General features: G+C 66.0%; 208 protein-coding genes, 2 tRNA genes, 1 pseudogene and 1 riboswitch (1 of these 212 cut by a window edge). Of the genes and pseudogenes, 25 read left to right on the forward strand and 186 right to left on the reverse strand.

The window, feature by feature from the left end:
* Window positions 1–585: 585 nt before the first annotated feature.
* The 3 genes from H5T74_01460 to H5T74_01470 all read right to left on the reverse strand — a co-directional run bounded on the left by H5T74_01460 (window position 586) and on the right by H5T74_01470 (window position 2861).
* Entirely contained in the window at window positions 586–975 is a 390-nt protein-coding gene (locus H5T74_01460; GenBank protein MBC7229043.1) for a response regulator, read from the reverse strand.
* 119 nt (window positions 976–1094) lie between these two features.
* Window positions 1095–1964, reverse strand: a complete 870-nt coding sequence (locus H5T74_01465) for a radical SAM protein (protein MBC7229044.1) — start codon at window positions 1962–1964, stop codon at window positions 1095–1097.
* A 165-nt stretch (window positions 1965–2129) separates the two neighbouring features.
* On the reverse strand, window positions 2130–2861 hold the full coding sequence (locus H5T74_01470; GenBank protein MBC7229045.1) for a GNAT family N-acetyltransferase: 732 nt from the start codon (window positions 2859–2861) through the stop codon (window positions 2130–2132).
* Between the two features lie 283 nt (window positions 2862–3144).
* Here H5T74_01470 and H5T74_01475 point away from each other — a divergent pair, with 283 nt between their 5' ends.
* The 3 genes from H5T74_01475 to aroF all read left to right on the forward strand — a co-directional run bounded on the left by H5T74_01475 (window position 3145) and on the right by aroF (window position 5532).
* Window positions 3145–3990, forward strand: a complete 846-nt coding sequence (locus tag H5T74_01475; GenBank protein MBC7229046.1) for a hypothetical protein — start codon at window positions 3145–3147, stop codon at window positions 3988–3990.
* 36 nt (window positions 3991–4026) lie between these two features.
* The gene (locus tag H5T74_01480; GenBank protein MBC7229047.1) at window positions 4027–4443 is read left to right on the forward strand and encodes a CBS domain-containing protein; all 417 of its coding nucleotides are present in this window, start codon (window positions 4027–4029) and stop codon (window positions 4441–4443) included.
* Between the two features lie 75 nt (window positions 4444–4518).
* The gene (gene aroF / locus H5T74_01485) at window positions 4519–5532 is read left to right on the forward strand and encodes a 3-deoxy-7-phosphoheptulonate synthase (GenBank protein MBC7229048.1); all 1014 of its coding nucleotides are present in this window, start codon (window positions 4519–4521) and stop codon (window positions 5530–5532) included.
* A gap of 27 nt (window positions 5533–5559) precedes the next feature.
* On the opposite strand, the gene H5T74_01490 is transcribed toward aroF, so the two are convergent.
* Window positions 5560–6240: a hypothetical protein gene (locus tag H5T74_01490; GenBank protein ID MBC7229049.1), complete on the reverse strand. Its 681-nt coding sequence runs from the start codon at window positions 6238–6240 to the stop codon at window positions 5560–5562.
* 223 nt (window positions 6241–6463) lie between these two features.
* On the opposite strand from H5T74_01490, the gene H5T74_01495 reads away from it, so the two are divergent.
* Window positions 6464–7063, forward strand: a complete 600-nt coding sequence (locus H5T74_01495) for a 1-acyl-sn-glycerol-3-phosphate acyltransferase (GenBank protein MBC7229050.1) — start codon at window positions 6464–6466, stop codon at window positions 7061–7063.
* A 672-nt stretch (window positions 7064–7735) separates the two neighbouring features.
* Here the strand turns inward: H5T74_01495 and H5T74_01500 are convergent.
* From H5T74_01500 to H5T74_01520, 5 genes are all read right to left on the reverse strand, one after another.
* Window positions 7736–9472, reverse strand: a complete 1737-nt coding sequence (locus H5T74_01500; protein ID MBC7229051.1) for a thiamine pyrophosphate-binding protein — start codon at window positions 9470–9472, stop codon at window positions 7736–7738.
* Between the two features lie 182 nt (window positions 9473–9654).
* On the reverse strand, window positions 9655–10470 hold the full coding sequence (locus H5T74_01505; GenBank protein MBC7229052.1) for a class I SAM-dependent methyltransferase: 816 nt from the start codon (window positions 10468–10470) through the stop codon (window positions 9655–9657).
* Window positions 10471–10542: 72 nt separating this feature from the next.
* Window positions 10543–11133 (reverse strand): flavodoxin family protein, encoded by a 591-nt coding sequence (locus H5T74_01510; protein ID MBC7229053.1) that lies wholly within the window; start codon window positions 11131–11133, stop codon window positions 10543–10545.
* 57 nt (window positions 11134–11190) lie between these two features.
* On the reverse strand, window positions 11191–11898 hold the full coding sequence (locus H5T74_01515; protein ID MBC7229054.1) for a GAF domain-containing protein: 708 nt from the start codon (window positions 11896–11898) through the stop codon (window positions 11191–11193).
* A gap of 231 nt (window positions 11899–12129) precedes the next feature.
* Window positions 12130–12936, reverse strand: coding sequence for a CoA activase (locus H5T74_01520; protein ID MBC7229055.1), 807 nt, complete (start codon window positions 12934–12936; stop codon window positions 12130–12132).
* A gap of 198 nt (window positions 12937–13134) precedes the next feature.
* Between H5T74_01520 and H5T74_01525 the strand changes: the two genes are divergently transcribed.
* The 5 genes from H5T74_01525 (at window position 13135) to H5T74_01545 (ending at window position 18175) form a co-directional block, all read left to right on the forward strand.
* Complete coding sequence (locus H5T74_01525) at window positions 13135–13797, forward strand: thymidylate synthase (protein MBC7229056.1); 663 nt, start codon at window positions 13135–13137, stop codon at window positions 13795–13797.
* Between the two features lie 356 nt (window positions 13798–14153).
* Window positions 14154–15470, forward strand: coding sequence for an aminotransferase class I/II-fold pyridoxal phosphate-dependent enzyme (locus H5T74_01530; GenBank protein ID MBC7229057.1), 1317 nt, complete (start codon window positions 14154–14156; stop codon window positions 15468–15470).
* A 16-nt stretch (window positions 15471–15486) separates the two neighbouring features.
* Complete coding sequence (locus tag H5T74_01535; GenBank protein ID MBC7229058.1) at window positions 15487–16812, forward strand: homocitrate synthase; 1326 nt, start codon at window positions 15487–15489, stop codon at window positions 16810–16812.
* Window positions 16809–17210 (forward strand): hypothetical protein, encoded by a 402-nt coding sequence (locus H5T74_01540; protein MBC7229059.1) that lies wholly within the window; start codon window positions 16809–16811, stop codon window positions 17208–17210. The genes H5T74_01535 and H5T74_01540 overlap by 4 nt, the downstream gene beginning before the upstream one ends.
* A 587-nt stretch (window positions 17211–17797) precedes the next feature.
* Window positions 17798–18175, forward strand: a complete 378-nt coding sequence (locus tag H5T74_01545) for a hypothetical protein (GenBank protein ID MBC7229060.1) — start codon at window positions 17798–17800, stop codon at window positions 18173–18175.
* A gap of 43 nt (window positions 18176–18218) precedes the next feature.
* Here the strand turns inward: H5T74_01545 and H5T74_01550 are convergent, their stop codons facing one another.
* The 12 genes from H5T74_01550 to H5T74_01605 form a co-directional block, all read right to left on the reverse strand.
* Window positions 18219–19244, reverse strand: coding sequence for a hypothetical protein (locus H5T74_01550; protein ID MBC7229061.1), 1026 nt, complete (start codon window positions 19242–19244; stop codon window positions 18219–18221).
* A gap of 470 nt (window positions 19245–19714) precedes the next feature.
* Window positions 19715–20971, reverse strand: coding sequence for an acyl-CoA dehydrogenase family protein (locus H5T74_01555; GenBank protein MBC7229062.1), 1257 nt, complete (start codon window positions 20969–20971; stop codon window positions 19715–19717).
* 10 nt (window positions 20972–20981) lie between these two features.
* Window positions 20982–22091 carry an acyl-CoA dehydrogenase family protein gene (locus H5T74_01560; GenBank protein ID MBC7229063.1) on the reverse strand — a complete coding sequence of 370 codons (1110 nt, stop codon included), beginning with the start codon at window positions 22089–22091 and terminating at the stop codon, window positions 20982–20984.
* A 178-nt stretch (window positions 22092–22269) separates the two neighbouring features.
* A complete protein-coding gene (locus H5T74_01565; GenBank protein MBC7229064.1) occupies window positions 22270–22935 on the reverse strand; it encodes a TetR/AcrR family transcriptional regulator in 666 nt (221 codons plus the stop codon).
* 160 nt (window positions 22936–23095) lie between these two features.
* Entirely contained in the window at window positions 23096–24643 is a 1548-nt protein-coding gene (locus tag H5T74_01570) for an NAD(P)/FAD-dependent oxidoreductase (GenBank protein ID MBC7229065.1), read from the reverse strand.
* A 13-nt stretch (window positions 24644–24656) separates the two neighbouring features.
* Window positions 24657–24830, reverse strand: coding sequence for a hypothetical protein (locus H5T74_01575; GenBank protein MBC7229066.1), 174 nt, complete (start codon window positions 24828–24830; stop codon window positions 24657–24659).
* Window positions 24831–24903: 73 nt separating this feature from the next.
* A complete protein-coding gene (locus tag H5T74_01580; GenBank protein ID MBC7229067.1) occupies window positions 24904–25689 on the reverse strand; it encodes an HAD-IB family hydrolase in 786 nt (261 codons plus the stop codon).
* 461 nt (window positions 25690–26150) lie between these two features.
* Window positions 26151–27368, reverse strand: a complete 1218-nt coding sequence (locus H5T74_01585; protein ID MBC7229068.1) for an alcohol dehydrogenase catalytic domain-containing protein — start codon at window positions 27366–27368, stop codon at window positions 26151–26153.
* 265 nt (window positions 27369–27633) lie between these two features.
* Window positions 27634–28419 (reverse strand): enoyl-CoA hydratase/isomerase family protein, encoded by a 786-nt coding sequence (locus H5T74_01590; GenBank protein MBC7229069.1) that lies wholly within the window; start codon window positions 28417–28419, stop codon window positions 27634–27636.
* Between the two features lie 84 nt (window positions 28420–28503).
* Window positions 28504–29160, reverse strand: a complete 657-nt coding sequence (locus H5T74_01595) for a hypothetical protein (protein ID MBC7229070.1) — start codon at window positions 29158–29160, stop codon at window positions 28504–28506.
* Window positions 29161–29374: 214 nt separating this feature from the next.
* A complete protein-coding gene (locus H5T74_01600) occupies window positions 29375–31318 on the reverse strand; it encodes an FAD-dependent oxidoreductase (protein ID MBC7229071.1) in 1944 nt (647 codons plus the stop codon).
* Between the two features lie 34 nt (window positions 31319–31352).
* Window positions 31353–32123, reverse strand: coding sequence for a glucose 1-dehydrogenase (locus tag H5T74_01605; protein MBC7229072.1), 771 nt, complete (start codon window positions 32121–32123; stop codon window positions 31353–31355).
* Between the two features lie 405 nt (window positions 32124–32528).
* Between H5T74_01605 and H5T74_01610 the strand changes: the two genes are divergently transcribed.
* A complete protein-coding gene (locus H5T74_01610) occupies window positions 32529–34886 on the forward strand; it encodes a DUF2207 domain-containing protein (protein MBC7229073.1) in 2358 nt (785 codons plus the stop codon).
* A 368-nt stretch (window positions 34887–35254) separates the two neighbouring features.
* Here the strand turns inward: H5T74_01610 and H5T74_01615 are convergent, their stop codons facing one another.
* A complete protein-coding gene (locus tag H5T74_01615) occupies window positions 35255–35563 on the reverse strand; it encodes a hypothetical protein (protein ID MBC7229074.1) in 309 nt (102 codons plus the stop codon).
* Between the two features lie 325 nt (window positions 35564–35888).
* Here H5T74_01615 and menE point away from each other — a divergent pair, with 325 nt between their 5' ends.
* Window positions 35889–37409, forward strand: a complete 1521-nt coding sequence (gene menE / locus H5T74_01620) for an o-succinylbenzoate--CoA ligase (GenBank protein MBC7229075.1) — start codon at window positions 35889–35891, stop codon at window positions 37407–37409.
* Window positions 37410–37698: 289 nt separating this feature from the next.
* Here menE and H5T74_01625 read toward each other — a convergent pair whose 3' ends face one another.
* Window positions 37699–38184: a hypothetical protein gene (locus H5T74_01625; protein ID MBC7229076.1), complete on the reverse strand. Its 486-nt coding sequence runs from the start codon at window positions 38182–38184 to the stop codon at window positions 37699–37701.
* Window positions 38185–38389: 205 nt separating this feature from the next.
* Between H5T74_01625 and H5T74_01630 the strand changes: the two genes are divergently transcribed.
* Window positions 38390–39274 carry an alpha/beta hydrolase gene (locus H5T74_01630; GenBank protein MBC7229077.1) on the forward strand — a complete coding sequence of 295 codons (885 nt, stop codon included), beginning with the start codon at window positions 38390–38392 and terminating at the stop codon, window positions 39272–39274.
* A 126-nt stretch (window positions 39275–39400) separates the two neighbouring features.
* Here H5T74_01630 and H5T74_01635 read toward each other — a convergent pair.
* From H5T74_01635 to pdxS, 69 genes are all read right to left on the reverse strand, one after another.
* Window positions 39401–39488 (reverse strand) — tRNA-Leu (locus tag H5T74_01635).
* 20 nt (window positions 39489–39508) lie between these two features.
* On the reverse strand, window positions 39509–39865 hold the full coding sequence (locus tag H5T74_01640) for a hypothetical protein (protein ID MBC7229078.1): 357 nt from the start codon (window positions 39863–39865) through the stop codon (window positions 39509–39511).
* 90 nt (window positions 39866–39955) lie between these two features.
* Window positions 39956–41158, reverse strand: coding sequence for a bifunctional phosphopantothenoylcysteine decarboxylase/phosphopantothenate--cysteine ligase CoaBC (gene coaBC, locus H5T74_01645; protein ID MBC7229079.1), 1203 nt, complete (start codon window positions 41156–41158; stop codon window positions 39956–39958).
* 160 nt (window positions 41159–41318) lie between these two features.
* The gene (rpoZ, locus tag H5T74_01650) at window positions 41319–41558 is read right to left on the reverse strand and encodes a DNA-directed RNA polymerase subunit omega (protein MBC7229080.1); all 240 of its coding nucleotides are present in this window, start codon (window positions 41556–41558) and stop codon (window positions 41319–41321) included.
* A gap of 23 nt (window positions 41559–41581) precedes the next feature.
* Entirely contained in the window at window positions 41582–42166 is a 585-nt protein-coding gene (gene gmk, locus H5T74_01655; protein MBC7229081.1) for a guanylate kinase, read from the reverse strand.
* Window positions 42167–42230: 64 nt separating this feature from the next.
* Entirely contained in the window at window positions 42231–42548 is a 318-nt protein-coding gene (locus H5T74_01660) for an integration host factor (protein MBC7229082.1), read from the reverse strand.
* A 94-nt stretch (window positions 42549–42642) separates the two neighbouring features.
* Entirely contained in the window at window positions 42643–43215 is a 573-nt protein-coding gene (locus H5T74_01665; protein ID MBC7229083.1) for an orotate phosphoribosyltransferase, read from the reverse strand.
* On the reverse strand, window positions 43212–44207 hold the full coding sequence (locus H5T74_01670; protein MBC7229084.1) for a dihydroorotate dehydrogenase: 996 nt from the start codon (window positions 44205–44207) through the stop codon (window positions 43212–43214). The genes H5T74_01665 and H5T74_01670 overlap by 4 nt, the downstream gene beginning before the upstream one ends.
* A gap of 1 nt (window position 44208) precedes the next feature.
* Complete coding sequence (locus H5T74_01675) at window positions 44209–45030, reverse strand: dihydroorotate dehydrogenase electron transfer subunit (protein MBC7229085.1); 822 nt, start codon at window positions 45028–45030, stop codon at window positions 44209–44211.
* A gap of 3 nt (window positions 45031–45033) precedes the next feature.
* On the reverse strand, window positions 45034–47871 hold the full coding sequence (locus tag H5T74_01680) for an ATP-grasp domain-containing protein (GenBank protein MBC7229086.1): 2838 nt from the start codon (window positions 47869–47871) through the stop codon (window positions 45034–45036).
* 60 nt (window positions 47872–47931) lie between these two features.
* Window positions 47932–49248, reverse strand: a complete 1317-nt coding sequence (locus H5T74_01685; protein MBC7229087.1) for a dihydroorotase — start codon at window positions 49246–49248, stop codon at window positions 47932–47934.
* Window positions 49241–50176 (reverse strand): aspartate carbamoyltransferase catalytic subunit, encoded by a 936-nt coding sequence (locus tag H5T74_01690; GenBank protein MBC7229088.1) that lies wholly within the window; start codon window positions 50174–50176, stop codon window positions 49241–49243. Before H5T74_01690 ends, H5T74_01685 begins: the two co-directional genes overlap by 8 nt.
* 67 nt (window positions 50177–50243) lie before the next feature.
* The gene (pyrR, locus tag H5T74_01695; protein MBC7229089.1) at window positions 50244–50789 is read right to left on the reverse strand and encodes a bifunctional pyr operon transcriptional regulator/uracil phosphoribosyltransferase PyrR; all 546 of its coding nucleotides are present in this window, start codon (window positions 50787–50789) and stop codon (window positions 50244–50246) included.
* Between the two features lie 676 nt (window positions 50790–51465).
* On the reverse strand, window positions 51466–51999 hold the full coding sequence (gene nusB / locus H5T74_01700; GenBank protein MBC7229090.1) for a transcription antitermination factor NusB: 534 nt from the start codon (window positions 51997–51999) through the stop codon (window positions 51466–51468).
* A gap of 42 nt (window positions 52000–52041) precedes the next feature.
* Window positions 52042–52380 carry an Asp23/Gls24 family envelope stress response protein gene (locus H5T74_01705; GenBank protein ID MBC7229091.1) on the reverse strand — a complete coding sequence of 113 codons (339 nt, stop codon included), beginning with the start codon at window positions 52378–52380 and terminating at the stop codon, window positions 52042–52044.
* Window positions 52377–52937, reverse strand: coding sequence for an elongation factor P (efp, locus tag H5T74_01710; GenBank protein ID MBC7229092.1), 561 nt, complete (start codon window positions 52935–52937; stop codon window positions 52377–52379). The genes H5T74_01705 and efp overlap by 4 nt, the downstream gene beginning before the upstream one ends.
* A gap of 409 nt (window positions 52938–53346) precedes the next feature.
* Window positions 53347–54651, reverse strand: a complete 1305-nt coding sequence (locus H5T74_01715) for an aminopeptidase P family protein (protein ID MBC7229093.1) — start codon at window positions 54649–54651, stop codon at window positions 53347–53349.
* Between the two features lie 154 nt (window positions 54652–54805).
* Window positions 54806–56371 (reverse strand): hypothetical protein, encoded by a 1566-nt coding sequence (locus tag H5T74_01720; GenBank protein ID MBC7229094.1) that lies wholly within the window; start codon window positions 56369–56371, stop codon window positions 54806–54808.
* A 20-nt stretch (window positions 56372–56391) separates the two neighbouring features.
* Complete coding sequence (locus tag H5T74_01725; protein ID MBC7229095.1) at window positions 56392–56970, reverse strand: prepilin-type N-terminal cleavage/methylation domain-containing protein; 579 nt, start codon at window positions 56968–56970, stop codon at window positions 56392–56394.
* Window positions 56971–56990: 20 nt separating this feature from the next.
* Window positions 56991–59396 (reverse strand): hypothetical protein, encoded by a 2406-nt coding sequence (locus H5T74_01730; GenBank protein ID MBC7229096.1) that lies wholly within the window; start codon window positions 59394–59396, stop codon window positions 56991–56993.
* Window positions 59397–59423: 27 nt separating this feature from the next.
* On the reverse strand, window positions 59424–59954 hold the full coding sequence (locus H5T74_01735) for a type II secretion system protein (protein MBC7229097.1): 531 nt from the start codon (window positions 59952–59954) through the stop codon (window positions 59424–59426).
* 246 nt (window positions 59955–60200) lie between these two features.
* Complete coding sequence (gene aroQ, locus H5T74_01740; protein ID MBC7229098.1) at window positions 60201–60677, reverse strand: type II 3-dehydroquinate dehydratase; 477 nt, start codon at window positions 60675–60677, stop codon at window positions 60201–60203.
* Window positions 60643–61791 carry a 3-dehydroquinate synthase gene (aroB, locus tag H5T74_01745; protein MBC7229099.1) on the reverse strand — a complete coding sequence of 383 codons (1149 nt, stop codon included), beginning with the start codon at window positions 61789–61791 and terminating at the stop codon, window positions 60643–60645. Before aroB ends, aroQ begins: the two co-directional genes overlap by 35 nt.
* Window positions 61773–62309: a shikimate kinase gene (locus H5T74_01750; protein ID MBC7229100.1), complete on the reverse strand. Its 537-nt coding sequence runs from the start codon at window positions 62307–62309 to the stop codon at window positions 61773–61775. The genes aroB and H5T74_01750 overlap by 19 nt, the downstream gene beginning before the upstream one ends.
* An 89-nt stretch (window positions 62310–62398) precedes the next feature.
* On the reverse strand, window positions 62399–63547 hold the full coding sequence (gene aroC / locus H5T74_01755; protein ID MBC7229101.1) for a chorismate synthase: 1149 nt from the start codon (window positions 63545–63547) through the stop codon (window positions 62399–62401).
* A 282-nt stretch (window positions 63548–63829) separates the two neighbouring features.
* The gene (locus H5T74_01760; protein MBC7229102.1) at window positions 63830–64537 is read right to left on the reverse strand and encodes a hypothetical protein; all 708 of its coding nucleotides are present in this window, start codon (window positions 64535–64537) and stop codon (window positions 63830–63832) included.
* 58 nt (window positions 64538–64595) lie between these two features.
* A complete protein-coding gene (pilO, locus tag H5T74_01765; GenBank protein ID MBC7229103.1) occupies window positions 64596–65198 on the reverse strand; it encodes a type 4a pilus biogenesis protein PilO in 603 nt (200 codons plus the stop codon).
* A gap of 2 nt (window positions 65199–65200) precedes the next feature.
* Window positions 65201–66043 carry a hypothetical protein gene (locus H5T74_01770; protein ID MBC7229104.1) on the reverse strand — a complete coding sequence of 281 codons (843 nt, stop codon included), beginning with the start codon at window positions 66041–66043 and terminating at the stop codon, window positions 65201–65203.
* The gene (pilM, locus tag H5T74_01775; protein MBC7229105.1) at window positions 66040–67101 is read right to left on the reverse strand and encodes a type IV pilus assembly protein PilM; all 1062 of its coding nucleotides are present in this window, start codon (window positions 67099–67101) and stop codon (window positions 66040–66042) included. Before pilM ends, H5T74_01770 begins: the two co-directional genes overlap by 4 nt.
* Entirely contained in the window at window positions 67098–67313 is a 216-nt protein-coding gene (locus tag H5T74_01780; protein ID MBC7229106.1) for a helix-turn-helix domain-containing protein, read from the reverse strand. The genes pilM and H5T74_01780 overlap by 4 nt, the downstream gene beginning before the upstream one ends.
* 407 nt (window positions 67314–67720) lie before the next feature.
* On the reverse strand, window positions 67721–68947 hold the full coding sequence (locus H5T74_01785) for a type II secretion system F family protein (protein MBC7229107.1): 1227 nt from the start codon (window positions 68945–68947) through the stop codon (window positions 67721–67723).
* Window positions 68948–69155: 208 nt separating this feature from the next.
* On the reverse strand, window positions 69156–70223 hold the full coding sequence (locus H5T74_01790; GenBank protein ID MBC7229108.1) for a type IV pilus twitching motility protein PilT: 1068 nt from the start codon (window positions 70221–70223) through the stop codon (window positions 69156–69158).
* A gap of 176 nt (window positions 70224–70399) precedes the next feature.
* The gene (gene pilB, locus H5T74_01795; protein ID MBC7229109.1) at window positions 70400–72067 is read right to left on the reverse strand and encodes a type IV-A pilus assembly ATPase PilB; all 1668 of its coding nucleotides are present in this window, start codon (window positions 72065–72067) and stop codon (window positions 70400–70402) included.
* Window positions 72068–72086: 19 nt separating this feature from the next.
* Window positions 72087–72941 (reverse strand): shikimate dehydrogenase, encoded by an 855-nt coding sequence (gene aroE / locus H5T74_01800; GenBank protein ID MBC7229110.1) that lies wholly within the window; start codon window positions 72939–72941, stop codon window positions 72087–72089.
* Between the two features lie 112 nt (window positions 72942–73053).
* Window positions 73054–73587, reverse strand: a complete 534-nt coding sequence (locus H5T74_01805; protein ID MBC7229111.1) for an ATP/GTP-binding protein — start codon at window positions 73585–73587, stop codon at window positions 73054–73056.
* Window positions 73588–73602: 15 nt separating this feature from the next.
* Entirely contained in the window at window positions 73603–77118 is a 3516-nt protein-coding gene (locus H5T74_01810; protein MBC7229112.1) for a DUF4388 domain-containing protein, read from the reverse strand.
* A 186-nt stretch (window positions 77119–77304) separates the two neighbouring features.
* Complete coding sequence (locus tag H5T74_01815) at window positions 77305–77703, reverse strand: roadblock/LC7 domain-containing protein (GenBank protein MBC7229113.1); 399 nt, start codon at window positions 77701–77703, stop codon at window positions 77305–77307.
* A 62-nt stretch (window positions 77704–77765) separates the two neighbouring features.
* Window positions 77766–78116, reverse strand: coding sequence for a roadblock/LC7 domain-containing protein (locus tag H5T74_01820; protein MBC7229114.1), 351 nt, complete (start codon window positions 78114–78116; stop codon window positions 77766–77768).
* Between the two features lie 88 nt (window positions 78117–78204).
* Window positions 78205–78558, reverse strand: a complete 354-nt coding sequence (locus H5T74_01825) for a roadblock/LC7 domain-containing protein (GenBank protein MBC7229115.1) — start codon at window positions 78556–78558, stop codon at window positions 78205–78207.
* A 426-nt stretch (window positions 78559–78984) separates the two neighbouring features.
* On the reverse strand, window positions 78985–79275 hold the full coding sequence (locus H5T74_01830) for a ferredoxin family protein (protein ID MBC7229116.1): 291 nt from the start codon (window positions 79273–79275) through the stop codon (window positions 78985–78987).
* A gap of 21 nt (window positions 79276–79296) precedes the next feature.
* On the reverse strand, window positions 79297–80616 hold the full coding sequence (locus H5T74_01835) for a nickel-dependent hydrogenase large subunit (GenBank protein ID MBC7229117.1): 1320 nt from the start codon (window positions 80614–80616) through the stop codon (window positions 79297–79299).
* A 93-nt stretch (window positions 80617–80709) separates the two neighbouring features.
* Window positions 80710–81618 carry a hypothetical protein gene (locus tag H5T74_01840; protein MBC7229118.1) on the reverse strand — a complete coding sequence of 303 codons (909 nt, stop codon included), beginning with the start codon at window positions 81616–81618 and terminating at the stop codon, window positions 80710–80712.
* Between the two features lie 3 nt (window positions 81619–81621).
* The gene (locus H5T74_01845; protein MBC7229119.1) at window positions 81622–82110 is read right to left on the reverse strand and encodes a hypothetical protein; all 489 of its coding nucleotides are present in this window, start codon (window positions 82108–82110) and stop codon (window positions 81622–81624) included.
* Between the two features lie 387 nt (window positions 82111–82497).
* Window positions 82498–83457 carry an endolytic transglycosylase MltG gene (gene mltG / locus H5T74_01850; protein MBC7229120.1) on the reverse strand — a complete coding sequence of 320 codons (960 nt, stop codon included), beginning with the start codon at window positions 83455–83457 and terminating at the stop codon, window positions 82498–82500.
* Window positions 83458–83500: 43 nt separating this feature from the next.
* Window positions 83501–83953 carry a Holliday junction resolvase RuvX gene (gene ruvX / locus H5T74_01855; GenBank protein MBC7229121.1) on the reverse strand — a complete coding sequence of 151 codons (453 nt, stop codon included), beginning with the start codon at window positions 83951–83953 and terminating at the stop codon, window positions 83501–83503.
* A gap of 1 nt (window position 83954) precedes the next feature.
* Window positions 83955–86597: an alanine--tRNA ligase gene (gene alaS / locus H5T74_01860; protein MBC7229122.1), complete on the reverse strand. Its 2643-nt coding sequence runs from the start codon at window positions 86595–86597 to the stop codon at window positions 83955–83957.
* Between the two features lie 272 nt (window positions 86598–86869).
* A complete protein-coding gene (locus tag H5T74_01865) occupies window positions 86870–87256 on the reverse strand; it encodes a DUF948 domain-containing protein (GenBank protein ID MBC7229123.1) in 387 nt (128 codons plus the stop codon).
* Window position 87257: 1 nt separating this feature from the next.
* Window positions 87258–87656 carry a Fe-S cluster assembly scaffold protein NifU gene (nifU, locus tag H5T74_01870; protein MBC7229124.1) on the reverse strand — a complete coding sequence of 133 codons (399 nt, stop codon included), beginning with the start codon at window positions 87654–87656 and terminating at the stop codon, window positions 87258–87260.
* 151 nt (window positions 87657–87807) lie between these two features.
* Window positions 87808–89226, reverse strand: a complete 1419-nt coding sequence (locus tag H5T74_01875; GenBank protein ID MBC7229125.1) for a replication-associated recombination protein A — start codon at window positions 89224–89226, stop codon at window positions 87808–87810.
* Between the two features lie 645 nt (window positions 89227–89871).
* Window positions 89872–90480, reverse strand: a complete 609-nt coding sequence (locus tag H5T74_01880; protein MBC7229126.1) for an acetate uptake transporter — start codon at window positions 90478–90480, stop codon at window positions 89872–89874.
* A gap of 55 nt (window positions 90481–90535) precedes the next feature.
* Window positions 90536–92497, reverse strand: coding sequence for an acetate--CoA ligase (gene acs / locus H5T74_01885; protein MBC7229127.1), 1962 nt, complete (start codon window positions 92495–92497; stop codon window positions 90536–90538).
* A gap of 23 nt (window positions 92498–92520) precedes the next feature.
* A complete protein-coding gene (gene ispH, locus H5T74_01890) occupies window positions 92521–93405 on the reverse strand; it encodes a 4-hydroxy-3-methylbut-2-enyl diphosphate reductase (GenBank protein MBC7229128.1) in 885 nt (294 codons plus the stop codon).
* Window positions 93406–93653: 248 nt separating this feature from the next.
* The gene (gene aspS, locus H5T74_01895) at window positions 93654–95429 is read right to left on the reverse strand and encodes an aspartate--tRNA ligase (protein MBC7229129.1); all 1776 of its coding nucleotides are present in this window, start codon (window positions 95427–95429) and stop codon (window positions 93654–93656) included.
* The gene (locus tag H5T74_01900; GenBank protein MBC7229130.1) at window positions 95426–96742 is read right to left on the reverse strand and encodes a histidine--tRNA ligase; all 1317 of its coding nucleotides are present in this window, start codon (window positions 96740–96742) and stop codon (window positions 95426–95428) included. Before H5T74_01900 ends, aspS begins: the two co-directional genes overlap by 4 nt.
* 23 nt (window positions 96743–96765) lie before the next feature.
* Window positions 96766–97419, reverse strand: coding sequence for an MBL fold metallo-hydrolase (locus H5T74_01905; GenBank protein MBC7229131.1), 654 nt, complete (start codon window positions 97417–97419; stop codon window positions 96766–96768).
* Window positions 97420–97629: 210 nt separating this feature from the next.
* Complete coding sequence (locus H5T74_01910; GenBank protein MBC7229132.1) at window positions 97630–98103, reverse strand: D-tyrosyl-tRNA(Tyr) deacylase; 474 nt, start codon at window positions 98101–98103, stop codon at window positions 97630–97632.
* A 52-nt stretch (window positions 98104–98155) separates the two neighbouring features.
* Window positions 98156–100324 (reverse strand): bifunctional (p)ppGpp synthetase/guanosine-3',5'-bis(diphosphate) 3'-pyrophosphohydrolase, encoded by a 2169-nt coding sequence (locus tag H5T74_01915; protein ID MBC7229133.1) that lies wholly within the window; start codon window positions 100322–100324, stop codon window positions 98156–98158.
* A gap of 336 nt (window positions 100325–100660) precedes the next feature.
* Entirely contained in the window at window positions 100661–101884 is a 1224-nt protein-coding gene (gene secF, locus H5T74_01920; GenBank protein MBC7229134.1) for a protein translocase subunit SecF, read from the reverse strand.
* Window positions 101884–103281 carry a protein translocase subunit SecD gene (gene secD / locus H5T74_01925; protein ID MBC7229135.1) on the reverse strand — a complete coding sequence of 466 codons (1398 nt, stop codon included), beginning with the start codon at window positions 103279–103281 and terminating at the stop codon, window positions 101884–101886. The genes secF and secD overlap by 1 nt, the downstream gene beginning before the upstream one ends.
* A 233-nt stretch (window positions 103282–103514) precedes the next feature.
* A complete protein-coding gene (yajC, locus tag H5T74_01930; protein MBC7229136.1) occupies window positions 103515–103880 on the reverse strand; it encodes a preprotein translocase subunit YajC in 366 nt (121 codons plus the stop codon).
* A gap of 97 nt (window positions 103881–103977) precedes the next feature.
* On the reverse strand, window positions 103978–105129 hold the full coding sequence (tgt, locus tag H5T74_01935) for a tRNA guanosine(34) transglycosylase Tgt (protein ID MBC7229137.1): 1152 nt from the start codon (window positions 105127–105129) through the stop codon (window positions 103978–103980).
* 8 nt (window positions 105130–105137) lie between these two features.
* A complete protein-coding gene (gene queA, locus H5T74_01940; GenBank protein MBC7229138.1) occupies window positions 105138–106220 on the reverse strand; it encodes a tRNA preQ1(34) S-adenosylmethionine ribosyltransferase-isomerase QueA in 1083 nt (360 codons plus the stop codon).
* A 19-nt stretch (window positions 106221–106239) separates the two neighbouring features.
* Window positions 106240–106797 (reverse strand): epoxyqueuosine reductase QueH, encoded by a 558-nt coding sequence (locus H5T74_01945; GenBank protein MBC7229139.1) that lies wholly within the window; start codon window positions 106795–106797, stop codon window positions 106240–106242.
* Between the two features lie 63 nt (window positions 106798–106860).
* Window positions 106861–107895: a Holliday junction branch migration DNA helicase RuvB gene (gene ruvB / locus H5T74_01950; GenBank protein MBC7229140.1), complete on the reverse strand. Its 1035-nt coding sequence runs from the start codon at window positions 107893–107895 to the stop codon at window positions 106861–106863.
* A gap of 67 nt (window positions 107896–107962) precedes the next feature.
* Window positions 107963–108553, reverse strand: a complete 591-nt coding sequence (ruvA, locus tag H5T74_01955; GenBank protein ID MBC7229141.1) for a Holliday junction branch migration protein RuvA — start codon at window positions 108551–108553, stop codon at window positions 107963–107965.
* 118 nt (window positions 108554–108671) lie between these two features.
* Window positions 108672–109217 carry a crossover junction endodeoxyribonuclease RuvC gene (ruvC, locus tag H5T74_01960; GenBank protein ID MBC7229142.1) on the reverse strand — a complete coding sequence of 182 codons (546 nt, stop codon included), beginning with the start codon at window positions 109215–109217 and terminating at the stop codon, window positions 108672–108674.
* A gap of 15 nt (window positions 109218–109232) precedes the next feature.
* Window positions 109233–109988 carry a YebC/PmpR family DNA-binding transcriptional regulator gene (locus H5T74_01965; GenBank protein ID MBC7229143.1) on the reverse strand — a complete coding sequence of 252 codons (756 nt, stop codon included), beginning with the start codon at window positions 109986–109988 and terminating at the stop codon, window positions 109233–109235.
* 24 nt (window positions 109989–110012) lie between these two features.
* Window positions 110013–110609, reverse strand: coding sequence for a pyridoxal 5'-phosphate synthase glutaminase subunit PdxT (gene pdxT, locus H5T74_01970; protein ID MBC7229144.1), 597 nt, complete (start codon window positions 110607–110609; stop codon window positions 110013–110015).
* A 214-nt stretch (window positions 110610–110823) separates the two neighbouring features.
* A complete protein-coding gene (pdxS, locus tag H5T74_01975) occupies window positions 110824–111708 on the reverse strand; it encodes a pyridoxal 5'-phosphate synthase lyase subunit PdxS (protein MBC7229145.1) in 885 nt (294 codons plus the stop codon).
* Between the two features lie 237 nt (window positions 111709–111945).
* Between pdxS and H5T74_01980 the strand changes: the two genes are divergently transcribed.
* A complete protein-coding gene (locus H5T74_01980; GenBank protein MBC7229146.1) occupies window positions 111946–113004 on the forward strand; it encodes a hypothetical protein in 1059 nt (352 codons plus the stop codon).
* 203 nt (window positions 113005–113207) lie between these two features.
* A pseudogene (locus tag H5T74_01985) lies at window positions 113208–113282 on the forward strand (PKD domain-containing protein).
* Between the two features lie 232 nt (window positions 113283–113514).
* On the opposite strand, the gene H5T74_01990 reads toward H5T74_01985, so the two are convergent.
* The 47 genes from H5T74_01990 to H5T74_02220 form a co-directional block, all read right to left on the reverse strand.
* Complete coding sequence (locus H5T74_01990; GenBank protein ID MBC7229147.1) at window positions 113515–114471, reverse strand: M48 family metalloprotease; 957 nt, start codon at window positions 114469–114471, stop codon at window positions 113515–113517.
* Between the two features lie 74 nt (window positions 114472–114545).
* Window positions 114546–115109 carry a LemA family protein gene (locus tag H5T74_01995; protein MBC7229148.1) on the reverse strand — a complete coding sequence of 188 codons (564 nt, stop codon included), beginning with the start codon at window positions 115107–115109 and terminating at the stop codon, window positions 114546–114548.
* A 329-nt stretch (window positions 115110–115438) separates the two neighbouring features.
* On the reverse strand, window positions 115439–116077 hold the full coding sequence (locus tag H5T74_02000; GenBank protein MBC7229149.1) for a LysE family transporter: 639 nt from the start codon (window positions 116075–116077) through the stop codon (window positions 115439–115441).
* A gap of 3 nt (window positions 116078–116080) precedes the next feature.
* Window positions 116081–117043, reverse strand: a complete 963-nt coding sequence (locus H5T74_02005; protein MBC7229150.1) for a hypothetical protein — start codon at window positions 117041–117043, stop codon at window positions 116081–116083.
* Window positions 117033–118145, reverse strand: a complete 1113-nt coding sequence (locus tag H5T74_02010) for a glycosyltransferase family 4 protein (protein MBC7229151.1) — start codon at window positions 118143–118145, stop codon at window positions 117033–117035. Before H5T74_02010 ends, H5T74_02005 begins: the two co-directional genes overlap by 11 nt.
* A 143-nt stretch (window positions 118146–118288) precedes the next feature.
* Window positions 118289–119215, reverse strand: a complete 927-nt coding sequence (locus H5T74_02015; protein MBC7229152.1) for a phosphatidylinositol mannoside acyltransferase — start codon at window positions 119213–119215, stop codon at window positions 118289–118291.
* A gap of 13 nt (window positions 119216–119228) precedes the next feature.
* A complete protein-coding gene (locus tag H5T74_02020; protein ID MBC7229153.1) occupies window positions 119229–119864 on the reverse strand; it encodes a CDP-alcohol phosphatidyltransferase family protein in 636 nt (211 codons plus the stop codon).
* Between the two features lie 119 nt (window positions 119865–119983).
* Window positions 119984–120325, reverse strand: a complete 342-nt coding sequence (locus H5T74_02025; protein MBC7229154.1) for a cupin domain-containing protein — start codon at window positions 120323–120325, stop codon at window positions 119984–119986.
* A gap of 123 nt (window positions 120326–120448) precedes the next feature.
* The gene (locus H5T74_02030; GenBank protein ID MBC7229155.1) at window positions 120449–122182 is read right to left on the reverse strand and encodes a proline--tRNA ligase; all 1734 of its coding nucleotides are present in this window, start codon (window positions 122180–122182) and stop codon (window positions 120449–120451) included.
* Window positions 122179–123291 carry a flavodoxin-dependent (E)-4-hydroxy-3-methylbut-2-enyl-diphosphate synthase gene (gene ispG, locus H5T74_02035; GenBank protein MBC7229156.1) on the reverse strand — a complete coding sequence of 371 codons (1113 nt, stop codon included), beginning with the start codon at window positions 123289–123291 and terminating at the stop codon, window positions 122179–122181. The genes H5T74_02030 and ispG overlap by 4 nt, the downstream gene beginning before the upstream one ends.
* 2 nt (window positions 123292–123293) lie before the next feature.
* Window positions 123294–124415, reverse strand: a complete 1122-nt coding sequence (locus H5T74_02040) for a site-2 protease family protein (GenBank protein MBC7229157.1) — start codon at window positions 124413–124415, stop codon at window positions 123294–123296.
* Window positions 124416–124608: 193 nt separating this feature from the next.
* Entirely contained in the window at window positions 124609–125784 is a 1176-nt protein-coding gene (locus tag H5T74_02045; protein MBC7229158.1) for a 1-deoxy-D-xylulose-5-phosphate reductoisomerase, read from the reverse strand.
* A gap of 246 nt (window positions 125785–126030) precedes the next feature.
* Entirely contained in the window at window positions 126031–126450 is a 420-nt protein-coding gene (locus tag H5T74_02050) for a nucleotidyltransferase domain-containing protein (GenBank protein ID MBC7229159.1), read from the reverse strand.
* A 342-nt stretch (window positions 126451–126792) separates the two neighbouring features.
* Window positions 126793–127680, reverse strand: coding sequence for a phosphatidate cytidylyltransferase (locus H5T74_02055; protein ID MBC7229160.1), 888 nt, complete (start codon window positions 127678–127680; stop codon window positions 126793–126795).
* Complete coding sequence (gene frr / locus H5T74_02060; GenBank protein ID MBC7229161.1) at window positions 127681–128238, reverse strand: ribosome recycling factor; 558 nt, start codon at window positions 128236–128238, stop codon at window positions 127681–127683.
* Window positions 128232–128990 carry a UMP kinase gene (locus H5T74_02065; GenBank protein MBC7229162.1) on the reverse strand — a complete coding sequence of 253 codons (759 nt, stop codon included), beginning with the start codon at window positions 128988–128990 and terminating at the stop codon, window positions 128232–128234. The genes frr and H5T74_02065 overlap by 7 nt, the downstream gene beginning before the upstream one ends.
* Before the next feature lie 104 nt (window positions 128991–129094).
* Window positions 129095–129697 (reverse strand): translation elongation factor Ts, encoded by a 603-nt coding sequence (tsf, locus tag H5T74_02070; protein ID MBC7229163.1) that lies wholly within the window; start codon window positions 129695–129697, stop codon window positions 129095–129097.
* Window positions 129698–129850: 153 nt separating this feature from the next.
* The gene (gene rpsB / locus H5T74_02075) at window positions 129851–130648 is read right to left on the reverse strand and encodes a 30S ribosomal protein S2 (GenBank protein ID MBC7229164.1); all 798 of its coding nucleotides are present in this window, start codon (window positions 130646–130648) and stop codon (window positions 129851–129853) included.
* 428 nt (window positions 130649–131076) lie between these two features.
* Complete coding sequence (gene whiG / locus H5T74_02080) at window positions 131077–131907, reverse strand: RNA polymerase sigma factor WhiG (GenBank protein MBC7229165.1); 831 nt, start codon at window positions 131905–131907, stop codon at window positions 131077–131079.
* Window positions 131908–131941: 34 nt separating this feature from the next.
* Entirely contained in the window at window positions 131942–132844 is a 903-nt protein-coding gene (locus H5T74_02085) for a tyrosine recombinase XerC (GenBank protein ID MBC7229166.1), read from the reverse strand.
* A gap of 579 nt (window positions 132845–133423) precedes the next feature.
* Window positions 133424–134509 (reverse strand): DNA-protecting protein DprA, encoded by a 1086-nt coding sequence (gene dprA / locus H5T74_02090; protein MBC7229167.1) that lies wholly within the window; start codon window positions 134507–134509, stop codon window positions 133424–133426.
* 158 nt (window positions 134510–134667) lie between these two features.
* Window positions 134668–136224 (reverse strand): YifB family Mg chelatase-like AAA ATPase, encoded by a 1557-nt coding sequence (locus H5T74_02095; GenBank protein MBC7229168.1) that lies wholly within the window; start codon window positions 136222–136224, stop codon window positions 134668–134670.
* A 325-nt stretch (window positions 136225–136549) separates the two neighbouring features.
* The gene (locus H5T74_02100; protein MBC7229169.1) at window positions 136550–137119 is read right to left on the reverse strand and encodes a hypothetical protein; all 570 of its coding nucleotides are present in this window, start codon (window positions 137117–137119) and stop codon (window positions 136550–136552) included.
* Window positions 137120–137183: 64 nt separating this feature from the next.
* Entirely contained in the window at window positions 137184–137555 is a 372-nt protein-coding gene (locus H5T74_02105) for a YraN family protein (GenBank protein ID MBC7229170.1), read from the reverse strand.
* An 8-nt stretch (window positions 137556–137563) separates the two neighbouring features.
* Window positions 137564–138196, reverse strand: a complete 633-nt coding sequence (locus H5T74_02110) for a ribonuclease HII (protein MBC7229171.1) — start codon at window positions 138194–138196, stop codon at window positions 137564–137566.
* Window positions 138197–138209: 13 nt separating this feature from the next.
* Complete coding sequence (gene lepB / locus H5T74_02115; GenBank protein ID MBC7229172.1) at window positions 138210–138857, reverse strand: signal peptidase I; 648 nt, start codon at window positions 138855–138857, stop codon at window positions 138210–138212.
* A gap of 65 nt (window positions 138858–138922) precedes the next feature.
* On the reverse strand, window positions 138923–139270 hold the full coding sequence (rplS, locus tag H5T74_02120) for a 50S ribosomal protein L19 (GenBank protein MBC7229173.1): 348 nt from the start codon (window positions 139268–139270) through the stop codon (window positions 138923–138925).
* 155 nt (window positions 139271–139425) lie between these two features.
* Window positions 139426–140157 carry a tRNA (guanosine(37)-N1)-methyltransferase TrmD gene (gene trmD, locus H5T74_02125; GenBank protein MBC7229174.1) on the reverse strand — a complete coding sequence of 244 codons (732 nt, stop codon included), beginning with the start codon at window positions 140155–140157 and terminating at the stop codon, window positions 139426–139428.
* A gap of 27 nt (window positions 140158–140184) precedes the next feature.
* Window positions 140185–140709, reverse strand: a complete 525-nt coding sequence (rimM, locus tag H5T74_02130) for a 16S rRNA processing protein RimM (GenBank protein ID MBC7229175.1) — start codon at window positions 140707–140709, stop codon at window positions 140185–140187.
* 5 nt (window positions 140710–140714) lie between these two features.
* On the reverse strand, window positions 140715–140945 hold the full coding sequence (locus H5T74_02135; GenBank protein MBC7229176.1) for a KH domain-containing protein: 231 nt from the start codon (window positions 140943–140945) through the stop codon (window positions 140715–140717).
* Between the two features lie 25 nt (window positions 140946–140970).
* Window positions 140971–141240, reverse strand: coding sequence for a 30S ribosomal protein S16 (gene rpsP, locus H5T74_02140; protein MBC7229177.1), 270 nt, complete (start codon window positions 141238–141240; stop codon window positions 140971–140973).
* Window positions 141241–141287: 47 nt separating this feature from the next.
* Complete coding sequence (gene ffh, locus H5T74_02145) at window positions 141288–142616, reverse strand: signal recognition particle protein (GenBank protein MBC7229178.1); 1329 nt, start codon at window positions 142614–142616, stop codon at window positions 141288–141290.
* 223 nt (window positions 142617–142839) lie between these two features.
* The gene (locus H5T74_02150) at window positions 142840–144744 is read right to left on the reverse strand and encodes a PAS domain S-box protein (protein ID MBC7229179.1); all 1905 of its coding nucleotides are present in this window, start codon (window positions 144742–144744) and stop codon (window positions 142840–142842) included.
* Between the two features lie 504 nt (window positions 144745–145248).
* On the reverse strand, window positions 145249–146559 hold the full coding sequence (ftsY, locus tag H5T74_02155; protein ID MBC7229180.1) for a signal recognition particle-docking protein FtsY: 1311 nt from the start codon (window positions 146557–146559) through the stop codon (window positions 145249–145251).
* Window positions 146560–147009: 450 nt separating this feature from the next.
* Window positions 147010–150558, reverse strand: a complete 3549-nt coding sequence (smc, locus tag H5T74_02160) for a chromosome segregation protein SMC (GenBank protein ID MBC7229181.1) — start codon at window positions 150556–150558, stop codon at window positions 147010–147012.
* A gap of 344 nt (window positions 150559–150902) precedes the next feature.
* Complete coding sequence (locus H5T74_02165; protein MBC7229182.1) at window positions 150903–151751, reverse strand: DegV family protein; 849 nt, start codon at window positions 151749–151751, stop codon at window positions 150903–150905.
* Window positions 151752–151785: 34 nt separating this feature from the next.
* Window positions 151786–152511, reverse strand: coding sequence for a ribonuclease III (gene rnc / locus H5T74_02170; GenBank protein MBC7229183.1), 726 nt, complete (start codon window positions 152509–152511; stop codon window positions 151786–151788).
* Window positions 152512–152524: 13 nt separating this feature from the next.
* Window positions 152525–153487 carry a phosphate acyltransferase PlsX gene (gene plsX, locus H5T74_02175; GenBank protein MBC7229184.1) on the reverse strand — a complete coding sequence of 321 codons (963 nt, stop codon included), beginning with the start codon at window positions 153485–153487 and terminating at the stop codon, window positions 152525–152527.
* 241 nt (window positions 153488–153728) lie between these two features.
* Window positions 153729–153905: a 50S ribosomal protein L32 gene (gene rpmF / locus H5T74_02180; GenBank protein ID MBC7229185.1), complete on the reverse strand. Its 177-nt coding sequence runs from the start codon at window positions 153903–153905 to the stop codon at window positions 153729–153731.
* A gap of 111 nt (window positions 153906–154016) precedes the next feature.
* On the reverse strand, window positions 154017–154598 hold the full coding sequence (locus H5T74_02185; GenBank protein MBC7229186.1) for a DUF177 domain-containing protein: 582 nt from the start codon (window positions 154596–154598) through the stop codon (window positions 154017–154019).
* A 175-nt stretch (window positions 154599–154773) separates the two neighbouring features.
* Window positions 154774–155256 (reverse strand): ATPase, encoded by a 483-nt coding sequence (locus tag H5T74_02190; GenBank protein MBC7229187.1) that lies wholly within the window; start codon window positions 155254–155256, stop codon window positions 154774–154776.
* Window positions 155257–155766, reverse strand: coding sequence for a pantetheine-phosphate adenylyltransferase (coaD, locus tag H5T74_02195; protein ID MBC7229188.1), 510 nt, complete (start codon window positions 155764–155766; stop codon window positions 155257–155259).
* On the reverse strand, window positions 155763–156362 hold the full coding sequence (rsmD, locus tag H5T74_02200) for a 16S rRNA (guanine(966)-N(2))-methyltransferase RsmD (GenBank protein MBC7229189.1): 600 nt from the start codon (window positions 156360–156362) through the stop codon (window positions 155763–155765). The genes coaD and rsmD overlap by 4 nt, the downstream gene beginning before the upstream one ends.
* 29 nt (window positions 156363–156391) lie before the next feature.
* Entirely contained in the window at window positions 156392–157213 is an 822-nt protein-coding gene (locus H5T74_02205) for a sortase (GenBank protein ID MBC7229190.1), read from the reverse strand.
* 535 nt (window positions 157214–157748) lie between these two features.
* Entirely contained in the window at window positions 157749–159872 is a 2124-nt protein-coding gene (gene recG, locus H5T74_02210; GenBank protein MBC7229191.1) for an ATP-dependent DNA helicase RecG, read from the reverse strand.
* Window positions 159873–159898: 26 nt separating this feature from the next.
* Entirely contained in the window at window positions 159899–161491 is a 1593-nt protein-coding gene (locus H5T74_02215) for a DAK2 domain-containing protein (GenBank protein MBC7229192.1), read from the reverse strand.
* A gap of 11 nt (window positions 161492–161502) precedes the next feature.
* Window positions 161503–161868 (reverse strand): Asp23/Gls24 family envelope stress response protein, encoded by a 366-nt coding sequence (locus H5T74_02220; GenBank protein ID MBC7229193.1) that lies wholly within the window; start codon window positions 161866–161868, stop codon window positions 161503–161505.
* 302 nt (window positions 161869–162170) lie between these two features.
* Between H5T74_02220 and H5T74_02225 the strand changes: the two genes are divergently transcribed.
* Both H5T74_02225 and H5T74_02230 read left to right on the forward strand, forming a co-directional pair.
* Complete coding sequence (locus H5T74_02225) at window positions 162171–162356, forward strand: 50S ribosomal protein L28 (protein ID MBC7229194.1); 186 nt, start codon at window positions 162171–162173, stop codon at window positions 162354–162356.
* Between the two features lie 385 nt (window positions 162357–162741).
* Window positions 162742–163557 (forward strand): SDR family NAD(P)-dependent oxidoreductase, encoded by an 816-nt coding sequence (locus H5T74_02230; protein MBC7229195.1) that lies wholly within the window; start codon window positions 162742–162744, stop codon window positions 163555–163557.
* Window positions 163558–163734: 177 nt separating this feature from the next.
* Here the strand turns inward: H5T74_02230 and H5T74_02235 are convergent, their stop codons facing one another.
* The 6 genes from H5T74_02235 to H5T74_02260 form a co-directional block, all read right to left on the reverse strand.
* Window positions 163735–164325, reverse strand: a complete 591-nt coding sequence (locus H5T74_02235) for a hypothetical protein (GenBank protein ID MBC7229196.1) — start codon at window positions 164323–164325, stop codon at window positions 163735–163737.
* Between the two features lie 185 nt (window positions 164326–164510).
* A complete protein-coding gene (thiD, locus tag H5T74_02240; protein MBC7229197.1) occupies window positions 164511–165290 on the reverse strand; it encodes a bifunctional hydroxymethylpyrimidine kinase/phosphomethylpyrimidine kinase in 780 nt (259 codons plus the stop codon).
* Window positions 165291–165516: 226 nt separating this feature from the next.
* The gene (gene thiL / locus H5T74_02245) at window positions 165517–166512 is read right to left on the reverse strand and encodes a thiamine-phosphate kinase (protein ID MBC7229198.1); all 996 of its coding nucleotides are present in this window, start codon (window positions 166510–166512) and stop codon (window positions 165517–165519) included.
* Window positions 166513–166547: 35 nt separating this feature from the next.
* Complete coding sequence (thiC, locus tag H5T74_02250) at window positions 166548–167843, reverse strand: phosphomethylpyrimidine synthase ThiC (protein MBC7229199.1); 1296 nt, start codon at window positions 167841–167843, stop codon at window positions 166548–166550.
* Between the two features lie 22 nt (window positions 167844–167865).
* The gene (gene thiE / locus H5T74_02255; GenBank protein ID MBC7229200.1) at window positions 167866–168513 is read right to left on the reverse strand and encodes a thiamine phosphate synthase; all 648 of its coding nucleotides are present in this window, start codon (window positions 168511–168513) and stop codon (window positions 167866–167868) included.
* A 101-nt stretch (window positions 168514–168614) separates the two neighbouring features.
* On the reverse strand, window positions 168615–169397 hold the full coding sequence (locus H5T74_02260) for a thiazole biosynthesis protein (protein ID MBC7229201.1): 783 nt from the start codon (window positions 169395–169397) through the stop codon (window positions 168615–168617).
* Window positions 169398–169551: 154 nt separating this feature from the next.
* Window positions 169552–169646, reverse strand: a riboswitch (TPP riboswitch).
* Between the two features lie 237 nt (window positions 169647–169883).
* On the opposite strand from H5T74_02260, the gene H5T74_02265 reads away from it, so the two are divergent.
* On the forward strand, window positions 169884–170597 hold the full coding sequence (locus H5T74_02265; GenBank protein ID MBC7229202.1) for a hypothetical protein: 714 nt from the start codon (window positions 169884–169886) through the stop codon (window positions 170595–170597).
* Window positions 170598–170637: 40 nt separating this feature from the next.
* Here H5T74_02265 and H5T74_02270 read toward each other — a convergent pair whose 3' ends face one another.
* The 13 genes from H5T74_02270 to H5T74_02330 all read right to left on the reverse strand — a co-directional run bounded on the left by H5T74_02270 (window position 170638) and on the right by H5T74_02330 (window position 179974).
* A complete protein-coding gene (locus H5T74_02270) occupies window positions 170638–170856 on the reverse strand; it encodes a hypothetical protein (protein ID MBC7229203.1) in 219 nt (72 codons plus the stop codon).
* A gap of 2 nt (window positions 170857–170858) precedes the next feature.
* Complete coding sequence (locus H5T74_02275) at window positions 170859–171425, reverse strand: tetratricopeptide repeat protein (protein MBC7229204.1); 567 nt, start codon at window positions 171423–171425, stop codon at window positions 170859–170861.
* Between the two features lie 17 nt (window positions 171426–171442).
* A tRNA-Arg gene (locus H5T74_02280) sits at window positions 171443–171517 on the reverse strand.
* A gap of 349 nt (window positions 171518–171866) precedes the next feature.
* Window positions 171867–172865, reverse strand: a complete 999-nt coding sequence (locus H5T74_02285; protein ID MBC7229205.1) for an MBL fold metallo-hydrolase — start codon at window positions 172863–172865, stop codon at window positions 171867–171869.
* Window positions 172862–173362, reverse strand: a complete 501-nt coding sequence (locus H5T74_02290) for an HNH endonuclease (protein ID MBC7229206.1) — start codon at window positions 173360–173362, stop codon at window positions 172862–172864. The genes H5T74_02285 and H5T74_02290 overlap by 4 nt, the downstream gene beginning before the upstream one ends.
* Before the next feature lie 154 nt (window positions 173363–173516).
* Window positions 173517–174146: a DUF3786 domain-containing protein gene (locus H5T74_02295; GenBank protein ID MBC7229207.1), complete on the reverse strand. Its 630-nt coding sequence runs from the start codon at window positions 174144–174146 to the stop codon at window positions 173517–173519.
* Window positions 174147–174177: 31 nt separating this feature from the next.
* A complete protein-coding gene (locus H5T74_02300; GenBank protein ID MBC7229208.1) occupies window positions 174178–174936 on the reverse strand; it encodes a 7-carboxy-7-deazaguanine synthase QueE in 759 nt (252 codons plus the stop codon).
* A 46-nt stretch (window positions 174937–174982) separates the two neighbouring features.
* A complete protein-coding gene (locus tag H5T74_02305; GenBank protein MBC7229209.1) occupies window positions 174983–175570 on the reverse strand; it encodes a DUF366 family protein in 588 nt (195 codons plus the stop codon).
* Between the two features lie 39 nt (window positions 175571–175609).
* Window positions 175610–176305, reverse strand: coding sequence for a 7-cyano-7-deazaguanine synthase (locus H5T74_02310; GenBank protein MBC7229210.1), 696 nt, complete (start codon window positions 176303–176305; stop codon window positions 175610–175612).
* Window positions 176302–176679 carry a 6-carboxytetrahydropterin synthase QueD gene (queD, locus tag H5T74_02315; GenBank protein ID MBC7229211.1) on the reverse strand — a complete coding sequence of 126 codons (378 nt, stop codon included), beginning with the start codon at window positions 176677–176679 and terminating at the stop codon, window positions 176302–176304. Before queD ends, H5T74_02310 begins: the two co-directional genes overlap by 4 nt.
* A 155-nt stretch (window positions 176680–176834) precedes the next feature.
* Window positions 176835–177830 carry a 2-hydroxyacyl-CoA dehydratase gene (locus H5T74_02320; GenBank protein MBC7229212.1) on the reverse strand — a complete coding sequence of 332 codons (996 nt, stop codon included), beginning with the start codon at window positions 177828–177830 and terminating at the stop codon, window positions 176835–176837.
* A gap of 85 nt (window positions 177831–177915) precedes the next feature.
* A complete protein-coding gene (locus tag H5T74_02325) occupies window positions 177916–179085 on the reverse strand; it encodes an acyl-CoA dehydrogenase family protein (protein MBC7229213.1) in 1170 nt (389 codons plus the stop codon).
* A gap of 97 nt (window positions 179086–179182) precedes the next feature.
* Window positions 179183–179974 (reverse strand): enoyl-CoA hydratase/isomerase family protein, encoded by a 792-nt coding sequence (locus H5T74_02330; GenBank protein ID MBC7229214.1) that lies wholly within the window; start codon window positions 179972–179974, stop codon window positions 179183–179185.
* Window positions 179975–180383: 409 nt separating this feature from the next.
* Between H5T74_02330 and H5T74_02335 the strand changes: the two genes are divergently transcribed.
* The 3 genes from H5T74_02335 to H5T74_02345 all read left to right on the forward strand — a co-directional run bounded on the left by H5T74_02335 (window position 180384) and on the right by H5T74_02345 (window position 184756).
* On the forward strand, window positions 180384–182063 hold the full coding sequence (locus H5T74_02335; protein MBC7229215.1) for a Na/Pi cotransporter family protein: 1680 nt from the start codon (window positions 180384–180386) through the stop codon (window positions 182061–182063).
* A gap of 624 nt (window positions 182064–182687) precedes the next feature.
* Window positions 182688–183593 (forward strand): sensor domain-containing diguanylate cyclase, encoded by a 906-nt coding sequence (locus H5T74_02340; GenBank protein MBC7229216.1) that lies wholly within the window; start codon window positions 182688–182690, stop codon window positions 183591–183593.
* 194 nt (window positions 183594–183787) lie between these two features.
* Window positions 183788–184756 (forward strand): DUF523 and DUF1722 domain-containing protein, encoded by a 969-nt coding sequence (locus H5T74_02345; GenBank protein ID MBC7229217.1) that lies wholly within the window; start codon window positions 183788–183790, stop codon window positions 184754–184756.
* A gap of 221 nt (window positions 184757–184977) precedes the next feature.
* On the opposite strand, the gene H5T74_02350 is transcribed toward H5T74_02345, so the two are convergent.
* From H5T74_02350 to H5T74_02415, 14 genes are all read right to left on the reverse strand, one after another.
* Entirely contained in the window at window positions 184978–187050 is a 2073-nt protein-coding gene (locus H5T74_02350) for a L,D-transpeptidase family protein (protein MBC7229218.1), read from the reverse strand.
* A gap of 345 nt (window positions 187051–187395) precedes the next feature.
* Window positions 187396–188448, reverse strand: a complete 1053-nt coding sequence (locus H5T74_02355) for a L,D-transpeptidase/peptidoglycan binding protein (protein MBC7229219.1) — start codon at window positions 188446–188448, stop codon at window positions 187396–187398.
* Window positions 188449–189045: 597 nt separating this feature from the next.
* Entirely contained in the window at window positions 189046–189885 is an 840-nt protein-coding gene (locus H5T74_02360) for an FAD/NAD(P)-binding protein (GenBank protein ID MBC7229220.1), read from the reverse strand.
* Window positions 189882–190907: a 4Fe-4S dicluster domain-containing protein gene (locus H5T74_02365; protein ID MBC7229221.1), complete on the reverse strand. Its 1026-nt coding sequence runs from the start codon at window positions 190905–190907 to the stop codon at window positions 189882–189884. Before H5T74_02365 ends, H5T74_02360 begins: the two co-directional genes overlap by 4 nt.
* A 12-nt stretch (window positions 190908–190919) precedes the next feature.
* Window positions 190920–191903 carry a 4Fe-4S dicluster domain-containing protein gene (locus tag H5T74_02370; GenBank protein ID MBC7229222.1) on the reverse strand — a complete coding sequence of 328 codons (984 nt, stop codon included), beginning with the start codon at window positions 191901–191903 and terminating at the stop codon, window positions 190920–190922.
* Complete coding sequence (locus H5T74_02375; GenBank protein MBC7229223.1) at window positions 191897–192334, reverse strand: hydrogenase iron-sulfur subunit; 438 nt, start codon at window positions 192332–192334, stop codon at window positions 191897–191899. Before H5T74_02375 ends, H5T74_02370 begins: the two co-directional genes overlap by 7 nt.
* A 3-nt stretch (window positions 192335–192337) precedes the next feature.
* On the reverse strand, window positions 192338–194374 hold the full coding sequence (locus H5T74_02380; protein ID MBC7229224.1) for a CoB--CoM heterodisulfide reductase iron-sulfur subunit A family protein: 2037 nt from the start codon (window positions 194372–194374) through the stop codon (window positions 192338–192340).
* Between the two features lie 92 nt (window positions 194375–194466).
* A complete protein-coding gene (locus H5T74_02385) occupies window positions 194467–195432 on the reverse strand; it encodes an electron transfer flavoprotein subunit alpha/FixB family protein (GenBank protein ID MBC7229225.1) in 966 nt (321 codons plus the stop codon).
* Window positions 195433–196230: an electron transfer flavoprotein subunit beta/FixA family protein gene (locus H5T74_02390; protein MBC7229226.1), complete on the reverse strand. Its 798-nt coding sequence runs from the start codon at window positions 196228–196230 to the stop codon at window positions 195433–195435.
* Between the two features lie 67 nt (window positions 196231–196297).
* Window positions 196298–197434, reverse strand: coding sequence for a (Fe-S)-binding protein (locus H5T74_02395; protein ID MBC7229227.1), 1137 nt, complete (start codon window positions 197432–197434; stop codon window positions 196298–196300).
* 324 nt (window positions 197435–197758) lie between these two features.
* Window positions 197759–198160 (reverse strand): cobalamin B12-binding domain-containing protein, encoded by a 402-nt coding sequence (locus H5T74_02400; protein MBC7229228.1) that lies wholly within the window; start codon window positions 198158–198160, stop codon window positions 197759–197761.
* A gap of 299 nt (window positions 198161–198459) precedes the next feature.
* Window positions 198460–200097 carry a methylmalonyl-CoA mutase family protein gene (locus tag H5T74_02405; protein ID MBC7229229.1) on the reverse strand — a complete coding sequence of 546 codons (1638 nt, stop codon included), beginning with the start codon at window positions 200095–200097 and terminating at the stop codon, window positions 198460–198462.
* Between the two features lie 144 nt (window positions 200098–200241).
* Complete coding sequence (gene cobO / locus H5T74_02410; protein MBC7229230.1) at window positions 200242–200751, reverse strand: cob(I)yrinic acid a,c-diamide adenosyltransferase; 510 nt, start codon at window positions 200749–200751, stop codon at window positions 200242–200244.
* Window positions 200748–201668 carry a zinc ribbon domain-containing protein gene (locus tag H5T74_02415; protein MBC7229231.1) on the reverse strand — a complete coding sequence of 307 codons (921 nt, stop codon included), beginning with the start codon at window positions 201666–201668 and terminating at the stop codon, window positions 200748–200750. Before H5T74_02415 ends, cobO begins: the two co-directional genes overlap by 4 nt.
* Window positions 201669–202027: 359 nt before the next feature.
* Here H5T74_02415 and H5T74_02420 point away from each other — a divergent pair, with 359 nt between their 5' ends.
* Window positions 202028–202903, forward strand: a complete 876-nt coding sequence (locus H5T74_02420; protein MBC7229232.1) for a 3-keto-5-aminohexanoate cleavage protein — start codon at window positions 202028–202030, stop codon at window positions 202901–202903.
* Window positions 202904–203246: 343 nt separating this feature from the next.
* Here H5T74_02420 and H5T74_02425 read toward each other — a convergent pair whose 3' ends face one another.
* Both H5T74_02425 and H5T74_02430 read right to left on the reverse strand, forming a co-directional pair.
* Entirely contained in the window at window positions 203247–204779 is a 1533-nt protein-coding gene (locus tag H5T74_02425) for an NAD(P)/FAD-dependent oxidoreductase (protein MBC7229233.1), read from the reverse strand.
* 385 nt (window positions 204780–205164) lie between these two features.
* A complete protein-coding gene (locus H5T74_02430; protein MBC7229234.1) occupies window positions 205165–207102 on the reverse strand; it encodes an acetate--CoA ligase in 1938 nt (645 codons plus the stop codon).
* 346 nt (window positions 207103–207448) lie between these two features.
* Here H5T74_02430 and H5T74_02435 point away from each other — a divergent pair, with 346 nt between their 5' ends.
* The 3 genes from H5T74_02435 to H5T74_02445 all read left to right on the forward strand — a co-directional run bounded on the left by H5T74_02435 (window position 207449) and on the right by H5T74_02445 (window position 211726).
* Window positions 207449–208447, forward strand: coding sequence for a CoA transferase subunit A (locus H5T74_02435; GenBank protein ID MBC7229235.1), 999 nt, complete (start codon window positions 207449–207451; stop codon window positions 208445–208447).
* Between the two features lie 2 nt (window positions 208448–208449).
* Window positions 208450–209217 (forward strand): 3-oxoacid CoA-transferase, encoded by a 768-nt coding sequence (locus tag H5T74_02440; protein ID MBC7229236.1) that lies wholly within the window; start codon window positions 208450–208452, stop codon window positions 209215–209217.
* A 262-nt stretch (window positions 209218–209479) separates the two neighbouring features.
* Window positions 209480–211726, forward strand: a complete 2247-nt coding sequence (locus H5T74_02445; protein MBC7229237.1) for an MEDS domain-containing protein — start codon at window positions 209480–209482, stop codon at window positions 211724–211726.
* A 90-nt stretch (window positions 211727–211816) separates the two neighbouring features.
* Here H5T74_02445 and H5T74_02450 read toward each other — a convergent pair whose 3' ends face one another.
* Entirely contained in the window at window positions 211817–212500 is a 684-nt protein-coding gene (locus tag H5T74_02450; protein ID MBC7229238.1) for an acetate--CoA ligase family protein, read from the reverse strand.
* A 104-nt stretch (window positions 212501–212604) separates the two neighbouring features.
* The gene (locus tag H5T74_02455) at window positions 212605–214041 is read right to left on the reverse strand and encodes a hypothetical protein (GenBank protein ID MBC7229239.1); all 1437 of its coding nucleotides are present in this window, start codon (window positions 214039–214041) and stop codon (window positions 212605–212607) included.
* A 790-nt stretch (window positions 214042–214831) separates the two neighbouring features.
* Here H5T74_02455 and H5T74_02460 point away from each other — a divergent pair.
* A complete protein-coding gene (locus H5T74_02460; GenBank protein ID MBC7229240.1) occupies window positions 214832–218068 on the forward strand; it encodes a DUF11 domain-containing protein in 3237 nt (1078 codons plus the stop codon).
* 74 nt (window positions 218069–218142) lie between these two features.
* Here the strand turns inward: H5T74_02460 and H5T74_02465 are convergent, their stop codons facing one another.
* The 10 genes from H5T74_02465 to H5T74_02510 all read right to left on the reverse strand — a co-directional run.
* Window positions 218143–219261 (reverse strand): saccharopine dehydrogenase NADP-binding domain-containing protein, encoded by a 1119-nt coding sequence (locus tag H5T74_02465; protein ID MBC7229241.1) that lies wholly within the window; start codon window positions 219259–219261, stop codon window positions 218143–218145.
* Between the two features lie 232 nt (window positions 219262–219493).
* Window positions 219494–220102, reverse strand: a complete 609-nt coding sequence (locus H5T74_02470; protein MBC7229242.1) for a TetR/AcrR family transcriptional regulator — start codon at window positions 220100–220102, stop codon at window positions 219494–219496.
* A 415-nt stretch (window positions 220103–220517) separates the two neighbouring features.
* On the reverse strand, window positions 220518–223034 hold the full coding sequence (locus H5T74_02475; GenBank protein MBC7229243.1) for a S8 family serine peptidase: 2517 nt from the start codon (window positions 223032–223034) through the stop codon (window positions 220518–220520).
* Between the two features lie 813 nt (window positions 223035–223847).
* Complete coding sequence (locus tag H5T74_02480) at window positions 223848–224984, reverse strand: acyl-CoA dehydrogenase family protein (GenBank protein ID MBC7229244.1); 1137 nt, start codon at window positions 224982–224984, stop codon at window positions 223848–223850.
* A 143-nt stretch (window positions 224985–225127) separates the two neighbouring features.
* Window positions 225128–226318 (reverse strand): acetyl-CoA C-acetyltransferase, encoded by a 1191-nt coding sequence (locus H5T74_02485; protein ID MBC7229245.1) that lies wholly within the window; start codon window positions 226316–226318, stop codon window positions 225128–225130.
* A 201-nt stretch (window positions 226319–226519) separates the two neighbouring features.
* On the reverse strand, window positions 226520–227677 hold the full coding sequence (locus H5T74_02490; GenBank protein MBC7229246.1) for an acyl-CoA dehydrogenase family protein: 1158 nt from the start codon (window positions 227675–227677) through the stop codon (window positions 226520–226522).
* A gap of 266 nt (window positions 227678–227943) precedes the next feature.
* A complete protein-coding gene (locus tag H5T74_02495; protein MBC7229247.1) occupies window positions 227944–228417 on the reverse strand; it encodes a Zn-ribbon domain-containing OB-fold protein in 474 nt (157 codons plus the stop codon).
* A gap of 4 nt (window positions 228418–228421) precedes the next feature.
* Window positions 228422–228943 (reverse strand): Zn-ribbon domain-containing OB-fold protein, encoded by a 522-nt coding sequence (locus H5T74_02500; GenBank protein ID MBC7229248.1) that lies wholly within the window; start codon window positions 228941–228943, stop codon window positions 228422–228424.
* Between the two features lie 12 nt (window positions 228944–228955).
* The gene (locus H5T74_02505; protein MBC7229249.1) at window positions 228956–230119 is read right to left on the reverse strand and encodes a thiolase domain-containing protein; all 1164 of its coding nucleotides are present in this window, start codon (window positions 230117–230119) and stop codon (window positions 228956–228958) included.
* Between the two features lie 18 nt (window positions 230120–230137).
* On the reverse strand, window positions 230138–230686 hold the 3' end of the coding sequence (locus H5T74_02510; protein MBC7229250.1) for an acetyl-CoA acetyltransferase. 600 nt of this gene lie beyond the right edge of the window; 549 of the gene's 1149 nt are visible here — the last part of the coding sequence; its start codon lies beyond the right edge, outside the window — the gene reads right to left on this strand; it ends in the stop codon at window positions 230138–230140.

Consider the following 230686-nt stretch of genomic DNA (forward strand, 5'->3'; position numbering starts at 1 on the left):
GGCGCCATGGAGATCAGGATATGGTGGAAGGATAAGATGGTCAAATCGATAGTCTATCCATTGGGAGAGTTTCCCAGGGTCCACTTTTGAATTTTAAAGTGTCTACTTTTCAATTTTTCCTAACACCCCGTCGGGCTCACACGGGAGACAAACCCCTCCGGAGAGAGCTCTTGCGGACGGCGGTCTCCGGCTCCGATCTCCCTCAAGAGAAGACGGACAGGACAGCGATATTTCCTATAACAATTAGTCCGTCAGCTCATGAAGGGATGACGCCGGCAAGGCATAAATGTGGGAATCCACAAATGGGATTGCTCCCTCAGGGGATTGATTATATTGTTAATGGAAAACAATCGATAAGGGAGTTCCAAGAGCGTTTTGAAGACGTTCTGGGGCTTGACCCGACATGAGGTTGCATCACGGGCTGAAACACCAAAATTTGGCGTGTTACTGAGCAGGCGTCATAATCGTTTTTTCTATTGATCCTCATGTGCGTCAGCGAATGGTTTCTGGCGTAGAATCTTTCCTCCAAGCAACGGGCCTCGTACAGTCATTATGCGGGGCGGCTCGGCGGTCTCGCTTTTTTCATCATCGGGGGTGGGGATTCTGGCTCTCGCCCATGACGCGGTTCACGGCGTCCAGGAGTTCTCCTATGGTGAAGGGTTTGACCAGGCACGCGGCCACCTTTATCTTTCCCTCTCTCTCGATCTCCTCCACCGCCCTCTTCATGGCCGAGATGATGATCACCGGCACGCCCTCCATGTCGGGGTTGCCTTTAAGCTCGCGATAGACCTCCAGCCCGTCGACGTGGGGCATCATGAGGTCCAAGAGGATGAGCTCGGGTTTCTCAGATTCCAGTCGCGGTATGATGCCCCGGCTCTCCGTGAAGCCGGTCACCCGGTAGCCGTGCTTCTGGAGGATGATGGACACGAGGTCTATCATGTCCGGGTCATCCTCGATGTATGCTATCGTCTTCATCTTTGCGAGCTCCGCTTTTGTGCGATGACCTCGCTATTAATATCGTTCCCTCTTGCCGCCACCTTGAGCGCGGCTTCCAGAAATTTCTTCATCTCCGCGTCCCCGCGCTTTTTCCCTCCTCACAGGCCCCGCATGTATTCCGGGCGCAGGAGCTCCGGCCTGCGCCTCGCCTCATCGATGGCCGCCAGGATCCCTTCCCTGTCCCGGCTCAACACCCCCCTGAGGGCCAGGTAGTTGGAGGCGTGATTGCTCCGGAACACGCAGCCGTCCAGCTCGCTGGCGGACACCAGGGTGGCCAGCTCGTCCAGGAGCTCCTGCTGGTCCGGGAGCTCGAACTCGCCCCTCATCATCTCCCGGTGGAGAGGGGTCCCAGGGACCACCATGAGGGTGAGGGCGCTGAGGTAGTCCGGGTTCATCAGGGACACCGCGCGCGCGCTCTCCAGGGCATGGCGCCGCGAGCCCTCCCTGCCTCCCAGGCCGAGGAGGACGATCACCGAGACCTTCATCCCGCATCCCTTCGCCTTGAGCGCCGCCTCCACCATCTCCCCGCTGCTGTCCTTCTTGCGCACCCTGCGCAGAACCTCGTCGTCGCCGCTCTCCAAGCCGAGGTAGACCATCCCCAGACCCAGGCGTGAAAGGCGGGCGAGCTCGTCCTCGGACTTGGCGTTGATGTCGGCTCCGTTGGCGTAGATGCCCACCCTCTCCAGGGCGGGAAAAGCGGCGCGCAGCAGTCCCAGGACCTCTTCCAGGTGGGGGGCGGGAAGGCATAAAGCGTTGCCGTCGGCGAGGAACACCCTCCGCGTGTGGGGCATCAGCCTCGACGCCGCCGTTATGTCCTCGCGCACCTCCTCCAGATCACGCACGGAGAACCTCGTCCCCTTGTAGGTGGGACAAAACGTGCAGGCGTTATGGGAACACCCGTAGGTGATCTGCAGGATATAGCTCCCGGCCTCGCTGGGTGGCCGGATCACCACGCCGCGGTATCGCATCTCTCATCCTCAACCATTTGCCCTCAACCGGCAGGCATAAAAAAGTATAGCACGAGATCCCTTTTCGGGAGCGCATGAACCGCGGGTTCGCTCTCCTTCAGCGGAGCTGGCATCCAAGGGCCTCCGTCGCCCAACGGCTCCAGCCCGTCTCGTGCCGCCCTCCCCTCACTCCCGGGCCTCTTCGTCCCCCCTGCTCCCTCTCCCCCCGCTACCCCCCAGAACATCGGCGATGGTGCGCGGGCGCCCGCGGAAGTCGGCCCAGGCCTGCTCCTGGAAGAGCAGCTGCTCGAAACGCTCGTAGAGGTCCGCCCCCACTCTGGGGCCCACGCGCGCGGTGAAGAAGTTGGCGGCGTCCAGGTTGACGTTGGGCTCGTCGGTCTCGTAATAGAGAAAGCCCGCTTTCTCCAGGTACCTCAGGAGCATGCGGCGGTATTCCTCCTTGCTCAGCCCGCTGTTCTCCAGGTCCCAGTGCCAGGAGTAGCCGGTGCAGATCACGATCTTATCGTCGAAAAAGGGGTCGCCCATCCCCGCCTCCATCATCTTGTCAGCGATGCCCAGACCCCTCCATCCCCTGCTGACCTCTATGGCCATGGCCTCGATAAGGCCCTGTCCTGCCAGCCTGCCCCATCTCTCCGCCTGGCTGGGAGGGGCCACGGCCACGAATCCCACGATCCTTCCGTCCTCGGTGTAGGCGAGGATGACGTTGCTCTCAGGGTTGGCGGCGATACGCTCCAGCGCCTTTTTCTCCCTGGAGGGAGGGTAATGGGGGGCCGCGAAGATGCCCATCCCCTCATCCAGCCGGAGGGAGGCGATGAGCTCGGGCTCGGCCTTGGCGACTATCTTCACCCGGCCCTGCGGCGTATCGTAAACCTTTTCCCTCGTCGCTTCCTCGTTCAACCAACCCCGCCCTTCATGCCCCGCGGATGCAGTAGCCTTCACGCGTTTCCCATGCCTCCAAATGATTTTCCACCATGCTTTCCCGGGGAGCAAGTTCCGCGCGGCCGCGAAAACTCGCATCGACGACGCGAAACACCCTTCCACCATTGCCCCACGGGTGCCTGACGCGGAGTCGGCATGACGGGGGCGGTGCCACGGCTTGCGGTATTGTCTATAATGGTCATGCAGGGTTCATTGTCATCTGCGGACCCGTGGTTGACCTGCGAGACGGAACGGAGTATTTATGCGCAGCACCAGGACTCGTATGGTCGAGGAGGAGCTCAAGAGGCTGGTGGGCGATTCGCCGCACCACAACATCCATTCCCTCAACCAGCTGGACTCCGAGACCAAGGAACAGGTCTATTCCCTCCTCATCCCGGAAAAGATCTTCGAGCTCTTCCACATCAACCGCCGCACCTTTCTGAACCGTGAAAGGGAGAAGGTCCTGAACCTCGTGTCGCCGCGGCAGGCAGGTTTTGCCATCGTGGAGGTGCGCGAGCATCCCGAGGACCGCGACTGCATCTTCTTCCTGGAGATCGCGGACACGCCGTTCTTCAAGGTGGAGATAACCTTCCTCATCGTCAACGACCCCAGGTCGCCGAGGTTCAACACCGACATCGACGATTCCGGGCGGCGCACCAAGTTCGGCACCGCGAGGCGTAACCTCGAGGAGGAGGTGCGCGCCATGCAGGCGGGGCTGGCCCCCGGCCAGGTCAGGCGAGGCCTGCACGTGCTGCGCGATTTCATGCCCCTGGTCCTCGAGTTCCTCTCCGCCATGGGCCAGGACATGCTGGTGGCGGAGCCCCTGGCCTATCACGACGCCGTCATCTTCGAGAAGTACGGCTTCAACTATATCCGCGGCAGGAAGAAGATGGAGGACATCAACCGGGGCTTTCAACCCGGCGGGGAGCTCTTCCTCAGGCTGGACGGCAGCACCCCCTTCCGCATGCCCGGCGCCGAGAAGACGGTGCGCGGAAGGAGCTGGGCCATACACGACGGCATACTGGGAGAGCCCTGGAAGGACGTGGAGATGTACCGTCCCGTTGGCCAGCCCGCCGAGGTGTGCACCTTTCCCGGTTGGGTATACTGATAAGATATCGCCACCTGCGCGGAAAGGAGCGGGGATATGCTGGTCAGGGAGCGCATGAGCGGGGACCCCATCTTCCTCTCGCCCGACGATACCCTGAGGGAAGCCCGCAGGGTGATGCGAGAGAACGGACTGCGCCGCCTGCCCGTGGTGGAGGAGGGACGTCTGGTGGGCATAGTCACCGACCGCGACGTGAGGCAGGCGGACATGAGCTCCGCCGTGGTGCAGGAACGCCGCTACGTGGAATACGTCCTCGACCGCATCCAGGTGCGCGGCATAATGACCCCCGACCCGGTAACCGTCACCCCCGACACCCCCCTGGAAGAGGCGGCTCGCATCATCCTGGAGAGGAAGATCGGGGGACTTCCGGTGGTGGAAGCCGGCAGGCTGGTGGGGATCATCACCGAGACCGACCTGGTGAGCACCCTCATCGAGCTGCTCCGGGGCGGCGGTTGATCTCATCGCCAACGCCGTTTGACACCCCCAACGGCCGGTGCTAATTTTTCCTTACCCTGAAAGCGAGGTAACGTCATGATCGTGGTCATGTCCCGGGACGCGACCCGCGAGCAGATAGACGCGGTGTTGCGCAAGATCGAGGAGTTCGGCCTCAAGACCCACCCCATCTACGGGGTGCAGAAGACGGTGATCGGGGTCATCGGGGACGACAAGACCAAGGTGGTCGAGACCATGGCCGGATACCCCGGCGTGGAGCAGATCATCCCCATCCTCAAGCCGTACAAGTTCGCCTCCCGCGAGACCCACCCCCAGGACACGGTGATCGAGGTGCGCGGGGCGAGAATAGGGGGGGAGAGGATCGCGGTCATGGCGGGGCCTTGCGCGGTGGAGAGCAGGGAACAGATCCTCAACGCCGCCCGCCTGGTCAAGATGGCGGGGGGCGCGGTACTGCGGGGAGGCGCCTTCAAGCCGCGCACCTCCCCCTACAGCTTCCAAGGCCTGGGAGAGGAGGGGCTGCGTTACCTGGCCGAGGCCCGCGAGGAGACGGGGCTGCCGGTGGTCACCGAGCTGACCGACCCCCGCATGATCGACCTCTTCTGCGAATACACGGACATCATCCAGGTGGGAGCACGAAACATGCAGAACTTCGTGCTGCTCACGGAGATCGGGCGCAGCGGACATCCCGTGCTCCTCAAGCGCGGCCCCAGCGCCAAGATCGAGGACCTCCTCCTCGCCGCCGAATACATCATCAAGGAGGGGAACCGCAACATCATCCTCTGCGAGCGTGGCATCAGCACCTTCGAGACCTATACGCGCAACACCCTCGACCTCTCGGCGGTGGCCGCCCTCAAGAGACTCTCCCACCTGCCGGTGGTGGTCGATCCCAGCCACTCCGCGGGTATCGCCAACCTCGTGCCCGCCATGTCCCTGGCCGCGGTGGCGGCGGGCGCGGACGGCCTGCTGGTGGAGATCCATCCCAACCCCAACGCCGCCCTGTGCGACGGGCCGCAGTCTTTGGACTTCGAGACCTTCACCGGCCTCATGAACAGAGTCCGAAAGGTGGCGCAGGCGGTGGGAAGGGACCTCTGAAAGAGCGGCGGATGCCATCGGCGGAGATCAGAGGAAGTCGTAGAAGACCAGGCCCGGGATCCCGATGAGGGCCTGCACGAAATCCCCCTGCAGCTCCTCCTTTACGGGATGCCGGATCATGAACATGTTCACCTCTACCCTCTGGTCCCGGTCCTCGGTACGCAGGGGATTGGGTATGGTCAGGTAACGCTGCAGGGACGAAAGCCCCGCATACAGCTCGTCAAGCAGGTTGCGGTCCTGGTCCCGGTACACGCCCACCAGGGAGACCTGGGTCGCGTATTCGAAAAACACCACCCTGGACACCCCGATCACCTTGCCCTGGTAGGCGAAGCAGTAAACGCGCATCGGCGAGATCTCCTCCGTCCTGGCCATCTCGCCGCTTTCCAGGGCATGGAAGGGGGGGAGCCCCTTTTCGAGGTCCGAGAGCAGATCGGCGGCGGATACCCCCTCCCCCGCCAGGCAGGTCAATCCCTTGAAGACCACCCCCCCGGCGATGACCACCCTCGACTGCGCTGGACGGGCGGCCAGCCTCCCCCTGGCCGTGAGGTCCGCCTCGCAGGCGACCTCGATGGCCTTCTGGAGGTTGTCCACGTCCACCCCGAAACCGTAGAGGTTGAGGCGCTGCCATCCCTCCTGCCGGTTGGAGGCGAGGATCCCCAGCCCCGGCACCTCTCCGTAACTATAGAAAAAGGCCTTGTGCTTCACCAACGGGATCGCTCCCTTATCTTCACGGGGTGCGCGCTCCACTTCTCGAAGCGGGGATACCGTGAGTGCCCGCCCGTGCCGGCCCGCCACGGGAGATCGTCCGTAGCCACACCCTCTTCCCACTGATATTATCATCTATGACCGGCGAGGTCTAAACGCCCCCGTGTAAGGATGCGGGGCGCCGGAAAATGCGGTGAACGGCAGAGGCGAGGAGGTGGGGGGATTGATGATCCGGTTTCTGATCGGGTGGCCCATATTCCGGGTGGTCGCCATGTTCTACCACTTTCGCGTCTCGGGGTACGAGAACGTGCCGCGCCGGGAGCCCCTCCTGGTGGTCGCCAACCACAACAGCCGCAAGGACGCCGTGGCCATCAACCTCGCCCTGAAGAGGCCGGTACGCTTCATGGCCAAGCGGGAGGCCTTCGACCCCCGCAACAGCCTCTTCGAGTGCCTCATGGTGCGCATCTTCTTCGCGTATCCCGTGGACCGCGAGCGCCCCGGGCCGGATGCCATCAGGCGTACCATGACCTACCTGGAGAAAGGGGACTGCGTGGGCATCTTTCCCGAGGGCACACGCCACGACGACACCGCCCTGCATCCCTTCACCCACGGCGCCGCCTATTTCGCCTGGAAGACCGGGGTGCAGGTGCTGCCGGTGGGCATCACCGAGGACAAGGGAGAGGACTACCACATCAACATCGGCAGGCCCTTCCGCGTCCCCAGGCTCGAGGGGCGCCCACACAAGGTTCTCCCGGTGATCACCGGCATCATCCGGGAGAAGATCCGGGAGCTGCTCCCCGCGGACTGGGAAGATATTGCAGAGTAATGGGGTCAGCCCCGGACATGGGACATTTTGTATGTGCGGGGGTAGGCGTATGTGCGGGCGTATGCGTGCCAGGCCTGGACCTCGCTGCGCTCCGTCCAGGCGCTGGACACCGTAGCGCCTGCGGCGCTATCGCTTTCGCGATGCAGGCTCTCGCGCGATAAAGGATGACACCCCACCTAGCCAGGCGCTGGACACCGTAGCGCCTGCGGCGCTATCGCTTTCGCGATGCAGGCTCTCGCGCGATAAAGGATGACACCCCACCTAGCCAGGCGCTGGACACCGTAGCGCCTGCGGCGCTATCGCTTACGCGATGCAGGCTCTCGCGCGATAAAGGATGACACCCCACCTAGCCAGGCGCTGGACACCGTAGCGCCTGCGGCGCTATCGCTTACGCGATGCAGGCTCTCGCGCGATAAAGGATGACACCCCACCTAGCCAGGCACTGGACACCGTAGCGCCTGCGGCGCTATCGCTTTCGCGATGCAGGCTCTCGCGCGATAAAGGATGACACCCCACCTAGCCAGGCACTGGACACCGTAGCGCCTGCGGCGCTATCGCTTTCGCGATGCAGGCTCTCGCGCGATAAAGGATGACACCCCACCTAGCCAGGCACTGGACACCGTAGCGCCTGCGGCGCTATCGCTTTCGCGATGCATTCCGCCGATACCGTTTCTATGTTTCGCAGTAGGGGGTGTCGCAGCCCTGGAGCCAGAGGTCCACGATCATGCTGAAGAGGACCGGCACGTCAAGGTTGGCCTCGCGGTCCACCTGGGCGTCGATCACCGTCATCACTTCCGAGGCCGCCGCCTCCTCCAGTGCCGGCCTGATCTCGTCCGGGCTCTCCACCCGGATGCCGCGCGCTCCCATGGACTCCGCCAGCTTGTCCAGGCGCGTCTCCCCGAACTCCACCCCGCAGTATCTCTGTCCGAAGGCGGCATGCTGCGCCCCCTTGATCATCCCCCAAGCGCTGTCGTTGGAGACGATGTCGATGATGGGCAGCTTGAGGCGTACGGCGGTCTCGATGTCCTGGCAGTTGATCATGAACGAGCCGTCCCCGTGGAGCACGTAAACGGGGCGTTCGGGGTTGGCCATCTTGGCGCCCATGGCGAAGGGCAGCCCCACTCCCAGCTGCCCCGTGCCCTCGGCGAAGAGATAGGAACGGGGATGGTAGACCCTGCCGGCTATGTTCACCCACAGCGCGGTGTTGCCGCCGTCCATGACCATGATGCCGTCGCGCCCCAGGAACTCCACCGCCTCGCTGATGAGGCGCAGGGGATGGATGGGCCTGGCGTCCGAGCGAGCCATCTCCTCATATGCCTTGAGGGCCTGCTCCTCCATCTCGCGGTATGCCGCCAGAAAGTCCCTCCCCTCTACCGGGGGGGTTGACTCCTTGACCCTGGCGATGATCTGGCGCAGGACCATCCTGGCGTCCCCCACGATGCCCAGGTCGAACTGGCGGTTGAGCCCGATCACCCGGGGGTCGATGTCCACGTAGATGAACTTCTGCACCGCGGGGTCGCCCCACATATTCGGCTTGCCCCAGAAATCGAGCTCGGACATGGTGCATCCGACGTTCAGCACCACATCGGAGGAGGATTCCGCCATGATGGCCCCCATGCCCTTGGGCAGGAAGAGCAAGGGGTGGTCCTCGGGCAGGGTACCGCGCCCGGAAACGCTGGTGGTGACGGGAATCTGGAGATATTCCGCAAGCTCCCTCACCTCGTCCCAGGCCTTGGAGCGCATCACTCCCCCTCCGGCGTGGATGAGGGGCTTCTCCGCCGCCAACAGCATCTCCACCGCCCGGTCCACCGCCTCCGGGTCACCGCAGGGCTTCACCATGGTGCGGTACCTCTCGGGAGGCAGGAACGTGTCCTCGTCCACCTCGCCGTTGGCGAAGAGCACGTCCACGTTGATGTCGAGGTGTACCGGGCCCGGCCGCCCGCTGACCGCTTCGCGGAAGGCCCACTGCACCATCTCCGCGATGCGGTCGAAGCGGTTCACCAGAGCGTTCCACTTGGTTATGGGTCGGAAGAGGTTTATCTGGTCCAGCTGCTGCTGCGACCCCTTGAAGGGATAGGAGCGGTTGGAATGGATCTGCGGGGTGATGACCACCATGGGTATGCTGTCGTTGTAGGCGGTGTAAACGCCGGTGACCAGGTTAACCGCCCCGGGACCCACGGTGCCCGTGCACACCCCCACCATGTCCGAGGTGCGCGAGACCGCGTCCGCCATGTGCGCCGCCACCGCCTCGTGGTGGGTCATGACGAACTCCATGCCGTTGGGGCGCCCCACCCGGGCGATGGCGTCCGTGAAAGTGCACAACTGCCCTCCCGGGATGCCGAAGACCCAGCGCACTCCCTCCTTGAGCAGAGCCCTGACCAGCACTTCGCCGCCGTTCATCAATGCCATGGAAACCCCTCCTCCAGCCTCATGTACTACCGTCTTTCACGCCTTCCCCTGTGCACCGCCGCCATACCCGCCCCCGATGCACGAGCGGAGCCCCGGAGACCGGTGTTTCCCGGGGCGGCGGCGATTATCCGAACAGCGTTAGATTATCATCATCGTTCGCCGCGGTCAACGGCGCTTTCCCGTCACCTCCAGGCCACGAACTGCAGCCTGCGCGTGCGGAGCGACGGCCTTCCCAGCCCCCGCGCGTCATAGGCCTCCACCCCGCGGAAGCCGCGGCGGAGCGCCTCCCGCACCACGAACCCCTCCTCATATCCCCTTTCGCGGTGCACCTCCACCACGCGGCCGCCGTCCTCCCCTTCGCACTCCATCCACAGGGTCGCGATGGCGTCGGCCTCGTCCCACCGGCTCGTCCAGCGCATGGCATTTCCTTCCACCTCGAAACACCATGTCTCGCTGTCGCATCCCTCGCGCAACTGCCATAACGTGTTGAGGTCGAAGAGGGCGTGACCTCCCTCCACGAGGGCGTCCCGGAACGCGCCCAGGGTCATGGACAGGTCCTCCTCCTCAAGGAGGTGGTTGAGGGCGTCGGTGGCGCAGATCAGCAGGGTGACGCGCCGGGGCAGGCACAGCCTTCTCATATCCTGCCTGAAGAACCTCACCCCTTCATGTCCCGCCGACGCGGCTCTCAGCATCCGGGGCTCGATATCGCACGCCAGCACCTCGGCGCCGCGCTGCGCCAGGTAGCGCGCCGCCAGCCCGGTACCGCAGGCCACGTCCGCGGTGAGAGAGGCGTCGATGGGAAAGAGGCGGCAGAGCCTCTCGAAATTCTCTCTCCACATATCGAAGGCGAAACGCCCCACCATGGCGTCGTACAGAGCGGCGGTACGGGAGTACGGCGGGACGGCCCTCGCCCCTTTCCAGGGCCCGGCCCCGAGCGCGCCGGTCCCCCCATCACGGCGGGCGCGCCCCTCCTTCATCCTCTCTTCCTCTCCCTTCATCTCCATAGACGGCCGACGCGGGCTTGACTCGAGATTCCCGCCGTCCGGCCAGGCGTGGCGCGGCCGGAGGGGTCAGGAACGCGGGCGCAGCGAGCGTCCGAGCTCGCGGGCTCCCTCGAGCGCTCCCTCCACCTCCCTTATCCTCCCCGCCTCGTCAACGCCCGCGAAGGTGAGGGAGGTCCAATCGCCCACGCGGATCATGTAGAAGAAATAGGCCATCACCGGTCGCGTGCAATCGAAGGTCTGCGGTTTGTCCCTTCCGCAGCAGGAGAGGAAGAAACCCCTCCTCAACGCCGCACGCTCAGGCTCCACCAGCTCCCGTCCCAGGACGTAGCGGGCGGACCAGAAGCGCTGGCAGCGGTCTATGAGGGCCTTGGCCTGCGCGCAGATGTTCATGGAGAAGATGGGCGCGGCCATGGCCACCGCTTCGGCTCCCAGCAGGTGGGGATAGATCTCCTGCATGTCGTCTTTCTGCACGCACTCGCCGTCCCTGAAGCAGGCATTGCACGCCCGACAGGGGCGCAGGTCCATGTCCGCCACGCGGAAGGCCCTTACCTCCAGTCCCGCCTCCCCTGCCCCCTCCGAAAGGGCGTCCAGAAGCAGTGAGGTGTTGCCGTTTCTGCGCGGGCTGGTGTACAGCGCCAGCAGATATTCTCCCTCCATCTCCAGCCCCTTTCCGCCTTCGCGGCCGCCTCTCCCCTGCGTCCTCCTCCGCTTGCATCAGCCCACGGGACGGGAGAGGTCCGAGAGCAGGCGGCCGAGGTCGTCGATCTTCATACGCACCCTCTGGTACTGGCGGCGGCGCTCATCAAGCCTTGCCTGCAGGCCCTCTATCTCCTCCAGGAGCGCCGCGGCCTCCGTCTCCAGGTCCCTCAGCTCCAGACGTGCCGCCTCGATGCGCCTGCCCCGCGCTATGGCCGAGGCGATGAGCCGGGTGAGGGCGTTCAGGAGAAAGAGGTCCAGCTCGTCGAACGCGCGGTCCCTGCGCGTGTTGAGGTTGAGGACCCCGAGGAGCTCTCCTTCCTCTACGATGGGCACGCTCAGGGCATCCGTCACCTTGCGCCGCGTACGCAGGCGGGGGTCCAGGAGGTCGTCCAGAAGGAGCATGCCCTCGCGCCTCTCCGCCACCAGCCCCGCGATGCCCTCCCCCACCCTGCGCTCCGCCTTCTCCACCACCTCGCGGCGCAGGCCGAAGGAGGCCTTTATCCTCAGGGTGTCACCTCTCGGCGGGTCGATGAGCATGATGGATCCCGAGGTGGCCCCCATTACCTCCACCGCCCCCTCCAGGATCCTCTGCAGGAACTCCGGCAGGCTGGTAAAGGAGACGATCTCCTCGTTCAGCTTCCATACCAGCTCGAGCTCCTTGATCTTCTCGCGGTAGCGGTCCTCGTCCCTTCCTCTCTTCTCTCTCTTCTCCTCCCCGACCATGACGCACCCCCGAAACCCGAGAACTCCCGACGCCGCCGGCCGCGCCTGCACACCCCTCACACCACGCCCGTCGACGCGCAAAAGCTCGCACGCAACCGTAAAACCGGCCCCGCTCCCCTCATCCGGAACGCCTCCGACAGCCCTCGCTCCATCCCGGGAGCCGACCGCGCGTCGCCCGCCTTGCGCCCTTTTCCCCTTTCCGGCCTTGTTACGGCTCTCCCGCCTCGGCGCTCAGGTCGCGTCCCCCTCGGCGAGGCGGCGTTCCGCGATCAGCGCCGCTCCCAGTGCCCCGATAACCTGCGGGTCCACGCCCAGGCCCTTAACCTCCATCCCTAACTTCTCCTCCAAGGCCGCGACAAGCCCACGGTTCTTCGCGCAACCCCCCGACACAGTGACCTCCTCCTCCAGCCCCACCTTGCGCGCCAGGGAGGCTAGCCGTGCGGCTATGGCCTCGTTTATCCCCGCGGCGATGTCCGCGATGTCCACCCCTTCATTGAGGAGGGTGATGACCTCCGACTCCGCGAATACGCTGCACTGGCTGGTTATCCGCGCCGGGCTGGCGGAGCGCAGGGAGAGCTCTGACAGCTCCTCCAGCGACAGCTCCAGCACCCTCGCCATGGCCTCGAAGAATCTCCCTGTCCCCGCGGCACACTTGTCGTTCATGGCGAAGTCCACCACCTTTCCGGCGGGGCTGAGGCGGATCACCTTGCAGTCCTGTCCTCCGATGTCGATGAGGGTGCGGTCCGCGGGGTTGAGGTGGAAGGCCCCCAGTCCGTGGCAGGTAATCTCCGAGACGTTCTCGGATGCAAAAGGGATGCGCACCCGGCCGTAACCCGTGCCCACGATATAGGCGGGCTCCACGTCCTTTTCCAGGCCGGCGTTCTCGAGCGCCTCTTCCAGCGCCGTTCGCGCCGTGACCTCCGGCCTCACCGCGCAGGGCACGATGGAATATCCCAGCACCTCACCTCCACACATGAGCAGGGCCTTCCCAGTGGTGGAGCCCACGTCGCATCCGCATACCAGCCGCGCCTCGCCCATCTTCCTCTCCGCTCCTTCCCTCGCCCACGCCTCGCCCCGCCTACGCCCGGTGATATTCTACCAGAAGGCGAGCCCGCTCCGGCCGCCCCGCGTGAGCCGCTCATGTCATGCCGGGATGCTATGATGCTCTTCGGCGAAGGATAAACGACGGTCGGGTGGAAATCAGGTAAAGAGAAGAGATATCAGCCGGGAGGCGCCATGGACGTGACCTATATAGAGGCCAGGGATCTGCCGGACGCGTGGTTCCAGTGCGTGTACAACATCTTCGAGAAAGGGCGGGAGTACCGTATCGACCGCGGGAGTTTCAAGGGCAGCCACCGCAAGGAATACGACTTCGTGGTGGTGAGGATAAGGTATCCGGAGACCCGCCCTCTCATCCCGGACATACCGCCGGGGATCGGCCTCCCGCCTCCCACGGACATGGAATACGTGCACGAATACCTGGAGAAGCTGTGTTCCTCCACCTCCAAGGCGGACAACGAGGATTACACCTACGGCATGTACCTAGAGCACCAGATAGCCGAGGTGATCCGCATCTACCGCGAGGAGGGATTCGGCACCAACCAGGCGTGTATGGCGGTGTGCGACCCGGATGCCATCTACCTCGAGGACCCGCCGTGCCTGCGGCAGATAGACACCCGCATCTTCCCCGAGGAGCGCAAGCTGCATTTCGTGGTCTATTTCCGCTCCTGGGACCTCTGGGCGGGATTCCCCAGCAACCTCGCGGGCATCCAGCTCCTCAAGGAATACATGGCGGAGGAGATCGGGGTGGAGCCCGGTGAGACCATCGCCCTCTCCAAGGGCATGCACCTCTATGACTACGCCTGGGATATCGCCAGGATCAGGTTGGGCAGGTCCTGAGAGGCTACGGAAAATCCCCCGGGCACCCCGTCAAGATGAGGCGTGATCGGTTTGACCCCACGTCCGCTTGGCAGCAGGCGCACGGGACGGATGTGCGGCGTCTACCCCACTCAAGGAGTAAGGACAGCTTTATATATAACGTCCTGTCTGCATATCCGCCCCGCCGCCGACCCTCCCTCGGGTCGACACCTCCGCCGAGATCGGACTCTTGTTGCCGTGTGCTTCATCGTTATATACGCCCCCATGCGCTTCCTTTATAATGTTTTAACAATACGGTAAGGAGCCGCGCCGTCTCTGCCGTTACGCGCGGCTTGAGAGACGGGTATCTGTGCGCACCATCACGGGAGGTGTTGACCATCGATCCGCTGGCCATAGAGCTCAACGAGATCATCCGCGAGAACGCTCCCGCGACCTACCAGGCGCTTTCCGCCCTGGGACGGGAGCTCTATTTCCCCCGCGGCATCCTGACCCAGACCGCGGAGGCCAAGATATCCGCCTACCGCTATAACGCCACTATAGGCATCGCCACCCAGGACGGCAAGCCACTGTACCTGCGCAGCCTGCGCAAATATGTCAAGCGGCTGAAGCCCGAGGAGACCTTTCCCTACGCCCCCACCACGGGCAAGATGGAGTTGCGCAAGCTCTGGCGCGAGCACCAGGTGGAGCTCAACCCCGACCTCTCCTCGACGAGCTTCTCCCTGCCCATCGTCACCAACGGCCTCACCCACGGCCTGAGCATCTTCGCCGACCTCTTCTGCGACGCGGGAGACGTCCTCCTCCTGCCCGACAAGATGTGGGGCAACTACCGCATGGTCTTCGGGGTGCGGCGGGGAGCCGATATCCGCACCTACCCGTTCTTCTCGCCGGAAGGCGGACTGCACGTCGAGGCCTTCCGGGAGACCCTGTTGCGCTTCCGGGACCGCAGCAAGGTGCTGGTGCTCTTCAACTTCCCCAACAACCCCACGGGATACTCCCCATATCCCGATGAGGCCCGGGCCCTCGCCGAGGCCGTCTGGGAGGCCGCAGAGGCGGGCGCCAACATAGCCGCCTGTGTGGACGACGCCTACACGGGCCTGTTCTACGATGACCGTGCCTACAAACAGTCCCTCTTTTCCCTGCTGGCCGAGTCCCACCCGCGCGTCACCGCCGTCAAGGTCGACGGCCCCACCAAGGAGGACTACGTATGGGGCTTTCGACTCGGCTTCATCTCCTTCTCCATCGCGGGAGGAGGAGACCACGAATCCGTCTACGAGGCCCTGGAGAGCAAGGTGGGAGGGCTCATCCGGGGCACCATATCCAAGAGCTCCACTCCATCCCAGTCCCTGCTCATCCGCGGATTCCGGTCGCCTGGCTACCGGGAGGAGAAGAAGGAGAAATTCGAGCTGCTCCGCGAGCGCTACCTGGAGATCAAGAGAGTGGCGGAAAGCCCGCGCTACGCCGATGCCTTCATCCCATACCCCTTCAATGCCGGTTACTTCATGTGCCTGCGGCTGCTGCGCACCGACGCGGAGAGGCTGCGCCGGCATCTCCTGGACGCCTACGGCGTAGGGACCATTTCCATCGGGGAGAGCGACCTGCGCATCGCCTACTCCTGCCTGGAGCGGGAGCAGATAGGAGACCTCTTTGATATACTTTACAGAGCCGTCAAGGACCTCGACGAGAAAGACGCCTGAGATCCGGAGGGTATAGATGTCTCGATCCGGAACGCCCGGAACCGGCGCAGCCGGAGGCTCCGGGGACAACAAAAAGATATATATCGTGGACGTGACCAACCGGGACGGAGTCCAGACCTCCCGCCTGGGGCTGGCCAAGCTGGAGAAGACTATCATCAACATGCTCCTGGACGAGATGGGGATATGGCAGAGCGAGTTCGGCTTCCCCACAACGCGCCACGAGGTAAATTACCTGCGGGCCAACCTGGAGCTGGTTGAGATGGGGGCCATCCACCACACCCGCCTTTCGGGGTGGGTGCGCGCCATACCCGAAGACGTGGCCCTGGCGCGTGAGCTGGTCCCCGAGCTGAAACATATCAACGTATCCATCTCCACCAGCGACCAGATGATCCGGGGAAAGTGGAACGGCCGCTACGGCTTCGAGGACGTGGTGCGCATGATGTGCGATGCCCTGGACGCCGCCGCCGATCTCGGCTTCGTGGACGTGGGCGTGAACGCCGAGGACGCCTCCCGCACCTCCGACCAGCACCTCATCGCCTTCGCGCAGGCTGCAAGGGAGCACGGAGCGGTGCGCCTCCGTTACTGCGACACCCTGGGCTTCAACGACCCCTTCACCATCTACGACCGTATCAGGTTGCTGGCCGAGGAGTCGGGCATCGACATCGAGCTGCACTGCCACAACGACCTGGGCATGGCCGTGGCCTGTTCGGTCTGCGGCGCCAGGGGGGCGCTGGACGGCGGGGTGAACGCCTTTATCAACACCACCATCAACGGCATGGGGGAGCGGGCCGGAAACGCCGACCTGGTCTCCGTGATCCTGGCCATCAAGAAATCGTCCCTTTTCGACGGCGAGGACGTGCTGGACGACTCCATCAACCTCATGGCCGCCTGGAAGACGGCGAAATACGCCTCCTATGCCTTCGGCGTCCCCATCCCCATCAACCAGCCCGGCGTGGGCGACAACGCCTTCGCCCACGAATCCGGCATCCATGCCGACGGGGCCCTGAAGAGCCGGCGCAACTACGAGCTTTACGACTACGAGGAGCTGGGACGGGGAGAACCGGAGATCATCGAGACCGGACGCAACATCACCCTCGGCGAGTACTCGGGCATCAAGGGTTTTCGCAACGTCTACGAGAAGCTGGAGGTGGAGTTCCAGTCCGACGAAGAGGCCAGGGATATCCTCGAACTGGTGAGATACGCCAACGTCTCCACCCAGAAGCCGCTGGTCGAGGACGAGCTGCTCTTCATCGCGCGCTATCCGCAGCAGGCGCGCAAGATCCTCACCCTGGACCCTTCCCACGTGAAGATAAACCGCAACCTCCAGGAGGGGATAGCATGAAAGAGGTGCCGGAAGAGATATTGAGGAAGCTCGCCTCCTACTACAACCTCTCCAAGCACGGCGAGGCCTCGGAGGCCATCCCTCCATGGATACGCAACATCAACTATATGAGCAAAACGGACCTGGAGTACGAGACCCGCGACGCCATCCGCACCTGCCGCGACCTGCGCCGCAAGATCAACGACCTGGAGTACGAGGGCGAGCGCCTCATCCCCGTGAAGAGCAAGCGAGACAAGTTGATGCAGGACCTGCAGCGGGAATGGACCTATATGAGCTATTACCTCTATACCCTTTTCCTGCACTCGGGCGTGGAGGTCAGCGAGGAGGACTTCGACGAGTACCTACGCGAGGAGACGGGGAGCAGGTCCTTCATCACCAACCTCTCTACGCAACGTTAGGCCCCTGCCCTCGACGCCGGCCCAGCAGCGACAATCCCCTTCGTGGGCCGAAACCGGGTCGTGCTGGATCCCCGGTCAGGAGTCAAGTCCTTCCACGTGAGGCCCGCGGCATCCCCCCTTTTCTTTTCCGTCTAATCCGCAAACGGAGCGCTCGTCCCTATACAGCCTCGGGCCGCGGTGCTGTACCGCCGGGCTCCGGCGTCCGGCGCTCTCTGTGTTTTCCGCTTCTACCCTCTCCACACGTGACTCGAGGCCGCTCCGGCCAGGCGGGCCGGCGGTGGGCCCCACCCCCCCGCGTGGGAACCGGCGAGGCGGACCGCGCCCGTCTGATGGTAAGAACCGTGCCCACTGGCGAGAAGGGCTAAAACAGGCGGCGCGCCCTTCCCATATGGCTGCTTCTCGAGTATCGGGGCCGCTCCGGCCAGGCGGGCCGGCGGTGGGCCCCACCCCCCCGCGTGGGAACCGGCGAGGCGGACCGCGCCCGTCTGATGGTAAGAACCTTGCCCACTGGCGAGAACGGCTAAAACAGGCGGCGCGCCCTTCCGATATAGTTTAAGGTCGAGACTCAGTCGAAGGGGTGTTGCGGCTTGGACGTGAACGAACTGGCGGAGAAGATCGCCTGCCTGATCCTCGAGCGGGGTCACCTGTACGACGAGGATATCCTGGACGAGCTGCCCATAGACGACTTCGAGCTCATCAAGGCCAAGAACCTGCTCTGCCGCTACCACGGCATCGCGGTCGAGAAATGGCACCGGGACGGCGAGGAGAGCCGGCAGGCGCTTTTCCTCACCCCCGAGTTCTGCGGCGAAGACGCCGGGGAGCTCATCCGCCGCGTCTTCCACGACCCCGGATTCAAGACCAGGCGCCGCATGAAGGAGGAGTCGCGTAAGTCGGAGCTGCGCGGCGAGGTGCGTGAGCTCCTGGGCCGCCTGCAGGAGGAATGGGGCGATCTCCCGCGCCGCTGAGCACGGGGAAGCTCCGGACACACGGGATGGGGCGGAAGACCCCTCACAGAAAATGCAGAGTGACCTCCAGCCGCCCCGGCATGGACCTCTCCCACTCGAAGGACACCGGCCTTCCGCGGGCGAGAAAGGAAGTGGTGATGCCCGCCACCATGGGGTAGTTGAAGGGGTTCTCCACCCGGGCGCGCATCCCGTCGCCGGTGGGCTCGGTGAAGATGGGATTGCCCATGCCCCTGTAGGCCAGGAAGAAGAGGTCCCTCACCCGCTCTTCGGGGCGCCTCCTCTTCCACTCCAGCCCCGGAAGAAGGGTATCCACCATCTCCTTGACCTCCGTGGCCAGGAAATCGTCCACCCAGCTCCCGAACCGGGAGCGCGCCTCCAGGTAGGCGGCGTTTATGCCCGCGACGTCTATGAGGGTTACCGGCTCGCCGTTGAAGGTGTCCACCATGAGGCCGGCGGCGGTATCCCAGGACAGAAAACTGACCGGGAACGGGGTGCCGCAGCTCTCGCAGCGCTTGTAGCTGATGTAGCCGGGCAGGGGCACTTCCCACGAGAACGTGTACCTCTCGATCTCCTCGCAGCGCTCATTCCCCGTGGCCCTGACCGTGAAGACGGTCTCTCCGCCGTCCTCTCGGACGTCGATCTCCCCCTCCTTCTCCTCCACGGCGTAGTAGGCGCCCAGGATGTCGCCTGCGAACAGATGCCGGTTGTAACACTGGGTGCAGGAGATCACGCGCTCCCCTCCCCTGGAATATTCCCTGAGAACGGCGTCGGCCATGCCCAGGATGCGCGCCTGATCGCACAGGAGCTCGTAAAACGGCTTTCTGTAGCGGATGGAGGATATCATCAGTTTCTTCCATCCCGTCATGAGCGAGCGCACGTACTGCCAGGCGTCGAAGGCCTTGGCGTAGGTGATGGTGCGCTCGAACTCCCGCCCCATCTTCTCCCCCACCCTGGCGATGACGCCGTTGATGATCTTGCGCTCCACGATGATCAGCCGCTGCGCCCCGTCTCGGCTCATGATGCGCCCCTGCTCCTCCCAGCGATGGCTGGCGGCCACCGCGAGGGGCACGCCGCATTCCCGGCAAATGGAGATCACGGGGCTCAGACGAGAGAGTCCGCTGCCCCGCAGCCATCTTCTTCCCCTGGGGCGGCCCGCGCCGCCCGCCTCCGATCCTCTTTTTTCCAGGTCGCTCCTCCCTTGCCCGTTTCTCTACGCCGCAGAAGTGGGAGATGTGCTCCTGGTCGAGGCCATGACCGCGCTCCCTCCCACAAGGTATCGCATCCACCTGCATACGGCACCGTCATCGCCACCATCCAACGCCGCCCCTATTCTATCAGTTTCTGGTCCGTAAGGCGTATGCTTACAGCGAGGGGTCGCGTCCGCCCTTAACCGCTTCCGCCGGCGCGGGTGGACACCTCGCGCCTCTTCGCCGCCGAAGGTCGAAAGCCCCCCTGATCGGATCATGCGACCAGGGGAGCGCACATATAAAAGGGCGCCTCCTCCGCGGAGGCGCCCCTCGATACCGGGTTGGCCGCAGATCACTTGAGCTGTTCGCGGGTGAAGCCCAGCACTCGCCTGGCGGTCACCAGCAGCTGGATCTGCCCGGTGCCCTCGAAGATGTCGTTGATCTTGGAATCGCGCATCCACTTCTCGAGCAGGAGCTCGCGGGAATACCCCAGCGGCCCCATGATCTCCACCGCCTTTTGGGTGATGCGGGTGACCGCCAGTCCGGCCTTGGCCTTGGCCATGGAGGCCTGGAGGTCATTGCGAAGACCGTTGTCCAGCATCCACAGGGCCCTCCAGGTGAGCAGGCGTGCGGCCTTGAGATCCGCCTCCATCTGCATGATGTCCCTCTCCAGGGAGGTCATGCGGTGGGGGTTGATGCCGTAGCGCAGCTCCACCCCTTCCTCGGTGAGGTATTCGCGCAGGAAATCGAGGGCTGCCTGCCCCACCCCGATGGCCATGGCCGCCACCAGAGGCCGGGTGGCGTCGAAGGTGGCCATGACCTTCTTGAAGCCCTCGGTCTTGGTCTTGTCCACCACCTCCGGGCTGCCCAGGATGTTCTCTTTGGGGATGCGACAGTCCATGAAGGAGATGGAGACGGTGTCCGAGCAGCGGATGCCCATCTTGTCCTCGATCTTGGTGATCTGCATGCCCGGGGTTCCGTGCTCCACGATGAAGGGCTTGATCCCCGCGCGCCCCGCGCTCTTGTCCACGGTGGCCCAGACCACCACGAAGCCCTCGGAGTCCTCCAGGGCGCTCTTTCCCGAGGTGACGAAGATCTTCTCCCCATTGAGCACCCACTCATCCCCGTCCAGGACGGCGGTGGTCTTGATGTTGGCGGTGTCGGAACCCGCCTCGGGCTCGGTGATGGCCATGGCTCCCCAGACCGGCTTGTCCCCCGTGAAGCGAGCCAGGAACTTCTCCTTCTGCTCCGGCGTGCCGCTGGCCTGCACCGCGGCGCCGCCCAGCCCCGGACCCGGGAAGGAGAGGGCTATGCCGGCGTCGCCCCAGAAGATCTCCTCCACGGTCACCGCTCCCGCCAGGTTGGTCTCCTTGGGTTTCTTCTCCTTGGGTTCTCCCTCACCTTCTCCCTTGTCCTCTTTCTTCTCGGTGCCGAAGGCGCCGGCAATCCCGCCGCCCATGACCTTCTGCACCATGTTGAGGAGGTCCCAGGGCTTCTCGTGTTCTTGCTCGTCGTACTGGCGCGCGAGGGGCCTGACGGCGCTCTCCGCGAACATGTGGATCATGTTCCGGGTGGCCTTGATGCGCGGCGAGAGTTCAAAGTCGATCATCTTCCACCTCCTATACCATCACGAAGCCCTCGAAGGCGGCGAAACCGCGCGCGTTGCGGAACCAGAGCTCCACGGGATTGTCTCGCACGTAACCGTGTCCGCCCATGATCTGCACGCCACGGTCACAGACCATCATGGCCATGTCGGCGGCGTAGTTCTTGGCCAGCGCCGCTTCCTTTTTGAAGTCGATGTTGCGGTCGCAGCGCCATGCCGCCTCCCAGGCCAGCAGCCTGGTGGCATCCACCTCGATGGCCATCTCCGCGATCATGAAGGCGATGGCCTGGCGCGAACCTATGGGCTCCCCGAAAGCGATCCTCTGGGTGGCGTAATCGCGCGAGTGCTCCAGGGCCCTGCGGCTCATCCCCACCGCCAGCGCCGCCAGGGCGAGGCGAGAACGGGAGAGCAGGCGCAGGAAATCGCACCCCGCCTCTCCGCCGAGGCGGGCGGCGGCGGGCACGCGGCAGTCCTTGAAGGTGACGGGATAGGTGGCCAGGGCCTTGATGCCCATGTTCTTCTCGCGCTCCCCCACCTTAACGCCCTTGGCGGATACGGGGACGATGAAGGCGTCGACGCCCGCAAAGCCCATGCCCGGGGCCGTGGCCGCGAACACCAGCATGTTCTCGGATTCCTCCGCCAGGGGGACCAGGCATTTCTTGCCGTTGAGCACGTACTCGTCGCCGTCGTTCACGGCGGTGGTGCGCAGGGCCGAGGCGCAGAAGTTGTAATAGGGCTCCACGAGGGCACAGGACGCCGCTTTGAACTCCTCGCCGCAGAAGGCGGGCAGGATCTGCTTCTTCTGCTCCTCCGTGCCCTGGTCAAGCACGGAGATGGCCAGCACCGAGGGGGCCATGAGGTGGAGGGCCATGGAGAGGTCGCCCCAGCCCAGTTCCTCCAGGGCGATCACCCCGGTGACCGCGGATATCTCCTCCCCGAAACCCTCGTACTCCTCGGGGATGCATCCGCCGAGCAGTCCCAGCTCCCAACCCTTGGAGATCACCTCCGCGGGGATGGCGTTCTGTTCGTCGCACTCCCTCATGATCGGCTCCATCTGGTCGGCCGCGAAGGAGTTGACGGTCTCCTGGACCATCTTCTGCTCGTCGCTAAGCTCGAAAGAAACCATAGACTTCACCCCTTGCTCTCATCTCGCTTCCATGTCTTTATCACACGGGACCCGGTTGCTTCTCGGCTCTCTCCGTCCCTCCTTTCGACTCAATGGCGCCCGCGCGCCTCTCCTGCAAGACCACACATGATGCCCCGCGCCGCAGACGGCCTTCCGCCTGCCGCCCCTCGGCCCGTTCTCATGCCCTTCCCAGGGCGCTGCGCAAGGCCCTCCTCACGTCCCCCTCGTCGGGGATGAGTGCCCTGATATGGTATTCCACGATCATGTCCGTCAGCTTCTCCGCGTCCACGCGGCTGCCGTTCTGCAGGTGCTCCATGAGCAGGTAGACGGTGGACCCCATGACGATGGAGGTGACCATCTCCACGTCGCAATCCCGCATCATCCCTCGGTCGCGCATCATGCGGAACTCCTCCACCAGTTTCCCGCGCGCGAAACGCGAGAGCACCTCCACCCGCTCTGAGAAGTCCTCGTCCCTGCCCAGGGCCTCCCGGTACACGATATCGGTGAGGTAGGGGTTCTCCCGGTGGTAGTCGAAAAGGCGCATCATGTTGTCGCGCCACGCCCGCAGCACCGCGCCTCCTTTACCAAAAGCTTCCTGCAGGTGGATGTGGTTCTCCTCCAGGATCTCGGCGTAGCCGCGGAAGAACTCCTCGATGAGCTCCAGGAAGATGTGGCGCTTGGATTCGAAATAGAGGTAGAAGGTGCCCCTTCCCACCTTCGCCGCCTCCACGATGTCCGAGACCGAGGCCATGCGGTAGCCCTTGCGGGCGAACACCTCCGCCGCGGCCTTCATGATATGTTCGCGCCTCTCGACGGCGGGCATGCGCTTTTTTGGTACTGACATGTCATTACAATAATATCGGCCCGCCTATCTGTCAAACCGTAACCTACGGCCGGCGATCGGCAATGCGTACATCTTCACGCGTCGCCGGCGGCGGAGCGCTATGCCCGCGGCCCTCGCCCCGCGGGCGCCCGGCGCTGCGAGCCCCCGCCGCGAGCCGCTCTCAGGCCAGCTTCTTTGGCCAGTCGTTGAGCAGGAGGCTGGCCACCGCCATGCCCGAGATCATGGCTCCCGGTACCCCCAGGCCCGGGTTGGTGCTCTGCCCCGCCTGGTAGAGATGGTCGATGAAGCGCGAGCGATAGTTGGGGCGGAAAGGCCCCATGTTGGGCAGGCTCATCTCGATGCCGAAAAAGGCGCCCTCGGCCACGTTCAGCCTGCGCTCCAGCTCGGGGGGGGGAACGGAGTCCAGCCACTCCACGCGCTCCTTGAGACCCGGGAAGCAGCGCTCGTCCAGGTATTCCACGCACTCCTCCGCCCATACCCCGGCGATATCGTCCCAGTCGTCGTACTTCAGCCGGTAGGGAGCGATATAGATGACGTAGAGCGACTGCTTTCCGGGCGGCGCCATCTGAGGGTCGTCGAAGGTGTTGTCGATGACCAGGTAGACCCCGTCCCTGGCGCGGTAGAGGAGCCCGCGGTCGTAGAAGTCCGTCCAGATATTGTCAACCCTCTCCTTCTTGTGGGCCACCAGCGACATATGGGCCTTGACGCTTTCCAGCCTCTCGGAAAGACCCACGTAGAACATGGGAGCCGGTATGGAACACGGCTGGCGACGTACGGTGCGCGTGACCCAGCCCGGCAGGCCCGCGTCCCTGAGCAGGTTGAAGTAGGTGAAGCGTGAATGCGTGTTCGAGATCACCGATCTCGCGGTGATCACCTCGCCTCCGGAGAGCCTGACGCCCCTGGCCTCCCTTCCCTTAAGGACGATGCTGTCCACCTCCGCCTGCAGGCGCAGTTCCGCCCCGTTGTCCCGGGCGATGCGCGCCAGGGCCTTGGGGATGGAGACCATCCCTCCTCGGGGATAGTAATAGCCCATGTGTCCCATATAGGTGATGAGGGCGAAAAGCCCCATGCAGCGGTGGGCGGGGAGGCCGGCGTAGAGATTCTCCCAGCCGAAGATGAGCTGCGTGCGGGGGTCGGAGAAATAACCCTTGACGAACCTCTCCAGGTTGTTGAGGCCCATCTTGAGGTTCACGGGTATGGCCCGTACCAGGGCTCCGGTGTCCACCAGCTTCGCCAGGCCGGTGATCTTGGTGAGGTTCCTTATCTCCGGCATGGGCTTGGCGGAGACGGCGGTGAGGAGGTCCTGCACTTTGGCCATGTCCCGGCAGTAGCGGTAATAGCCGTCCACGTCCTGGGGGGCGAGCTGTCTCACCACCTGTGCCATCTCGTCCACGTCCCGGGGCAGGGCGACGTCGGTCCCGTCCTCGAAATAGACCTGGTATACGGGATCGATGAGGTCCCACTGCAGATAATCCTCAAGGCGCAGGTCCAGGAGCTCGAATAGCTTATAGTAGAGCTCGTGCCCGATGACGAACACCGCTCCCACCTCGGGCTTGAAGCCCTTGACGTCGTAATTGGAGCAGCAGCCCCCCACGCGCTCCAGCCTTTCCAGCACCAGCACCTTGAGGCCTTCCTTGGCCAGGATAGAGGCGGCGGTCAGGCCCCCCACTCCCGCTCCCACGATGATGGTGTCGTAAACGTAAGACATCTTTCCGCCCTCCTCAGATGAAGACCCTGAACGGCATCTCGCGCAGTTCGAAGAGGTTCTTCTTGATCCGCCGCTGCTGCTCCTCGTCGAGGCGCAGGGCCCATGCGGCGCCCAGCAACGCCCCCGCCAGGAAGAGCAGGATCTTCAGGGCTGTGGACGGGTCTTTGTGATGACGGCGTTCCTTCATCGGCAGCCTCCCGCGTTCGGCCCCCTCCTAGGACGCCTGCTCATGATAATAACCTTTTTGCACGCAAGATGCATCATGTGTTCGCTCTTCCCTCCCCGCGACGCCGGACAACATCCTCCGCCCGCCGGTGTTCCGGAACAGCGGCCTGGACCTCGAAGGTCAGCTCCAGCGCTGTGCTCGGTTCGGTGAAACCCGCGTGTTCACTCCAGTAGAGGACCGGCCAGCCTTCCGCCAGTGCGATCTTTCTCAGTCCCCTCTGGGGGTTCACCGCCACCGGATGGCCCACCGCCCTCAGCAGCGGGAGGTCGGGGACGCTGTCGGAGTAGAAATAACAGTCCGCGAGATCGACCCCCCGCGACGCCGCGTATCCCCTGGCCAGATCGGCCTTGCCCTCCCCGTAGGGAAGGGGGCGCTCGAGCTCGTCGGTGAGGTAACCGTCCCTCACCGGGGCCTTGGCGGCTATCTTGTCGTCGGCTCCCAGCTGTACCCTCACCTTCTCGCACATGTATTCGCCCGCGGCGGTGGCGATGACCGTGAGGTGACCGCGCTCCCGGTGCTCGGCTATGCGTTCCGCCCCCTCCCGGAAGAGGCGGGGCATCACGCATGCCTCGTAGGCCTCGTCGAGCATGCGCACCAGCTCCTCTATGGGGTATTTCCCGCACTCCCGGAAAGTCCAGCGGTACACCTCTTCGCGCGGAAGGCGGTTAAGGCGGTAGAGGGTAGTGAACTTCACCGCCTTCCAGATGGCCTCCAGCCCCAGGAGCCTCTTCTTCACCATGTACAGGACCACCAGGTTTCCGTTGGCGCCGTCCAGCAGGGTGTGGTCGAGGTCGAAAAAGGCTATGGGTCGAGACTGCATGTGATCTCCTTTTTTTCTAGAGAGCGTATGCGTGCCAGGCCTGGACCTCGCTGCGCTCCGTCCAGGCACTGGACACCGCAGCGCCTGCGGCGCTGTCGCTTCCGCGATGCAGGCTTTCGATGGAGAAATGATAACACCCGGCCCCCCGTGCACCGGCACCGTAGCGCCTCCAGCGCTGTCGCTTCCGCGATGCAGGCTTTCGACTGAGAAATGATAACGCCCTGCCCCCGTGCACCGGCACCGTAGCGCCTGCGGCGCTGTCGCTTCCGCGATGCAGGCTTTCGATGGAGAAATGATAACACCCGGCCCCCCGTGCACCGGCACCGTAGCGCCTCCAGCGCTATCGCTTCCGCGATGCAGGCTGCCGTTCAGCACCGGATGACGCCGCGCCCCCATTTCGGTCGGCACCGCTGCGCATCCCCGCGATCGTCTTCCTGCAAAGGGACTGCCGTCAATTTCCATCATATGGTGAACACTATCTTGATCGCTTTCTCGCGGCCCTTGTTGAGGGCGGTATCCAGAGCCTTCGGCCACTCGTCCAGGGTGAAGCGGTGGGTGATGAGATGCGAGAGGTCGGCCCTGCCCTCCGCGAACAGCTTCAGGGCCAGCTCGAAGGCATGCATCCTCTCCCCCTCCACCTCCTCGCTCCCGTAGACGTAGATACCCCGGAGGGTGAGCTCCTTGAGCCATACCGGCGTCCAGTCCACCTTCCTGACGGGGCTGATGCCCAGTAGGTTGTAGGTGCCCGCGTGGGCGAGCACGCGCAGCGAGAAATCCAGGGTCTCCGTGGACCCCACGGCGTCGAACACCCGGTCCACTCCGCCGATGAGGATGGGCTTGGCCATGAGGGGGGTGTACATCTTAGCTCCCGTCAGCTCCGCCACGCGCCGGTAGGTCTTCTTTCCCCCGGGCCTGATCACTTCCTCCACCCCCATGCCCTTCGCCACCTCGCTGTGGAAGGGGTCCAACTCCACGCCCAGGATGCGCGCGTCCGGGTGGAGGGCCTTGACGGATGCTATAGTGCACAGCCCCATAACGCCGAGCCCGATCACCATCACCGTCTCTCCGGGACGCATGCGGTTCCCAACCACCATGTGCAGGGCTACCGCGAAGGGCTCCGTGAGCACCGCGTTCTCGTCGCTCACGTTCTCCGGCACCCTGTAGAGCTGGTCGGCATGGGCCACCCCCATCTCGCTGATGAATCCGGGTACCCCCGCGGTGTTGCCCACGAACATCCCCGCCGCCAGCTCTCCCTCCGTCCAGTTCTCGCATATACCGTGGCTCCCGTCCGCGCATACGCGGCAGGGAGGGTCGATGCGCCGCTGCCGGCATCCCAGGGCGGGCATCACCGTCACCCTGTCCCCCACCTCGAATCCCTCGACCTCCTCCCCTTTCTCCGCTATCTCGCCGCACACCTCATGTCCGATGACGAAGGGGAAGGAGGCGAAGGGCTGCAGGGTCAGGCTCTCGTGGCACTTCACGATGCTGAGGTCGCTGCCGCAGAAACCCGCGAGCTTCGGCCTCACCTTGACCCAGTCGGGTCCCGGCAGCCCCGGCTCCTCCACCTCCCGCACCCGGGCTGGGGCCAGCCGCGAGGTGAGGACCTCGGGCCGGCGGTCACAGAGAGCCCCCGTGAGCAGGTATTTCGGTATGCTGTACTCGAAGGTGAGCGCCTTCATCCTCTCCCCCTTTCCGCCCCGCACGCCGACGGCATCACTCGCCTCGGACCTCGCCTTCGACGCACGGGACAACCCTCACCGGATCCCGTTCCGGCGATCTCCCGTCTCCCCGTCCATCCTCGACGCCTTGACGGCCATCTCACCCTGCACGGCGCCGGGCTAGGAGCGGGGAAGACTCCCCGTCCGTCTTCCGCTCTCGATCCCGCCGGCCCGGCTCCGTAATCCGAACGTATCCGCCGTCGACTCCCGCCGCGAGACGGTCTCCTCACTGGCCCTTGAACTCCGGGGGGCGCTTCTGTAGGAAGGAGGTTATCCCCTCCATGACGTCGGCGGTGCTCACCGCGATCCCCTGCATGGAGGCCTCCATCTCCAGGCAGGTCTCCAGGTCCGACTCAAAGGAGCGGTTGAGCATGCGCTTGATCATCCCGATGGCGCGCGTGGGCCCGGTGGCCAGTTTCCGCGCCTCCTCCATGGCCTCCTCCATGAGGCGCTCGTGGGGCACCACCCGGCTCACCAATCCCAGCTCCAGCGCGCGCCGGGCGTCCACGGGCTCGCCCGAGAACATCAGCTCCTTGGCCCGCGAGAGCCCTACCAGGCGCGGCAGGAAGAAGGTCCCGCCCGCGTCCGCCACCAGCCCGCGGCGCACGAATATCTGGATGAAGCGCGCCTTCTCGGAGGCGATGAGGATGTCGCAGGCGAGGGCGAAATTGCAGCCCGCGCCGGCGGCGTCCCCGTTGATGGCCCCGATGACCGGCTTCTCCATAAGCGCCAGGGACCTGATGCAGCGCGAGTAGATATGGGTGGAAAGCCGCATGCCCATGGGGGTGTGGGCGTCCGCCCTCGCGCCTCCCCCCGTGAGGTCGGCCCCGGTACAGAACCCCCTGCCCTCGCCGGTGATCACCACCGCCCTGGCGTCGTCGTCCTGGTGCAGCTCCTCGAAACGCTGGATAAGGGCATAGAGCATGTTGTAGTTGAAGGCGTTCATCTTCTCCGGCCGGTTCAGGGTTATTACCTCCACCTGTCCCTCGCGCCGGAACAGGACCTCTTCCATGTCTCCCTCCTTGTTCGCCGCCGCTGCCTCATACTCTTCCCGGGCCGGCCCCGGACCCCTCCGCTGGCACCGGGGTTTCCGTCCTCAGACCTCCTCGACCCTCCCGGAGTCCCGGGGGACGAGGGCGAGAAGATCGGGGCCCAACAACCTCTGTACCGCTTCCCTGATCTCCCGTGCCGTGTTGCGCAGGAAGTCCATGGACTGCCCCAGGGGATCGTCTATGCTGAAACGGTGGTCGTAGAGGTGGAAGTAATGCAGGAAAAAGGACTGCAGCCTGGCGTTGAGCCCCGCTCCCCCCACCAGCTCCTCGAGACCCTCGATATGCCGTATCCATCTCCTCAGCTCGCGCAGTCGTTTTTCGGGGTCCCGCTCGTCCAGGCCGCGCCCCTTCACCTCACCCTGCAGCACGAACTCCTTGAGGGTGAACACCCTGTCCACCGCCTCCTGATGGCGGGTCAGGAGGCGGGAGCTGTTGTGCATGGCCATAGCGAGGATGAGATCCGACTCCGCAATGTCCTCCTCCTCAAGAGGCCTCGCCCTGTGCCCGGAGACGTCGAGGCCCAGGGACCGCATCACCTCCACCACTTCAGCGGGAGGGGCCTCTCCCGGCACCGCCTCCAGCCCTGCGGAGGCCAGCCGGACCTCGCATCCGCCGTTGCGCCCGGCCAGCAGAGCACGGGCGAAGGCCTCGGCCATGGCGCTGCGGCAGATGTTTCCCGTGCACACGAACAGTATCTTCAAGCGTTCCGTCCTCGTGATCCCTCTCCCCGACGCGCCCCGCCTCTCACCGGGTGCTCGTTCCTTCTCCTTCCTCCGCTATTATCGCCTGCCGCGGCCGCGCGCTCAACGTTCGCCACCTGTGGCGCGGCTGCAGGCCGTCGCCCTCCGCCGCTCCGGGGTCAGCGAGCGGCCCATGTCCGCCGCGGCCGCGACCGTCCTGCGCGGCGGGCGGAGCTCACCGTCCGCCCCCCTTTCCCGCCAGGGAGAGGGCCGCCTCCCATCCCGTCTGTACCGCCTCCAGCAGCCGCGCGGGCTCGACTTCGTCGCCCACCTCCACGGTGGCCAGCCCGGCGGAGCGGGCTTTCTCCGCCAGCTCCCGCTCCGGCCGGGAGCCCACCGCCCACACCACGGCATCGGCCTCCATCTCCCGCTCCTCTCCCCGCATGGAGACCGTCACCGCGCCCTCTCGGACCTCCTTCACCCTTGCCGAGAGATAGAGTTCGCCGCGCTCTCTCAACTCGCGGTGCAGGAAGTATCCGTGGGAGGTGGCGGGCAGCACGGGAGGCTGGTCCCTCTCCTCCACCACCGTGACCGCGCAGCCCCTGGAGATGAGGTAATGGGCCGTCTCCATGCCCACGGGTCCAGCCCCCACCACCAGGACCTTGCCGCGCACCTGGCGCCGCCCGAGCAGCACCTCCCTCGCCTCTGCGTTCATCTCCAGGTCCGTCCCCGGGAGCGGGGGGATGAAGGGTAAGGCGCCGCAGGCCGAGACCACCCCCGCCCAGTCCCGCTCGGAGAGTATGCCCTCGTCCGCCTCCCGGCCCGTCTCCACCTCGATGCCTAGGGAGCGCAGCCTCCGTATCGCCCACTGCAGCCATTCCGCCAGGGACTCCTTGCCGGGAGGACGGGCGGCGGCCCGCAGCTGCCCGCCGGGCGAGCTCTCCCTCTCCACGATCCTCACCGCGGATCCCCTCTCCCCCAGGGTCATGGCGGCCTGCAGTCCGGCCGGGCCCGCGCCCACCACCAAATAGGGCCCTCCACCCCTGCCGGTCGCCCTCCTCTCCTCCGCCTCCCGTCCGCAGGCGGGGTTGATGGTACAGGTCACCGGCTTGAGCTCGAACATGAGCCTCTCTATGCACCCCTGATTGCAGGAAAGACAGAACCTGATGTCCTCGAACCGGCCTTCGGCCGCCTTGGCAAGGAAATGCGGGTCGGCGAGATGCTGTCGCCCGAAGGCCACCATGTCCGCCTTGCCCCGTGCCAACACCTCGCCGGCGATGCGGGGATCGTGAAGCTTTCCCACCACTATCACCGGGATCCCGACGTGCTCCCGTATGGCCGCGGCGCGCTCCACGTTTATCCCCGCCTGGTGATGGAACCCGGGGCAGGTGGGGTTGCCGGGCGAGTCGTAGACGCCGCAGGAGACGTGCAGCGCGTCCACCCCCTCCGCCACCAGCGAGGGCAGCAGGGGCAGCAGGTAGTCGAGGTCGTAACCGCCCTTCAGGAGCTCCGCCGACGAGAGTCGGAAGATCACCGGGAAGCCCGGCCCCACCTCGCGCCGTACCTCCCTCACCACCTCTCTGGCGAAACGCATCCTCCCCTCGCCGCTTCCGCCATAACCGTCCTCGCGCCGGTTGGAGTAGGGGGAGATGAACTGGCTGATGAGGTAGCCGTGGGCGCCATGTATCTCCACCGCATCGAAACCGGCCTCGCGCGCTCTGCGGGCCGCGGCGGCGAAGGAGCGCGTAAGCTCCTCTATCTCCGCCACGCTCAGCTCCCTGGGGACCTGTCCCAGGGCGCGGCTGGGCAGCGCGGAAGGCGCCACCGGCTGCTCGCCGATCACCGCCGGGAAGGTCTCCCTCCCCGCGTGGTGGAGCTGCGCCGCCACCGCCGCGCCCCTGCGCTTCACCGCCGCCGCAAGCGCCTCCAGGCCCGGCAGGAAGGAATCGTCATAGATGCCCAGCTCGGAGAGGAAGCCCCTGCCTGAGGGGTGCACCGCGCACACCTCGGTGATGATCAGCCCCGCTCCCCCTTCCGCCCGGCGTTCCAGGTAGGTGAGGAGGCGCTCGGTGACCGTGCCCGACGTCGAGCCGTACCCCGTGCCCATGGCCGGCATCACCGCGCGGTTGCGCAGTCGCAGGCCGCCGATGCGGACCTCGTCCCACAAGGACACGCCCATGCGTCTCGCCTTCACCCTCTTCCCCGCCCAGCTTTCAGGCGGATATCTCCCTTCCGCCGTCGATGAGGATCACCTGGCCGGTCATGTACCTGGAGGCGTCGGAGGCCAGGAAGATGGCCAGCCCCACCATCTCCTCGGGCTCGGCCATCCGCCCCAGGGGGATGGAATTGAGGGCCGCCTGCAGGATGGCCTCGTTCCCCCACAGGGCCTGGCTGAAGTGGGTCTTCACCAGTCCGGGGGCGATGGCGTTCACCCTCACCCCCTTCGGCCCCCACTCCTGGGCGAAGACCTTGGTGAGCATGTTCACCGCCGCCTTGGACATGGAATATACGCCCAGGAAGGGCGTGGGACAGAAAGCGGCCTCGGAGGAGACGTTGATCACGGAGCCGGAGCCTTTTTCGCACATCACCTTCCCCACCTGCTGGGTGAGGAAGAACACCCCCTTCACGTTCACATCCATGATCTTGTCGTAAGCCGGCTCCTCCACTTCCGCGGTGCCGCAGAAGATGGGATTGGTGGCGGCGTTGTTCACCAGGATGTCTATTGTGCCATATTTTTCCAAAGTGCCCTCTACCAGCCGCCGGATACCCTCCATATCGCCCATGTGGGTGGGGATGACGTAGGCCTCTCCTCCCGCGGCCTCGATCCCCGACTTCACCTTCTCCAGGTCCTCCGCCTTGCGGCTCGCCAGGACCACCTTGGCGCCCATCTCCGCGTATCCCTCGGCTATGGCACGCCCTATGCCCCGGCTGCCTCCCGTGACGATGGCTATCTTTCCCTCCAGGGAGAACTGCTCGCGGTACATCTGTGGTTACCTCCTTCTCGCCATACCTACCTGCGCGCCCCGCCGGTGCGCTTGAGAGGATTCTACCACCGTTGCGACCTCGCTGCATGGGAGGGGGGCATCCCGGCGGGGGCGGGACCGCCGCGCCCGTATCGGGCGATGCGCTTGTCCTCCATGCCGGAGGGCGTCTCGGGTCCTCGTGCACGGACCTCCGGCCATGTCGTACAATAGGACCCGACAGAGGCGGCGGAGAGGGAGGTCTCTCCGTCAAGCGATGGAGCTTCCGGCGGCCGGATGCCCGAGTCGCGGAAACGAGGCGGGCGGAGCGGCAAAGCCGGCTTTTCGCGATCGCACGGGCACGGGAACGAGCACGGGAGACACCGCGCCGGGGACACGGGCGGCATGAGGATTTCGGAACGGAGGGGAATGAGAACTCCCGCGGGCAGGGTCGCGGCGCTTTGGCTGCTCTTCGCGGCAGCGGTCTTCATACTTTCCCCGGCCCTCTTTCCGGACACCGTACGCTCGCAACCCGCCTATTCCTACGACTCCTTCCACACCGAGATCGAGGTATCCCGCGACGGCTCGGTGCTGGTGCGCAACCGTGCCACCTACTCCTTCCAGGACGACTCGGGATGGGTGGGCATCTCAGTGCCCGCCGCCTACGGCAGGGTCACGGAGGGCAGGGTGCTGGCGGGCGACGGATCGGAGCTGCCCCGGGAGAGGTGGGACTACGAGGAGGACGATGCCGGTTACACCCTCTGGTGCCTGGTGGAAGGAACGAGCCCCACCGCCACCTTCATCTACGAATACAGGTTGCGGGGCGCGCTGAGCACGGAGCCCGAAAAAGTCGGGCTGGAGGACTGGTTTGCCGTTCCCTCCGAGAGGAGCTCCCCCATAAGGCAGACCTCCGTGACCATCCGCCTGCCCGCAGGCCTGCAGGCCTCGGATATAGAGCTGCGGACCACCCCCTACGATTACGCGGGGGAGATAAGCGCCAGGATCCAGGGCGACGACATGGCCATCGTGGAGGCAGACTGGCTGGACGCCTCCTCTTCCTACTCCATCGACTGTTACTGGCCCTCCAGGGTCATGGACCAGGGAGGCCTTGACTCCGGTTTCCCGGCGACCGCCGAGAAGAGCTGGGAGTTCGAGCGCTTCGACGTGGACATCACCCTGCACCCGGACTCCACCTACACCGTGCGGGAGACCCAGGTGGTCAACTTCCACGGCAGCTTCAGCTGGCTCAACCGCGACCTGAGCACCTCCTACGCCTCCTTCGGCGAGGGACGCACCTACGGGCGGGTGAGGGTGCGGGACATCGCCGTCTTCGATCTGGAAGGCAACCCCTACGACCGGAGCTCCTGGAGCGTGGAGGACTACAGCGGCGGAAAAACGGTGCGCATCCAGTTCGAAGCGCGCGACGAGCAGAGGGGCTGGATCATCGAGTACCGCATGAGCGGCGCCTTCATCTTCGCGGAGGACTACGACCGCCTGTACTGGAACGCCGTCTCCATAGACCGCGAGGTCCCGGTGAAGTCCTCGGCCATAACCGTCCACCTCCCGCCCGGCACGGACATGGGCTCCGTGCGGGCCACCCAGTACCTGGACATCTACAGCCCGCCCTCCACCTACGACTCCGAGGTCGAGGGGAACGAGCTGCGGTGGAGGGTGAGGGACATCGCGCCCCACACCACCTTCACCATAGACGTCGCCCTGCCCAAGGGAACGGTGAAGGTGCCCTGGCAATACGGCAGGACCTGCGGCATCGCCGTCACGGCCTCCTCGGGAGCCCTACTAGCGGGGGTGTTCGTGTTCATGATCCTGCTGTGGTGGCGCAGGGGGAGGGACCTGGGGAGGACGGGCACCGGCATGGTGCGCTACGATCCCCCGGAAGGCATGACCCCCGCCATGCTGGGGATGCTGGTGCGCGAAAAGCCGCGCGTGGAGGACATCACCGCCACCATCGTGGACCTCGCCCGCCGGGGATACCTGAAGATAAAGGAGGCGGAAAAGCGCTCTCTCATCCGGGTCACCGAATACGCCTTCCAACGCCTCAGGAAAGACCTTTCCGACCTCCTGCCCTACGAGAGGATGGTGTTGGAGGGACTCTTCGCGTCCGGGGACTTCGTGGAGGAGAAGGACCTCAAGGACAGTTTCTACGTCCACGTCAGGGGCATCCTCTCCGGGGTACGCCAAGAGGTCATGTCGCGGGGTCTCTTCGTGCACGACCCCGAAAGCGTGCGGAGATCCTACTATCTCGGCGGGTCTCTCCTAGCCCTGCTTCCCGCCGCTGCGGCCCTGCTGTCGCCGATCTGGGTGGACCCGGGCTGGTTCCTGGTCCTCCTCTTCTCCTTTCTTCCCATGGGAGCGCTGGTGGCCTTCGTGGGGCGCTTCATGCCGCGGCGGAGCCCCGAGGGGTCACGCCTCTACGAGCACGCCATGGGTTGGCGTGATTTCACCGTCACCGCCGAGGGCGAGGAGCTGGATAGCATGACCCCGGAGAACTTCCAGGCCGGCCTGCCCTATGCCATGGTGCTGGGCATCACCGAGGCCTGGGCGCAGAAGTTCAGGGACATCTACACCTCGCCGCCGGAGTGGTTCAGCGGCGCGTCGCCCACCTTCAGCGCCGTCTACCTCGCCTCCTCCCTGGACCGCATGACCGGACGGCTCAACTCCACCCTCACCTCTTCTCCCAGCTCCTCGGGTTCGGGGGGAGGAGGCGGAGGCTTCGGGGGCGGTTCCTCCGGCGGCGGTTTCGGAGGCGGCGGCTCCTCCGCGGGATGACCCCGGAATCGCGGCGCAACCGCTTGCGCGCCCCCCGGCTGCGGCCCTGCATACGGAATCGGGGACGGACATGAGGCCCACGGACCCATGCGGAGCGCGGTCAAACTCTATCGGGCATCGCCGCAAGACCATGATGCAGGAGTGGTGACGATGGAGAGGCCGAAGGCGGCTGCGCACAGGGGTATCTGATTTCCCCATCGGCCTTTATGGGCTCCCGCCGTCCTTTGCCGACCTTATGGCAGGAGCACGGCCGACGAGCTGTCAGGGCGGCTTTTCGTGGCGGAGCGCCACGCGGGCAACGGCCTCCGGGCCCTGGCTCCGCAGCCGGCACCGCCCGATCGTGCCCCGTGTCTTCGGTTGAGCGAGGCTCACTCGTGCTCGTGCCCGTGCTCGTGGGGATGGCTGTGGGTATGGGTGTGCGGGTGCTCGTGGGCGTGGGCGTGCGCCGCTTCCGCTTGCAGCCTCACCGCTTCCTCCACCGCGTCCTCGGTCCTCTCCAGGGCCCGCGAGAGCGTCTCCCGCACCCCCGAGAGGGCGGTTGCCAGTCCCTCCCAGCCCAGGTTGCCGGCCAGCGCCTCGTACTGCGAGAAGGCCTCCTCCTCGTCCCGCATGCGGCGCAGCGCTTGGCGCAGGGCCACCTTGAGCAGCAAAGGCGATCTGTCATCGTGTTCACTCATGGCATGAGTATATACCAACGCATGCCCGCTCATGAACAGGATGACCTGACCGTGGCTGTTACGGGCGCGGATTAGGGGGTAAAATCTAGTTTGACCGCACGGCTGTCGGCCCGGATACGGAGAATCGGGTAGAGCGCAATGCCGCCATCTCGGGGCAGCGGTGTTGCTGATTCGGGGCACGGGATATACGGGCCATGCATGCCTCCCCCGCGGGCACCGCCCGCCCTAGCGGGGACGGCAGTCCGCCCGGCGCGCCCTCACGGCAGCGGGGTGCGGTAAGCAGTTCGGCGATACGGGAAAGATACGTGTGAAGGGGGTAGATAGCATGAACATCGGTGAATGGCCGACGCGCTGGGCCGCCAGGTATCCCGACGAGCCGTATATAAAATACGGGGACCTCACCCTGACCAAGGGGGAGTTCAACGCCCGCATCAACCGCCTGGCCCACGCCTTCCAGGACATGGGTATAAGGAAGGGGGACCGCTTCGCCGCCCTCCTCGCCAACAGCCATGTATTCCTGGAGGTGCTCATGGCCCTCAACAAGCTGGGCGCCATCATGGTCCCCCTCAACTTCCGCCTCGCGGTGCCGGAGCTGGAGTACATCCTCAACGACTCCTCGCCCCTCGGCCTCATCTATTCCCCGGAGTTCGCCGCGGCCGCGGAGGAGCTGCGGGGCAAGGTCCCCTCGCTGCGCGTGTTCCTGCGCGAGCTGGAGGGCGGAAACGAGAACGACCCCCTCTACGAGGAGTGGACGGCGGGCAAACCCGAAGAGGAACCCGAACCCGACGCCGAGGTAACCCTGGACGACATCCAGTTCATCATGTACACCTCGGGGACCACGGGCAAGCCGAAGGGGGCGGCCATCCTTCACGGCAACACGCAGTGGAACGCCATCAACTCCATCCACATGTACGCCTTCGACTCCGGCGACATCAGCATCGCCTGCGCCCCTCTTTTCCATATCGGCGGGCTTGCCGTCTCCGCCTTCCCCGCCCTCTACGTGGGGGCGAAGGTGGTCATCCAGCGTTTCTTCAACCCCGTGGAGACCCTCAAGCTCATCGAGCAGGAGAAGGTGACCTTCATGTTCGGCATCCCGGTGATGTTCCTGCTCATGACCCAGGTGCCGGAGTTCGAGACCACCGACTACTCCAGCGTGCGCTTCTTCATCGCCGGCGGGGCTCCCTGCCCGCGTTCCCTCATCGAGACCTGGCTCAAGCACGGCATCACCTTCAACCAGGGCTACGGGATGACGGAGACCGCCACCGCCATCACCGCCCTGCGCACCGAGGACGCCCTGCGCAAGCTGGGATCCTGCGGCAAGCCCGTCTTCCACACCGACATCAAGATCGTGGACATGGAGGGCAACGAGCTTCCCCGCGGGGAGATGGGCGAGGTGTGGGTGAAGGGCCCCAACGTCATCCGCGAGTACTGGAAGCTCCCGGAGGCCACCGCGGAGTCCATCACCGACGGGTGGCTACACACCGGGGACATGGGGTACATCGACGACGAGGGCTACCTCTACCTCGTGGACCGGCGCAAGGACATGTACATCAGCGGGGGAGAGAACGTCTATCCCGCCGAGGTGGAGGACGTGCTCATGTCCTTCGACAAGATCGCCGACGCCGGGGTCATCGGCATCCCCGACGATAAGTGGGGAGAGGTGGGCCTGGCGGTGGTGGTGCCCACGCCGGGGGTCGAGGTCACGGAGGAGGAGGTCATCGCCTTCTGCCAAGGCAAACTGGCCAAGTACAAGATCCCTAAAAAGGTGGTCTTCGTGGAGGCGCTGCCCCGTACCGCCACGGGCAAGATCCTGAAGAAAGAGCTCAAGGCCCAGTTCATCCCGTAATAAAGGCGGCCGCGGAGGGATCGCACCGCGCGGGGGCGACAGCGCCGCAGGCGCCGCGGCTCCCCGCCGCTTCGGAGACTGCCCGTGTCGGAGCCCGGCACGCATGCATGCGGAGGACGGGGAGGAGCCGGGAGAGAGGCTTGAGGTCTGCCCCGTTCTTCCTGGCTGATTCCCGGCACGCATGCATGAGCAGAACGGACATGCGCCTCGGGTCCCCATATCCAGGCCGGGCAGCCGCGGGAAGGTACGGCGCGCTCCCGTCCCCCGTCATTTCCGGTGAGGACGTCATTCAGCCCACGCGCAGGTCCAGGTCCAGCAGCCAGAAGTCGGTGAGTCGGCCCTCCCTGTCCACCCCCGCCAGGAGGCAGTCCGCCACCTCGAACACCAACGCCGTCTCGCCGGAGATGGCTATACGCAGGGAGGCGGTTTCATCGTGCCAGAGGTATCTCGGCTCCGCCGGGAAAAAGGCCAGCTCCTCGGTATCCTCACCGGCGGGAAACGCGAGCACCCCGCGTGCGTCGGGGAGGGGCGGAGCCTCCGTGCCCTCGCTCTTCCACCTTCCCGTCTTCACGTAGGACTGCAGACCCACCAGCTCTCCTCCCTCGCCGTCCACCAGCACCACCAGCCTTCCCAGGCCGATGGTGCGCACGCGGGAGGGAGGTTTTTCCAGCCTCCTGAACTCCACCAGCTCCGGGAGGGGCTGGTAGATGTTCAAGCCGCGCGGCGGCTCCCGGTGGGTGAGCAGTGACACGCGGGGGTATTCCTCTTGCCGCACCTCCGTCCTCCTCGTCGGAGCGAAAGCCTCCTGCCCACAACATTCTCCCCTCACCCGCCGGCCCCTGGCAACACCCTCCCGTCCGGGGCGACCCGGAGGACCTCGGGTGCGCATTCCCCGTTTTCATGCCCTCTGCACGGGGTATGATATCTCCGATATCTCCGCTGCGGCGGCCACGGCGAAAGGACCCGAAAGGAGCTTCGAGATGGAAGAGGCGCTCAAGGCCCAGCATCATTACGCTCACGTCAACAACTTGCGTATGCATTACGTCGCCGCCGGCGAGGGCGCGCTGGTGGTGCTCCTGCACGGCTTCCCGGAGTTCTGGTATTCCTGGCGCCACCAGATACCCGTGCTGGCGCAGCGCTTCCGCGTGGTGGCACCGGACATGCGCGGCTACAACCAGACGGAGAAGCCGGTGGGGGTGGACAACTACCGCATCGGGGTCCTCATGGAGGACCTCGCCGGACTGATAAGGGAGCTGGGGGAGGAGAGGGCGGTCATCGTGGCCCACGACTGGGGAGGCGGGGTGGCCTGGCCCTTCGCCGCCCACTACCCCGAGATGGTGGAGCGCCTGGTCATACTTAATTGCCCGCCCCCCGCCGTGCTCATGCGCCACCTCATGAGCAACCGCGCTCAGCTGCGCCGCTCCTATTACATGTTCCTCTTCCAGATCCCGCTCCTTCCCGAGATGGCCCTGCGTGCCCGAAATTACGAGATGATCGAGCGAGCCTTCAGGGGATGGGCCATCGACAAGTCCGCCTTCAGCGACCGCGACATCGCCATGTTCAAAGAGGCCGCCGCCAAGCCCGGGGCGCTCACGGGAGGCATCAACTATTACCGCGCCGCCTTCCGCCAGTTCCTGCGCAACCCCCGCGGCGGCGGAGAGGGGCCCAAAGTGAGGTGTCCCACCCTGGTCATCTGGGGGGAGGAGGACAGGGCCCTGGGCAAGGAGCTCACCTACGATTTCCACCAGGAGGTGGAGGGGCCGCTGGAGATACGGTACATCCCGCGCTGCAGCCACTGGGTACAGCAGGAACGGCCCGAGGAGGTCAACGCCCTGATCATGGATTTCTTGGGTCACCCCTGCTGAAACGCCTGATGGTAGGCCGCCCATGGGGCATGCCGAGAGGGGACGGTCGGCGTTCGCCGACGCCGCGGCGAGCTTCCCCGCCAGGGCGGCAACAAAAAAGCCCCGGATTTCCCGGGGCCAGATCCCTGGTGTCGGAGGGGGGACTTGAACCCCCATGAGGAAGCTCCTCACTAGGCCCTCAACCTAGCGCGTCTACCGATTCCGCCACTCCGACCCGTTACGGTAAACCCGCCTTCAGCGGGAGGCCTGTTCGCCCTCCGCCGCCTCTCCGGGCTTGATCCTGCGGTTTCGGAAACCAGTATATACCTTCTGCCGGCGCGGGTCTATTATCTTCGAGGCGTAAAACACGTCCCTGGACACCCTCCCGAACTTTCCCACCACCTGCACCCTGTCGCCGTCGTCCAGGGGGGGAGGGAACCGGAAGCCGCGGTAGAACCACACCTTGGTGCTGCCCCCGTCGTCCTCGACGAGGTCGAAATTGATGTCGAAGGTGAGGGTCTTGGACTTGCGGTTGGCGCGCCGGGGCATGAGGGTGGGAAGGGGGTAGGTGGAGACGTTCAGGATTATCCCTCGCTTCGAGATCTTCGCCAACTCTCTCCTCCAACACCCAGGGGCCATGCCCCTCCGCCCCGCCCGGCATGACACTATTTTATCGTCAGTGCGCCGGGCGCGCTTGAGACCTCAGGTCGCGGCCTCGCCCTTCAGGAGCCCAGCCACCTCTTCCCATATGCGCACCGCGAGATCCGCCTTCGGCATGAGGTCCAGGCTCAACTCCCTGCCGTCGGCGAAGAGCAGCACCGCCAGGTTGTTGTCGGAATCGAACCCCGAACCGGGCGAAGACACGTCGTTCGCCACCAGCATATCCACCTTCTTCTCGCGCATCTTGGCGCGCGCTCTGGCGAGCAGCTCTCCGGTCTCGGCCGCGAAGCCCACCAGCACCTGCCCCTCCGCCTTCGCCTCCCCGAGCTCCGCGAGGATGTCCGGGGTGCGCACCAGCTCCAGCACCAGCCTCTCGCGCCCGCCCCTCTTTATCTTCTCGCTCTTCGCCTCCGCGGGGGTGAAGTCGGCCACCGCCGCCGCCATCACCACCACCCTGCACCGCGGCGCCCTCTCCATCACCTCGCGCCTCATATCCTCCGCCGTCTCCACCATCACCCTCTCCACCCCTCCGGGACAGGAGAGGGCGCTCGGTCCGCTCACCAGCTGCACCTCCGCTCCCATGCGCGCCGCCGTCGCGGCCAGGGCGTATCCCATCTTGCCGCTGGAGCGGTTGCCGATGAAGCGCACGGGGTCTATGGGCTCACGCGTGCCCCCGGCGGTCACCAGCACCGGCACCCCCGCCAGGACGCTCCCCATGCCCAGCACCCCGAGCACCGCCTCCACCACCGCCTCCGGCTCCGACATCCTCCCCGTACCCTCCTCTCCGCAGGCAAGGGGACCGCTCTCCGGGCCCACCACCGTGACCCCCCTCTTCCGCAGGGTCTCGAGATTGGACACGGTGGCGGGGTGCGACCACATCTCCCGGTTCATGGCCGGGGCCACCACCACCGGCGCACGGGTGGCCAGAAGGGTTGTGGACAGGAGGTCGTCGGCGAGGCCGTGGGCCATCTTGGCGATGATGTTCGCGGTGGCCGGCGCCACCACCACCACGTCCGCCTCCCTCGCGAGGTCGATGTGCTCCATGGGGGCCCCGCCCTCGGCGAAGAGGGCGAGGGCCACGGGGTTGGAGGTCACGGCGCGGAAGGTCGCCGGGCCCACCAGCCGCGCGGCGTTCTCGGTCATCACCACCTTCACCCGGAAGCCCCGCAGTACCAGACGGCGCGCCAGGTCGACCGCCTTGTAGGCGGCGATGCCGCCGCTGACGCCCATAAGGATGTTGTTCATGTCCGGATGGCCTCCGCCCGCCGTCATGGCGATGCCGGCCTTCACGCCGGCAGCCCGTGCCCCCTCGGGGGATCCGCCACGGATCGCCCTTTCCCGGGTTTTCCCGCCGCCCTGGACCGGCGCCGGGGAGGGTCCACTCTGTCCCCGGGGGACCGACGCCTCATTTCAGGCTCTCCTCCGGGAGCTCGTATTCCAACTTGTCCGCGGCGATCTCCTCGAGGGCGAGGGAGAGGGCCTTGTTGGACGCCGACCTTATCTGCGGTCCCGCGTCGTGCCCAAGCCCCTCGCCGAGGTGGCGGAAATAGTTGTTGATCTGCCTCGCCCGCTTGGCGGCGGTGATGGTAAGGCTGAACCTGGAATTGTCGATCCACTGCAACAGGTCGTCTATCTTCGTCTTCATCAACACGCCGGCAAAACCTCCCGTTATCGATTCTTATCCGCCTTCACCAGCGGACTCTCATCCTCATATATAGCACACAGCTCTTCCCTCGCGCGATGCAGATCGTCGTTTACCACCACGTAGCGGTATTCCTCGGCCGCCCTGCTCTCCTCCCTCGCGTTGCGCAGTCGGCGTTCCAACTCGCGGCCGCTCTCGGTGCCCCGACCCCGCAGGCGCCTTTCCAGCTCCTCCAGGGAGGGAGGCTTCACGAAGATCCCCACCGCATCCGGCACCTTCTCCCTCACCTGCCGCGCGCCCTGCACGTCGATCTCCAGGATCACGTCCCGGCCGCCCTCCAAACGCTCCATCACCTCGTCGCGCGGCGTGCCGTAGAGGTTTCCGTGCACCTCCGCCCACTCCAGGAACTCCCCACGGCCCGCCCGCTCGCGGAAGGTCTTTTCGTCCAGGAAGAAATAATGCACGCCGTGTCTTTCGCCCCTCCGGGGCCTCCTGGTGGTGGCGGATATCGACAGCCAGGCCGTGGGGTGCCGCCTCAGCAGCTCCTCGATGAGCGTGCCCTTTCCCGCTCCCGACGGTCCCGCGACGACAAAAAGACGTCCCCTGGGCATTGCCACTCCTGCGGGTTTTGCGGCTGCGGCGGCTGTTTGATGCGGCCTCTTGTTCCCGTATGGTTCAGGAGAACTTCTCCTTGAGGGCGCTGATCTGTTTGGGTCCGAGCCCCTTGACGCGTCGCGTGGTGCTGATGCCTATCTCCTCCATTATCTTCGCCGCCCGCAGCTTTCCCACGCCAGGGACCGACTCGATCACCGACTTCACCGTCATCTTGCCGTATATCTCATCATCCGCCTTCTTGAGGATGTCGCTCACCTTGAGCTTGCCTTCCTTGAGCCTTTTCTTGATCTCCGCGCGCTCCTTACGCACCCGCGCCGCTTTCTCTAGGGCCGCCTTGCGCTGTTCCGCCGTCAGTTCCGGGAGCTCCTGCTTGGCCATCTTAACCCTCCTCGAGTCAAAGCCAACCCTACAGCAACGGTCCTACCTAGTATAATCCCACCTCTACCGGCACACAAGCGGGCCGCCCCGCGACTCAACCTCCGTATCTGCTCCCGGGCGTGACCAGTTCCACGCCCTCCCGGCAGAGAGGACACTCCGCGGGGTCCCAGGCCTTCGCCTCCAGCTGCAGCAGCACCTTCTTGGGCACGCCGAAGTCCCTGTCACCGCCGCGCTCGATGAGGGCGGCCAGTCCCCGCACCTCGGCTCCCGCCCCCCGCACCAGCTCCATGACCTCGCCCACCGACCCCCCCGTGGTGATGACGTCCTCCACCACCAGGACCCCGGCTCCCGCCGGTATGGCCTGTCCGCGGCGCAGCGCCAGCTTCCCTTCCCTGCGCTCGGCGAAGAGCATGCGCCTGCCCAGGGAGAGGGCCACCATGTAGCCGATGATGATGCCCCCCAGCGCCGGGCTGACCACCAGGTCTATGTCTTTCTTCTCGAATCCCTTGGCCAGTGCTCCGGCCAGGCTCTCCGCGAGGTGGGGATGCTGCAGCACCAGGGCGCACTGCACGTAGGTGTCGCTGTGCAGCCCCGAGGTGAGGAGAAAATGTCCCCTCTGCACCGCCCCCTCCCGCTCGAAGATCTCCATCACCTCAGCCGGGTTCATATCATCTCCCCCTTTCCGTGCCTTTCGGTCCGTTCCTGGCTCCCCGCGCCCCCTCCGTCCGCCTGCTCTCCGAAGCCTCCGCGGTGCGCCACGCCCACCAGCCCGGCTACGCCGGCGATCCCCTTGCGCGAGAGGAAGTCCGCGATGCCCTCCGCGACGGCCAGAGGAGCCCAGGGGTCCACGAAGTTCAGGGTGCCGACCGCCACCGCGCTCGCCCCCGCCATGATCAGCTCCACGGCATCCTCCCAGCCCCAGATGCCCCCCATGCCGATGATGGGGATGTCGACGCTCGCGAACGCCTCCCACACCGCGAGCACCGCCACGGGGTGTATGGCCGGTCCCGACAGCCCCCCCGTCGCGTTACCGAGTCCGGGCACCCCTTTCTCTATGTCTATGGCCATGGCCGGCAACGTGTTGACCAGGCTCAGGCCGTCCGCCCCCGCCCGCGCCACCGCGGCGCACATGCCCTTCATGTCCGCCGTGCGCGGGGAGAGCTTGACGAACAGCGGCAGATCGCAGCGCTCCTTCACCCTGCTCACCAGCCTGGCCGCGTCTTCGGCGCTCGCGGAGAAATGCATCCCCCCTTTCCTCACGTTGGGGCAGGAGATGTTCAGCTCCAGCGCCGCCGCCAGGCCCGCGGCGCACACCTCTCCCGCCACCTTTGCGTATTCCTCCTCGCTGAAACCGGCCACGTTGACCCATACCGGGACTCCCATCCCCGCCAGCCAGGGCAGATCCCGTTCCAGGAAGACCTCGAGGCCGGGGTTCTCGAGCCCGATGGAGTTGAGCATGCCGCAGGGGGTCTCCCACAGGCGCGGCGGGGGGTTTCCGGCGCAGGGACGCAGGGTGACGGACTTGGTGATGATTCCGCCAAGGCCGCCGGGGTCCATCCATTCCGCGTACTCCCTGCCGTTTCCCCAGGTGCCGGAGCAGACCAGCACCGGGTTTCGCATGCGGATACCGGCTATCTCCGTGCCCAGCAGGGCCTCCATCTCACCTCGCCCCATCGCCTTGCCCCGATCGCCGCGCGGGGGCGTCCTGGAACCTCTCCCAGTCCAGCTCGCCTGCGAAGAACACCGGGCCGTCCCTGCAGGCGGCAAGGTAGGAACCGCCGCCCCCCTCCGCCGGAACCGCGCATCCCCTGCAGGCCCCCACCCCGCAGGCCATGCGTTCCTCCACACTCACCTGCGTGCGCTCCAGCTCCTCCTCGCCGAGGCCGCCCACCAGCCCGGAGAGCATCTCCCGCGGCCCGCAGGCGTACAGGGCCGCCCCGGGGCGTCCCCCGCTCTCACGGAGCAGCTCGAGGACCGTGCCCCGGTATCCCGCGCTCCCGTCCCGGGTGGCCAGGTCGAGTCGGCATTCCATCGCCAGGAGCTCCGGGAGGGTTCCGTAATCTCCGGCGCCCTCCACCCCCCAGTATAGCGAGAACCGAAGCTTCCGGCCGCGCATGACGCGGGCCAGGAAGCGCAGGGGCGCGATTCCCGCTCCCCCCGCCACCAGCAGGTGCTCCCTCGCGCCCTCGAGGACGGCAAATCCCCTTCCCAGCGGCCCCAGGAGGTCCAGGGTCTCGCCCGCCTCCCGTGCGCACAGCCACCTCGATCCCGCCCCCGCCGGGCGCACCAGGAGCGCCAGCTCGCCGCTACTCGACACGGTGAGGCTGAAGGGCCGCCTAAGGATGCGGCCGTCGCCTCCGCACAGCACGTGCAGGAACTGGCCGGGAACGGCCTCCAGGTCGCGCGGCAACTCCAGGACCAGCTCGGTGGCGCAGCCGAAGAGGTTCTTCTCCGCGATGGCGACCCGGTATCTCGCCGGCAACCCTCAACGCCCCCCCGCTCTCCCGGCGGCGGGCAGATATTCCGAGAGCGCCCTGGCCTCCCGCGGCGTCGTGGCGGCCTCCCTCAGTCCCAACGCCAAGGCCATGGCCGCCTCCATGCTGGTGACGCAGGGAACGCCGTACCGCACCGAGGCCTCGCGGATGTAGAAACCGTCGCAGTGGGGATGCCTGCCGCGCGGGATGTTCACCACCAGGCTCACCTCGCCGTTGCGTATGTGGTCGAGGATGTTGGGGCGCCCCTCGCGCAGCTTGCACACCGTCTCCACCTCCAAGCCCGCCGCGGAGAGGGTGTGCGCCGTTCCCCGCGTGGCCATGATGCGGTATCCCGCCTGCACCAGCTCCCTCGCCAGCAACACCGCCCGGCGCTTGTCGCGGTTGGCCACGCTGAGGAGTGCCGCGCCCCCGAGTCTTGGACGTATCCCCAGGCTCACCAGGGCCTTGCCCAGGGCGGTCCCGTAATCCGGCGCCGTGCCCATCACCGACCCCGGGGTGCGGCGCGGTGACGTCGGCAGGATGTCCGCGTCCGCGAGGTCTCCGCCGGGGGGCAGGGGAACGCGTACCGACACCCGCGCATGCGCCTCTTCGGCGACCGCGCCCTCCTCGCCGAGCAGAGCGCAGATCCCCAGGTACGCCAGCGGCACGCCGGAAGCCCTCTCCAGGAAGGAGAGGTCCTCCGAGGCCCCCGGCTCCGCCGACCATATCCTCATCCCCTCACCGTCGGCCGCCAGGCGAAGGGAGAGATTGCCCCTCCAGCCCAGCGCCTCCACGGCCCCGCGCGCCAGCCCCGCCGCCAGCAGCCTCTGCTGCGTGGTGAGGGATACGGGCGGAAAGACCGCCATGCCCTCGCCGGGCGACAACCCTGCGGCGCCGAGCTGTTCCCACACCAGGGCCGCCAGGCAACCCCGCAGGCCTCCCACCGCCTCCACCCTCACCTCCCGCGTCTCCTCGTCGAGGGAGCGCCAGAGGGTCCGCGCCCCCATCTCCGACGCCAGCCTCTCCGCTTCCCGGGGCGTGAAGGCTATGGCCGTGGTCCCCACCCTTCCCCCTGCGGCGCCCTGCACATGCAGGGGATAGGCAAGGCCCTCCGGGGGGCCGGCGCACCCTTCGCGGCCGGGATAGAAGTCCACCACGGGCAAGCCCGCCGACCGCAGCCTCTCCAGGACCTGCGCGGGGCGCTCCGCGTCCAGGAGCTCCTCCGCCCCCAGGACCTCCAAGCCCCTATGCCCCGCCTCGCGGGCGCAGGATGCCGCACCGTCCCCGCCGTAGTGGGCCACCAGCCGTGTGCATCCCAGCTCGCGGGCGGCCGACGCCACCTCCTCCGGGTGCAGCTCCCCTATGAAGACCGCGTCCATCACCACTGCCGCCAGCATGGCCAAGCCGGGGTCGGGGGTGTACAGGGCCGTCCCCAGCCCCATCTCCCGCGCCGCAAAGGCCGCCCGCAAGCACCCCGCCTGCCGGTCGTGCCCCCCGCCCTCTCCCGTTCCGCCGTCGAGGAACATGAGCCCCCCCGCGGACAGGCCGCCGGCGGGGCGGGTCACGCACCTCCATGTGGGGGAGGGGTTTCCCGCCTCCTTCTCCTTGTCGGACATCTCCCGCAGGCGCTGCCATCCCTCCGGATCCGGGGTCCTGCAGCCGCCCCCCTTCCGCTCCATGTATTCGCGGGCCAGGGAGGCCGCGCGGGCCGGGCTGTCCGCCACCCAGGCCCTCCACGAATCGGAGCGGCGCGCCGTCCACAGGGGCCCCTCGCCGCCGTCCTCCCCCGCCTCTCCGCGTACCGGCACGGCGACCAGGAAGCCCCGCGGGTCCTCGCGCCCCACCCTTCCCGCCGCCTCCTCCACGCCCGCGCCCATGGCCAGGAGCGCCTGCGCCCGCACCAGATCCGCTCCCAGGAGGGTCTCCATCAGAGCCAGGGAGCTCCCGCCCGCGGGGTTGATGTCCAGGACGTATATCTCCTCCCAGGCCGGGGAGGCCGCCAGCTTCACCTCGCTGACCCCCGTCAGGCCCGCGACCTCCGCGGCGCGGAGGGCCATCTCCCCCAGAGCGTAGGCGGCCTCGCGTCCCGCGCTGCGCGGCGGCGCCACCAGCACCGCGTCCCCCTCGTGCATGGTCAGGGGCGAGAGCTGTTCCAGCATGCCCGCCACGCGCGCCTCTCCGCCCTCATCCCGCATCACCAGCGCCACGAACTTGGTCCACCCCTCCAGGGCCTCCTCCACCAGGAGCTCCCCTGTGAGGCTCTCCCGCAAGGCCTTCTCTACCAGTTCCTGGTAATCCTCCCGGTTATAGGCCAGCCCCGTCCCCCTGCCTCCCTCGGAGAAGTACGCCCTGGCCACCAGCGGGAATCCCAGGCGGTCCGCGGCCGCCTGCGCCTCCCCCATGCCGCGCACCGCCTGGCCGCGGGGATTGGCGATGCCGCCCGATTCCAGCGCCTCGCGGAGCAGGGAACGGTCCCCGCACGTCCACCAGGCGCGGTCGTCCCAGCCGGGGGTGGTCACGCCCAGGCGGTGGTGAACCCCCTCCGCGCTGAGGCGCGACGCCAGCGCCCCCGCCCTCCTTCCCCCCGCCCCGTACCAGATGGAGCTCACCCCCCGGCTCTCCGCGATGGCCTCGACCACCTCCGGCAGGGGGGGCTCCACGTAGAGGTCGTCGCCGGCCGCCCCCAGGTCCATGAGCGTGGAGGGGTCGTCCTCCAGCACCAGCACGCGGTGCCCGGCGCGGCGCAGCAGCGCGCAGAGACGCGCCGCCTGCCACTTCAGCCAGGTCCCCTGCGCGGGCATAACCGGCCCGGGCCCCACCACCAGGGCAACGGATCCATTCCGCTCCATCTCAGTCCTTCCCCCCTTCGCCGCTCTCCACCGCCGGCGGCCGGCTCCGAGCTCCGACCCTCATCCTCGTCGCCCTCCGCCCCCGCCCCCGTGAACCACCCTGCCGCCCTTGATAGTGCAGGCCACACGGCCCTTCACCGCCCTGCCGTGGAAGGGACAGTTCCTTCCCTTGGACGCGAAGCGCGTCGCGTCCAGCGTCCATTCCTCCTCCAGGTCCAGGAGGACGAGGTCGGCCCTGGCCCCGACCACGATACCGCCTCCGTAATCCGGCGGCTCCAGGCCCAGCACCGCCGCGGGCCCGCGGGTGAGCGCCTCCAGCAGTCGCATGAGCGTGAGCTCCCCGCCCTCCACGAGCTCGCGGTAGAGCACCGGGAACGCGCTCTCCATGCCCACCACCCCGAAGGGGGCGTAGTCGAACTCCTTTTCCTTGTCCTCGCGCCTGTGGGGCGCGTGGTCGGTGGCCACGGCGTCTATGGTGCCGTCGCGCAAGGCCTCGCGCAGCGCCGCCACGTCGGCGGGGGTACGCAGGGGAGGGCTCATCTTGTACGAGGTGTCGTAATCCCCGATGTCCCTCTCGCTCAGTACCAGGTGATGCGGCGTCACCTCGGCCGTCACTCTGACCCCTCGCTCCTTGGCCTCCCTGACCATGGCCGCGGAGCGCGCGGTGCTGATATGGGCGAGGTGCAGCCGGCCCCCCGTCTCCTCCGCGAGGAGGATATCCCGCGCCACCATCACCTCCTCCGCCAGCGAGGGGATGCCGCGCAGGCCAAGGGCCACCGACGCCGCGCCTTCGTTGACCTGCCCACCGCGCGAGAGCCGGGCGTCCTCGGGGTGGGAGATGATCAGGCCTCCGAAGGCGGAAGCGTACTGCAGCGCCAGGCGCATGATGCCCGCGTCCTCCACCCCCGCCCCGTCGTCGGAAAAAGCCCTCACGCGGGCCTCGCAGGCGTGCATGAGGCCCAGGTCCGCGAGGTCCCGACCCTCCCTGCCCCTGGTGATGCACCCCACCACGTAGAGGTCCGCGAGCCCCAGGGCCCGGGCCCTGGCCGCCAGGCCGGAAACCACCGCGGGGTGGTCCAGGGGCGGTCGGGTGTTGGGCATGCAGCACACCGCGGCGTATCCGCCCCTCAAGGCCGCCTCAAGGCCCGTCTCCAGGGTCTCGGCGTCCTCGTCCCCGGGTTCCCTGAGGTGGGCGTGCAGCTCGAGGAAGGCGGGAGCGAGCACCAACCCGGACGCCTCCAACACCTCACGCCCCTCGCGCCCGATGCCCCTGCCCACCTCCGCGATGCGCCCCCTGGACACCAGCACATCGGCGTGCTCGTCCGTGCCCTGGAAGGGGTCCACGACCCTGGCGCCGGCTATGAGCAGCTCAGGCAACTTCGCTCCCTCCTTCCGCGCCCCCCAGGAGGGTGAACAGCGCCGCCATGCGCACCGCCACCCCCGCCGTCACCTGCGCGGTCACCGCGGCGTAGGGCGCGTCCGCCACCTCCCCCGCGATCTCCACCCCCCGGTTCATGGGTCCCGGGTGCATCACCAACGCCCCCGGCCGCGCCCGACCCATGCGCTCCGCGTTCAACTGGTAGAACCTGGTATACTCTTCCAGGGACGGCACCCTCCCTTCCTGCTGGCGTTCCCTCTGCATGCGCAGCATGTAGATGACGTCGCAGCGGGGCAGCGCCGCCTCGAAGTCGTGGACGTACTCCACCCCCTCCACGGGAGCGGGCGGCAGCAGGGTCGGGGGCCCCACCGCCAGCACCTCCATGCCCACGGCCCGGCAGGCCTTCATCCCGGAGCGCGCCACGCGCGAGTGCAGCACGTCCCCCACGAAGGCGACGGTCCGTCCTTCCAGGTCACCCAGCCTCTCCCGCATGGTGAAGAGGTCCAGTAATGCCTGGGTGGGATGGGCATGCATACCGTCCCCCGCGTTGAGGATGGTGGCCTCCGTCCAGCGTCGAAGCAGCCAGGGCGCTCCCGCCACCGGATGCCTCACCACCACCGCGTCCACCCCCATGGCCTCCAGGGTGAGGGCGGTGTCCTTGAGGCTTTCCCCCTTCTCCACGCTGGAGGCGGAGGCGGTGAAGTTGAGCACGTCGGCGCTGAGGCGTTTGGCGGCGAGCTCGAAGGAGAGCCGCGTGCGCGTGGAGGGCTCGTAGAAGAGATTGGCCACCGTCTTGCCGCGCAGGGACGGGACCTTCTTGATGGGGCGCCGCAGCACCTCGGCGAAAGAGCGCGCCATGTCCAGCATCCGCTCTATGCCGTCGCGGTCGAGGTCATCGATGTCCAGCAGGTGGCGTCGCTCCGCCATCTCCTCACCCCTTCACTGCCCCCGGGTCGCACCGCCCCCGGGACCCCGCTCCCGGTTTCGGGGGCGGTCAGTCCACCTCCTTGCCGATATACACGCCTTCCTCCCCGTCCACCTCCGTCAGGGCCACCCTCACCCTCTCCTCGCGGGAGGTGGGGATGTTCTTGCCCACGTAATCGGCCCTGATGGGCAGCTCACGGTGTCCGCGGTCCACCAGCACCGCGAGCTGGATGGAGGCCGGCCGCCCGAAGTCCATAAGCGCGTCCATGGCGGCGCGCACGCTGCGACCGGTGTACAGCACGTCGTCCACGATCACTAGGTTCTTCCCCTCGATATCGCCAGGGAGGTGGGTCTCCCGTACCACGGGGGCGCTCACGGTGTGCAGGTCGTCGCGATAGAGGGTTATGTCCAGGCGTCCCACCGGCACCTCGGTACCCTCGATGGAGCCGATAGCGCCGGCTATGCGCAGAGAGAGCGGCACGCCGCGGGTGCGGATGCCCACCACCACCAGGTCGGCCGCACCCTTGTTGCGCTCCACGATCTCGTGGGCGATGCGCTGCACGGCGCGCCGGATATCGTCCGCGTCCATCACCCTGACCCTTTCCCTGAAGGCCATGGCTGCGTCCTCCAAGATCAAAGCCCTCCCGCGGGCGGCGCGAGAGGGCTGCATGCCGTATCCTTATGTTCCCTTGCCAGCCTCACGGGACTGATTTAAAGGTCTTTTTTACTGTATCACCGCTTCTTCCGGGGGGCAAACCCCCAAGATTCCGCCGCACAAACCGGACTTTCATGCCGCAGGGCTGCCTGAATCTTCTGAAAGTCTTTTTCGCCGCCGCCGCGCTCCTTCCCTTCCGGAAGTTCGGCGCCCTCGCGGATTACCTGCATGCTCCGGCGGGCGGCGACGGACAGGCACGCTTTCGCGGCGGTTAGCGGTCATCGCCCTCGCACGTCTTGCGCCCTTTCCCGCCGACTCAGCCAGGTGGGCTTGCGGGGTCGTTATGCACGCAAGGTCGCCGCCCGTGCCGAACGGAGACGCGCAGGCACCCTATAACCGCTCAAGCGACTTCATATCGACGCGCGCGTGAAAATGCGGCGTTCCTCTCGGGTGAGGCTGCGACCCATTCTCCGTTCTCCGGAGATGAGGGGACATCCGGTTGCCGGAAACGGAGCCGGCATAGGCCTTCCGCCTCAAGCGGTACCGCAAGCCACGCGCGCCCACCGGCGCGCGCGGGAGACGAGCCTCCAGGTCGGCGGGTTTCGCGTCCTCCGCGCAGGCCCGCACGCGTCGGGATTCATCGACCATCGCCGCCGTCCCCGGCGGCGTGATCGCGGGCGATGCTGCCCAGGACCCCGTTCACGAACTTGCCCGAGTCCTCAGTGGAAAAGGACTTTGCCAGCTCCAGATACTCGTTGATGGTGACGGTGACGGGGATGTCGGAGCGGAAGAGCAGCTCCGCGATGCCCAGGCGCAGGAGGTTGCGGTCCACGGCGGGCATGCGTTCCAGGGACCAGCGGTCGGCGTATTCCCGGATGAGGCCGTCGATCCTTTCCCGGTTGCCGAGGTAGAGGAAGACCAGCTCGCGCGAGAACTCCGGGATCTCCTCCGGGTAGGAAAAAGACGCCGCTCCGAAGGAGGTGAGCTCCTCTACGCAGGCCTCTCCTCCCAGGGAAAAACGCACCTGTTCCAGGGCCGAGTCGCTCACTCCCTCGGGAGGAGAGGGTTCCTCGGACACCCCCTCGCGCAGCATGCGCTCCAGGCTCTCCAGCGCGGAATCCACGGCATCGCCGACCACGTCCATCTCGTAGAGGACCGCGCAGGCGACCATGCGCGCCAGGGTACGCTTAGCGAGGGGCTTGGGCTCCTTCACCTAGAGGGCGTTCACCCCCACCACGGTCACGTTGACCTCCTTTACCTCCCACCCGGTCATTTGCGCGACCGCGCGCGCCACCTCGCGCTGCACCTCTTCAGCCACGGCCCGGAAATCCTTCCCGTATTCCATGTGCGCCTCGAGGTCGATGGAGACCGTGCCGCCCTCCACCTCGGCCCTTATCCCCTTTACCAGGTGCTTCCTCTTTCTCCTCTCCTCGGGGTGGTCGGGCCTCACCGCCACCCCGGAGGCGCCCCCCACGGCGTTGAGGGCGATGCCCGCGATGAGCTCCAGCACGCCCTGGCGAAGCTTGAAATCACCGGCATCCAGCACCGTCAATCGACCCTCTCCACGTATTCCCCGCTGCGCGTGTCGACCTTTACGCGGTTCCCCGCCTCGATGAAGAAGGGCACGTTGACCACCAGCCCCGTCTCCAGAGTGGCCGGCTTGCTGCCGCCGCTGGCCGTGTCCCCCTTGACCCCCGGGGCCGTGTCCACCACCTCCATCTCCACGAACACCGGGGGCTCCACCCCCACTATCCTGCCCTCATAGAGGGGGACCTCCACCGTCACCCCCTCGACCAGGTACTTCGCCGCCTCCCCCACCTCTCCTTCCGCGATAGGCATCTGCTCGAAGGTCTCCTGGTCCATGAAGATGAAGTCGTCGCCCTCGCGGTAGAGATACTGCATGCGGCGCTTGTCCAGCACGGCCAACTCCACCTTCTCCCCCGCCCGGAAGGTCTTCTCGATCACCGCCCCCGTCTTGAGGTTCTTGAGGCGGGTGCGCACGAATGCTCCTCCCTTGCCCGGCTTCACGTGCTGGAAATAGACGAGGTTGAAGAGGTTTCCGTCCAGCTCGATGGTGATGCCGTTGCGAAAATCCGCCGTGGTGATCATACCCGCACCTCTCGCTGCTGTCCCGCGGTCCAGAGTCGTGTGATATCTATTCTAGCACAGGCCGATCACGTCCTCCGCATCCCTTAAGCGCAGACATCCTCGCCACGTCTGGACCCCGGCGGCGCAGTAAGAGCGGCTTGTGCCCTTCCCCTTCCTTGCCCCTTCGGTCATGCTCCGGGCATCGCCGCCTCCCATGGTCGCCAAGACGGCGCTCCTCCGCCCCCGCGCGACGGGGACCGAACAAGACCGTGAGCGAGATTCCCGATATGGGCGCGGCACCATCAGGCCTAAGGATCCTCCGTTGAGCGGCGCGCCCGGATCCTTCGCGACCCATGGTTGGGAGCGCGCGATCAACGCCGGCGGACCGGGTGCCCGTTCACCAATTGGATTGCCTTGACCGCCGTCGCTCTCAGACGTAATCGGAGATGTCGAGGGTGCGGGGAAGGGTGGTAAGGAGCTCGGCGCCGTCCCGCGTCACCACCGCCATGTCCTCAACCCGCACGCCCCCCACGCCCGGGAGATAGATGCCCGGCTCCACGGTGAAGACCATCCCCTCCTCGAGCACGTCGCGGCTGGCCGCGCCCACGTGAGGCCGCTCGTGCACCTCCAGCCCCACCCCGTGCCCGAGGCCGTGGCCGAAGGCTTTGCCGTAACCGGCCTTCTCTATGAGATCGCGCGCCGCCCCGTCCACCTCGCGCGCCCTCACGCCCTGACGGGCCACCTCCAGCGCCCTTTCCTGGGCCTCGAGCACCAGGGCATGAGCCCTCCTCAGCTCGGTAGGCACCCTGCCCACAGCCAGGGTGCGGGTGCAGTCGGTGCGGTATCCCTCATGCACCACCCCCCAGTCGATGACCGCCGCCCCGGCCAGCCTTGACCGCGAGGGCCGGGCATGCACCAGCGCCCCCCTCTTTCCCGAGGCCACGATGGTCTCGAAGGAGGGGGCCTCCGCCCCCAGGCTTCGCCCCACCGCGTCGATGGCGGCGGCCAGGGCGGTCTCGGTGGTCCTGCCGTCGATGCCCCTCAACGCCTCTCTGAAGGCTCTCTGGGCGATGTTTATGCCCCTGCGTATCAGCTTCAGCTCGGAGGGGCTCTTGGGCGCCCTCAGCGCCGCCAGGGAGCTCTTCAGGGGCACCAGCCGTGCCATCCCCCTGAGGGCGCGCCTGAGGCGGACGACCTCGGCATAGGGCAGGTGTTCCGGGTCGAACCCGAGCGCTATCGGGGCGCCCTTTTTCGCCCCTCCGCCACCGCCGCCCGGGTCGGAGGCCGGCCGCTTTCCCTCCTCGAGTCTGCCGCCGGCGCCGGGCACACCCCCGCCTCCGGGCCTGCCAACCCCTTTCTCTTCGCCGGCTCCCCCTGCCCGAGCGGCCTTTTTCCCAATGGCAACACCCGCCTCGGCCCCGGAGCCTTTCCTCTTTCTCCCATGGGCCTCTTTTCTCGCACGCTCTGCCAGGACCTCCCTCAACGCCTTTTCTATTCCCGCGTCCTGCATGACCGTCCTCGCCCCTACGACCTCGAGGCGCGACTGCTCGCGGTAGCGAAAATCGGTTACCAAATACGCCCCGTCCGTCAGGAGCAGGAGCACGCCGCTGGAGCCGCTGAAGCCGCACAGGTAGCGCACGTCGGGAAGGTGGGTGACCAGCAGCCCGTCCAGGCCCAGGTCCGAGGCCATGCATTGAAAGCGGGATATCCTCGCGGTATATTCGCTTTTTCCCATGCCTTTCTCCCGTCAAACACGCAGAGAGTCATAGATTACAGATCGATTATGCTACAGGAACCATAAGAGGTTTGCGGGGGCTCCGGCCACCATGCTCCCAGACGAGCGGCTAACCGCACTGCCGTCCGCTTGCCGGGTGCGCCCCTAACACGTCCTAGGAAAATCTCTTCCGCCTCGTCTCCACGGCGAATATGTCCGGGGGTGAAAGCGCCTTTGTGCCGGCCGAAATAAGGCCGGAAAGATATCCGTCTCCCCCGATATTCCATCCCTGAAGGTATGACTGCTCGCTTGGTAGCTCTCTCCAATTCCTGACCGTGAGCTCCACCGGGAACCCGGCAACGTCCACGGTCGGCGGCAAGTGGTTTATAGATCCCAGGGATACCCCGATAAGCGAGAATTTTTCGATGTTGACGTCACGAAGCGCGGTCACCTGGCAGGACTGGCCTGCGAAATAAATGAATCCCAGGTTGACATCGCGACCGGAATATATAAAGAACTTGGTGGAGGCCGGGTCAGTGAGATCAAACGCCGTTAGGATATTGGCATCGCCTTTGGCGATGACCTGGAACTCGCAGTTGCTGCGCAGCTGGAGGCCGTTTCTGGCCGTGAAGTCCCCCTCGCATACAAAGATCCCCTTCATGTTGGGTTGATTCCAAAGCAACCCGTTCAGAGTCAGATTCCCGGTGCAGTAGACCACGGTAACGGAGGAATGAGAATAATCTCCCAGGTTTCCTGTAAGTGTTTTGTTGCCCACGAAATAGTTGCCCTGCTCCTTGGCCAACGCCTTGTAATATTCGTAATTGGGCTTGGGTAGGTATATCTCCTCACAACCGCTGGCATTTACCACGGTCCCGGTATTTATATACCCAAGTAGTCCTTGGCCGCTCTTACGCACTTCCCGTGCATAAATACGCTTGCCGTTCGTCGCAGCGTTTATAGTGGCCACAGCGAGCACCGGGATAACGGCGAGGTTCACCACCCCCGTGCTCCCCGTTTTCTTCAGGCCCGTGAGGATATCGCCGAAGATGTTCACCTCGGCGGCTGCCAGCAAAGCGGAACCCGCTGTAATATCGACACCGGCCACGCCCTCAAGGTTGCCGTTGTGAGTCAATCTCGAGAGCGACAGTATGCCGTTCCTGAAATCAATGTTCGCCTTATGCTCTGCGCGGATGTTCCCGTTGATCACGAAATCCGAGACATTGATGAGACCGTCTACAGAGTCCCAGTTGAAATCATTCCCGGCATAGATCACGTAGTTTCTCAGGACGTCCAGGGCCTGGGGGCCGCTGTAGGACACCTCCTCCCTTATCTTGCGGCGGTATTCCCTTCCCCCTCTGGCATAGAGTCCCTCCGCCGTAACCACGTAATCGAAGCCTCCGGATTTCTGTATCCATATCTTGTATGAGCCGCCGAAAGCGGACCCGGTCACGGGCTGCGCATCGGGGGCGGGGATGGCGTCGTTTACGATCATGGCGTGGGCGTTGTATATCGCCGTTTCGGTGATCTGAAAGGCCAGTTCCTCGGGTTTGGCGTTCACCACGCCCTGCAGTGCAGAGGTCATGAGCAAGAGACTGGCCGCACCGAGCATGGAGAGAAGAGTGAGGGCCACCAGTACGACGGCCATGGCGAAGCCCGCCTCACTCGCCCTACCGCATATCATGCGGGCCCTCTTCCGCTCGCCTCTGTGCTTGTTCTTCAGCCTCTTCTTTTTTCTGTTCATGACCGCACCTCGCCTGTTAGTCAGGACCGCAACCTGTTCCTCAGGGTCACGCTGCCGTCATAGGTCCTGCCCAGCCTCAGCTTTCCGGCCTGGCGTGAGAACCGGATCTCGAAATCCACCCTCTCCACCAGGGCGTTCCAGCCCGAGGAACCGGGGGTTATCTCTACCATCTGCCTGGTATCGGGATTGTAGCGGTAGTATCTGAAGGTTATGCTCTCCACCCCTTCGACCCAGGACTGGAGCGCATCGGGCGAGCTTCCGCGCACGAGGGACCCGCCGGAAACCATGTAGATCATAGGGCGCATGTTGCCGTCCCCCGTCAGGTCTCCAGAAAAATAGAGTACGCTCCCGCTGCTTGACGGGTTTATATACTGCGCCACGCGTACCTGGCGGGTCAAGGAATCGATCACCGTATTGGCGTCCTCGTCTATCCTCGTCAGGGCATAGGAGGCCATGGATCCGCTGCTCCCGGATTCGATCATCGCCCCCACCCCGACCATGAATACCGCCATGATCATCACCACCACCAGGAGCTCGGCCAGGGTGAAGCCGGCTTCACAGCCTTCCCCATGGAGAATCTTCCTCCGGCAATAACGCATTCGAAATAATCTGTACATCATTAGTCGATCAACCTCCAACGGGTGGGGTAGCTGTCAACATAGGAATCCCCCAACCTCTGAACCGAAATCCCCGCGTCTCCCGATGAAATATTTGGCATATTCCAATCCGAAGAAGTCAGTCTCACGATCTTATTGGCACGATCCATGTAGCAGGAATAATCTCCGGAAGCCGACCAGCTGTCTTTCCAAACAGTCAGTCTCGTTTGCCCGCTAACTGGGAAACCCATTCCCAACACCTCGAAACGAGCCTTCGCCGTTCCAAACCAATAAGACCTTATTGCCTGTGCCTTGGTGCTCGTGGTCTCATTACTCCATGAATCAGTGAACCACCAACCCATCCGATAGATCCTTATGGCGTACTTGGTGTTGCTGGGGGGCAGTATCTTAGCCGGCCCTAGAGATACAGTAAAGGCTCTCTCCAGATAATAGCTCGGGCCGAAATAGACTCTCACCTTCCAGGCATCGGTGCTCCTGCACCCTATGAGATTGAGGTTCACGGCGATCTCGTTATTGTTGGTCACGGTGTATTCCCCAGTTAGGTCATGTTCAACCGTGCCGTTGGTTATGGTGACGCGGGTCGCCGAGAGAAAGCCGTTGCCGGTGATTTTGCTGGGGATGTCGTAGTAGTTCTCGTAAAAAGCGTAGCCGGCATTGGGCACGAAGCCGCCGATGTTCGCGTTGAACTCCGTGACCTGGAAGGGCGAACCTGCCGTCCACCCGGCCTTGTTGTCGTTGAGGTTCTTGAGATACCCCTTATAGAACCCGACTGGCAGGGATGAAAGATCGAAATCCGCCACGGCCACCGTGGGCGAGACGGCATAAACGGTGCCCTTGATGTAATTGCCGGCGGGGTTCCCGTCCACCACATCGCTGCACAGGTACATCTCCACCGAGGGGCTTCCTGAGATGTTAAAATACCTCCCCTCGAACACCAACCTCCAGGGGTTACCGACGTTATAGGGCGCCTCGTGAAGATGCGTCGAATATGTATATACGTCATCGACCTCCGGGGTCACCTCTATGACCGTATATATCTGATCCGACGGATCCGACTCCCTGTTCCCAATCATCTTCCACTGGGTGGGATCGTTACAGCTGTTCACCACCATCATGCGGTACTCCCCCGCCGGCGCCTTGGTCATGTCGAAGGTAGCGGTGATGACGCAGTTGGGGCTGGGAGAATACCCGCTGGTTCCGGCCGGAACCGAGACGCTGGTGACGTTGCCAACAATCTCATATGGGGTCTCACCTTCGTCCACGACCTGCACGAGCTTAACGGCGGGGTTCTGGGCCACGGTACAGAACGGGCCTCCCTTTATGAGCAGCGTGGCGGCACCCACGTTGTTGGTGATGGTCTTGCCGTAGTCGGGGCTGTTGCCAAAATCCGCGATCACCGGCTTGGGATACTCGACCACGAATCCGTTGTACAGATATACGGCCACCACCTGCTGCTGATTTATCCTCACCGTCCAGTACCCGATGGCGGCCTTTGGGTTCCAAGGATTGATGGAGCTGGATTCATTATGTCCGGTGTAAAGTCTCAAGGTCCCCCGGAGCTCGGTCCCGGAACGATAGGTCAGGTCGATGGGTATGTCGTAGTGCTTGTCGCGGACCAGACTGGCCTGCACCACGCCGTCCGCATCATTGACGTCGTCAAACCCATACCCCTTTATGGTGACTTGGACATCGACGTTGGGATTGGACCAGTGCGCCGCGGCATTGTACCTGGCGGGATTCATTATGGACGCCGGGCCGGTGACGCTGATCTCGGAGATGCCTACATTGTAAAGTGCCTCGGTATCCGAGACCACGCCCTCGAGATAATATTCAGGTTGGTCGGATTGCTGCTGCCAGTAGACGTTGACCCTCACCAGAAGCAGGTGGAGGGGTATGTTGTCCTTGTTCCTGGGTCGGTCCCTGCCCATGGCCTTGGGCGCCCAGTCGCTCTTCATCTCGGCGACTCCGGTGCTGTCCTCGAGATAACACAGCTGGATGGTGATGTAGTAATTTTCGTAGCTTCTGAGGGCGTTTCCTATCCCCTGGGGGAATTTCGCCCTGAACTCAACCTCCGGGATGCTGTCCCAATCCGGGCCACCCTCCGCCTTTGCGGGGTTGAAGGTGGGGTTGTCCGCAGGCCTTCCCCAGTAGCAGTCGTCTATGTCGAAATCCTGATTCTGGTTCTCGTCAGTATGCGGTTCGTAGAAAGGTATCGAGCGCACCAGCTCCATGGTCGCCTTGGCGCAGCCCACGCCGCCCTGCACCCTCTCCAACTGCCTGAGGCCCGTAAAGGAGACGTCGAACATCCTGGAGATGGGCACGAGGGCCAGAGCCAAGATAACCCCCGCAACAAGGATCTCGGCCAGCGAGAATCCCGCCTCATGATTCAGGCTCTTTGTAAGCCGCATCTCATCTCTCCCCCTCGCTGCAGATCTTCACTGTGCCTTGACCTTTCCCTGCGAGTTTACGGTCACGCTGGAGGACGCGGAGCCTCTTTCCAGGTAGACCACCGCCTCCGTCACCTGTAACGTGGTACCGGAAGGGACAATATCGATGGTCACGACACTGTTGTTGGTCAAGTTCACCCCACCCTCAAGCTTGATGTAATAATGACCGCCGTCTGCGGTCACCCTTTCTCCCGAGACTGAACCGTCGAACGGTTGCATGCTCCAGGAGCCGGAGGATTCAACGTTGCGCAGGAACTCGTACGAATTCGGATGCGCGGCGTCGGTTCGGGGATAGAACACGATCCGGTAGCTCACGTTCTCCTGCCTTGACGAGGTTATGGCTCGATTGATCGCCGTTTCCACCTGCCTCTTCGCGCCGGTCATAGAAACGCCGTCACTGGTCCTGGCGTAACTCACAGCTGCGACGCTGAGGATTATTCCCAGGATGATCACCGTTATGGTCACTTCAACCAGCGTAAAGCCGTTTTGGTGATGTCTCCCTTTATATACGCTTAACATCCCCATCCTGCCTTACTCGGCTGCTAGAAACCATCGTGCCGCCTGTCAACAGCATCGCCTCAAAGCGCCTCCTTCTCTTAGAAGATTATCGCACAATCCTCCGCGGTACTTTATGCGCGGGAGGAAAAAAAGCCATTAACTATGTTACGAATATGTTACATCCACTGCTTTATCAGGTATTTTATTTCTACATGACCTTTTTGGCGCTACCACGGAGACCACGACATGACCCTGTCCACTCCCCGATCAATCCTTCAGCATGTATGACAGTGCTGCTTCATAACCGTAAGCGCCCAAACCCGAGATCACGCCTCTCGCTACCGGGGAGACCACTGACAAGGACCTCCAACTTTCCCTCGCATAGATGTTGGACATATGCACTTCCAGCACCGGCATATCCAGCATGGACAGCGCATCCCTGAGGGAATATGAATAATGGGTCAGGGCGCCGGGGTTGATGATCAGGCCTCGGGCCCTGCCTCGCAAGCCCTGCAGGTAGTCGATGATGGCGCCCTCGTGGTTGCTCTGGAAGAACTCCAGCTCCACTCCCCGGCCCTCCGCCGCCTTCAGCAGGTCTTCCCTGATCTCCTCCCAGGCGGTACGGCCGTAGACGTCGGGCTCACGCTCTCCCAGCAGGTTGAGGTTGGGCCCGTTCACCACCGCGATGAGCTTCGTCTCCCCCACCGCCTCACCTCCCCGTCTCTCTTGTTGTGGAACATCCATGCTCCCGTCCGTCGGACAGTTCCCGCAGGGTCTCCTCGACAGCCCTTCCGACCACCTCCCATGGAGGCCCCTCGACCAGGAGGGGGCGCTGCGGCCCCGCGAGGAGCACGAACCTGTCCCGGCTCTCCCTCTTCTTGTCCGAGCGCATGGCGGCCAGGACCTCCTCCGCGGTCACCCCGCGCAGGGAAGGCGCCTCCGCCAGGAGCGGGAGCAGTAGCTCCCGATGTAGTTCCTTCAATGGTGGGCTCGCGGTCCCCAGGGCCTCCGCCGCCCTCGCGGCCATGATCATCCCCGCGGCCACCGCCTCCCCGTGCCGGAGCAGGGCGTATCCGGTGGCGGACTCCAGGGCGTGCCCGAAGGTGTGCCCGTAGTTGAGCATGGCCCTCTCGCCGCTCAGGTCCCTCTCGTCCTTTTCCACCACCGCCGCCTTCAAGCGCACGCACCGCGCAATGGCCTGCGTCCTCTCCCATTCCGTGAGCCGCACCCAGCCCTCGCAGCCTCCCCGGATGGAGAGCAGGGAGGGTTCGTAGAGAAAGCCGTACTTGAGGACCTCCGCGAGACCCCCCATCAGCTCCCTCCTGGGCAGGGTGGAGAGCAGGTCGGGGTCGCAGAGCACCGCCTCCGGCTGGTGGAAGGCTCCCACGGCGTTCTTGGCCCCCGGCATGTCCACCCCCACCTTCCCTCCCACGCTGGAGTCCACCATGGCCACGAGGGTGGTGGGCAGTTGTATGAAATCCATTCCCCGCATAAAGGTGGCGGCCGCGAAGCCCGCCAGGTCCCCTACCACCCCGCCCCCGAAGGCCAGGATGACGCCGCTCCGCGTCACCCCCCACTCCAGGAGCAGAGCGTGGAGGGCGCCGACGGTGGACGGCCTTTTCCATTCCTCGCCCTCCGGGAAGAGGAAACACCTCTTCTCCCACCCCCTATGGCCGCCTTCCCGCAGCGCCGCGTCCAGGGCATCGCCGTGCAGCGCCAGGATGCCGGGGTGGGACACCACCACCACCTGTCCCTCGCCGCGCCGCGAAACCAGGCCAGGGAGGAACTCCTCCAGCGCTTCCTCGCCCACGTACACGCGGTATTCTCTTGAGGCGGCCCTTACCTGTATCTCCTCCATCTCCTGGCGATCTCCTCCGCTATCTCCTCCGGCGCGGCGGCGTCCGCGTAGATCACCTCGTGCGCCGCGGAGGCGTAGGCCTCTTTTCTCTGTTCCATCAAGCGCCGCGCCCTGGCCGCGGGATCGCCGCCGGCGAGCAGGGGACGGGCCTTACCGCCTTCCTCCGTCCTGCGAAGCGCCTCCTCCAAGGACACCTCGAGGTGGAAGACCACCGCTCTTTTCCTGAGAAGTGCGATGTTCTCCTCCACCGTGACCACCCCACCGCCGCAGGCGATGACCGCTCCGCCCTCCGCGAGCGCCCGTTCCAAGGCCCGCGATTCCCTCTTCCTGAAGCCCTCCTCTCCCTCCCGCGAAAAGATCTCGGGGATGTCCCGGCCCGCCTCTCGCTCGATCTCCGCGTCCAGATCGCGAAAGGGCATGCCCAGCCTGCCTGCAAGCAGGCGGCCCACGGTGCTCTTCCCCGCCCCCATGAACCCGATGAGGGCGATGCTCTTCTCGCGCGCGGAAGTCTCGCTCAACGCGCGTCCCTTTTCTTGCCTTTCGCCGGGAAGCAACAGGAACGCCGCTTACTCTCGCCGAGCATGGAGTCCGGAATGTACATGAGCCCTCAGAACCCCCGCACGTACTCCAACATCTCCCGGTAGCGCCGCTCTACCTCCCCCATGAAGTCGCCTCCGGTCTTCTCGAGCACGGCGTCCGCCAGCACCAGGGCCACGGCGGATTCCGCGATCACCGCCGCGGCCGGCACGGCGCATACGTCGGCGCGCTCGACGGCGGCCTTGACCCTCTGCCTGCTGACGAGGTCCACGGAATCGACCGCCTTCCTCATGGTGGGGATGGGCTTCATGGCGGCCCGCAGGACCACGGGCTCGCCGTTGCTCACCCCCCCCTCCATGCCCCCGGCGTGGTTCGAGGTGCGGCGGAAACCGCTGCCGTCATGCACCATCACGTCCACGGCACGCGAGCCCGGAAGCTCGGCCAGGCGAAAACCGTCCCCTATCTCCACGCCCTTCACTGCCTGTATGCCCATCACCGCGGCGGCCAGGCGGGCATCCAGCCTGCGGTCCCAGTGTACGTGGCTCCCCAGCCCCGGCGGGACGCCGAACGCCAGCACCTCGAAGATACCTCCCAGAGAGTCCCCTGCCTCCGCGGCCTCATCGACGCGCGCCCGCATGCGGGTCGAGGCCTCGCGGTCCAGGCAACGCATGGGATCCTCGTCCACGCCCTCCAGATCTTTGACGGATAACCTACCCTTTTTTTCCGCCCCTATCCCTCCCACCGCCAGAACGTGGGAAACCACATGAATGCCAAGCCTTTCCAGCAACGCCTTCGCCAGGGCGCCGGCGCATACCCTTCCCACCGTCTCGCGCGCCGACGCTCGCTCCAGGATGTCGCGCAGATCCCTGGTGCCGTATTTGATGGCCCCCGCGAGGTCCGCGTGTCCCGGTCTCGGCGCGGTCAGCGGCTCCCCGGCCACCGCGCCCTCCACCCGCATCACCGGCTCCCACTTCCCGTGCTCGGCGTTCTCCACTACCAGCGTAACGGGGCTTCCCAGGGTCCTTCCGCCCCTCACCCCCGAGAGTATCCGCACCCTGTCCCCCTCCAGACGCATGCGCGCGCCCCTCCCGTAACCGAGCCTCCTTCGTGCCAGCTCCCTTTCCACACGCGCGGCGCTGACCTCAAGGCCGTGGGGAAGGCCCTCCACGATCACCGCCATCGCCCTGCCGTGCGACTCTCCCGCGTCGAGAAACCTCAATCCCATCTTCCCACTCCGCCTTCACTGCCCGAACGTCTCCTGCCTGCCGTCAGATCGACCGGATCACTCCGGCCGGTTCCGAACGCCGCCGCACGGCGTCATTTCAACCCGCCATCGTATGTCGCCGTCGGATTGCCCGGTTCCCTTATCTGTTTCCCTGCTCCATCTGCCCGCCATCGACCACCGAATCCCTTGGCGCCCAGGCTTCCTCCGGGCGCCCCGATCCTCCTCTCAATTTAAAAAGGGCGGCGTTTCCGCCGCCCTTCCTCCCTCCTCGATCCTCTATATCTTCCTCAGCTCGTTCTTCTTCAGCTCGTAGGTCTCGTCCCCGCAAACCACCACCACGGTGTCGTCGCTCTTCACCTCCTGGACCTTGAAGACCTCCGCGAACTCGCTCCCCGCCTTGAGCTTGGTATAGGTGTTGTCGTTCACCTTGATGTCCGCATACCTGATGCCCCGCATCTCGTAGACATCCTTGAGCATCACCACCCTCTGGGGAACGCTGGTGGTCACCGGCAGCGAGCTGGAGGGGCTCGTCGCCGGCGCGGAACCCGTGGCGGCACCCTGCTGCTCGTAATCTGGGAATCCCAGCATCTGCCATTGCTTGTTGGCGAGGTTTCCGTCGCTGCTCCTCAGGTTTCCTGCCGTCCCCATGAGGGGATAGAAGGGGTCGTTGAGCACCCATATCTCCACGTAGGGTATCTCTCCCATCTGCTGATCCGTCTCCTCCATGTGGATCTGGAATCTCTGTTCCACCACGCGCGAGGCCAGCCCATCTCCGTCGATCTCCACCCCGCCGTCGGGAGACACCAGGACCTGCGAGAGCGCCGTCCTTCCGGTCTCCCCCCTGCCGGGTCTGGCGGACATCATCAACACCGATACCACCAGTGTCGACAGCGCGAGCCCGCAAAGCAGGCGCACCGCCGCCCTTGCTCCCCGGTTCTCGATCCTCGCGCTGTCCCTCGTGCCGCTCTTACCTTCCATATCCATCAACCCCGCTCGTCCTCATCAATGCATGCCTCAAGCCACGGCCGAAACATGTTCCGGCTCACTCGCCTCCGCCCCCTCCCCCGGCGGGAACGCCGGCGCCGACCATATTCTCTATGCCTTTTGCGGTGGTGAAGAATGCCCTGAACCTTATATTGATCTCCAGATAGGGCAATCCGGCATCGCCGGGCTGTATGCTGAGGTAGACGATCTTGATGCACCTCGGCAGCCTCTCGATGTGATTGAAGAACTCCACCAGATTGAAGTATCTGCCGTTGAAGACGGTTTCGCAGGTAACCACGTAGAATCCCTGGGCGGCCACGGGCGTCTGGGGAGTGAAGGAGAAGAAATCCAGCCCCGCCTCTTCCGCCGCATGGTCGATCTGCTCGATGATGTCCGCGAGCTCAACCTGTTCGGGCATGCGCTCCTTTATCGCCTCTATCTGGCGCACGAACTGCTCCGGATCCTTCTCGTACTGGCGGAGCTGGTTCAGCCTGTTCATCTCCGTCTGTATCTTCGTCTCCACGGCGTCAATCTCTTCCTCGACGTCGCTCACCTTGCTGCGCTGCGGAAAGACGATGAGGAAAAGCGCCAGCACGAGGACGATGATGCATACCAACGCTCCCACCAGGAGCCAGATCCCGGCGCCGGCCCTTATCTTCATGCTCATCCACCTCCCGAGACCTGGACCTGCTGCTGGGTCCCGGCATGCCAAACGGCCTTCTCCGGGTTCCACTGGCCTTGGATGACAAAGCGAATGGCCCAGTCGGAGTAAGACTGCTCCTGCTGCTCGAACACCCCGGGGGATGTCTCCACCGAAACCAGACGGGTCTCCTCTATGGTCTCCTGGGTGGAGGAGTTTATCCAAAGGTTCGACCACTCCTCCATGTTCTGCAGGCGCACGAAGAACTCCGCCACCTTTGGGTGTCCGCGGAAGTAATAGTAATAAGGATACGCGTCCAGGAAGCCGCGCGCCTTGAAGTCGCTGGCCCGCGGCAGCCAGGTCTGGATGCACAGCCAGGCAGGTGTGGCGTATCCCTCGATGGAGATGGGGGTACCCCCTCCTCCGCCAGTGGGAGCCACCGCTCCTCCGGTGACGGCCTCAAGGGGTTCGGCGTCGATCACCAGGCTGGTCAACCAGATGGCGGGCGCCTTGGGGTTCGACGCCGTGGCCAACCCCTCGGGAACGTACATGGCCAGGTCGTTGAGCATCTGCGCCCAGGCCACCCTCCCGCCGTTCGCCGCATCCAGGAGCTGCTTCATGGACTTGAGCTCCGCCTGCTGTTTCTCGTATTTCTCTATCGGCCTGGTCTGCTTCTGGAGATCCTCCAGTTCCTGTTCCTTTTCCCTCAAGATGTCTTCCTTGCCCGCTTTTTGGGCGCTGAAGAGGAAGAAGAGGCCCACGATGACCGCAACCGTCACCACGCCCATGAGGATGAACCAGGGCGCCAACCTCGGCCTCTCCGCCTTCTCCTTTATCTCCGGCGGCAGCAGGTTTATCCTCGTCATTCCACTACCTCCCGCAGCGCCAGCCCCACGCACACCGCCACCGCCGGCTCGATCTCGGCGAGCTCTTCGGGGGTGTACGGCAACCTGCCCATCTGCACGTTCTGGTATGGACGGCCCACCTCCACCGGCAGCCTGAGTCCCTTGTTCATCTCCTGGATGAGGTTCACGGTCACGGAGCCGCTCCCGCTGACCACGGCTTTGCTGAAGTTCCTCTCCTGGGTCTGGGCGATGTAGTAGTCGATGGAACGCCTGATCTCGCCCACGAAATTGAATATCTCCTGCTGCAGGACCGACTCCGCCTCGGGGTTCAACAGCTTGCCGCGCCTGATCTCCTCCGCCTCACCCCACTCCAGGTCGAGCCGGTTCACGATGGCGCGCACGAAGTCATCTCCTCCTCGCAGCAGGAAGCGGGCGAAGCGCGGCACGTTGTCCTTGATGATGGCGATGTTGGTGATCCCCGCGCCCACGTTGACGAGGCATACCGCCTCCCCGCCCTCATATCCCGCGCGCAGCTCCTGCAGGGGGATAAGGGAGCGGGGAAGCGCGAAGGCCTTGAGGTCGATGGCCTTCGGCGTGAGGCCCGCCGCCCTGAGTACCTCCACGAAGCTCTGGATCATCTCCTTATGCGCGGCGACCAGGAGCACGGTGAGCATGCGCTCCTCCTCCGCGGTCATGAACTCCTCGATGATGTCAAAGTCAAGGATGGCGTCCTCGATGGGGATGGGGATGAACTCCTGCACCTGGAATCGCAGGGCGCCGTCCAACTCCTCTTTCTCCATGTAGGGGAGCTCGATGGGGCGGACGATCACCTTCTGGTTGGCGATCCCCAGGATCACCGACTTCTCCTTGATGCCCGTGACCTGCCACAGCTCCTTCAGGGACTCCACCAGGGTGACCCCGTCCTCCACCTCTCCGTCCCTCACCACGCCATCGGGGATACGCACAATGCCCAGCGTATTCAGAACGGGCTCGCCTTTCTGAATGTCTACAGCCGCAACCTTCAGCGAGTTGGAGCTGATGTCCAGCCCCACCGCCGTCTCGGCTTTTCTTGGACTCATCCTCTACCCCCAGTGTCCGTCCCGCTCACCTTCTGGGATCCGCGGTTCAGGTAATCGTTGACGTCGCTCTCTTTGATGCGGTAGTTCTTACCGACCCTTATCGCCGGAATCTGGCCGCCCTTGACCAGCCGGTACACCGTCATGTTGGACACCCTCAAGATATTGGCCACTTCGTTGACCGTCAATAGTTTGTTGCTGAACCGCTCCGCCAACCGCGGACCTCCATCCTGTCCCCGCTCCCACTACCTTACTCTTGTGCACCCATGTCTCCAGAAAGTGCCAGTAATATTCATCGCCAACATCAGCATCTGACTTTAGCTCTTTTTGCAAACTTCCACATTTTCTTAATATCTTAAAATTATTCAATTCTACTTGTCAATAATAGACAGGAGCAACAGAAATGCCCCTTCCCGCCGCTCGCACAATCCCTATACATTACCCTATACATACCCGACACATACCACCGGTCTCATACAAGACAAAATTCAATAGACAGCCTCTTTAGACCTTTTTGTTTCCTCGCTACGCCCCGCGCTTTCAGAGAGCCCTCTCCCGCTTCGGAGCATTCACCCTGGCCCGTCCTAGCCTTACCGCGCGGAAAAGCCCTACGGCAGAGAGTTCATTGCTGGGACGTGAACTGGGTGATGAGTGAGAATATGGGCATGTACAGCGCGATGACGATGGTGCCCACCACCAGGCCCAGAAACACGATGAGCAGGGGCTCCAGCAGGGAGGTGAGGGCCTCCACCGTGGCAGAGACCTCGGAGTCGTAGAAATCCGAGACCTTGTTGAGCATGGTGTCCAGGGCCCCCGTCTCCTCGCCGATGGCCAGCATCTGGGTTACCATGGGGGGGAAGAGCGGGCTCTGGCCCAGGGGTCGCGCGATGGAATCCCCCTCCTTGACACCCGACCTGACGTTCTCCACCGCCTCCGCCACCAGCACATTGCCCACGGTGTTGGAGGTTATCTCCAGGGCCTGCAGGATGGGCACGCCGCTGGACACCAGGGTCCCCAGGGTGCGCGAGAAGCGCGACAGCGCCATCTTGTGGAAGAGGCTCCCGAAGACGGGGAGCTTGAGCTTCAGGGCGTCGAGCTTGCGCCGCCCTCCCGGCGTCTTCAGCCATCTTCTCAGGAAAACCAGGCCCACGATGAGCAGTATTACAAGTATCGCGCCCTTCCAGCTGACCAGGAAATGGCTGATGCTCATGATGATGCGGGTCAGGAAGGGGAGGGTCGCGCCTATCTGGCTGAACATCTTCTCGAAGGAAGGCACCACGAACACCAGCATTACGACGAGCAGGAGTATGGATATGGCGAACATGGCCACGGGATAGGTGAGGGCGGACTTTATCTTGCGCCTGATCTCGTCCTCGCTCTCCAGGGTGTTGGCGATGCGCAGCAGCACGTCGTCGAGGACGCCGCCGATCTCTCCCGCCTTCACCATGCTGGTGTAGAGGTCCTTGAAGATGTTGCCGTGCTTGGACATGGCCTCCGAGAGGGATCGGCCCATCTCCACCTCGTGCTGCACGTCCGCCACCACCTCGGAGAGCACCGGGCTCTCGGTCTGCTCCGAGAGGATGCTCAGGCACTTCACCAGGGGAAGGCCCGCGTTGATCATGGTGGCGAACTGGCGCGTGAAGACGGTCACGTCCTTGCCCTTGACCTTGGGCTGGAAGATGCGGATCTCCTTCTTGGCGAGGGAGACCTTCTCCTCCTCTATGGCGATGATGAAATAGCCCATCTCCCGCAACCGCTGCGAGACCAGGGCCTCGTTGTCAGCCTCCAGTTTGCCGGTGATTATCTTGCCCTGTTTATCCCTTACCCGGTAGGAATAGGTCTGCGCCAAGACCCCACGCTCCTTCTGCTAGACCCCCTCGTCCACGCCTTTCACGCCGAACCTGCCACGAATGTATAACAACTTCAACATGAATGTCAAAACTTTTACTCTTGTAACACTTTCAACAGTTCTTATCGGTTCTTGTCCCTGTTTTATTTACGGCGACTTTTCCATACCGATCCCATATATCGTTTTTTTCGTCGTCATACTTTATCTCCTACCCTATTAGCCTGATCATCTCTTCGCGGTTGTTGCAGCGCCCCATGGCCACCTCGTAGCTGATGATCCCCCGTTTGTAGAGGGCGGCTATGGAATGGTCCATGGTCTGCATCTTGTACTGCCCCCCCGCCTGCATGGCGGAATATATCTGGTGGGCCTTGGCCTCGCGGATGAGGTTGCGGATGGCCGAGGTGGCCACCATCACCTCCACCGCGGGGATGCGGCTCTGCCCGTCCTTGGTGGGCAGGAGCTGCTGGGTGACGATGGCCTGTATGGTCCCCGCGAGCTGCATGCGCACCTGCTGCTGCTGGTAGGTGGGGAAGACGTCGATGATGCGGTCGATGGTCTGGGGCGCGTCCTGGGTGTGCAGGGTGGCGAAGACCAGGTGCCCGGTCTCCGCCGCCGTGAGCGCCGTGGAGATGGTCTCCAGGTCCCTCATCTCCCCCACCAGGATCACGTCCGGGTCCTGGCGCAGGACGTACTTCAGGGCGTTGGAGAAGGAATGGGTGTCGCCTCCCACCTCGCGCTGGTTGACGATGCACTTCTTGTGCACGTGCAGGAACTCGATGGGATCCTCCACGGTGATGATGTGCAGGTTGCGCGTCTCGTTGATGAGGTTGATCATCGCCGCCAGGGTGGTGGACTTCCCCTGCCCGGTGGGGCCGGTGACGAGGATGAAGCCTCGCGGCAGCATGCAGAACTCCTCCAGCACCTGCGGGAGGTTCAGCTCCTGTATGGTCTTGATGCGGTAGGGGATGATGCGGAAGGCCGCTCCGATGCTGTTGCGCTGGAAGTAGGCGTTGACGCGGAAGCGCGCGCTTCCGGGCACGGAATAGGATAGGTCGTACTCGAGGTTGCTCTCCAACTGCTCCCTCTGGCGGGCGGTGAGGATGCTGTAGACCATGTCCCTGGTGTCGTTGGAGGTCAGCCTGGGGTATTCTTCCAGGCGCACCAGCACCCCGTTTATGCGCATCACAGGCGGCGCTCCCACCGTGATGTGCAGGTCAGAAGCCCCCCTTACCAGGACCTCCTCCAGCAGTTCGTTGATATCGAGTTTCACAGCCAATGCCGTTCCTCCTCTCCCTTCGATACCCTATCCGGGACAGATGCCCATGCCCAGCATACCGCCGATCCGTGATGCCGGGGCGTCATCCCCGCACCCCGGGACGCTTACTCCTGTTCCTTCGCCGAACAGTTTGCGGATACCTTCCCGATTCTCCCTTTCTCCGCCGTACTCAGCGGCTACATGATGACCCTGAGCACCTCGTCGATGGAGGTGATGCCCTGCCTCACCTTTATGAAACCCTCGTCGCGCAGCGTCCTCATGCCTTCCGACTTGGCCATCTCCGCTATCTCCACGTGGGGCGCGTTGCGCGCCACCAGGTGCTCGATGTTCTCCGTCACCTCCAGCACCTCATAGATGCCCACCCTCCCCTTGAAGCCGGTGTTGTTGCAGGCGGGGCAGCCGCGGGGCCTGAAGAGCACCTCGTCGGTCCTCTCGTCCCAGGGGAAACCTATCTTCGCCAGGTATTCCGGGTCGGGCTCGTAGGCCTCCTTGCAGCGTTCGCAAAGCCTCCGCGCCAGCCTCTGGGAGCTCACGCAGTCCACCGCCGAGGCGATGAGGAAGGGCTCGATGCCCATCTCCAGCAGGCGGGTGAGGGCGCTGGGGGCGTCGTTGGTGTGCAGGGTAGAGAGCACCAGGTGCCCGGTGAGGGCCGACTCGATGGCGATCTGCGCCGATTCCGGGTCGCGGATCTCGCCGATCATCACGATGTCGGGGTCGCAGCGCAGTATGGAGCGCAGGGCGGAGGCGAAGGTCAGTCCCGCCTTGTAGTGGACCTGTACCTGGTTGATGAGGGGCAGGCGATACTCCACCGGGTCCTCGACGGTGATGATGTTGAGCTTTATGGAGTTGAGCACGTTGAGGGTGGCGTAGAGGGTGGTGGTCTTGCCGCTGCCTGTGGGGCCGGTGACCAGGATGGTCCCGTAGGGCTTGTGGAAGCTGCGGGAATATTTTTCCAGAAGGTCCTCGCTGAAGCCCAGTTCCTCGAGGCTCATGAGGGAGGCGCTCTTGTCCAGGATGCGAAGCACGACCTTCTCGCCGTGGATGGTGGGAAGGGAGGCCACGCGCAGGTCAACCGGCTTGCCCAAGATGTCCACCGAGGCCCTGCCGTCCTGGGGAAGGCGTTTTTCGGCGATGTTCATGTCCGCCATGACCTTTATCCTCGCCACCACCCCCGGATGGATGGCCTTGGGGTTCCTCCTGATCTCGTGAAGCACGCCGTCGATGCGGTAGCGCACCCGCACGTCGTGCTCCATGGGCTCGATGTGCACGTCGCTGGCGCGGTCGTTCACCGCCTCGCTGATGAGGAGGTTGACGTACCTGACGATGGGGGCGTCGTCCGCCTCCGCCTCCTCCCCCGTCTCTCTCGTCTCCCCGGCCATCTCCTCGCCGCCGATGTCCAGGTCGGTCTCGGTGCGGCAGTAGCGGTTGATGGCGGAGATGATGTCCTCCTTGGTGGCCACTAGGGGCTCTATGTCCATGCCCGTCATGATGCGGATGTCGTCCAGCGCGAAGACGTTGGTGGGATCGGCCATGGCCACCAGCAACTTGTCCCCCTCGAAACCCACCGGGATGAGGGTGTAGCGCCGGGCCACCTCTGCGTCCACCAGCGAGGAGGCGGCGATGTCCACGTCGTAGTTGGCGAGGTCCACGTACCTGAGGCCGATCTGGCGCGCCAGGATGGAGGTGAGGGCCCCCTCGCTGACCATCTTCATGTCGATGAGCACCCTGCCCAGGGTCTCCCCGGTCTCCTGCTGGCGCTGCAGGGCCTGCTCGAGCTGTTCCTCGGTTATGATGCGGTTCTTGACCAGTATCTGTCCCAGCTTTTCCTTTTTCGGCTTCTGCATACGCGTCTTTCCGTCCTCGTCATCCCGACCGTTCAAGCGCCCGCCCGAGGGCCTCGCGCATCTCCTCCAGCGGCGGCTCCAAGCCCGTCCAGAGCCGGAAGGAGATGGCCGCCTGGTGCAACAGCATGCCCTCGCCTCCCGCCGTCATCGCTCCCCTCGCTCCCGCCTCGCGCAGGAAGGCGCCGGGCCCGCGCCCGTACTTCAGGTCCACCGCCCAGGTCCCAGGGGCAAGCTCCCGGTAGTCGAGGGGCAGGTCCTCTTCCCCCGTGAGGGGAGTGCAGTTCACCGCCAGGGAGCATCCCGCGATCTCTCGCATGCCCTCACGGTCGAATCCCTTAACTGATATCTCGGTCGAGGCCACCGCCTTCTTTAACGCCTCCGCGAGGTCATCGGCTCTGCGTCTCGTACGGTTGACCACCACGATGCGCGACGCCCCCTCCCTCGCGGCCGCCAGCGCCACCGCCCGCGCCGCTCCTCCCGCCCCGATGACCATGACCCCGGCACCCCTGACGGCGATGCTCCTCTCGCGCATGAAGGCGCGGAACCCCTCGGCATCGGTGTTGTGTCCCACCAGCACATCGCCCGCCGCGACCACGGTGTTCACCGCCCCCAGGACCTCCGCGTCACCTTCCAGGCGGTCCACGAGCTCCGCGACCCGCAGCTTGTGGGGTATGGTGACGTTGAAGCCGCGGAATCCCAGCGCCCTCAGCCCCTCAACCGCCGCCCCCACCTCCCCGGGCGCGGCGCGCAGGGGGAGGTAGACCCAGTTCATGCCGTAGTACCTGAAGGCGGCGTTATGCATGGCCGGCGACAGGGTGTAGGAGATGTCGTGTCCGAGGATCCCCGTGAGCTCGGTGTCCCCGTCTATTTCCACCTGCGTTCCCTCCGTCGCCGTTTGCTCCATCCGCCAACGTCCCGGGCAGGCCGCCAACCATAATATGTATCAGCCGGGAAGCGGCAATCAAGAGGAACGGTCCTAACAGACCCTATTTATCCAGGGTCTTGAGGATATCGTAGAGCAGCCCGAGGAGCACCTTTTTCACGTCCTCCTTTTCCAGGGCGTTGCAGGGGATGATCTGGATGTCGCCGTCGATGTTGAGCTCCTTCCTGATGGTGTCGATCACCTGCGAGGGATCCCCGTCGGGCATCCTGGTGGCCCCGATGACGTAGGGAGCGTCGGAGAGGGTGGCGAAGAACTCCAGGATGCGCCGTCCCTCGGCGAAGGTCTCCGGACGGCTCGCGTCCAGCATGAGGATATAGCCCAGCATCCCCTCGGAGAGTATCTGCCACATGAAATCGAACCTCTCCTGACCCGGGGTGCCGAAGAGGTAGAGGACGATGTCTTTGGAGATGGTTATCCTTCCGAAGTCCATGGCCACGGTGGTCTCGGCCTTCACCCGGCGGGTGGAATCCGAAATGGCGCGCTCGGTGGAGACGATGGATATCTCGCTGATGCTCTTAATAAAGGTGGTCTTCCCCGCGCTGAACGGCCCGGTGACCACGATCTTGAAGGACCTCAACTGGCCATCCACTCCTTACAGTCTCTTGATGCCGTCGATTATCCTCATGATCAGGCTCTTGGTGACGGCCTTGTCCCTTTTTACCTTCGGGACCGGCTTCCCTTTATCTAATTCATCCGCCTCCACCACTTCTCCTTTCGGCTTCACGGGTATCTTTATCTTCTTCGTGGGCTGGGGAGCAGCGGCTCCCGTCAGTTCCGCGAGTTCCCTCTCGAGGGAATAGCTCTCCAGGTCGAAACCTTCCGCCTCCTCCTCGCCGTATGCCTCCGTCCTTGCGGCCGCCGCGCCTTCCGCTCCACCAAGCGTCGCGGGTACTTCCTCCACCGTCGGCGCGTACGGCATGCCCTTTTCCCCGCCGCGCTCGGACAGTAAATCATGTGTACCGATAGCTGCCGCCTCTCCCATCTGCGCTTCGCCCTTCGAGGCGGTCTCGTCCGCAACCTCGCTGGTAAGACCTTCCAACAGGTCTATGGGCTGTTGGGGTGGGGCCTCCTGGGCGGGGGGCGCGGCCGCGGTCTCGGGAGCGGGGGCCTGGGCCGAGGGCGCGGGGGCGGCCATGGCCGCGGGCTCCACCGCCGGAGGGATCTCCGGGACGAAGGTCTCGGGCGGAACCGCGGCGGCGGGCGCCTCCGTCTCCGCTGTCTGTGCCCCTTCCGCGCCCGTCTCTATGAGGCTTTCGAGGATGTCTATGGGCTGTTGGGGTGGGGCCTCCTGGGCGGGGGGCGCGGCCGCGGTCTCGGGAGCGGGGGCCTGGGCCGAGGGCGCGGGGGCGGCCATGGCCGCGGGCTCCACCGCCGGAGGGATCTCCGGGACGAAGGTCTCGGGCGGAACCGCGGCGGCGGGCGCCTCCGTCTCCGCTGTCTGTGCCCCTTCCGCGCCCGTCTCTATGAGGCTTTCGAGGATGTCTATGGGCTGTTGGGGTGGGGCCTCCTGGGCGGGGGGCGCGGCCTCCACCGGCCCTTCCGCGGCGAGGATCTCCTCCTCCAGGGCGGCTATCTCCTCCTGCAAGGGCATGAGATCGGGAGACGACAGGGCTTTTTCCGCTTCAAGGATCTCCTTCTCGAGCTCCTCGATCTCGGCCATCAGCGGGCTGGCGCCTCCCACGGGGCCCCCATCGTCCCCGGGTTCGAGGAGAGCCGGCGCGGCCTCCATATCGAAGAAGGTCTCCTTGCCGCTTCCCTGCAGAACCGCTTCCGCGATGGTCTCCGGCAGGGCATCCTCAACTTTCAGCGCGGTCTCGACGGGCGGCAGGTCCTCCAGCATCACGCTCTCCAGGACCTCCAGTCCCGGCCCCGCGCCCTCCTCGGCGAGGGCCACGTCCGCTCCGCTCGGCGCCTCGGCGAGGAGGGCGGTCTCCCGGACTGGCGCCGCTCCCTCCGCGCTTACGGGGATGTCCTCCAGCATCACGCTCTCCAGGACCTCCAGTCCCGGCGGTTCAAGGCCCACCCCGGAAACCGAGGCCGCCACCCTTTCCTCGACCTCCTCCAGGGGCAACTTCAGGGTGGCCGCCTCGCCGGGCGATTCCGGCTCCTCTTCCACCGGCGCCCGCTCCGGCTCCACCACGGCCCCGCCGCGCCGGAACGCGCCGCCCAGGATCTTTTCGGGGTCGATGGCCGCCCGCTCGGGAGGACGGAGACCTGCATCCGCAGCAACCTCCCTCTCCCTAGGAGAGATCTTATCCAGGTGGCTCTTCCACTCCTCCGGTATCTCCTCCGGCTCCAGTTCCGCTATCTCCTCATCCGCGGCCAGCCTGGCGATCTTTCCGTATTTCTTCTCCAGATAAGCCCTCTTGGCCGCCCTCGCCTCCACGCTCTCGTGCGTCATGGGTTCATCGGATGGGCGCCGTCCCTCCTCGGGGACCGCCGGCTCGGGCTCCCTTGTCCCCTCTTCCTCTTCCTCGTCGAGGCTGACTCCCTCCGGCAGCAGTTGGCTGATCTTCTTCTTGAGCTCTTCCAGCTCGGCTTCCTTGCTCTCTATCTGGAGAACCTGCTCGGCCTCCAGGGACTCCTCAACCGCCGCCTCCTTCATCTCCCGTATGCGCTCCGACTGCTTTCTCAGCTCCTCCTCGAGCACGCTCCGGACCCTCGAGGGATCGGGCACGGCAGTGGGCACCTCCACCTCCGGCGCGGCCTCCACTCCCCCGCCCTCCCGCACCTCTGGCTCCATCTCTCGGGCATGCATTTGATCGAGTGACGGCTCGACCGGGGGGGCTTCCTCCTCCACCAGTATCAGCGGCTCGCTCTCCTCCCCCAGGTCTATCTCCACCGCCTCCAGGTCTGCGGCGACCGCGTTCTCCTCGCCCTCTTCCTCGCGGACCGCTTCCCCCTCCTCGGCTCCGAGCACGGGGGCGATCGCATCCTCGCGCACCCTTTCCTCCATGGGTGCCGGCGGTGCGGTCCCCTCCGGGGGCAGCGCGGTCTCCTCCAGCGAGGGCTCGCATGGGAGGGAGATATCGGGAAGCGATACCTTCGGCTCTTCCGGCGGCTGAGACGGCGCTTCCTCCTCCAGTACCGCTTCCAGCTCCATGATCCCCAAGGCCTCGCCCACCGCATCCGCGATACGCGAGGTCCTCTCCTCCTCGTATAGGAGGGCTTCCTCCGGCGTTGCCGCCTCCTCCCGGGGCGGGGCTTCCGGTGCCTCCGTCATGACGTCGGCCACCGTCTCCGCGACCTCCACCACCTCCTCCCCGGCCTCCTCCACGAACCCTTCCGGTTCTCCAGCGGGGAGCTCCACCACCGCGGGTTGGTCGCTCTCCACCCTTTCCAGCTCTTTCGCGAGCTGCTCCAGTCTGCGATCGGCCTCTCTTTCCGCCTCCCGGGGGGTCACGTTCTCCAGCAGGCCGGATCCTATGAGCCCGTAAAGGATCTTGCAGGTGTGCAGGGTGCTCATTCCCGTGAGCTCCACGATCTGGCGCACCGTCTTCTCGCCGTCGATGTGGGTGAGGACCATCCATTCCTCCGGCGTAAGGCTGATCTGCGCCGCCTCCCTGCCCTGCATAGAGGTCATCTTGAACACCACGTCGAGATTGGGGATCTTCTTCTCGATGCGGTTCCACTCATCGAGGCGGCGCGAACCCTCCATGATCAGCTCCTCGGTGCTGATGGAGAGTCCTATGTCCTCCTCGGGGAAGACCACGCCGGGCTGGAAATCGAACTCGCCGTCCGACCAGCGCAGCATCTCGAACACCGCGTCCTGTATCTGCTCCTCCACGAATACCTCGAGCTGCTCCTTGGTCAGGTATCCGAGCCGGATGAGGAGTTGGCCAAGCCTCTGCCCCCGCGCGGTGGTCTTCTGGAGCTGCAGGGCCTCCTCGAGCTGCGCCTTGGTGATTATCCCCGCGTTGAGTAGCTTCAGGCCCAGGGATTGGCGCTTCCAGTTGGTGGTTGCGAAGAACACCTCGCCGTTGCGGAAACAGATATAACCCCTCGCCTGCCCGCGGGTGAGGTTCAGCGTCCCGTTCTTCTTGCCGAAGTTGAGCAGCTGGAAGAGATCGGGGATACTGAAGTCCTTCAGGCTTCCCTTGAGCGCCATCTTCCTTCCCGTTTATTCATCTCGCTCCGCGGGCGCGCCGCAGGTGCCGCGCCGCTCCATACATTCAATATATATATTTCGTTAACCGCGCCGTTTTTGATTACCTTACTGTCCGGTGCCGCCGCCGCCCGTCCCCCGAGCGCCGGAGGACAACGTACGCCGGCCTCCAGAGCCTGCGCCCACGTGTTATTCATACTCTATACGGAACTCCGACTTGATGATCTCGGCGATCTTCTTCGCCGCTCCCTTCACGTCGTACAGAACCAGCCCTAGCTTGCTCCCCTTGCGCACCAGGGCCGTGAGCACCGCATCCTCTCCCGCCGCCATGAGGAATACGTATCCGGAGTTGCCTTCCACGAAGACCTGGGCCAGCTCGCCCCTTCCCAGTTCCTCCGACGTCCTCTCCCCGAGGCTCAGGAGGGCGGCCGACATGGCGCCAAGCCTGTCCTCCTCCAGGGTGTTGGGTAGCACCGAGGCCATGACCAGGCCGTCCATGCTCACCACCGCCGCCGCGTCCACCTCCGCCGACCTGGAGACCAGCTCGTTCAGGGCGTTGCGAAGTCTCTCCTCCCTGGATTCCGCCAAGTATCAGACCTCCTAACCGAGTATCCGAAGTGACCGTTGACTCAGACTCACCCTCGCCTTCCCTATTCGAAAAGCCTGGCCAGCTCCTCGGCGGTGCGCTTGCCCTCCATGAACACCACCCCCATCTTGGCCTCCGGCTTCACCAGCAGCGAGAGCAGGGCGTCCGGGCCGCACTGCACCAGCAGCAGGTATCCCTGGTCTCCCTTGATGTATACCTGTTCCAGGTTGCCCCGCTTGAGGTCGCGGGCCGCCCTTTCCCCCATGCTGAGCACCGAGGCCGAGAGGGCGCCGATCATCTCCTCGTCGGCCTCGTCGGAGATATCCGACGCCAGCGCCATGGCATCGGAGCTTATCAACACCGCGGCCTCTATCTCCTGCAGATTCGATCTCAGGTTCCTGAGGACGGCGTTCATCCTCTCGATTCTTTCCGAAGCCACCCTTACCTCCTGTAAGAACGCCCGCGTGCCGGCGCGGTCAGCGCCGGGCTGACCCGCCCCATACTCACAGCGCGGCCTCTATGGCCGGGAGGTATTTACGGATATCGTACCTGGCCTTTCCCAGGTTGGCCCCCGCCGGCAGGATGGAGACCAGTATGGCGTCCGCGCCCACGGCGCTCATCAGTATGGCCCCCTTCTCGAACTCGAACATCGCCTGCGCCATGGGGCCTTGGGCGAGCTCCAGGCCGATCACCTCGGCCGCGCCAAGTGAGCTGGGAGCGATGGCCCCCACGGCCTCGAGCTGGCTGGCGTCCTCGCCGGCGGTCTCGATGATGAACCCGTCCCTCCCGACCACCAGCGCGGCGCGCACGGTGCCGGTCGCCACCAGTTCCTCCAGGACCTTCCTCAGATCGGGCAAACCACACCACCTCCTGCCCCGGGGAGAAATGCTCGTTCTCCTACCTCTTTCATCGCCCGTTCCTCATCGACGATACCGTTCCCATTCCGCCTCCATTCGGCGCGCCGCAGATACCGCCATCCCCGGACGGTTGGACTCCTGTCCCCCGCGCCGCTCTAATGCATACATATCGTCATTTCGAGTATTTACTTGACCCGCGGCGAGGCCTTCATGCGTGGGCATACCGGGTCTCGACTCAGGCTCCGCACCTCAGGCCGGGATAACCCCGCCTCCCCCATACAGGGTGGGGCGAACCTCCCACCCCATATTACAGGTTAACGCCTTTCCTTTTCCATGCAGGCGCGAGGCTCCCGCTCCCATCCGGCTTCCGGCCACGGAGCGCCGTCCCTCCTCGCCGCCCCGGTATGCGGCGGGAGCCGCGGCGCCCTAGAAGATGGCCCTGCATTTCATCTCCGCCCGGGGATCGCCGTCCGGCCGCCGCGACCCGTCATCCTCCACCTCCACGGTGATGGCCCGGGCGCGGCAGCCCAGCTCGCAGCTCAGGCACCTTATGCAGCTCTCGGGATTGGCCACCTGGGGCATTCCCTCCTCACCCCACTCATAGACGGGATACTGCGCTCCCCGCGTCTGAGGGCAAATCTCCATGCACTCACGGCAGGCCACGCACCTCTCTTCGTCCACGCGGATATGCGAGGCCGTAAGGTCCTTATCTTCCATCTCATACCTCCGGACACGATCCTAGTGCAGGGCACAGGGGATGCAGGGGGCGAAGGAGCGCGCCGCCGTTTCCAGCAGCACCGCGGCCCGCCTGTCCCCCTCCGGTCCCTCCCCCGCGGAACGGGCTCCCGCCAGCAGGCACCGCTCCAGAGCTCCGACGTTGAACTGCAGGGGGGCGGTGATGGAAAGGGTCTTTACCGTCCCCTCGGCGTCCAGCTCCAAACCGTAGACCAGCATCCCCTCCGGGGCCTCCACCGCCCCCGTCCCCGCGCCCCCGCCCGGGGACGCCGTGGCCCTCGATCCCTCGCCGGGAGATGCCCGCAGGAGCCGCGTGATCATCTCCCAGGCGTGGATCATCTCCAGTATCCTGGCGGCATGGGCGAGCATGCTGCGCCGGAAGGGAAATCCCCACTGCGTCTTGAGCTCCTCGAGTTCGGCGTCAGCCAGCTCGCTTCCGTACCCGCCGTACACGTTCACGCGGGCGAGGGGGCCCACGCGCACACTGCCCACCTCCCTGATCTCCGCCACCCGGATATGTGAGTGAGGGCTGTTCCGCTCCTCGATGCTCGCCTGCAACTCCTCGAGCGAGAGGTTGGCGCGCTCCCCCGCCCCCTCTTCGAAAAGGACCGCCCTGCCGCCCAGCAGCCCCATCTCCCCTTCCGAGCGCAGGGCGAGGCACGGCGACGTCTCCTCTCCTAGGGATTCCACAACCTCCTCGTTACGGCGCAGGAGGAGCTTGATCAGCCGAGCCGTCTCCACCAGCAGCGACCTGGCCTCGCCCAGTTTCTCCGCCAGCCGACTTCTCCTCTCCTCTCCCATGGGTCTGACCACTCCTCCGGGCAGCACGTTCACGGCATGCACCGCCCTGCCCCCCGCCTCGCGGAGCACCAGCGTGCCCAAAGACTTGAGGGCCATGAACCTGCGCACCACCTCCTCGTCCACGCGGTGGATGCTTATGATGTTGCGCAGGCCGGGGTCGGAGGACGGCAGCAGCAGGTCGGGCAGGCTGTGCACGGTCAGGGATACCGCGTGGCGCTCCAGCAACTGTCCCCACATGCACAGCTCGCGCAGGAGTCCCGCCGCCGCTGGTACCTCGATGCCCAGTGCCGCCTCCACCGCCCTGGCCGCCGCCACCTGATGAAAAACGGAGTCCCCTCCGCAGATCCGCGACACCAGGGTCACAAGGTTGTCCACGTGGGAGCCCCTCGCGAAGAGGTCGAATCCCCGGTAGCCGAAGGCCTGCAGCCGCGCCTCTCCTGGACTGCCCCCCTCGTCCCTCACCAGCCTTATGGAGGCGTTGCCGCTGATCCTGGTCACCGGATCTATCACCAGGTCCGCCATATGTCACCCTTCCCGGATCGCGGCGCCCGGACGCCCTCGCCCGACATCCTCTCCACGCCGCCAATTCGATCCTTCATGACGTCCTCGCTCCCGCTAGCGCCTTCCCTCCCCGCCCAGGCGTCGCAGCAGGGTGGCCGTGCCTCCCGGACGCCGCCTGCGCAGGAGCGGCTCGGCAAGGCAGTACCTGAAAAAGCTGTGCGCGGTATCCTTTATCTCCCTTTCCAGCACCTCTTTCCGCTCCCCCGTCGCCCTCTCCATCCTCCGCAAGGTCTCCCCCTTAAGGTCCTGAAAGGGCGGGAGCAGCGCCTCGTCACAGGGACCCCTGCACCCTCCGCAGGGGACGCCGTAGGAACTGGGACAGAGCGCATTGCACCCGTCCCTGGTCAGGGGGCCCATGCAGATGAAGCCCTGCTCCAGAAGGCATTTGCCGGCCTCGGGCACCGAGGAGAGCAGCCTGCGGAGCCCCTCCCGCGTCCGCGGCGGCGAGGTCACCCCGCATTCGGAACACACCGTCGCTCCCAGGCGCGACGGAAGGGTTCCCGAGAGAGCCAGTTTTAAAAAGCCCTGCAAGAGATCCTCCGGGGGAGGGCACCCAGGCAGGAAGGCGTCCACGCTCACGTAGGCGTCCACGGGCAGGAGGCGCTTCACCCCCTGCGGCGCACCCTCGATAACCGCCCCCTCCCCGTATCGCATCCGCATCATCCTCTCCTCTGTCAGGAGGTCCGCCAGCCCCGGCACCCCGCCGAAACAGGCGCAGGTCCCCAGGGCTACCAGCTTATCCGCTTTCTGTCTCGCTTCCCTCAGCCTGCGGAAATCGTCTCCGTGCCTCACCGTTCCCTCCAGCAGCAGCAGGTCCACCTCCGGGAGCTCCTTCTGGTCGAGCAGGAAGGGGGCGTAGGGGATGGCGTTCTCGCCGATGAAGGTGTAAAAATATTCCTCCATGCTGAGGAGGACGTACTGGCACCCCAGGCAGGAACTCAGGGAAAGCACCGCAACCCGCATCTGTCACTCCAGCGTCGTCTTGAGCATCACCAGGCAGGAGGCCGGACCCGCGTGCTCGGTGCGCAGGTCCACCCTGCGCCCGAAAACGCTCTCCAACATGCCCGCGGCGTAGCCGTGCATGGTCTGGCAGGCGACCCCTCCCAGCGCCACTCCTGCTCCCAGGCAGGCGGTCCTGATGGGACAGCGCTCGAAGAGTAGGCGGATGAACATCTCCTCCACCTCGTATACCCAGAAATCGTCATCTTCCTTGTTCTTCCAAAGAGAGACCTTCCACACCTCGGGTGAGCCCCGGAAGACCCATTTCAGCGCCTTCTCTATGTCGTCGGTGGCGTCGTAGGCGGAGGCCTCACGCTTCCCCAGGTCCTTGCCGGCGAAGTACATGAGCTGGGGGGTGGACCTCCCGGTGACCTCTCCCCCCGCTTGGTCGAAAACGGCCAGGGCCTCGGAAAGGGCGCGCAGGCGGTCCAGCAAGACCTCCGTTTCCTCCAGCATCTTCCACCTTTCGGGATCGAAGCCCTCTCGGGCCACATCTCGCTCACTCCGGCCGCCGCCCTGGCTCCGGAGGCGGGTTCCGCCGTAACGCGCCCCGGCCACCCGGCCGGGAGTCGCCACGCCGGTCTTTCCTCTCTACCCTTTTGCTCCCTAGATGTCTTCGGCTGATTCCAATTAAACATGAACCGCTTTCTCGCCGCCAGTGGGGCCAGGACTCGGCCCCGCTCCCCGCTCCCCCAGCCCGGCAAGCGGACCCCAAGAGGTCCTCTCGGTCTCCCTGGACCTCTTCCTTCACGCGCAGGAACTCGTCGTAGTCGGCGGTGAAGAAGTGGCCGCCGTCGCCCGCTGCCGCGCAAGTGACCGGCAAGCGGACCCCAAGAGGTCCCCTCAGTCTCCCTGGACCTCTTCCTTCACGCGCAGGAACTCGTCGTAGTCGGCGGTGAAGAAGTGGCCGCCGTCGCCCGTGGCCACGTAGTAGAGGTAATCCACCCCGGCCGGATCCAGGGCTGCCTTGATGCTGGAAAGGCCTGGGCTGCAGATGGGAGCGGGGGGAAGCCCCTTGTGGAGGTAGGTGTTGTAGGGCGAGTTGACCTTGAGGTCCTCGTAGGTGAGGACTTCCTTCCATTGCGGGAGCGCGTACTGCACGGTGGCGTCGATCTGGAGAGGCATATCCCTGCGCAGGCGGTTGTACACCACCGCCGCGACCAGCGGCCTCTCCGCGTCCAGCACCACCTCGCGCTCGATGAGCGAGGCCACGATGACCGCCTGGTAGGGGGTGATGCCCAGCTCTCGCGCCCTGTCCCAGTCGAGGCCGGCGGTCTCCGCCCTGAACTGCGCCAGCAGGGTCTCGATGACCTCCCGGGGCGAGGCGTCGGCGGCGAGGTCATAGGTCTTGGGGAAGAGAAAGCCCTCCAGGTTGTCCTCGTTCTCCGGCGGCAGCAAGGGGACCTCGAACCCCCCTTCCGCGGCGGCGCGCAGGAAATCCTCCGCGCTCACCCCCAGTGCCTCCGCCACCCTGGCGGCGGTCTGGTCCACAGTGAGGCCTTCGGGGATGGTCAGGCGCACCTGGTACTGCGGTCCCGCCTCGAGCATGGCGAACACATCTCCGTAACGCATGCCCGTGAAGAAGGTATAACGGCCCGGCTTGAACCTCGCCTGCCGGCCCTGCATCCAGGCCAAGAGGCGGAAGATGGTGGCCGAGGTGACCACCTTCTCCTGGTGCAGCTTCTCGGCGATGCGCGCGGCCGTATCCCCTTCCTCGACGGTTATCTTCACCGGCGTATCGCCACGAGTGGGAAAGAAGTAGTGGTCCGCCAGCAGACCCGCCAGGATCGCCAGCGCCGCCACGGCGCATATCGATGCTATGAGCGCTTTCCTCTTTATCCCAGGCCTATTCCGCGGACTTCTGCGTGCCTTTTTCGTCTCCCGCAATATCCTCTCCCGCCTTAGATGAGCGCTCCCGCTCCAGGAATGCCTGGAGGATCACCGCGGCGGCCTCGGCATCCGCGCCGCCGCGCGACCGCTTCCCCGCCTCGCTCAGCCTCCGCCTGGCCTCCACGGTGCTGAGGCGCTCGTCCCAGAGCACCACCCGGATCCCCCTCGCCTCCGCCAGCTCCCGTGCGTAGCGGCGCGTCTCCCGCGCCTGTTCGCCCTCGCGGCCGGAGAGGGTCAGGGGCAGCCCCACCACCACCGTGTCTATCCCCTCGCTCTCCGCCTTCTCCTCCACGTAACGGCGCAGGGCCTCCGGATCAAGGTCGCGCAACACCTCCAGCGGCGAAGCGCTCATCCCCAGGGGGTCGGAGATGGAGACCCCGATCCGGCGCCGGCCGATATCCAAGCCCATGCTACGCATCTCGTCCCTCGGGAGCAGACTTCATCTCCTCCACGAAGAGCGCCAGCGCTTCCTCCACGCCCTCCGGCCGTCCCCCTCCGCCCACGGCCATGTCCGCCCTGCCGCCGCCCCCGCCGCCCAGGAGGCGCCCGCATTTCCGCACCACTTGCACGGCGTCCAGTCCCGCCTCCAGGGCGTCCTTTCCCAGCGCTACCACCAGGTTGGCCTTGCCCTCTCTGACCGTGGCTACGCCCACCGCCGCCGCTCCGCGGTCGGAAAGGGCGCGCTCCGCGAGCTCCCGCAGCTCCTGGGGCGTCAGGTCGGGCACGCAGGCCGAGAGCACCATCCCCAGGGGGACCTTTTCCTCCCGCCACTCCACGCCCTCCTTGGCCAGGGCGGAGAGCTCCCCGCGCTCGCGCTTCCTGAGCTCCCCCTCCAGCTCCTTGACGCGCTGCTGCAACCTGGCCACGCGTTCGGGTATTCTCCCCGCGTCCGTCTTCAGGGCCACGGCGACCTCCTCCAGCATCTCCCGGCGCTCCCGGAAGAGGCGGTACGCCTCCATGCCCGTTACCGCCTCCAGACGGCGCATGTTGGCGCCGATGCCGCTCTCCGCCGTGAGCACCAGCAGCCCGATCTCCCCCGTCCTCCCCACGTGGGTCCCGCCGCACAGCTCCCGGCTGATCTCGTCCACCTCCACTACCCGCACGTGCTCCTGGTATTTCTCTCCAAAGAGAGCGATGGCGTTGATGCTGGTGGCGTACTCGTAGGTGGTGACGTATGCGCGGACGGGGAGGTCCTCCAGTATCTTGCGGTTGGCCAGCTCCTCCACCCGCGCCAGTTCCTCGCGCGACAGGGGGCCGAAGTGGGTGAAGTCGAAACGCAGCCGCCTCGGCTCCACCAGGGAGCCCGCCTGCTTGGCATGTTCTCCCAGCACCTGCCGCAGCGACCAGTGCAGGATGTGGGTGGCGGTGTGGTTCCTGCGAATGGCGTTTCGCCTCTCCACGTCGATGCGCGCCTCCACCTCGTCGCCTGCGCGCAGGACCCCCCGCGCCACGCGGCAGTGATGGGACACCAACCCCGGCGCCGGCCTGCGGGTGTCCGTGACCTCGGCCTCGCCCGCCCCGGAAGAGATGGTGCCGGTGTCGCCCACCTGTCCCCCCATCTCCCCGTAGAAGGGGGTGCGGTCCAGGATGACCTCCACCTCCTCGCCCTCGCCGGCCTCGGGTACCACCCGGCCCCCCTTCACCAGGGCCAACACCCGGGCCCTCTCCTCCGTCCTCTCGTATCCCGTGAACAGGCTCTGGCCGTAGTTGTCCAGCACCTCGTTATAGACCTCCGGCACCGCGGCGGCGTAGCCCTCCTCCACGCGCGCCGCCCGCGCCCGCCGGCGCTGCTCCTCCATGAGGGCCTCGAAACCCCCCTCGTCCAGGGAAAGACCCTTTTCGCGCGCCAGCTCGCGCGTGAGCTCGAGGGGGAACCCCAGGGTGTCGTGGAGGTGAAACACCACTTCTCCCGGGATCTCCTTCTCTTTGCCGTCCGAAATCCCCGCCACCGCCTCCTCGAAATAGGCCAGGCCGCTGCGCAGGGTCTGGGAAAAGCGCTCCTCCTCGCTGCGCACGATGGCGGTGATGAAGGCCGCGTTCTGCTTGAGCTCCGGATAGGCGCCGCCCATGGTCTCGATGACCACCTCCGCCATGCGCGGGAGGAAGAGGTCCTCGATGCCCAGCAACCTGCCGTGGCGCACCGCCCTGCGGATGATCCTCCTCAGGATGTAGCCCCGGTCCTCGTTGGAGGGCAGGACCCCGTCTCCCACCAGGAAGGTCATGGCGCGGGAGTGGTCGGCCACGATCTTCAGGGAAATGTCCTTCTCGCCGCCGCGGGCGACCCCGCTCAGGTCGGCCGCCGCCTCCAGCACCGCCGCCAGGGTATCGGTCTCGAAGTTGTTCGCCACCCCCTGCATGACCGAGGCCAGTCGCTCCAGACCCAGGCCGGTGTCGATGTTCTTGGCGGGCAGGGGATGCAGGTTCCCGTCCGCGTCGCGGTCGAACTGCATGAAGACCAGGTTCCAGAGCTCCAGGAAGCGGTCGCAGTCACACCCCGGACGGCAGTCCGCGTTCCCGCAGCCGTGATCCTCCCCCTGGTCATAGAGCACCTCAGAGCAGGGGCCACAGGGACCGGTGGTGCCCATGTCCCAAAAATTGTCCTCCGCCCCCAGACGCACCAGGCGCTCCGGGGGGACTCCTACCACATCCTTCCAGATGTCGTAGGCCTCGTCGTCCTCCTCGTACACGGAGCAGTACATGCGCCCCGGGTCCAGCCCCATCTCGGCGGTGAGGAACTCCCATGCCCAGGGTATGGCCTTTTCCTTGTAGTAATCGCCGAAGCTGAAGTTCCCCAGCATCTCGAAGAAGGTGAGGTGACGCGCGGTATGACCCACCTTCTCTATGTCCGTGGTGCGCACGCACTTCTGGCAGGTGGTGGCGCGGGTGAACTCCGGACGTGCGCTTCCCAGGAAGTACGGTTTGAACTGCACCATCCCGGCGTTGGTGAGCAGCAGGGTGGGGTCGTCGGGCACCAGGGAAGAGCTCTTCACCACCCGGTGGTCCCTCGCCTGGAAGAACTCCAGGAACCTCTTCCTTATCTCCTCGCTCCTCAAGTCGTACCCCTTCCTCGTCAGGTCCCGCCCCGCCCTTGGACGCCAGGGCGTCCACTCGGGCTGCCCGAAGGCCTTGGGAGGCCTACGCGGCGCCTCGAAGCGGCCTTTTCGCCGCCCGGCGCGGCGGGCATGCCGTACGGGCAAGACACGTCACGCCTTGCGTTATAGGATATATGCCGGCGCGGTGGCTTTCCAGCTCTCGCGCCGCGGGGGGAGGTCCCATGCCGGAGACGATTCAGCCTGCCGGGATGGGCGGGTGCATCCCCGACCCCTTACCCGTCCTCTTCCGCCGGGGTCCGGGATTCCACTCCGTCCCCGTCCTCGGGCCTCGCGAAGGCCCTCCTGGCGCCCATCCCCAGCGTCAACACCTTCACCAGGGGGGAGCTGAAGATCGACTGCGCCGCCCTGGTCATGGAATCGGCCCGCTCCGCCAGCCTCTGCACAGCAGCCAGGAGACCGTCCACGTAGCCCATCTCCGTGTTCACGTGGTCCATGGTGGTCTGCAGTTTTCCCATGAGGGGAATGACCTGCCTGCGGATGTCGTCCAGCATGCGGTTGGTGATGCTCATGGTGCGGGCCAGCTTGAAGGTAACCAGGGCGGCCGCGATCATGAACAGGCCGAAGGAGATGGCGCAGACCAGGGCCGCCACGCCGCCCAATTCAGACTGCCTCCCCGGACGTACCGGTGCCCCCGGCGCGCCGGGAGAGATAATCCTCTATGGCCGCCCGAATGCCGTCCGCCGCGAGGTTGGAGCAGTGCATCTTCTCCTCCGGCAGCCCGTCCAGTGCCTCCGCCACCTGCTGGTCGGTTATGCGCATGGCCTCCTCGATGGTCTTTCCCTTCACCATCTCCGTGCCCATACTGCCGGAGGCCACCGCCGCTCCGCATCCGAAGGTCTTGTACTTCACGTCCACCAGGCGGCCGTCCTCGACCTTTATATATACCTCCATCATGTCCCCGCATACCGGGCTTCCCACCTTGCCCACGCCGTCGCAGTCCGGTATCTCGCCCACGTTGCGGGGATTCTGAAAGTGCTCGATGACCTTGTCGCTGTACATGCCTTTTCTCCTGTTTATGCAGGTAATTTCGACGTTCCCGAGCATAGCACCCGCTCTTTCAGGGTGTCAACAAAGGCCCCCGTGGCGCAGGGCGTGCGGGTGGGGCAACCCCGGTCCCGGGGCCGGCGGCGGCAACCCGGGAGGTACACCCTCATCTCCCTGTTGGGCCCCCCTGGCGTCCCTCCCCGTCCCGGGAACCGCTCCCGGTCCCGCCGCGCTCATCGCCTCCGGATCCGCGGCGCCCTCCTTCCGTAGCTCCCCGGAGGCGCTCCATCCATCCCTCGGCCAGCTCGGCCTCCTCTCCCTCGCCGCCCGGCTCGTAGTATCTCCTGCCCTCCATGCCCCGCGGGAGGTATTCCTGCTCCACATAATGGCGGGGGAAGTGGTGCGGGTATAGATATCCGACTCCGTGCCCGAGCTCCGCCGCCCCCCGGTAATGCGCGTCCCTGAGATGGGGGGGCACAGGAGCTGCGGCCCCCTCCTCCACTTCACGAGAGGCCGCCGCTATGGCCCGGGTGGCGGAATTGCTCTTGGGAGCGAGGGCAAGGTAAAGGGCCGCATGGGCCAGGTTGAGACCGCATTCCGGCATGCCCACGTATTCCACCGCCCGCGCCGCGGCATCGGCGACCACCAGGGCGCGGCTGTCCGCCAGCCCCACGTCCTCGCTGGCGAAGATGACCATGCGCCGGGCGATGAAACGCGGGTCCTCTCCCGCCTTGAGCATGCGGGCCAGCCAGTAGACCGCAGCATGGGGATCGGAGCCGCGCATGGACTTGATGAACGCCGATATGGTGTCGTAATGGGAATCTCCCCATTTGTCGTAGAGCAGCGCCCTGCGCTGCGCCGCCTCCTCCGCCACCGCCAGGTCCACGTGCCGCCTCCCCCCTTTCTCCGAGGCCAGGAGCGCGGCTGCCTCCAGGGTGTTGAGGGCGGACCTGGCATCGCCCCCCGCCGTGCGCACGATATGCTCCAGGGCCTCCTCGTCCACCGCCAGTCCCGCGGACCCGAGTCCCCTCTCGGCGTCGGTTAGAGCCCTCTCCACCACCGTCCTTATCTCCTCCTCACTCAAGGGCTCGAGTCGGAAGATCTTGGAACGCGAGACCAAGGCCGAGTTCACCTCGAAGTAGGGGTTCTCGGTGGTGGCTCCGATGAGCACCACGGTCCCCTGTTCCACCGCCGGAAGCAGGGCATCCTGCTGCGCCTTGTTGAAGCGGTGGATCTCGTCGATGAAGAGGATGGTCCTGGCGCCCTCCATGGCCAGCCTGTCCTCCGCCTCCCTGATCAGCGCGCGCACTTCCGCCACCCCGCTGGTGACCGCCGAGAGCTGCCGAAAGTGAGCTCGGGTGAGGTTGGCGATGATGGCCGCCAGGGTGGTCTTGCCCGAGCCCGGGGGACCCCAGAAGATGGCGGTCTGGAGGCGGTCCTCCTCGATGGCCCTCCTGAGGTAGGTGCCCTCTCCCACCACCTTCTCCTGTCCCACGAACTCCTCCAGGGTCCGCGGGCGCATACGCGTGGCCAGGGGGGCCTGCTCCCTTCCCAGTTCCTCCCTGCGGTATGTGAAGAGGTCCATGTCCGTCCCTTCCCCGGAGCCTCCGCCGGCGAAGCCATCCTCCTGCCTCAAGGCCATTATAAACGCGCGGCTGGACATCGGCTCACGGAAAAGCCGCCGCCCTCCACGCGGGGTCCGAAGATGATCGCGGGGAGGGTGGGAAAGCGGCCGTGGAGGACGGGCCGCGGAGTCATTAAAAAGGATGGGCTCCACCCTGCCGTCCCCACCGCTATCTATGAACCTGCGCCCTCGCAGGTGGGCACCTACCTCGGGTCTCCGCAGTCCCCTACCCGGGATCGGGGCATTGCGTCCTCCCTCGGAAAGCGGCTCCCTCGATCGAAGTGTTGGCTCAACGATAACGCACGGCTTCGACGCACAGGGTCGGGCCCAATTTTCCTCTCCTGGCCTTTATGCTACCACAACCGCCCGCCGCGTTCACTGACGCGGACACATCTTCCCCGCCCCCGCGGGCAGGGCGGAAGAGAGGCGCTCTGACAACGCCCGGAGTGGGCGCGCTTTAAGGGTTTACGCCTCTCGTCCCGCGATGCCGTCGCAGACTCAGAGGTCCTCAGGGCGCTTGTAGCTCTCCTTCTCTCCCGCCGGCCAGATGGGAAAGAGGGTGCGGCCGTACATATCGTTTTCGCGACCCGCGTGGCCCGGGCGTCTTCAGAGGTCCTCAGGGCGCTTGTAGCTCTCCTTCTCTCCCACCGGCCAGATGGGAAAGAGGGTGCGGCCGTACATCTCGTTCAGCAGCTCCGCCACCGCCAGGTAGGCGGCCAGGGACCCGCAGACGATACCGATCACCCCCGCAACCTTCAGCAGACCGCCGTTGCCCCAGCCGAAGGAGATGGCCAGGAGGAAAAAGAGCACGATGAGGGTGGCGAATACCGCCTGGAGGACCCGGTTCACCTTGAAGGTGCCGATGAAAAGGAAGGTGGTGAACACGCCCCAGATGAAGAGGTACCAGGCCAGGCCCCGGTTGCTCGCCTCCAGTCCCAGCCGCTCCCCCAGGAAGGGTTTGCCGACGATGATGAAGACAAGGGTGAGCCAGAAGGACCCGTAGGCGATGAAGGCGGTGGTGCCGAAGGTGTTGCCCTTCTTGAACTCCATCACCCCGGCGATGATCTGGGCCAGTCCGCCCAGGAAGAGGCCCATGGCCAGTATGGATGCGTCCTGCTTGAAGAGGCCCGCGTTGTGCAGGTTCAGCAGGATGGTGGTGAGGCCGAAACAGGTCAGCCCCAGCACGGCCGGATTGGCGAGTTTTTCTTCTGTCATTGTTGCTCTCCTTTTTACTCCCTGCCCTGTTGCCAACGATGCTGCGACGCGGCCGTCACTGTCTTCTCTCCTGGAGCCTCCTCCCCTCCACCAGGGTCTCCACCACGGAGGGATCGGCCAGCGTGCTGGTGTCTCCCAGGTCCTCGCCCCCGGACCCCTCGGCTATCCTGCGCAGGATGCGGCGCATGATCTTTCCGCTGCGCGTCTTGGGGAGGGCGGGCGCGAACTGGATCACGTCCGGCGTGGCGATGGGCCCGATCTCCTTGCGGGCGTGGGCGGTCAGCTCCTTTCTCACCTCCTCTCCATCCAGGTCCTCGTACTCCGCCTTCAGGGTGACGAAGGCGTAGATGCCCTGCCCCTTTATCTCGTGGGGCACTCCCACCACCGCCGCCTCGGACACGTAGCGGTGTCCCACCAGGGCGCTCTCCACCTCGGCGGTGCCGATGCGGTGACCCGAGACGTTGATCACGTCGTCGATGCGGCCTTCCATCCAGAAGAAACCGTCTTCGTCCACCCGGCAGCCGTCGCCGCTGACGTAATGTCCGGGATAGACGCTCCAGTAGTTCTTCACGAAGAGGTCGTGGTTGCCGTAGACGGTGCGCATCATCCCCGGCCAAGGCCTGCGCAGGCAGAGGGTCCCGCTCTCGCCCGGCGCGCACTCCCTGCCCTCCGGGTCCAGCACCACGGCATCCACCCCGAAGAAGGGGAAGCCCGCGGAGCCCGGCTTCATGGGGGTGGTGCCGGCGATGGAGGTGATGAGCACCCCTCCCGTCTCCGTCTGCCACCAGGTGTCGATGACCGGGCAGCGCCCTCCCCCGATGCGCCGGTGATACCATAGCCACACCTCGGGGTTGATGGGCTCCCCCACCGAGCCCAGGACGCGCAGAGACGAAAGATCGGCGGTGCGCGTCCATTCCTCGCCCTCCCGGATGAGTGAACGCAGCACGGTGGGAGCGGTGTAGAGCGCGGTGACCCCGTATTTTTCCACAATCTTCCAATACCTGTCCGGCTGAGGGTAGGTGGGCACGCCCTCGAACATCACCTGCGTGACCCCGTTGGCGAGGGGGCCGTAGACGATATAGCTGTGTCCCGTCACCCATCCGATATCCGCCGTGCACCACCACACGTCGTCGTCGTGGATGCCGAACACCCAGCGGTGGGTGAGCGAGGCGTGCAGCAGGTAGCCGGCGGTGGTGTGCAGGACCCCCTTGGGCTTGCCGGTGCTGCCGCTGGTATAGAGGATGAAGAGGGGGTCCTCGGCCTCCATCTCCGCGGGCGGGCAATGCGGCCCGATGTCCTCCGCCCCCATCTCCTCCTCCCACCACAGGTCGCGCCCCAAGGCCATCTCCACCTCCGTCCCGGCGCGCCCCACCACGAAGACCCTCTCCACCCCGGTGGGCTCCGCGAGGGCCTCGTCCACGTTCTCCTTCAGGGGGATGATCCTGCCTCCCCTCCTCACGGCGTCGCCGCAGACCAGGGCGCGACAGCCGCTGTCCAGGATGCGGCCCCGCAGGGCGTCGGAGGAAAAGCCCGCGAAGACCACGGAATGCACGGCGCCGATGCGTGCGCAGGCGAGCATGGCCACCGGCAGCTCGGGGACCATGGGCAGGTATATGCACACGCGGTCTCCCCTGCCGATGCCGTGTTTTCTCAATACGTTGGCGAACCTGCAGACCTCCCCGTGGAGGCGGGAATAGGAGTATGTCTCGCCGGGACCCGGCTCGTCCGGCTCCCAGATGATGGCGGTCCTCTCGCCCTTGCCTTCCTCCAAGTGGCGGTCCAGGCAGTTGTGGGAGGCGTTCAGCCGCCCCCCCTCGAACCACCTGCAGAGATAACCTTCCTGATCCCAGGTATGCACCTTCTCCCAGCGCCTGGACCAGGACAGGGATTCCGCCTGCTCCGACCAGAAGCCCTCGGGGTCCTCCAGGGAACGGCGGTGCATCTCCCGGTAGCGCCCCATGTCCCCGATATAGGACCTGGCGGCGCTCTCCTGCGATGGCATGATCACCTGCGACATCTCCTCACCCCACACGTTCACGCCTATGCAGAGACCAGCCGATCCCGCACCTCTTCCACCATACGCAGGGGCGTGGAGGCGCCGCCCAGCACCGCCGCCTTCCGCGCCCCTTCCGATACGGGGATGTCCAGCTCCTCCGCCGTCTCCACCTTGAACACCCGCGCGCCGGCCATCTCGCAGATGCGGCGCAGGAACTCGGTGTTGGAGCTGTTCCTGCCCCCCACTACCACCACCAGGTCGCTGGCCAGCGCCAGCTGCAGGGCCTCCGCCTGGCGGGAGAGGGTGTTGCGGCACAGGGTGTTGATGATCTTCAGCTCCATGACCTCGCGGATGAGCTCCGGGACCTCGTTGATGAGCCCGTCCACCAGGGACCGGAACATGAACAGGTCCACGGTGGTCTGAGCGATCAACCCCACCTTGCGGATCTTGCGCGGCCAGGCTTCCCACCAGTCCTTGAGCTCTTGGATCTCCTTGATGACCACCGCGTCACCGCCCACATGCCCCAGTATCGCCTCCACCTCGGGATGGTCGGCGTTCCCGATCACGAAGAGCCTGTAGCCCTCCCCCACCAGGCGCATGGCCGCCCGCTGCGCCTTCTTCACCGTGGGGCAGGTGGCGTCCACCAGGGTGGCCCCCATGCGCTGCAGGGATTCCGACTGGGAGGGGGGTATGCCGTGTGAGCGCACCACCACCCGTGCCCCGCGGAGTCCCACCGCCTCCCAGGACCCCTCGTCCTCGGGAAGGATTCGCAGCCCCTTCGCCTCCAGCTCCGCCACCACCTGGGGGTTATGTATGACCGGCCCCAGGGAGAAGACCCGGTCGGATGCCTTCAGGGTCTCCTCCACCATCCTCACGGCGCGCCTCACGCCGGGGCAGAACCCCGCGTACCTGGCTACGATGACCTCCATCTTATCCTCCGCGTCCTCGCCGCGGCCGCTCCCCGCCTTGCTCTCGTCTCTCCTTATCCACCCTTATCTTTCCCTTCCGGGGCTCCTCCCACCTCCCGCTCCCCGGGCCGTCGGCCCATCCGACATCCCGATATCCGCGCCGAACAGGCCCCTTCTCGACCAACGCACGGCCGCCTCGGGCAGCGCGCCCGCCCTCCCACATTCCATCCCGGAGCATCCCCTCATCCCCCGGCCATATACGCCACCCCTTAGACCGGGCGCAGGCGCAGCTCCCTCAGCTGTTCGGGGTACACCGCGTCCGGAGCCCCGGTGAGGGGGTCGCTTCCAGACTGCGTCTTGGGGAAGGCGATGACGTCGCGGATGGAATCCCTCCCCGCCATGAGCATGACCACGCGGTCGAGGCCGTAGGCGATGCCGCCGTGGGGAGGAGCCCCGTAACGCAGTGCCTCCAGGAGGAAACCGAACTTGTCCCGGGCCTCCTCCCGGGATATCCCCAGCACCGCGAACACCCTCTCCTGTACCTCGGGGTCGTGGATGCGGATGCTCCCTCCGCCCAGCTCCACTCCGTTCAGCACCATGTCGTAGGACAGAGAGGTCGCCTCCAGCGGCCTCTCCTCCAGGAAGTCCAGGCTGTCCCGGGACGGCGCGGTGAAGGGATGGTGGTTGCTCCTGTAGCGCTTCTCCTCCTCGTCCCAGTCGAAGAGAGGGAATTCGGTGACCCAGGCGAAGGCGAACCTCTCGCCGCGCGGGAGGTCGAAACGGCGGGCGCAGTAATCCCGCATCCCCGCCAGCAGGGCGCCGGTCTCCTCGCCGCCCGCCGCCAGCACCAGCACCTCCCCCTCCCGCAGTCCCGAGGCGCCTATCAGCGCCCTCCTCTCCTCCTCGGAGAGGAACTTTGCCACCGGGGACTTCAGGCCCTCGCCCTCGCGCACCATCCACACCAGACCCGAGGCGCCCAGACGCCGCGCCTCCTCCACCATCTCGTCCAGCTCGCGGCGCGGGGGCGACACCAGGCCGTCGATCCTGAAGCCGCGCACGCGGCCCCCCGCCTCCAGTGCGGAACGGAAGACCTTGAACCCGCTGCCAGCAAACACGGGGGAGAGATCCTTTATCTCCATGCCGTAGCGCAGGTCGGGGCGGTCGGTGCCGTAACGTTCCATGGCCTCGCGCCAGGTGAGGCGCGGGAAAGGGATGCGCAACTCCACGTCCAGGAAGCGCCGGAAGAGGTGGGCGAACATCTCGTCCATGAGGGAGATGACGTCCTCGGGTTCCACGAAGGACATCTCCAGGTCTATCTGGGTGAATTCCGGCTGACGATCCGCCCTCAGGTCCTCGTCGCGGAAGCAGCGCGCTATCTGGTAATACCTGTCAAGTCCCGCCACCATCAGCAGCTGCTTGAAGAGCTGGGGAGACTGGGGGAGGGCGTAGAACTTGCCCGGCTGCAGTCTTGAGGGCACCACGAAATCCCTTGCCCCCTCGGGGGTGCTCTTGGTGAGGATGGGGGTCTCGATCTCCAGAAAGCCACGTGCGGAGAGGAAGCCGCGCACCTCTTCGGTGACCCGGCTGCGCAGGACCAGGGCCTCGCGGAGGTCCGGCCTCCTGATGTCCAGGTAGCGGTAGCGCAGGCGCAGGGCCTCGTCCACCTCGCTCTCCTCCTGGATCTCGAAGGGCGGGGTGAGGGACGTGGATATCACCCCCACCTCCTCGGCCATCACCTCCACCTCGCCCGTGGAGAGCCTGGGGTTTACGGCCTCTTCGGGACGCATCCTAACCCTGCCCCGGATGTAGAGGACGTATTCCCCCCGCACCCCCTCGGCCACGGCGTGGGCCTCTGCGCTCACCTCTGGGTTGCACACCACCTGGACCAGCCCGCTTATGTCGCGCAGGTCTATGAACACCACCCCGCCGTGGTCCCTACGCCTCTGCACCCAGCCGTTGAGGATGACCTCGCTGTCGGCGTGCTCGCGGCGCAGCTCCCCGCACCAGCGGTCGCGTTTTCTCCACTCTCCCCGATCCGTGCTCATGGGCTCAGCTCCGTTCCGTCGGTGACCTCCATGCCGCCCGGGCGTCCTCCCCCCAGGCCTGACCCTCCGCGCATCCGCTCCCTCACCGTCCGCGGCAGGCGCTCTTCCTCGACCCTTTCCTGGGCGCCCGCTTCCAGGTCCCGAAGGGTGACGAACCCGCCCGCCATCTCCTCCTCGCCCACGATGGCCACCAGGCGGAACCCCTCCCTGTCGGCCTCCCGCATCTGGGCCTTGGGGCTGCGGCCCAGGTGGTCGAGGTCCGCGGGCAATCCAGCCTTCCTCAGCTCCTGCGCCAGGCTGAAGGCCTTCACCCGTGCCTCCGCTCCGATGGCGAGCACGAAGACCCCTCTCTCCTCCTCCTCTCCCGCCTCGGCCCCGGCGAGCATCACCCTCTCGAGACCGATGGAGAACCCCACCGCCGGGGTCGGCCTCCCGCCCAGCTCCTCCACCAGGCGGTCGTAGCGGCCCCCCGCCGCCAGAGCGTTCTGCGCCCCCAGCTCGGGATCGCGGAACTCGAAGACGGTGCGGGTGTAATAATCCAGCCCGCGCACCAGGCGCCCGTCGCGCCGGAAGGCCACGCCCGCCGTCGCAAGCAACTCCTCCACCGCCGCGAGGTGTTCGCGGCAAGCCTGGCAGAGGTACCCTTCCAGCTCCGGAGCCTCCGCGATCACGCGCGAGCATCTCTCGACCTTGCAGTCCAGCACCCGCAGGGGGTTGGTGCGTGCGCGCCGCCGGCAGTCCTCGCACAGACCCTCCCGGTCTTTATCCAGGTAAGCGGCAAGGGCCGCCGCGTAAGCGGCCCGGCATTCCCCTTCCCCCACGCTGTTGATCACCAGTTCCGTCCTCACGCCCAGGCTTTCCAGGCAGTGCGCGCAGAGGGCGATGACCTCGGCGTCGCACCCCGGGAGGGCAGAACCGATCAGCTCCACGCCCAGCTGGCCGAACTGGCGGAACCGTCCCGCCTGCGGCCTCTCGTGGCGGAACATGGGTCCCTGGTAATAGAGCTTCACCGGCAGCCCCGAGGCGTCCATACGGTGCTGTACGAAGGCGCGCGCCACCCCCGCGGTGGCCTCGGGACGCAGGGTGAGGCTGCGGCCCCCCTTGTCGGTGAAGGTGAACATCTCCTTCTGAACGATGTCCGTCCCCTCGCCGATGCCGCGGGCGAAGACCTCGGTGTGTTCGAAGACGGGGACCTCGATCTCGCGGTAACCGTAGGCGCGGAAGAGGGCGGTGGCCGCCTCCACGACCCTCCGCCTCCTGCCGCTCTCGGGCGGGAGGATGTCCATGGTGCCCCTGGGCGCCCTGGCCTCCATGCGCGCGGCCCTCTCCCAGTCCCTCACGGCCTTCCCGCCCCCCTCGAGCCCAGTCCCCTCAGGAAGGGGTTATGGGCCCTCTCCTCTCCCAGGGTGGTGGCGGGACCGTGCCCCGGCATGATGCGCGTGTCGTCGGGCAGTCCCCAGACCTTCTCCGCCACCGACCGCAGCAGGGTCTGCAGGGAGCCGCCCTTGAGGTCCGTCCTCCCTATGGAGCCCTGGAAGATGAGGTCGCCGCAGAAGAGATAGCCGGGGAGGTAGAAGCTGAGCCCGCCGGGGGTGTGCCCGGGGGTGTGCAGGACCTCCAACACCAGGTCACCGGCCTCCACGCGGTCGCCGTCCTCCAGATAACGGACCTGGCGGGGGCGGGTGGAGAGCACTCCTCCGGCCAGGCCTATGAGCCTAGTGCGCGGGCTGGCGAGGGCTCCGGCATCGTCGGCGTGGATGTACACGGGGGCCCCCACGGCATCGCTCAGCGGCCCCGCGCCCGCTACGTGATCCACGTGGCCATGGGTGCACAGGATGCCCACGCACTCCAGCTCCGCCCGGTGCAGGCGAGAGACGATGGTCTTCACCTCTCCCGCCGGGTCGATGACCACCGCCTGAGAACGTCTGTCGGGCGCCAGTATATAACAGTTGGTCGCCAGCATGCCCAGGCTGAGGGCGTCGATGAACATGGCTCGCCTTTCCCTCGGTTTTTCAGGACATTATAACCCCTGGAGCGGAAGGGTCTCCACAGGGAGCCGCATGCGCGGGGGTTCCGTCTCACCGCACGCTCCCCTCTCCTGCCATATTTTGTCAGCCTGGTGGTCACCGGGCCGTCGTCGCTCGGTTCGACCTCCCGTGTGCCCTTTAGACCGGCATGGGAAGCGCGCCCCGCGGGACCTTCAGGCGCCGCCCTCCCACGCCTCGCCCCGCGTGGAGGGGGATTCCAGGATGATGGTCACCGGGCCGTCGTTGGTCAGCTCCACCTCCATGTGGGCCTGGAAAACCCCCCTGGCAGGGGGGAATCCCGCGCGCGCGAAGGCCTCGCAGGCCATCTCGTAGACCTCCTGGGCCCGTTCGGGCGGCGCGGCCATGACGTAGCTAGGCCTGCGCCCCTTGCGCGCGTCCCCGTAGAGGGTGAACTGGGAGACCACCATAAGCTCTCCCCCCACGTCCCGGAGGGAGAGGTTGAGGCGTCCCTCGCCGTCGTCGAATATGCGCAGGTTGACCACCTTGTTGACCACGAAGTCGACGTCCTCCCCGCCGTCGTCCCGGGCTATCCCCAGCAGCACCAGGAGGCCTTTGCCGATGGCGGAGACCTCCTCTCCGTCCACGCGGACGCGACACGAGGAGACGCGCTGCACCACCGCCCTCACGTGTCCCTCCTCCCCCAGGCGACCTCCCTCTCCGCCGCTGCGATCCCCGCCGTCATTTCATCCTCCGAGGCACCACGCGGTAGGCGTTGTAAACGGAGTCCACCTTGCGGATGTTGCGCAGGATGTCCTCGAGGTGGGCGATATTGGACAGCTCGAAGGAGAAGCGGCTCACGTTCACCCGCTCGCGGTTGATGTTCATGGTGGCGGAGAGGATGTTCACGTGGTACTCGCCCATCACCGTGGTGATATCCCGCAGCAGGCGGGGGCGGTCCATGGCCTCCACGCATATCTCCACCTGGAAGGAGGTGGGCTGCTGGGTGTCCCAGCTGACCTCGATGCTGCGGTACTGCTGCTCGATCATGTGCAGGGCGTTGGGGCAGTCAGCGCGGTGCACGGAGACGCCGCGGCCGCGGGTGACGAAGCCGATGATGGTGTCGTAGGGCACGGGGTTGCAGCAGTGGGCGATGCGCACCAGCACGTTCTCCACCCCCTCCACCCTCACCCCCTTGGTATAGGCGGGGGGCTTGCGGCGCCGGGAGGGTACGGGGCGCTCCGGCTCCTCCTCCACCGGACCCAGCCTGGCGGTGACCACGTTCACCACCTGCTGCGCGCTGGTCTTGCCCGCCCCGATGCTGGCGTAGAGGTCCTCGAGGGAGACGAAACCGTACTCCTCTTTGGCGATGGACTCCAGCATGTCGCTCCCCTGGATCTTCTGTACCGGGAGGCGCGCCTTGCGCATGGCCTTCACCAGCGTCTCCCTGCCCTCGTGGGCGTCCTCCTGCCGCCTCTCCCTGGTGAACCACTGCCTGATCTTGGTCCTGGCGCGCGCCGTGCCCACTATGTTCAGCCAGTCCTTGGAGGGCCCCGGGGAGGTGTTGGAGGTGATGATGGTGACGATATCTCCGTTGCGCAGCCTGTATTCCAGCGGCACCAGCCGGTCGTTCACCTTGGCCCCCACGCAGTGGTGCCCCACCTCGGTGTGGATGGCATAGGCGAAGTCCACCGGCGTCGCCCCCCGGGGAAGGTCGATGACGTCCCCCTTGGGGGTGAATACGAACACCTCGTCCTGGAAGAGGTCGATCTTCAGGCTCTCCATGAACTCCTGGGGGTCCGAGAGGTCGTGCTGCCATTCCACGATGCGCTTTATCCAGGCCAGCCTCTCGCGGACGCGCTCCTGGGAGCGCTGCGCCTCCTTATAGCGCCAGTGCGCCGCGATGCCGTATTCCGCCGTACGGTGCATGTCGTGGGTGCGTATCTGTATCTCCAGGGGCTTTCCCTGGGGGCCGATGACCGTGGTGTGCAGGCTCTGATAAATACCGAAGCGCGGCTTGGCGATGTAGTCCTTGATGCGCCCCGGGACGGGCTGCCACAGGGAGTGGATGATCCCCATCACCGTGTAGCATTCCTCCTTGGTGCCCACGATGACGCGCACCGCGAAGAGGTCGTAGATCTCGTCGAACTGCTTGCCCTGCTCCTTCATCTTGGAGTAGATGCTGTAGTAATGTTTGACCCTCCCGCCGATCTCCGCCTTGATGTGCGATTGTTTGAGCACCGCCCCCAGCTCCTTTTCCACCTTCTTTATGTACCCCTCCCGCTCCGGCCTGCGCTGGTTCACCATCTGCACGATCTCCTGGAAGCGCAGGGGATAGAGGGTTGCGAAGGCGAGGTCTTCCAGCTGCCATTTCAGCTGCGATATGCCCAGGCGGTGGGCGAGGGGGGCGTAGATCTCCAGGGTCTCCCGCGCCTTCTCGCGCTGCTTCTCCTCCGAGAGGTGGCCGATGGTCTTCATGTTGTCCAGGCGGTCCGCCAGCTTGATGATCACCACCCTGATGTCCCGGGCCATGGCCACGATCATCTTGCGGAAGTTCTCCGCCTGCTCCTCCTGGCGGTTGCGGAAGGTGATGCGGTCCAGCTTGGTGACGCCGTCGATGATCTCCGCCACCTCGGGGCCGAACCTTTTCTTGACCTCCTCCAGGGTGATCTCGGTGTCCTCCACCACGTCGTGCAGGAGGGCCGCCGCCAGCGTGGTCTCGTCCATCTGCATGTCCGCCAGGATGTGCGCCACTCCCAGGGGATGCAGGATGAACTCCTCGCCGCTGCGGCGCAACTGCTCTGCGTGGTGGATGCGGGCGAACTCGTAGGCCTCGCGGATGAGCTTGGTGTCGCCCTTCCCGTTGTACGACTTGACCTTCTGCAGTAGCGCTTCTATGGACTGCGACAAGGCATGCCTCCGGAATGTCCGCCGCTCCGGTCCTCTCCGCCGGGGAACCGGCACGCGGGAGCCTATATAGATGATATTGCCATATCCGCCACGGCGCTGACCAGGGAAACGGGCGGGAGACCGCCCCTTTTTCTCGTCGAATCTGCTTGGTTTGTCAGGATGATAGGGTGGTCTCTCAAACTTTTTCAACCCAAAGCGCCTACCGCAACGTTACAGCATCAGCGCCTGCTGCGACGTTGCGGCATCGGGCGTGAATCGGGGGTGGGAAGGCGTCCGCCGCCCGCGGAGTCGCGGGCGAGAGGCGGCCCCCCGCCGGGCCGGGCTCCTCCCGGGGCGTTACTTCTTCTTCTTTTTCTTCTTCTTGCCGCCCGAGGGCCCCTTGGTGGTGGCCTTCTTCCTCTGGGCTGGGGCCGGCTTCCTCGCCGCCGCGGGCGCCGGCTTGCCCTTCTCGCCCCGCGCCTCTCCCTCCGAAGGCGCGCTCTCGCCGGCCTCAGAGGCCGCTCCTTCCCGCGCCGGCGCGGGCTTTTGGCCCTTACCGGCCGCGGCGGAGACGGCGTTCCCGGGGGTGGTTATGAGGATGGCTTCGCGCGCTCCCCTGGCCTCCACCTTCTCGCGCAGAGCGGCGTAGCGCGGCTCCCTCTCCTTCCATAGGGCCAGCAGGGGCGAGGCCACGAAGATGGAGGAGTAGGCGCCCAGGAGAACCCCCAGGAAGAGGGCGAAGGCGAAGTCCTTGAGGGTCTCGCCGCCGAAGACGAGGATGGTGATGATGGGCAACAGGGTGGTGAGGGTGGTTCCTATGGAGCGCATGAGGGTCTGGTTTACACTCTCGTTCACCATGTCCGCGTAGGAGATCCTGCCGGAACGGGCCATCAGATTGGCATTTTCTTCCACGCGATCGAAGACCACGATGGTGTCGTAGAGGGAATAACCCAGGATGGTCAGGAAGGCGATCACCGTCACCGGCGTCACCTGCCTGCCCGAGAGCGCATAGATGCCCACGGTGATGACGGTGTCGTGCACCAGGGCGGCGATGGCGGTCACCGCCATCTTGAACTCCAGGCGCAGAGTTATATAGACCAGGATCACCACCAGGAAGACCGCCAGGGCCACGAGGGCCTTTACGCTCACCTCGCGTCCCCACTCCGAGCCCACCTGCTCTTCCTGCAACTTCTCCTCGATGCCGTAGAGGTCGTCGATGCGGGAGGTGACCTCGGTAACGGTGTCCCTGCGCGCCTGGGCGTCCTGGATATAGGGCATGCGCAGGATGAGCACCGGCCCCGCGTCCGATTCTCCCGTCTGCACGATGCTCTTTTCCAGGCCCTGTCCGGAGTAATCTCCCAGGATGCCGCGGACTTCCTCCACGTCCGCGGGCCTATCCAGTCTCACCTTGAGCAGGTACCCGCCTTTGAACTCTATGCCCAGGTTGAGGCCCACGGCGAACATGGCCACCAGGGAGAGGACGATGAGCGCCCCCGAGAAGGCGAACCAGTAGAGGTTGGGAGGCGCGAAGGCCCGCGCGCCCACCAGGTTGAACTTGACCTCCTTGCCGCGTACGAACATCAGCCCTCACCCCCCGTGACCTCCCGGCCCACCCCCACGAAGCGCGGCCGGTTGTAGATCTTGAGCCGCGAGAGGAGGGACACCGCGGGGTGGGTGAAGAAATAGGAGATGAAGACGTCGAGGATGGTGGCCAGCCCCAGGGCGAAGGCGAAGCCCTTCACCGCGCCCATGGCCAGTATCCAGAGGATGAAGGCGGTGATGAAGGTGGCCGCGTCGGCGGCGATGATGGTGCGGAAAGCCGACTTGTAGGCGCGGTCCACGGAGGAACGCAGGGTCTTGCCGTCGCGCACCTCCTCCTTCAGGCGCTCGAAATACACCACGCTGGAATCGGCGGAGATGCCGATGGACACCACCACGCCGGCGATCCCCGCCAGGGTGAGCTTCCAGTCGAGGAACCTGCCTAGCAGGCACACGATACCGTAGACGAGCAGGGCGAAGATGGCCAGGGCTACGGTGGTCACTCCTCCCAATCCCCGGTACATAAAAGCCATGTACAGCACCACCAGCACCAGCCCCAAGAGCCCCGCCCAAAGCCCCTGGCGCAGGGAATCCCTCCCCAGGGTGGCGCTGATGTTCTCCACTAGGGGGTCGGGCTCGAACTCCACCGGCAACGCCCCCATCTTCAGCACCAGCGCTAGGTCGCGCGCCTCCTCGCGGGTGAAGCTGCCGGTGATCTCCCCTTTACCGTTCTCGATGGCCGACTGCACGGTGGGAAAAGATTCCAGGTTATAGTCGAGGACGATGGCCAGCTGTTTCTGGAGCAGCTCCTGGGTGAGGGAGGCGAACTGGGGAGTGGCCTCGTCGGTGAGGGTGAAATCGATCTTGTAACCGCCCTTCTGCTCGTCCACCGCCGCTTCCGCCGAGGCGATGATGTCCCCGGTGAGGCGGGTAGGGCCCATGCGCACCTTGGGCTTCTCCTCCGTATCGGCCTTGCGGTACAGCAACACTATCTCCTGGTCCTTGAGGGCCTGGTAGGCCTCGATGTCCTCGGGGTCGGGGACGGTTATCTCCGTGCTCTCGTAGGCCTCGTCACCGGGGTAGATCACCTCCAGCACCTCTCGGAACTGGAGTTGGGCGGTGCTGCCGATGATGGAGAGCACCCGCTCCGTGTCCTGTATGCCCGGGATCTGCACCAGGATGCGGTTGTTCCCTTGGGGCGCCACCACCGGCTCGGCCAGCCCCAGGGCGTTGACGCGGTTGCGTACGATGTCCGCGGCCTTGGCCATCTGCTCGCCGGACGCCTCTCCCAGCGCCTGCAGGGTGACGCTCACCCCTCCCTGCAGGTCCAGACCCAGCTGGGGCTCGTATCCGCCGATGAGCACGGGAAGATAGATACCCAGCAGGACCGCCAGCAACACCGCGAGCAGACCAAGCGCCCTTCCGGTCTTCAATCTCAACCTCCGCTCGTCTTCGTCACCCTTGACCCGTACGACATGCGTCCCACGCCCCCACCGCGGCTCGCGGCCTCAGGCCGCCTGACGCGCCGATGACTCCCTGCAGGCGGGCCGCGGATTTCCTCTCACCGGCGAGACCTGGCGGCTTTCCGGCACGAGCTGGCGCTCGCGATAAGCCGGTGCCCCATCCCCGTGCCCGCACGTGCGGCGCGACATGCGCGGCTCTACGGCGGCCTTCAGCCCTCTTCCTCTTCTCCGGCCGCCTCCTCCCCGGACGAGACCTCCTCGGACGCGGAGTCCTCCTCCGGCTCCTCCTCGTCCCCGGGCCCCTCGCGGGAGGTGAAGGTGCGCGCTATGGCGCTCTTGGCCACGCGTATCTCCACGTCCTCGGCCACCTCCAGGAGCACGGTGTCCTCCTCGATCTCGGTGATGGTGCCGTAGATGCCGGAGGAGGTCATGACCTCGTCGCCCGCCCGGAGGCTGTTGATGAGCTCCATCTGCTGGCGCATGCGTTTCTGCTGCGGCCTGATGAGCATGAAGTAGAATATGGCGATCAAGCCCACGATGAGCAAGATGGATATCCACTGGTTGCTGCCTTCCATATCAGCCTGCCTTTCGGACCGTCCCTACCCGGCCCCGCCAGCGCGGGGCCACTCCTTTACTCTGTCAACCGCCGGGAAAAGACCGCTCTCCGCGGCCTCACCCGCCGGGAACGCGCTCCTCCCAGCCCTTCCATTCCCGGACCAACTCAAACATTCTACCAGCCTCGATCGCCGCCCTGCAATCCAGCATCAGGCGCCGCATGAAGGCCAGGTTATGCCAGGTGATAAGCCGGTGAGCCAGGATCTCGTTCAGGGTATGCAGGTGCCTGAGGTAGGCGCGGGTGAAGCGCCCGCACGCCGGGCACTCGCATCCCTCTTCCAGGGGACGGACGTCGGAGCGGTAGCGCGCGTTGCGCAGATTGAGCTTTCCCTCCCGGGTCATGGCCACGCCGTTGCGGGCCATGCGCGTGGGGAGAACACAGTCGAAGAGGTCCACCCCGAGGGCCACCGCCTCCAGGAGGCTCTCCGGGTCCCCCACCCCCAGCAGGTGTCGGGGCCTGTCCTCGGGAAGTATGGAGACCTGCACCTCCAGGCACGCCAGCATGACCTCCCGGGGCTCCCCCACCGAAAGCCCCCCGATGCCGTACCCTGGGAATCCCAAGGCCGCGGTCTCGCGGGCGCTCCTCTCCCTCAAGTCCTCGTGGACCCCGCCCTGCACTATCCCGAAGAGAAGCTGGTCGGGGTGGGTGCGCGCCGCCAGGGACCTGCGCGCCCATTCCAGGGTGGTCTCCACCGCCTCCTCCACCTCCCTTCTCGCGGCGGGATAGGCCACGCATTGGTCGAGGACCATGGCCACGTCGGACCCCAGCTCCTCCTGCGCCTTCACCGCGCCCTCCGGCTTGAGCAGGTGACGGCTGCCGTCGTAGATGGAGCGGAATTCGACCCCCTCCGGTTGTACGCGGAGGGTGGGAGAGAGGGAGAACACCTGGAAGCCCCCGCTGTCGGTCAGCAGAGGATACGGCCATCCCATGAAGGCATGCAGGCCGCCCATCTCCCGGATGAGCACCGTTCCCGGCCGCAGGAGCAGGTGGTAGGTATTGGCGAGGAGCATACGGTACCCCAAAGTCTCGAGCTCCCAGGGCGCCATGGCCTTGACGGTGGCGCGCGTCCCCACGGGCAGGAAGGCGGGTGTCTCCACCTCGCCGTGGGCGGTGCGCAGTAGCCCGACGCGCGCGCGGGTCGCGGCGTCGCGCTTCACCACCCGGAAGCCGATGTCCCGCTCCCCGCCTCTTTCGCCTCCAGATCTCATGCCGCATATCATAAACAGGGGCCGGGAGGGGAGCAACACGGGGGCTCCCTCCAGCCGTGAGGATAGAGGAAGAGGCAGGCGTCCCCGAAGCTCAGAAAGCGGTAGCGCGCCTCCACCGCCTCGCGGTAGGCTTTGAGCACCAGCTCCCTTCCCGCGAAGGCGCACACCAGCACCAGCAGGGTGGAGCGCGGCAGGTGGAAGTTGGTGAGCAGCAGGTCCACGGCCCGGAAGCGGTGGCCGGGGGCGATGAACAACTCCGTGGGGCCGCGGTAGGGCTCCAGCCCGCCCTCCCCCGCCGCGCTCTCCAAGGCCCGCACCACCGTGGTGCCCACCGCGAGCACCCTCCCCCCGCGCCCGCGCGCCGCGTTCACCGCCTCGCAGGCGGCGGCGTCCACCTCCAGCTCCTCGCGGTGCATGCGGTGTCCCTCCAGCTCCTCTGTGGCTATGGGGCGGAAGGTGTCCAGGCCCACGTCCAGGCGCAGGAAGGCCAGGGTCACCCCCCTGCGTTCCAGCTCCTCCATGGCCCGGTGGTCGAAATGCAGACCGGCGGTGGGGGCGGCCGCTGAACCCGTCTCCGCGGCGTAAACGGTCTGGTACCTCTCGGGGTCCGCGAGCTTTTCCCTGATGTAGGGAGGAAGAGGAACCTCCCCCAGCCGCTCCACCAGCTCCTCCTGTAGCTCCGCTTCCCCGGGGCTCAGGCGGACCCTTATCCTCCCCTCCTCCCTCACCTCCAGCACCTCGGCCTCCAGCTCGCCCCGCCCGAAGACCACCCTGGCGCCGGGCCGCAGCCTGCGCGCCGGCCTGGCTAAGGCCTCCCACTCGCCGCCCCGGTCGCGGGAGAGAAGGAGCAGCTCCACCCCGCCTCCGGTCCCCGCCTTCTTCCCGCGCAGTCTCGCCCTCCTCACCCTGGTGCGGTTGAAGACCGCGCAGTCCCCTCGCTCCAGGTATTCCGGGAGGTCGGAGAAGCGGCGATGGGAGATCTTTCCACTCTCGCAGTCCACCACCAGCAGGCGGGAGGCCCCTCGCGGCTCGGCGGGATGCTGGGCGATGAGTTCGGGGGGGAGGTGATAGTCGAAGAGGTCGGTCCTCATCTGGCTCCCCGCCGTCCCTTCAGCTCCCGCGCTGCCCGCCGCCCCCCCTGCGGCGGTCGTAGCGCTCGCGCTCACTGAGGATGCAACCGCAGTAGGGCTGGGTGTAGAGCTTCCTCCTCCTCGCCTCCTCGAGGCAGGAACGGTAGCTCTCCCTTCCGTCCCAGACCACGAAATCCAGGCCGCGGCTGCGGCATATGGAAGCTCCCAGGCGGGAGAGGAGCTCGTGGTCCTGGTAGGGGCTGGCAAAGAGGGTGGTGGTGAGGGTCGCGTATCCCTCCTCGAGGGCGAAGTCGGCGGCGCGCCGCAGCCGCAGGCGGTAGCAGATCTCGCAGCGGGTCTCCTCGCGGTAGGCCACCGCCCTTATCCACTCCTCGGGCTCGTAGGGGAGCACGGTGTACACCAGCCCCTCCCCCATCATCAGCTCCTCGAAGCTCTCCAGCCTCCTGCGGTACTCGCGGTAGGGGTGCACGTTGGGGTTATAGAAGAGGAAATGCGGGTCCCGCGAGGGAACGGCGACCTCGCGCCGGGCCGACAGCGCGCATGGGCCGCAGCACGCGTCCACCAGCAGTCCGCGCACAGACCTCACCTCCCGTCGGCCTTTCGGGGTCGCCCGAGGGGTTGCGGTACCAGCCCCCCCGGCTTAAAAAAGAGTGTTTTCCCCACTTCTCGCCAGTCCCAGGTGGCGGTAGGCGTTGTCCGTGGCCACCCTGCCCCGCGGGGTCCGCTGCATGAATCCGATCTGCAGCAGGTAGGGCTCGTGGACCTCCTCGATGGTGTCGATCTCCTCCCCCACCGAGACCGCCAGGGTGTTCACCCCCACCGGCCCGCCCCCGAACTTCTCGATGATGGTGAGGAGGATCATCTTGTCCACCTTATCCAGCCCCATCTCGTCCACCTCGAAGAGGGCCAGGGCCTCGCACGCCACCTCGAAGGTTATCCTGCCTCCCGCCCTCACCTGGGCATAGTCCCTCACGCGGCGCAGGAGGCGGTTGGCGATGCGCGGGGTCCCCCGCGAGCGCCGCGCCAGCTCGCACGCTCCCCCCTCGTCGATATCCACGGCGAGGATGCGCGCGGAGCGCATGATGATGGCCTGCAGCTCCTCCCGGGTGTAATAATCAAGCCTGCTCTGCACCCCGAAGCGGTCTCGCAGGGGGGAGGTGAGCAACCCGGCGCGGGTGGTCGCTCCCACCAGGGTGAAGGGAGGGAGATCGAGACGGATGGAGCGCGCCGCCGGACCCTTGCCCACGATGATGTCCAGCTTGAAATCCTCCATGGCGGGGTAGAGGACCTCCTCCACCGACCGGTTCAGGCGGTGGATCTCGTCGATGAAGAGCACGTCTCCCGGCTCAAGGTTGGTGAGGATGGAGGCCAGGTCCCCGGCGCGCTCCAGGGCCGGGCCCGAGGTCTGGCGGCAGGTCACGCCCATCTCGTTGGCGATGATCCCCGCCAGGGTGGTCTTCCCCAGGCCCGGCGGACCGGAGAGGATGACGTGATCCAGGGGTTCCCTGCGCCCCCGCGCGGCGGAGATGAAGATCTCCAGGTGCTCGCGGATGCGGTCCTGGCCTATGAACTCGGAGATCCAGCGCGGCCTCAGGGTGAGGTCGAGGTCGCCCTCGTCCTCCAGGGGCTCCGGATCCAGCAGCCTACCGTCGCCCACTCCCAGGTCCCCGGCCATCTCCTCTCTGTCCTCTTCCATGGGCTCCCCGTTCCTCTCCGGCGCGGCGCCTCCCGCAAGATGCGCTTCAGCCTCCTCCCAGGCGTTTCAGGGCGTAGCGCAGGAGGTCCTCGAGGCTCGGCTCGTCGGCGGCGTAGCCCTCCAGCGCGCGCCTGGCCTCCTGGGCTGAATATCCCAACTCCTTCAGGGCCTCCCTGGCCTCCCGAAGCATGTCTCCCCCCGCTCCTGCTGCGGGGGAGGCGACCTCCATGCCCTCCGGAACCAGCTTGTCCTTGAGCTCCACGATCATCCTCTGTCCGCTCTTCTTGCCCACCCCCGGCACGGAGGTGATGGCCTCCAGGTCCTCCGCGGCAAGCAGCCGCACGAAGGTGTCGGGGTCGTAGGCGGAGAGCACCGCCAGGGCCACCTTGGGCCCGATGCCGGTCACGGTGATGAGCTTCTGGAAGACCTCTCGTTCCGCGCGGCCGGAGAAGCCGTAGAGCTGGAGGAGGTCCTCCTTGACGTGCAGGTAGCCGTAGAGCCTCACCCTCTCCCCCACCGCGGGAAGGCCCTGCAGGGTGTAGCCGGACACGAAGAGCCAGAGCCCCACCCCGCCCACGTCGATCACCACCCCCTCGCCGCTCTTTTCCGACAGCACTCCCTGCACGTAATCGATCAACGCGTCCTTCCTTTCCGGTCCCCGCCATCCCGGGACGGACATGCCGCTCGGCACGCGCATGTCCCGCCTGCGCCCGGCATCCCGGGGCACCGCGACCCGCCGACCCGCGGAGGGAGGCTCATCCGCATTCCCTCTTCTTGTGCGGTGGCTTGCGGGAGCCCGCGCTCCGCTTCTTCTCCTCTATGCGGCCGAGCATCCTCTCGCTGTGGGCATGGCAGATGGCGAGGGCCAGGGCGTCGCTGGCGTGGGAGGATCCCGGGTCGTCCTCCAACCGCAACAGCGCCTTGACCATGTACTCCACCTGCTTCTTGTCCGCCCGCCCGTGACCCACCAGCGACTGCTTCACCTGCAGGGGGGTATATTCCTCCACCCCCACGCCGGCATGGGCCGCCGCCAGGATGATCCCTCCCCTGGCCTGGCCCACCGCCATGGCGCTACGGGCGTTGGCGCTGAAGAACAGCTCCTCCAGAACCACCAGGTCGGGCCGGTAGCGCGCTATGAGCTCGCTCACCTCGCGGTATATCTTAGCAAGGCGTGACGACATGCTCTCGCGTGGCGAGGTCTCGATCCCGCCGTAACCCAGGGCCTTTAGGGTATCCCCCCTCTTCTCCACCACCCCGTAGCCGGTGGAGGAGAGGCCGGGGTCTATGCCCATGATGATCATCGCGCGCGCCGCATCCTATTCCTCTGAGAGCTCCTCGAGGATCTCGTCCGGGATGTCGAAATTGGCGTACACCTCCTGCACGTCCTCGTATTCCTCCAGGGCGTCCACCAGCCGCAGAACCTTCTTCGCCGCCTCCTTGTCCAGTTTCACGGTGTTCTTCGGCAGCATGGTCACCTCCGCCGAGGCCGGCTCGAAGCCCTTTTCCTTGAGCGCCTCCAGCACGCCCCGGAAGGATTCGGCGTCGGTGACGATCTCCCAGTGGTCGTCCTCAGTGACCATGTCCTCGGCCCCCGCCTCCAGGGCCGTCTCCAGCAGCAGGTCCTCATCTATGCCCGTGTCCTTGTTGACGATGATGTTGCCCTTCTTCTCGAACATCCAGGCCACCGAGCCCGAGGTCCCCAGGCTGCCGCCGGTGCGCGAGAAGATGCGCCGGATGTCCGCCGCCGCGCGGTTGCGGTTGTCGGTCATCACGTCCACCATGATGGCCACCCCGTTGGCCCCGTACCCCTCGTAGACTATCTTCTCGAAGCTGTCGGCGGAGCCCTCCCCCGTGCCCCGCTTGATGGCCCTCTCGATGTTCTCCTTGGGCATGGAGTAACTCTTGGCCTTCTCGATGGCGTTGGCCAGGGCGATGTTCATCTCGGGGTTTCCGCCCCCCTCGCGCGCCGCCACGATGATGGCGCGGGAGAGCTTGCTGAAGAGCTGCCCGCGCTTGGCGTCCTGGGCTCCCTTCTTGTGCTTGATGGTCGACCACTTGGAATGTCCTGACATCTCATCCTCCTGTCCCTGGAGCCTTCATCCTCGGGCGGCTCCCTCCACCATGCGCAGGAAAAAGCGGTGTACCCGGTCGTCCCCCGTGAGCTCGGGGTGGAACGCGGACACCAGCATACCGTCCTCGCGGGCGAGCACCGCCCGTCCGCCGTGCTCGCCCAGCACCTCCACCCCCGGGCCCGCCTCCTCGATCCACGGGGCCCGGATGAACACCGCGCGGAAAGGCCGTCCGGCATCCTCTATCCCCCTCAGGTGCAGGTCCACCTCGAAGCTGTCCACCTGGCGCCCATAGGCGTTGCGGCGCGCCGTGATGTCCATCAGCCCCAGCAGGGGCTGGTCGCCCTCCACCAGGCGGCTGGCGAGCATGATCAGGCCGGCGCAGGTGCCGTAGACCGGCATGCCCTGACGCACCAGCTCCCTCACTTCCTCGAGAAACCCGCAGGCGATCATGAGCTTTCCGATGGTGGTGCTCTCCCCACCGGGGATGATCAGCCCCGAGCAGAGATGGAGCTCGGCGGGATACCTCAGCGCCACCCCTCGAGCTCCTGTCCTATCCAGCATCTGTAGGTGCTCGCGTACCGCTCCTTGCAGCGCGAGCACGCCTATGGTAGGTTTCTTCATCCCTCTTTCTCTCCGGCATCCGCATACGCCCGCGGGGACAGGTCCCTCCGCGAGCGCGTCTTACGTTCCTTTGCCGCCCGCCGCGCCCCTTCCGAAACCGGGCGCTGCCCGCGGGGCCGGCCTCCGCCTCCCGCGTCCCGTCCCTCCCCGCGCCTCACTGCAGGGGACACGCTAAGGGCCGCGGAAGCATACACCTCCCGGGCGCTCACGCCCCTCACCAGCCGCGGAACTGGATGAGGTTCTCGTGGCCGATCTCCGCTATCTCCAGCCCGGCCATGGCCTTGCCGATCCCCCGCGAGACCTCCGCCAGCACCTTGGGGTCGTCGTAATGGGTCACCGCGCGCACGATGGCGCGCGCCCTCGAGGCCGGGTCCTCGGACTTGAATATCCCCGAGCCCACGAAGACCCCGTCCGCCCCCAGCTGCATCATCAGCGCGGCGTCGGCGGGCGTGGCAATGCCTCCGGCGGAGAAGTTCACCACCGGGAGACGGCCGTTTTCCGCCACCCAGCACACCAGGTCGTAAGGGGCGCCCATCTCCTTGGCCACGCTCATGAGCTCGTCCCGGGGGGTCACGGTGAGGCGCGCTATCTCTGCGTTTATGGTGCGCATGTGCCGCACCGCCTCCACCACGTTTCCGGTGCCCGCCTCGCCCTTGGTGCGGATCATGGCCGCCCCCTCGCCGATGCGGCGCAGGGCCTCGCCCAGGTTTATAGCCCCGCAGACGAAGGGCACGGTGAAGCGCCACTTGTCGATGTGGTTCTTCTCATCGGCGGGGGTGAGCACCTCGCTCTCGTCGATGTAGTCCACCCCCAGGGCCTCGAGTATCTGCGCCTCCACGAAATGCCCGATCCTCGCCTTGGCCATAACCGGTATGGTCACCGCCTGCATGATGGCCTCGATGACCCCGGGGTCGGCCATCCTCGCCACCCCCCCGGCGGCGCGGATGTCCGCCGGCACCCGCTCCAGGGCCATCACCGCCACCGCTCCGGCCTCCTCGGCGATCATCGCCTGCTCCGGGGTGGTCACGTCCATGATCACCCCGCCCTTGAGCATCTCCGCCAGGCCGGTCTTCACCCGTAACGTCCCTTTTTCTTCCATTTTCCGGTCCCTCCAGACCACCACCACTATAAAAAGCCCCCTGCGGGCTCCCATGAACTCATCATATCTCATACACTGACCCCTATCAATCGAGCTCCCAGGCGCGCCTTCCGCGGCCAAACGGATACCGTACGCCCGTCTGCGGCAGGCGGCCACGGGGCCCGCGTACGCTTGCGGTAATCTCCGAATGCGCGCGCCCGCCACGTCCCCACCGCCTTCGCCGGGGCGTCAGCGACGTTGACCGCGGAGTCGCATGCCGACTTCCACGGGGTGTTAGAATACTCCCGGAAACGATTTCTCTACCTGGAGGGGGAAGCCTACCAGAGAGGCTACGCCGAGGGGCGGCTGCGCCCCTCCGGCGTCTACAGGATGACGCGCGAGTTCCCCCAGAACACGGTCTTCGATTTCCTGGCGGGCGTGGGCACGGAGGTCGATCTGAGGGCGAACCCCTTTCTCTGGAACCTGATATGGGCGCTTCTACAGACGCTGGTGGCCGCCAACCGGGACACCATACCCCTCGAGTTCATGGAAGAGATGAGGGGCATGTGCGACGCCTGCCGCGAGCTGGGGTACGACGTCTCCATGAAGGACCTCCTGACCCTGAACGCCGGCTTTGAGGTCCTGCAGAGCGTCATGGTCGGTTTCGAGGCCGTCTTCTGCAACCAGTTCGCGGTCTTCGGGGGGGGCCACGCAGGGTGGTGCGGTTTACCACGCGCGCGATTTCATGTTCCCCACCGGAGGGGCGTCTTCTCCGACGAGGCCATGTTCATGGTGCCCAGGCCCACGCAGGGAAACCCCTTCATCGCCTCAGCCGCCCCGGGCATGGTGGGCATCCCCACCGGCCTTAATGTCCAGGGGGTGAACTGCGCCGTGGACGTGGCCCGCTCCATGCTCACCAGGCCACTGGTCACCGGGGAAGGCCGCCTTCTCCTGTGCCGTGAGGTGGTGAAGTATGCCGGCTACCTGCAGGAGGGGATAGGGATGATAAAGCAGGCCGACCGGGCGGTTCCCCGGCTGTACCTGCTGGCGGACGGAAAAGCGCCGGATGCCGCGCTGCTGGAGGCCGCGGCCGGCAGCCTGTTGCCGCCAGAGAAGAACCTCAACTATTACCTCTCCCGACCGTTTGAGGGCCTCCTCGGAATATTCTTCCCCTCTCCCGCCCTTGACCGGGGGGACCCCGCCCGCATAGAGCTCGTGGAGGCGGAGCAGCCCGGGGTACCGGGGATTCCCCATCGTCCCGGGGGAATGGATGAGCTCGCGGCCGATCCGCGATGCCCGGAGCTCGACATGGGGTGATGGTCAGGGCCTCGGATTACCTCGACCCGGAATGGCTGTCCGGCCTGGGGATGCGCTACCTGCCGCTCGGAGTGACGGAACCGGTATGCGGGCCGATCAACTTGCAGAGGGAGACCCTCCCGGACCTGGCAGCCGTGACCAATCACTACATCATCCCCCTGCTGGCGGCCACCTACCCCGCGCAATCAAAGAACAAGCTGCGTGCGTCTCACATCTTCTCCGCCGCCGGCACCTATACCGTCACCCTGACGGTCACCGATGACCGGGGCGCGAGCGCCACCGATTCCTGCATCGTCTTGGCGCGGGGGCGGCGAAGAGATCGTCCCGCCCCGCCCGCCCCTGCCCGCACTCCCGGAGGGAAGGAGCGGGCGTCCACAGCCGGGGATCCCTGAGCCCGCTCGGAAGGGCTCGGGCGATGTGCGGTTGAGGGTAGCCCCCTCTCCAGCGGTAAGAGAGGGGGGTCGCGGGGACGCCTACGCCCCCCGTCGGTACATCCAGGTCGGGGAAGTGCTATTCGCGCAGCCTGGCCTCCATCATGGCCTGGTTGTACATCCCCTCCATGCCGGACATGGCCCGCAGGCGCCGGATGCGCTCCTCGACGGGCGGGTGGGTATCCCAGATGCTCGAGCGCGAGAAGTGTCCCGACCGGGCCTCCTTCTTGAAGGGCTGCACGATGAAGAGATGGGCGGTGGCCTTGCTGGTGCGCGGGAAGGGCTTGGCCTGGGTGGATAGTTTTTCCAGCGCGCTCGCCAACCCCTCGGGATACCGCGTCAGCTTCGCCCCCGTGGCATCCGCCAGGAACTCGCGCTTGCGCGAGATGGAGAGCTGCAGGAGCTGCCCGATGATTGGGGAGAGGATGAGGAAGACCAGGCCTATCACCAGGAGTACGGCCGCGAAGGCTCCCCCTCCCTCTCCGCCTCCCCCCCGGCCGCGGTCGCGGTCCCCGAACATGCCACCCCAGAAGATCATGCGCACCACGATGTCCGCGAAGATCACCAGCAGCCCCACCAGCACCACCACCATGCACATGTAGCGGATGTCGTAGTTGCCTATATGGGACATCTCGTGGGCGATGACCCCCTCCAGCTCCAGGCGGTTGCAGTTCTCCAGCAGTCCCGTGGTCACGGCGATGGCCGCGTGCTCCGGATCCCTGCCGGTGGCAAAGGCGTTCATGGCCGGGGTGTCGATGATGTAGGTGCGCGGCGGCGGCAGTCCCGCCGCGATGGCCAGTCCCTCCACGGTGTTCACGTAGTAGGGGAACTCCTGTTTGGTGACCTCCCTCGCCCCCGCCGAGGCCAGGGCGATCTTGTCGCTGTTGTAATAGCTCACCAGCGAGGTGACGGTGGCGATGATGGCGGCGATCACCAGGCCGGTGATGGCGTAATCGAAACCCCACACGTAACCGACCGAGAACCCGATGATGAGGATCACCACGATGAAGGCGCTCACCAGCAGGGCGGATTTCATCTTGTTCTTGGAGATCTGGTCGTAGAAGGTCACGGCCTTACGCTCCCCTCACCCGCGCCGGTCCTCCCCGGATCCTAGAACTGCACCTTGGGGGCCTCGCGCTCCGCCGCCACCTCGATCTCGAAGTAATCGCGAGGCTGGAAGGTGCTCGAGAACATGCCCGCGATGATGTTGGCGGGGAAGCGCTGGCGGTTGGTGTCGTAGGTCATCACGCTGTCGTTGTAGAACTGGCGCGCGAAGGCGATCTTGGACTCCGTCCCCGAGAGCTCTTCCTGCAGCATGAGGAAATTCTGGTTGGCCTTGAGCTCCGGGTAGGCCTCCGCCACCGCGAAGAGGCTCTTCAGCGCCCCGGTGATCATGTTTTCCGCCTGCGCCTGTTCCTTCACCGTCTGGGCGTTTATGCCCATGTTGCGCGCCTGGGTTACCTTCTCGAAGACTTCCTTCTCGTGGCTGGCGTAACCCTTGACCGTCTCCACCAGGTTGGGGATGAGGTCGTACCTGCGCTTGAGCTGCACGTCGATCTGGTGCCAGGCGTTGTCCACCCGGTTGCGATCCCTCACCAGCTTGTTGTAGATGCCGATGACCGAGACGATGATCAGGAATACCAGAACCCCGATGATCACAAGGGCCCATACCATGACCTTTCCTCCTTTCCTCCAGGGACATTCTAGCACAACGGCTCCGCGCTCTCGCCGCCCATTTACTGCCCAGGCTCCCCCGCGCCGCACCCGGGCGCCGCGGCTGCGGCTCCGCGGTCACTTCGTTTATCGTTCCCCCCCGCGCGCGGCTTAACCTCCGTTTTCCGCCTTTCTCGCCGGAGGCGAGTGCGCGTATACGAAGCCGCTTCCGCGCGGATGGGGAAGGCGTCCGACCGGCGGAGGCCGACATCCCCGGACACCTGCACGTTTTTTTCCGGCGTGAGCAAGGGTGCGACCGCCGTATCCCCGGACCCGGACCCCGGTTCCTCCTACCCGAGCAGGTGCGCCAGCCCGTCGCCCATGAAGCGCCCTCCGAGCACCACCAGGAAGGCCCCGCAGGCCAGGATGACGAGGTTGTAGGCGCGGTCGGAAAGGAAGCGCCTGCCCGTCACCACCAGCGTGGCTACCATGAAATACCAGAGCACGTCGGCCATGATGTGCCCGGTGTAGAAGGAGAGGACTCCCGCCACGCCGCGCTCCATGGACCTCAGCAGCCAGCTCAACCCGAAGGTGGCCCACCACAGCGACCAGTAGGGGTTGGAGAGGCTGGTGGTGAGGCCGGCCGCGAAGGGCCCCATGCGCCGCTGGTCGGTGGCGTGCAGGTCGACGTGGAGCTTTCCGTCCCTCACGTCGACGGCCATGCCCAGCCCCATCCAGAAGATGAAGGCCCCTCCCGCCACCCCCACCACGCCGAAAAAGAGGTCGTTTCCCACCACCCGGTCGAGGCCCAGCACCAGCAGCACAATGAGGGTCGCCTCCAGTACCGCGTGCCCCGCCACCAGCAGGGGCGCAGCCACGAACCCCCGGCGATACGACTCGTTGATGGTCACCGTGAGCAGGGGGCCCGGCATGAGGGCCCCGGAAAGTCCCACCCCCAGAGAGATGAAGAAGATGGCGACGAGGCTCATCCCTCACCACCCGTAGTGCGCGCGCATGCGCTCCATGCCCGCATCGATCCGCTCTATGAGGGCCGTGAACAGCTCCCGGGAGACGGCGGCCACACAGGAGAGGTGACCCTCCCTCCCCGAGGCCAGCAGGGGATATCCCTCCAGGGGGCGACCGAAGGCGTCGCCTATGGCCACCCCCGCCTCCCGGGCGATGAGTCCCGCCGCCGCGAGGTCGTAGGAGGAATTGTTGAGCACGTGGCCGTGCCCGGCGCGCAGGAACATGCCCTCCACCTGGGGGACCTCGCGTATCATGCGGTCCCCAACGTCCACGTAGGCGTCGAGCTGCCCGGTGAGCAGGCGGGTTATGCAGAAGGTGGCGCTGCCGAGGTCGAATATGCCTCCGTCCACGCTGGAGGTGTCGATGAGCTCCTCCAGCACCAGGGCAGTGGGCAGGGCGGGGCGGCCCCTGAAACCCAGGGTCCAGAAGAGGGTCGAGAGGTCGTGGTGGGGGTGGAGGACGATCTCCCTCTCCACTCCCTCGATGAGCATGCGCGCGCCGTTCCCCCGCACCGCCTCGAAGAGGGCGTCGTTCTTGATCTCCCGCACCAGGCCGTAGACCACGTCGCCCAGGGTGAGCGCCTTCTCCGCGCCTGGGTCGTAGGCCGCCGCGGCAATGGACACGCAGCATGCCTCGAGCCCCGCCGCCGCGGGACGCGTGCCGTCGATGGGGTCCACCACCAGCACCCAGGACGGACGCCCTCCGCTCACCAGCCCCCGGTCCTCCGAGAAATAGGCCACCTCGGGCATCTCCGCCACCCGCTCCTCCACCCTCCTCTCCGCCACCTCGTCGATGGCGAAGGTGGAGTCTCCGCTGGCTCCCCTTCCTTCCATGCGCCGCGCCGCCTTCACCCCGAGGTGGGGACGCACCAGTTCCCGCACCTCGGCGGACAGCTCACGGCATACCTCCATGACCTCCTCAAGGCGCATGGCGCTCTTCCTTCCTCTCTCTTTCCCTCCTAATCTCCACCGCCTCCAGGTACGCCTCTTCCACCTTTTCTACCAGATTATCCCAGGAGAACTCCCGCGCCCTCTCCAGCGCCGCCCGGGCCATGGCCTCTCTCCTTCCCGCATCCTCCACCAACGCCAGCAGCGCATCGGAGAGCGCCGCCGCGTCCCCCGGCGGGACCAGCACGCCATCCACGCCGCCTCGCAGCACAGCCCGGTAGCCGGGGATGTCCGAGGCCACCACAGGCACCCCGCAGGCCATGGCCTCGATGAGCACGATGCCAAAGCTCTCCATGCCCAGCGAGGGGGCCACCATGATGCGCGCCGAGCGGTAGGCCGCGGGGACCGCATCGTCCTTGAGTCTCCCCAACCATACCACTCCCTCGTCTCCCCTTCCCGGGTCATCGGCGCCCACCACCAGCAGGCGTACTTCAGGCCGCCTCGCCCTCACGGCGGGAAGGGCCTCGAGCAGCACCCCCAGCCCCTTGCGGGGCTCGTCCCGTCCCACGAAGAGGATATGAAACGCCCCGGGATCCAGTCCCTCCAGGGCGGGTCCTCCAGGCCGGAAGACCTCCCTATCGACGCCGTTTGGCAGTATGTGGTACTGCGATGGGAAATAATGCCCCACCAGGTCCAGGGCCGCCTGGCTGACCGCTGCCCTGACGTCTATCCTCGCCGCCAGCCGCCTCAACAGGGGAGAGGCGAGGCGGTATCCCAGGCTGCCTTTCTCCCGCGCGGCGTGAAAGGTGGCCAGCACGGCGCAACGCGAGAAGAGCAGGGCGAGCATGGAGACGCTGGGGATGAGGGGCTCGTGCAGGTGGAGGAGGTCGAAGTCCTCCCCGTCCAGGATGCGCCTTACCCGCGCCGCTGTGCGGGGTCCGAAGGAGAGGTTGGCCCGCGATCGGTTGGCCGGTACGGAGAAGGACCCTCCCGCGGAGCGGAAGCCCTCGCCGTCCCTTCCGCCGGGAGCCACCACCGTGACCGCGTGCCCGCGGCGCCGCAGTAGCTCGGAGAGCTGCTCGACGTGGCGGTTCACCCCACCCGGGATGTCCCAGTCATACGGCGACACCATCGCTATGCGCATGGACCTTTCCTTGACTCACCGTCCATCCTGCGTCCGTCCCGTCCCGCGACCCGGAGAGCCGCACAACGTGGAGGCCCGCCTCGCCCGGAAGACCCCGGCCACACGGCGCTTCCCACCGCGACGCGCGATGGCCGACCCCGGGCTCAACGCTTGTCCGCCGCGGCGTCCGGCTCGGACCTGAATATGGGCTGGAACATGTGCCACTGCGTGGGGTCCTCTCGGATGAAATCCTCAAGAACCCTTGCCAGTTTCTGGGTATTAACCTGCACGTCCCTGCGGGTGTCCCCGGTGACCTCCACCTCCAGGGGGGGACCCACGTAGCCGTGGTACCTGCCGTCCTTGCGGATGGTGAGGCAGGGGATGACCGCCGTGCCCAGCTTCACCGCCAGCAGCGCCGGACCTATGGGCATGAGGACCTTTTCCCCGAAAAACTCCACCTCCACCCCGCTCCCGGCGATGAGGCGGTCGGAGAGCAGGCATACCATGCCGTTCTGCAGCAGCACCTCTATCACCTTCTCCACCGTGTTCTCCCCCAGCGGGATGATGCGGATACCCATACGCCTGCGCAGCTCGGTGTGGAACTCGTACATGGGGCGCGGCTTGAGCACCTCCGCCACCGCCCAGAATGAGGGGTATTTATGCCCCACCCAACCGCCTATCAGGTCCCAGCTCCCGTAGTGCGGAAGGGCGAGCACCGCGCCCTTTCCCTTCTCCAGGCACCGGTCGAACCACTCCGTGCCGTGGGGGACCACCAGGCGGTCCACCTCCTCGGGGGAGAGATGGTAACAGCGCAGGAAATCCACCCAGTAACGGGCGTAGTTGTGGAAGCTGCGGCGGGTCATGACCTTCCACTCACGGCGAGACCCCTCGGGCCGGACGCGCCGCATGTTCCCGTAGACCACGGCGCGCTTTCTCCTGGAGAGGCGGTAGGCGACCTCCGCGATCCCCACCGCGACGCCGTGGCTCACGCGTGCGGGCAGCATGCCCACCATTGCGCAGGATCCCCGGAAAAAATAGTACTTCAGGTAACCGGGGATGTCGTCCCAGGAGCGCTCTCTGTCTTCCGCCATGGCACCCTCTCCCTCAGAGCCCTTCCCCGGAGGCGTCCTTCTCGCGCGCCCCCGCATAGACCACCGCCACGCGATGGGCCAGGGTCTCCACCGCCAAGGCCAGCACGACGTAGAGGGGCCCCCTGAAGACCCAGGGGTTCGAGGTCAGGCCGTACACGAACAGGGCCAGCCCGAAGAAGAGCAGGCGCAGGGGACGTGCGAGCAGGCCCACGTTGCAGGCGATGTCCAACCCTTCGGCCCGCGCCTTGACGTAGGATATCAGGGAGGAGAGCACCATGTAGGCCCCCACCATGAAGGCGATGTCGTAGATCTCCCGGTGGGCGAAGTAATACAGGGCGCCGAGGGAGAAAAAGAAGTCCGCCGCGCGGTCGGCGGTGGAGTCGTAGAAGGAGCCGAAGGTGCTGACGCGCCCCGTCAGCTTGGCCACCTGCCCGTCCCAGATGTCCAGCAGGCCGGCCAGGAAGAGCAGCCAGGCGCCGAGCACGAAGCGGCCCACCGCGAAGTAATAGCCCGAGAAGCCCGCCGCCACCACCGAGAGGGTGGTGATGAGGTTGGGCGAGAACACGCGCCCCAGCACCCAGCCCAGGGGATGGAACACGGCGCTGGAAAAGCGCCTCAGGCCCTCGTTGACGCTCCAGGTCCTCTCCAATTCTTCCCTCCCTTTCGATAACCGCGATACGCTGTCCCCGACGTAGCGCTCCTTTCCTGCCCGCCCGTGCCCCCGCCGTCGCACTCCGGCGGCGACGGCCGGCGCGACGCCCGCCTCCATCAGGTCAGCGGACCGTAGAAGACGCTGATGATGGTACAGCTCTCGTCGCCGGTGAGAAAAGGCCCGTGGGCCGCTCCCGCCGGGAAGAAGGCGAAGTGGCCCGCGCGGTAGACCTCCTCCTCGCCGCCCTCCAGCCTCTGCCTCAGCTCACCCTCGAGGATGTAGGCCGCCTCGTCGGAGGAGATATGGGAATGTCCCGGCATCTCGCAGTGGGGCTCGAAGCGGATGAGCATGATCTGTCCGCCGCCCCGGGGGTCCATGTACAGCACCTTCATCTGTGCCCGGGGGAAATCCGCCGGAACCCACTCCAGGTTGTCCTGGTGCACCACGAACCTGTCCATGCCTCTCCTTTCCGCCGCCGTCAGCGTTCGCCGGATCCCTCCCGCCACCCCCACCGCCATATGACGGCGCCCGTCAGATCCAGGAAAGGGCGGACTCTCCGTGATCCTTGGCCCTTCACATCTCTATGGTTCCTCTTGGTTTTGTCCCATGTCCGGGGCTGACCCCATGGTATGTTCGAGGTGGGAGAGGAGTTCCTCGCTTCCCAGCAGGGTCTTCTCTCCCGTCGCCCTTTCCTGCAGCTCCACCAGTCCCTCGGCGTCGAAGGTCCTGCCGATGACCGCGCGGTAGGGGATGCCGATGAGGTCGGCGTCGGCGAACTTCACCCCCGCGCTCTCCTCGCGGTCGTCAAGCAGCACCTCCCAGCCCCTCTCCCGGCAGCGCCGGTACAACTCCTCGGCGGCGGCGCGCCTCGCCTCCCGCTGGTAGTCGAGGGGGATGATGTGCAGGGCGGCGGGGGCGATCTCCAGGGGCCAGATCATGCCGCGCTCGTCGTGGTGCTGCTCGATGACCGCGGCCATGAGCCGGGTGATGCCGATGCCGTAGCACCCCATGTACATGGGCCTGGTCTGCCCGCGCTCGTCGTCGTAGGTGCAGCGCATGGCCTCGGAGTACTTGAGGCCGAGCTGGAAGACCTGTCCCACCTCGATCCCCGCCTCCACGTGCAGGGTTCCGCCGCACCGCGGGCAGGCATCCCCCTCCCTTGCGGAGGTCACGTCGGCGAAACGGCCGGGGGCGAAATCCCTTCCCTCCTCCACCTCCACCAGGTGGTAGTCGGCCTGGTTGGCCCCGCAGGCCAGCCCGCCCGCGCCCCTCAGGGCCTCGTCCGCGATGACCTCCACCGCCCCCAGTCCCACGGGCCCCACGAACCCCTGCAGGTATTCCGGAAACCTCTTCCAGTCCTCCTCGTTGAAGAGGCGGAACTCGTCGGTGCCCAGGACGCGCCCCAGCTTGGTCTCGCTGGCCTCGCGGTCCCCCGGCACCAGCACCGCCACCGGCCTGTCCTCCACCAGGAACATCAGGCATTTCACGAAACGGGCCGCCTCCATGCCCAGGAAGGCGCTCACCTCCTCGATGGTGCGCCTTTCGGGGGTATGCACGCGGCTCGGGGGTCTCCCCTCTCCGCGCGGCGGCGAGGGGCGCCGGTACTCCGCCAGCTCCAGGTTGGCCGCGTACTCGCATTTCTCGCAATAGGCGATGAGGTCCTCCCCCACCGCCGCCGGCACCATGAACTCGTGGGAAACGTCTCCGCCGATGAGCCCGGTGGCTGCCTCCACCGCACGCCAGGCGCACCCGCAGCGGGTGAACACCCGCGCGTAGGCGTCGTACATCTCCCGGTACGAGCGCCGCATTCCCTCTTCGTCACGGTCGAAGCTGTAGGCGTCCTTCATGATGAATTCCCGGCCGCGCAGCAGCCCGAAGCGGGGCCGGATCTCGTCGCGGAACTTGGTGCCGATCTGGTAGAGGTTCAGGGGCAGGTCCCGCCACGAGGACACGTTGTTGCGCACCAGGTCGGTGATGACCTCCTCGTGGGTGGGGCCGAGGCCGAAATCCCGCTCCGCGCGGTCCTTGAGGCGCATCATCTCCGGTCCGTATTTCGCCCAGCGCCCGCTCTCCTCCCACAGTTCCCGGGGCTGCATGATGGGGAGGATGACCTCCTGCGCCCCCGCGCGGTTCATCTCCTCCCTCACCACCCGCGATATCTTCTGCACCACCCGCGTCCCCAGGGGCAGGAACTCGTAGATGCCCGCCGCCACCCTGCGCAGGAACCCGGCGCGCAGCAACAGGCGGTGGCTGGCTGTCTCCGCGTCGGCGGGGCTCTCCTTGAGGGTGGGGATGAACGCCCTGGACTGCCTCATCTTCCTTCTTCTTCCCCTTCCTTATCTGTCAGATATTCCCTTTCCATCTTCTCTACCTCGGCGAGGAGCACCGCCAGGAGCTCCTCCTTCGCGTACCACCCCACCGGCTCTCCCCTGCGGAAGAGCAGGCCCCTGTTCCTGCCGCCCGCCACCCCCAGGTCGGCCTCCCTGGCCTCCCCGGGTCCGTTCACCGCGCAACCCATCACCGCCACCCGCAGTGGCGCCCGGCAACCCGCCAGCCGCTCCTCCAACTCCGCGGCGATGCCCGCAACGTCGATGCGGGTGCGGGCGCAGGTGGGACAGGCCACCACCTCCACGCCCTCGCGCCTCATCTCCAGGGCTCTGAGTATGGCCACCCCCGCCTGAACCTCCCGGAGGGGGTCCCCGGCCAGGGATACGCGGATGGTGTCCCCGATGCCCTCCGCGAGCAGGGTCCCGATGCCCACCGCGGAGCGCACCGTCCCCGTCCAGGGCGGCCCCGCCTCGCTCACCCCCACGTGCAGGGGGTAATCCACCTCACGGGACAGCAGGCGGTAGGCCTCCACGGTCAGGGGCACCGAGGACGCCTTCACGGAGACCTTTATATCATAAAAACCGCATCCCTCGAGGACCCTTATCTCCTCCAGGGCGCTCTCCACCAGGGCCTCCGCGGTGGGGTGGCCGTACCTCTCCAGGAGGTCGCGGCGCAGCGAGCCCGCGTTCACCCCCACCCTTATGGGGACCCCGCGCTCTCCCGCCGCCTCCGCCACCTCCCGCACCTTCTCGGGACCCCCGATGTTCCCGGGATTGATGCGCAGCCCGTGCACCCCCGCCTCCAAGGCCGCGAGGGCCAGGGTGTGGTCGAAATGCACGTCGGCGACCACGGGGATGGGCGAGCCCTCCACGATCTCCCGCAGCGAGCGCAGGGCACGCCGCAGCAGGTGATCCTTCCGCAGGTTGGGCACCGCCACCCGCACGATGTCGCAGCCCGCCTCCGCCAGGCGAGAGATCTGCTCCAGGGTGGCACGGGCGTCCTCGGTGGGGGTGTTGGTCATGGACTGCACGCTCACCGGGGCGCCCCCTCCCACGGGGACGTCCCCGATCATCACGCGGCGGGTAAGTCTGCGCACGCTCATGGGAAATTGATGGGGCTCGTGATGTCCAGCCTGAGGGTGAGGATGAAGAGGAGGGCGAAGAAGGCGAGCACCGCCACCGCCACCGGGTACAGCTTGCGCAGGTCCACCTCGCGTCCGGTGACCTTCTCGTAAAGGAGCACCGCCAGGTGCCCCCCGTCCAGGGGGGGCAGGGGCAGGAGGTTGATGTAGGCCAGGAAGAGGAGGATAAAGGAGAAGAAGTTGAGGAAGTAGAAGGTGCCTTCCTCGGCGATGCGGCCCGCGGTGCGCGCGATGCCGTAGACCGTCTGCGGCCTCTCGATGGTGGGCTCCGCGAGCCCCAGGAGCTGCTTGATGGTGGACCAGTTGAAGACGCGGTAGATGCCGTAGCCCACCCCGTAGGTGGCCTCTCCGAACCAGGAGAAGGTCTTCCCGGCGGCCCCCAGGAAGGAATAGTCTTCCATGTAGATGCCTGGCGACACCCCGAGGTAGCCGGTGCCGTCCTTCAGGGTCGCCAGGCGCACCGTCACCTCCAACTCCTCGCCGTCCCGGCGTACCAGGAGGGTGACCTCCTCGCCGGGGTGCGCTTTGATGAAGGAGCGCACCGCCTCCCAGTCCCCCACCTCCTCGCCGTCCATGGCCATGATGGTGTCGCCCACGCGCAGGCCCGCGGCGTAGGCGGGGGTCTCTGTCTCCTGCGATTCGTCCATGTACATACCCACGGAAGCGATGGTGTTGGTGGGCCTGTTGACGTCGGGATATCCCACCGTCCAGATGGTGAAGAACATGATGACCAAGGCCAGGAGCACGTGGGAGAGGGAGCCTGCGAAGATGATCCAGAAGCGCCTCCCGTAGGAGACACCCCGGTAGGAGCGGGGGAAGTCCTCGGGGCTCACCTCCTCCTCGGGGTTCATGCCCAGGACCTTCACGTAGCCCCCCACCAGGATCCACTTGATGCCGAACTCGGTGTCCCCCCGCCGGGTGCTCCAGATGCGCGGCCCGAAGCCCACGAAGAACTCCGGGCATTTCACCCCCGCCAGGCGCGCGGCGATGAAGTGCCCCAGCTCGTGCACGATCACCAGCACGATGACGGCGGCGATGGTCGCCAGGACCGTGGTGATCACACCGCCTACCGATGCCATGTTCCTTCCGCCCTTTCCCTCTCAGGCCCGTCCGATCCCGCCATGGGCGTCGGGCGCCTCCTGCGTCCGCCGCCCTCCCTTGCCGGACCTCTTCTACCTCATATCCGGTCACCCAGCGACGCCGGCGCCTTCCTCGATCCCGCGGCCGCTCCCCATCTCAATCCCTTCAACAGGTGTATGCCCAGGTCGGGCGCTAGGTCTCCTCCCCATCGACGAGGTATGAGGCCTTCGCGCGCGCCCATTCCTCCACCGCCAGGACGTCGTCCAGTGAGCGCACCGGCTTGGGGACGTGCGCCTCCAGAGTCTCCCCTATGATCCTCTCTATGTCCAGAAAGCCGACCCTCCCCCGCAGGAAGGCCTCCACCGCCACCTCGTTGGCGGCGTTGAGCACCGCGGTGGCCGTCCCCCCTCTCTTTCCCGCCCGGTAGGCGAGCTCCAGGCAGCCGAAGGTCTCCCGGTCCACCTCCCCGAAGGTGAGCCTTCCCAGCTCCGCCAGGTCGGTGCGCCGGAAGGGCGGGCCCCACCGCTCGGGATAGGAGAGGGCCAGCGCTATGGGTAGTCGCATGTCGGGCACGCTGAGCTGCGCCGCTAGGGAGCCGTCCCGGAACTCCACCAGGGAGTGCACTACGCTCTGGGGATGCGCCAACACTTTTATCCTCTCGTAGGGCACCCCGAAAAGAAAGTGCGCCTCGATGACCTCCAGCCCCTTGTTCATGAGGGTGGCGGAGTCCACGGTGATCTTCTTACCCATGCTCCAGGTGGGGTGGGCGAGGGCGTCCTCCACCGTCACCTCCGCCAGTTCTGCCCGCGAGCGCCCGTAAAAAGGTCCTCCCGAGGCGGTGAGCACGATGGCCTCCACGTCGCCCGGGTCCTCGCCCCGCAGGCAGTGGAAGACGGCGCCATGCTCGGAGTCCACGGGGATGAGCTCGCCCCCGTTACGCAGGGCGCTCAACACCAGCTCCCCGCCCGCCACCATGCTCTCCTTGTTGGCGAGGGCCAACCTCTTGCCGGCCCCCAGAGCCGCCAGGGTGGGAGGGAGGCCCGCAGACCCCACGATGGCGTTGAGCACCGTGTCCGCCAGGGGATAGGCCGCCGCCTCCAGCAGGCCCTCGGGTCCCGCCGCCACCTCCACGCCCGTGCCCCGGAGCCGGCGCGCCAGCTCCTCCGCCGCCTCCCCCTCCGCCATGCATACCAGGGGAGGCCGGTACCTCCGCGCCTGTTCCTCCAGCAGGTCCACGTTGCGCTGCGCCGTGAGGGCCACCACGCGCAGGCGGTCGGGGTGGGCGTCCACCACCTCCAGGGCCTGGGTGCCGATGGAGCCCGTGGAACCGAGCACCGCCAGCCCCCGCGTCTCCTTGTAAGCTGCCATGGGACAATTATAAGGGTTGGGGTGGGTTCGGCGCCCGTCCGCGTCGGCCTCACCGCCTTGGTACGGCGGGAGAGTTCCTTAACCCAGATGCCGTCGCGGCCTGCGGAAGTCGATTTTGCCGGAGGCCAGGTCGTAGTCCTGGGTACGAGAGTGCCTTGACCTCCGATGCCGTCGCGGCCTGCGGAAAAGACCGGAGATCGAGAGCGGCGCATAAAGGAGGGTTTTATCCCGGACGACCCGGAGGAACTAGGGCGTCACCGCATACAACGCCTTCCCTTTGCCCATGGCGTGGCGGATAAACGGGTTGATCCTTTCCATCTCCTCCGGTTCCTCCGGGATATATATCAGGATATCCATGGACACCCTCGGCCGGATCCTGCCTTGCACATCCTTGAGGCGGTCCAGGAACCTCTTGTCCGTCCGCGGGACCACCATAAGGTCAATATCGCTGAAAGGGCCGATCCTGCCCTCGGCCAAGGATCCGATGAGGATCGCTTTCTCGGCCCCATGCGCCTGAGTTCCTCGACCGCCCGAGAGAGCTCCCGTGACAACAAGCGGCGCCTTCTCTCCAACATTTCTTCGCCTATCATCAACACCGCCACCTCTCTCGCCACGATCATAGCATCCACACCGTTTCCACCTGGGCCTCTCGTCGAGTGCAACCATCGGCCGATGCTCCCCACGCGATGCCGCCTTCCCGACTGCTATCCCTAGCTGGAGGAAGATCCTGGAATGAGGTCGGTCGACGCGCTCCCCGTGTCGTCACCCGTCAATGCATACGCCCGCCTTTCCCCCGGGTTGCGGTCCCGGAACCGCTGCGGCATGCCGGACACGGCGCTCCCATCATGAGCGGGCACCGTGTGTCAGGTCGGCCACAAACGGCGATCGGGGGCATACGGGGCATATGTGTGCCTGTCGTTGACCTGGCAGTCTATGCCATATCGCGCGCATTCCGTTTTCCATATCCTTCCGCTGCCGGCCGGCGCGTCGCGGTCCCCCCGGGGCCGGCTACAGCTTGAGGACGAGGTAACGCAGCAGGTAGTAGGAGACCACGGCGGTGAAGAACATGGAGTCGAAACGGTCCATGATGCCGCCGTGGCCGGGGATGAGGGAGCTCATGTCCTTGATGCCCAGCTCCCTCTTCACCAGCGACTCGGAGAGGTCTCCCAGGGGGCCGAACACGCACACCACCCCCGCCAGGGACATGGCCACCCCCAGGCTGAGCCAGTCGCGGTTCAAGGTGAGGTAGAGCACGTAGGCGGCGACGAAGGAGGCCAGGGTTCCCGCCGCCGTCCCTTCCCAGCTTTTCCCAGGGCTGATGCGCGGCACCATCTTGTGGCGGCCGAAAGCCGACCCCGCGAAGTAGGCGATGGAGTCGTATATCCATACCATCACGATCACCGCGAAGGGCGCCGTCCAGGGCACGTCGTCGAATCCCAACATGAGCACGAAGTGGGCCAGGCACAGTCCCACCAGGGCCACCCCCAGAAGGGAGACGGCGATATCTACGGTGGGGGAATCGGAGCCCCCGCGCGCGATGCACCACGCGAAGAGCAGCGGCAGGTAGCAAGCCATGGCCACCACCAGGGGAGTGAGGTCCTGGCTCTCACGGAGAAAATAGGCGATGATCGGGAAGGCGCATCCGGCGGCGACGGAGAGGAGAGCGGCAGGACGGTAGCGGTGGCGGGAAAAGGTGGAATAGAGCTCCCAGAGGCCGCCCAGGACGATGAGGGATATCCCCGCCGTGAAGGGGATCTCGCCCCACCACAGCAGGATGACCACCACCAGGACCAACACCACCGCGCTCACCACGCGCGCCGCCAGCCCGCGGAAACGCGCCGCCAGCGGAGCCTTGCCGCCGCCGCCCGCCCCCGCTCCCGCCGCGCCGCCCGCCACTCAGACCTCCATGAGTTCCTTTTCCTTGACCTTGAGCATCTCGTCGATCTCGGCCACATAGCGGTCGGTGAGCTTCTGCGCCTCCTCCTGTCCCCGGCGCAGGTCGTCCTTGGTGATCTCCCCCTCCTTCTCGAAGGAGCGCAGGTCCTCGATGGCGTCGCGACGCACGTTGCGCACCGCCACCCTGCCCTCCTCGGCCTTGGCGCGCACCAGGCGCGTGAGCTCCTTGCGCCGCTCCTCGTTGAGCTTGGGTATGGGAAGACGGACGACGTTGCCGTCGTTGACCGGGTTGAGACCCAGGTCCGACTGCAGGATGGCCTTCTCCACCTCCGGGATCACGCTCTTGTCGTAGGGAGAGATGACCAGCAGGGTGGGCTCGGGCACCCCTATGGAGGCTATCTGGTTGAGGGGGGTGGGCGTGCCGTAGTAGTTCACGCTCACCCGGTTGAGCAGCGAGGCGCTGGCCCTCCCGGTGCGGATGGAGGCGAACTCGTCCTTCACGTGTTCCACGGCCTTCTTCATGCGGCGTTCCGCGTCCTGCAACACCTCGTCTAACACTGTTTCTCCCCCTTGTCCTTCTCGTCGGCAACGATGGTCCCGATCCTCTCGCCGCAAAGAACGCGGGTGATGTTGCCCGGCACGGTCATGTTGAACACGATGATGGGGAGGCGGTTGTCCATGCACAGCGACACCGCCGTGGCGTCCATGACCCTGAGCCCTTGCTGCAGCACCTCGATGTAATCCAGGGAGGCGTACATCACCGCCTCCGGGTTGAGCATGGGGTCCGAATCGTAGACCCCGTTGACCATGGTGGCCTTGAGGATGGCCTCGGCGCCTATCTCCAGGGCGCGCAGGGCGGCGGTGGTGTCGGTGGTGAAATAGGGGTTTCCCGTGCCGGCGGCGAAGATGACCACCCTTCCCTTCTCCAGATGGCGGATGGCCCTGCGCCTGATGTAGGGCTCGGCCACCGCCTGCATCTCGATGGCCGACTGCACGCGGGTGAAGACGCCCCGCTTCTCCAGGGCGTCCTGCAGGACCAGGGAGTTCATCACCGTGGCCAGCATGCCCACGTAGTCGGCCGCCGCGCGGTCCATGCCCCTGGCGCTCGCGGCCATGCCCCGGAAGATGTTGCCGCCCCCCACCACCACGGCTATCTGCACCCCCAGGCGGTTCACCTCCGCCAGCTCGTCGGCGATGACCCCCACCGTCTCGGGATCTATGCCGTATTCCAGGCGGCCCATGAAGGCCTCGCCGCTGAGCTTGATGAGCGCCCGCCTGTAAAGGGGCGTGGGTCTCTCTCCCTCGGCCAAGGCTGTCCTTTCCCCTTACGCGGTTCTTCGGAGACGGTCCCGTCCGACGTCCCGATAAGTTTTCTATTCCCTCCGACCGGATACCTTCCCCTCCGCCCGCCGTCCTATTCGGACGTCTCGCCGACCTGGAAGCGGACGAAGCGCCTTACCACGATGTTCTCGCCCGTCGCGGCGATGGTACGCTGCACCAGCTCCCGGATGGTGATCTCCGGGTCCTTCACGAAGGGCTGCTCCAGCAGGCACACCTCCTCGTAATATTTCTTGAGGCGTCCCTCCACGATCTTGTCCACCACCTTCTCCGGCTTTCCCTCCTTGAGGGCCCGGCTGCGGTTTATCTCCCTCTCCTGATCCAGCAGCTCCTCGGGAACGTCCTCCGGGGACACGTAGAGGGGGTTGGCCGCCGCTATGTGCATGGCGATGTCGTGCACCATGGCCCGGAAAGTCTCGTTGCGCGCCACGAAATCGGTCTCGCAGTTCACCTCGAGCAGCACGCCGATGCGGTTGTTAAGGTGGATGTAGGCGTCCACGATCCCGTCCGCCGCGCTGCGCCCGGCCTTCTTCTGGGCGCCCGCCAGGCCTTTCTCGCGCAGGATGCGCACCGCCTTCTCCATATCCCCCCCGGCCTCCTGGAGCGCCTGTTTGCAGTCCATTATCCCGGCCCCGGTGGACTCCCTCAGTTCCTTTACCTGCGCTGCGTTTATATCCATCTCTCCTCCTCTTGGTTAAGTCTCGGTCGGCTCCGCGCCTCACTCCCCCGCCCCGGCCTCCGCGGCTTCCTCTCCGGTCCGGTCGGAGGCGGCCACCGAAACGGGCTCGCGCGGCCTCTCTTCCTCTTCCCTGCGGCGCGCCCGCTCCGCGCCTCACTCCCCCGCCCCGGCCTCCGCGGCTTCCTCTCCGGTCCGGTCGGAGGCGGCCACCGAAACGGGCTCGCGCGGCCTCTCTTCCTCTTCCCTGCGGCGCGCCTGCAGGGCATCCCGGATCTGGTATCCCTCCAGAACGGCGTTGGCGATAACCCTGCTGATGAGGTTGGCCGCCCGGATGGCGTCATCGTTGCCTGGTATGACGTAATCCACCAGGTCGGGGTCACAGTTGGTATCCACCACCGCGATCACCGGTATCTCCAGCTTGCGCGCCTCCATGAGCGCTATGTTCTCCTTGCGCGGGTCGATGATGAAGACCGCGCCCGGAAGGCTCTCCATGTTGCGCAGCCCCTCCAGGTTGCGGCGCAGCTTGGCCAGCTGGTGCCTCACCTGCGTGGCCTGCTTCTTGGGCATGGCCTCGATCTCCCCCGAGGACTCCAGCTCCTCCAGCTCCTTGAGCTTCTCGATCCTGCGCCTGATGGTCACCCAGTTGGTGAGGGTGCCGCCCAGCCAGCGGTTGGTGACGTAGGGCATTCCGCAGCGGATGGCGTTCTCCCGTATGGCCTCCTGTGCCTGCTTTTTGGTGCCGATGAAGAGTAGGGTGCCGCCCCTACCCACCATCTCGCGGATGAAAATGTAGGCCTCCTCGATGAGGGCAAGCGTCTGCTGCAGGTCGATGATGTAGATTCCGTTACGCTCGGTGAAGATGTACTTCTTCATCTTGGGGTTCCAGCGACGGGTCTGGTGACCGAAGTGGAACCCCGCCTCCAGCAGGTGTTTCATGGATACTACGGTCATTTTTCCTCCCGGTTTTTCCTCCGCCCGCATCCACCCCCTCGACGTCCCCTCGGGGCACCCGTCAAGGGGTCCGCGGGCGTGCGTGATGACGGCCAAAAAAAATCCCGCCTGCGGCGGGCCTCGCGGCGCCTCTCATCCAGGTCGCGATAAGCGAATCTCCAGGCCCACCTCCTCCGCTGTCGTTTTAGGCGCCAAAGAGAAAGTTAACATAAAGCGCCCGGTCGGGCAACTCGGCGGGGGACGCCACGGCCCTCGCGCGGCATTCTCCGCCGCCAGCCATCTTGAATGGAGTCGGAGACGATGCGAGCGATTGCGCGCCGCTCTCCCGGCCGGCGTTTTCTTCCGCTCGCCCACGCGGACATGCAGCCCGCGATCCTCTGGAGATCACGCCGCGGCCCTCGAGCGTTACTTGCGGTCGCGCCCGTGCCTCACAGTTCCAGCGCGCCCCTGGCGCTGGTCAGGCGGCCCTTTAGGCGCAGGATGGCCTTGGTGTGCATCTGGCACACCCTCGACTCCGTCACCCCAAGCACCTCGCCGATCTCGCGCAGGGTCAGACCCTCGTAGTAGTAGAGGGAGATGACTATCTTCTCCCGCTCCGGGAGCCGGTTGATGGCCTCGGCGAGGATCCGCTTCATCTCCTCGATCTCGTAGGTCTGGGATGGGTCCTTGACGCGCGAGTCCTCCAGGGTGTCCACCAGGCTCACCTTGTCGCCCTTGTCGCCGCCGATGCTCCACAGCTCGTCCAGGGCCACTAGGGAGATGAAGCTCATCTGCTGCAGGAGCTGGTTGAGCTCGTCCACCGACATCCCCATGTGTTGGGCCACCTCCTCGTCGGTGGGCAGGCGCTTGAGCTCGTTTTCCAGCACCATGTAGGCCTTCTCCAGCTCGCGGGCCTTGAAGCGTATGGAGCGCGGCACCCAGTCGATGGAGCGCAGCTCGTCGATGATGGCCCCCTTGATGCGGGAGATAGCGTAGGTCTCGAACTTGATACCGCGCCCGGGGTCGTACTTCTCGATGGCGTCTATGAGCCCGAAGATGCCGTAGCTGACCAGGTCGGCGTACTCGATGTTGGGGGGAAGCCCCGAGGAGACCCTCCCCGCGACGTATTTGACCAGGGGCGCATAGTTGAGGATGAGCTTCTCGCGGGCTTCCTGCGAGCCCTCTTCCTTGAATTGCTTCCAGATATCGCTTACATCCTCTATTCCGTCCAACCTGGCTCCTCTTTTGTAAAAGTCTGCCGTGTTCAACATTCTCCCCATCTCGGTAATCAGATGCTGGGCCTTTGCAGTAGCATCACGCGCGAGGGTGGGTCCGGAAAAAGACCTCTTTCAGCTGACCTTTATCAAGATGAGTATAAATCTGGGTGGTTGATAAATCAACATGGCCCAGCAGCTCCTGAACCGTCCTCAGGTCCGCCCCACCCTGCAGCATGTGGGTGGCAAAGGAGTGTCGGAGGGTATGCGGACTGACCCTCCTGCCCCCCTCCAGCTCCCGGAAGAAACGCTCCACCACCCGGCGCACACCCCGGTCGCTCAGCCTGCCCCCGCGTAGGTTGAGGAACAGAGCTCGCTCGGCGGCGCCGTCGGGAGAGTTGGCGGCCAGCGCCGGCCTCTCCTTCTCCAGGTACCTCCCCACCAGCTGTAGCGCTGCGTCATGCACGGGGATGACGCGCTCCTTGCGACCCTTACCGAGAACTCTCACCTCCCCTCTCCTCATATCCAGGTCTTCCAGGTCAAGACCCGACAGTTCCCCCACTCGCATACCGGTCGCGTAAAGCAGTTCTATGACCGCCATATCCCTCAACGAGGTGCGGTAGACATGCAATGCATGTTTCTCCTCCGCACCCTCTATCTCCTCCAGCCGCAACGCGCGCGGAAGCCTGCGTTCCCGCCTGGGAGGGGAAAGGGCCAGGGAAGGATCGGCCCGGAGATAGCCCCTGAGGGTGAGAAACCGGAAGAACCCCTTGACGGAAGAAGCGCGCCGCGCCACCGTGGAGCGCGCGTAACCCCTGGTCTGCAGGTTGGCGAGGTAGCGGCGGAGGAGACGGTGGTCCACCTCCGCCGGCTCTTCCGCACCCGCTCGCCGGCAGAACTCCTCGAAGACCCGCAGGTCCTCGCGGTACGCCCGCAACGTCTCGGGCGAGAGGTTGCGTTCCGCCTCGAGAAAGCGCAGGTATTCCTCCACCAGAGAGTCCATCTTCCCCCTCGAGCGCAAGCCTTTCTGTTGAAACCTTATATGATTTTATACTATACGATATTATTGTCAATAGTTGAATTTATTGTTGATGATTTTAATTATTGTTATAAAAATGCACCGGCACTTTTCTCGGCGACGACGGCGCCGCCTTCTTCGGGGATACGGCCGACATCCCGCAACCCGCATCCCCCTCTCTCTCCGGAGTCCACGGCCGCGGCGACGGCGGGTTTTACGGAGAGATGCGGAAAGCCCCCCGGCCATGCCGGAGGGCATATTGGCCGGAGGGTGGTGGCGGAGCCGGCGGAGAGGTGACGTGCGACCCGACCCGTATTCCCGGCGAGCTCAACCCTCGGAGGGGATTTCACGGCTGTCCGCGCCCGCGGGAGCTCGGTCGACGATGTTCGCGCGAGCGCTCAAATCCCGCCGAAGGAGGGCCGGAAACCGCCGCGGCGATCTTCCGACTTACCTACGCTTCATCATGGAGACCGGAGGAGAAACCCCGCCGCCCGCCCCGTGGCGGCCGCGTAAGGTTCCGCTGTCCTTGCGTGCGGCACCCCGACATCCGATCGAGCGGCTCACTCACAGCAGGGGAAGAGCGCGGTATCTGCCCCCGGCCTCCTCCGCCACCAGACCCCGCAGGACCAGGGACGACAGCCGCGCGAGCAGCTCTCCCGCCGGCCTGCCGGTCTTCGCCGCCAGCCAGTCCAGGCCGCACGGCCCACCCCGCAACAGCTCGAGGCAGGCCGCCTCCTCCGCGGTGAGCGCCTCCCTCTCCTCCGCCTCTCCCCCCGGCGCGGCCGTTCCCTCACGCCGCGCGAGGTCCAGGCCCTTCGCGACCTCCCAGGGCAGCTCCTCGCAGATATCGGCGACCTCCATGACCAGCTTCGCCCCCTTCTGGATCAGGCCGTTGGTCCCGAGAGAGAGGGGGTTGCCGATGGGCCCGGGCACGGCCATGACCTCCCTACCCTCCTCCAGCGCGATCTCCGCAGTGATTAGGGCGCCGCTCTTCCGTGAAGCCTCCACCACCACCACGGCATGGCTCAGACCGGCTATTATGCGGTTACGGCAGGGGAAATGCCACGGGAGCGGTTCCGTGCCGGGGGGAAACTCGCTTATTATGCATCCCCGCTCCGCTATCTCCCGCAGCAGCGAGGCGTGCCCCGGAGGATAGACGCGGTCCACCCCGCATCCCAGCACGGCCACCGTATGCCCTCCGGCCTTAAGGCATCCCTGGTGGGCCTTTCCATCCACCCCGTATGCCGCTCCCGATACCACGGTGATGCCCAGGCGCGCCAGTTCCTCCCCCAGGGTACGCGCGACGAAGCTGCCGTAGCTCGACGCCTTTCGCGAGCCCACCACCGCCACGCACGGCCGCTCCCGCGGCGGCATCTCTCCCCGCACGAAGAGCACGGCCGGGGGGTCGTAGATGGCGGCGAGCAGGCGCGGGTACGAGGGGTCGCCGGGCACAAGGACCTTGATCCCCGCGCGGGCAAGCTCCTCCAGGACCTCCCCGGGGCGAACCGACGCGCACCTTTCCGCCCAGGCCTCCGATCTCGCCCCTCCCACAAGGGCGACCGCACGCCCACCGCCGTGGGCCAGCACCTCCCACAGCTCTTTTGCGCCTCCCGCGAGCGCCATGAGCTTTGAAAGAGAGAGCACGCTCATGCCGGGAAGGCATGCCAGCGCCGCCCTATATGCCGCTTCCAACCCGCACCTCCCCATAGGAACAAATCTGCGAGAGCTTGTTGAGCATCACGTATCGCATCTCCCCCTTCGGCGCAGCGGGGCGCTTGTCCCGTGCGCTACGGTACCCGATGGCGATCTTATATGCCGCTTCCAACCCGCACCTCCCCGGCCATGAACGAGCCCCAGAGCCTCTCCAGGGTCCGGTACTGCACCGCCTCGGCGAGGTCCGAGACCCCGACGCGGTCGCGTCCCGCAAGGTCGGCGATGGTCCTCGCCACCCTGAGGCACCGGTCGAAACCGCGCGCCGTGAGCCCCAGGCGCTCGCAGGCCGTGAACATGAAGCGCTTTTCCTCCTCGCCGAGTCGGCATGCGGCCCGCAGGGCGGCCAGCCCTACGCTCGCGTTGGTGAGGCCCTTCCCGCCCCAGCGCTCCCTCTGCCTCTCGCGCGCCCTGATGACCCTCTCCCTCACCGCCTCCGACCTCTCGCCGGCGGGAAGTTCCACCAGCTCCCTGGGGCCAAGCCGAGGTACTTCCACCTGGAGGTCGATGCGGTCCAGCAGGGGGCCCGACACGCGCCCGTAGTAGCTCCTCACCCGGGAGGGCGCGCACGAACAGGCGCGCCTCGAGTCTCCCAGGTACCCGCAGGGACAGGGGTTCATGCCCGCCACCAGGAGGAAGCGCGCTGGGAAGCTGGTGCAGACCAGCGAGCGCGAGATGCTCACCTTTCCCGATTCCATGGGCTGTCGCAAGACCTCCAGCGCGTCGCGCTTGAACTCCGGCAGCTCGTCCAGGAAGAGGACACCGTGGTGGCTGAGGGTGATCTCGCCCGGGCGGGGGAAGTTCTTGCCCCCGCCCACCAGGCCTACGTGGGATATGGAGTGGTGTGGGGAGCGGAAGGGCGGCCGCGTGGAGAGCGGCCGCTCCGGGTCCAGTATGCCCGCCACGCTGTGGATGCTCGCGACCTCCAGCACCTCCTCTCCCTCCAGGGGCGGCATGATGCCGGGAAGCCTCTCGGCCAGCATAGACTTCCCGGACCCCGGGGGGCCGACCAGGAGGAGGTTGTGAAAGCCGGCCGCCGCTATCTCCAGGGCCCGTTTGGCGTGGGTCTGCCCCTTGACCTCGGAGAGGCAGGGAGGCTCTTCCTCTCGGACCTCTTCCTGGACCGGCTGCTTCTCGGGGGCGCCTTCGCCCTGCAGGTAATCCAGGGCCTGACGCAGGCTCTCCACCCCCGTGACCCTGATGCCCCCGATGCGCGCCGCCTCGCGCAGGTTCTGCGCCGGGAGGATTATCTCCTCACGCCCCTGCCTCCTGGCCCAGAGGGCCATGGCCAGGGCACCCCTCACCCCGCGTACCTTCCCGTCCAAGGCCAGCTCTCCCACCACCAGCCTTCCCTTTAGGGCGGAGGGATCCAGGGCGCCGGATACGGAGAGGATGGCGAGGGCGATGGGAAGATCGAGATTGGAGCCCTCCTTGCGCAGGTGGGCGGGGGCGAGGTTCACGGTGATGAGCTGGCGGCAGAAGAGCAGCTCCGAGTTGGCCACCGCCGCCTTGATGCGGCGGTAGGATTCCCTCACCGCCGCGTCGGGCAGCCCCACCATGTAGATGCCGGGGAGGCTTCCCGAGGTGTTGACCTCCACCTCCACCTGTACCACCTCCATCCCGAGGATGGAGCAGCTCTCGACCCTCGCGTACATCGCAACACCTCCTATATAAGTTGAGCATATTTTACAACTGGGGTATGACAAATATATTTACAGACATAAAAGCTTCCCGCTCGGGGAAGATCCGGGGGTGCCCGTTGCCTTCCGCACCGGCCGCGGCCGTCTTTCGACGCGGCCACGGCGGTCAAGGGGTGGAGATCGGAGACCCGGTCCGGGAATCTGGTAATATATTACAGATTCCTATCGAGATGAGGGTAAGGCAAGCCCATGTTCGCGGTTATCGAATGAACGGCGGCTCCCGTCGCCCGCCTCCCGCCTGTGGACTCGGTGAAAGGACAGGCTCGGTGTCCGGGGTCCCTCATGGGCTGGCGGTCTCCGTCGCCCTCCGCCCCGCCAGCCACGAGAACAGGCATCCCAGGAAGAGGAGGGCGGGGACGGCCCACCATGTCCTCGCCATGACGCCCCAACCCCCCGAGATGTAACCCCGGCGGGAGAGATACCAGAGAGCGGGAGGCAGGGTCGTCCCCAGGGCCAGCGCGTTGGTGACCAGGGATACCAGCACTCCCCTCACGCCCGCACGCCGCGCTATCTTCACGTCGGGATAATACAGGGCCGCGAGCAGCGACAGGCCCAGCACCGCCAGGGCGGCCAACGCCACCGCCGTGTTGTCGTAGCTGACCCATATGGCCACCATCACGAAGATGAAGAACAACCCCAGCGCGAGGATGCCGTAGATCACCTTGTGCAGCAGGGACATGAGCGTCAGCCTCAGGAAGGAAGGGGGGCGCTGCACCCGCACCCTGCGGATCTGCTCCTCCAGCTCGAAGGCCTCCGTATCATCGGGGACGGCGTCGAGGTCCCGCTCGCAGTTGAAACAGTATTCGTCGCTGTCCAGGTTGTTCCTGCCGCACCAGGGACAGGGCTTCATACGCCTCCTCCCTCGCCGTACCCAGACGCCCTCGACGGAGGAAACCATGCGTTGTGACTGTGCCTCACGGCTCCCCCACCTCGAAGGCGTCTTGCACGTGCACTATTCTCCAACCGCCTCCCGTTTTTAGCAAGGCGATCACGTCGAATCGGCATTCCCTGCCTCCCTCGCCCCTCTCCGCCAGGTAAAAGGCGGCCGCGCGGGCCATGCGTCTCCTCCTCCGCTCGTCCACCGCCCCCAGCGCCTCCTCCACGTCCCCACCGCGGCGCGTCTTCACCTCGCAGAAGACCAGCACCTCCCCCCTGGCCGCGATCACGTCCAGCTCGCCGAAGGGGCAGCGGTAATTGCGCTCCATGATACGGTAGCCGCGGCGCCTCAGGAAAGCGGCCGCCGCCTCCTCTCCCGCCGCTCCCAGCTCGTGGATCCCCGACCCCATCCCCGCCTTCACTCCCGGGGGATCAATTCCATCTGCGCCACCCGCCGGAAGCTGCCGCGGTGGCACGCCGCCGGGCCGTGCTCCGCGATGGCCTCCAGGTGCAGGGCGGTGCCGTAGCCCTTGTGCCGCTCGAAACCGTACTGCGGGCAGCACACCCACCAGTGCCACATGAGATGGTCTCGTATCACCTTGGCCAGGATGGAGGCGGCGGCCACGCAGCGGCAGCTGCGATCCGCGTGCACCACGCTCCACTGCGGGAGGTTCAGGCCGTCCACGCGGTAGTAGTCCACCACCGCCAGGTCGGGGGGAGGCGAAAGCCCCGCCAGGGCTTCCCGCAACGCCGCGATGTTGCTCTCCTGCAGCCCCCTCCCGTCGATCTCGGCCGCGGACACGCAGGCGAAGGACCAGCTCTCGGCGCTTTCCAGGATGCGCGCGAAGAGCTCCTGCCTCCGTCCCGGAGACAGGCGCTTGGAATCGTCCAGCCCCCTCAATCCCCCCAGCTCTGCCCCCTGCGGCAGGATCACCGCCGCGGCGACAAGCGGTCCCGCCAGGGCTCCCCTGCCGGCCTCGTCCGCGCCGGCCACGCGCCGGTAGCCCATGCGGTGTGCCCATGTCTCGGCGGCAAGCCCTTCGGGGTTCAAGACCCCCACCCGCCTAGAGGGATGACCAGCGGCTGGGAGGCCACCATGTGGCCACCGCCCTCCCGATTATCGCCCGCAGGGGGACGAAGCCCCAGCGCCGGCTGTCATTGGAGTTGGGGCGGTTGTCCCCCATGACCATCACGCACCCCTCGGGAACCTCCCACCTGCCGTTGGCGTTGTCGCGCACATACTCGTAATGCGCCTCGTAGGGCTCGCCGTTCACGAAGAGCTCGCCGTCGCGCAGCTCCACGGTGTCGCCCCCCACCCCCACCACGCGCTTGATAAAGGGCAGGGATTCTTGGTGGGTGATGTTGAGCACCTCGGCCAGCAGGTCCAGGGAGCGGGAGAGGCCGTTGCTCCCCTGGGTCCAGTTCGCGGTATCGTTGGGGTCGAAGCGGAAGACGATGATCTCGCCCCGGCGCGGCTCGCGAAAATGATAGGTGATCCTGTCCACGAGCACCCTGTCGCCCTCCCGCAGCGTGGGCTCCATGGAGGGGGAAGGGATGAGGAAGGGCTTGGTAACAAACGCCTGCAGGTAGATGGCGATGACCAGCGCGATGATGAAGAGCACCGCGAACTCCAGGACCACGCCTATCCAGTGTGCGCGGTCGTGCGGGTCGTTCGCGGAGCTCAGGTCCGAGGGTTCTCCAGGGACAGGCACATGCTCCCGGTCTCCCGGTGGTGTGGTCGGTCCGTCGTCGGTGTCAGGGGTCATGGGGAACCCGCTCAGGTCCTGCGCTTCTCCTTGATCCTGGCCGCCTTTCCGACCCGGTCGCGCAGGTAGTAGAGCTTCGCCCTCCTCACCCTCCCCTGGGTCACCACCTCTATCTTGGAGATGATGGGGGAGTGTACGGGGAAGGTGCGCTCCACGCCCACCCCGAACGAGACCTTGCGCACGGTGAAGGTCTCGCGCAGGCCTCCGCCCTTGCGCGCTATCACCACGCCCTGGAAGACCTGGATGCGCTCGCGGTTGCCCTCCACCACCCTGACGTGGACCTTTACCGTGTCTCCGGGCCGGAAGTCCGGTATGTCATCCCGCAGGTATTCGCTCTCCACCATGTCCGTCTTCTGCATCTTCCTTCCTCCTTTCCGCTATATTACAACCCAAGGCCGCCCCCGAGGGCAAGCCCCCGGGCGTGACGTCGAGGATCACGGCCCCGGCGCCGTCCCCGCCCCGGACCTCTCCCCGACCCGCTGCATCCGCGAGGGCGGCGACGCACCTCCCGCGCTCAACCCGGCTCCTCCACGCCGCCGCCACGATCCCCGCGCAGCAGGTCGGGGCGTACCCGTTCCGTGAAGGCGCGCGCGGCCTCCCGGCGCCACCTCTCCACCGCGGCATGGTCGCCGGAGAGCAGCACCTCCGGGACCTTCCAGCCCAGGTATTCAGCGGGGCGCGTGTACTGCGGGTATTCCAGCATGCCGCCGCTGAAGGACTCCTCCTCCAGGGAAGCACGGTTCCCCACCACCCCCGGCACGAGGCGCGCCACCGCGTCGATGACCACCAGGGCCGCGAACTCGCCCCCCGACAGCACGTAGTCCCCCACGGACAAGGCCGAGGTGCAGAGGTGCTCCAGCACCCGCTCGTCTATGCCCTCGTAGCGGCCGCAGATGAGGGCCAGGCGGGGCAGCGCCGCCAGCTCCGCCACCCGGCGCTGGGTCAGCCTCTCGCCCCGCGGCGTGAGCATCACCACCTCGACCTCCTCCCGCAGGCGCTCGATATCCTCCAGGCCGTAGCCGAGGGACGAGGTCACCGCCTCGAAGACCGGCTCCGGCTTCATGACCATGCCCGCCCCTCCCCCGAAGGGCGCGTCGTCCACCTGGCGGTGCTTTCCCTTCCCGTGTTCGCGGATATCGTGTACGCGCACCTCCAGGACCCCTCCCGCTATGGCCTTGCCCAACAGGCCCTCCCTCAGGGGGGAGTCGAAGATGGCCGGGAATATGGTGAACACGTCTATGCGCATCTCGCCCCTCCGGAAAGAAAGACCGCCTTACAGCTCCAGGAGGCCGGGGAGCGGCTCGATGACCATGGTCCCGGACACCTCGTCCACTTCCCTGACCACCGGGGCGATGGCGGGGATGAGGAACTCGCGTTCTCCCCGCACCACCAGCACGTCGTTGGCGCCCGTCTCCATGACCTCCACCACCTCGCCCAGCACCCTTCCCTCGCGGGTCCGTACTTCCAGCCCCAGGAGCTGATGTTCCCACATGGCGGAAGGGGGAGGCTCTCCGGTCTCATCCGGGGTGATGAACAGCTTCCTGCCGCAGAGCGCCCCCGCTCCCTGCCTGGTGTCGATACCCCGGAACCTCACCTTGAGTCCCTCGCGGTCCTTCTCCGCCTCCTCCAGCAGCAGCCGCTCGCCGCCCTCCCTCCCCTCCAGGATGAAGGAGTTGCCGGGGGTGAAACGCCGCGGGTTCTCGGAGAGCACTTCCACCCGCATCCAGCCCAGGACGCCGTGGGGCTTGAGCACCCTCCCCACCACCACCAGCGATACCCTGCGGGCGCGGGGAGCCATGGGGATCAGTCTATTATCTCGACGATGGCGTTGCGGCCTTCCCTGGTGGCCGAGGCTTTGATGAGGGTGCGCATGGCCTGGGCGATGCGGCCGTTCTTGCCTATGACCTTGCCCACGTCGTCGGGGTGTACGCGCAGCTGCAGGATGATGGACCTCTCTCCCTCCACCGTGGTGACCTCGACGCCGTCCGGGTTGTCCACCAGCGACCTGGCAAGATATTCCAACAGCTCCTTCACTTCGGCCCCCCTGCCCGTGTCCCTGTCAGCCTGCACTTCTCTCCTCCCGGAACCTCTGCCATATGCCCTTGGCCTCCAGGAGCTTGCGCACCTGGTCCGTGGGCTGCGCCCCGTCGCGCAGCCATTTGAGGACCTTCTCCTCGTCGAACTCGATCAGGGAGGGCTCCGTGCGGGGGTCGTAGCGACCCAGGACCTCTATGAACCTTCCGTCACGGGGACTGCGGGCGTCGGCGGCCACCACCCGGTAATAGGGCTTCTTCTTCCCGCCCATGCGTCTGAGCCTGATCTTCACCAAATCGCCGCTCTCCTTTCCTCCTTCTCTTCCCGCTCTGCGCGGATCCGCTACAACTGGAATGGAAACATCTGCCCCATGCGCCTGGGGGACATCTTTCCGAATTGCTTGATGAGTTTCTGCATCTGCTGGAACTGCTGCAGCAGCCGGTTGACGTCCTGGGTGCTGGTGCCGCTTCCCCTGGCGATGCGCTGCTTACGGCTGGCGCCGATGATCTGCGGCTTGCGCCGCTCCTCCGGGGTCATGGACTGGATGATGGCCTCCACGCGCTTGATCTGGGACTCGTCCACCTGCAGTCCCTTGAGCTTGGAGGAGGAGATGCCGGGGATCATGCCCAGGATTTGGTCGAGGGGCCCCATCTTCTTGAGCTGGTGCATCTGCTCCAGGAAGTCCTCCAGGGTGAACTGCTGCTTGCGCAGCTTGCGCTCCAGCTCCTGCGCTTTTTTCTCGTCGTAGGAGGCCTGGGCCTTCTCGATGAGGGTGAGCATGTCCCCCATGCCCAGGATGCGCGAGGCCATGCGCTCGGGGTAGAAGGGCTCGAGGTCGCCCATCTTCTCCCCCACGCTGGCGAACTTTATGGGCTTTCCGGTGACCGTCTTGATGGAGAGCGCCGCCCCTCCCCTGGCGTCGCCGTCCAGCTTGGTGAGGATGACGCCGTCCACCCCCACCGTCTCCACGAAGGCCTGGGCCACGTTGACCGCGTCCTGTCCGGTCATGGCATCCACCACCAGCAGGGTCTCGCTAGGCGGGTGCTTCTTCTTGATGCGCACCAGTTCCTGCATCATCTCGTCGTCGATGTGGAGGCGCCCGGCGGTGTCGATGATCACCGTGTCCAGCCCCTCCCTCTCCGCCTTCTTGAGTCCCGCCGCCACGATGTCCTCGGGCCGGGCGCCGCGGTCGGAATATACCTCTATCCCCACCTGTTCCCCGAGCTTCTCCAGCTGGTCGATGGCCGCGGGGCGGTAGATGTCCGCCGCCACCATCATGGGATGGCGTCCCTGGTTCTTGAGGTGCACCGCGAGCTTGGCGGTGGCGGTGGTCTTTCCCGAGCCCTGCAGGCCCACCAGCATCACGGAGGCGGGAAGGCGGTTTCCGAAATCGATGCGTACGTTGGAGCTCCCCAGGAGCTCGGTGAGTTCCTCGTTGACGATCTTTATCACCTGCTGAGCGGGGGTGAGGGAGCGCAGCACCTCCTGACCCACCGCCCTCTCCCGCACCCGGGCGATGAAATCCTTGACCACCTTGAAGTTCACGTCCGCCTCCAGGAGCGCGAGGCGTATCTCGCGCATCACCTCCTCCACCTGCTTCTCGGAAAGTCTGCCGTGGCCGCGCAGGCGTTTGAAGATGTCCTGGAGCCGGTCGCTCAGGTTGTCGAACATGGGTTCCCCGCCTCTTGTGCTTCCTCTCGATGCCTGTCGAGCCCTTCCGCTTCCCGGCCTCGCGGGCCCGGAGAGCGGCGGGCTCCCTCCTTCCGTCACTAAATAATTAAAGTTATCGGAAAGCCCAGGTGATGTCAAAGATTCCCGCAGCTCAAACGCGGCGCGTCGGTGGTCGCGGCGCCCTCCGCGAGGCCGGACCCCCCGCTCCGGAGCCCGCCCATGCTCATGCGAGGGGGACGGTGAAATAGAAGGAGCTGCCCTCCTCGGGCGCCGATTCCACCCACACCCGGCCCCCCCACGCCTCCACGGCGCGCTTCACCGTGGCGAGCCCTATCCCCAGGCCGCCGTGTATATGGTCGCAGCAGCGAGTGAAGGGCTGGAAGATGTTCTCATGTTCCTCCTCGGGAATGCCTATGCCGTTGTCTCCCACGCAGAACACCGCCAGGTCACCCCGGGCTTCGCAGGCCACCGTCAGGCGAGGCGTGCCGCTCGGAGCGCGGTACTTCAGGGCGTTCTCCACCAGGTTGGAGAACACCTGGTAGAGCCGCACGGGATCGGCCTTCACCGCGGGCAGCGGCCACCCTATCTCCACCTCCGCGCCTAGCTCCTCCATCTCCGACCCCCTCTCGAGGAGCACCTCCCGCAACACCTCTTCGGCACTCGCCACCGCCCCTTCCGCCTCCAACCCGCCCACCCTGGCGTAGGCCAGGAGGGAGCTCATGAAAGAGTCCATGCGCTTCACTCCCTCCATGACGTACCCCAGGCATTCCTCCACCTCCCCCACGTCGCCGCGGCGCGCCGCCCGCCGGGCTGCCTGGGCGAAACCGCTGATCAGGGAAAGGGAGCCTCGCAGGTCATGGGAAACGGTGTGGGCGAAGGCCTCCAGCTCCCGGTTCTTCTCCTCGAGCTCTCGCTGCACGCGCTCGCGCTCCGCGATCTCCTCCCGCAGCCTCTCGTTTGCGGTCATGATCTCCAGGGTGCGCGCTTCCACCAGCTCCTCGAGGTGCTCACGGTACCGCTTCAGCTCCTCCTCCGCCTCCCGCCTCGCGGTGATGTCCCGGAAGATCCCCCGGGTGCTGGCGGGGCGACCTCCCTCGAAGCGGCAGCTGCTCTTGCCCTCCAGGAACACCTCCCTCCCGTCCCTGGCCAGGAAGACCACCTCGGCGATCTCCACCTCCTCGCCGCTCAGAACGCGCTTGAACAGCTCGCGGCAGTGATCGCGGTAACGGGGGTGGATCACGTCGAAGAGGGTCAGTCTCTCCAGCTCCTCTTTCTCGTACCCCAGGGTCTCGCGCCAGATGCGGTTCACGTAAAGGAAACGACCCTCGGGGTCCACGCTCTGGATGAGCACTCCGGCGTTCTCGAAGAGGTCGCGGTAGCGTTCCTCGGACTCCCGCAACGTCGCCTCCCACTCCTTCCTCTGGGTGATGTCTATGCCGGTGGCGGCCATGTAGCGCGGTATCCCGTCCAGGCCTCCGATCACCATTCCGTTCATGAGCATGGGGAACACGCTCCCGTCCCTGCGGGCGTGCCAGACCTCCAGTGCGTCGTACCTTCCCTCCTCCCGCAGGCGCCGGTTGATCTCCTCCACCTCCCGTATCTGATCGCGGTTGTGGAAGATGGAGAGGTTCCTCCCCTGTACATCCTCCGGCCGGTAGCCGTGACAGAGAGCGAAGTACTGGTTGACGAAGATGAGGTCGCCATCCAAGTCCGCCACCGCGATGCCGAAATTGGCTTGCTCGCAGATGGCCTTGAGCATGCGCGCCTCTTCCTCGGCGGCGCGCATATCCGTCACGTCGACCATCACTCCCGCCAGCCCTCTCAACTCGCCGCCCTCCCGTAGAAGACGGCTGCTAGTGCGCACGTAGCGCACCTCTCCCGTCTTGTCCAGCACCCTGAATTCGTAAGGCTCCAGCCTGCCCTCAAGGGTGCGCTCCAGGCTGGACATGAGGCCGGGAAGGTCGTCGGGGTGGACGAAATCGGTGAAGTGCCTCCCCGATACCTCTTCCGCCGTGTAATGCGACAGGGACTCGATGGCGGGGCTGACGTATGAGAACACGCCGTTTTCGTCGAGCACGAACACGACGTCGTTGAGGTTCTCGAAGATGAGGAAGAAATATTCCGTCACGGGCCGGTTCTCCCCGCCTGCCCGAGCGGCCTCAGCCCGTGCTTCGCCTCCGCCGACTGCTCCGTGCTTGCGGCGGCGGTATCCCCCTCCGCTCCTGAAGTTGCGTCTCTCGTCCTTCAACGTCTCAAGGCTTCCGCTGAACGGGAAAGGAAGGCCGATACGCGCCAAGCGCGCTTGAGAACCTGCTTGAAGCCCCCTTCGCGGCCGCTTTTCCTCGCCCCTTCTCTCCGGGTCCCATCGCCCGGAGCCGTATTCGCGCCTTATTATAGCGTAACGGCGAGTAAATGGTTATCACCCGCACGGGTCATTCCCGCAAGGCCATACATGGATCCTCTACATATATGGCGCAGATATATTTTCCATAAAGGGCTGAGATACGGCGTCGGATCGCCCACGCACCGCACAAGCAGCGCGTACCCGCGGGGAAACGCGCCATTCCCCCATACCGAGGCGGGGAAGCTGGGCATTATCTCCTTGTTGCCCGAGCTTTGCGATCCCCTCGTCCTACGGCGTGGGGGAGAGAAGAGCCGAGGCGAACTCCCGGGGATCGAAGGCGTGCAGGTCCTCCAGTCCCTCGCCCACGCCGATGAACTTGATGGGGATGCCCAGCTCGTGCACGATGGCCACCACGATCCCCCCCTTGGCGGTGCCGTCGAGCTTGGTGAGCACCACACCCGTGACCTCCACCGCCTCTCCGAACTGACGCGCCTGGATGAGGCCGTTCTGTCCCGTGGTCGCGTCGATCACCAGCAGGGTCTCGGTGACCTCCGCGTTCCTCTCCGCCACTCGTTTTATCTTGCGGAGCTCCTCCATGAGGTTCACCTTGGTGTGGAGGCGTCCGGCCGTGTCCGCGATGACCACGTCCACGCCCCGCGCCCGCGCCGATTCCACCGCGTCGTGGATCACCGCGGCCGCGTCCGCCCCCTGGCGGTGCTTCACGGTGTGCACGCCCACCCGCTCGCCCCAGACCTCGAGTTGTTCGATGCCCGCAGCACGGAAGGTATCCCCGGCGGCGAGGATGACGCGCTTGTCCTCTCCGCGCAGGAGGTGGGCGAGTTTGGCGATGGTGGTGGTCTTGCCGGTGCCGTTCACCCCCACCACCATGATCACGCTGGGACCGCTCCGCGCAAAGCGCAGGCCGGCTTCGCCGACGTCCAGGGACTCCGCCAGCACCTCGCGGAAGAGGTCCAGGAAGGCGTCGGGGTCCCTGACTTTTTCCCTCGCCATGCGCTCTTTGACCCTGTCCACCATGGTCATGGTCATCTCCATGCCCACGTCCGCCCCCACCAGGATCTCCTCGACCTCCTCCCAGAAGGCGTCGTCGAAACGGCGCGCTGCCAGGGCCCTGGAAAGGGGGGCCATGAAGTTCATGCGCGACTTGCTGAGTCCCCTGCGCAGTCGCGGAAGCCACCCCTCCCGCTCCTCGCCCGCCTCCTCGCCTTCCCCGCGCCACGGCGCCTCCGCGGCTTCCTCGGTTCCGGGACGGGGGGGCTGCACGGAGGGCTCCTCTTCGCCGGGCTCCGTCGACGTCGGCACCGGGGTCTCTCGCTCCAGGCTCTCCGCGTCCTCGGCGGCTAGGGCGGCGTCCTCCGTTTCCCCGGCAGGGACCCCGCCCGGAGGAGCGCATGCCACGGCCTCCCCCTCGCCCTCCGCGACCTCGGGGAGCTCCCGAAGCTCCTCCATGGCCTGGAGCTTCTCCTTTTTCCTCCGCTCCTTCTCCGCCTTCCTCTCCGCCTTGAGGCGCTCCTTTTCCTCCCGCGCGTGCTCCTTTTTCTCCGCCTTCTCGCGCTTTTTCCGCTCCCGGTCCTCCGCCATGGTCACCGTCCCTTGCTCGGAGCGGCCCTTTCCACCGCTCCCCGTCCCGACTTCCTCACGTCCTATGGCCGCCCTTCCTGTTCCCGGTCCTCCGCCCGCGCTTCCACGGACTTCCACGGTTTCGGGATGTACTCGATGCCCCGTGGCCTCGCCCATCCCCGGGAAGAAGGCCGTTCCCCAGAAAGTGTGGGCCAAGCGCCCGGAACGGTCAAGCCGCCGCGGGGGCAGGCCAACACATGCTTGATTACCACATATTTACATGATGCCGCTAGTCCACCCCGTGAGGCGAGGCCTCCCGTAAGCACCTTCTCGCTCCGGCCGCGTACTCCCGCATGCCCTCTTCGGGAGCGCGTCACGCGTGCAGCAACAGGCCTGGCGGGAACCCGTTTACCGGCCGCACGACCGCCGGCTTGCGGCCGGGCATCCTTCTCGACTGCCGGCGCCGGGCGCTCAAGCCGTTCCCGCGCGGGCGAGGTGTTCCGCCTCGTCGAGGCGCTGGCTGACCACGCGCGACACGCCCGTCGCCTGCATGGACACGCCGTAGAGGACGTCCGCGATCTCCATGGTGCGCTTCTGGTGGGTGATCACGATGAGCTGCGAATCCCCCCTGAACTCCTTGAGCATGTCAAGAAAGCGGTGGAGGTTGACGTCGTCCAAGGCCGCCTCCACCTCATCCAGGAAGTAGAAGGGGCTGGGGCGCGTCTTGAAGAGGGCGAAGAGGAAGGCCAGTGAGATGAGGGCGGTCTCCCCTCCGGAGAGCAGCGAGAGCTTCTTCAGGCGCTTCCCGCGCGGCTGCGCCTCGATATCCACCCCGGTGTTGAGGAGATCGGTGGGATCGGAAAGGGTGAGCTCCGCCCTGCCCTGGGGAAAGAGCTTCTCGAAGAGCTCCTGGAAATGGCGGTTCACCTCGTCGAAGGTCTGGCGGAAGATGCGCATGATCTCGCGGTCGATGGCTCGTACCACCTTCTGCAGCGAGGCCTTGCTCTCGCGCAGGTCCTCCACCTGTTCCACCAGGAACTGGTAGCGCTCCTGCAGGGCGTGGTGTTCTTCCACCGCCATGAGGTTCACCTGACCCAAGGAATCCCTCCTCCGCTCCAGGTCCTCGCATTCCTCCCGCATCTCCGCAACCGGTCTCTCGGGAAGATAATCGGTGACCGCGGTCTCCAGGGGTATCTTGTACTCGTCCAGCAGCCGCTGCACCAGCATATCCACGCGCATCTTGAGCTGGGCCGCCACCAGGTCGCGGTTGTGCGAGCGCTCCCGCAGTTCCTCCTCTCGCGCCCCCAGCTCCGCGAGCCTCTCCCGCAACGTCTCCAGCTCGCGCTCCCTCGCCTCCAGCTCCTCTCTGCTTTGCGCCTCGCGCTCGCCGCAACGAGCGGCCATGCCGCCGTGGATGTCGCTCAGCGCGCGGGCGAGCTCCAGTATCCTCTCCTGCCTGCGCGCCAGTTCCGCCAGCTCCTCCCTCCCCGGCGGCGCGGGCGAGGCGAGCTCCGCTCCCAGCTCCTCCGTCCTCGCCTCCAGGTTGCTGCGGCGTTCCTGAAGGGAGGCCATGCCCGCCTTCATTTCCTGCAACGCCGCATCGCACCCGCGCTCCTTCTCGCGCAGGCGGCTCACCTCCTCCTCGCTCTCCCGGAGGCGGCGCGCCCCGTCCTCCTCCCCGCCCGCCAGCGCGGCGATGTCCTTCTCCAGCTCCCCGAGCTTCAGCTCCAGTCCCTCCGCCTCCTCCTCCAGGGAAGCGGCCCGTTCCAGGGAGCTCTCAGCCTCGGACCCCATCTCCTCCAGGCGCCCCGCCAGGATCCTCCTCTCCTGCTCCAGCTCGCGGCGCCTCGCCTGCACCTCACCCACCTCCGCGGCCAGGGATTCGGCCTCCTTCTCCAGGCTCGCCAGGGTGGACAGGGCGCTCTTGCGCCGCACCTCCAGGGAAACCGCCTCCTCGTCGCACAGCTCCAGCATTTCCTGCAGCTGCTCGATCTCCCGCCGACGGGCGATGACATGGAAGGGACTGCGCGGCCTGGCGCCTCCCTTCACGGCACGCCGCGGCGCCACCACGTCACCGTCCTGGGTCACGAAGGTGAGGGCGGGGTAGCCCTCGGCGGCGGCGGCCGCATCATCGAGGGTGGAGCACAGCACCACCTCTCCAAGCAGATGCTTGAGTGCGGGCGCGATCTCGGGATCCCCCTCCACCACCTCCAATGCCGGCACCCCTCCCGCGATGCGGGCCAGGTTCCCCAGGTCCGCGTCCTCCGCACGCGCGAGTTCCGAGAGGGGCAGGAAGACGCAGTAACCGTCCTCGTTCCTCTTCAGCATGCGGATAGCCTGGAGGGCGGAATGCAGGTCGCGCGTGACCACGCTGAACAGCCACGGCCCCAGGAAGGATTCCAGGGCCCTCTCCCACCTCTCCTCGATCCTGATGTGGTGAAGGAGCATGCCCACGACCCCGGGCATGTTCCCCGCCTCGTCCAGCACCCTGGACGCCGAGGCCGCGTAATCTATACGCGAGGAGAAGACCTCCTGCAGGGCGCGCAGCCTGGCGACCACCAGGGCTTCCTCCTGGAAGGAACGCCTCTGCATGCGCCCCACGGATTCCACCTCTTCGCGGAACCTGGCGATGTTCCCCCGTACCTCTTGCATGGCGGCGGACAGCTCCTCCCGCCGCGCCGCCAGTCTCTCCGCCTCGCATGCTCTCTCGCTCTCCTCCTCGCGCAGTCTCGCAAGCTCGGCCTCCAGCTCCTCGCATCTTGCCCTGAGCCTCGCCGCCTCTCCCCTCAGCGACTCTACCTTGTCCCTCAGCCTGGAGGCCTCGCCCTCCAGGCGCCTCTTCCTCTCCCGCGCTTCCTCCAGGGCACGCCGACACGCGTCCCTCTCCTGGCGCGCCTTACCCAGCGCGGCAGCGATCCGTGCGCGCTCCCCGCCCAGACGCTCCCGCTCCTCGCGCAGCCTCGCCAGCTCTTCCTCCGCCCGCTTCCGCTCCTCCTCCAGTTCCGCCACCCGGCGGACCGTCTCCTCACGCCGAGAGACCCATCCCTCGCGGTAGGAGGCGTCGCCGCTGAGGGCGGCGTAGAGCTTCAGCCTCTCCTCCCCCAGGCTCTCGCATGCCCGCAGCCTCTCCCCCAGCGAGACCAGCCGCATCTCGCGGTCCCTGGTGGCGTCCAGCTCCGCGCGCAGCCTCCTTATCTCCGCCTCTATCTCCCCCGTCCTGCGGCGCGCCTCGCCGGCCGACGAGGCGACCTCCTCGAGGTCGCGCGCCAGCTTCTCTTCCTCCTCGCGGCGGTTCTCCCACTGCCCCTTCAGTTCCTGGAGCTCGGCCACCAGGATACGGATGGAGAGGTCCCGGATGCGCGCGGACAGCTCCTGATATTCCCGTGCCTGTCTGGCCTGCCTCTCCAGGGGCTTCAACTGCTTGTTCACCTCGGACATGATGTCCCTGATGCGCACCAGGTTGCGCTCCACTCCCTCTATCTTGCGCAAGGCCTTCTCCTTGCGGCGCCGGTGCTTGCGCAGCCCCGCCGCCTCCTCGATGAAATGGCGTCGGTCCTCGGGCTGGCTGCGCAGGATGCTCTCGAGCCGGTTCTGCCCGATCACCGCGGTGAGCTCCCTTCCCACCCCCAGGTCAGAGAGGAGTTCCTGGATGTCCGTGAGCCGGCAGGGGGCCTTGTTCAGAAGGTATTCGCTCTCCCCCGTGCGATAGATGCGCCGCGTCAGCACCACCTCGGGAAAATCGATGGGCAGGTCACGGTCGCGGTTGTCCAGCGAGAGCGACACCTCGGCCATGCTCATGGGCTGTCTGGTGGCGCTCCCCGCGAAGATCACGTCCTCCATCTTCGAGCCCCGCAGGTTGCGCGGGCTCTGCTCGCCCAGCACCCACAGTACCGCGTCGGCGACGTTGCTCTTCCCGCTGCCGTTAGGCCCCACGATCACGGATATGCCGGGCTCGAACTCCAGGGTCACCTTTTCCGCGAAGGACTTGAACCCGCGCGCGCTCAGCGTCTTCAAGTACATCTCTTTCCCTGCTCTCCTGTCATCCGCCATCCATCAAGTTCATGGACATTTCCAGTTATATTTCTTCCTCGCCCGGCCCTTCACCTTCCCCACCGACCATTCCATTCCCCTTACCTCCCGACGTCAAACCGTAAGCGGGCGATCACGTCAAACCCTCTTCCGCAACCGACCGCCTCACCCCCCTTTCGACATCGACCGCCGGCCGCCTCCTCCCCCGCACACACCTCCTCTCCAAGGCCTCCTCGCCGCCCTCCGCGCGGCCTGCCGTCCTCGACCCCGGCAGCAAAAAGGGGCCCCGAGGGGCCCCGCATACCGCCCGGCGTCATCCCCGCCGGTCAGCGCCGCTATTCCACGGGAAAGAAGCCCACTCCCACGGTGCCGGGACCCACATGGGACCCTATCACCGGCCCGGTCTCGTTCACCGCGATGGCCTCGGGGTCGCAATCCAGGGCCTGCTTCACCTTGGAACGCAACTCCTCGAGGCGGTCTCTGTCCCTTACGTAGGTCAGCCCCACCTGTACCCTGCGCCCCCCGGCCTTCTCCGCCGCCAGCTCCACCAGACGGTCGAGGGCCTTGCCGCTTCCGCGCACCTTGTCCAGGGCGTCGATGGTGCCGTCGATGTAGAGGATGGGCTTGATGCGCAGCATGGAGCCCATGAGCGCCTGCGCTCCCCCTATCCTCCCCCCGCGGTGCAGGTATTCCAGGGTGTCCACGCAGAACATGAGGTTGCTCCGGGAGATCATGCGCTGCGCCAGCGACTTCAGCTCCTCCATGTCCCCGCCCGCGTCCCTGGCCTTCACCAGCTCCTGCACGAACATCATGAGCTGGATGCCGGTGAAGCGGGAGTCGATGACCTCGATGGGATAATCTCCCATTTCGGCCGCGGCGGAGCGGGCTGACTCGCAGGTGCCGCTGATGCCCGCACTGATGTGGATGCTTATCAACCTGTCGTACCGTTCTGCCATCTCGCGGTAGGCCTCCAGGAACTCTCCCGCGGAAGGCTGCGAGGTGGTGGGGAAGGTCCCGGGCTGCTGCAGGCGCCGGTAGAACTCGTCGTTGTCGATGTCCACCCCCTCGCGGTAGGAGACCTCGTCCATGATCACCTTGAGCGGGACCACCTTGATGTCGTGCTCCGCTGCGTAATCCCGGTCGAGGTAAGCGGTCGAATCCGTCACCAAGCCGATTCCAGCCATCTCGTACCCCCTTTTCCGTCTCGCGCCGGCGCCGTCAGCAGGCCCCCAGCCTGCGCAGGGCCTCCCGCGCCGCCTCCTGTTCCGCCTCTTTCTTCGAGCTGCCGCTGCCCCGCCCCAGCCGTTTTTCCCCCGCGAACACGGTGGCGTGGAAGACCTTGCGGTGGTCGGGACCTTCCTCCCGCAGGCGGTAACGGGGCAGTATCCCCTTCTCCTTCACCAGATATTCCTGCAGCTGCGACTTGTAATCGTAATCCAGCCTTCCCGAGACCGCCTCCTCCAGCTTGTCCCCGAAGATGCGCAGGCACACCCTTTCCGCCTCTTTCAGGCCCCGGTCCAGGTACACCGCCCCGATGAGGGCCTCAAGGGCGTCGGCGATGATGGAGGACTTGTCCCCACCTCCGTCCGCCCGCTCGTCCCGGCTGAGGTAGAGATGCTCACCCAGACCCATTTTCCTCGCCGCATCCGCCAGGGAGTTCATGTTCACCAGGTAGGAGCGGATGCGCGTGAGGTCCCCCTCGTCGAGCTCCGGGTGGTTGCGGTAGAGGTATTCGGACAACACCACGTCGAGCACCGCGTCCCCCAGGAACTCCAGCCTCTCGTAGGTGTGGCCGGGGGGGAGCGCGTTCTCGTGTGCATAGGAGCGGTGGGTAAGGGCCCTCCTGAGCAGCTCTCGGTCCCTGAAGGTCACCCCCACGAGCTCCTCTACCGGTTCCCTCGCCCGCTCGGGCTCCCCTCTCCTTCTCCCGCGCCTCAGGAACATCTCTTGCCTTGCCTCAGCCGTCCAGCGCCAGCAGGCGCTCGGTGTTCTCCACCAGCCCCGTCCGCACCGCCTCCGCCGCCACGCGGAGGGAATTCTTTATCGCCAGCGCGTCGGAACTGCCGTGGGCGATGATGCACACCCCCCGCACCCCCAGTAGCGGAGCCCCTCCGATGGCGCGATAGTCGAGCTCCCCGCGCAGGGATAGCAGCGCGGGCAGCACGGGCTTCATCTCCTCCTCTGAGAGGGAGGAGAGGTTCTCGAGCAGCCGCCTGGTGATCATGGAGGCCACCCCCTCGATCACCTTGAGGGCCACGTTGCCGGTGAAGCCGTCCGTCACCACCACCTCCGCCCTGTCCGAGGCCAGGTCCCGGCCCTCCAGGTTGCCCACGAAATTGATGCGGCTGTCCGAGCGCAGCAAGCGGTATGCTTCCCGGGCAAGCTCGTCGCCTTTGGTATCCTCCTCCCCGATGTTGAGCAACCCCACCCTGGGCTCATTCACCCCGAACCGGAGCGATGCGTAAGCGCTTCCCAGCAGGGCGAACTGCCGCAGGTGCTCCGGACGGCAATCGGCGTTGGCTCCCGCGTCCAACAGGAGCTTGGGCGCCTGTGCGGGGGGGAGCACCACCGCCACCGCCGGTCTCTTGACGCCCCTCATGCGCCCCCAGGAGAAGAAAGCCGCCGCCATGGCGGCTCCGGTGTTGCCTGCAGAGACCATGGCCTGCGCCCTGCCCTCGCGCACCTCCTCCGCGGCCTTCACCACCGAGGAATCAGCGCGGTCCCTGACCGCCCACGCACCCTCTTCGTGCATCCCCACCACGTCCGGCGCGTGCACCACCGGCAGCTCCCCCCGGCCCTCCCGCGCCAGGGCCTCCCTCAGCACCGCCTCGTCCCCTACCAGCACCACCTCGAGCCCCAGCTCATCCCGGGCGTCAAGGGCGCCCGCCACCGTGGCCCCAGGGGCGTGATCTCCTCCCATGGCGTCCAGCGCTATGGTGAGCTTCTGCGCGCCTTTCCCTTCCTCCACGTCCTTCACGCTCCCCTCCGAAGCGGACGCCGCCGCCGCGCCACGGCCTCCCCGAAAAGAAGGCCGCCTTCCACGGCGGTGCTGGGTAGACCTTTGGTCAGGCCCGGATTCCAGCGGGTCTGCCCGTTCTCTTCACCGATGGGCCTGCAGGGGTCCGCTTCGTGGGTCCGCACGGGCTGCGGCCGCGTCCCGCTCACTCCGTCTCCAGGATCTCCCGGCCGTTGTAGGTGCCGCAGTTGGGACAGGCCCGGTGGGGCAGCTTGGGGGAATGGCACTGCGGGCATTCCGACTTGGGGGGGGCCTGCAGACCCCAGCGCGCCCGCCTGGACGAGGTCCGTGAACGCGATTTCTTGCGCTTGGGAACCGCCATTATCCGGCCTCCGTAAACCTTTCCATCTCTCCTGCTTCTCGATTCCCGTAGAGTATAAGCGTGCGCCCATATACGGTCAAGCGAGGGCACACGCCCCCGTACGGGAACGCCTCACTCCCAGCCCTCCTCCTCGAGTAGGCCCCTGAGGACCTCCAGGCGCGGGTCCGTCTCCTCCGCCTCGCACCGGCAATCGCCCTGGTTGAGGTTCTTGCCGCACCTGGGACAGAGGCCGCGGCAAGCCTCGTCGCAGAGGCGTTTTATGGGGAGCCCAGTCATCACGTTGTCGTTTACCAGCAGGTTCAGGTCCACGGCTCCCTCGTGGATGACGTAGTCGTCGTCCTCCAGGACCTCGGCATCACGCAGCCTCCTCCCCTCCGGCCCTACCGCGCCCAGCCCCGGCCGGCGATAGAACTCGTCCACCGCCAGATCCAGCCGGTGGCGGTATTCCTCAAGGCAGCGGGTACAGTGCACGCTGATGGAGCCCTCTATCCTGCCCTTCACCCGGATGCCATCCGGGCTGCTCTCCATCCACGCCTCCAGCCTCAAGTCGCCTTGTTCTCCCAGATAGACCACTCCTTCATCCCCCACGCGGGCATCCAGGGACACGGAGACCTTCTCTCTGGAGAACACCTTTTTCTGCAGGTTGGTAACAGGTACCTTGAGGCGGCGGTCGAAGGGTGTCTCTCCGGTCATCTCTCTTCCCTCGCCTTCAACGCGATGCCGAGGCGCCGTATGCAACCGGGCGCGGACCTGCCGGATGGGTCTGCGGTGGGGACCCGCGGCCTCGCCCGGATGCTGCGGACGCTTCCGCCCGCTCCACGCCAGGCCCCGGTATGAATATCAACAAGGACGGTGGTCCCGGTACTCCCTAGTCCAGGTCGAACTCCTCTTTGGCCTCTTCCTGCTCCGGAGGGCCCTGCAGCCTCTCCCGCGCCCGCTTGATGACCTCCAGGAGCTTATAGCAGGTGACCTCGAGGTTGGCCAGGCGCTCGTCGGCGTAGTCCTCGGCCTCCAGCCTTATCTCCCTCGCCTGGGCCTGGGCCTCCTCCACGATCCTCTCCGCCTCCGCGCGGGCCGCTTTTATGATCTCCGTCTCCTCGATGAGGCGGGCCCGCTCCTCCTGCGCCTCCTCGCGGATCCTCTCCGCCTCCTTGCGGGCCTCCTCCATGAGCTCCTGCTTTTCCTTCACCATCCATCGCGCCTGCTTGAGCTCCTCGGGAAGAGAGCTGCGGAACTCGTCCAGCAGCTCGAAGATCTCGGTCTCGTTGATCATGACCGAGGAGGAGAAAGGGACGTGCTTGCTGGAGACGATGAGGTCCTCTATCCTATCCAGTTGTTGAAAGACGTCCATCTAGACCGCCCCTTTCCTCAACGCACTGAACTTCCTCGCGAACATCTCCATCAACTCCCCCTCTATCTCCTCCGGCACCAGGCCGGTAATGGATCCACCGTAACAGGCCACCTCACGCACCGCGCTGGAGCTGATGAAGGTGTATTCGGGGTTGGCCATGACGAAGAAGGTCTCCACGTTCTCGTCCATGGCCTGATTTATCTGGGCCATCTGGAACTCGTATTCGAAGTCGCTGATAGCCCTCAGCCCCTTGATGATGGCCGTCGCGCCCACCGCGCGGGCGAAGTCAACCAGCAGGGAGTCGAAGGACTCCACCTCCACGTTCTCCATCCCCGCCGTCACCTTGCGGAGCATCTCCACCCTCTCCTCGAGCGTGAACAGAGGTCGCTTGTAGGGGTTGGCGGCCACCGCCACGATAAAGCGGTCGAAATACCTGCGCGCCCTGCTGATGACGTCCAGATGGCCGCAGGTTATGGGGTCGAAGGTACCGGGGCAGATGGCTACGGTCATGGTTCGCTGGACCCCTCCCGTTCCGGTTTTACAACATTTTCCTCTTTTACATAAACATCCACCGCGGTCTCCCCGTACTTCCGCCGCTCCCGGTGTCTCATACCCGGGGGAGGAGCCGGGGGTGCGCTCCGCAGTGGAGCCTCTATCACCACCACCGCCGAGGGCGCCAGAAAGCCCCCCGCGGCCAGTCTTTTAAGCATCTCCTGACGGTATCGCAAGTCAATTCTATAGGGTGGGTCTATAAAAATCAAATGGAAGGGCGACCGCCTGCCAGCGGTTTTCCGCAGGTAATCCAGTATCTCAGCCCTCACCACCGTGCCTCTGCCGGACATGCCAAGCATATCCAGATTTTCCTGAATAATGCGGCAGGGCTCGCCGCCGCGGTCGACGAACACCGCCTCCGCCGCCCCGCGGCTCAAGGCCTCAAGGCCCAGGGAACCGCTGCCCGCGAAGAGGTCCAGCACCGCCGCTCCCGTCACCCGCTCCCCCAGCATGCTGAAAACCGCCTCGCGCACGAAATCCCGCATGGGTCGCGTGCCGCAGCCGCGGGGGGCCTTGATGCGCCTCCCCCTTGCGTCTCCCGCGATGATCCTCATATCCCTATTCTACGCCAGGCGGCGCGCGGTCATGGCATCGCCTCCCGCACCGCAGCCCTCACCACGTAGCGGTAAGGGGGGTGGAAGGTGGGGGACGGCCTCCCGTCCTCGGCGCAACACACGAAGAGTGTGAGCAGGGGGCGGGGCGAGGGGTCGACGATCCAGGTGTCGGTGTCACGGACCACGAAGCTCTGTTCCAGGCGGTAGAGGTAGCTCCGTCCGCCGTAGGATATGCGTATCTCGGAACCCTCCTGGAGGTCGAAGAGGCGGTTGAAGGGAAAGTCCACCTGGCCGCTGGCATGGGCCATGAGCACCAGGTTTCCCCGCCCGGGGCGTCCCGTGCCGGGGTAATGGCCGACCCCGAATCCGATGGCGCTCGCCACCCCCTGGGGCTGCTGGCCCTCGACCACCGGCCCCGCGTAGGAGAAGGACGGGACCTCGATCTGCATGGCGTCGCTGCGCGTGGTGAAACTGATCTCCACCCCCTCCGAAAGCACCGCACCCCACGCGTCCCGCGCTCCTCCCGCCTGTAGGCGAAAGGTGTATGCGGTACCCGGAGCCAGCAGGTTCACGGGCACCACGAGCACCTCGGATTCCCCCGAGACCGCGAAGGATATCCCCGGCTCGAAAGAGGCCGCGCCGGCCAGTCTGTGCAGGTCCATGGGCCGGTCGAAGGAAAGGGCGATCACGGCGTCCCTGCCCGCCCCCGCGCCTTCAGGCGCCATGACGCGCATGAGCCTCGGGCCGCCCGCGGGGGATGCACCGGACGCCGCCGCCCCGGGCGATGCCAGCGCCGCCAAGCAGCACAGCAACACCGCCGCCACCGCCTTCCTTCCCGCCGCAGGCCTCACCGCGTGATTCCTCCTGCCCGCTCTCCGCCCCCTTCACCTACCGCGTCCATGTCAGGGCTCTTCTCCGTAGAGTGGGGCGAAGGCGGGACAAAGTCAAGGTAAGATCGCATCCCCGCTCGCCACAAAAGGAGCGCTACCGCCTTGCCGGGGGCATGGCGGCGTGGGTTCTCCGCAAGATCGCATCCCCGTTCGCCATGAAAGGAGCGCCGTCCTGTTCCCCGCCCCTTCCATGCGACCGAAGACCGATGTTCATGCCATATGACGCAGCTTCGACTCAAGGCACGGGGGCGTTCCCGTCCCGGTTGCACCGATCATCCCCGGCGTGGACGTAGGGATGCACGCCAGCCGAAGACCGATGTTCATGCCATATGACGCAGCTTCGACTCAAGGCACGGGGGCGTTCCCGTCCCGGTTGCACCGATCATCCCCGGCGTGGACGTAGGGATGCACGCCAGCCGAAGACCGATGTTCATGCCATATGACATGGGATAGACGTGATGATGCCTGTTGACCGAAGATCGAAGATCTGACCCCGTCAGGCGTGGAAGAGCCATTCCAGGATCTCCCCGAAACGCTCCGCCACCTCCAGGCGCAGCAGCGCGTTCTCCGGCCTAGACAGGCGGGGGTCGGCTTCCACCAGAGAAACGGCATCGGCCCTCGCCAGCTTCAGGAGGCGGAAGTCCCTTATCAGCCGCGCCACCTTCAGATCGGGCATACCTGACTGTCGCGTGCCGAACAGAGAACCCTCGCCCCGGATCTCCAGGTCCGCCTCGGCCAGCCGGAATCCGTCGTCGATCTCCGCGATGGCACGCATGCGCCTCCGGGTCTCCTCGCTTTCCCCCTCGAAGACGAAGACGGCATGGGCGGGGTGCTCTCCCCTTCCCACCCTTCCTCTCAACTGGTGCAGTTGGGAGAGCCCGAAGCGGTCGGCGTTCTCCACCATGATCACGGTGGCGTTGGGTATATCGATGCCCACCTCGATCACCGTGGTGGACACGAGGATGTCCGTCTCCCCCGTTCGGAACGCCCGCATGGCCTCGTCCTTCTGCGCCTTGGGCATCTGCCCGTGCAGCAGGCCCACGCGCGCCCCCGGAAAGACCCGGCGTATCTCGCCCGCCTCCTTTTCCGCCGCCTTCGCCTCCACGGCGGGGGAATCCTCCACCAGGGGGCAGACCACGAAGGCCTGCCGCCCCTTCTCCAGCTCTCCTGCCACGAGGGCATAGGCCTCCTTCCGACCCTGGGGGCCGATGACCAGGGTACGGGTGCCGGCCCTCCCCGCCGGCAGCTCGTCGAGGGTGGAGACCTCCAGGTCGCCGTATAGGGTGAGGGAGAGGGTGCGCGGGATGGGCGTGGCGGTCATGATGAGGGTGTCGGGGTGGCTCCCCTTCTCTTTTAGGAGCATGCGCTGCCTCAGACCGAAGCGGTGCTGCTCGTCTATCACCGCCAGACCCAGGCACGCGAACTCCACGTCGCCCTGGATGAGGGCATGGGTGCCGACGAGGATGTCCAGGTCACCCGTGCGCGCCGCTTCCAGGATCTCCCTCCTCCTCGCCGCCGCGGTGGCGCCGGTGAGCAGCTCCACGCGCACCCCCGGCACCTCCTTGAGCAAGGCGCATATGTTCCTGTAGTGCTGTTCCGCCAGCACCTCGGTGGGCGCCATGATGGCCCCCTGGTAGCCGCCCTCGCAGGCGTTGAGCAGAGCGGCCAGGGCCACCACCGTCTTTCCGGATCCCACCTCCCCCTGGAGCAGGCGGTTCATGGGAGCGGGCCTGGCCATGTCCGCGGCGATCTCCCCCAGCGCCCTTTCTTGGGCCGCCGTGAGGCGGAAGGGCAGGGAGGAGATGAAGGACGCCACCAGCTCCCCGGGAGGGGGATGGGGGATGCCGTGCGTCTCCAAGGCCATGTGCCTGCGCCGCAAGGCCAGGGCCACCTGCATCACCAGCAGCTCCTCGTAGGCCATGCGATGCCGGGCGCGGTTGAGGCGCCCCTGCGAGGTGGGGAAATGCATCTCGCGCAGGGCTAGGGCACGGTGGGGGTAACCGCGGCGCAGGCGCAGGGCGAGCGGGAGTGGGTCGGGCAGGTCCCCGTACTGGTCCAGCGCCCGCATGACCAGGCGCCGCAGCACGGCGGCACTCATCTTCTGGCTGGCGGGATGGATGGGGATGATGCGCCCCGTATGCACCGTCCTCTGGCCCACCTCGCCCGTGTCGCCCACGACGTCGTAGGCCGGGTTGACCATCTGCAGCCGGCCGAAGCGGTACTGGACCTTGCCCGAGAACACCGCCTCCGTCCCGGGGGGGAGGCGGTCGGCGTGATAGGGCTGGTTGAACCATATCAGGTTGAGGTACGCGGAGCCGTCGTAGATGGAGATGTTGAGCACGCTGCGGTTGCGCGAAAGGCGGTTGAACTCCACCTGGCGCACCGTGCCCAGGACGGTGGCCTCCTCTCCGATGCGCACCTCCCCGATGCGCGACACCCTGCGCCGGTCGACGTAACGGCGGGGAAAATGGAAGAGCAGGCCCTCCACGGTCTCTATCCCCATGGCACGCAGGTTGCGCAGGAAACCCCCTCCCACGCCGGAGACGGCGCTCACCGGCTTTCGCAGCGACCTCCAGTTGCCCTCCAGCACGGAGACCCTGCGCTCTTCATGACCGGACATGTCGCCGCCCCGTGGATCACCGCCGCCTACTCCACGCCGAAGATGTAGTGATATACGGGCTGTCCCCCGTCTATCACCTCCACCTCCAGGCCCCTGCCCTCCAGGAGATCGACGATGGGACCGTGGTCCAGGCCGCGGGCCTCCTCGCCGATGATCACGCTGACGATCTCGTCTCCCTTCTCCACCATCCTCTCCAGGAGCTCCGTGGCGGCCTGCAGCGCGTCATGCGAGGCGGAGACGATCTCCCCGCGGAAGAGCCCGATGAACTCCCCCTTCCGTATCTTCCTCTTCTTCACCTTGCTGTCGCGGACCGCCGCCGTCACCGCTCCCGTCTTCACGCTCCCCAACGCCTCGCCCATCCTATCGCGGTTGTCAGCCAGGTCGCTCCGGGGATCGTAGGCCACCATGGCCGCGAAGCCCTCGGTGATGGAGACGGCGGGGATCACCGCCACCTCTTTGGAGGTCAGCTCCCGCGCCTGCTCCGCCGCGGGGATGATGTTCTTGTTGTTGGGGATGAGCAGCACCTTATCCTGGGGGAGGCTGTCGATGGCGTCCAGCATCTCCGCCGTGCTGGGGTTCATGCTCTGTCCCCCGTCCACGATGAGGTCCACCCCCATGGAGCGCAGGATCTCCTTGATGCCTTCGCCCACCGCCACCGCCACCACGCCGATGGGCTTTTCCCGCGCCGCCGAGCGAGCCGTCCCCGCCTCCTCCACCTGGAGCTTGAGGTCGGTGATCTCCACGTCCGTGAGGCGGCCCGCGGCCGAGGCCTCCTCGATCACCTTCCCCAGCTCGTCGGTGTGCACGTGCACCCGGTAGAGCCTGTCTCCCCCCACCACCAGAACCGAGCCGCCCAGGGTGTGCAGCACCTCGCGGAAACGCTTCGCGCGTGAATCCTTGCAGTGCAGCATGAACTGGGCCTCGTAGCGGTAGTCCTCCCCTTCCGCAGACCCCGGAAGTACGGCCTGCGCCACCTCCTCCTCGACGGCCTCCAGCTCCTCGCCGCTGAGGTAGGCGAGCATGCCCTCGAAGATGGCCAGCAGTCCCCTTCCTCCCGCATCCACCACGCCGGCGTCCTTGAGCACCGGCAGGAGGTCGGGCGTATGCTCCAAGGTCTCCCTGGCCTTGATCACCACGCCGGCCAACCACTCCTGCAGGGAGACTCCGGATCCCCTTAGCTTCTCGCCCTCCTCCGCCGCCTCCCGCACCACGGTGAGGATGGTCCCCTCCACCGGCTTCATCACCGCGCGGTATGCCACCTCCGAGCCACGGGAAAGGGCGCGGGAGAAAACCTCCACGTCCACGAGGTCGTTCTCCCCCAGCACCTCGGTCATCCCCTTGAGGATCTGGGAGAGCACCACGCCGGAATTGCCCCTCGCCCCCATGAGGGAACCGCGGGATATGGCCTGGCAGAGGCCTTTCATGTCGTGATGGTTGGCGCTCCTGACTGCGTCCCTCACCGCCTGCATGGTGAGGAGCATGTTGGTGCCCGTGTCCCCGTCGGGGACCGGGAACACGTTCATGGCGTTTATCTCTTCCTTGTGGACCCTCAGGGCCTCTATGGCCTTGTCGACCAGCCCGACCAGGTCCCCGGCCCCCAGGCTCTCCAACGACTGCATGCTAGCCGCGCTCAGTTTGCCCTTACCCCCTGCACGTGCACCTGCACCTCTTCCACCTTGAGCCCCGTGCTGCTCTCCACCATGTACTTGACCTGCTCTATGAGGTTGTGCGCCACCTCGGCGATGTTGATCCCCGCCTCCACGATGACGTAGAGGTCGAAGCTGACCCCCTCTTCGCGCCGGCGCAGGCGGACTCCCTTGCGCAGCGACTCCCTTCCCAGGAGCTCGGCCACGCCCTCGTGAAAGCTCTGGCTGGCCATGCCCACGATGCCGTAACAGCGGGTGCAGGTGAGCCCGGCCAGGTCGGCCAGCACGTCGTCGCTGATGGTTATCTTTCCCAGCGACTCCCGATCCCTCTCGCGTTCCGCCTCGACCATGCCCGCAAGCCTCCTTCCTCCGCCCGGAACAGAAAGATTATAGCAACCGCCGGCGACGCAGCACCACAGCTTCCGCGCAAGGGAGGCGCGGGCGGCGCCTGCCGCCGCGGCGTAGGCCGCGTGCGGGCCGACCGGCGCGGCGACGCCGCTCTTCGAGGGGACCTTCGGCGCACCGCTTCGAGTAGATTTTTGTTTTTTGGCAACGAAACCTTTTCGTGTTGATTTATTATGAGTCAATTCGTCGTATTGTAACCACCTGCGGCTTCTGTTAACATACACCCGTATGTTCGGAGGAGGTATGGATGTCCAGGATATGCGAGATCTGCGGGAAAAAGCCCGGTTTCGGGTTTAACATCAGCCACTCACACCGCAAGACCAAGCGCAGGTGGAACCCCAACATCCAGAAGGTCAGGACGGTGGTGGACGGAAAGCCCGCCCGCATCAACGTGTGCACCAAGTGCATGAAGGCGGGGAAGGTGAGCAGGTAGGCGCGCAGGTTCCGCGCCTTTGACCTTCGATCTTACCGCAACGGCAGCTCCCGTGGGGGGGCCGCGCGGCGGGGATGGAGAAGACACGCGCACCCGTGGGGGGTTCGACAACGACTTCAGGGCAACGGCAGCTCCCGTGGGGGGCCGCGCGCAGCCGGAGACAACGCGGGCAAGAAAGCGCACATGAGATGACTCTCCCGGCAACGCCCCCTCCATACCCGGGGTGATCGTGGCGGCGCCTGCCGCGGACGGGGTCACGGGCCCGGTGGTGAGCCCGGTCGGTAACCCGGACCTGCGGCAGGTATGATCCGTATGGGAACAAGGGAGGAAGAACAGGAGTACGCCGCGCCGCGGCGCGGTGTCCGCGGGGAGAAAGGATGAGGGGATGAAGGATCTCAGGGGCAAGGTGGTCCTGGTCACCGGAGCGGCCCGGGGCATGGGAAAGCTGCACGCCGCCAACTTCTGCCGCGAGGGCTGCCGCGTGATCATGACCGACATCGACGAGGCCGAGCTCGACCGCGCCGCGGAAGAGCTGAGGGGAAAGGGCGGGGAGGTCTACGCCTACCGCCACGACGTGTCGAGCCGCGAGGACTGCTTCGCGGTGGTGGAGAAGGCGGTTCGCGAGGTGGGCCCCATCGACGTGCTGGTGAACAACGCAGGGGTCACCGAATGCAGGGCCGTCCTGGACCTCTCCGAGCAGGCGGTCAGACGCATGATGGAGGTAAACTACTACGGGTACGTGTGGATGATGCAGGCGGTGGTCCCGGACATGGTGCGGCGCGCCAGCGGACACGTGGTGAACATCTGCTCCGTGGCCGGCAAGACGGGCACCGCCAGGATGGGCGGCTACTGCGCCACCAAGTTCGCCAACATCGGTATCACCGACAGCATCCGTATGGAGCTGCGGGGGAGCGGGGTCGATTTCACCATCGTCAACCCGGGCTACGTGGCCACCGGGATGTTCGAGGGCGGTAAGCCCCCCATCATCACCCGCTGGCAGGACCCCCAGAAGGTGGCCGACGTGGTGCTGGAGGCGGTGAAGAAGAACAAGGCCGAGGTCTGCGTGCCCCGCTTCGACGTGTGGCTGGTGGCCTTTCTGCGGGGCCTGTGCATGCCCAGGCTACTGGACTTCATCTTCCACCTCACCAGGGTTGACAGGTCCATGGACAACTGGTGCCGGGTGGGCGACCGCCCCTTCTGACGGGCGGATCGGCACGCCCCGGCCTCCCTCCGCCGTGGTCGGTTTTGGCCCTCGCGATGCCGGCTATGCCCGGCGCACGCAACGGGGGCGGCGGCTTTTCGCCCCGCCCCCGTTGCGCCAGGCCTTGCCCCCTCCGCCGCGCCATCCCTACTGCGGCGGAGGGTAGGAAGCCGTCCGTCAGGACTCGAGCTTCTTGTCCAGCTTGATCTGCTCCGCCTCCTTCATCAGCTTATCGATGTCGTCCCCCAACTCCTGGAGCATGGTCATCTCCTCGCTCTCCATCATCATGGAGATGAGGTCCACCTGCTGCCCCTGGGCCAGGGCGATGAGGGTATCGCTGAGCTTAGCCAGCAGGGTCTGGGCCGCCGCCAGCTGCTTCTTCATCAGCTCGATGGCCTCCATCATCTTGGCGGCATAGTCCTTGTAGTCCTGCACGCCTTCCAGGCCGTTTATCTTCTTGTACTCGGCATAGGCGGCATCGATGTTTTTCCCGATGGCCGCGAAGGTCTCCTCGAACTCCTTCTTCAGGGCCTCCCCCATCTCCCCGGTGAAGGCGGAATAATCTCCACCGATGGCTTTGGTGGCTATCTCGGTCTGCTTCTCCTCCAGCCCTTCCCAGGTGGTCTCCACGGCATCGATGTACTCGTCGCCCTTCTTCATGTACGACTTGGCCTCGTCCTTGTTCTTGTCACCGCCGCAGCCGGCGACGAAGGCCAGCGTGGAAAGGCATAACGCGGCGATGAGCCCGGCGACCAGCAGTTTCTTCATCCTCTCTACCTCCTTCTACCCGTCAACGGTCCCTCCCACAAACACTACTCGGTATATTATATTCCATCCTTGTTGCCCTTATCCCTTTTACGTGCATGATCTGAGGCCCTACATCTTATGCGCGTTCCAGCGCCCACTCCACCGGCCGGCCCCATGCGTCCGCCACGTCCCCGCCGCCGGCTCCCTCAACGGGAAGGATGGACGGGGCCCCGCCCGCGCCCCAGGCGCAGGGAGTTCGCGAGGGCGCGCAGGGTGTCCTCCCTGGCTCCCGCCGCCGCGCGGTCAGGCGGCTCTCCCCGCGCCAGCCGCGTCGCCAGGGCGGCGGAATACACGCATCCCGTGCCGTGGTCATCGGACGTCTCAACCCTGGGTCCCCTGAACTCCAGCATGCGCCTCCCGTCGTAGTACACGTCCACCGTCTCTCCTCCCGGCAGATGCCCCCCCTTCACCACCACGTGGCGCGGCCCCAGGCGGAGCAGAGCCCGTGCCGCCTCGTGCATCTCCTCAAGGCCCGCGACGGGGAAACCCGCGAACTCCTCGGCCTCCGGGAGGTTGGGGGTGAAAAAGGCCGCCAGGGGGAGAAGGCGCTCCACCAAAGCCTCCTTCCCTTCCTCATCCAGCAGGGGATGCCCGCTGGAGGAGAGGAGGACGGGATCCACCACCAGGTCCGCCGCGCCCCGGCCCGCCAGGGTCGTGGCGACCGCCCGCACCACCTCCGCGTTGGCGAGCATGCCCGTCTTTATGGCCGCCACCTCGAAGTCCTCCAGCACCGCCAGCATCTGCGAGACCACCACTGGGGCGGGAATGTCGTAGCGCTCGAGCACTCCCTTGGTGTTCTGGGAGGTGACGCTGGTGACCGCGCATGCCCCGTGGGCACCCAGGGCGTAGATGGTCTTGAGGTCCGCTTGGATACCGGCACCCCCTCCGGAATCGGAACCCGCCACCGTGAGCACCACGGGAAGGATCACCGCATGCCTCCCGCATATATCGGCAGCTCGAGCCAGGGGGCGGCGGGCACCCGACACGCGCTTCTTCGACGTCCCGGACGGGAGGGCGGACGGCGGTGCCGTGCATGGGCCTCGGCTCGCGCGTCCGCGGGAAGCGACCGCTCTCCTTTCCGGTAAGAGCGCGTCCGCTGTCCGCGCGGCAAGGCAACCCGCACGATACGCGACGCCCCCGCCTCCTCGCTCCTCATCCCCCGGGCTCCCGGAAATGTTCGTAGCCCCATCGCCCGGGGCGTACCCGCCTTCCCTCGCGGTCCACCAACTCCACCCCTTCCCCGGAGATGATGTCGCCGATGACCGTCAGTCCCGCGTCGCCCGCCAGCCCCTCCAGGACCTCCGCGTCGGCGACCACCAGGAGCTCGTAGTCCTCACCGGCGCCGAGGGCGGCTTCCAGCGCCTCCTCGCCCATGCGGCCGGCGGCCTGCCACGCCTGCGGTGATATGGGAATATTATCCATCACGATCCTGGCTCCCACCCCGCTTTCCTCGCAGACATGCCCCAGGTCTCGCAGTAGGCCGTCGCTGATGTCTATGGCCGCCGAGGCCCCCGCCTCCAGGGCCATCCTCCCCTCGCGCAGCCGGGGACGGGGATAGAGGTGACGAACGGCGCAGAAGTCGTCCGTGTCTCCGCCTTCCATCAGCAGCTTCATCCCCAGGCCGGAATCCCCCAGGGTACCGGTCACCGCCACCGCCTGTCCGGGCCGAGCCCCGCCGCGGGCGAGGAACCTCCCCTCCGGTAGGGTCCCCACCAGGGACACGGAGATGAAGAGATGCCGCGGGGAGGTCACCACGTCCCCACCCACCACCGCGCATCCGAACTCCTCTCCGCAGTCGCGCAGTCCGCGGTACAGCTCCTCCACCGCCTCGGCCTCCAGGTCCCCCCTCAGCCCCAGCACCACCAGCGCGTAGGCGGGAGTCCCTCCGCCCATGGCCGCGAGGTCGGAGAGGTTGACCGCCAGCGCCTTGTATCCCAGGGAATGCCAGGGGGTATAGGCGAGGTCGAAATGCACGCCCTCCACCATGGCGTCGGCGGTGTAGGCGAAGCTCCCGCCGCCTCGCGCGGCGAAGACGGCGGCGTCGTCGCCGACCCCCAGCACCATGCCCTCCAGCGCGGAATCAAGCCCGCGCCGCAGCTCCGCGATGAGCCCGAACTCCCCCAGCTCCTCCAGACGCATTCTCTCCACCTCCGGCTACCCCTGCTTCGCGCGGAGCGCGATCCTCAATCGCAGGCGGGCGCCTCCTCGCGTCCCAGGTACTCGGCTATGAAGCGCATGGCGCAGAAATCCCCGCACATGGTGCACGCCCTCTCTCCCTCCACCTGGCGTTCCCCGAACAGGCGGCGCGCCTTCACCGGGTCCAGGGCGAGGCGCAACTGCTCCTCCCAGTCCAGCCCTTTCCTGGCGCGGCTCATCTCCAGGTCCCAGGCGCGTGCGCCGGGAAGACCTCGCGCGAGGTCGGCGGCGTGTCCCGCGATGCGGGTGACCACCACCCCCTCCCTCACATCATCCGCCGTGGGCAACCCCAGGTGCTCACGCGGCGTGACGTAGCATAGGAAATCGGCGCCCGCGAGGGCGGCCAGCGCCCCCCCGATGGCCGCCGCGATGTGGTCGTATCCCGCCGCCACGTCGGTGACCAGGGGACCCAGCACATAGAAGGGCGCGCCGCGCGTGATGGCCTTGGCCATGCGCACGTTGGCCTCCACCTGGTGGAGTGGGATATGGCCGGGCCCTTCCACCATGCACTGCACGCCGGCCTCGCGGCAGCGGCGCACCAGCTCGCCCAGCACCACCAGCTCCGCCAGCTGCGCGGCGTCGCTGGCGTCCTCGATGCACCCCGGGCGCAGGCCGTCGCCCAGGGAGAGGGTCACCTCGTGCCGGCGCGCTATCTCCAGCAGGCGGTCGAAGTCCTCGTAGAGGGGGTTCTCCTCCTGGTTGTGGAGTATCCATCCTGCGAGGAAGGCCCCCCCGCGGCTCACGATGTCCGCCACGCGCGGGTTGGCCTTGAGGGCCTCCAGCACCCCGGAGGTGACCCCACAGTGCACGGTGATGAAATCCACCCCCGAAGCGCAGTGGTCCTCCACGGCGCGGAAGATATCCTCGGCCTTCATGGCCACGATGCTCCCCCGCTCCTCCTGGGCTCTCACCGCCGCCTGGTAGATGGGCACCGTGCCCACGGGAACAGGAGAGGCGCTCACCACGGCCCTCCTCACCTCGTCGATGGGGCCGCCCGTGGAGAGGTCCATGACCGCATCGGCGCCCGCCTCCACCGCCGCCCTCAGCTTTTCCAGCTCCTCTCCGATGGTGGCGTAGTCGCTGGAGGTCCCGAGGTTGGCGTTCACCTTGGTGCGGGAGCCGCCGCCCACCACGCATGGCCTCCGCAGGGGCCGGGCACGGTTCGCCGGGATCACCGCCCTCCCCTCCAGCAGGGCCTGCGCCAGGGCTTCCTTCTCCATGCCCTCCTCCGCCGCCAGCCTCTCCAGGAGGGAGACCTCCTCGCCCGCCCTCAGACGGTCCAAAAGCGTCTTCTCTAACACGTCTCTACCTCCCTACGCGGTGGGCATCCACGATCCCGCGCAGGCGCTCCACCGCCATCTCCATGTTATCCGCGGCGCTCACCGCCGAGATCACCGCGATACCGTCGGCGCCGGCCTCCAGGACCCGGGCGGCGTTCGAGGCATCGATGCCTCCTATAGCCACGAGGGGGAGGTCGACCGCCTCCCTGATCCTCCTCAAGCCCTCTATGCCCACGGGTTCGCCTGCATCCGGCTTGGTGGGGGTGGCGAAGACCGGGCCCACCCCGATATAATCCGCTCCCGCCGCGCGAGCTTCCAGGGCCTCCTCCACCGTGCCCGCCGATACTCCCAGGACCATGTCCTCCCCCACCAGGCGCCGCGCTGCCGCGGGTGGCAGGTCATCCTGCCCGACGTGCACCCCGTGGGCCTCGCAGGCAAGCGCCACATCCACGCGGTCGTTTACCAGGAAAAGGCAGCCCCTCCCGGCGGCCCGCACCAAGGAGGCCACCTCTCCGGCCAGGCGCAGCAGCTCCCTTCCCCCCGCCTCCTTGTCTCGCAGCTGCACGGCGTCCGCCCCTCCCCGCAGCGCCGCCCGGGCGACATCGAGATGATCGATCCCCCGCCCGGGGTCGCGGCAGGTTATCACGTAGAGCCCCAGCTTCACCCGCCTCATCTACATCCGCCTCCCATATACTTCCTCTTTCCTCTCCTCTCGCCCCTTTTCCCCGCCCCTCCGCGGCATGCCGAGGGGGCATTCGCTCGAGTCCGGGCCCATCACCCCAGGAGCTCGAGGGCGAGGCGGGCCGCCTCCCGCCCGGAGAGCAACATGCCTCCGAAGACCGCCCCCATGCGGTGGGACCCATACACCGCGTTGGCGGTCATGCCCGCCACGATGAGCCCGGGGTGCACCTGGCGCGTGTTGTGCACCAGGGCGGCCTCGCCCTTTTCCGCCCACATGGACCTCTCCCCCGCCACCGTTCCGTCCGTCGTGAGCAGGCGGATCCCCGGCGCCTTCCTCGCCAGGGTGCGGCAGACCTCTGCATCGTGCCCGGTGGCGTCGATGACCAGGCGCGATCTCAGGGCGAGGGGATCGACGTGCAGCCCCGCCCTCTCCACCGCCATCCAGTTGAGCACCACGCCGCAAACGCGGTCGTCCTCCCTCAACACCAGGTCTTCCACGCCCATGCCTATCCAGATGCGTGCTCCGGCATCGATGGCGGCCGCCGCGCTGCGGGAGACCGCCTCCACCGCGTCCACCACGTAAAGGCCGTCCCCGCAGGGCTTGAGGGCCACCCCCGTCTCCTCTATGATCCCACGCGCCTCCTCCTGGACCACGATGCGGGGGAAGAGCATCCCTCCGCCCCACATGCCGCCCCCCACGTAGAGGTTGCGCTCGAATACCGCCACCCGCGCTCCTCCCCGCGCCAGGTAGCGCGCGGCGGTGAGGCCGCTGGGGCCCGCTCCCGCCACCGCCACGTCCAGCTCCAGGTCCTCCAGAAAATCGGCGGTAAAAGAACGTACTATGGCCGCCGTGATGGCGGTCTCCTCCAGGGCCATCTCCCCTCCTTTTCTCCTCGCCTCTCGCTTTCTATCCGCCATGCGGCGCTCCAGGCGCGCCGCCGCCCGCTCCTTCCGCCCTCGCGCCGCGCCCCTCCACCCGGCAGCGCGAAAGCAAAGGCGCCGCTCACCTGAAACGGTATGCGGCGCCCTCGCTGCGCTCTTGCACGTTCCCTACGCCGGCATTACCCGGATCAGGTTCAAGGGTATGCTCTCAGCCCCCGCTCGGGAGCACCCCTACATGCTTGTTATTCGTTTTTCAAACCCGCTCGTCCCGCGGGCCCCAAACCTCACGCCCTTCATGATAACTCATACCGGCACCGGGGTAAACGACGCGGGTCATGTCCTTTCCGCCGCTCCCTGCGGGTCTCCCCGTCCCCCTCCCGTCGTCATGCCCGAGAGGCGCGGTCCCGGTCGCCGGGGCCGGGGAACCCTCCTCGAGGTCTCCCTTGCTGGTATAATCTCCCTTGAAAGGAGGGTTCGCACATGGCCGATAAAGAGGAACGCAAGAAGGTGAGCAAGCCGCGCGGGGACGAGCCCGCCGGCTCGAGCGCGAAAAGCAAGGGCGGTCCTTCCCCGGACGCCGGTAAGACGGCGGCGCGAAAACCGGCTTCCGGGAAGCGCGCGCGCGGCGGCGCCAAGGACGGGACGCCGGACGGGGGAGCGGAGGCCGCGGGACGTAAGAGAAAGAGCGGGCCGGCGGCGCCGGGTCAAGAGGAGGCCGCGGCCGGGGAGGCCGCCGGGAAGGCGGTGGACGCCGAAAAGGCCCGCGAGGCGGGAGAGGCGGAGGCCGTCGGGAAAGATGAGGGCGACAGGATGAGAGAGGCCGGACGAGAGGAGGCCGCAGCCGGGGAGGCCGACGGGAAGGCGGTGGACGCCGAAAAGGCCCGCGAGGCGGGAGAGGAGATGAGCGAGGAGGAGTTCCGCCGCCTGGTGGAGGAGAGCCTGGAGAAGGTCACCGTGGCGGAGGTGGCCTTTACCATGATGAACCAGCTCGCCAGCATGGGCTATCTCAAGATGGGCCTGCCGGAGAGCGTGAACCTGAAATACCGCGACTTCGAACAGGCGGCGCTGGCCATCGACCTGCTGGAGGCCATGATCAAGGGGGCCGAGGGCAGGATGTCCGAGGAACTCCTGCGGCCTTTCCGGGGAACCCTGGCCAACCTGCAGATGAACTTCGTGCAGCTGCGCAGGCGGTGAGTCGCGTGGGCGTTCCCGCGCCTCACCGCCTCATCCACGATCAGGATACGGCGTCGACGGCTGCGACGCTGATGTACACGGACTCGCGCTCGTGGCGCTCTCCGGCCAGGGTGCAGCTGACGTCCCTCAGAACCAGGAACCCGCCCTCGCTGACCTCCTCCAGGTCGCCCCGGAAATAATGCCCTCCCGACGTCCAGACCATGAGTTCCCGTCCCGCCTTGTCGGCCAAGGCGCGCCGCAGCGCTTCCAATTCGGCCATGCTCACACTCCTTCCCTCAGTCTCTGCAGGCGCCGGCGGGCCCGCGCGTCGTGGGGCTTGTAGAAGAGGTAGTCCTCCAGGTCCTGGATGGCCTCCTCCACGCCTCCCCTCTCCATCCAGGCCAGCGCTCGCTTGTAATAGGCCTGGGCGTAATCCGGATACAGCTCCAGGGCGAGGGAGTAGTCCTTCACCGCGGCCTCGTGTTCTCCCGCCGACGCCAGGATATCACCCCGTGCGCAGTAGGCCGCCGCGAAGTCGGGTTTCAGTTTGATGGCCCTGCTGAGCGCCTCTAGGGCCTCGTGGTGACGCCCCGCCTTCCCCAGGGCTATGCCCAGGTTGTACTGGGCCACCACGAACTCCGGGTACAGCTCCACCGCGCGCCGGTACATGGGGATGGACTGCTCCCATTCTCCCCTGGAATCGTGGAGTTGCGCCCGGGAGTTCAGTTCCGTGGCCTCCTTGATGGCCTCTATCCGTCCCCCGGAAAGGGCGAAACCGCACACGGGACAATTGTCCACTCCCAGAGGGATCTCCTTGGTGCAGTTGAAGCAGCGCGTGGTCTCGGCCACCCTCGATCCTTTAAAAATGGCGCCCTTGGGGAGATTCGAACTCCCGCACGTGGCTCCGGAGGCCACTGCTCTATCCACTGAGCTACAAGGGCACCGTTAACCCTGATTTCCCCTCCATATTATCAAGGCAAGAGGGGCTTTTCAATTTGCCGTTTCTTCTCCATGCCCTTCGCCTCACGGACGGGACGCAACGCCCTGCTCCCCGGATCGAGCATCCAGCAGAGCTCCCCCTTTCCTCTCGCCTGACCCGTTCGGTCCGTGGGGGCGACAAAGCGGTCTCCCGATCCTCTCAAACCGAAAACGCAAGCCGGGGCGCCGAGGCATCCCTCTCCGGCGGGCGCGGCCGCAGCGCGGTGGGCCGCGCCTCCCGGGGTGCGCGGCCCGGGGGTCTTTCCTCCCTTCGCCCGCGCGCCCCGGGCGCCCGAGAAAGGGGGCCTCCGATCAAGATGAGGTGAAGCGCCAGACCTCTCCCCCGCGGTCGCACCGCACCAGCCCCTCTTTCTCCAGGATGAGGAGGTGGCCCAGCGCCTCCTTAAGGGCCAGGAAGTGGTCCACCTGGGGGGGCTTCCCTCTCACCTGCGGGAAGAGGCGCAGCGCCGTCTCCCACACCGTCACGCAACCCCGCTTAACCGCCTCAAGCGTCTTCTCCAGGCGCCGCTGGTGGTGCAGCAGGTTCATGTCTATCCTGCGCGACGCCTTGTCGATGGGACCGCCGTGCCCGGGGTAGGCCACCGCGATGTCGTAGCCGCGCAGCAGCTCCAGGGACTCGAGGAACTGCGGCAGTCCGGTCATCTCCCCCCGCCACGGCGGACAGTACAGCTCGGGGTTGGGGGTGATGGAGCGCATGAGGTGGTCGCCCGAGAAGAGCAGCCCCTCGGAGCGCTCGTAATAGCACAGGTGTCCGGCGGTGTGTCCGGGGGTATGCACCGCCTCCAGCTCGCGGTCGCCGGCCTTCACCCGCTCTCCCCCCCGCAGGGGGACGTCCACCGGGCAGGGCTGCGAGAGGCCGGTCCAGACATGCGCCAGGGAGAAGATGGCCTCCGCCACCTCGCGCGGGAAGCCCATGCGCTCGGAAAGGGAGGCGTAGCAGCGGTATTCCTCCTCCAGGCGGGCTCCCGCGCGCTCGATGCGCGGTCTCTCGAAGCGGTGCGCCGCCACGGCGCCGCCCGTGCGGGCGCGCAGGCGTGCCGCCATGCCGAAGTGGTCGATGTGGGAGTGGGTGAGGTAGATGAACTCCAGCTCCGCCACTCCCGCACGCCGCAACGCCTCCGCCACCACCTCCTCGAGTAGGGGGTGAAAGGGGCCCGCGTCTATGAGCGCGGGGTGTTCTCCCGTGAAAAGGTAGAGGTTGAAGTTCTTCAGCTCGTGCTGGATGGGTACCTCGATGCGGAAGACGTCCTCGCTCAGCCGCCGCAGGATGTCGCCGCCGTTGCCGTTCATCCCACCAGGGCCGTCTCCAGGTAGGGCTCCCAGGTGGGATGGATGTCCCCCGCCTGGCTGAAGATCCAGATGTGGTCGTGGGGCTCCACCGGCTTTCGCGCCAGCTTCAGGCCGGCCTCGGAGGGGAGGCGGTTCATCTTGCGCGTGTTGCAGCGCCTGCAGGCGGCCACCACGTTCTCCCATACGTGCTTTCCTCCGCGGCTGCGCGGGATCACGTGGTCGATGCTCTCGGCGCGGGCGCCGCAGTACTGGCAGGTATATCCATCCCTGATGAAGACGGCGCGCCGGCTCAGGGCGACGGAACGGTAGGGGGCATTTACATAATATACCAGGCGTATCACCGTGGGATAGGGCATGGACATGCGCTCGGCATGCAGGCGGGCGTCCAGCTCCTCGATGATCTCGGCCTTGTTCTTGAGCACCAGCACCACGGCCCTCTTCACGTTCACGAGGTTCAACGGCTGATATGACGCATTGAGGACCAGTACCCTGCGCATCGTCTCCCTGCCCCTGCGGCACACCGCCGACCTCCGATGCCGATCCCTGCCGCGGGCCTCGGTCTCCTTTCCCCTTCGCGGTTCCGCCACTTTGCCCCTAATCATAAACCATGCCGGGTCGTTTTGAACAGGATGCGCGTTTGCCGCCCCGCCTTCAGCGGACCCGGTCGAGGCCGGAGATGATCCGCGCCGCCGCCAGCTCCGCCAGCACCTCCAGGTCCTCGGTGGGGAGGTAGCCGGGGGCCGAGGCGTCGAAGAGGACCCTGGCCGAGGCGGGGAACTCCTCGTCCCGCTCGTTGAAGACGAGGAGCAGGGGAACGCGCGGCAGCACGTACCACACGGCCGCCACGTCACCGGGAAGGTCCCGGGGAAGCGCCTCGCGCTCCACCCAGGCGCGCAGGTCATGGAGGCGCCCCTCCAGGGCACGGGAGAGGGGGGCCTCGACATCGGCATGGAAGGCCGGTTCGTGGTAGCGGGCGCCGGGCAGGTCCCGGTACGCCACCCATCTCTCCTCCACCTCGCCGCCGTCCGCCTTCAGCAGGTAATGGAGGATGATGATGGATTCCTCGGGTGCGGCTGGCTCGCCGCCGGCGCGGCGCACCTCTCCCAAGGGATAGGCGACGGTGTGGGCCTCGCCGCAGAAAGGCACCTCGAAGCGCCTTTCCGCAAAGGAATAGGTGACGCCGGCGCGGGAAGCCATCCACGTGGGGTCTCTGGCGGCAAGCTCCTCCGCCGCCTTCTTCCTCGCTTCCCGGAACCGGTCCTCCGCTTCCTCGCCGTGCATGATTTCCTCCTCGGCCGCCTCCAGTCCCGCGCTACCTCGCGCCCCACGCCCTGTGCATCTGGGGCACCACCCTCACCGCGGCGAAGAAGGGCGCCGCCACCAGGGCGAGCTCCCGCGCATGCCGCGGCGACAGGGCTACGCCTCTTCCGCGCCATGCCGGCTGCAGCACCAGCGTGAGCTCCGCGGCCTCGCCCGCCAGCCGGTGGCACGCTTGGGCCACCTCCTCGGGGGTGACCCCCTCCTCCACCACCATCTTCAGAAATACCTCTCGTGCGCGCGCCGCCTGCAGGAAGCGGCGCTGGGCGTCGCCGAGGTCCGCACCCTGGATATGGTAGGGCAGCTTGAGGTCCATGGCTATGATGTCGACCCAGGGCAGCAGCCTCTCCAGCTCCCGGTAAAGGGTGCCGTTGGTCTCGAGATATACGGGCATACCCTTCTCCCTGAGGGCGGGAAGCAGGGACGCCAGCGCCTCCGCCTGCAGGAGGGGCTCACCACCCGTCACGCTCACCGCCTGCATCTCCCGCGACCACAGCGAGGCCACGGCCTCGGCGAGCTCGCTTGCCGCCACGGGATTGACCAGGCTCCGGGCATCGCCTTCCCAGCGCGAGACCCGCGCCGCCGCCACGTGCTCCCTGGCCTCCGGGGTGTCGCAGTACGAGCACGCGAGGTTGCATCCCGAAAGGCGGACGAAGACCTGGGGGGCGCCGCAGTACAGCCCCTCCCCCTGGAAGGAGGGGAAGACCTCGTGCACGTACAGGGAAGCGGCTTGCACATCCATGCATCCGGTCATGGCGGGTCCTTGCGCCGGCGGCCTCCGTGGCGCGGACGGCGCGCCTTCAGCTCACGCCCCTCACCTTGCAGCGGGCCTGTTCGATGCCCTTCATCTCGTTGATGAAGCCCTGCAGCACCTTGAGGATGAAGTCGTCCACCGGCACCTCGAGGTCGTCCAGCCCCAGGGTGGGCACGGGGGTGTTCTCGCTGCTGATGTTCACGCCGAGGTGGATGAGGGCGGACACCGGACTCACCGTGGCCACCGATACCGTCAGCTTGCGGTTCTCCTCCTCGCCCTCCTCCGCCTCCACCTCGATATAGAGGTCATCCCCCCTGCGGGTGATGAACAGCTCGGGCTTCAGTTCCTCGATGACGTCCTTGACCACGCACAGGAAGAGGCGCTGCAGGACCACGGCGCGCTCCAGGTCGCAGCCGAAGAGCTCCACGATGAAGTGCGCCATCTCATCGCTCCTGATCTCGGCGCGGTTCTTGCGGTCCTCGGCGTCCACCAGGCTCTCCACCCCCACCCGGCAGGGACCGCGGAAGGCGAGGATGGAGTCACCCTGCACGTCGTGCACGGTATAGGAGTACAGGGAGCGGAGCTGTGAGCCGTCATAGGTTATCTTCTTGCCCTTGATGTACTTGCCTTTCATTCCCCCTCCCGTCGGCCCTGAGCGCCGTCCGCGGCGGCTTCATCCGGCGGCGAAAAACCCGGCCAGGCGTTCCCTCACCCCCAGGCCCGCCGCCGCCCCGAGCAGTCGCGCGCACGATTCGCAATGCCCGCACATCGCAGTCCCTCCATTATAGCATGCCCAGATGAGGCTGAAGTCCAGCTCGCGGGCGAGGGCTTCACGCAGTATATCCATTTTATCCCAATCTAGGGTGAAGCTGCGCAGCCCTATTCCCGCCCGCGTGGAATAGCGCAGGGCGCGGTTCGTCTCTTCCAGGAAGGCGCGCGAGTTGTCCGGGAAGGTGGCCGCCTCCTCGGCGTTGAGCCCCATCACCACCCACCTCGCGCCCAGCGCCTCCGCCACGCACGCGCCCATGGCCGCCAATAGGCCGTTGCGGTTGGGGACCCAGACCGCGCACGTCGTCTCACGCATCGCGGTTTCGTTCCCCAGCGCGGAGACGTCCACCTCCGGCAGCGGCCCCCCCGCCGTGGTCAAGGCATCGCGGGAAAGCTCCCCCAGCCACCTCGCCTCCAGCACCAGGTGCCTCACGCCGCGCGCGGTGCACAGCCTCCCAGCCCTCTCCACCTCTCGTCCCGCCGCCCGCTGGCCGTAATCCACGGTCACCGCAGCCGCTACCCCGCCTTCCTCAAGGGCCAGGAGAAAGTTCACCGCCGAATCGAGGCCGGCCGAGAGCATGACCACGTTCTCGCCCATCATCCCTCCCGGTAGACCACCTCGGTGTCCGGCGACTCGCTCACGCTGACCCAGGCCAGGCTGGCCCCGGGCGCCGCGGCTCGCACCCTCTCCTCCAGCACCCGGTAGAGGTAACGGGCGATGTTCTCCGAGGTGGGAGAGAGGCGGTCGAAGGGCTCCAGGTCGTTGAGGCAGGAATGGTCGAAGGGGGCCACCGCCTCGCCCAGCATGGCCTCGAGGTCGTGGAAATCGATGACCATCTCTCCGGGACCGAGGTCGCTCCCGCATACCGCGGCCCTCACCCTCCAGGTGTGGCCGTGCAGGCGCGCGCACTTCCCCTCGTAACCGCGTAGGAAGTGGGCCGCGCTGAACCCCACCGCCGCGCGTATCTCGTACATGGACCCATTGTACCATCGCGGGGCGGGAGGTCTTGCTGACGCATCCGCAGTCAGGGTCCCGCATCCCCGATCTCTTCCCGGGCTACCGGTCCGCGGAAGAAGGCACGGCGGCCCCCCGCCGGGACACGGCCGAACGCTGACGGCGCGTGCCGCGCTCAGCGCAGCATCTCCACGAAGCTCTCCAGCCTTACGCGGGCCCGGGCGTCCAGCTCGGTCTCGCGGTCCAGCTCCAGGGTGAGGATGGGGACCGCCAGGGAGCGGCGCAGGATGATGTCCTCGACCTGGCGGAAACAGAAGCTCTGGACGTAATGGATGATCCCCGCCAGCCTCCTCCGTTCCGTCTCGCGGCGGATGTCCTCCAGGCGGTAGAATATGGAATAAGGATAGCTGTAGAGCAGGTACTTCTCCACCAGGTCCCGCGTAGCGAAGGGCAGGCTGAACTGGCGCTGGGTCTCGTTGTACACCACGCGCGCCCCCAGAGTCTCCAGGTAGTCGTAGAGCGACGGCGCCATGGGAGGCACCCCCACGTATCCCAGGCGCACCATCTCCCCCGCCCTCGCGAACCCCGCGTCGCCCACGCGTTCCTCGGCCTTCGCGATGAAGGCCTCGAGCCCACCTCGGAAGGCGTCGGGGTCGCCCCCCATGTCGCTGCAGCTCACCAGGTAAAGGTGGTTCTCGAAACCCGTGACCAGCCCTTCCCTCCAGGTGAGCTCGTCCACGCGGTGTGCCCTGGCGCGCACCAGGTCAAGCCTCTCCGTCGCCTTTTCCACGGCCGCCTCCCCCGCTCCCAGGCGGCGAGCGAAGACCTCCATCTGCAGGCGCAGCAGCTCGTAGTCCCTGTCGTAGGGGTAGGCGAAGGGGATCACCTCCATCCCCTCCGACTGCAGGGTCTCCATCAGCCCGTGGGTGTTGGAGCAGTCGCCCTGGGTGACCGCCACCACGGCGTCGAGGTCCCCCATCTCCTCCACCACCCCGTAGATCCCCTTTATCCAGGCGCAGAAGGAGCGCGGGAACCCCGCCTCCTCCGCCCTCTCCACCAGACTCCGGTAACGGGGATGGGAGACGAAGACGTTGTTGAGGTCCACGGGGACGTGCCCGGCGGCATAGATGACCTCTATGGGCACCGTGGTGGTGATGCCTATCTTTCCCATGCCTAGACCATATCACTTACAGCGTGCGGGTGAGAAACGCAAAAAGGGGCGCCCGCGGGCGCCCCCCGTTTGCGGCGTGTGACGTCTAGCCCCAGGGATAGGCGTCGGTGACGCCCATGAGGTTGGCGCCGATGACCAGCCTCTGGATCTGCGCGGTGCCCTCGTAGATCTGCATGATCTTGGCGTCGCGCATGAGCTTCTCCACCAGGTACTCCTTCATGTAGCCGTAGCCGCCGTGGATCTGCACCGCGTTGGTGGTGACCTCCATGGCCAGGTCGCCACCGAAGGCCTTGGCGTAGGAGGACTCCAGGGAGCAGGGCAGGCCCTTGGTGGCCTTCCAGGCCGCGAGCTGGTAGAGGCGCCTGCCGGCCTCGATCTTCATGGCCATCTCCGCCAGCATGAAGTTGATGGACTGCTGGGCGATGATGGGACGGCCGAACTGCACCCTCTCCTTGGCGTACTTCAGGGCCTCCTCGAAGGCGGCGCGCGCCACGCCCACTCCCGCCGCTGCCACGCTGGCGCGGGTGAGGTCCAGGGTGGTCATGACGTTGTAGAATCCCTGGCCCATGGGGACGAGCAGGTTCTCCTTGGGCACCTTGACGTTGTCGAAGATGACCTCGGTGGTGTTGGAGGCGCGGATGCCCATCTTGTCTTCCTTCTTGCCGATGGACACGCCCTCGTAGGCGCGCTCCACGATCACCGCGCCGATGCCGCCGTACTTCTTCTCCTTGTCGAAGGTGCAGAAGACGGTGTAGAAGTCGGCGATGCCTCCGTTGGTGATGAAGCACTTCTGGCCGTTGAGGATGTAGCCGTCGTCCGTCTCCTGGATGGTGGTGGAGATGGCCGCCGCGTCGGACCCCGCCCCCGGCTCGGTGAGGCAGAAGGCCGCGAACTTGGGGTCGTCGGGATCGCAGAGGCGCGGGAAATACCTCTGGCGCTGGTCGTCATTGGCGGCGATCATCATGGGGGTGGTGGCCAGGCTGTTGGCTCCCAGGGTGGTGGCGATGCCCGCGCAGCCCCAGAAGAGCTCCTCGCTGACCATGGCCGCGGTGAGCTGGTCCAGCCCGCCGCCGCCGTACTCCTCGGGAATGGCCATGGCGGTGAGGCCCGCCGCGGCGGCCTTCTTGATCAGGTCATCCGGTATCTTGCCCTCCTTGTCGCACTCAAGGGCGATGGGGCGCATCTCGTTGAGCGCGAACTCGTGGGCCATCTTGCATGCCGCTTTTTGTTCCTCCGTGAGTTCGAAATCGACCATCTATGAACCTCCTTACCTCTTCGAACTCCTGGTCGGGTACGTCCTTCCCTCGCGGGACCGGGTCAGGTCCTTCTATATCGTCAAGTAAGTATGCGCGCTACCTGCCCACGAATTTCGCCTTGCCGGAGCCTTCCTCCAGGAAGGTGCGCATACCTATCTTCTGGTCCTCGGAACCGAAGCACAGGGCGATGCCATGCGCCTCGATGAGCAGCCCCTCCTCTATGGAGCACTCCATACCCTTGTTGATGGCCTTCTTGGCCATGGCCAGGGCCACCGCGGGTCCGTTGGCGTACTTGGAGGCCACCTTGCGGGCGTACTCGATCACCGACTCCTCCCCCGACACCACCTTCTGCACCAGCCCCATCTCCAGGCACTCCTGGGCGCTGTAGAAGCGGCCGCCGTAGATCATCTCCTTGGCCTTGGCGGGCCCGATGAGGCGCGGCAGCCTCTGGGTGCCGCCGGCGCCCGGGATGATGCCCAGGAGGATCTCCGGCTGGCCTATCTTGGCGTCCTCGTGGGCGTAGCGCCAGTCGGCGCAGATGGCCAGCTCGCATCCCCCTCCCAGGGCGAAGCCGTTGATGGCCGCGATAACCGGCTTGGGGATGTCCTCCACCGCCGTGAAGCTCGCCTGGGCGATACCGATGAACTTGGAGATCATCACCGGGGTCTGCTCCACCATCTCCTTGATATCCGCGCCGGCGGCGAAGTTCTTCTCCCCGCCGGTGAGCACCACTGCCCTCACCTCATCGTCCACGGAGAGCTCCTTTGCGCACTGCCCGATCTGCATGAAGAGATCCGCGTTCAGGGGGTTGAGGGGAGGGCGGTTGAGGGTCATGGTGGCAACGCCGTCGGTGATCTCCACCTTCACCAGCTCGTAATCATAGGCCATTTTTCACCTCGCTTTTCACGTGCACGGACGACCGCCTTGGGCAAAGCGACCTGGGTATCCGGTTCTCACCTCCTCCTGTGTCTCCGGACTGCTCCGGCTCCTGCATCCTAGGGTGAGAATCACTTCCCTCGGAAAGGAGAATACCTGCGGGGGGTTGTCCGTCGCGGGAACCCCTCCTCTCTGGCGAACCTAGAACAGATTATCACCCCGCATGCCCGGCGTCAATCGACGCGGTCTCCACCTTGAGGCAAAAGCGCAGGTAGAGACATCTTCGCGCGCCTACGCCGACCTTTCCGGACCGCGGCGGCCGTCCCTTGTCCCCCACCTTCCCCGCATATATAATGTCGCCTTGGGACTGGAACGGAAAGCCGAGGCCGGCGGGCTCGCGGGCCCTGGAGAACGAGACTCTATGAAACTGGAAGCGACCTCGAACTGGTTCGGGATCATCGTCCTCTTGGGGGGCCTCGGGCTTTTCCTCTACGGCATGCACCTCATGAGCGAGGGCCTGCAGCTCGCGGCTGGCGACCGCCTCCGCCGCCTGCTGGAGACCTTCACCAAAAACCGCTTCCGCGGGCTGGCCGTCGGCACGGCGGTAACCGCCCTCATCCAGAGCTCCTCCGCGACCACGGTCATGCTGGTGGGCCTGGTCAACGCCGGCCTCATGACCTTCAGCCAGTCGGTGGCGGTCATCTTCGGGGCCAATATCGGCACCACCATCACCGGCCAGATAGTGGCCTTCAACGTAAAGACCCTCTCCTTTCCCTGCATCGCCGTCGGCTTCCTCCTCTACCTGACGGGAGAGAGAAGGGTCATCAAGTATACCGGCCAGGTCCTGCTCGGCTTCGGCATCCTTTTTCTGGGCATAGAGCTCATGAAGGGCGGGCTGGCCCCCCTGAGCAAATCCGGCACCTTCGAGAACTGGCTTTCCCGCTACGGAGGAAACTGGGTACTGGGCCTCCTGCTGGGAACGATCATCACCAGCCTGGTGCAGAGCTCCTCCGCGACCACGGGCATGGTCATCGCCATGGCCGCCGCGGGGGTGCTGACCGCGGGCGGCACCGACGCCCGGGAGGCGCTGCGCATCGCCATCCCCATCATCATGGGCTGCAACATCGGCACCTGCATCACCGCCTTTATCGCCAGCCTCGGGGCTAGCCTGCCCGCCAAGAGGGTGGCGGTAGCGCATTACCTGTTCAACATATCGGGCACCCTCGTCTTTCTGCCCTTCCTGGCCTGGCTCCCCGGATTCACCGTGCGCATCTCGGAGCTCTTCGGCTCCTCCCCCGGCGACATCGCGCGGCAGGTAGCATGGTTCCACACCTTCTTCAACCTCACCATGAGCCTCGTCTGGCTGCCTTTCCTGAACCAGTTCATATGGCTGGTCAAGCGGATCAAGCGCGGCCCGGAGAAGGTGGTGGAGAGAGACCCCCTCTTCCTCGATCCGCGCATATTCCACAACCCGGCGGTGGCCCTGGAGATGGCCCGCAAGGAGATCACGCGCATGGGCGAGATCACCCTGGACATGTTGCGTTCCGCCCTCGGGTATATGAAGAAGATGGACCGCGGGGGAAAGAAACAGCTCCTGGAGATGGAGTCCATCGTGGACGGCTTGGCTCACTCCGTGACCGAGTACCTCTCCAAGCTCTCCCAGGAGCCGCTGGCGGACGACCAGTCGGAGAAACTGGTGGGCTACATGCATGCCGTGAACGACATCGAGCGCATCGGCGACCACGCGGAGAACATCATGTACCTGGCCGCCAACAAGGCCGAGGGCGGGCATTCCTTCACCGACATCGCCTCGGCCGAGCTCGACGAACTCTCGACCACCGCCCTGGAGATGTACGAGGGCATCATCGACTCCTTCGCGAGGGAGGACGCGGAATCTGCGCGCCGCTTCCAGGACCTGGAACATCTCGTGGACGAGAAGGCCTCGCAGTTCCGGCGCAACCACCTCAAGCGGCTGAACCGCGGCGAATGCGACGGCACGGCGGGGGTCATCTTCCTGGATGCCCTGAGCAACCTGGAGCGCGTGGGCGACCTTGCCAACAACGTGGGACACGTGACCACGGGCGAGCTGGCGAAGCTTTGAGGGGCGGTGCCGCCACGGGCGGACGCGCCCGATCGAAGGATCCAGGTATGGCCCACCCGGCACGCATGGAGCGGCGCCGGAGCCGCCGGCGCCCCCACCCCGCCGCCACCCTGAAGGGATCGCCGTCCAATCCTCGTGTAAACCGTAGCCGTAGCCGGCGCATGCCCCGGACGAGGCGCGGGTTTCCTCTTCGCGATCGGCCCGTCCCCGCCTCCGCCGGACCCCCCTCCTGTCCGCGCGCGAACATCTCGATCGCCTCCTCGCCATGACGCCCATCCCCGTGCCCGAACACGCCGCGGGGATGTTTCTCCGCTCCGCCAGGGGGGAAAAATCGCTAACAGGCATTCGGTGCGGCCCCGGAAAGGTCGGCCGCGGCGGATCGACCATGGAATGCCGGCATCTCGCCTTTTCGGAAGGCCGGCGGAAGAGGGGTGACGGGCTTTCCGGCGGGAGCGCTCGCCGGCCTCCCGCAACCCGCCGCCCCGAACGGCAGGGAGGTCCTCCGTGATCGGGCCCGCATACCGCCGGGGACAGACGGACCGAGGGCACGGAAGGGGGCCCTTCCAGCATCCCGCGGCGTGGGCGGCGGGAAGACCGCCGAGACATACAGAGGAGGCAGGAGGGATGGAGTACCAGGAAGGATTTTACAAGACCCTGCTGGACAACCTCTACGACGGGGTATACTTCGTGGACGTCGAAAGACGCATCACCTACTGGAACCGCGGCGCCGAGAGGCTCACCGGATATAAGGCCGAGGAGGTCCTGGGAGAGTACTGCAGGGAGAACATCCTGGAGCACGTGGACGAGATGGGCAACCGGCTCTGCGAGACCTCGCTCTGCCCCGCGGCCAAGACGCTGCATGACGGGCTGGCGCGCGAGGAGGAGGCCTACCTGAGGCACAAGGAAGGTCACCGCCTGCCGGTTTCCATCCGCGTCGCGCCCATCAAGAACGAGCGGGGAGGGGTCATCGGGGCGGTGGAGATATTCGGAGACAACACGCCCCACCTGGTATCCAGGCAGACCATAGAGGAGCTCCAGAGGATAGCCCTTCTCGACCCCCTCACCGAGGTCGGCAACCGCCGCTTCGCGGAGATGAACATCCGGTTCAGGCTGGCGGAGATGTCCCGCTACGGATGGTCCTTCGGGGCGCTGCTGGTGGACATCGACCGCTTCAAGGAGGTCAACGACCGCTACGGCCACCCCATGGGTGACGAGGTGCTGCGCATGACCGCCCGGACCCTCTCCAACAGCCTCCGCCCCTTCGACGCCGTGAGCAGATGGGGGGGAGAGGAGTTCATCGCCCTGGTGGTGAACGTGGATCCGGACAGCCTGCAGATCGTGGGGGAGAAACTGCGGGCGATGGTGGAACAGTCGAGGCTGCGGCATGACGGTGAGGACATCCGGGTGACCGTCTCCGTTGGCGGGACCCTGGCCACCGCCCACGACGACCCCGCTTCCCTGGTGCGGCGCGCCGACGAGCTCATGTACGCCAGCAAGAGGCGCGGGCGCAACTGCGTGACTGTGGGCTGACGCCGCCCGCGGCATGAGGGGACTGCGGGGCTCCTGCCGTCGGCTGGCGCGGGACGGAGACCCGGCTCCGAGCAGGCGGCACGGGCCATGCCTTCCCCACCCCATCGCGGTCCGGTTTCGCGGGAAGAACAAGTGGTCGAGGAAGCGGGCACGAGAGCAACCGCACCAGAAACGCGCGAGAAAGGATGAGAGCCATGGCTCACGAGGTCAGGCCGGTGTTGGTGGCGAGCAGGTGCCTGGGATTCGCCGCCTGCCGCTGGAACGGCGAGATCATCCGCGACGAGTTCGTGGAGAGGCTGGCGAAGTGGGCGGATGTCGTCACCGTCTGTCCCGAGGTGGAGATCGGCCTGGGGGTGCCCAGGGACCCCATCCACATGGAGCTCACGGGGGACGGGTTGCGGCTGGTGCAGCCCGCCACGGGCAGGGACGTGAGCGAGGAGATGCTCGACTTCAGCCGCGACTTCCTCTCCCGCCTGGCCGCGGTGGACGGCTTCCTCCTCAAGGCGCGCTCGCCTTCCTGCGGGATCACCGACGTCAAGATCCACGCCCCGGGCGGAAGGTCGGGCGCGGTGGACAAGGGGCCGGGGTTTTTCGGGGCTGCCGTCCTCGCCGCCTTCCCCGACCTCCCGACGGAATCGGAGGGAAGGTTGAAGAACTGGCGCATCCGCGAGCACTTCCTGACCCGTCTCTTCACCCTGGCGCGTTTCCGGGTCTCCGTGAGCGGTAAGAAGGTGCGCGAACTGGTGGACTTCCACGCCTCCCACAAGCTCCTGCTCATGGCCTACAGCCAGTCAGCCCTCAAGCGGATGGGCGCTCTGGTGGCCAACCGCGAGGGCCTCCCCTCGCGCGAGCTGGCGCGCGTCTACCGCGTGGAGCTGGAAAAGGCCCTGGCCAGGATGCCGCGCTTCACCTCCAACATCAACGTGCTCATGCACGCCCTGGGTTATTTTTCTAAAGAACTGCGGGCGCGCGAGAAGGCGCACTTCCTGGACGCCCTGGAGAGGTACCGGCAGGGCCGCATCCCCTTGAGCGCGGTCAACAGCATCGTCAGCTCCTGGATCGCCCGCTTCGACCAGCCCTACCTCGAGCAGCAGTATTTCTTCAACCCCTATCCCGAGGAGCTGGCGTTGATCAGCGATTCCGGGAAGGGCCGCGACCTCTGAAGGCGGTAAACGGCGAGGATCTCGCGAAAAAGGCGCTGGGGGAAGCGCGATGACCATACATCACCAACATGGAGAGCTGCCTGCGGCGTGTGGAGGAGTCCTACGGCGAATACCTCTCGCTGAACGCCGCACGGGGCCGAAACCCGGCGCAAGTGGCCGCCGCGGGAAGCGTTGTCGGGGAAGGCGAGGCGTGTCCCACGCTCCGCCAGACGCACCGCGTCTCAGTAACCCCGGGGCATGACGAAGTACATCGCCCTCTCCGCCATGATCGGGACATCGGAGCCGATCCGGATGGAAAAGGCCGCCCTCTCCAGGCCCGGTAGGACGTCGGCGGTGAGCGTCACCCTCCTCTGCGCCGGCACCAGGTAGCGCTGTTCGAAAACGGCGCCGTCATCCCTCAGGAACTCCACCCGCACATCGGCGGGGGAGAAAGAGGGGTTCGAGAGCAGGAGATAGGTGTCGAAGGCGCCGTCGGTGTAGCCCTCTGCGAAATACCAGGTGGTGGAAGCGCGTGGTGAGCCCATGGCCACGTCCCCTCCCCGGTGGCTGTCCAGGTCGTAGTAGAGGGACCTCTCCGCCACCAGCGGACGGTCCGAGAAGACGGAAAAGGCCATCTCCTCGCCGCCGAGCCCACCCTGGGAGGATATGGGAACGGTCACCCGGGAGCGCGCCCGCACCAAGCACTGGTGCCTGATGCTCCCGTGGTTGAGGTAGTAGTCAATGGTCACCAGAGCGTCCTCTTCACCGGGGTTGCCCAGGAGAATATAGCTCTGATAGAAGCGCCTGGTGCACCCCTCGGCGAAATACCATTCCTGGGAGAGGCGAGGCGCGCCCATGGTGACGTGACCGCCCTTGATGTGATCCTTGGTGAAATACATGGCGCGCTCCGCCACCACGGGCCCGTCGGCGTGGACCTGCATGGAGAAGGAGGCCTCACCCATCGCCGGGAGGGCATCCACGGGCACGGTGTATCGTGAGTGCGGTCCCACCCAGAAAAAGTGGTCCACCCTCCCGCCTCCCTCCAGGAGGAAATACACCCGTGCGCTCACCCCCCGGTCACCGGGGTTGGCGAGCAGCAGCCAGGTGTCGAAACCCCCCGCCGTGTAGCCCTCGGCGAAATACCAGTCGGCGCAGGTCTCGGTGGAGCCCGCGGTCACCGTGCCGTCGGTGCGCGGGCCGGCCGCGAAATACATGGCGCGCTCCGCCACCAGGGGACGGTCGGCGTCGACCTGGATGGAGAAGGCGGTGGCGTCCATGCCCGGCACGTCGTCTACGGAGAGGGTGAAGCGGGAGTGGGGCGCGATGCCGCACGCCTGTTCCACCACCTCGCCGCTGTCCTTGAAGAACCTCACCCTGGCGACCGCCCCTTCCTCGCCCGGGTTGGAGAGCAGCAGGTAGGTGTCGTAACCTTCCGCGGTGTAGCCCTCGGCGAAATACCAGCGCCCGGCGGGCTCGGGCACCCCCGCCGTGGCGTGACAGCCGGATATCACCCTCTTCGCCAGCGAGGCGTAGGTTATGGTCAGGGGGGTGCCGTCGGGAGCCCAGTGGTACGGCCAGTAGGCCTCCAGGGGGTGTTGGCGGATGCACCCGTGGGAAGCGGGCGCCCCCAGCCCCGCCTCGTAACCGCTTGAACCGCGAGGCCAGGAATGCATGCCGTGGCTGGGGGTGAAGGCCATCCAGTAATCGCAGATGGCGCCCCCCAGGCCGGCGTGGGTGCCGTAGTGCCCGAGGATACGGAAATTTCCCGTGGGGGTGGAGTTGCGGAGCCCCGTGGAGCACCTGGTGACGTTGATCAGCTGGTCGCCCTCGTAGAAATAGAGCCGCTGGTCCGGGAGGGAACAGACGATCCTCTTGGGGCCGTCCGCACCGCGGGCCGCCGGCCCCAGCCCGGCCGCGACGCGCTCCGAGAGCGGGCCTTCGCGAAAAGCATCGTCCACCGCGGCCACGGCATAGTGATAGACCCTGCCCTGCTCCACGTCTCCGTCGAGGAAGAGCGGGTACGCGAGCATGGAATCCGCCGCCTTTCCTCCCACGGGAACGAATTCGCCGTGCGCGGGATCGGAGCGGTAAACGCGGTAGCCCGAGGCCCCCGGCACCGCGTCCCAGGTGATGGCTATGCGCAGGCCGGCATCCTCCGGCCTTTCCACCTCCCGGACGCCCGTGGGGGGAGGCAGCGTGCCTCCGGGCGAGGTCATGCCGCCGGGCAGGGTGACCTCACCGGCGCCGGCCGTGCCGGGTAAAGCGAGCGTGAACACTACAGCCATGCATGCTGCCGCCAGGATCGTCCTCCACATCACCTTCGCCTTTCTCGGTCCAGTGCCGACGAGCGGGGCCGACATCACCTCACAACCTTCTACCTGAGCGCCGCTCCCCAAATCCATGCCGGGGATATTCTTCCCCAGGCCTGAGCTATTAATCGGAAAAGCTCGCCCGACGGTTTACGGTGTTCCGCGCAGATGACCCCCGGGTCCGCCGCGGCGGCGTACGCCGAATCGCCGTCATGACGGAAAAGGTGACGAGCATGCGGGTGCGGCCCGACGTACTTCCGCATCCCGGGAGCAACGCGCTGCTCAAAAGATGAGCGCGGGTAAGCCTGTGGGCACATTTCCCTCTTCATCCAGTAGTTTCTCTGGTTCCGCTCAGAAGATGAGCACGGGGATGCCCACGGGCACCCTCTCGTAGAGATCCTCGGAATCCTTGATGTACATGCGGATGCAGCCGTGGGAGGCGTTGGTCCCGATGGACCAGGAGTTGTAGGTGCCGTGGATGAAGACGCCGGGAGCGCTGGTCTGGATGGCCCGTGTGCCCAGCGGGTTCCCCGGCCCGGGGGGTATATAGGGGGGCATGGTCGCGGCCCAGGAGGTCCCCGGGTTCACCCAGGTGGGGTTCTTCTCCTTGCCCACCACCTTGTAGGTCCCGCTGGGGGTGGGCCAGGAGGGCATCCCCACGGCCACGGGGTACTGTTTTTCCACCTCCATGTTGTTGTAAAGGGTCAGTAGGTGGTTGGTCTTGTCCACGGTTATCACCTTGCCCACCTGGGAATCGGAGACCTCCGGCGGTGTCACCTCGATACGGAGCTCCGCCACCCGCTCCGTCGAGGAGAGAGCGGCGACGATGGCCTCGCGCGCCTCGTCCGCGTCCAGCTCCCACCCGTCCTGGGACTTCTGGAAGACCAGCTTGCGCCCCTCCAGCTTTATCTCCGCGTTCACGGGTGGGCGATTGATGGTGGATTCCAGGGTGGAGAGGAAGTTCTCCAGCTTACGCCAATCCACATGGATGGCCAGGTCCACGCTGCGGTCGAGCCCCCGGAAGACGGCGCGGTGCGCCCAGCGCTCGTAGAAGGGCATCTCCCGGCTCGCCTTCAGGGCCCTGTCCACCGTAGCATCCAGGTCCACGTAGGCGTCGATCTCGTAGAGGGGAAGGGGCCAGGAATAGCCGTCGAAGGCGAGGGTGAGGTCGCGGTTGAGGGCGCCCAGGTCCAGCTCGGAACGGAGCTTCTCTATAGCTCCCTCCCTGGTCAGGCCGCCGATGTTGATGCCCTGCACGTAGACACCCTTGAAGACCTGGCCTGCGTAGGCCACATCCAGGCCCACGAAAAGGGCGGCTACCGCCGCCGCCGCTACGGTCAGGATGACGGCGAGCACGAGGAGCACCTGCCTCACCACGCGCCATCCCTGCAGCCTGAAGACCATGCCTCTCTACCTCCATTCGCCGGATATTTCCATCACCGGTGCTGTTTATCCTTCCCCGTCATGGCCACGAATAACGCTCTCCCGTCTTTTGCCCGTTCCGTATCCTCCGTATGCGCCGGGCCTCATCCTCCGCGGACAGCACCGAGCCACGTCTTTCCGCCCTTCACCTCATCTCGCCGTCCCGCCGCGGTCTCCCCGGCGGGACCGCCGCACCGCCCGACCCGTGCGACACGTTTCGCCGCCCGCCTGCCTTCGTCCCCTTCGCGGGCGCCACGTCCCGCCCGTAAAGATTTTTATCAGATCGCGAACGTTTATGAAATACGCTCCGGTCTCTCGAGAGCCAGAAGCGCCACCGGGAGCGCGAAAAGGACCGCGCCCCGCCGGCTCCCTTCCCGCCCGCCGCCTCCCGAGGAGCCCCTCGTCCTTCCCCCTGCCGAGGCTTCGGCCGTCATCACGCCGCACGGCGCGAGTGCGCCCGCCCCCCTGCATCCCGTTCCCGCAGGCGCCGCAGCCGTATATCCCCCGGCACGGCCCGTCGGCCTCGGTCCTGAAAAAAGGGGCGGGGTCACCCCCCGCCCCTTCGTGTTCTTGTCCGCCTCACGCGAAGGCCTCGGGTATCTCCTTGAGCTGGGCATAGGAGAACACCGGCCCGTCCTTGCACACGTAGAGATGGCCGACGTTGCAGCGTCCGCACTTGCCGATACCGCACTTCATACGGTTCTCCAGGGTGGTGTATACCTGATCGGGGGTGAAGCCCAGCTTTTCCAGGTTCTGGAGCACGAACTTGATCATGATGGGCGGCCCACAGGTGACGGCGATGGTGTTCTCGGGCGAGGGCGCCACCTCCAGCAGGAGCTGGGGGACGAAGCCCACGAAGTGGGGCCACTCCTCCTCCTCCACGTCGATGGAGAGGTGGCAGGCGCACTCGCCCTCCTCCAGGATCTCCTTGAACTCGTCCTTGAAGCAGTGGTCGGCCGAGGTGCGGGCGCCGTAGATGAGCTGCAGCTCGCCGTAGTCACCGCGGTTGTCGCGGATCCACTGGATCACCGGGCGCAGGGGCGCCTGGCCTATGCCGCCGCCGATGGTCACCACGTTCTTCCCCTTCCAGTCCTCGAGGGGGAAGTTGTTTCCCAGGGGCCCGCGCACGAAGAAGGTGTCTCCCGCCTCCAGCTCGTGCAGGGCGGAGGTGTTCTTGCCCGCCTTCATGATGCTGAAGCGCAGGTACCCTTTCTCCGTGGGCGAGGAGGAGATGCAGAACATGGACTCCCCCACCCCCGGGATGCCCACCATGGCGCACTGCCCGGGCAGGTGGCTCCAGGTGTCCCAGACCTTCTCGTCGGTGAAGGTCACCTTGAAGGTCTTGATGCAGCGGTCACCCGGCGCCTCGTACCAGGTGTCCAGGATCTTTACCTCATGGGGAATGTAGGGGTTCTTCATTGGGCATCCACCACCTGATCGAGTATGTCCAGGATGTCGATGTTCACCGGGCAGAGGTTGATGCAGCGGCCGCATCCCACGCAGGCGATGACGCCGAAGCGGTTGGGATAGTAGGAGTACTTGTGGTTGATGCGGTTGCGCGTCCTCTCCCTGCGCGTGGGGCGAGGGTTGTGACCCGAGGCGTGCAGGGTGTACTCCTCGAACATGCAGGAGTCCCACATGCGGCAGCGCCGTCCCTCTCCCCCCTCGTCCACCTCGTCCTGGATGTCGAAGCAGTGGCAGGTGGGGCAGAGGAAAGTGCAGATACCGCAGCCCAGGCAGGCCGCCGACACTCTCTTCCAGAGCTCGTTCTCCCACAGCCCCGGGAGCTTCTCCGGGATGCCCGCCGTGGATATGGAGCGGCGAATCCTGCCCTCGGACTCCCTGGCCATCTCCTCGGCCTTCTTCTCGTCGCCGGCGGGGGCCTCCTCGAGCTGCGAGGAAAGGGTCTCCGCCAGCTTCTCTCCCTTTTCGGTGAGGGACTGCACCAGGTAATAGTCGCCCATGTCGGTGAGGAGCATGTCCAGTCCCTCCGTCCCGAAGGGGCTTCCCTGCAGCGAGGTGCAGAAGCAGTTCACCGAGGGGGGTTCCACGCAGGCCATCCCCACCAGGGTGGTCAGCTCGCGCCGCTTTAGGTAATAAGGGTCGTCGAAGTCCCAGGAGAAGAGCTTGTCCACGATGGCCATGGCCCTGGCGTCGCAGGGACGCAGACCGAAGATCACCGTGGTGCCCTCCTCCTCCACGTTCTTCTCCTTGAGCTCGGGACTGCCCACCATAAAGCGGAAGAGGGTCTCCGTCTGGGGGAAGGCGAACTTCTTGGGGGGCACGGTGGAGTTCCCGTAATCCAGGAAGGCCTCCTGCGGGTCCCCTATCTGCTTGAACACGACGACCTCGTCGGACTTGGCGGGCGCGACGAGGCGGAACTTGGAGAGCTCCCCGAGGACCTCTCCCATTTTTTCCTTGCTCAGCTTCTTCAATGCCATGGCACCCACCTCTTAGAGTATGAAGTCCTCACGGTCGTCCACCTTGAAGGTCGAGAGCAGCGGCGGGTTCTCTACGCTGGTGCCCGGCTCGTAATCGTAGAGCTCCTCCACGTCCTTGTAGAACTTGCGGTTGAGCTCCATGAGCGGGATGTCCACGGGACACACCCGCTGGCACTCGCCGCACTGGATGCAGCGTCCCGCCAGGTGGTAGGCCCGGGAGACGTGGTAGGCCGTGTTCTCGCTGATGTCCACGCTGCGCCTCATCCACTGCGGCTGCAGCCGGTCCAGCACGCAGTCCTCGCAGTAGCACATGGGGCAGACGTTGCGGCAGGAATAGCAGCGGATGCAGCGGGAGAACTTCTCCTCCCAGTACGCCCATTTCTCCGCCGCCGCCCGCTTCTCCAGCTCGGCGATGTCGGAGTAGTCGTCGTCGGCGAAACGCTCCACCGCCTCGTCCAGCAGCTCGTCGTAGACCAGGGGGGTGGGATAGCGGCAGCGCAGGCACTTGTCCGCCACCAGCTCCTCCCTGGGCACCTCCTCCTTGCTGCCGTTGAAGGAGAGCACGAACCTGTCCCCCTCCAGGGCGATCTCACCCCGCTGCAGCACGCCGGGGAACTTGGCCTCCACCTTGGCCATGTCCACCACCCCGGTGCAGGGGATCCCCAGGACCAGGATGCGGTCACGGTCGTAGGCCTTCTCCTCCATCTGCTGCACCAGGGCGCGGGAGTCGCAGCCCTTGACCATCACCGCCACCTTGCGCAGGTCCGGCTCCTGGCCGCGGGGGACGGGCAACTTCTCCTCCAGGGTGATGTAGGTGGCGAGGTTGTTCACGCAGGCGGGCGTGAAGATGAGCTCGTCCGCTTCGTCCGGGCCCTGGACGAAGGCGGGGCGCGCCCGGAAGCCGTAGGTGCCGGGACGGTACCCGATGAGCAGCCTCACGTCGTCCCTGGAGACAACCTCCTTGGCCTTTTCTCTCAGCTTGTTTACGTCTACCAATTTAACTGCCTCCGTTTGAACTGATCCATGGGCCCGACTTCCTTCACGCCGTTGACGACCTCTTCGATGACCTCCTTCCACTTGGCGCCCTCGGAGGCCGAGACCCAGCTCATGCGCACCCTCTGGGGCTCGACGCCCAGGTATTCGAGGAAGTTGCGCATGAGGTTGAAGCGGCGCCGCGCGTAGTAGTTGCCCTGCATGTAGTGGCAGTCGCCGGGGTGGCATCCGGAGATGAGCACCCCGTCCGCGCCCTGCTGCAGGGCGTTCATCACGAAGAGGGGATTGACCCTGCCCGAGCACATGACCCTGATCACCCGCACGTTGGACGGGTACTGGATGCGCGAGGTGCCGGCCAGGTCGGCCCCGGCGTAGGAGCACCAGTTGCACAGGAAGGCCACGATGTTGGGCTCGAAATCCGTCTTCTCAGCCATGACCTACTTCACCCCCAGGGCCTGTATCTGCGGCAGCAACTGCACGTCCTTGAAGGAACGCTGCTGGATGGAGCCGGAGAGGCAGGCGGCCGCGCAGGCGCCGCACCCCTTGCACAGGGCCTCGTTGACCCGCGCCACCCTCACCGGCCAGCCCATGCGGTTGATCTCCACCAGTTCGATGGCCGTGAAGGGGCAGAGCTCCACGCAGAAACCGCAGCCGCGGCAGGTCTGCTCGTTGACCACCGAGGTCTGGGCCTCCACCTTCACCTTGCCCGAGGCCATGGGGATCATGGCCGCCGAGGCAGCTCCCTTGGCCTGTGCAACGGCGTCCGGGATGTCCTTGGGTCCCTGGCACACGCCGGCCAGGTAGACGCCGTCGGAGGCCGTGTCCACGGGACGCAGCTTGGGGTGTGCCTCCAGATAGAAGAGGTCCGAGGACTGCGAGAGTTTGAGCAGGTCGATGATCTCGCGGTTGTCGGAGCGCGGGCACAGGCCCACGGAGAGCACCACCATGTCCGTCTCGTGCTCCAGGGGGGTGGCGGTGAGGGTGTCCTCGGCGCGCACGATGAGTTTGTCGCCCTTCTTGTAGATCTCCGAGGGGTTGCCGCGGATGTACTTGACCCCCTCGCGGCGCACGCGGTCGTAGAACTCCTCGAAGCCCTTGCCGAAGGCGCGCACATCCATGTAGAACACGGTCACCTCGCAGTCGTGGCCTACCTTGTCCTTGACCAGGTGGGCCAGCTTGGCGGTGTACATGCAGCACACGCGGGAGCAATACTCGTTGCCCACGCTCTTGTCGCGCGAGCCCACGCACTGGATGAAGGTGACGCTCTGGGGCACCCTGGGGGCCTCCGCCTCCTCGCCCTCCTTCTTCTTCTTTTTCTTGCCCCGCTCGAGCATGACCACCTTGCCGCCAGTGGGTCCGGAGGCGTTGACCATACGCTCGAACTCCAGGGCGGTGAGCACGTTGTCATAGACCCCGTAGCCGTACTCGGGCTTGAGGCGCGCGTCGAAGACGTCGTAGCCGGTGGCCACGATGATGGTTCCCACCTTGAACTCCACCACCTCGTCCTGGAGGTCGAAGTTGATGGCCCCCGCCTTGCAGGCGTCCTTGCACTTGGGCGACTCGCCGCACTTGCCCTTGGTGAGGAAGAGGCAGTTCTCCTTGTCGATGGTGTACTTGGCGGGAACCGCCTGGGGGAAGGGCAGGTAGATGGCCCCCCGCATGCCGATGCCCTCGTCGAACTCGTTGGGAATACGCCCCGCGAGGCGGCACTCGGACGCGCAATCTCCGCAGCCCGTGCACTTGTCCATGTCCACGAAGCGGCTTCTTTTACGCACCTTGATGTCGAAGTTGCCGATATAGCCGCCGATCTCCTCCACCTGGGAGTAGGTCATGAGCTCGATGTTGGGGTGGTTGGCCACGTCCACCATCTTGGGGGTGAGGATGCAGGCCGAGCAGTCCAGGGTGGGGAAGGTCTTGTCCAGCTGGGCCATGTGCCCGCCCACGGTGGGGCTCTTCTCCACCAGGTAGACCTTGAAGCCCGCGTCGGCGATGTCCAGGGCGGCCTGGATGCCGGCGATGCCCGCCCCGATGATGAGGCAGGAGGGCTCCACGTCCACCTCCTTCACGTCCAGGGCCTCCAGCCTGCGGGCCTTCACCACCGCCGCCTCCACCACCCGCTTGGCCTTCTCGGTGGCGGCGATGGGGTCATCGTGCACCCAGGAGCACTGCTCGCGGATGTTGGCCATCTCCAGGAAGTACGGGTTGAGGCCGCCGGAGAGCAGCGTCTTGCGGAAGGTGGGCTCGTGCATGCGCGGGGAGCACGAGGCCACCACCACGCGGTTCAACCCCATGTTGGCGATGTCGTCGGTGATCAGCGCCTGCCCGGGATCGGAGCACATGTAGGAGTAGTTGCGCGCCACCACCACGTCGGGCAGGGTCTGGGCGAACTGCACCACCTCTTCCACGTTCACCGTGCCCGCGATGTTGGTGCCGCAGTGGCAGACGTAGACCCCGATCTTCGGTTTACCGTTCATATGTCTCTTTTCCTCCTCGTGCCTTGGGAAAAGCTCTGATATCCTGCGATCTCATTATGGGCACCGGAGGAGTCCGGGCTCAATGACAACCATTAAGCGCCCTTCAACTCCTTGATCTTCTCCACCAGCTTGGGGACCACCTTGAAGAGGTCGTCCACGATGCCGTAATCGGCGATGCCGAAGATGGGGGCGTCGGGGTCCTTGTTGATGGCCACGATGACTTCGGATCCCTTCATGCCCGTGACGTGCTGGAAGGCTCCGGAGATGCCCACCGCGAGGTAGAGCTTGGGCTTCACCGTCTTGCCGGAGATGCCCACCTGGCGGTCCGCCGGCAGCCAGCCGGCGTCCACCACCGCGCGGGAGGCGGCGAGGTCGGCGCCCAGGGCCTGGGCGAGCTCCTCCACCACCGGCATGTTCTTGTCCTCGCGGATGCCGCGGCCCACGCCCACCAGCAGCGTGGACTGGGTGATGTCCACCTCGCCCACCTCGGGCTCCACGTACTCCACGAACTTGCGGTATGAGAGGTCCTCGGTGACGGGGTTGTCGACCTTGACGATCTCGCCCGACTTGGAGGGATCCTCGGCGGTGAAGGTGGCCTCGCGCACGGTGAGGATGTAAAGGTCGGCATCCTTCATGGTGAAGTGCGCGTCGAGCTTTCCGCCGTAGAAGGTACGCGTGGGCTTGGGCTTGTCGCCCTCCATCTCCAGGGCGGTGATGTCGGTGACCAGGGGAACTCCCAGCTCCACCGCCAGGGCCGGCGCCAGGTCGACGCCCTGGGCGGTGTTGCCGATGAGCACCAGCCCGGGGCCGTGCTCCTTGACGAGGGCCGAGAGGGCCTTCTGGTAGGCCTCGGAATTGTAGTTCTCGAACAGGGGGTCGTTGACGTAGAGGACCTTGTCCGCGTATCCGGCGGCCTTCTTCGCAAAGGCGTCCACGTCCTTGCCCAACAGGACGGCGACCACGGTCCCGCCCAGCTTGGCGGCGCCGCAGAGCATCTCCACCGAGACGTCCCGCATCTCGCCGCGACGGTGCTCGATGAGAACGAAGATGTCTTTCATTTACACCAGCCCCTTCTCCTTCAGGATGGCGGCCAACTTCGCCGCCGTCTCCTCCGGCTCGCCCTCCAGGATCTCGGCCATCTCGCCCACCACCGGGGGCGTGAACTTCTCCAGCGCCGCCCAGGAACCGGCCTCGCCCACCTCGGAGGCGTCAAGGCCCAGGTCGGCGGCGGACTTGATGGCGATCTCCTTCTTGGCCGCCTGCTTGATGCCCTTGAAGGAGGCATAGCGCGGCTCGTTGATGCCGGTCTGTATGCCCAGCACGCAGGGAAGGTCGATCTCCAGGAACTCCATGAGCCCTCCCTCGAGCTCGCGGCCCACCTTGGCGCGCTTGCCGGGCTCCAGTATCTCCACCTTCTTCACGTAGGTGGCGTGGGGAACGCCCAGCAGCTCTGCCAGGGCGGCGGGCACCACGGCGTAGCCGTCGTCGTCGGCAAGGGCGCCGGTGAAGACGATGTCGTACTCCAGGCCCTTTATCGCCGCGGCCAGCGCCTTGGCCACCGCGAACCCGTCTCCGCCCTTGAAGGCCTCGTCCTCCAGGCGGATGGCCTCGTCGCCGCCCTTGGCCAGGGCCATGCGGATGACCTCGTCGGATTCCTTGTCCCCGAGGCTGATCACCGTCACCGTGCCCTCGCCCAGGCGCTCCTTGATCTGGATGGCCTCCTCCACGGCGTAGTTGTCGCACTCGTTGATTCCGAAGGATAGTCTGCTCTTGTCGATATCCTTTCCCGAGGCGTCGATGTGGACCTCGGACTCGGCGGTGTCCGGGACCCTCTTCACGCATACCACCATGTTCATACGCTTTTCACCTCTTCCCTCTGATTCCCGATTCCGTTACCGATGCCTCACGTTCCGGCCCGTATATCTACAGAGCCTCGGCCAGGAGCTCGAGGATGTCCGCCACGCGCATCTCCTCCTCCACGCCCTTGACCTTGGTGGCGTCCTCCAGGGTCAGCAGGCAGAAGGGGCAGGCTACGGCGATGACCTCGGCGCCCATCTCTTTGGCGTCCTCAACCCTGATCTCCGCAAGGCGCTCCGCCTTGGACTCGCTCTCCACCCACATCTTTCCGCCCCCGCCCTCGCAGCAGAGGCTGCGTTCGCGGCAGCGGTCGAACTCCCGGAACTCCACCCCGGGGATGCGGGTGATGATGTAGCGAGGCTCGTCGTAGATGTCGTTCTGCTTCCCGAGGAAGCAGGGGTCGTGGTAGGTGACCACCTTGGCCATCTCCCCGCTGAGCTGGAGCTTGCCCTCCTCGAGGAGCTCCGCCACCAGCTCGGTGTAGTGGAGCACCGGGTGCTTGAGCCCGTGGTACTCCTTCTTGAGGGTGTTGTAGCAGTGGGGGCTGATGCAGACGATGCGGTTGACGTTGAAGGAGTTGAGGAGCTCCACGTTCTCCTCGTCGCACATCTCGAAGAGGCCCTCCTCCCCGAGACGGCGCACCTCGCTGCCGCAGCAGCTCTCCTCCTCGCCGATGATCCCGAAGTCCACACCGGCCGCGTTGAGCACCTTCACCAGGGCTTGGGCCACCTTCATCACCCGGGGGTCGTAGGCGTCGGTGCAGCAGACGAAGAGGAGCACGTCGGTGGTCTCCTCCGCCTCCGGCTCCAGGGCCTCCACCTCCAGGTCGGCGGTCCAATCCAGGCGCTTGGCGCGCGGCGACCCCCAGGGGTTGCCGTCCTTGAAGATGGACTCCAGGGCGTCGCGCACCGTGGGCTGCACCCTGCCCTCCTCGATCTGCAGGCTGCGCAGCCCGATGAGCACCTCGAGGGGCTCAAGACCCTTGGGGCAGCGCGCCGCGCAGGTGTAGCAGGTGGTGCAGTCCCAGATCTCGGGCTTCTCGGAGAGCTCCTCCAGCCGCTCCTCGTTCTGGGTGTCGTACATGAAGCACCTGACCCTGAGGTCGGTCCTCAGTGCGACGGGGCAACCACCCGTACACCTCCCGCACTGGATGCATCCGAGGAGGTCGTACTTCTCGACGAAACCGATTTCTTCAGCGCACATGATTTACCCCGCTCCGTTTCCTTTTCCGTTCACTGTCGCTTACCTGACTCTATCTCTACTGCCGCATCTTACCCGTGGAAAAACAGGGTATCTCGGCACGGGCCATCATATTATATTAGATATTTTTCCGGGGTTTCAAGGAGCACCGCGGGTGGGAGATACAGGGCGGCGGCCATTCGTGGGGCATCGCGAACACCGCGGGCGCCCTTCCACCATCTTCCACCCCTTCACCAGGGCGAGGGCGCATGCCTTTACTTTTTTGTCCACGCCTCTCCGGACGGGGAAGCGGCGCCCCGCCACGGCACGGCCGTACCCGTCAGCGGCCTATGCGCCGCCGAAGTTCTTGTCCAGGAAGGAGACGATCTCGGAGATGGTCGTGCCGGGGGTGAATATCTCCGCCACCCCCATGCGCCGGAGCTCCACGGCGTCGTCCTCGGGTATGATCCCCCCGCCGAAGACCATGATCTTCTCGCCTCCCCTCTCGGCCAGGAGCTCCATGACCCGCGGAAAGAGGGTCATGTGGGCGCCGGAGAGTATGGAGAGGCCCACCGCGTCCACGTCCTCCTGGATGGCCGCCTCCGCTATCTGTTCCGGGGTCTGATGCAGGCCGGTGTAGATGACCTCATAGCCGGCGTCCGCGAGGCCGCGGGCCACCACCTTGGCGCCGCGGTCATGCCCGTCCAGGCCGGGCTTGGCGATAAGGATGCGTCTTTTTCCCCGCTCCATGATCCCCTCCACTCACAACCACGCTCCGGCATCTTTTCTGGACCGCCTAAAGTATATTAGAGCGGCCCTTTCCCAGGAAGTGCCCCCGGGTCGTCCCCCGCGCCGCACACGCCTGAAGAAATGCCTCCATTCCGAGCATACGTGGCGGAAAGCGTCACGCGGACTCCGGGGAACAGGATCATCGCGCGGTACTTCCGGCATGACGGCATCCGCCCCGGAGATCTATCGGAACGCAAGAGAGGCTCGTGAGGGACGTCGCACGGTCCTTGCGGCATTACGGCAGCCGGTGAAAGCCGGGATCAGAAGAGGGGGGTTTCGCGGTACTCCCCGAAGACCTCCCGCAGAGCGCCGATGATCTCTCCTTCCGTGCAGTAGGCGCGGGCACAGGAGAGGATGAGGGGCATAAGGTTGGCGTCGCCCCGCGCCCCCTCCTTGAGCGCCTCCAGGCTTGCGTCCACCTGCGAGGATGACCGCGACGAGCGCAGCTCGGCCAGCTTGTCCCTCTGTTTTTTCTCCACCGCGGGGTCTATCTTCAGCAGCTCGATGGAAAGGGTCTCCTCCTCGTTGCGGTAGCGGTTCACCCCCACCACCACCCGCTTCCCGCTCTCGATCTCCCGCTGGTAGCGGTAGGCGGCGTCGGCGATCTCGCGCTGGAAGAACCCCTGGTCGATGGCCGCCAGCACCCCTCCCAGTTCCTCTATCCTGCGGAAGTACTCCTCTGCCTCCCGCTCCATGCGGTCGGTGAGCGCCTCCACGAAGTAGGACCCCCCCAAAGGGTCGATGACGTTGGCGACCCCGGTCTCGTGGGCGATGAGCTGCTGGGTCCGGAGGGCTATCTCCACCGCCTTCTCCGTGGGCAAGGCCAGGGTCTCGTCCATGGAGTTGGTGTGCAGGCTCTGAGTGCCCCCGAGGACCGCGGAGAGGGCCTGGAAGGCGGTGCGCACGATGTTGTTCTCCGGCTGCTGGGCGGTGAGGGAACAGCCCGCGGTCTGGGTGTGGAAGCGCAGCATCCAGGAGCGCGGGTCTTTGGCTCCGTACTTCTCGCGCATGTGGCGGGCCCAGATGCGGCGGGCGGCGCGGTACTTGGCGATCTCCTCGAAGAAGTCCACGTGGGCGTTGAAGAAGAAGGAGAGGCGGGGGGCGAATTCGTCCACGTCCAGCCCCGCCGCGATTCCCGCCTCCACGTAGGCGAAGCCGTCCGCCAGGGTGAAGGCCAGCTCCTGCACCGCGGTGGAGCCGGCCTCGCGGATGTGGTAGCCGCTGATGGAGATGGTGTTCCAGCGCGGCACCTCGCGCGAGCAGAAGGCGAGGATGTCGGTGATGACGCGCAGGGAGGGGCGAGGAGGGAAGATCCAGCTCTTCTGGGCGATGTATTCCTTTAAGATGTCGTTCTGGATGGTGCCCCCCAGCTCGGAGAAGGAGGCCCCCTGCTTCTCGCCCACGCAGAGGTAGAAGGCCAGGAGCACCGCCGCGGGGCCGTTGATGGTCATGGAGGTGGTGATGTCTCTGAGGGGGATGCCCTCGAAAAGCGTCTCCATGTCCGCCAGGGAGTCGATGGCCACCCCGCAGCGCCCCACCTCCCCCTCGGCCAGGGGATCGTCGGAATCCCGCCCCATGATGGTGGGCATGTCGAAGGCCACCGAGAGGCCGGTCTGGCCCCGCTCCAGGAGGAACCTGTAACGCCGGTTGGTGTCCTCGGCGGTGCCGAAGCCCGCAAACTGGCGCATGGTCCAGAGCCTCCCCCGGTACATGGTGGCCTGCACCCCCCGGGTGAAGGGATAGAGGCCCGGGTATCCGAGGTCCCGCTCGTAGTCCAGCCCCTCTACGTCCTCGGGGGCGTAAAGGGGGTCGAGTTCCTGCCCGGACACGGTGGTGAAATCCGCATCCCGCAGGGAAGAAGGAAGGTAGTGCTCCTTGAGCCAGCTACTTTTATCCATTATCTTCCACCTCGTTCAAGTCGTTTCTAGGCCGGCCACATCAGGCCCGGGCCGGGGCGTAGACCGCGAGCCGGCAATCGATCCCCTTCCTTGTCCTCTCGCGGAGAAAAGGATGGGCCGGGCGGATGTCACTCTGCCGGCGAGCTAGTATTCGATCCCCTTCCTCATCTGCACGCCCTGCCGGTAATGGTGTTTGACCTCGCGTACCTCGCTCACCAGGTCGGCCAGCTCTATGAGCTCCGGCGGCGCGTACCTTCCGGTGCACACCACCTCCATCTCCCGGGGACAGGAGCGCAGGAATTCGAGCACCTCTTCCACGGGGAGCAGCCCGTAATCCATGGCCACGTTTATCTCGTCCAGGATGAGCATGCCGTGCTCTCCCTCCGCGGCCACCTTCCTGGCCAACTCGAAGCCCTCGCGCGCCATACGCAGGTCCACCTCCTCCGGCTCGCCTTTCTTCACGAACTCGTCGCGGCCGGCCATGACGATGGTGAACCCCGGCAGGCATCTCTCGCAGGTGATCAGCTCCCCGTAGGTGCGCCCCTTCATGAACTGCACCATGAACACCTTCGTCCCGTGTCCGAGGGCGCGCAGGGCCTGGCCCAGGGCGGCGGTGGTCTTTCCCTTCCCGTCTCCCGTGTATACCTGGATCATTCTCTCACCTTCGCTCCGCAGTTGGGGCAGAAACGGGCATCGAGGTCCGTTACCGCCGTCCAGCAGCTCGGGCAGGCGATGGTCTCCTCCGCCGAGGGCTCCGCGGAGGACGCCGCCTGTTCCGCGGTCTCTCCCGTCCGCGGCGACGCCGTCGGCTTCTCCTCCGCCGCCGCATCTCCCTCGCCCGCCCCCTCTTCACGGGCGGCCGGCCCGGTCTCCTCGGACGCCTCGGGTCCCCTTTCCCCTTCTCCCGTGACCTCCGCCGCCCCGGGCACGGGCGTTGTGGCCGCGGTGGCCTCCGCCATCGCCGTCACCCTTATGCCGCAGTTGCCGCAGAACAGGGCGTCCTCGTCCAGTGGCGCCCCGCACTGAGGGCACGTGCGGGCCACGACGGGGGTCGCCGCCTGTGCGGGCGGAGGCGCGGCCGGCCCGGTCACCGGGGCCTGGGCCGGGGTGCCCGCGACCGCCGGCTGGCCCGGGACCGGTGAGGGCATCACCGCCCCTGGAGGCACCGGAACCGCCGCCCCGGGCACGGGAGGAGGCGGAGCCAACGGCGCCGCCGGCGCCGTTCCGCCCGGCGCGGCAGGCATTCCCGGCTGCACCGGGGCGGCAAGCGCGCCCCCGCAGGAAGGACAGTATAGGGCGCCCTTTACCACCTCCCCGCCGCAGCGCGGGCAGCGCGGCCTCTGTGCCACCTCTTTCGCCGCCTTGAGCTGGGCCAGCAGGGTTTCCCACTGCGCCGTCTGCGTCTTGATGTCCTTGAGGGTGCGGTAGGCCTCGAGCATCTCGGGCCGGGAAAGCCCTCCTTCCTCCCCGGCCTGGAAAGCCAACTGGCCGAGGTAATAGATATATTGTTCCTCGCGCTGCCTCAGCTGCTTGAGGAACTTCTTTATTTGTCCGGGGTTGTACTGTTCCATCGCCCTTCCCTCCATCTCACGGCGCTTTCAGACCTTCTCGGAACCCATCGGAGGGAAGTGAGTCGTGCCGTTCCATCGCCCTTCCCTCCATCTACTCGGGATATACCCGCCGTCTTACCGCCATCCCGGTCAGCCGGTGAGCTTTTATGCTAACAATAGCAAAAAACGGGCCACGTCACATGCCCTTACCGTCCCCGCGGCCCCCGACCCCGTCCCCCCGGCGTTCGGAAAAGTGTTAAGCGGCGATTGCTAAATTGCTTTACCCGCGGTTTTGTATTAGGATTAGAGATGCTTCCCCACGGGACGGGGGAGCACCGTTTCGGTTCGGCGTCTAAGCAGGGAAAGCAGGAGGTGTTGCCATGTCGCTCGAGGATAAGTGCATCATCACGGCGGCCTTGGCCGGAGCCGCGACCATGAAATCCCAGAACCCCGCGGTGCCCTATACCGTGGAGGAGTTCGTGGAGGAGGCCTACAAATGCTACAACGCGGGGTGCGCCATCGTCCACATCCACGCCCGCGACCCCGAAACGGGTCTTCCCACCGCGAGCATCGACGTGTTGCGCGAGATCGTCAAGGGGATCACCGAGAAATGCCCCATCGTCATCAACCTCTCCACCGCCATCGGCATCGGCGCCACCCCCGAGGAGCGCATCAACGTGGTGAAGCAGCTCAAGCCGGAGATGGCCTCCCTCAACACCAACTCCATGAACTTCGCCCTCGGGGACTGGAAGAACCACGTGGTGCTGGGAGAGACGGTGTTTACCAACACCTTCCAGATGCTGGTCGATTTTGCAAAGGAGATGAAGGAGGCCGGGACCAAGCCGGAGCTCGAGGTCTATGACGTGGGCGGCATCTACAACACCCTCTTCGTCCGCCACCAGGGCATCTTCGTGGAGCCCCTGCACTACCAGTTCGTATGGGGGGTTCTGGGGGGTTGCTGGTTCGACCTCGGCAACTTCAAGCGCTTCATGGACCTCATCCCCGACGACGCCACCTGGAGCACCTGCGGCGTCGGCCCGGCGCAGTTCCGCGGCGCCTTCGTGGCCGCCCAGGAGGGCGGGCATATCCGCGTCGGCCTGGAGGACAACATCACCGTTAAGAAGGGCGTTCTGGCCAAGGGCTCGTACGAGCAGGTGGAGAAAGTGGTCAAGATCATCGAGCTCGCGGACCGCGAGCCGGCTACCCCCGACGAGGCGCGCCAGATCCTCGGCCTCAAGGGCGGGCCCGAGCTGTAGAGGAAAACCGCACGACCGGCCCGACCGGACGGGCGGGGTCACGCGAAAGGGCCATCAGAGAGACATAGGGCGCCCCATCCGGGGCGCCTTTCATCTGTTCTGCTCTTCCATGCAGTACGCAGGTCGCCGCTTTCCGCCGGGGAGGACATATACAGGCCCGACCGGACGGGCGGGGTCACGCGAAAGGGCCTTCAGGGAGACAAAAGGCGCCCCATCCGGGGCGCCTTTCACCTGTTCTGCTCTTCCATGCAGTACGCAGGTCGCCGCTCTCCGCCGGGGAGGACATATGCAGGCCCTTCGCCGGCGCATGCTGACCCTTGCCGCCGAGATGACGGCGCTTTTTCTACCCTATGCCGTAATCCTCTCCGGTGATGGCGGAGGCGCAGAGGATGCCGCTGGAGCAGGCGCAGTCCATCGCCACGCCGTAGCCGCGGACGGTATCGCCCGCGAAGTACAGGCCCTCCACCCCCGGCGCCTTGACGTCGGGCTTGAGGCTGCCCGCCTGACTCACGCTCTTAGCTACCCCCTCCAGCTTCACGCACACCGGATAGAGTTCCCATTCGATGCACTCCTTGAAGCCGGGGTAGATGCTCTCCAGGAAATCGGGAACCGCCCTAACCACCTTCATCACCAGTTCGCGGTTATGGGACTCCGCCTCAGTGAGGGGGAGGTAGGCGGTGAAGAGGTGCTTTCCCGCCGGGGCGCATCCGGGTTCGATATAGGACTGGATGTTCCAGGCCATGTAGACGTCCCAGTCGAACCCCTCGGACCTGGGTACCACGCAGGGCGTCTTCATGAGTCGTCGGGCATGATCCTCGGGTACGGGTAGGTCGGAAAGCCCAATATAAGGCGAGAGGCTGCCGTATCCATAGAGCGATCTCACGCGGGAGACGAAATCGGCCGGGAAGGCCGCCTCGTCCGCGTACTCGAACAGCTCCTGCACCGGGATGTTGAAGACCACGCGCTCGGCGGCGATGAACTCCCCCTCGCCGTCGCCCTCCACCCTGACTCCGGCGACCTTTCCGCCCTCGAGGGCGATCTCCTTTACCTTGCTTCCGAGGCACACCTCGCCGCCGAAATCGCGCAGTCTCCCAGCCACCGCTTCGCTCCACGCCATCACCCCGTCGCGGGTGAAGCCGCCCACATAAACCGAGCCTCCCTTAAGGACGGCGGGCGCCAGCACCTGGGAGGAGTAGCGCAGGATATCCCCGATGGAGATGTCGTGCGGATTGTTGATGGTGGTGATAAGGGTTCCGATGCAGCGGAAATAATCGTAGAGCACCGGGCTCTCCGCGAACCCCGTCTTCACCAGGTGGTCGTGGAGGGAGACGCGGTCGAGCTCACGCGCCTGCTCCGGCGTGAGCGACATGAGGTCGCCGAAGAAATCCAGGAACCTCTTGTTGATCCGCTTTAGCTCCGCTTTTATCTTCTCGTCCAGGTCATTCCCCTCGCTCAACGGCGGCTCGCGGTAGAACTCCCCGTTTATCCATGAACCGGTGAGGAAGGGGACGATCTCCACCTCGCGTGCTCCGTAACCCCCGATGAGATCGCGCAGCCGGGCGAAGTATCCCTCCCCCGCCACGCTCACGCCGTGATAGCCCAGGTCGAGTACATATCCGTCGAGGGTCCCCTCCTCGGCCATCTTGTCGAGGGAGGGGACGCTCTCAACGAGGTAAGAGTACTGGCCGGCGAGAAGCCTCCGGTACCATCCGGTTCCCTTTTCCCTCAATTCCTCGCCGCGCAGGGACATCGCCCTTCCGCCCACACGGTCGTCTTTTTCCAATACCAGGGTCTTGAGCCCCTCCTTTGCCAGCAGCGCACCGGCTGACAGCCCTCCGACGCCAGCTCCTATTACCACCACATCCCACTTTTCCACTTTCTTCCTCCTTTTGAACCGTCGAGAAGCAACCCCCTCCCGCCATAATAATAGCGCAACCGGCGCTCACAGGTGGTATTCGGTTATCGGATCATCGGTTTCCACCGCTTGCGCCGCAGGCGCTACGGTGCCGGTGCCTGTGCGGCGGGGTGTCATCCTTTATCGCGCGAGAGCCTGCATCGCGAAAGCGATAGCGCCGCAGGCGCTACGGTGTCCAGCGCTTAGGGGCTGGGGGCTATCGTTTCACAATCGACAGTCTGCATCGCGTAAGCGATAGCGCCGCAGGCGCTACGGTGTCCAGTGCCTGGACGGAGCGTAGCGAGGTCCAGGCCTGGCACGCATACGCCCGCACATACAAAATGTCCCATGTCCGGGGCTGACCCCATCAGCTTCTGCGGACCGGTATGTCGTCCAGCGCCTGCGGGTTCTCCACCGAGGCCAGGTCCCCCAGCTCCTCCCCAAGGTATCGGGCTTTGATGAGGCGGCGCACGATCTTGGCGGAGCGGGTCTTGGGCAGGGCGGGCACGAAATGCACCTCGTCGGGACGTCCCACCTTGCCCAGGAAGTCGGCTGCCCTGTCCTTGATGGACTCCGCGAGCTCGGAGGTGGGCTTGAAGTCGGGCCTTAGGACCACAAAGCACACCACCGCCTCCCCCTTGATGTCGTGGGGGACGCCGATGGCCGCCGCCTCCGTGACCGCCTCGTGCTCCATCAAGGCAGCCTCGATCTCCGCGGGGCCGGTGCGCCGCCCCGAGACCTTGATGGTGTCGTCGGAGCGGCCGTGCAGGAACCAGAAGCCGTCCTCGTCCACGCTGGCCCAGTCGCCGTGGTACCACACGCCGGGCCAGCGCGACCAGTAGGTCTCCAGGTAGCGCTCAGGGTCGCGCCAGAAGCCCCGGGTCATGGAGGGGGCGGGCTTGACCGCCACCAGGTGCCCCTTCTCCCCTCGCACCGGCCGGCCCTCGTCGTCGTAGACGTCTATGGCCATGCCCAGCCCGGGGCCGCGCAGGGTGATGGGCTTGAGGTCGGTGATGGGCAGGGGGGAGAGGAAGCAGCCCACGATCTCGGTGCCCCCGGAGATGTTGATGATGGGGAGCTTTCCCCGGCCCACCTTCTCGAAGTACCACATCCAGGATTCGGGGTCCCAGGGCTCCCCGGTGGAGCCCAGGATGCGCAGGCTGGAGAGGTCGTGCTTGTCTATCCAGGACTCCCCGAAGCGCATGAGCATGCGGATGGCGGTGGGGGAGATGCCGAAGGTGCTTATGGCGTGGCGCTCGGTGAGCTCCCAGAGGCGGTCCGGCTCGGGGTAGTCGGGGACCCCCTCGAAGATCACGAAGGTGCCCCCGAAGTTCATCACCCCGATGATCATCCAGGGCCCCATCATCCAGCCGATGTCGGTGAGCCAGAAGAAGATGTCCTCCTGCTTGACGTCGAAGTAGTAGCCCAGCTCCTTGCATATCTGGGCCAGGCAGCCCCCGTGGGTGTGCACCGCGCCCTTGGGGGCGCCGGTGGTGCCGGAGGTGTAGATGATCATGGCGTGGTCCTCGGAGTCCATCTCCTCCGTGGGGCAGTCCTCGGGGAGGCCTTGCACCAGCTGGTGCATCCAGATGTCGCGTATGGCGTGCCACGGGATGTCGATGCCCACACGCTTCAGCACCACCACGTGCTTCACGGAGGGCACCTGGTCCACCGCCTCGTCGGCGTTCTCCTTGATGGGGAAGACCTTGCCCCTGCGCATGGACCCGTCGGCGGTGATGAGCACCTTGGCCTCGGCGTTGCGCAGGCGAGCCGCCAGGGGGGCGGGCCCGAAACCGGAGAAGATGGGGATGGTGATGGCCCCCACCTTCCAGCAGGCCAGGAGGGAGAAGATGATCTGGGGGCTCATGGGCATGTAGATGCCCACGGTGTCGCCCTTTCCCACCCGCAGGTTCTTGAGGGCGTTGGCCATCTTGCAGGTCTCGCGGTAGACGTCCCCGTAGGTGTAGCGGCGGATGGCGCCGTCGTCGCCCTCCCAGATGAAGGCGAGCTTGTTCCTCACCGGGGTCCGCATGTGCTTGTCCAGGCAGTTGAGGACGATGTTGGTCTTGCCGCCCAGGTACCACTTCGCCCACTGGATGCCCTCCGAGGTGTCCAGCACCCTCTCGTACGGTCGGTACCAGCGGATGTCCAGGTCCTCCATGATGGCGTCCCAGAACCACTCCAGCTCCTCGGTGCTCCTGGCGAGCAGCTCCTCGTAGGTGGAGATGCCGTGCTTGCGCATGAACCTGGTGATGTTGGCCTTCTCGATGTAGTCCCCGTACGGTTTCCAGACGACCTCGCTCATCCTTCGCTCCCCCTTTCGATGCGTTTCCGTTCTCTCCCTCCCCGTCTCCTGTGAGTGAGACCTCGAAACCCTGGAACGTCTCCTCTGCCGGTGCCGCGAATGTGATGCCGGTAAGCCGCGTGAGCTGATGCGTCTGAGGGTTGGAACCGCGCTGCGAAAATGCTGCTGCGTTGCCCAGATGTCGCGCCTTGTCTGCTATCGAGTATCCCCTATTAGGGATTTATTAAACACGGCGCGGAGCAAAATGACAAGTGCTCCTTAACAGTTTGCCAGCCAAATCGCCAGATGATATCCTACATATCAACCTGCAGGAGATTCCTTGCGCAAAGACGAGGGAGGGAAGAGTATGTTTGAAGTCGTCGCCGAAGGAACCGGCCCCCTCTTCATGGATCCCGACGCCGACAAGGCGCGGGAGTTCTTCCGCACCAAGACCCGGGCCATGGTGAGCAAGGTGATGACCGTCAGCGAGGCGGTGGGAAGATTCGTCCACGACGGCGATTACCTGGCCATCGGCGGTTTCGGGGCCAACCGCATCCCCACGGCCGTATGTCACGAGATCGTGAGGCAGCGCAAGAAAAACCTGGCCTTCGCCGGCCACACCTCCACGCATGATTTCCAGATCCTTGCAGCGGGAGAGGTCTTCAACCGCTGCGACATCGCCTACATCATCGGGCTGGAGGCGCGCGGCCTCTCGCCCAACGCGCGGCGCTACATGGAGAGCGGAAAGGTGGAGTGCTGCGAGTGGACCAACTACGGCATGGCCTGCCGCCTCAAGGCCGCGGCGGCCGGCGTCTCCTTCATGCCCGCGCGCAACATGATGGGCACCGACACCTTCAAGCACAGCGCCGCCAAGGTGGTGAAGTGCCCCTTCACGGGGGAGAACTACGTGCTCTACCCCGCCCTCTGGCCCGACGTCTCGGCCATCCACGTGCATGAGGCGGACATCTACGGCAACTGCCGCATCAAGGGCATCTCCGTGGCCGACCTGGAGCTGGCGCGCGCCTCCAAGCGCCTCATCATCACCACCGAGCGCCTCATACCCAACGAGGAGATACGCTCCGACCCCACCTCCACCCTCATCCCCTACTACCTGGTGGACGCGGTGTGCGAGGTGCCCTTCGGGAGCTACCCGGGCAACATGCCCTACGAGTACTTCTCCGACGAGGAACACCTCCGGCAGTGGCTGAACGTGGAGAAGGACCCCGAGGAGTTCAAACAGTTCCTGGACAAGTACATCTACCGGACCCGCGACTTCAACCAGTACCTGGAGCTCTGCGGAGGCCTGGAGCGCATCAACGAGCTGCGCGCCATAGAACACCTCATCGACCTCGACGGGAGGGGGTAGAGATGACCGAGTACAACACCATGGAGCTGATGATCTGCGCCGCCGCCCGCAACCTGGAGGACGGTAAAGCCGTGGCGGTGGGCACCGGCGCCCCCTGCGCCGCCGCCATGCTGGCCCAGAAGGCCTACGCCCCCAACCTGGTGATCATCTTCGAGGCGGGAGGGATCGCCCCCCTGCTCCCCACCATGCCCATCTCGGTGGGGGACTCCCGCACCTACTACAAAGCGGTGATGGCCAGCGGAATGTGCGAGGTCATGGAGACCATCTCCCGCGGCCTGGTGGACTACTGCTTCCTGGGCGGCGCCCAGATCGACATGTACGGTAACATCAACTCCACGGTCATCGGCGACTGGGAGAAGCCCAAGGTGCGCTTCCCCGGCTCCGGCGGGGCCAACGACTTCGGATCCATGGCCTGGAAGATCATGGTCATCACCCCCCAGGACGCCCGCCGCTTCGTGGAGCGGGTGAGCTTCATCACCACGCCGGGCTATCTCGAAGGCCCGGGGGCGCGCGAGGCCGCCGGCCTGCCTGCCGATACCGGGCCGCACAAGGTGATCACCAACATGGCGGTGATGGGGTTCGACCCCGAGAGCAAGCGCATGCGCGTGGAATCCATCCATAAGGGCTATACCTTCGACGACGTGCAGGAAAACACCGGCTTCGAGCTCCTCAAGGCCCCCGAGGTGGTGGAGACCCCCGAGCCCACGGAGGAGGAGCTGCGTCTCCTACGCGAGGAGGTCGATCCCAACCGCTACATCATCGGGCGCTAGGGGCGGGATCACCCTCTCGTCCGTCGGATGACCGTCACCCCGCCGCGCGCGGACGGGCGCCGGCGCCGCCCGCGCGCGGTATGATCATCATCGTGACGGCGGCATGCCGTATCCCCCTACCTTATCCGCGGCGCCCGCGGCCACCGCCCCTCGCGGGCATGATCACTCTCGTTGCGCGCAGAACACCGCAGTGGTAGCTTTAAGGCGAGTTCTTCTTTCGGCCCTCGCGTTATGAGAGCTCCGGCGAGACGGGCTGCTGGGTTTGTCCATGCATCACCGCCTCTCCCTTACCCGGCGGGTTGAGTGGAAAGCTTCGACCCCTTTTGAGAGGATAGATCTGATCCCTGAACTCGAGACCATCACGGCGGGAAGCCACCTCTGCCACCTCTACGCATCGCGGGGAGAACGGCGGAAAACAGCCCTTTCCTTCCTCTACCGAGGCCTGGAGCGCGGCGAAAAGACGGTCTACGTCGGAGACCGGAAAAGCCGGGCGGCCATCACGGAGGGACTCGCGGAGATGGGCGTCGACGTACCCTCATGCCTCGCCAGCGGGCAGCTCATGACCCTGCCGGCCGAGGAGACCTATCTCCCGGAAGGGACCTTCGACCCCGCCGTGACGCTGGGCTTCTGGACACGACTGGAGGAAATGGCCCGCGGCGAGGGTTGGGCGGGACTACGCGCAGCGGGGGAGATGTCCTGGGTCCTCACCCGTCCTCCTGGATGGGAAAAGTTCGTGGAATACGAGGCGGAGGTCAACCGGCTTCCCGCGGCGGAGAACTGCGTCCTGCTGTGCCAGTACGACCGCGCGGCCTTCGACCCCCGTTTCCTCCTCGACCTCCTGCGCGTGCACCCCCTGGTGGCGGTGGACGGAGAGGTCTTTGACAACCCTTACTACCTGCCTCCGGGAGAGTTCCTGCATAACATGAGCACGTCTTCGGTGCTCCACTACCACCTCGAGCAGATGAAGGAACGCAAGATCGCCCTCTCCGAGGTCCTGGCGGCGCGGGAGTTCGCCGAGGCCATCGTGGAGACGGTGCGCGAGCCCCTGCTGGTGCTGGACGCGGACCTGCGGGTGGTGAGCGCCAACCGCTCTTTCTACCGCACCTTCCAGGTGGGAGCGGAAGAGACGGTGGGCAGGCTCGTCTACGAGCTCGGCGACCGCGAGTGGGACATCCCGGAGCTCCGCGGCCTGCTGGAGGACATCCTCCCCCTGAACACCTCCTTCGAAGGCCTGGAGGTGGAGCGCGAATTCCCGCGCATCGGCCGGAAGTCCATGGTGCTCAACGCCCGCCGCATCCATCACGGCGGGCACCGTGCCGAGATGATCCTCCTGGCCCTCGAGGATGCCACGGCGCTAAGGAAGGCCGAGGAGAGGATGCGCGGCCTTAGCCGGCTCTATCTCTCGCTGGGAGCAGATTTCCTCTCCAACATGGAGAGCGTCATCGTGACCTGTCGCGGCCTGCTCGCCGCCGAGTTCGCCGTCTACGCCAGGCCGGAGGGCGGGAAGCTCTCCCTCCTCACCACCCTCCCCGGAGAGGAGGGCTTCTTCATCTGCGAGCGCCCCTCCGACTTCGCCGGCTGGCCCCTGCTGGCGGGGAACGGCGGCGGGTTCCTGGCCGCGGCGCCGGGAGAGGGGGAGCGGAACCTGGGCGGGGACCCGCTGGCGGCCAGGCACGGCTGCCGCTTCTTCCTCGGCGTCCCGGTGCTCTTGGACGGTCACCCCAAGGGCGTGCTCGGCGTATATGCCGGCGAGCGGGGGGCGGCAGGCGAGGACGAGCGCGAGACGCTCGCCCTGCTGGCGCGCGCCCTGCAGATCGAGGAGGAGCGCCTGGCCAGGGAAAGGGGCCTGAAGGACTTCATCGACGTCGCCTCCCACGAGCTGCGCCACCCCGTCACCATCATCAAGGGGTACGCCCTCACCCTCAAGGAGCGCATGGGTGAGCTTGCCGGCGAGCGGGTGAGGGAGATGCTCACCGCCATAGACCAGGGCTCCGACCGCATCACGCGCCTGGTGGAGAGCCTCCTGGACACCTCCAATATCGAGCGCGGGCGCTTTCAGCTCGAGCCGGAGGAGACGGATCTCTCCTCGCTCCTGCGCCAGGCCGTCGAGGAGACGGGGGCCCCGGAGGGGCGCATCCTGCTCACGTTGCGGGGGGAGCTCGGGAGCTGCCGCCTGGACCGTGACCGCCTGCTGGAGGTGCTGTCCATCCTCCTCGACAACGCCAACAAGTTCTCTCCTCCGGGGACGGCGGTGGAGGTGGAGGCCGAGCGCATGGAGGGCGCCTGCCTGGTCTCGGTGCTGGACCGCGGCCCTGGCATCCCACCGGAAGAGCGGGAGCGCGTCTTCGACCGCTTTCACCAGTTGGAGCAGGTCCGCTTCCATTCCAAGCCGGGAATGGGCATGGGCTTGTTCATCGCCCGCGAGATCGTCGAGCGCCATGGTGGAAAAATATGGTGCGAGAAACGCGCCGGCGGGGGATCTGCCTTCCGTTTCACCCTTCCTTTATGACCGCCTCCGCCGTGAGGCCGCACGGCCGGTTGCGCCAAGCAGACATGCCGTCGCGAACTGCCGCCGCTCCGGGGAAGGCGGGCCTCCGTTTCAGGAGGAGCCGTCGCCCAGGACGATCAGGGAGTCCACCACCACCGGCCTGGAGCCCTGGATGATCACCGGGTTCATGTCGATCTCCTTCACGGCGTCGAACTCCATGCCGATGTCGCCGACGGCGATGAGGATGTCCGCCAGGAGGTCGCGGTCCACCGCCTCCTTGCCGCGGAAGGGGCCGAGGATGGCCTTGCTCTTGATCTCCTCCATCATCTGGAGGGCGTCGTACTTCTCGATGGGGGCGACGCGGAAGGAGGTGTCCTTGAGCACCTCGGTGAAGATGCCTCCCAGCCCGAACATCACGCAGGGCCCGAACTGCGGGTCCCTCACCAGGCCCACCACCAGCTCGCGCTCGCCCTTGATCATCTCCTGCACCAGCACCCCGTCATAGGGGTCTCCCCCCAGGTTCTCGACGATGGTCTTGTATGCCTTCCTCACCTCGTCCGGGCTGTCCAGCCCCACCTGCACCAGGTTGCGCTCCGTCTTGTGCGCTATCTCCGGCCCGCAGGCCTTTAGCACCACGGGGTAGCCGAGCCTCTCGGCCGCCGCTATGGCCTCCTCCTCCCCCAGCACCAGTTCCTCCCTGGTGACGGGGATGTTGCGCTCCTTGAGGAAGAGCTTGGCCTGGTATTCAGAGAGAGCCCTCTGGCCCTTCGCCAAAGCCTCGTCGATTATTCCCATGGTGTCCTCCGTTTTTTCCTTCTTCCCGGCCGGCTCATGCGTAGAAAATATTATCCCAAACCCCGACGGGGTGGCAAATGCACCCCGCCGTCTCCGGCGTGACGCTACTCCACGGCGTAGCCGGAGGTGACGTGCCCTCCCGGGATGGTTCCGCCGTAGAGGAAATATATGGGGCGCTCCACCACCACCGACCCCGGCTCCATCGTCTCGGTGTCCTTGAGCGCCTTGACGCGGAAGGACACGTCGTATCCCTCTCCCAGGTCGGCGTTGACGTTGCGCGTGTAGCGGGAGCGCGGGGGCACGGTGAACTCCACCTCCCGGTAACCGCCCTCCTGCAGGAGGTATTCCACCATCACCCTCTGCCCCACCTCCAGGGGATTGAGCACGCAGAGGTAGGTCTCTATGCCGCGCCTCGTGGATCCCTCCGCCAGGAACCATTCCGGTGTGGCCCGGGGGACGGCGGCGGTGTCGTGGCCGCCGGCCCAGGTATAGCGGTAATTGAAATACATGGGCCTCTCGACCACGATATCCCGGTCGGAGAGGATGTGAAAGGAGAACTCGCCCTTGCCCACCACATCGTTCACGTAGAGGGTGAAGCGCGAATACCCCGATACCTTCAGCCTCTGGGGCGGCAGGGCCGCCCCGTCGCCGCGGCGGTAGTTCACGGTTATATGCGCATCCTCCAGGCCGGGGTTGAGGAAGCAAAGCCAGGTCTCGAAGTTCCACTCGCAGTATCCCTCGGCGAGGTACCATTCCCTTCCGGGAGCGGTCTCGCCCACCACGATGTGCCCGCCCTGCCAGCTCCCCTTGTAATCGAAATACATGGGGCGCTCGGCGATGACGCCCTCCTCGGCCTCCACCTTCAGGCTCACGTCCTGGTGGGGGTCTTCCGGCCAGAGCCCGGCCACCTCGCGGTTTATGTCCAGGGTGAAGCGGTGGAGCGCCGCTATGCGGTAGGTCTTGAACTCCACCACCTCGGGGGTGAAATAGCCCACCGTGACCCCCTGCTCGACGTCCAGGGGGTTCTGGATGCAGAGCCACTCCTCGAAGCCCGGCCTGGTGGTGCCCTCGGCGAAATACCAGGTCCTGCCGGGCTCGTTCACCCCCTTGGTCACGTGCCCGTCATGCCATTTTCCCCTGTACGAGAAGTACATGGGGCGCTCCGCCACCAGCCCCCGGTCGCTCTCCACCGCGGCGGAGACGTCGAGCCCGGGATCGAGGTAGCCGTTGACGAAGACGGTGGCGCGAGACACGGGCGGCACAGTGTGCACGAAGGGACCGATGGGGCCGTCGTTGGTCATGTAGGTAATACGTACCTCCGCCGCCGCGGTGCCGGGGTTCTGCAGGGACAGGTACTCATAGAAACCCTCGCGCGTGGTGCCCTCGGCGAAATACCAGCGCCCGGGAAGAGCGTCCACGGCCGCCGCGGAGCCTACCTCCGGCGAGGCGGAGAAAAGGGCGGCCGGCCTCACCGCTCCCGGTACGGAGACAACGACGAGGGCCGCCAGCGCCATCGCCGCCGTCCGCATCGAGAACCTCACCTGCTCCTCCTTCCGACGGAAATCCCTTGGAATTCAAACCCATGATAGCAGGAATCCCTCCTCACCATAAACGCCGCCGCCGTCCCCTGCGCCCGTATGAACACGTGCCCGGTGCTTTTCTTGCGCGGTGCCGGGGCACACGGTGTTTTCGCCGCGGGCACGTTCCTTCACCGCCGCCTTCCCGATCACCCCATAGGCACGTTCCCTGTGCGCACCCTTCCGCGGTGCTGGGGCCCGGGGACCTTTCGACGTGGTTGCGTTCCTTCGTCGCCGCCTTCCCGATCGCCTCATAGGCATGTTACCTGTGCATACCCTTCCGCGGTGCCGGGACACAGGCTCTTCTCACCGCAGGCGGGGTGCAGCTCCGCAGCGGCGGCGAGGTCGAGCCGGTCGCGACCCCCGACGAGACCCCGATTCCCCTGCACCGAGGAATACCCCCACTCCATAAAAGTGATATTCTATACCGTTCACGCCTCCCTGAGGACCGCCGGCGGACCAAAGCTCTCTTCGCCCTTTTTACGGACGAAGATCATAACAGGAGGCATTTTCCCGTGGGTGACGCGCGCCCCGTCCGGGCGCGAAACCGGGACGAAGGCGTAAGGCCGAAGCCGGTACGGCGAAGAAGGACGGATACGCGGCGCGGGACAGCGGCAGTTACCCGAGGGAGGCGCTTGCGAAACGGAAAAGTGGGGTGATGGCGGTGGCGGGAGAATGGACCGCGGCAGGAGCAGGAAAAGACCCGGGGAGGCCGGGGCGCCGCCGGCGCGGACCGGACAAGGCCGGGAAGCCCTTGAGGAGGCATGGCCTGGCTGCCGCCGCCTTCTGCGTGACCGTGGCGCTGGCGGCGGCGATGCTCGCGGCGGGGGGAGCCACGGCCGTGGGGGCGGAGATATCCTGGCACGAGCACGACGGCAACCCCGTCTATGACCCCGCCGACCACCGTGCCTATTATCCCTGCGTGCTCTACGACCCCGACGGGTTCTCGGGGCACGGGGCGACCTTCCATTACAAGATGTGGTACGGAGGTTACGAGTCTGCCCCCGGGTCCGCCCACAACCAGGCGGTGACCTACTCCGACGACGGGATCGACTGGTCCGCCCCGGTGGAGATGCAGGGCATCGCGGCCGGCGGGTACCACGCCCAGGTGGTGTACATCCCGGAGGGTTTCGGCGCCGGGCCTTATTTTTACAAGATCTGGTATTGGACCGGGGACATGGATTACACCATCGGTAATATGCGCACCGCCGATTCCGCCGACGGGGAAAACTGGGAGAACGACCAGGCCGTCACCCAGGACGCCGCCTACCCCCTGATCTCGGGCATCTCCGGCACGGACTGGAAGCGCGGCACCTACGGCCCGGTCTCCGTGCTCTACAACCCCTCGGCGTCAAACACCGGCGACGACCCCTTCGATCACACCTTCGCCATGTATTACGACGCCACCACCGGGGGCCAGGAGGTCATCGGCCTCGCCTACAGCGCGGACGGAGCGCACTGGACCCGCTACCACCTGCCGCCCTACGAGGACGCGCCCGTCTTCGACCACGGCTCCCCCGGGGACTGGGACAGCGACTACGCGACCTTCGGCACCGTCATCCCGGACATCGACGGCACCTGGCACCTGTGGTACTCGGGGAGCGGCCCCGCAGGCTTTGCCAACCAGGGCATCGGGCACGCCACCTCGCCCGACGGCATAAACTGGACCCGCGACCCCGAAAACCCCTTGTTCCACCGGGACGACGGGGTGGCCTGGAGGAATGTACGCACCTACACCCCCAGCGTGCTCTACAGCCCCGACGCCTTCCGCGGGCACGGAGAGAACGCGCGTTTCAAGATGTGGTTCTCGGGAAGGACCAACACCCCATCCACCAACTACTCCGTCGGCTACGCGTCCTCCCGGGAGCCCGTCCTCGCCCTCGAGAAGTCCTCCCAGCCCACAGGGCAGGTCAAGCCGGGCGACGAGCTGACCTACACCATGGTGGTCCGCAACGGCGGTAACGCTCCCGCCACGGGCACCACCCTGCGGGACGCCGTGCCCGCCCATACCTCCTACGTCGCGGGCTCCACCACCATCAACGGCGCCCCGGTCCCCGACAGCGGCGGCACCACCCCCCTGCAGGCCGGCATGAGCGTGAACTCCCCCGGTGACCCGCCGGGGACCATCGCCCCCGGAGGGCTAGCCACCGTCACCTTCAAGGCGAGGGTGATGTCCGGGACCCCCGGGGGCACCCGGGTGACCAACGCCGCCGCCGCGACCTGCTCCGAGCAGCCCTCCGGGGTCACGGCGCAGGCAGTCATCGAGGTGGCCGCTTCGGCGCCGAGCCTGGTCCTGGAAAAGACTTCCTTCCCGGCGAGAGAGGTGACGCGGGGATCGGTGATCCGCTACACCCTGCGCGCGCGCAACGTCGGGGACGCGGCCGCCACCGGGGCCAGGTTGACGGACGCCGTGCCCGCCCACACCGGCTACGTATCGCATACCACCACCCTCAACGGGATACGGGTGGAGGACGCGGGCGGCACCACCCCCCTGGCGGGAGGCATGGCCGTGAACTCCCCCGGCGAGGTGCCCGGCGTCATCGCCCCGGGGGCGGAGGCGGTGGTCACCTTCATGGTGCAGGTGGCCAACGACCTTCCCCTGGGCGCGGATGTGCGCAACGTGGCCGTGGCGGAGGCCGACGGGCTCGCGCCCGTGGAGGCGAGCTGCGCCAACGCATCCTCCGCCGGGCTCCCGAAGACCTGGTTCTTCGCGGAGGGTAGCACACAGCCCGGTTTCGACGAGTATATCCTCATGAGCAACATGGGCGATGACAACATGAACGTCACCATCACCTACCTCACCGAGGACGGCGCGGAGAGGGATTCCGTGCACCTCCTTCCGGCCCGCAGCCGGCGCACCGTATACGTCAACGCCGAGATGCCCGGCGAGAACGGGGTGGCGGCCATCGTGCGGGGCGAGGAAGGGTTCGTGTGCGAGCGCTCCATGTACTTTATGCACCGCGGCATCCCGGGCGGGGACGACGTCATGGGGGTGGCCGCCCCCAGCCTGGAGCTCTTCTTCGCCGAGGGGTTCACGGGAACGGCCGACAGCCCCTTCGAGGAATGGCTGCTGCTGCTCAACCCCAACCTTGAGGAGGCCCGGGTCGAGGTGGCCTATCTCTTCCCGGAGGGAGAGGAGAAGCGCGTGGAATACCGGGTGCCACCGCGCCGCCGCCTCACCATCAGCGTGGACGCCGAGGTGGGCGAGGGCAGGGAGGTGAGCGCCCTGCTGCGCTCCGACCTCCCGCTGGTGGCGGAGAGGGCCATGTATTTCTCCTACAACAACCGCTGGGCGGGCGGGCACAACGGTGTGGCGGCCACGGCGGCGAGCGGCGACTGGTACCTGGCCGAGGGATACACCGGTTGGGAGGGAAGCCCCTTCGACGAGTGGATCCTGGTCGCCAATCGCAACGAGGCAGCCGCCGCGGTCACCGTCACCTACATGTTCCCGGACGGATCCACGCGGGCCTTCGACCATACCGCCCCTCCCCGCGGCCGCATGACGGTGAGCGTGGACGCCGACCTGGGGGAAGGGCAGATGGTGAGCGCGCACGTGCACTCGGACCTCCCGGTGGTGGTGGAGCGGGCCATGTATTTCTCCTACCGCGGCGCCTGGGCGGGCGGGCACAACTGCCTCGGAGCCACCGCTCCCGCCTCCCGACTCTATTTCGCCGAGGGCTACACCGGCAACCCCGGCTCACGCTTCGAGACCTGGCTGCTGGTCCAGAACACCTCCCGCGAGCCGAAGGCGGCGCGGGTGGACTACGTGCTCTCCACCGGCGAGGTCGTGACCCAGGTACTGGAGCTGCCGCCGCTCTCCCGCACCACCGTCCTAGCCAACCAGCTCCTGGAAAGGGAGTCCCTGGAGTTCTCCATGCTCGTCACCTCGTCCGACGGATCATCTTCCCTGCTCGCCGAAAGGGCCATGTACTTCGACTACTCCGGCTCCTTCGGCCCCTGTCAAGGCGGCTCAGATGTGGTGGGATACTGAGTAAAGGGACGCTGGAAGGGGCTTTCCGGTGAGGAAAGCCCCTTTTTCCATGGCCTGCTCCATTCCGCGACGCGCTATAGGGCGAGGGCCCTGGCCATTTCATCGCCCTCGTAGAGACGGACTCCCCCCTCCGCCAGTCGCTTGAGGAACTCCCGCGGGGGCAGGCAGGCCTCCGGGGCAAGGGCGCCCTTCTCCGTCACCAGCCCCTCGCCGACCATCTGCACGGCGATGGAGGTGGGAAGGCAGGTGAGCATGTCCATGTGGGCGGCGGCGCCGTATGCCAGGTGCACCCATTTGCCGTCCTTCCTGCCGGTGATGTCGGTGCGGCAAGCGGAGCAGGTTTCCGGAGGCCTGCCGATGTTCTCCACGTAGGGAAGGAGCTTGTTGAAAAACCCTCCCACCACCTCCTTCTTGCGCTCGGTGTCGGTGAGGCCCATGGCCACGATGGCGTTGCACATCATCACCAGGAACTTGTCGGTGAGCCCACCCTTGAGGGTGACCGTCCGGCAGTTGATGAAGCGCGGGATGGTCACCGGCTCGGGGTGCCCGGCGTGGAAGCAGTCCACCGCCCCCACCGTGGGCGGGAAGGTTATGCGCTCCAGCCCCGATCCCGCCTTGATGTGCTGTATCCGGCCGTCGATGTAGGAGGGGATCATACCCGTGACCGCGTGCAGGTAATGCAGGGTCACCGCCTTGCCGGCGGTGTCCGCGGGGTCGCAGGCCCAGGAGGTGGCGATCTCCTCCACCTCGTCGAGCTGGTCCGCTCCCAGCCGCGCGAAGACGTTGGTTATTCCCGGGGTCCAGCCCACGCCGGTGATGGCGGTGACTCCCGCCTTCTTCGCCGCCTCGTCCAGGTCCATGAAGTCGGCGGCCGCGTCGTAGTCGTCGCAGATACTCACGTAGTTCACGCCCGCCTCGATGCATGCGCTCGCCACCTTCTTCTCGTACTTGTAGAAGGGGCCGATGGTGCCCATGGCCACGTCGAAGCCGCGCACCGTCTCCACCATCTGGGCGTGGTCGTTGGCGTCCACCTTGACCGCCCGGCACTTGGGCCCCAGCTCCCGGGCAAGTGCCTTCGCCTCCTCGAGGTTGTAGTCCGCGATGAGCAACTCCTCGACGCTGTCCTTCGAGGCCAGGTCCCTGACCCCGAAGCGTCCCATCATGCCTGCGCCTCCCAGTGCCACTACCTTCATCACGCATCTCTCCTTTCATCTCGCGGCCCCGTTCCCGCCCCCCGGCGGCGGGGCGACCTCGCCGATCCCCGTGGGCCCCGTACACGGCTCGCGGCCTCTCCTCCAGGTATCCGCCCGCCTCCCCGGTCAAGGATGGGTTCGTCCGCCCGTCTCGGGCCACCCCGGGATCTTCCTCCGCCCGCGCTCCACGCCTGCGGCATCCGCTTACGAGATCGAGGTCTCCTCGGCGCCGTCACGCTTTCCCCAGGCTCGCGAATACCATGCCCATGGTCTCGCGCAGCGCCTCGCGCATGGAGAACTCTTCCTCGTTCTCCAGCCACTCCAGCTCCAGGCCCTCGGCCACCCCCAGGAGGATGAAGGCCATCCGTCCCGGATCCACCTCCTTGAACTCTCCCTTCTCGATGCCCTCAGCGATGAGGCTCTCCAGGGCCTTGCGCATGCGCAGGTAGTAGCTGGTGACCTTCTCCCGGTATTCCTCGCTGAAGATGTAGCCTCGGTCCACCCTGAACTTCCAGAGCAGGCGCAGGTAGTCCGTCTCGCGGTAATAGAGCTCCGTCACCTTTTCCACCAGGGCAGCGAAGCGCCCGGCCACGGGTCCATGGGAGTCCCTGGCCTCCTCGATGAGGGCGAGGAAATCTCCCAGCATGTCGGAGACCAGCGAGTAGGCGAGGTCCTCCTTGGACCTCCAGTACCAGTAGATGGTGCCTTTTCCCAGCTCCGCGGCCTCCGCGATCTGGGTGATGGTGGTGTTGTGGAAACCTTGCTCGGAGAAGAGGCGCAGGGCCGCCTCCTTGATCTGTCTCTCCCTCAGCTCCTTGACGGGGTTCTCGCGCCTGGCCACGGCCTTGATCCCTTTCCCCTGGCAATATCGACCGACCATCCGGTCGATATTCTAAGTCCGGGGACGCAAATTGTCAAGCCACGTGATAGGAAAGAGACCATCCTTTGATGTAGGGCCGGCTTCGCGTGGGGCCGCCCGGCACCGACACCGGGCCGGAACGGGGCGCACGCCGGCCCGCGGATCGCAGCCATGACCGGACCGTACGTGGGAGGGCGGAACCCAGCACTTGGGAGGTGCATGGACGCGAGTCAGCCCATGCCACCGGAGAGAGCCGTACCCGCCGTTGCCCGTTTCGGACTCACGGGACATACTTTGAGCCATGGTCTTTCTGTATGGCGACCTTGTCCCCCAGCGACGCAGACGGATGCGGGCATCACGATGATACCGCGAGCTATGGATGCGGGATATGGAACATTCAGGAGCTGCCGCCGTCGATGCCTTCGCCGTAGCGGAAATAGAAGGCGCCCTCCACCACCAGGCGCTCGCCGCCGGCGGCGGTGACCTCGGCGCTGACCCCCTCTCCCGCCAGGAGGTCGTTCTCGAGCACGGAGAGGCGGGCGCGGGGCGCGAGGGCGTATTCGCGGGTCACCTCCCTCCCGCTCTCCCCCATCAGCACCACACGCACCACCACGCCCTTATCCTCGAGGTTGGACACCAGGACCCAGCTCTCGAAGCCGGGGCCCGTGTATCCCTCCGGAATCAGCCATTGGGAGAAGGACTCCGTAGCCCCCATGGCCGCATGCCCGCCCCCCGCCATGCCGAAAGAGCCGCGGTAGGCGAAATACATGGCTCTCTCGGCCACCACACCCGGATAGTCAGCTCGCACCCTCGCGGAGACCTCCACGTCCCCAAGGCCCGGGATCTCGTCCACATGGAGGGTGGCACGGGAGCGCGGCTGCAGGGAGACCTCCCGCTCCAGGATCACCCCGTCACCGCGCTGAAAGGAGGCAATGGCCGTCACGGGCGATGGAGACGGATTGGCCAGGAGGAGCCAGGTATCGAAGTCTCCTCCCGTGTACCCCTCCGCGAAGTACCATTCCTCCGCGGCAGCGCGCGCTCCCATGGCCGCCGATCCGCCGCTTCTGTCACCCATATCGAAATAGACCGCCCTCTCCGCCACCACGGGGAGATCGCTGGATATGGCGGTGGCCAGCTCCGCTCCCGGCAGCAGGTCGTTGAGCCTGATGGTACGGCGGGTCCCGGGAGCTACCTCCGCGGCGTAGCGCACGCATCCCCCCGGGGTCATGAGGTCCAGGTCGAGGTGTGCCGTCTCCTTCTGCGGGTTGAGCACCAAGATGTAGGTGTCGAAACCTGGCCCGGTGTAGCCCTCGGCGAAATACCATTCCCTGGAAACCCCCGAGGCGCCGGTGGTATGGCCGTCCCTGATGCCGTGGTAGTCGAAATACATGGAGCGCTGCGCGCGCAGCGCGGAGCCTTTGCGGGTCACCAAGCGCGCCGAAACGTCCCCCGCCGGTGCCATGCGGTTGAGGTGCAGGGTCAGGCGGGAACGCGCGGGCACGCTCACCCGGGTGGAGGATATGAGCCCCTCGTTCCCGAAGAGCTCCAGGGTGGCTTCCTCGGGCTCGCCGCCCGGGTTCTCGAGCAGGAGATAGGTGTCGAACCCCAGGCCGGTGTAGCCCTCGGCGAAATATAGGCCGTCGTCGGGACCGTCGCTCTGTTTCGGGCTCAGTCCGAGGGCCCCATCCACCCGCAAGATCCCCCACCCGCTGGCGGCGTCCCAGCCACGCTCGCAGAGGTCCCGCGCGCTTCCGGTGAGGCGCGCTTCCGCCTCCCCGACGTCAAGTCCGGGCTCCCGTGAGAGCATGAGGGCCAGGGTCCCGCTCACCTGGGGCGCGGCCATGGAGGTACCGCTCAAAGAGGCGTAGCGGCCTCCCGTGTAGGTCGCGTATATGGCCACGCCCGGCGCCACCAGGTCCAGCCCCTCTCCGCGGTTGGAGAAGGAGGCCGGGCGGTCCTCGCTGTCCGTCGCCCCCACGCCGAGCACCCCCTCGCAGGCCGCCGGGTAGCTCAGGGAGTCCAGCCCGCCGTTGCCGGCCGCCGCCACCAGCAGGCAACCCCGCGAGCTCGCGTAGTCCACGGCTTCCTGCAGGGCCCGGGAACTGGCTCCGCCGCCCAGGCTGAGGTTGATCACCCGCGCTCCGCGGTCCGCGGCGTAGCGGATCCCGGCCACGATGTCCGAGTAATACCCGTATCCGCTCCCGTCCAGCACCCGCACCGGGAGTATCCTGGCCCTCCAGGCCATCCCGGCCACGCCCTCGCCGTTGTCCCCCGCGGCGGCGATGATGCCCGCCACGTGGGTGCCGTGCCCGTAGGGGTCCGCGGTGTCCTCGTCGTCGTCCACGAAATCGAAGCCGCGCTCCACGCGCCCCCGCAGGTCGGGGTGGGCGGCGTCCACGCCGCTGTCCACCACCGCCACCAGCACCCCCTCGCCGTAGCTGCCGGCATCCCAGGCGGCGGGCGCGGCGGTGCGCGCCAGGTACCACTGCCGCTCGTACTGGGGGTCGTCGGGCAGGTATTCCGCCCTCGCCACCGCATCCTCCTCCACGAAGCGGACGCCCGGCAGGGCGGCCACGGCCCGCTTCGCATCCTCGAGGGACAGGCCTCCCCGCAGCGGGACAGACTGCAGGCCGGGGACGGGCCAGGCGGCGTCCCGCAGGCACTCGTAGAGCCCGGGCGTCTCCTCCAGGACTTTCACGGAGCCCCCGGTCCGGCCTGCGGCGGAGAGGAGCCTCTCCACCCCCGCCTTTCCCTCCTCCCAGGCGACCATGAGGCGGGGCCGCGGCTCCTGTCCCGATGCCGCCGCGGCGTTCATGCCCGTGGAGATGGAGAGCACGGCGGAGACGGCGGCAAAAAAGACAAAGGCCGCCACCATCGCCGGCGCCGTTTTACGCATCCCTTCCGTGACGGCCATGTTATCGCCTCCTATGCCTCCTCGCTCTGGGGTTCGGAGACACGCGGAAATCGCATCATCGGGCGCGGGCGTGATTTCGTGGCCACGCCAGGGGGATAGTGTCCCCACGGGGCTCGGGGAGAGGAGATCGAGGGCGGCCGGGGGTACGCGGATCAGGAGAAGGCCACTCTCGTGAGCAACGAACACAGGAAACGGTGACCGTCGCGGGCCGCACGCCTCCATGCGGACAGGCGCCGGACATGCGTGAGGGAAGACCGGAAAACATGCCTGTCGGTGGATCGGGAAGATGGGAGCGGCCGCATCCCCGCGGGGCAAAGGGTCGGGAGTAGGAGGCGATGTCGCCTCCCGCGTACTGTTCTTCGCGAGGTCAGGCGCGATGGGTAAGCGTTTGCGGTTCAGGGAGAGAGCCGAGGGGCCGCGGTGGGTCAGCGGTCATGACGGGGCGGCCTGGACCTCGGAGCCGACACGGCGGACGGGAAAGGGAGGCGCAAAGCCGCGGCCGGGGCAGGGCACTAATCCAGCAGCTGAGCCCCCATCACGCAGCTCCCGGCAGGGGAGGCGAAAAGCCGGGTCAGGTCGCGGCGCGGCGTAAGATCCCTGCAGGAGAATCAGGGGGTCATCGGATGAAGTGGGTCATCGGATCAGGATGACCGGGAATGCAGGGTTAAGGGCCAGACTGGAGAAGGAGGGGCGCCAAGCCCCTCCTCCGTACTCGGATCTCCATTGGCTCCCCGGACGCATCCGCGGCATCGCCGCGCGGTTCGCCGGGATCCTCGACCGCCGCCGAAAGAAGTCCGCGGCGGCGGCTCCGTCCTAGCTCAGCAGGTGCCTCGCGATGACCACCCGCTGCACCTGGTTGGTGCCCTCGTAGATCTGGGTGATCTTGGCGTCGCGCATCATGCGCTCCAGGGGGTACTCGATCATGTAGCCGTACCCGCCCAGCACCTGCACCGCGTCCACGGTGACCTTCATGGCCACGTCGGAGGCGAAGCATTTGGCCATGGCCGATACCGCCGAGGCCTCGCGCCCCGCCCTCTCCACCAGCGCGGCGGAGTAGTAGACAAGCTGCCGGGCCGCCTCCACCTGCATGGCCATGTCCGCGAGCATGAACTGGATGCCCTGCAGCCTGGCGATGGGCGCCCCGAACTGCACCCTCTCCTTGGCATAGTTCACCGCGTGCTCCAGGGCTCCGGCGGCGATCCCCACTGCCTGCGCCCCGATGGAGGGGCGGGTGCGGTCCAGGGTCATCATGGCGATCTTGAAGCCCTCACCCTCCTTGCCCAGGAGGTTCTCCGCCGGGACCTCCATGTCCGTGAACACCAGCTCGGTGGTCTGGGAGCCGCGGATGCCCATCTTGTGCTCGATCTTGCCCACCTCGAAGCCGGGGAACTCCTTCTCCACGATGAAGGCGGAGATGCCCTTCACGCCCGCGCTCTCGTCCGTCTTGGCGAAGATGGAATAGGTATCCGCGATGCCCCCGTTGGTGATGAAGCACTTCTGCCCGTTCATCACGTAGACGTCGCCCTTGCGCACCGCGCGCGTGGTCATGGCGGCGGCGTCCGATCCCGCGCCGGGCTCGGTGAGGCCGAAGGCGCACTGCTTCTCGCCCCTGGCCAGGGGCGGGATGTACTTCTTGAGCTGCGCGTCGTTGCCGGCGAGCATGATGGGCTGGGAGCCCAGCTTGCACACCCCGAGGATGAGGCTGGTGTTGGTGCACACCTTGGCCAGCTCCTCGATGGCGATGCATACCGTGAGGAGGTCGGCTCCCGCGCCGTCCAGCTCCTCGGGAAAGCACAGGGCCAGCAGGTCGTTGTCGCGCAGGAGCTCGAACATGTCCCAGGGGTATTCCCCGCTGGCGTCTATCTCCGCCGCACGGGGCTCCACCTTCTCTTTGGCCAGCTGGCGCACCGTCTGCTGGAGCATCTTCTGCTCTTCCGTCAGTTCGTACATCTCACCCTCCTAAGACTCTCGGACTCCTCGACCCCCGTCTCGCATTCGGGCCAGGTCCTCAACCCTGGATAATATGGTTTAATTTACCATATTCCTCACGTGAAGGAATGCCTCTCAAGATCCAGGACCTGGCACCTTACCGGTCAACCTACCTTGATGAGCATGCCGTCGCCCTGGCCGCCGCCGCCGCAGATGCCGGCGGCCCCGTAGCCGCCACCCCGCCTGCGCAGCTCATAAGCCAGGGTGGTGACGATGCGGATGCCGCTGACCCCGATGGGGTGGCCGAAGGCGATGGCGCCGCCGTTGACGTTGACGTTCTCCATCTTCTCCGGGTCCAGGCCCAGCATCTGCACCGAGCGCCAGGTCACGCTGGCGAAGGCCTCGTTGATCTCGAAGAGGCTCACGTCCTCCACCTTCAGCCCCGCCTTGTCCAGGGCCTTGAGGATTGCATTGGCGGGATGGGGATGCAGGTCGGCGAACTCACCCGCGCTGCATCCATAGGACACCACCTTGCAAAGAGGCTCCAGGCCCAGCTCCTTCGCCTTCTCCGCGCTCATCACCACCGCCGCGCAGGCACCGTCGTTTATCTGGGAGGCGTTGCCAGCGGTTATGGCCCCCTCCTTGTCGAAGGCGGGCTTGAGCGCAGCCAGCTTCTCCACCGTGGTGTCCGGGCGCACCCCCTCGTCGCGGTCGAAGACCACGGGGTCGCCCTTCTTCTGGGGTATCTCCACCGGCACGATCTCCTCGGTCAGGAGCCCTTTCTCCATGGCCGCGGCGGCTCTCTGGTGGCTGCGCGCTCCCACCAGGTCCATCTGCTCGCGGGTGATGCCGTATTTCGCGGCCCAGATGTCCGAGCCCTTGCCCATGTGCACGTTCTCGAAGGCGTCCCAGAGGCCGTCGTGGATCATGCCGTCCACCAGGGTGCCGTTCCCCATGCGGTATCCCAGGCGAGCCTTGGGGATGAAATAGGGGGCGTTGGTCATGGACTCCTGTCCGCCCACCACCAGCACCTCGGCCTCCCCCGTCTTGACCATCATGTCCGCCATCTCCAGGGCGGACATGGAGGAGATGCACACCTTGTTGACGTTGATGCACCAGACCTCCCTGGGGATGCCGCCCTTCACCGCCGCCTGCCGCGCGGTGATCTGTCCCTGGCCTCCCGTGAGCACCTGGCCCATGATCACGCAGTCCACCGCGGCGGGATCTATCCCCGCCCTCTTCACCGCCTCGGCGATGGCGATGCCGCCGAGCTCCTGGGCGGTGAAGTCCTTGAGCGCACCGGCCAGCCGGCCGAAGGCGGTCCTCGCCGAGCTCACGATCACCGTTTCCTTCATCTCTTCCTCCCTCTGTGCTGTCTTTTTTTCCGCAGTCGATGATCCTGCCGCTTTTCAGAACAACCTGCCGTTCACCTTTTTCTCCATGCGCGGTCCCCCGTGCGTGCCGCCGCCGTACTTATCCAGCGGGGCTCCCCGTGACCGGAGCACCTCATATATCCTTTCTTCCATGCGGCAACCCGCCCGGAAGATACGCGTCATCTACCTCAAGCCCAGCTCCCTGGCTATCACCATGCGCTGCACCTCCGAGGTGCCCTCGCCAATCTCCAGGATCTTGGCGTCGCGGAAGAAGCGGGACACCGGATATTCGTCCATGTAACCGTAGCCGCCGAAGATCTGCACCGCCTGGGTGGTGGCGCGCATGCACATCTCGGAGGCGAAGAGCTTGGCCATGGAAGCCTCCTTGGTGTGGGGCACCCCGGCATCGCGCATGGCCGCCGCCTTATAGGTCAGGGTGCGCGCCAGCTCGATGTCCGTGGCCATGTCCGCGAGCTTGAACTGGATGGCCTGGAAGGAGGCTATGGGGCGCTTGAACTGCACGCGCTCCTTGGCATACCTCACGCTCTCCTCGAAGGCCCCCTGGGCCGTCCCCACCGCCAGGGCGGCGATGGCTATGCGCCCCCCGTCCAGGCAGTCGAGGAACTGCTTGAACCCGTCTCCCCGGTTGCCGATGAGGTTGCCCTCCGGAACCCGGCAGTCCACGAAGTTGAGCTCCCGGGTGTCGGAGGCGTGCCACCCCATCTTTTTATACTTGGGGGAGATGTTGTAGCCGGGCGTCCCCTTGGGGATGAAGATGTTGGAGATCTCCTTCTTGCCGCTGGGGCGCACCCCGGTGACGGCGGTGATGGTGACCACCCCGCTCATCTCCGTGCCGGGGTTGGTGATGAAGCACTTGGTGCCGTTGATCACCCACTCCCCGTTCTTGAGCTCCGCGCGCGTCTGGGTGTTCTGGGCGTCGGAGCCCGCCTCCGGCTCGGTGAGACCGAAGGAGCCCAGGATCTTTCCCTGCGCGAGGGGGACCAGCCATTCCCTCTTCTGCTCCTCGCTGCCGTAGTAATAGAAGGGGCTCGAGCCCAGGGATATGTGGGCCTCCACGGTGATGGCGCAGGAGCCGTCCACGCGGGCCAGCTCCTCCACCGCGATGGCGTAGGCCAGGTAGTCTCCTCCCGCGCCGCCGTACTCCTCCGGCCAGGGTATGCCCAAGATCCCGAGCTCGCCCATCTTGCGCACGATGTCGTAGGGGAACTCGCCCGTCTCCCAGAGGTGGTCCACCTGGGGGCGGATCACCTGCTCGGAAAAGTCCCTGACCGAATTGCGGAACAGTCTCTTTTCCTCGTCCAGCTCGAACAGCAACTCCATCACCTGCCTCGTCTCCAACTCCCTGCCTTACTGCTTGTCTCACCCAGGGCAAAGACCCCGGCGCCGGACGTAGCGTGGTGGCGGCCTCCCGGGCCTCGCGAAGAGGCTCCCGGCGCTTCCGATGGGATTATATAGGAAATCGTCACCCCGTCCAAACCAAGGACAGGCCACGAAAACCCTTCTCTGCGCGCGGCGCGTGCAACCGGAAAAACCGGGGGAGGCGTGCCTCCCCCGGCGGCTGAATCCGGTCTTTCCCGCGCTTTCGCTCACAGCGGCTGAAAGCCCAGGATGTCCTCGATGTGTCCCGTGCGGTCCTTCTTGGCCTTGAGGACGGGCTTTACCCTCATCCCCGCCTCGACCTCCTCCGGCTTCACCCCCGTCAGGTAGTGCATGAAGCGGCAGTCCGTCCCGTCCATGTCTATGAGCGCCAGGATGGCGGGCTCGTCCTTGGGGGTCTCGTCCATGTTCAGGTGCACCACCGTCCATGCGTACACGCTGCCCGTGCCCGGGACCGCAACGGTATCCTGTATGCTCCCCAGGCAGCGCTCACAGAACGAACGCGCCGGCAGATAGGTGACCCCACACTCCTCGCAGCGTGAGGCGAGGAACTGGCCCTTGTCCTTTATGGCCCGGAAGAACTTCTCCAGTCCGAGCCCGTAGGTATAGACGTACTCGACGGGGATCTGTCCCTCGAAATAGGAGAGGTGATCGGTGCGGTTGATCCTTTCCGTGATTCCCATCTTCTCACCCCCTCGCCGGCTTGAAGTAGAGGATGTCGGTTATCGATCCCTCGCGCTCCTCGGGCTTCTTCCACACCGCCCGCACCTTCATCCCTATCTTCACCTTATCCGGCTCGACCTCTCCCAGCACATGCAGTATCCCCATGCCGGGAGAAGCGCCGTCGATCTCTATGACCGCGGGAATGTGTGGCTTCTCTCCCTCCTTGATGCGTGAGGCATCCCAGTTCACGTAACAGATGGAGAAGGTGTTCACCGTCCCGGTATCCCTGACGTACACCCATTCGTCGGTGGGACGCCAGCATAGCTCGCAGAACATGCGCGGGGGGATCATGATGCGTCGGCACTTGTTGCACTTGCGGGCGATGATGCGACCTTCCTTGAGCTCGGTCAGGTAACGGCCGATGGCCACGCCGTTGTCCCAGGCGTACCTGAGGTTGGGCTTCTTGTGCAGGGTCAAGACGGATCCGTCCTTTATCGCCGATTCCTTGAGCGGAGTGGCGCCGAGTTCGAACTTCTCCAGTTCCATTTCGCACCCCCTCTATATCCTCATGACCACCACGGTGCCCACCTGCATGAGGTCCCCCCATGCCTGGGCGAGCCCGCACTTCGGATTCCCCGGGACCTGGCGCTTGCCCGCCTCGCCGCGCAACTGCAGGAAGATCTCGATGATCTTCATGAGGCCGGTGGCGGCAATGGGATTGCCGACTCCCAGAGCCCCTCCCGAGGGGCACATGGGGCGGTCGCCGTCCCTCTGGGTCTTGCCGTCCAGGAGCATCTCCACGGCCTTGCCACGGTCGGCAAGCAGCAGGCCCTCCATGTGGTGCAGCTCCTTGTAGTCGAAGGGGTCGTAGGGCTCGGCGATCTCTATCTCCCGCTGCGGCTCGGTGATGCCCGCCATCTTGTAAGCCATACGCGCCGCCTTTTCCACGTAGCGCGGGTAATAGAGGTCCCTGGTCGCCCAGTATGCCGAGTCAAGATTCCAGCCCACGCCGTCGATCCACACCGGCTTGTCGGTGATGCGCTTGGCGACGTGCTCCGAAGCCAGCACGATGGCCGCCGCGCCGTCGGAGGCCGGACTGATGTCCAGTCGGTTGACCGGCCAGGCCAGGGTCTCGGAGTTCATGACGTCCTCCACGGTTATCTCCATGGGGAGCTGCGCCGCGGGGTGGTCCATGGCGTTCTTCTTGTTCTTGACCGAGACCAGGGCAATCTCCTCCTTGGTGATGCCGTAGGTGGACATGAAGCGGTTCATCTCCAGGGCGAAGATCCAGATCAGGGTGGGGTTGAGAGGTTGTTCCGTGGTGTGGTCGAAGATGGTCTTAAAAGCGCCCTGGGGATGGGGATGGCATGAGCTCATCTTCTCCGAGCAGACCACCAGGCAGGTGTCGAACATGCCCGAGGCCACGTGGTACCAGCCGTGGACGGGGGCGAAGACCCCCGTGCCGCCGCCCACGAACTGGCGCATATAAGGCTTTCTCCATCCACCCGAGCCGTCGCTTAGGTACTCGCCCTTCATGTGTACGCCGTCGAAGGCATCCGGGGCGGTTCCCAGGCTCACGCACTCGATGTCCTTCATGGTCATGCCGCAGGATTCCAGGGCCATCTTGGAGGCCTGGGCTGCGAGCTCCTTTCCGGTCTCCTGGGCGCGGCGCACGAACTTGGTGATCCCGGCGCCCACTATCGCGACTCTCTGGTATGCCATGCCGACTCACCTCCCGCCTCATGCGCTCAGTATCGCCACCGCGGCGGAGGTGGTGGGGATGCCTCTCCACGCCTGGGCGAGGCCGACGCCTGCGCCGGGCACCTGCCTTGAACCCGCCTCCCCCCGCAGCTGCAGCACCAACTCGAGCACCTTCTGCGCTCCCGAACATTCGAAGAGATGCCCCACTCCGAGGCCGCCGCCGGATACGTTGACGGGAAGCGCGCCGCCCGGCGAAGTCTGACCGTCTTCGGTAGCCCTGCCGGCCTGTCCGGGCTCGAAAAGCCTCAGGGCCTCGAGATGCTGTAGTTCCTTGAAGCTGATCTCGTCGTTGACCTCGGCGAGGTCTATCTCCCTTGCCGGGCAGGTGATGCCCGCCATCCTGTAGGCCATGTCCCCCGCCAGACGTACGGCAACCGCTCCACTCCAGTCGCGGCTCTCGATGGTGGGACTGTCGGTGCTCCATCCTATGCCCGTTATCCAGACCGGCTTGTCCGTCAGGGAGGGTGCCAGCTTTTCTGAACACAGCACCATCACCACCGCTCCGTCGGCATAGGGCGCGATGTCCAG

This window comes from Actinomycetota bacterium, from assembly GCA_014360645.1.
Classification (GTDB): domain Bacteria; phylum Actinomycetota; class Geothermincolia; order Geothermincolales; family RBG-13-55-18; genus Solincola_B.

Coding starts and splice junctions, on each gene's coding strand:
- tgt (MBC7229137.1), bottom strand. CDS start 105,129: ATGAGATCTGGAGGCGAAAGAGGCGGGGAGCGGGACATCGGCTTCCGG.
- coaBC (MBC7229079.1), bottom strand. CDS start 41,158: ATGAACAACATCCTTATGGGCGTCAGCGGCGGCATCGCCGCCTACAAG.
- H5T74_01900 (MBC7229130.1), bottom strand. CDS start 96,742: ATGGAGGCCAGGGCGCCCAGGGGCACCATGGACATCCTCCCGCCCGAG.
- H5T74_02430 (MBC7229234.1), bottom strand. CDS start 207,102: ATGAGCGAGGTCGTCTGGAAACCGTACGGGGACTACATCGAGAAGGCC.
- rpmF (MBC7229185.1), bottom strand. CDS start 153,905: ATGGCGGTTCCCAAGCGCAAGAAATCGCGTTCACGGACCTCGTCCAGG.
- H5T74_01570 (MBC7229065.1), bottom strand. CDS start 24,643: ATGTCTTACGTTTACGACACCATCATCGTGGGAGCGGGAGTGGGGGGC.
- H5T74_02045 (MBC7229158.1), bottom strand. CDS start 125,784: ATGGCAGCTTACAAGGAGACGCGGGGGCTGGCGGTGCTCGGTTCCACG.
- ftsY (MBC7229180.1), bottom strand. CDS start 146,559: ATGGCGGAGGACCGGGAGCGGAAAAAGCGCGAGAAGGCGGAGAAAAAG.
- H5T74_01690 (MBC7229088.1), bottom strand. CDS start 50,176: ATGGCGGAGCGACGCCACCTGCTGGACATCGATGACCTCGACCGCGAC.
- nusB (MBC7229090.1), bottom strand. CDS start 51,999: ATGGTCGCCTGCGCGGTCCTCTACGAGATGGACGTGGTCGGCGATGCC.
- H5T74_01840 (MBC7229118.1), bottom strand. CDS start 81,618: ATGCGGGTTGCGGTGCTTTCCCTGAGTTCCTGCCTGGGGTGCCAGTAC.
- H5T74_02285 (MBC7229205.1), bottom strand. CDS start 172,865: ATGAACGGCAACGGCGGCGACATCCTGCGGCGGCTGAGCGAGGACGTC.
- H5T74_01610 (MBC7229073.1), top strand. CDS start 32,529: ATGAGAACTCCCGCGGGCAGGGTCGCGGCGCTTTGGCTGCTCTTCGCG.
- H5T74_02440 (MBC7229236.1), top strand. CDS start 208,450: ATGACCGAGTACAACACCATGGAGCTGATGATCTGCGCCGCCGCCCGC.
- queD (MBC7229211.1), bottom strand. CDS start 176,679: ATGTACGAGATACGCGCGGCGGTGGGGTTCAGCGCGGCCCACTTCCTA.
- H5T74_01715 (MBC7229093.1), bottom strand. CDS start 54,651: ATGGGAAAAAGCGAATATACCGCGAGGATATCCCGCTTTCAATGCATG.
- H5T74_01605 (MBC7229072.1), bottom strand. CDS start 32,123: ATGTACCGCGAGCAGTTCTCCCTGGAGGGAAAGATAGCCATCGTCACG.
- whiG (MBC7229165.1), bottom strand. CDS start 131,907: ATGGGGAGAATGTTGAACACGGCAGACTTTTACAAAAGAGGAGCCAGG.
- H5T74_02235 (MBC7229196.1), bottom strand. CDS start 164,325: ATGAAGAAACTGCTGGTCGCCGGGCTCATCGCCGCGTTATGCCTTTCC.
- pdxT (MBC7229144.1), bottom strand. CDS start 110,609: ATGAAGAAACCTACCATAGGCGTGCTCGCGCTGCAAGGAGCGGTACGC.
- H5T74_01565 (MBC7229064.1), bottom strand. CDS start 22,935: ATGTCAGTACCAAAAAAGCGCATGCCCGCCGTCGAGAGGCGCGAACAT.
- trmD (MBC7229174.1), bottom strand. CDS start 140,157: ATGCGCATAGACGTGTTCACCATATTCCCGGCCATCTTCGACTCCCCC.
- H5T74_01810 (MBC7229112.1), bottom strand. CDS start 77,118: ATGGCGCTCAAGGGAAGCCTGAAGGACTTCAGTATCCCCGATCTCTTC.
- H5T74_02190 (MBC7229187.1), bottom strand. CDS start 155,256: ATGGACGTCTTTCAACAACTGGATAGGATAGAGGACCTCATCGTCTCC.
- pdxS (MBC7229145.1), bottom strand. CDS start 111,708: ATGGAAGAAAAAGGGACGTTACGGGTGAAGACCGGCCTGGCGGAGATG.
- coaD (MBC7229188.1), bottom strand. CDS start 155,766: ATGACCGTAGCCATCTGCCCCGGTACCTTCGACCCCATAACCTGCGGC.
- recG (MBC7229191.1), bottom strand. CDS start 159,872: ATGTCCGGTCATGAAGAGCGCAGGGTCTCCGTGCTGGAGGGCAACTGG.
- pilB (MBC7229109.1), bottom strand. CDS start 72,067: ATGCAGAAGCCGAAAAAGGAAAAGCTGGGACAGATACTGGTCAAGAAC.
- H5T74_02435 (MBC7229235.1), top strand. CDS start 207,449: ATGTTTGAAGTCGTCGCCGAAGGAACCGGCCCCCTCTTCATGGATCCC.
- H5T74_02030 (MBC7229155.1), bottom strand. CDS start 122,182: ATGAGGCAGTCCAGGGCGTTCATCCCCACCCTCAAGGAGAGCCCCGCC.
- H5T74_02320 (MBC7229212.1), bottom strand. CDS start 177,830: ATGGGAAAGATAGGCATCACCACCACGGTGCCCATAGAGGTCATCTAT.
- cobO (MBC7229230.1), bottom strand. CDS start 200,751: ATGATCCAGGTATACACGGGAGACGGGAAGGGAAAGACCACCGCCGCC.
- H5T74_02010 (MBC7229151.1), bottom strand. CDS start 118,145: ATGCGCATAGCGATGGTGTCGCCGTATGACTGGGACATCCCGGGTGGG.
- aroQ (MBC7229098.1), bottom strand. CDS start 60,677: ATGGATGTTCCACAACAAGAGAGACGGGGAGGTGAGGCGGTGGGGGAG.
- ruvB (MBC7229140.1), bottom strand. CDS start 107,895: ATGGCCGGGGACCTGGGAGTGGGCGACGGTAGGCTGCTGGATCCGGAG.
- H5T74_01845 (MBC7229119.1), bottom strand. CDS start 82,110: ATGCTGGAGGAAACGGAGGTCTTGCTGGACCGCCTGCGCGCCCTTTCC.
- tsf (MBC7229163.1), bottom strand. CDS start 129,697: ATGGATATAAACGCAGCGCAGGTAAAGGAACTGAGGGAGTCCACCGGG.
- H5T74_02040 (MBC7229157.1), bottom strand. CDS start 124,415: ATGGCATCGGTAGGCGGTGTGATCACCACGGTCCTGGCGACCATCGCC.
- H5T74_02465 (MBC7229241.1), bottom strand. CDS start 219,261: ATGAAGGTAGTGGCACTGGGAGGCGCAGGCATGATGGGACGCTTCGGG.
- H5T74_02450 (MBC7229238.1), bottom strand. CDS start 212,500: ATGGGAATAATCGACGAGGCTTTGGCGAAGGGCCAGAGGGCTCTCTCT.
- H5T74_02050 (MBC7229159.1), bottom strand. CDS start 126,450: ATGGTTGCACTCGACGAGAGGCCCAGGTGGAAACGGTGTGGATGCTAT.
- H5T74_02225 (MBC7229194.1), top strand. CDS start 162,171: ATGTCCAGGATATGCGAGATCTGCGGGAAAAAGCCCGGTTTCGGGTTT.
- H5T74_01665 (MBC7229083.1), bottom strand. CDS start 43,215: ATGAACCCGGCTGAGGTGATGGAGATCTTCGAGCGGGAGGGGGCGGTG.
- rsmD (MBC7229189.1), bottom strand. CDS start 156,362: ATGAGGATCATCGCGGGAGACGCAAGGGGGAGGCGCATCAAGGCCCCC.
- gmk (MBC7229081.1), bottom strand. CDS start 42,166: ATGCCCAGGGGACGTCTTTTTGTCGTCGCGGGACCGTCGGGAGCGGGA.
- H5T74_01770 (MBC7229104.1), bottom strand. CDS start 66,043: ATGACGAGGATAAACCTGCTGCCGCCGGAGATAAAGGAGAAGGCGGAG.
- H5T74_01465 (MBC7229044.1), bottom strand. CDS start 1,964: ATGCGATACCGCGGCGTGGTGATCCGGCCACCCAGCGAGGCCGGGAGC.
- H5T74_02400 (MBC7229228.1), bottom strand. CDS start 198,160: ATGGAGCGGGGAAAAAGACGCATCCTTATCGCCAAGCCCGGCCTGGAC.
- H5T74_02375 (MBC7229223.1), bottom strand. CDS start 192,334: ATGGCTGAGAAGACGGATTTCGAGCCCAACATCGTGGCCTTCCTGTGC.
- H5T74_01540 (MBC7229059.1), top strand. CDS start 16,809: ATGAAAGAGGTGCCGGAAGAGATATTGAGGAAGCTCGCCTCCTACTAC.
- H5T74_01600 (MBC7229071.1), bottom strand. CDS start 31,318: ATGGGCGTGTCCTTGTGGGACGAGGTCCGCATCGGCGGCCTGCGACTG.
- H5T74_02300 (MBC7229208.1), bottom strand. CDS start 174,936: ATGACCGGATGCATGGATGTGCAAGCCGCTTCCCTGTACGTGCACGAG.
- rnc (MBC7229183.1), bottom strand. CDS start 152,511: ATGTTCCTGAGGCGCGGGAGAAGGAGAGGGGAGCCCGAGCGGGCGAGG.
- H5T74_01590 (MBC7229069.1), bottom strand. CDS start 28,419: ATGGAAGAGGTCCTGTTCCGGCGCGAGGGACAGGTGGAGGTAATAACC.
- acs (MBC7229127.1), bottom strand. CDS start 92,497: ATGTCGCAGGTGATCATGCCATCGCAGGAGAGCGCCGCCAGGTCCTAT.
- ispH (MBC7229128.1), bottom strand. CDS start 93,405: ATGGAGGTCATCGTAGCCAGGTACGCGGGGTTCTGCCCCGGCGTGAGG.
- H5T74_02475 (MBC7229243.1), bottom strand. CDS start 223,034: ATGGCCGTCACGGAAGGGATGCGTAAAACGGCGCCGGCGATGGTGGCG.
- aroB (MBC7229099.1), bottom strand. CDS start 61,791: ATGGAGGAGATACAGGTAAGGGCCGCCTCAAGAGAATACCGCGTGTAC.
- H5T74_01820 (MBC7229114.1), bottom strand. CDS start 78,116: ATGAACGCCGTCCTCAGGAACCTGAGATCGAATCTGCAGGAGATAGAG.
- pilO (MBC7229103.1), bottom strand. CDS start 65,198: ATGAAGATAAGGGCCGGCGCCGGGATCTGGCTCCTGGTGGGAGCGTTG.
- H5T74_01575 (MBC7229066.1), bottom strand. CDS start 24,830: ATGAAGGAACGCCGTCATCACAAAGACCCGTCCACAGCCCTGAAGATC.
- H5T74_02265 (MBC7229202.1), top strand. CDS start 169,884: ATGGCCGATAAAGAGGAACGCAAGAAGGTGAGCAAGCCGCGCGGGGAC.
- H5T74_01515 (MBC7229054.1), bottom strand. CDS start 11,898: ATGGTCGGGGAGGAGAAGAGAGAGAAGAGAGGAAGGGACGAGGACCGC.
- H5T74_01535 (MBC7229058.1), top strand. CDS start 15,487: ATGTCTCGATCCGGAACGCCCGGAACCGGCGCAGCCGGAGGCTCCGGG.
- H5T74_02380 (MBC7229224.1), bottom strand. CDS start 194,374: ATGAACGGTAAACCGAAGATCGGGGTCTACGTCTGCCACTGCGGCACC.
- queA (MBC7229138.1), bottom strand. CDS start 106,220: ATGAGGACCGACCTCTTCGACTATCACCTCCCCCCCGAACTCATCGCC.
- H5T74_02165 (MBC7229182.1), bottom strand. CDS start 151,751: ATGGCTGGAATCGGCTTGGTGACGGATTCGACCGCTTACCTCGACCGG.
- pyrR (MBC7229089.1), bottom strand. CDS start 50,789: ATGGCCTTCAGGGAAAGGGTCAGGGTGATGGACGCGGACGATATCCGG.
- H5T74_02360 (MBC7229220.1), bottom strand. CDS start 189,885: ATGAAGAACCCCTACATTCCCCATGAGGTAAAGATCCTGGACACCTGG.
- H5T74_02105 (MBC7229170.1), bottom strand. CDS start 137,555: ATGGGGTCGGGGATCCACGAGCTGGGAGCGGCGGGAGAGGAGGCGGCG.
- H5T74_01460 (MBC7229043.1), bottom strand. CDS start 975: ATGAAGACGATAGCATACATCGAGGATGACCCGGACATGATAGACCTC.
- smc (MBC7229181.1), bottom strand. CDS start 150,558: ATGTACTTGAAGACGCTGAGCGCGCGCGGGTTCAAGTCCTTCGCGGAA.
- H5T74_01995 (MBC7229148.1), bottom strand. CDS start 115,109: ATGGTATGGGCCCTTGTGATCATCGGGGTTCTGGTATTCCTGATCATC.
- H5T74_02495 (MBC7229247.1), bottom strand. CDS start 228,417: ATGGGAATCACGGAAAGGATCAACCGCACCGATCACCTCTCCTATTTC.
- H5T74_01505 (MBC7229052.1), bottom strand. CDS start 10,470: ATGAAGGGAGAGGAAGAGAGGATGAAGGAGGGGCGCGCCCGCCGTGAT.
- H5T74_02350 (MBC7229218.1), bottom strand. CDS start 187,050: ATGTGGAGGACGATCCTGGCGGCAGCATGCATGGCTGTAGTGTTCACG.
- H5T74_02310 (MBC7229210.1), bottom strand. CDS start 176,305: ATGATGGGCGAGAACGTGGTCATGCTCTCGGCCGGCCTCGATTCGGCG.
- H5T74_01580 (MBC7229067.1), bottom strand. CDS start 25,689: ATGCAGTCTCGACCCATAGCCTTTTTCGACCTCGACCACACCCTGCTG.
- H5T74_02405 (MBC7229229.1), bottom strand. CDS start 200,097: ATGGATAAAAGTAGCTGGCTCAAGGAGCACTACCTTCCTTCTTCCCTG.
- H5T74_01905 (MBC7229131.1), bottom strand. CDS start 97,419: ATGTTCATCGACGCCCTCAGCCTGGGCATGCTGGCGACCAACTGTTAT.
- dprA (MBC7229167.1), bottom strand. CDS start 134,509: ATGAGCGTGCTCTCTCTTTCAAAGCTCATGGCGCTCGCGGGAGGCGCA.
- H5T74_01555 (MBC7229062.1), bottom strand. CDS start 20,971: ATGATCGACTTTGAACTCTCGCCGCGCATCAAGGCCACCCGGAACATG.
- rimM (MBC7229175.1), bottom strand. CDS start 140,709: ATGGCTCCCCGCGCCCGCAGGGTATCGCTGGTGGTGGTGGGGAGGGTG.
- H5T74_01630 (MBC7229077.1), top strand. CDS start 38,390: ATGGAAGAGGCGCTCAAGGCCCAGCATCATTACGCTCACGTCAACAAC.
- H5T74_01725 (MBC7229095.1), bottom strand. CDS start 56,970: ATGCGTTATTGCCGGAGGAAGATTCTCCATGGGGAAGGCTGTGAAGCC.
- H5T74_01660 (MBC7229082.1), bottom strand. CDS start 42,548: ATGGCCAAGCAGGAGCTCCCGGAACTGACGGCGGAACAGCGCAAGGCG.
- ruvX (MBC7229121.1), bottom strand. CDS start 83,953: ATGGGCTTGGATATCGGCCGGCGCCGGATCGGGGTCTCCATCTCCGAC.
- H5T74_02260 (MBC7229201.1), bottom strand. CDS start 169,397: ATGGCCCTGGAGGAGACCGCCATCACGGCGGCCATAGTACGTTCTTTT.
- H5T74_02485 (MBC7229245.1), bottom strand. CDS start 226,318: ATGAAGGAAACGGTGATCGTGAGCTCGGCGAGGACCGCCTTCGGCCGG.
- H5T74_02330 (MBC7229214.1), bottom strand. CDS start 179,974: ATGGCCTATGATTACGAGCTGGTGAAGGTGGAGATCACCGACGGCGTT.
- H5T74_02325 (MBC7229213.1), bottom strand. CDS start 179,085: ATGGTCGATTTCGAACTCACGGAGGAACAAAAAGCGGCATGCAAGATG.
- H5T74_01475 (MBC7229046.1), top strand. CDS start 3,145: ATGCGCAGCACCAGGACTCGTATGGTCGAGGAGGAGCTCAAGAGGCTG.
- H5T74_01735 (MBC7229097.1), bottom strand. CDS start 59,954: ATGTTAAGCGTATATAAAGGGAGACATCACCAAAACGGCTTTACGCTG.
- H5T74_02500 (MBC7229248.1), bottom strand. CDS start 228,943: ATGGAACTGGAGAAGTTCGAACTCGGCGCCACTCCGCTCAAGGAATCG.
- H5T74_02385 (MBC7229225.1), bottom strand. CDS start 195,432: ATGAAAGACATCTTCGTTCTCATCGAGCACCGTCGCGGCGAGATGCGG.
- H5T74_02395 (MBC7229227.1), bottom strand. CDS start 197,434: ATGTGCGCTGAAGAAATCGGTTTCGTCGAGAAGTACGACCTCCTCGGA.
- H5T74_01730 (MBC7229096.1), bottom strand. CDS start 59,396: ATGCGGCTTACAAAGAGCCTGAATCATGAGGCGGGATTCTCGCTGGCC.
- H5T74_01830 (MBC7229116.1), bottom strand. CDS start 79,275: ATGGAAGATAAGGACCTTACGGCCTCGCATATCCGCGTGGACGAAGAG.
- ruvC (MBC7229142.1), bottom strand. CDS start 109,217: ATGATCATCATGGGCATAGACCCCGGCCTCTCCTCCACCGGCTACGGG.
- thiE (MBC7229200.1), bottom strand. CDS start 168,513: ATGAGGCGGGTGAAGCTGGGGCTCTACGTGATAACCTGCCGCGACCCC.
- H5T74_01495 (MBC7229050.1), top strand. CDS start 6,464: ATGATCCGGTTTCTGATCGGGTGGCCCATATTCCGGGTGGTCGCCATG.
- H5T74_02005 (MBC7229150.1), bottom strand. CDS start 117,043: ATGCGCCTTGAGGAGGTCATGGAGGTATGCCGTGAGCTGTCCGCCGAG.
- H5T74_02345 (MBC7229217.1), top strand. CDS start 183,788: ATGGCTCACGAGGTCAGGCCGGTGTTGGTGGCGAGCAGGTGCCTGGGA.
- H5T74_01585 (MBC7229068.1), bottom strand. CDS start 27,368: ATGAAGGCGCTCACCTTCGAGTACAGCATACCGAAATACCTGCTCACG.
- H5T74_02480 (MBC7229244.1), bottom strand. CDS start 224,984: ATGTACGAACTGACGGAAGAGCAGAAGATGCTCCAGCAGACGGTGCGC.
- H5T74_01500 (MBC7229051.1), bottom strand. CDS start 9,472: ATGGCATTGATGAACGGCGGCGAAGTGCTGGTCAGGGCTCTGCTCAAG.
- H5T74_02355 (MBC7229219.1), bottom strand. CDS start 188,448: ATGGTCTTCAGGCTGCAGGGATGGCGCGTGGTGAGGCAGGTGCTCCTC.
- H5T74_01760 (MBC7229102.1), bottom strand. CDS start 64,537: ATGGATATGGAAGGTAAGAGCGGCACGAGGGACAGCGCGAGGATCGAG.
- H5T74_02000 (MBC7229149.1), bottom strand. CDS start 116,077: ATGAGCCTCGTCGCCATCTTCTTCATCTCTCTGGGGGTGGGACTTTCC.
- H5T74_02215 (MBC7229192.1), bottom strand. CDS start 161,491: ATGCAGTCGTTGGAGAGCCTGGGGGCCGGGGACCTGGTCGGGCTGGTC.
- ffh (MBC7229178.1), bottom strand. CDS start 142,616: ATGTTCGACAACCTGAGCGACCGGCTCCAGGACATCTTCAAACGCCTG.
- H5T74_01615 (MBC7229074.1), bottom strand. CDS start 35,563: ATGAGTGAACACGATGACAGATCGCCTTTGCTGCTCAAGGTGGCCCTG.
- H5T74_01560 (MBC7229063.1), bottom strand. CDS start 22,091: ATGGTTTCTTTCGAGCTTAGCGACGAGCAGAAGATGGTCCAGGAGACC.
- H5T74_02505 (MBC7229249.1), bottom strand. CDS start 230,119: ATGGCATACCAGAGAGTCGCGATAGTGGGCGCCGGGATCACCAAGTTC.
- aspS (MBC7229129.1), bottom strand. CDS start 95,429: ATGAGCACGGATCGGGGAGAGTGGAGAAAACGCGACCGCTGGTGCGGG.
- H5T74_01990 (MBC7229147.1), bottom strand. CDS start 114,471: ATGAAATCCGCCCTGCTGGTGAGCGCCTTCATCGTGGTGATCCTCATC.
- secF (MBC7229134.1), bottom strand. CDS start 101,884: ATGTTCGTACGCGGCAAGGAGGTCAAGTTCAACCTGGTGGGCGCGCGG.
- H5T74_02015 (MBC7229152.1), bottom strand. CDS start 119,215: ATGGCGGAAGACAGAGAGCGCTCCTGGGACGACATCCCCGGTTACCTG.
- H5T74_02335 (MBC7229215.1), top strand. CDS start 180,384: ATGAAACTGGAAGCGACCTCGAACTGGTTCGGGATCATCGTCCTCTTG.
- H5T74_01525 (MBC7229056.1), top strand. CDS start 13,135: ATGGACGTGACCTATATAGAGGCCAGGGATCTGCCGGACGCGTGGTTC.
- H5T74_01480 (MBC7229047.1), top strand. CDS start 4,027: ATGCTGGTCAGGGAGCGCATGAGCGGGGACCCCATCTTCCTCTCGCCC.
- H5T74_01510 (MBC7229053.1), bottom strand. CDS start 11,133: ATGGAGGGAGAATATCTGCTGGCGCTGTACACCAGCCCGCGCAGAAAC.
- H5T74_01670 (MBC7229084.1), bottom strand. CDS start 44,207: ATGGAGGCCCTGCTGGGCACGGAGATAGCCGGTATCCGCATGCGAAAC.
- H5T74_01680 (MBC7229086.1), bottom strand. CDS start 47,871: ATGGAGCGGAATGGATCCGTTGCCCTGGTGGTGGGGCCCGGGCCGGTT.
- plsX (MBC7229184.1), bottom strand. CDS start 153,487: ATGGGAGGAGATCACGCCCCTGGGGCCACGGTGGCGGGCGCCCTTGAC.
- H5T74_02270 (MBC7229203.1), bottom strand. CDS start 170,856: ATGGCCGAATTGGAAGCGCTGCGGCGCGCCTTGGCCGACAAGGCGGGA.
- yajC (MBC7229136.1), bottom strand. CDS start 103,880: ATGGAAGGCAGCAACCAGTGGATATCCATCTTGCTCATCGTGGGCTTG.
- aroF (MBC7229048.1), top strand. CDS start 4,519: ATGATCGTGGTCATGTCCCGGGACGCGACCCGCGAGCAGATAGACGCG.
- H5T74_02340 (MBC7229216.1), top strand. CDS start 182,688: ATGGAGTACCAGGAAGGATTTTACAAGACCCTGCTGGACAACCTCTAC.
- H5T74_02185 (MBC7229186.1), bottom strand. CDS start 154,598: ATGACCGGAGAGACACCCTTCGACCGCCGCCTCAAGGTACCTGTTACC.
- H5T74_02305 (MBC7229209.1), bottom strand. CDS start 175,570: ATGAAAGGCAAGTACATCAAGGGCAAGAAGATAACCTATGACGGCTCA.
- rpsB (MBC7229164.1), bottom strand. CDS start 130,648: ATGACCGTAGTATCCATGAAACACCTGCTGGAGGCGGGGTTCCACTTC.
- H5T74_02415 (MBC7229231.1), bottom strand. CDS start 201,668: ATGGAACAGTACAACCCCGGACAAATAAAGAAGTTCCTCAAGCAGCTG.
- H5T74_01965 (MBC7229143.1), bottom strand. CDS start 109,988: ATGTCAGGACATTCCAAGTGGTCGACCATCAAGCACAAGAAGGGAGCC.
- H5T74_02420 (MBC7229232.1), top strand. CDS start 202,028: ATGTCGCTCGAGGATAAGTGCATCATCACGGCGGCCTTGGCCGGAGCC.
- H5T74_02295 (MBC7229207.1), bottom strand. CDS start 174,146: ATGCACGGCGAGGAAGCGGAGGACCGGTTCCGGGAAGCGAGGAAGAAG.
- H5T74_02230 (MBC7229195.1), top strand. CDS start 162,742: ATGAAGGATCTCAGGGGCAAGGTGGTCCTGGTCACCGGAGCGGCCCGG.
- H5T74_02025 (MBC7229154.1), bottom strand. CDS start 120,325: ATGGACAGGTTCGTGGTGCACCAGGACAACCTGGAGTGGGTTCCGGCG.
- H5T74_01835 (MBC7229117.1), bottom strand. CDS start 80,616: ATGGCGGACCTGGTGATAGATCCGGTGACCAGGATCAGCGGCAACGCC.
- nifU (MBC7229124.1), bottom strand. CDS start 87,656: ATGTACAGCGACAAGGTCATCGAGCACTTTCAGAATCCCCGCAACGTG.
- H5T74_02100 (MBC7229169.1), bottom strand. CDS start 137,119: ATGAAGCCCTGTCCCTGGTGCGGCAGGAACAACCTGGACAGCGACGAA.
- efp (MBC7229092.1), bottom strand. CDS start 52,937: ATGATCACCACGGCGGATTTTCGCAACGGCATCACCATCGAGCTGGAC.
- pilM (MBC7229105.1), bottom strand. CDS start 67,101: ATGAGTCCAAGAAAAGCCGAGACGGCGGTGGGGCTGGACATCAGCTCC.
- H5T74_02085 (MBC7229166.1), bottom strand. CDS start 132,844: ATGGACTCTCTGGTGGAGGAATACCTGCGCTTTCTCGAGGCGGAACGC.
- H5T74_02365 (MBC7229221.1), bottom strand. CDS start 190,907: ATGGCATTGAAGAAGCTGAGCAAGGAAAAAATGGGAGAGGTCCTCGGG.
- H5T74_02220 (MBC7229193.1), bottom strand. CDS start 161,868: ATGGTCGAGGCGGAACGCGAGAGGGATCGGGAGTCGCTGGGAAAGATA.
- H5T74_01875 (MBC7229125.1), bottom strand. CDS start 89,226: ATGGACCTCTTCACATACCGCAGGGAGGAACTGGGAAGGGAGCAGGCC.
- H5T74_02490 (MBC7229246.1), bottom strand. CDS start 227,677: ATGGAGTTGCTGTTCGAGCTGGACGAGGAAAAGAGACTGTTCCGCAAT.
- H5T74_01520 (MBC7229055.1), bottom strand. CDS start 12,936: ATGGGCGAGGCGCGGCTGGTATGCGGATGCGACGTGGGCTCCACCACT.
- H5T74_01880 (MBC7229126.1), bottom strand. CDS start 90,480: ATGACAGAAGAAAAACTCGCCAATCCGGCCGTGCTGGGGCTGACCTGT.
- H5T74_01720 (MBC7229094.1), bottom strand. CDS start 56,371: ATGAACAGAAAAAAGAAGAGGCTGAAGAACAAGCACAGAGGCGAGCGG.
- H5T74_02095 (MBC7229168.1), bottom strand. CDS start 136,224: ATGTACGCGAGGGTCGAGAGCTGCTCCATCCTCGGGATGGAGGTGGTA.
- rplS (MBC7229173.1), bottom strand. CDS start 139,270: ATGCAGAAGACGGACATGGTGGAGAGCGAATACCTGCGGGATGACATA.
- rpoZ (MBC7229080.1), bottom strand. CDS start 41,558: ATGAAGACGAAGATAGACGACCTGTTGCAGTGGATCGACAATTCCAGG.
- H5T74_02390 (MBC7229226.1), bottom strand. CDS start 196,230: ATGAACATGGTGGTATGCGTGAAGAGGGTCCCGGACACCGCCGAGTCC.
- menE (MBC7229075.1), top strand. CDS start 35,889: ATGAACATCGGTGAATGGCCGACGCGCTGGGCCGCCAGGTATCCCGAC.
- H5T74_02290 (MBC7229206.1), bottom strand. CDS start 173,362: ATGCGCAGGGTACTGGTCCTCAATGCGTCATATCAGCCGTTGAACCTC.